This is a genomic window from Cupriavidus sp. PET2-C1 (assembly GCF_054515855.1).
Window position 1 is genome coordinate 1,524,457 of record NZ_CM137259.1, and the last position, 227,361, is coordinate 1,751,817.

General features: G+C 65.0%; 200 protein-coding genes, 7 tRNA genes and 3 pseudogenes. 108 read left to right on the forward strand and 102 right to left on the reverse strand.

The window, feature by feature from the left end:
• The first annotated feature begins 155 nt into the window (after positions 1–155).
• The 6 genes from ACX12D_RS07005 (at position 156) to ACX12D_RS07030 (ending at position 5,956) form a co-directional block, all read left to right on the forward strand.
• Positions 156–941 carry an SDR family oxidoreductase gene (locus ACX12D_RS07005; RefSeq protein ID WP_043345010.1) on the forward strand — a complete coding sequence of 262 codons (786 nt, stop codon included), beginning with the start codon at positions 156–158 and terminating at the stop codon, positions 939–941.
• A gap of 367 nt (positions 942–1,308) precedes the next feature.
• A complete protein-coding gene (locus ACX12D_RS07010) occupies positions 1,309–1,917 on the forward strand; it encodes a TRAP transporter small permease (RefSeq protein ID WP_459373426.1) in 609 nt (202 codons plus the stop codon).
• Positions 1,914–3,218: a TRAP transporter large permease gene (locus ACX12D_RS07015; protein WP_150983918.1), complete on the forward strand. Its 1,305-nt coding sequence runs from the start codon at positions 1,914–1,916 to the stop codon at positions 3,216–3,218. The genes ACX12D_RS07010 and ACX12D_RS07015 overlap by 4 nt, the downstream gene beginning before the upstream one ends.
• 137 nt (positions 3,219–3,355) lie before the next feature.
• Positions 3,356–4,384: a DctP family TRAP transporter solute-binding subunit gene (locus tag ACX12D_RS07020; RefSeq protein WP_459373428.1), complete on the forward strand. Its 1,029-nt coding sequence runs from the start codon at positions 3,356–3,358 to the stop codon at positions 4,382–4,384.
• Positions 4,385–4,620: 236 nt separating this feature from the next.
• Positions 4,621–5,334 carry a DUF2968 domain-containing protein gene (locus tag ACX12D_RS07025; protein ID WP_459373429.1) on the forward strand — a complete coding sequence of 238 codons (714 nt, stop codon included), beginning with the start codon at positions 4,621–4,623 and terminating at the stop codon, positions 5,332–5,334.
• A 223-nt stretch (positions 5,335–5,557) separates the two neighbouring features.
• Complete coding sequence (locus ACX12D_RS07030; protein WP_459373430.1) at positions 5,558–5,956, forward strand: acyl-CoA thioesterase; 399 nt, start codon at positions 5,558–5,560, stop codon at positions 5,954–5,956.
• Between the two features lie 10 nt (positions 5,957–5,966).
• Here the strand turns inward: ACX12D_RS07030 and ACX12D_RS07035 are convergent, their stop codons facing one another.
• Entirely contained in the window at positions 5,967–6,512 is a 546-nt protein-coding gene (locus ACX12D_RS07035) for a PAS domain-containing protein (protein ID WP_459373431.1), read from the reverse strand.
• A gap of 173 nt (positions 6,513–6,685) precedes the next feature.
• On the opposite strand from ACX12D_RS07035, the gene ACX12D_RS07040 reads away from it, so the two are divergent.
• Together ACX12D_RS07040 and ACX12D_RS07045 are read left to right on the forward strand one after the other, a co-directional pair.
• Positions 6,686–7,387: a CoA transferase subunit A gene (locus ACX12D_RS07040; protein WP_043345022.1), complete on the forward strand. Its 702-nt coding sequence runs from the start codon at positions 6,686–6,688 to the stop codon at positions 7,385–7,387.
• Between the two features lie 11 nt (positions 7,388–7,398).
• Complete coding sequence (locus ACX12D_RS07045; protein WP_150983922.1) at positions 7,399–8,037, forward strand: CoA transferase subunit B; 639 nt, start codon at positions 7,399–7,401, stop codon at positions 8,035–8,037.
• A 106-nt stretch (positions 8,038–8,143) separates the two neighbouring features.
• Here the strand turns inward: ACX12D_RS07045 and ACX12D_RS07050 are convergent, their stop codons facing one another.
• Together ACX12D_RS07050 and ACX12D_RS07055 are read right to left on the reverse strand one after the other, a co-directional pair.
• Positions 8,144–8,617, reverse strand: coding sequence for a DUF411 domain-containing protein (locus ACX12D_RS07050; protein ID WP_459373432.1), 474 nt, complete (start codon positions 8,615–8,617; stop codon positions 8,144–8,146).
• A gap of 26 nt (positions 8,618–8,643) precedes the next feature.
• Complete coding sequence (locus ACX12D_RS07055) at positions 8,644–9,420, reverse strand: 3-hydroxybutyrate dehydrogenase (RefSeq protein ID WP_459373433.1); 777 nt, start codon at positions 9,418–9,420, stop codon at positions 8,644–8,646.
• A 202-nt stretch (positions 9,421–9,622) separates the two neighbouring features.
• Between ACX12D_RS07055 and ACX12D_RS07060 the strand changes: the two genes are divergently transcribed.
• The 14 genes from ACX12D_RS07060 to ACX12D_RS07125 all read left to right on the forward strand — a co-directional run bounded on the left by ACX12D_RS07060 (position 9,623) and on the right by ACX12D_RS07125 (position 22,080).
• Positions 9,623–10,510 carry an alpha/beta fold hydrolase gene (locus ACX12D_RS07060; RefSeq protein WP_459373434.1) on the forward strand — a complete coding sequence of 296 codons (888 nt, stop codon included), beginning with the start codon at positions 9,623–9,625 and terminating at the stop codon, positions 10,508–10,510.
• Between the two features lie 62 nt (positions 10,511–10,572).
• Positions 10,573–10,935, forward strand: coding sequence for a RidA family protein (locus tag ACX12D_RS07065; RefSeq protein ID WP_253930062.1), 363 nt, complete (start codon positions 10,573–10,575; stop codon positions 10,933–10,935).
• Positions 10,936–10,950: 15 nt separating this feature from the next.
• Positions 10,951–13,173 carry a RelA/SpoT family protein gene (locus ACX12D_RS07070; RefSeq protein ID WP_459373435.1) on the forward strand — a complete coding sequence of 741 codons (2,223 nt, stop codon included), beginning with the start codon at positions 10,951–10,953 and terminating at the stop codon, positions 13,171–13,173.
• A 21-nt stretch (positions 13,174–13,194) separates the two neighbouring features.
• Positions 13,195–13,271, forward strand: a tRNA-Val gene (locus ACX12D_RS07075).
• A gap of 69 nt (positions 13,272–13,340) precedes the next feature.
• A tRNA-Val gene (locus ACX12D_RS07080) sits at positions 13,341–13,417 on the forward strand.
• Between the two features lie 367 nt (positions 13,418–13,784).
• On the forward strand, positions 13,785–15,692 hold the full coding sequence (thrS, locus tag ACX12D_RS07085; protein WP_043345032.1) for a threonine--tRNA ligase: 1,908 nt from the start codon (positions 13,785–13,787) through the stop codon (positions 15,690–15,692).
• A 45-nt stretch (positions 15,693–15,737) separates the two neighbouring features.
• Positions 15,738–16,259 (forward strand): translation initiation factor IF-3, encoded by a 522-nt coding sequence (gene infC, locus ACX12D_RS07090; RefSeq protein WP_081488948.1) that lies wholly within the window; start codon positions 15,738–15,740, stop codon positions 16,257–16,259.
• 170 nt (positions 16,260–16,429) lie between these two features.
• Complete coding sequence (gene rpmI / locus ACX12D_RS07095; protein ID WP_006163215.1) at positions 16,430–16,627, forward strand: 50S ribosomal protein L35; 198 nt, start codon at positions 16,430–16,432, stop codon at positions 16,625–16,627.
• Positions 16,628–16,654: 27 nt separating this feature from the next.
• On the forward strand, positions 16,655–17,011 hold the full coding sequence (gene rplT, locus ACX12D_RS07100; protein WP_006163216.1) for a 50S ribosomal protein L20: 357 nt from the start codon (positions 16,655–16,657) through the stop codon (positions 17,009–17,011).
• 343 nt (positions 17,012–17,354) lie between these two features.
• Entirely contained in the window at positions 17,355–18,386 is a 1,032-nt protein-coding gene (gene pheS / locus ACX12D_RS07105) for a phenylalanine--tRNA ligase subunit alpha (protein ID WP_267606192.1), read from the forward strand.
• Positions 18,387–18,457: 71 nt separating this feature from the next.
• Positions 18,458–20,905, forward strand: a complete 2,448-nt coding sequence (pheT, locus tag ACX12D_RS07110; RefSeq protein ID WP_459373436.1) for a phenylalanine--tRNA ligase subunit beta — start codon at positions 18,458–18,460, stop codon at positions 20,903–20,905.
• Positions 20,906–20,974: 69 nt separating this feature from the next.
• Positions 20,975–21,391 carry an integration host factor subunit alpha gene (locus ACX12D_RS07115; RefSeq protein ID WP_043345037.1) on the forward strand — a complete coding sequence of 139 codons (417 nt, stop codon included), beginning with the start codon at positions 20,975–20,977 and terminating at the stop codon, positions 21,389–21,391.
• Between the two features lie 124 nt (positions 21,392–21,515).
• Positions 21,516–21,947 carry a MerR family transcriptional regulator gene (locus ACX12D_RS07120; RefSeq protein WP_459373437.1) on the forward strand — a complete coding sequence of 144 codons (432 nt, stop codon included), beginning with the start codon at positions 21,516–21,518 and terminating at the stop codon, positions 21,945–21,947.
• Positions 21,948–22,003: 56 nt separating this feature from the next.
• Positions 22,004–22,080: transfer RNA gene (locus ACX12D_RS07125), tRNA-Pro, on the forward strand.
• A gap of 174 nt (positions 22,081–22,254) precedes the next feature.
• Here the strand turns inward: ACX12D_RS07125 and ACX12D_RS07130 are convergent.
• A complete protein-coding gene (locus ACX12D_RS07130) occupies positions 22,255–22,683 on the reverse strand; it encodes a hypothetical protein (RefSeq protein WP_459373438.1) in 429 nt (142 codons plus the stop codon).
• A gap of 236 nt (positions 22,684–22,919) precedes the next feature.
• Here ACX12D_RS07130 and ACX12D_RS07135 point away from each other — a divergent pair, with 236 nt between their 5' ends.
• From ACX12D_RS07135 to ACX12D_RS07155, 5 genes are all read left to right on the forward strand, one after another.
• Positions 22,920–23,210: a hypothetical protein gene (locus tag ACX12D_RS07135; RefSeq protein WP_441630562.1), complete on the forward strand. Its 291-nt coding sequence runs from the start codon at positions 22,920–22,922 to the stop codon at positions 23,208–23,210.
• Positions 23,211–23,230: 20 nt separating this feature from the next.
• A complete protein-coding gene (locus tag ACX12D_RS07140) occupies positions 23,231–23,473 on the forward strand; it encodes a hypothetical protein (RefSeq protein WP_441630564.1) in 243 nt (80 codons plus the stop codon).
• Between the two features lie 75 nt (positions 23,474–23,548).
• Positions 23,549–23,800, forward strand: coding sequence for a hypothetical protein (locus ACX12D_RS07145; protein ID WP_441630565.1), 252 nt, complete (start codon positions 23,549–23,551; stop codon positions 23,798–23,800).
• 107 nt (positions 23,801–23,907) lie between these two features.
• Complete coding sequence (locus tag ACX12D_RS07150) at positions 23,908–24,276, forward strand: hypothetical protein (protein ID WP_459373439.1); 369 nt, start codon at positions 23,908–23,910, stop codon at positions 24,274–24,276.
• 258 nt (positions 24,277–24,534) lie between these two features.
• On the forward strand, positions 24,535–24,789 hold the full coding sequence (locus tag ACX12D_RS07155) for a hypothetical protein (RefSeq protein ID WP_441630569.1): 255 nt from the start codon (positions 24,535–24,537) through the stop codon (positions 24,787–24,789).
• Between the two features lie 50 nt (positions 24,790–24,839).
• Here ACX12D_RS07155 and ACX12D_RS07160 read toward each other — a convergent pair whose 3' ends face one another.
• On the reverse strand, positions 24,840–25,430 hold the full coding sequence (locus ACX12D_RS07160; protein WP_459373440.1) for a DUF2939 domain-containing protein: 591 nt from the start codon (positions 25,428–25,430) through the stop codon (positions 24,840–24,842).
• A 63-nt stretch (positions 25,431–25,493) separates the two neighbouring features.
• Positions 25,494–30,374: an NAD-glutamate dehydrogenase gene (locus ACX12D_RS07165; RefSeq protein WP_459373441.1), complete on the reverse strand. Its 4,881-nt coding sequence runs from the start codon at positions 30,372–30,374 to the stop codon at positions 25,494–25,496.
• A gap of 381 nt (positions 30,375–30,755) precedes the next feature.
• Between ACX12D_RS07165 and ACX12D_RS07170 the strand changes: the two genes are divergently transcribed.
• A complete protein-coding gene (locus ACX12D_RS07170) occupies positions 30,756–32,270 on the forward strand; it encodes an acetyl-CoA hydrolase/transferase family protein (protein WP_459373442.1) in 1,515 nt (504 codons plus the stop codon).
• A 418-nt stretch (positions 32,271–32,688) separates the two neighbouring features.
• On the opposite strand, the gene ACX12D_RS07175 is transcribed toward ACX12D_RS07170, so the two are convergent.
• The 4 genes from ACX12D_RS07175 to ACX12D_RS07190 form a co-directional block, all read right to left on the reverse strand.
• Positions 32,689–33,036 carry a hypothetical protein gene (locus ACX12D_RS07175; protein WP_174422737.1) on the reverse strand — a complete coding sequence of 116 codons (348 nt, stop codon included), beginning with the start codon at positions 33,034–33,036 and terminating at the stop codon, positions 32,689–32,691.
• Between the two features lie 311 nt (positions 33,037–33,347).
• Positions 33,348–34,322 carry a Bug family tripartite tricarboxylate transporter substrate binding protein gene (locus ACX12D_RS07180; protein WP_459373443.1) on the reverse strand — a complete coding sequence of 325 codons (975 nt, stop codon included), beginning with the start codon at positions 34,320–34,322 and terminating at the stop codon, positions 33,348–33,350.
• A 338-nt stretch (positions 34,323–34,660) separates the two neighbouring features.
• A tRNA-Lys gene (locus ACX12D_RS07185) sits at positions 34,661–34,736 on the reverse strand.
• A gap of 63 nt (positions 34,737–34,799) precedes the next feature.
• A complete protein-coding gene (locus ACX12D_RS07190) occupies positions 34,800–35,951 on the reverse strand; it encodes a DUF2252 family protein (protein ID WP_459373444.1) in 1,152 nt (383 codons plus the stop codon).
• A gap of 344 nt (positions 35,952–36,295) precedes the next feature.
• Between ACX12D_RS07190 and ACX12D_RS07195 the strand changes: the two genes are divergently transcribed.
• Positions 36,296–37,204, forward strand: coding sequence for a LysR substrate-binding domain-containing protein (locus ACX12D_RS07195; protein ID WP_459373445.1), 909 nt, complete (start codon positions 36,296–36,298; stop codon positions 37,202–37,204).
• A 145-nt stretch (positions 37,205–37,349) separates the two neighbouring features.
• Positions 37,350–38,735, forward strand: a complete 1,386-nt coding sequence (locus ACX12D_RS07200; RefSeq protein ID WP_459373446.1) for an 8-oxoguanine deaminase — start codon at positions 37,350–37,352, stop codon at positions 38,733–38,735.
• Between the two features lie 248 nt (positions 38,736–38,983).
• Here ACX12D_RS07200 and ACX12D_RS07205 read toward each other — a convergent pair whose 3' ends face one another.
• Positions 38,984–39,892 carry a LysR substrate-binding domain-containing protein gene (locus tag ACX12D_RS07205; RefSeq protein ID WP_459373447.1) on the reverse strand — a complete coding sequence of 303 codons (909 nt, stop codon included), beginning with the start codon at positions 39,890–39,892 and terminating at the stop codon, positions 38,984–38,986.
• 288 nt (positions 39,893–40,180) lie between these two features.
• Here ACX12D_RS07205 and ACX12D_RS07210 point away from each other — a divergent pair, with 288 nt between their 5' ends.
• The 4 genes from ACX12D_RS07210 to ACX12D_RS07225 all read left to right on the forward strand — a co-directional run bounded on the left by ACX12D_RS07210 (position 40,181) and on the right by ACX12D_RS07225 (position 44,665).
• Positions 40,181–40,831, forward strand: a complete 651-nt coding sequence (locus ACX12D_RS07210) for an isochorismatase family protein (protein WP_459373448.1) — start codon at positions 40,181–40,183, stop codon at positions 40,829–40,831.
• A 137-nt stretch (positions 40,832–40,968) separates the two neighbouring features.
• Entirely contained in the window at positions 40,969–42,429 is a 1,461-nt protein-coding gene (locus ACX12D_RS07215; RefSeq protein WP_459373449.1) for an alkaline phosphatase, read from the forward strand.
• A 24-nt stretch (positions 42,430–42,453) separates the two neighbouring features.
• A complete protein-coding gene (locus ACX12D_RS07220) occupies positions 42,454–43,842 on the forward strand; it encodes an alkaline phosphatase (protein WP_459373450.1) in 1,389 nt (462 codons plus the stop codon).
• A gap of 115 nt (positions 43,843–43,957) precedes the next feature.
• Positions 43,958–44,665 (forward strand): hypothetical protein, encoded by a 708-nt coding sequence (locus ACX12D_RS07225; protein ID WP_459373451.1) that lies wholly within the window; start codon positions 43,958–43,960, stop codon positions 44,663–44,665.
• A 191-nt stretch (positions 44,666–44,856) separates the two neighbouring features.
• Here ACX12D_RS07225 and ACX12D_RS07230 read toward each other — a convergent pair.
• Positions 44,857–44,932, reverse strand: a tRNA-Lys gene (locus ACX12D_RS07230).
• A 287-nt stretch (positions 44,933–45,219) separates the two neighbouring features.
• Here ACX12D_RS07230 and ACX12D_RS07235 point away from each other — a divergent pair.
• Positions 45,220–45,483, forward strand: a complete 264-nt coding sequence (locus tag ACX12D_RS07235) for a DUF1488 family protein (RefSeq protein WP_006159541.1) — start codon at positions 45,220–45,222, stop codon at positions 45,481–45,483.
• Positions 45,484–45,654: 171 nt separating this feature from the next.
• Here the strand turns inward: ACX12D_RS07235 and ACX12D_RS07240 are convergent, their stop codons facing one another.
• The 5 genes from ACX12D_RS07240 to ACX12D_RS07260 form a co-directional block, all read right to left on the reverse strand.
• Positions 45,655–47,469 carry a SulP family inorganic anion transporter gene (locus ACX12D_RS07240; RefSeq protein WP_459373452.1) on the reverse strand — a complete coding sequence of 605 codons (1,815 nt, stop codon included), beginning with the start codon at positions 47,467–47,469 and terminating at the stop codon, positions 45,655–45,657.
• On the reverse strand, positions 47,466–47,915 hold the full coding sequence (gene hpaR, locus ACX12D_RS07245) for a homoprotocatechuate degradation operon regulator HpaR (RefSeq protein WP_150993045.1): 450 nt from the start codon (positions 47,913–47,915) through the stop codon (positions 47,466–47,468). The genes ACX12D_RS07240 and hpaR overlap by 4 nt, the downstream gene beginning before the upstream one ends.
• 97 nt (positions 47,916–48,012) lie before the next feature.
• Positions 48,013–48,810 carry an exodeoxyribonuclease III gene (xth, locus tag ACX12D_RS07250; protein ID WP_441630587.1) on the reverse strand — a complete coding sequence of 266 codons (798 nt, stop codon included), beginning with the start codon at positions 48,808–48,810 and terminating at the stop codon, positions 48,013–48,015.
• A gap of 126 nt (positions 48,811–48,936) precedes the next feature.
• Positions 48,937–49,332 carry a hypothetical protein gene (locus ACX12D_RS07255; protein ID WP_459373454.1) on the reverse strand — a complete coding sequence of 132 codons (396 nt, stop codon included), beginning with the start codon at positions 49,330–49,332 and terminating at the stop codon, positions 48,937–48,939.
• A 45-nt stretch (positions 49,333–49,377) separates the two neighbouring features.
• A complete protein-coding gene (locus ACX12D_RS07260; RefSeq protein ID WP_459373455.1) occupies positions 49,378–50,790 on the reverse strand; it encodes an MFS transporter in 1,413 nt (470 codons plus the stop codon).
• Positions 50,791–50,927: 137 nt separating this feature from the next.
• Here ACX12D_RS07260 and ACX12D_RS07265 point away from each other — a divergent pair, with 137 nt between their 5' ends.
• Positions 50,928–51,818 carry a LysR family transcriptional regulator gene (locus tag ACX12D_RS07265; protein WP_459373456.1) on the forward strand — a complete coding sequence of 297 codons (891 nt, stop codon included), beginning with the start codon at positions 50,928–50,930 and terminating at the stop codon, positions 51,816–51,818.
• Here ACX12D_RS07265 and hutC read toward each other — a convergent pair.
• On the reverse strand, positions 51,815–52,528 hold the full coding sequence (hutC, locus tag ACX12D_RS07270; protein WP_459373457.1) for a histidine utilization repressor: 714 nt from the start codon (positions 52,526–52,528) through the stop codon (positions 51,815–51,817). The two genes, ACX12D_RS07265 and hutC, sit on opposite strands and share 4 nt — an antisense overlap.
• Before the next feature lie 248 nt (positions 52,529–52,776).
• Here hutC and ACX12D_RS07275 point away from each other — a divergent pair, with 248 nt between their 5' ends.
• Complete coding sequence (locus ACX12D_RS07275; RefSeq protein WP_459373458.1) at positions 52,777–54,042, forward strand: MFS transporter; 1,266 nt, start codon at positions 52,777–52,779, stop codon at positions 54,040–54,042.
• A gap of 34 nt (positions 54,043–54,076) precedes the next feature.
• Here the strand turns inward: ACX12D_RS07275 and ACX12D_RS07280 are convergent, their stop codons facing one another.
• Together ACX12D_RS07280 and folD are read right to left on the reverse strand one after the other, a co-directional pair.
• Entirely contained in the window at positions 54,077–56,191 is a 2,115-nt protein-coding gene (locus tag ACX12D_RS07280; RefSeq protein WP_459373459.1) for a M3 family metallopeptidase, read from the reverse strand.
• Positions 56,192–56,320: 129 nt separating this feature from the next.
• Positions 56,321–57,172 carry a bifunctional methylenetetrahydrofolate dehydrogenase/methenyltetrahydrofolate cyclohydrolase FolD gene (gene folD, locus ACX12D_RS07285; RefSeq protein ID WP_174422725.1) on the reverse strand — a complete coding sequence of 284 codons (852 nt, stop codon included), beginning with the start codon at positions 57,170–57,172 and terminating at the stop codon, positions 56,321–56,323.
• Positions 57,173–57,270: 98 nt separating this feature from the next.
• Here folD and ACX12D_RS07290 point away from each other — a divergent pair, with 98 nt between their 5' ends.
• On the forward strand, positions 57,271–57,963 hold the full coding sequence (locus ACX12D_RS07290; protein ID WP_459373461.1) for a hypothetical protein: 693 nt from the start codon (positions 57,271–57,273) through the stop codon (positions 57,961–57,963).
• Positions 57,964–58,031: 68 nt separating this feature from the next.
• On the opposite strand, the gene ACX12D_RS07295 is transcribed toward ACX12D_RS07290, so the two are convergent.
• Both ACX12D_RS07295 and ACX12D_RS07300 read right to left on the reverse strand, forming a co-directional pair.
• Positions 58,032–58,664, reverse strand: coding sequence for a response regulator transcription factor (locus ACX12D_RS07295; protein ID WP_150993058.1), 633 nt, complete (start codon positions 58,662–58,664; stop codon positions 58,032–58,034).
• A 134-nt stretch (positions 58,665–58,798) separates the two neighbouring features.
• Positions 58,799–61,387, reverse strand: a complete 2,589-nt coding sequence (locus tag ACX12D_RS07300) for a PAS domain S-box protein (protein ID WP_459373462.1) — start codon at positions 61,385–61,387, stop codon at positions 58,799–58,801.
• 430 nt (positions 61,388–61,817) lie between these two features.
• Here ACX12D_RS07300 and aceE point away from each other — a divergent pair, with 430 nt between their 5' ends.
• The 4 genes from aceE to lpdA all read left to right on the forward strand — a co-directional run bounded on the left by aceE (position 61,818) and on the right by lpdA (position 68,841).
• Entirely contained in the window at positions 61,818–64,505 is a 2,688-nt protein-coding gene (aceE, locus tag ACX12D_RS07305) for a pyruvate dehydrogenase (acetyl-transferring), homodimeric type (protein WP_459373463.1), read from the forward strand.
• 165 nt (positions 64,506–64,670) lie between these two features.
• A complete protein-coding gene (gene aceF / locus ACX12D_RS07310; RefSeq protein WP_459373464.1) occupies positions 64,671–66,329 on the forward strand; it encodes a dihydrolipoyllysine-residue acetyltransferase in 1,659 nt (552 codons plus the stop codon).
• 81 nt (positions 66,330–66,410) lie between these two features.
• Positions 66,411–67,028, forward strand: coding sequence for an MFS transporter (locus ACX12D_RS07315; RefSeq protein WP_459373465.1), 618 nt, complete (start codon positions 66,411–66,413; stop codon positions 67,026–67,028).
• A 28-nt stretch (positions 67,029–67,056) separates the two neighbouring features.
• On the forward strand, positions 67,057–68,841 hold the full coding sequence (gene lpdA, locus ACX12D_RS07320; RefSeq protein WP_459373466.1) for a dihydrolipoyl dehydrogenase: 1,785 nt from the start codon (positions 67,057–67,059) through the stop codon (positions 68,839–68,841).
• Positions 68,842–69,221: 380 nt separating this feature from the next.
• Here the strand turns inward: lpdA and phaP1 are convergent, their stop codons facing one another.
• A complete protein-coding gene (phaP1, locus tag ACX12D_RS07325) occupies positions 69,222–69,800 on the reverse strand; it encodes a TIGR01841 family phasin PhaP1 (RefSeq protein ID WP_006155991.1) in 579 nt (192 codons plus the stop codon).
• 468 nt (positions 69,801–70,268) lie between these two features.
• Here phaP1 and ACX12D_RS07330 point away from each other — a divergent pair, with 468 nt between their 5' ends.
• From ACX12D_RS07330 to pbpG, 5 genes are all read left to right on the forward strand, one after another.
• The gene (locus ACX12D_RS07330) at positions 70,269–71,243 is read left to right on the forward strand and encodes a histone deacetylase family protein (RefSeq protein ID WP_459373467.1); all 975 of its coding nucleotides are present in this window, start codon (positions 70,269–70,271) and stop codon (positions 71,241–71,243) included.
• Positions 71,240–72,145 (forward strand): DMT family transporter, encoded by a 906-nt coding sequence (locus tag ACX12D_RS07335; protein ID WP_459373468.1) that lies wholly within the window; start codon positions 71,240–71,242, stop codon positions 72,143–72,145. The genes ACX12D_RS07330 and ACX12D_RS07335 overlap by 4 nt, the downstream gene beginning before the upstream one ends.
• 28 nt (positions 72,146–72,173) lie before the next feature.
• The gene (locus ACX12D_RS07340) at positions 72,174–72,626 is read left to right on the forward strand and encodes an acyl-CoA thioesterase (protein WP_459373469.1); all 453 of its coding nucleotides are present in this window, start codon (positions 72,174–72,176) and stop codon (positions 72,624–72,626) included.
• Positions 72,627–72,654: 28 nt separating this feature from the next.
• On the forward strand, positions 72,655–73,356 hold the full coding sequence (locus ACX12D_RS07345; RefSeq protein WP_459373470.1) for a nitroreductase: 702 nt from the start codon (positions 72,655–72,657) through the stop codon (positions 73,354–73,356).
• 379 nt (positions 73,357–73,735) lie between these two features.
• Complete coding sequence (pbpG, locus tag ACX12D_RS07350) at positions 73,736–74,881, forward strand: D-alanyl-D-alanine endopeptidase (RefSeq protein ID WP_441630619.1); 1,146 nt, start codon at positions 73,736–73,738, stop codon at positions 74,879–74,881.
• Positions 74,882–74,973: 92 nt separating this feature from the next.
• Here pbpG and ACX12D_RS07355 read toward each other — a convergent pair whose 3' ends face one another.
• From ACX12D_RS07355 to ACX12D_RS07365, 3 genes are all read right to left on the reverse strand, one after another.
• Positions 74,974–76,386 carry an FAD-binding oxidoreductase gene (locus ACX12D_RS07355; protein WP_459373472.1) on the reverse strand — a complete coding sequence of 471 codons (1,413 nt, stop codon included), beginning with the start codon at positions 76,384–76,386 and terminating at the stop codon, positions 74,974–74,976.
• A 30-nt stretch (positions 76,387–76,416) separates the two neighbouring features.
• Positions 76,417–77,163: a FadR/GntR family transcriptional regulator gene (locus ACX12D_RS07360; protein ID WP_459373473.1), complete on the reverse strand. Its 747-nt coding sequence runs from the start codon at positions 77,161–77,163 to the stop codon at positions 76,417–76,419.
• 180 nt (positions 77,164–77,343) lie between these two features.
• A complete protein-coding gene (locus ACX12D_RS07365; RefSeq protein WP_006155981.1) occupies positions 77,344–78,129 on the reverse strand; it encodes an IclR family transcriptional regulator in 786 nt (261 codons plus the stop codon).
• A gap of 247 nt (positions 78,130–78,376) precedes the next feature.
• Between ACX12D_RS07365 and ACX12D_RS07370 the strand changes: the two genes are divergently transcribed.
• The 3 genes from ACX12D_RS07370 to ACX12D_RS07380 are packed head-to-tail and all read left to right on the forward strand — an operon-like array spanning position 78,377 to position 80,828.
• On the forward strand, positions 78,377–79,102 hold the full coding sequence (locus ACX12D_RS07370; RefSeq protein WP_459373474.1) for a (Fe-S)-binding protein: 726 nt from the start codon (positions 78,377–78,379) through the stop codon (positions 79,100–79,102).
• Between the two features lie 41 nt (positions 79,103–79,143).
• Entirely contained in the window at positions 79,144–80,553 is a 1,410-nt protein-coding gene (locus ACX12D_RS07375; protein ID WP_459373476.1) for a LutB/LldF family L-lactate oxidation iron-sulfur protein, read from the forward strand.
• Positions 80,553–80,828, forward strand: coding sequence for a hypothetical protein (locus tag ACX12D_RS07380; protein WP_459373477.1), 276 nt, complete (start codon positions 80,553–80,555; stop codon positions 80,826–80,828). Before ACX12D_RS07375 ends, ACX12D_RS07380 begins: the two co-directional genes overlap by 1 nt.
• Positions 80,829–80,925: 97 nt before the next feature.
• On the opposite strand, the gene ACX12D_RS07385 is transcribed toward ACX12D_RS07380, so the two are convergent.
• The 20 genes from ACX12D_RS07385 to ACX12D_RS07480 form a co-directional block, all read right to left on the reverse strand.
• Positions 80,926–81,720: an ABC transporter ATP-binding protein gene (locus ACX12D_RS07385; RefSeq protein ID WP_441630631.1), complete on the reverse strand. Its 795-nt coding sequence runs from the start codon at positions 81,718–81,720 to the stop codon at positions 80,926–80,928.
• Between the two features lies 1 nt (position 81,721).
• Positions 81,722–82,618 (reverse strand): ABC transporter permease, encoded by an 897-nt coding sequence (locus tag ACX12D_RS07390; RefSeq protein WP_441630633.1) that lies wholly within the window; start codon positions 82,616–82,618, stop codon positions 81,722–81,724.
• A 153-nt stretch (positions 82,619–82,771) separates the two neighbouring features.
• Positions 82,772–83,743 carry an ABC transporter substrate-binding protein gene (locus tag ACX12D_RS07395; RefSeq protein ID WP_441630635.1) on the reverse strand — a complete coding sequence of 324 codons (972 nt, stop codon included), beginning with the start codon at positions 83,741–83,743 and terminating at the stop codon, positions 82,772–82,774.
• A gap of 333 nt (positions 83,744–84,076) precedes the next feature.
• On the reverse strand, positions 84,077–85,135 hold the full coding sequence (locus ACX12D_RS07400; protein WP_459373478.1) for an aldo/keto reductase: 1,059 nt from the start codon (positions 85,133–85,135) through the stop codon (positions 84,077–84,079).
• Between the two features lie 57 nt (positions 85,136–85,192).
• Entirely contained in the window at positions 85,193–86,227 is a 1,035-nt protein-coding gene (locus ACX12D_RS07405) for a quinone-dependent dihydroorotate dehydrogenase (RefSeq protein WP_441630639.1), read from the reverse strand.
• 101 nt (positions 86,228–86,328) lie between these two features.
• A complete protein-coding gene (locus tag ACX12D_RS07410; RefSeq protein WP_459373479.1) occupies positions 86,329–87,174 on the reverse strand; it encodes an arginyltransferase in 846 nt (281 codons plus the stop codon).
• Positions 87,175–87,265: 91 nt separating this feature from the next.
• Positions 87,266–88,006: a leucyl/phenylalanyl-tRNA--protein transferase gene (gene aat, locus ACX12D_RS07415; protein ID WP_459373480.1), complete on the reverse strand. Its 741-nt coding sequence runs from the start codon at positions 88,004–88,006 to the stop codon at positions 87,266–87,268.
• A 28-nt stretch (positions 88,007–88,034) separates the two neighbouring features.
• Positions 88,035–88,619: an NUDIX hydrolase gene (locus ACX12D_RS07420; RefSeq protein WP_441630644.1), complete on the reverse strand. Its 585-nt coding sequence runs from the start codon at positions 88,617–88,619 to the stop codon at positions 88,035–88,037.
• Between the two features lie 255 nt (positions 88,620–88,874).
• A complete protein-coding gene (locus ACX12D_RS07425; protein WP_459373481.1) occupies positions 88,875–89,183 on the reverse strand; it encodes a hypothetical protein in 309 nt (102 codons plus the stop codon).
• 50 nt (positions 89,184–89,233) lie between these two features.
• Positions 89,234–89,905: a hypothetical protein gene (locus ACX12D_RS07430; RefSeq protein ID WP_459373482.1), complete on the reverse strand. Its 672-nt coding sequence runs from the start codon at positions 89,903–89,905 to the stop codon at positions 89,234–89,236.
• A 21-nt stretch (positions 89,906–89,926) separates the two neighbouring features.
• On the reverse strand, positions 89,927–90,478 hold the full coding sequence (locus ACX12D_RS07435) for a hypothetical protein (RefSeq protein WP_459373483.1): 552 nt from the start codon (positions 90,476–90,478) through the stop codon (positions 89,927–89,929).
• Positions 90,475–91,092 carry a hypothetical protein gene (locus ACX12D_RS07440; RefSeq protein WP_459373484.1) on the reverse strand — a complete coding sequence of 206 codons (618 nt, stop codon included), beginning with the start codon at positions 91,090–91,092 and terminating at the stop codon, positions 90,475–90,477. The genes ACX12D_RS07435 and ACX12D_RS07440 overlap by 4 nt, the downstream gene beginning before the upstream one ends.
• A complete protein-coding gene (locus tag ACX12D_RS07445; RefSeq protein WP_459373485.1) occupies positions 91,089–91,661 on the reverse strand; it encodes a PAAR domain-containing protein in 573 nt (190 codons plus the stop codon). The genes ACX12D_RS07440 and ACX12D_RS07445 overlap by 4 nt, the downstream gene beginning before the upstream one ends.
• Positions 91,662–92,161: 500 nt before the next feature.
• A tRNA-Met gene (locus ACX12D_RS07450) sits at positions 92,162–92,237 on the reverse strand.
• A gap of 123 nt (positions 92,238–92,360) precedes the next feature.
• Positions 92,361–93,113: an RES family NAD+ phosphorylase gene (locus tag ACX12D_RS07455; RefSeq protein ID WP_459373486.1), complete on the reverse strand. Its 753-nt coding sequence runs from the start codon at positions 93,111–93,113 to the stop codon at positions 92,361–92,363.
• A complete protein-coding gene (locus tag ACX12D_RS07460; protein ID WP_043345277.1) occupies positions 93,073–93,462 on the reverse strand; it encodes an MbcA/ParS/Xre antitoxin family protein in 390 nt (129 codons plus the stop codon). The genes ACX12D_RS07455 and ACX12D_RS07460 overlap by 41 nt, the downstream gene beginning before the upstream one ends.
• Before the next feature lie 192 nt (positions 93,463–93,654).
• A complete protein-coding gene (gene boxA / locus ACX12D_RS07465; protein WP_459373487.1) occupies positions 93,655–94,890 on the reverse strand; it encodes a benzoyl-CoA 2,3-epoxidase subunit BoxA in 1,236 nt (411 codons plus the stop codon).
• Positions 94,891–94,974: 84 nt separating this feature from the next.
• On the reverse strand, positions 94,975–96,399 hold the full coding sequence (boxB, locus tag ACX12D_RS07470) for a benzoyl-CoA 2,3-epoxidase subunit BoxB (RefSeq protein ID WP_459373488.1): 1,425 nt from the start codon (positions 96,397–96,399) through the stop codon (positions 94,975–94,977).
• Between the two features lie 70 nt (positions 96,400–96,469).
• Entirely contained in the window at positions 96,470–98,161 is a 1,692-nt protein-coding gene (gene boxC / locus ACX12D_RS07475; RefSeq protein ID WP_459373489.1) for a 2,3-epoxybenzoyl-CoA dihydrolase, read from the reverse strand.
• 120 nt (positions 98,162–98,281) lie between these two features.
• Positions 98,282–99,220 carry a helix-turn-helix transcriptional regulator gene (locus ACX12D_RS07480; RefSeq protein WP_416048198.1) on the reverse strand — a complete coding sequence of 313 codons (939 nt, stop codon included), beginning with the start codon at positions 99,218–99,220 and terminating at the stop codon, positions 98,282–98,284.
• A 232-nt stretch (positions 99,221–99,452) separates the two neighbouring features.
• Here ACX12D_RS07480 and ACX12D_RS07485 point away from each other — a divergent pair, with 232 nt between their 5' ends.
• The 8 genes from ACX12D_RS07485 (at position 99,453) to ACX12D_RS07520 (ending at position 109,088) form a co-directional block, all read left to right on the forward strand.
• Positions 99,453–101,156, forward strand: coding sequence for a benzoate-CoA ligase family protein (locus ACX12D_RS07485; RefSeq protein ID WP_459373490.1), 1,704 nt, complete (start codon positions 99,453–99,455; stop codon positions 101,154–101,156).
• A 14-nt stretch (positions 101,157–101,170) separates the two neighbouring features.
• Positions 101,171–101,986 carry an alpha/beta fold hydrolase gene (locus ACX12D_RS07490; RefSeq protein WP_459373956.1) on the forward strand — a complete coding sequence of 272 codons (816 nt, stop codon included), beginning with the start codon at positions 101,171–101,173 and terminating at the stop codon, positions 101,984–101,986.
• Positions 101,987–102,130: 144 nt separating this feature from the next.
• Positions 102,131–103,312: an ABC transporter substrate-binding protein gene (locus ACX12D_RS07495; protein ID WP_441630658.1), complete on the forward strand. Its 1,182-nt coding sequence runs from the start codon at positions 102,131–102,133 to the stop codon at positions 103,310–103,312.
• 110 nt (positions 103,313–103,422) lie between these two features.
• The gene (locus ACX12D_RS07500) at positions 103,423–104,289 is read left to right on the forward strand and encodes a branched-chain amino acid ABC transporter permease (protein ID WP_150987739.1); all 867 of its coding nucleotides are present in this window, start codon (positions 103,423–103,425) and stop codon (positions 104,287–104,289) included.
• Positions 104,290–104,347: 58 nt separating this feature from the next.
• Positions 104,348–105,319 carry a branched-chain amino acid ABC transporter permease gene (locus ACX12D_RS07505; protein ID WP_459373957.1) on the forward strand — a complete coding sequence of 324 codons (972 nt, stop codon included), beginning with the start codon at positions 104,348–104,350 and terminating at the stop codon, positions 105,317–105,319.
• Positions 105,316–106,143, forward strand: coding sequence for an ABC transporter ATP-binding protein (locus ACX12D_RS07510; RefSeq protein WP_459373491.1), 828 nt, complete (start codon positions 105,316–105,318; stop codon positions 106,141–106,143). The genes ACX12D_RS07505 and ACX12D_RS07510 overlap by 4 nt, the downstream gene beginning before the upstream one ends.
• A complete protein-coding gene (locus ACX12D_RS07515) occupies positions 106,140–106,859 on the forward strand; it encodes an ABC transporter ATP-binding protein (protein ID WP_459373492.1) in 720 nt (239 codons plus the stop codon). Before ACX12D_RS07510 ends, ACX12D_RS07515 begins: the two co-directional genes overlap by 4 nt.
• A 330-nt stretch (positions 106,860–107,189) precedes the next feature.
• Positions 107,190–109,088 (forward strand): potassium transporter Kup, encoded by a 1,899-nt coding sequence (locus ACX12D_RS07520; protein ID WP_459373493.1) that lies wholly within the window; start codon positions 107,190–107,192, stop codon positions 109,086–109,088.
• A gap of 131 nt (positions 109,089–109,219) precedes the next feature.
• On the opposite strand, the gene ACX12D_RS07525 is transcribed toward ACX12D_RS07520, so the two are convergent.
• Entirely contained in the window at positions 109,220–111,589 is a 2,370-nt protein-coding gene (locus ACX12D_RS07525) for a Tex family protein (RefSeq protein ID WP_459373494.1), read from the reverse strand.
• Between the two features lie 200 nt (positions 111,590–111,789).
• On the opposite strand from ACX12D_RS07525, the gene ACX12D_RS07530 reads away from it, so the two are divergent.
• The 3 genes from ACX12D_RS07530 (at position 111,790) to ACX12D_RS07540 (ending at position 115,222) form a co-directional block, all read left to right on the forward strand.
• Positions 111,790–112,602: a hypothetical protein gene (locus ACX12D_RS07530; protein WP_459373495.1), complete on the forward strand. Its 813-nt coding sequence runs from the start codon at positions 111,790–111,792 to the stop codon at positions 112,600–112,602.
• A gap of 145 nt (positions 112,603–112,747) precedes the next feature.
• Positions 112,748–112,951: a DUF465 domain-containing protein gene (locus tag ACX12D_RS07535; protein ID WP_150987726.1), complete on the forward strand. Its 204-nt coding sequence runs from the start codon at positions 112,748–112,750 to the stop codon at positions 112,949–112,951.
• Positions 112,952–113,017: 66 nt separating this feature from the next.
• A complete protein-coding gene (locus ACX12D_RS07540) occupies positions 113,018–115,222 on the forward strand; it encodes an ATP-dependent DNA helicase (protein WP_459373497.1) in 2,205 nt (734 codons plus the stop codon).
• Between the two features lie 92 nt (positions 115,223–115,314).
• On the opposite strand, the gene ACX12D_RS07545 is transcribed toward ACX12D_RS07540, so the two are convergent.
• Positions 115,315–116,145 carry an outer membrane protein assembly factor BamD gene (locus ACX12D_RS07545; RefSeq protein WP_183031633.1) on the reverse strand — a complete coding sequence of 277 codons (831 nt, stop codon included), beginning with the start codon at positions 116,143–116,145 and terminating at the stop codon, positions 115,315–115,317.
• A gap of 16 nt (positions 116,146–116,161) precedes the next feature.
• Between ACX12D_RS07545 and ACX12D_RS07550 the strand changes: the two genes are divergently transcribed.
• On the forward strand, positions 116,162–117,379 hold the full coding sequence (locus ACX12D_RS07550; protein ID WP_459373498.1) for an RluA family pseudouridine synthase: 1,218 nt from the start codon (positions 116,162–116,164) through the stop codon (positions 117,377–117,379).
• On the forward strand, positions 117,369–118,160 hold the full coding sequence (gene pgeF / locus ACX12D_RS07555; RefSeq protein WP_459373499.1) for a peptidoglycan editing factor PgeF: 792 nt from the start codon (positions 117,369–117,371) through the stop codon (positions 118,158–118,160). Before ACX12D_RS07550 ends, pgeF begins: the two co-directional genes overlap by 11 nt.
• A gap of 13 nt (positions 118,161–118,173) precedes the next feature.
• Here pgeF and ACX12D_RS07560 read toward each other — a convergent pair whose 3' ends face one another.
• Positions 118,174–118,452, reverse strand: a complete 279-nt coding sequence (locus ACX12D_RS07560; protein ID WP_459373500.1) for a hypothetical protein — start codon at positions 118,450–118,452, stop codon at positions 118,174–118,176.
• Positions 118,453–118,824: 372 nt separating this feature from the next.
• Here ACX12D_RS07560 and phaC point away from each other — a divergent pair, with 372 nt between their 5' ends.
• From phaC to ACX12D_RS07605, 9 genes are all read left to right on the forward strand, one after another.
• Positions 118,825–120,618: a class I poly(R)-hydroxyalkanoic acid synthase gene (phaC, locus tag ACX12D_RS07565; protein WP_459373501.1), complete on the forward strand. Its 1,794-nt coding sequence runs from the start codon at positions 118,825–118,827 to the stop codon at positions 120,616–120,618.
• A 76-nt stretch (positions 120,619–120,694) separates the two neighbouring features.
• Complete coding sequence (locus ACX12D_RS07570; RefSeq protein ID WP_043345333.1) at positions 120,695–121,876, forward strand: acetyl-CoA C-acetyltransferase; 1,182 nt, start codon at positions 120,695–120,697, stop codon at positions 121,874–121,876.
• A gap of 114 nt (positions 121,877–121,990) precedes the next feature.
• Positions 121,991–122,731 carry a 3-ketoacyl-ACP reductase gene (locus ACX12D_RS07575; RefSeq protein WP_043345337.1) on the forward strand — a complete coding sequence of 247 codons (741 nt, stop codon included), beginning with the start codon at positions 121,991–121,993 and terminating at the stop codon, positions 122,729–122,731.
• A 396-nt stretch (positions 122,732–123,127) separates the two neighbouring features.
• Complete coding sequence (gene phaR, locus ACX12D_RS07580) at positions 123,128–123,679, forward strand: polyhydroxyalkanoate synthesis repressor PhaR (protein ID WP_006155938.1); 552 nt, start codon at positions 123,128–123,130, stop codon at positions 123,677–123,679.
• A 387-nt stretch (positions 123,680–124,066) separates the two neighbouring features.
• A complete protein-coding gene (locus ACX12D_RS07585) occupies positions 124,067–125,047 on the forward strand; it encodes a tRNA dihydrouridine synthase (protein ID WP_459373502.1) in 981 nt (326 codons plus the stop codon).
• 124 nt (positions 125,048–125,171) lie between these two features.
• Positions 125,172–126,551 carry a 30S ribosomal protein S12 methylthiotransferase RimO gene (rimO, locus tag ACX12D_RS07590; protein ID WP_052494509.1) on the forward strand — a complete coding sequence of 460 codons (1,380 nt, stop codon included), beginning with the start codon at positions 125,172–125,174 and terminating at the stop codon, positions 126,549–126,551.
• A gap of 103 nt (positions 126,552–126,654) precedes the next feature.
• Complete coding sequence (bktB, locus tag ACX12D_RS07595) at positions 126,655–127,839, forward strand: beta-ketothiolase BktB (protein ID WP_459373503.1); 1,185 nt, start codon at positions 126,655–126,657, stop codon at positions 127,837–127,839.
• A gap of 49 nt (positions 127,840–127,888) precedes the next feature.
• Positions 127,889–128,530, forward strand: coding sequence for a hypothetical protein (locus ACX12D_RS07600; protein ID WP_459373504.1), 642 nt, complete (start codon positions 127,889–127,891; stop codon positions 128,528–128,530).
• A 106-nt stretch (positions 128,531–128,636) separates the two neighbouring features.
• Entirely contained in the window at positions 128,637–129,863 is a 1,227-nt protein-coding gene (locus ACX12D_RS07605) for a cystathionine beta-lyase (RefSeq protein WP_459373505.1), read from the forward strand.
• A 57-nt stretch (positions 129,864–129,920) separates the two neighbouring features.
• Here ACX12D_RS07605 and ACX12D_RS07610 read toward each other — a convergent pair whose 3' ends face one another.
• The 5 genes from ACX12D_RS07610 to ACX12D_RS07630 all read right to left on the reverse strand — a co-directional run bounded on the left by ACX12D_RS07610 (position 129,921) and on the right by ACX12D_RS07630 (position 133,685).
• Positions 129,921–131,552, reverse strand: a complete 1,632-nt coding sequence (locus ACX12D_RS07610) for a PepSY-associated TM helix domain-containing protein (protein ID WP_459373506.1) — start codon at positions 131,550–131,552, stop codon at positions 129,921–129,923.
• 22 nt (positions 131,553–131,574) lie between these two features.
• The gene (locus ACX12D_RS07615) at positions 131,575–131,901 is read right to left on the reverse strand and encodes a hypothetical protein (protein ID WP_459373507.1); all 327 of its coding nucleotides are present in this window, start codon (positions 131,899–131,901) and stop codon (positions 131,575–131,577) included.
• Entirely contained in the window at positions 131,901–132,203 is a 303-nt protein-coding gene (locus tag ACX12D_RS07620) for a hypothetical protein (RefSeq protein WP_459373508.1), read from the reverse strand. The genes ACX12D_RS07615 and ACX12D_RS07620 overlap by 1 nt, the downstream gene beginning before the upstream one ends.
• A 104-nt stretch (positions 132,204–132,307) precedes the next feature.
• The gene (gene serB / locus ACX12D_RS07625) at positions 132,308–133,162 is read right to left on the reverse strand and encodes a phosphoserine phosphatase SerB (RefSeq protein WP_459373509.1); all 855 of its coding nucleotides are present in this window, start codon (positions 133,160–133,162) and stop codon (positions 132,308–132,310) included.
• 226 nt (positions 133,163–133,388) lie between these two features.
• Positions 133,389–133,685, reverse strand: coding sequence for a hypothetical protein (locus ACX12D_RS07630; protein WP_459373510.1), 297 nt, complete (start codon positions 133,683–133,685; stop codon positions 133,389–133,391).
• A gap of 589 nt (positions 133,686–134,274) precedes the next feature.
• Here ACX12D_RS07630 and ACX12D_RS07635 point away from each other — a divergent pair.
• Both ACX12D_RS07635 and ACX12D_RS07640 read left to right on the forward strand, forming a co-directional pair.
• Positions 134,275–134,856: a PAAR domain-containing protein gene (locus ACX12D_RS07635; protein WP_459373511.1), complete on the forward strand. Its 582-nt coding sequence runs from the start codon at positions 134,275–134,277 to the stop codon at positions 134,854–134,856.
• Positions 134,849–135,454, forward strand: a complete 606-nt coding sequence (locus tag ACX12D_RS07640) for a type VI secretion system amidase effector protein Tae4 (RefSeq protein WP_459373512.1) — start codon at positions 134,849–134,851, stop codon at positions 135,452–135,454. Before ACX12D_RS07635 ends, ACX12D_RS07640 begins: the two co-directional genes overlap by 8 nt.
• Positions 135,455–136,075: 621 nt before the next feature.
• Here the strand turns inward: ACX12D_RS07640 and ACX12D_RS07645 are convergent.
• On the reverse strand, positions 136,076–137,422 hold the full coding sequence (locus tag ACX12D_RS07645) for a DUF2314 domain-containing protein (protein WP_459373513.1): 1,347 nt from the start codon (positions 137,420–137,422) through the stop codon (positions 136,076–136,078).
• Positions 137,423–137,635: 213 nt separating this feature from the next.
• Between ACX12D_RS07645 and ACX12D_RS07650 the strand changes: the two genes are divergently transcribed.
• Positions 137,636–137,968 (forward strand): VOC family protein, encoded by a 333-nt coding sequence (locus ACX12D_RS07650; protein ID WP_459373958.1) that lies wholly within the window; start codon positions 137,636–137,638, stop codon positions 137,966–137,968.
• A gap of 254 nt (positions 137,969–138,222) precedes the next feature.
• On the opposite strand, the gene ACX12D_RS07655 is transcribed toward ACX12D_RS07650, so the two are convergent.
• The 3 genes from ACX12D_RS07655 to ACX12D_RS07665 form a co-directional block, all read right to left on the reverse strand.
• Positions 138,223–139,887 carry an ABC-F family ATP-binding cassette domain-containing protein gene (locus ACX12D_RS07655; protein WP_441630702.1) on the reverse strand — a complete coding sequence of 555 codons (1,665 nt, stop codon included), beginning with the start codon at positions 139,885–139,887 and terminating at the stop codon, positions 138,223–138,225.
• 173 nt (positions 139,888–140,060) lie between these two features.
• Entirely contained in the window at positions 140,061–141,047 is a 987-nt protein-coding gene (locus ACX12D_RS07660; protein WP_459373514.1) for an acetoacetate decarboxylase (ADC), read from the reverse strand.
• A 73-nt stretch (positions 141,048–141,120) separates the two neighbouring features.
• Entirely contained in the window at positions 141,121–142,356 is a 1,236-nt protein-coding gene (locus ACX12D_RS07665; RefSeq protein ID WP_459373515.1) for an NADH:flavin oxidoreductase/NADH oxidase family protein, read from the reverse strand.
• 390 nt (positions 142,357–142,746) lie between these two features.
• Here ACX12D_RS07665 and ACX12D_RS07670 point away from each other — a divergent pair, with 390 nt between their 5' ends.
• The 4 genes from ACX12D_RS07670 (at position 142,747) to ACX12D_RS07685 (ending at position 147,500) form a co-directional block, all read left to right on the forward strand.
• Positions 142,747–143,991 carry a saccharopine dehydrogenase family protein gene (locus ACX12D_RS07670; protein ID WP_459373516.1) on the forward strand — a complete coding sequence of 415 codons (1,245 nt, stop codon included), beginning with the start codon at positions 142,747–142,749 and terminating at the stop codon, positions 143,989–143,991.
• Positions 143,992–144,162: 171 nt separating this feature from the next.
• Positions 144,163–144,645: a MerR family transcriptional regulator gene (locus ACX12D_RS07675; RefSeq protein WP_459373517.1), complete on the forward strand. Its 483-nt coding sequence runs from the start codon at positions 144,163–144,165 to the stop codon at positions 144,643–144,645.
• A 93-nt stretch (positions 144,646–144,738) separates the two neighbouring features.
• The gene (locus ACX12D_RS07680) at positions 144,739–145,206 is read left to right on the forward strand and encodes a (2Fe-2S)-binding protein (RefSeq protein WP_441630709.1); all 468 of its coding nucleotides are present in this window, start codon (positions 144,739–144,741) and stop codon (positions 145,204–145,206) included.
• Positions 145,203–147,500, forward strand: a complete 2,298-nt coding sequence (locus tag ACX12D_RS07685) for a xanthine dehydrogenase family protein molybdopterin-binding subunit (protein ID WP_459373518.1) — start codon at positions 145,203–145,205, stop codon at positions 147,498–147,500. Before ACX12D_RS07680 ends, ACX12D_RS07685 begins: the two co-directional genes overlap by 4 nt.
• A 112-nt stretch (positions 147,501–147,612) precedes the next feature.
• Here the strand turns inward: ACX12D_RS07685 and ACX12D_RS07690 are convergent, their stop codons facing one another.
• Complete coding sequence (locus ACX12D_RS07690) at positions 147,613–150,294, reverse strand: LuxR C-terminal-related transcriptional regulator (RefSeq protein ID WP_459373519.1); 2,682 nt, start codon at positions 150,292–150,294, stop codon at positions 147,613–147,615.
• Between the two features lie 255 nt (positions 150,295–150,549).
• Here ACX12D_RS07690 and ACX12D_RS07695 point away from each other — a divergent pair, with 255 nt between their 5' ends.
• The 4 genes from ACX12D_RS07695 to ACX12D_RS07710 all read left to right on the forward strand — a co-directional run bounded on the left by ACX12D_RS07695 (position 150,550) and on the right by ACX12D_RS07710 (position 155,954).
• Positions 150,550–151,833 (forward strand): acyl-CoA dehydrogenase family protein, encoded by a 1,284-nt coding sequence (locus tag ACX12D_RS07695; protein ID WP_459373520.1) that lies wholly within the window; start codon positions 150,550–150,552, stop codon positions 151,831–151,833.
• A complete protein-coding gene (locus ACX12D_RS07700) occupies positions 151,833–153,464 on the forward strand; it encodes an AMP-binding protein (RefSeq protein ID WP_459373522.1) in 1,632 nt (543 codons plus the stop codon). The genes ACX12D_RS07695 and ACX12D_RS07700 overlap by 1 nt, the downstream gene beginning before the upstream one ends.
• Positions 153,465–153,526: 62 nt before the next feature.
• Complete coding sequence (locus ACX12D_RS07705; RefSeq protein WP_459373523.1) at positions 153,527–154,645, forward strand: saccharopine dehydrogenase family protein; 1,119 nt, start codon at positions 153,527–153,529, stop codon at positions 154,643–154,645.
• Positions 154,646–154,712: 67 nt separating this feature from the next.
• Positions 154,713–155,954, forward strand: coding sequence for a thiolase family protein (locus tag ACX12D_RS07710; protein WP_459373525.1), 1,242 nt, complete (start codon positions 154,713–154,715; stop codon positions 155,952–155,954).
• A gap of 81 nt (positions 155,955–156,035) precedes the next feature.
• Here ACX12D_RS07710 and ACX12D_RS07715 read toward each other — a convergent pair whose 3' ends face one another.
• The 4 genes from ACX12D_RS07715 to mfd all read right to left on the reverse strand — a co-directional run bounded on the left by ACX12D_RS07715 (position 156,036) and on the right by mfd (position 163,689).
• Positions 156,036–157,412 (reverse strand): amidohydrolase, encoded by a 1,377-nt coding sequence (locus ACX12D_RS07715; protein ID WP_459373526.1) that lies wholly within the window; start codon positions 157,410–157,412, stop codon positions 156,036–156,038.
• Between the two features lie 60 nt (positions 157,413–157,472).
• Positions 157,473–158,777, reverse strand: coding sequence for an MFS transporter (locus ACX12D_RS07720; protein WP_441630725.1), 1,305 nt, complete (start codon positions 158,775–158,777; stop codon positions 157,473–157,475).
• An 87-nt stretch (positions 158,778–158,864) separates the two neighbouring features.
• Positions 158,865–160,070 carry an acetylornithine deacetylase gene (argE, locus tag ACX12D_RS07725; RefSeq protein WP_174424473.1) on the reverse strand — a complete coding sequence of 402 codons (1,206 nt, stop codon included), beginning with the start codon at positions 160,068–160,070 and terminating at the stop codon, positions 158,865–158,867.
• A 157-nt stretch (positions 160,071–160,227) separates the two neighbouring features.
• On the reverse strand, positions 160,228–163,689 hold the full coding sequence (gene mfd / locus ACX12D_RS07730) for a transcription-repair coupling factor (RefSeq protein WP_459373527.1): 3,462 nt from the start codon (positions 163,687–163,689) through the stop codon (positions 160,228–160,230).
• A 296-nt stretch (positions 163,690–163,985) separates the two neighbouring features.
• On the opposite strand from mfd, the gene ispD reads away from it, so the two are divergent.
• Positions 163,986–164,756: a 2-C-methyl-D-erythritol 4-phosphate cytidylyltransferase gene (gene ispD / locus ACX12D_RS07735; RefSeq protein ID WP_441630730.1), complete on the forward strand. Its 771-nt coding sequence runs from the start codon at positions 163,986–163,988 to the stop codon at positions 164,754–164,756.
• 90 nt (positions 164,757–164,846) lie between these two features.
• Positions 164,847–165,356: a 2-C-methyl-D-erythritol 2,4-cyclodiphosphate synthase gene (gene ispF, locus ACX12D_RS07740; protein ID WP_150987634.1), complete on the forward strand. Its 510-nt coding sequence runs from the start codon at positions 164,847–164,849 to the stop codon at positions 165,354–165,356.
• Between the two features lie 49 nt (positions 165,357–165,405).
• On the opposite strand, the gene ACX12D_RS07745 is transcribed toward ispF, so the two are convergent.
• The 6 genes from ACX12D_RS07745 to ompR form a co-directional block, all read right to left on the reverse strand.
• Positions 165,406–165,987 carry a GNAT family N-acetyltransferase gene (locus tag ACX12D_RS07745; protein ID WP_459373528.1) on the reverse strand — a complete coding sequence of 194 codons (582 nt, stop codon included), beginning with the start codon at positions 165,985–165,987 and terminating at the stop codon, positions 165,406–165,408.
• A gap of 230 nt (positions 165,988–166,217) precedes the next feature.
• Positions 166,218–166,739, reverse strand: coding sequence for a carboxymuconolactone decarboxylase family protein (locus ACX12D_RS07750; protein WP_006155913.1), 522 nt, complete (start codon positions 166,737–166,739; stop codon positions 166,218–166,220).
• Between the two features lie 141 nt (positions 166,740–166,880).
• Positions 166,881–167,429 (reverse strand): peroxiredoxin, encoded by a 549-nt coding sequence (locus tag ACX12D_RS07755; RefSeq protein WP_441630735.1) that lies wholly within the window; start codon positions 167,427–167,429, stop codon positions 166,881–166,883.
• Positions 167,430–167,727: 298 nt separating this feature from the next.
• On the reverse strand, positions 167,728–169,029 hold the full coding sequence (gene tcuC, locus ACX12D_RS07760) for a tricarballylate/proton symporter TcuC (protein WP_459373529.1): 1,302 nt from the start codon (positions 169,027–169,029) through the stop codon (positions 167,728–167,730).
• Between the two features lie 1,019 nt (positions 169,030–170,048).
• The gene (locus ACX12D_RS07765) at positions 170,049–171,398 is read right to left on the reverse strand and encodes a sensor histidine kinase (RefSeq protein WP_150990620.1); all 1,350 of its coding nucleotides are present in this window, start codon (positions 171,396–171,398) and stop codon (positions 170,049–170,051) included.
• 13 nt (positions 171,399–171,411) lie between these two features.
• On the reverse strand, positions 171,412–172,134 hold the full coding sequence (ompR, locus tag ACX12D_RS07770) for an osmolarity response regulator transcription factor OmpR (RefSeq protein WP_006576352.1): 723 nt from the start codon (positions 172,132–172,134) through the stop codon (positions 171,412–171,414).
• A 255-nt stretch (positions 172,135–172,389) separates the two neighbouring features.
• Here ompR and ACX12D_RS07775 point away from each other — a divergent pair, with 255 nt between their 5' ends.
• On the forward strand, positions 172,390–172,731 hold the full coding sequence (locus ACX12D_RS07775) for a KH domain-containing protein (RefSeq protein WP_459373530.1): 342 nt from the start codon (positions 172,390–172,392) through the stop codon (positions 172,729–172,731).
• A 124-nt stretch (positions 172,732–172,855) separates the two neighbouring features.
• Here the strand turns inward: ACX12D_RS07775 and ACX12D_RS07780 are convergent, their stop codons facing one another.
• From ACX12D_RS07780 to hpnD, 3 genes are all read right to left on the reverse strand, one after another.
• The gene (locus ACX12D_RS07780) at positions 172,856–173,752 is read right to left on the reverse strand and encodes an SMP-30/gluconolactonase/LRE family protein (protein ID WP_459373532.1); all 897 of its coding nucleotides are present in this window, start codon (positions 173,750–173,752) and stop codon (positions 172,856–172,858) included.
• 93 nt (positions 173,753–173,845) lie between these two features.
• Complete coding sequence (locus ACX12D_RS07785) at positions 173,846–175,120, reverse strand: Zn-dependent hydrolase (RefSeq protein WP_459373533.1); 1,275 nt, start codon at positions 175,118–175,120, stop codon at positions 173,846–173,848.
• A gap of 97 nt (positions 175,121–175,217) precedes the next feature.
• On the reverse strand, positions 175,218–176,054 hold the full coding sequence (hpnD, locus tag ACX12D_RS07790) for a presqualene diphosphate synthase HpnD (RefSeq protein WP_459373534.1): 837 nt from the start codon (positions 176,052–176,054) through the stop codon (positions 175,218–175,220).
• A gap of 550 nt (positions 176,055–176,604) precedes the next feature.
• Here hpnD and ACX12D_RS07795 point away from each other — a divergent pair.
• Both ACX12D_RS07795 and ACX12D_RS07800 read left to right on the forward strand, forming a co-directional pair.
• A complete protein-coding gene (locus ACX12D_RS07795; RefSeq protein WP_459373536.1) occupies positions 176,605–177,801 on the forward strand; it encodes an efflux RND transporter periplasmic adaptor subunit in 1,197 nt (398 codons plus the stop codon).
• Positions 177,802–177,810: 9 nt separating this feature from the next.
• The gene (locus ACX12D_RS07800; RefSeq protein WP_459373537.1) at positions 177,811–180,924 is read left to right on the forward strand and encodes an efflux RND transporter permease subunit; all 3,114 of its coding nucleotides are present in this window, start codon (positions 177,811–177,813) and stop codon (positions 180,922–180,924) included.
• Between the two features lie 52 nt (positions 180,925–180,976).
• On the opposite strand, the gene ACX12D_RS07805 is transcribed toward ACX12D_RS07800, so the two are convergent.
• The 7 genes from ACX12D_RS07805 to ACX12D_RS07835 form a co-directional block, all read right to left on the reverse strand.
• A complete protein-coding gene (locus ACX12D_RS07805; protein ID WP_441630750.1) occupies positions 180,977–181,387 on the reverse strand; it encodes a DUF3830 family protein in 411 nt (136 codons plus the stop codon).
• 32 nt (positions 181,388–181,419) lie between these two features.
• Complete coding sequence (locus ACX12D_RS07810; RefSeq protein WP_459373538.1) at positions 181,420–182,610, reverse strand: amidase; 1,191 nt, start codon at positions 182,608–182,610, stop codon at positions 181,420–181,422.
• 168 nt (positions 182,611–182,778) lie between these two features.
• Complete coding sequence (locus tag ACX12D_RS07815; RefSeq protein ID WP_459373959.1) at positions 182,779–183,762, reverse strand: ABC transporter ATP-binding protein; 984 nt, start codon at positions 183,760–183,762, stop codon at positions 182,779–182,781.
• 91 nt (positions 183,763–183,853) lie between these two features.
• Positions 183,854–184,936: an ABC transporter ATP-binding protein gene (locus ACX12D_RS07820; RefSeq protein WP_459373960.1), complete on the reverse strand. Its 1,083-nt coding sequence runs from the start codon at positions 184,934–184,936 to the stop codon at positions 183,854–183,856.
• Positions 184,937–184,943: 7 nt separating this feature from the next.
• Complete coding sequence (locus ACX12D_RS07825; RefSeq protein ID WP_150990600.1) at positions 184,944–185,831, reverse strand: ABC transporter permease; 888 nt, start codon at positions 185,829–185,831, stop codon at positions 184,944–184,946.
• A gap of 27 nt (positions 185,832–185,858) precedes the next feature.
• Positions 185,859–186,809, reverse strand: coding sequence for an ABC transporter permease (locus tag ACX12D_RS07830; RefSeq protein WP_459373539.1), 951 nt, complete (start codon positions 186,807–186,809; stop codon positions 185,859–185,861).
• A 182-nt stretch (positions 186,810–186,991) separates the two neighbouring features.
• Complete coding sequence (locus tag ACX12D_RS07835) at positions 186,992–188,569, reverse strand: ABC transporter substrate-binding protein (protein ID WP_459373961.1); 1,578 nt, start codon at positions 188,567–188,569, stop codon at positions 186,992–186,994.
• A 302-nt stretch (positions 188,570–188,871) separates the two neighbouring features.
• On the opposite strand from ACX12D_RS07835, the gene ACX12D_RS07840 reads away from it, so the two are divergent.
• A complete protein-coding gene (locus ACX12D_RS07840) occupies positions 188,872–190,119 on the forward strand; it encodes a Zn-dependent hydrolase (protein ID WP_459373540.1) in 1,248 nt (415 codons plus the stop codon).
• Between the two features lie 30 nt (positions 190,120–190,149).
• On the opposite strand, the gene ACX12D_RS07845 is transcribed toward ACX12D_RS07840, so the two are convergent.
• Positions 190,150–190,989, reverse strand: coding sequence for an IclR family transcriptional regulator (locus ACX12D_RS07845; protein ID WP_459373541.1), 840 nt, complete (start codon positions 190,987–190,989; stop codon positions 190,150–190,152).
• 417 nt (positions 190,990–191,406) lie between these two features.
• On the opposite strand from ACX12D_RS07845, the gene ACX12D_RS07850 reads away from it, so the two are divergent.
• From ACX12D_RS07850 to ACX12D_RS07880, 7 genes are all read left to right on the forward strand, one after another.
• On the forward strand, positions 191,407–192,105 hold the full coding sequence (locus ACX12D_RS07850) for a GntR family transcriptional regulator (protein WP_441630760.1): 699 nt from the start codon (positions 191,407–191,409) through the stop codon (positions 192,103–192,105).
• A gap of 74 nt (positions 192,106–192,179) precedes the next feature.
• Positions 192,180–192,857, forward strand: coding sequence for a DUF2848 domain-containing protein (locus ACX12D_RS07855; protein ID WP_459373542.1), 678 nt, complete (start codon positions 192,180–192,182; stop codon positions 192,855–192,857).
• Positions 192,854–194,188 carry an amidase gene (locus ACX12D_RS07860; protein ID WP_459373543.1) on the forward strand — a complete coding sequence of 445 codons (1,335 nt, stop codon included), beginning with the start codon at positions 192,854–192,856 and terminating at the stop codon, positions 194,186–194,188. Before ACX12D_RS07855 ends, ACX12D_RS07860 begins: the two co-directional genes overlap by 4 nt.
• A 100-nt stretch (positions 194,189–194,288) precedes the next feature.
• A complete protein-coding gene (locus ACX12D_RS07865; RefSeq protein WP_459373962.1) occupies positions 194,289–195,608 on the forward strand; it encodes an MFS transporter in 1,320 nt (439 codons plus the stop codon).
• A 239-nt stretch (positions 195,609–195,847) separates the two neighbouring features.
• Positions 195,848–195,934 (forward strand) — tRNA-Leu (locus ACX12D_RS07870).
• A gap of 89 nt (positions 195,935–196,023) precedes the next feature.
• Positions 196,024–196,815 carry a DUF6538 domain-containing protein gene (locus tag ACX12D_RS07875; protein ID WP_459373544.1) on the forward strand — a complete coding sequence of 264 codons (792 nt, stop codon included), beginning with the start codon at positions 196,024–196,026 and terminating at the stop codon, positions 196,813–196,815.
• Between the two features lie 15 nt (positions 196,816–196,830).
• Positions 196,831–197,217, forward strand: a complete 387-nt coding sequence (locus ACX12D_RS07880; protein WP_459373546.1) for a site-specific integrase — start codon at positions 196,831–196,833, stop codon at positions 197,215–197,217.
• A gap of 44 nt (positions 197,218–197,261) precedes the next feature.
• On the opposite strand, the gene ACX12D_RS07885 is transcribed toward ACX12D_RS07880, so the two are convergent.
• Positions 197,262–198,377 carry a TIR domain-containing protein gene (locus ACX12D_RS07885; RefSeq protein ID WP_459373547.1) on the reverse strand — a complete coding sequence of 372 codons (1,116 nt, stop codon included), beginning with the start codon at positions 198,375–198,377 and terminating at the stop codon, positions 197,262–197,264.
• Between the two features lie 158 nt (positions 198,378–198,535).
• On the opposite strand from ACX12D_RS07885, the pseudogene ACX12D_RS07890 reads away from it, so the two are divergent.
• Both ACX12D_RS07890 and ACX12D_RS07895 read left to right on the forward strand, forming a co-directional pair.
• A pseudogene (locus ACX12D_RS07890) lies at positions 198,536–198,820 on the forward strand (integrase core domain-containing protein); the annotation flags it as partial.
• Positions 198,821–199,158: 338 nt separating this feature from the next.
• A pseudogene (locus ACX12D_RS07895) lies at positions 199,159–199,366 on the forward strand (DUF2514 family protein); the annotation flags it as partial.
• Between the two features lie 756 nt (positions 199,367–200,122).
• Here ACX12D_RS07895 and ACX12D_RS07900 read toward each other — a convergent pair.
• The 4 genes from ACX12D_RS07900 to ACX12D_RS07915 all read right to left on the reverse strand — a co-directional run bounded on the left by ACX12D_RS07900 (position 200,123) and on the right by ACX12D_RS07915 (position 201,384).
• Positions 200,123–200,461 (reverse strand): hypothetical protein, encoded by a 339-nt coding sequence (locus ACX12D_RS07900; RefSeq protein WP_459373548.1) that lies wholly within the window; start codon positions 200,459–200,461, stop codon positions 200,123–200,125.
• Positions 200,445–200,777 (reverse strand): hypothetical protein, encoded by a 333-nt coding sequence (locus tag ACX12D_RS07905; RefSeq protein ID WP_459373549.1) that lies wholly within the window; start codon positions 200,775–200,777, stop codon positions 200,445–200,447. Before ACX12D_RS07905 ends, ACX12D_RS07900 begins: the two co-directional genes overlap by 17 nt.
• A 144-nt stretch (positions 200,778–200,921) precedes the next feature.
• On the reverse strand, positions 200,922–201,128 hold the full coding sequence (locus ACX12D_RS07910) for a hypothetical protein (RefSeq protein WP_459373550.1): 207 nt from the start codon (positions 201,126–201,128) through the stop codon (positions 200,922–200,924).
• Positions 201,129–201,138: 10 nt separating this feature from the next.
• Complete coding sequence (locus ACX12D_RS07915) at positions 201,139–201,384, reverse strand: hypothetical protein (RefSeq protein ID WP_318233330.1); 246 nt, start codon at positions 201,382–201,384, stop codon at positions 201,139–201,141.
• 1,261 nt (positions 201,385–202,645) lie between these two features.
• On the opposite strand from ACX12D_RS07915, the gene ACX12D_RS07920 reads away from it, so the two are divergent.
• Positions 202,646–203,122, forward strand: coding sequence for a hypothetical protein (locus ACX12D_RS07920; protein WP_441630774.1), 477 nt, complete (start codon positions 202,646–202,648; stop codon positions 203,120–203,122).
• A gap of 98 nt (positions 203,123–203,220) precedes the next feature.
• On the opposite strand, the gene ACX12D_RS07925 is transcribed toward ACX12D_RS07920, so the two are convergent.
• Positions 203,221–203,424 (reverse strand): hypothetical protein, encoded by a 204-nt coding sequence (locus ACX12D_RS07925; protein WP_459373551.1) that lies wholly within the window; start codon positions 203,422–203,424, stop codon positions 203,221–203,223.
• Positions 203,425–203,713: 289 nt separating this feature from the next.
• Here ACX12D_RS07925 and ACX12D_RS07930 point away from each other — a divergent pair.
• A pseudogene (locus ACX12D_RS07930) lies at positions 203,714–203,878 on the forward strand (DUF2514 family protein); the annotation flags it as partial.
• A 176-nt stretch (positions 203,879–204,054) separates the two neighbouring features.
• Here ACX12D_RS07930 and ACX12D_RS07935 read toward each other — a convergent pair.
• Complete coding sequence (locus ACX12D_RS07935) at positions 204,055–204,258, reverse strand: hypothetical protein (RefSeq protein ID WP_459373552.1); 204 nt, start codon at positions 204,256–204,258, stop codon at positions 204,055–204,057.
• Positions 204,259–204,372: 114 nt separating this feature from the next.
• Here ACX12D_RS07935 and ACX12D_RS07940 point away from each other — a divergent pair, with 114 nt between their 5' ends.
• Complete coding sequence (locus ACX12D_RS07940; protein WP_459373553.1) at positions 204,373–204,609, forward strand: hypothetical protein; 237 nt, start codon at positions 204,373–204,375, stop codon at positions 204,607–204,609.
• 4 nt (positions 204,610–204,613) lie between these two features.
• Here ACX12D_RS07940 and ACX12D_RS07945 read toward each other — a convergent pair whose 3' ends face one another.
• Positions 204,614–204,976, reverse strand: a complete 363-nt coding sequence (locus ACX12D_RS07945; RefSeq protein ID WP_459373554.1) for a hypothetical protein — start codon at positions 204,974–204,976, stop codon at positions 204,614–204,616.
• 380 nt (positions 204,977–205,356) lie between these two features.
• On the opposite strand from ACX12D_RS07945, the gene ACX12D_RS07950 reads away from it, so the two are divergent.
• The 3 genes from ACX12D_RS07950 to ACX12D_RS07960 all read left to right on the forward strand — a co-directional run bounded on the left by ACX12D_RS07950 (position 205,357) and on the right by ACX12D_RS07960 (position 208,237).
• The gene (locus ACX12D_RS07950) at positions 205,357–205,824 is read left to right on the forward strand and encodes an RcnB family protein (protein WP_459373555.1); all 468 of its coding nucleotides are present in this window, start codon (positions 205,357–205,359) and stop codon (positions 205,822–205,824) included.
• A gap of 1,157 nt (positions 205,825–206,981) precedes the next feature.
• Positions 206,982–207,755 carry an alpha/beta fold hydrolase gene (locus ACX12D_RS07955; protein ID WP_459373556.1) on the forward strand — a complete coding sequence of 258 codons (774 nt, stop codon included), beginning with the start codon at positions 206,982–206,984 and terminating at the stop codon, positions 207,753–207,755.
• Between the two features lie 14 nt (positions 207,756–207,769).
• Positions 207,770–208,237, forward strand: a complete 468-nt coding sequence (locus ACX12D_RS07960) for a MarR family winged helix-turn-helix transcriptional regulator (protein WP_459373557.1) — start codon at positions 207,770–207,772, stop codon at positions 208,235–208,237.
• 152 nt (positions 208,238–208,389) lie between these two features.
• Here ACX12D_RS07960 and ACX12D_RS07965 read toward each other — a convergent pair whose 3' ends face one another.
• Positions 208,390–209,142 (reverse strand): carbonic anhydrase family protein, encoded by a 753-nt coding sequence (locus ACX12D_RS07965; RefSeq protein ID WP_459373963.1) that lies wholly within the window; start codon positions 209,140–209,142, stop codon positions 208,390–208,392.
• 406 nt (positions 209,143–209,548) lie between these two features.
• The gene (locus tag ACX12D_RS07970) at positions 209,549–209,884 is read right to left on the reverse strand and encodes a hypothetical protein (RefSeq protein ID WP_459373558.1); all 336 of its coding nucleotides are present in this window, start codon (positions 209,882–209,884) and stop codon (positions 209,549–209,551) included.
• Positions 209,885–210,218: 334 nt separating this feature from the next.
• Between ACX12D_RS07970 and ACX12D_RS07975 the strand changes: the two genes are divergently transcribed.
• Positions 210,219–210,650: a GNAT family N-acetyltransferase gene (locus ACX12D_RS07975; RefSeq protein WP_459373559.1), complete on the forward strand. Its 432-nt coding sequence runs from the start codon at positions 210,219–210,221 to the stop codon at positions 210,648–210,650.
• Positions 210,651–210,718: 68 nt separating this feature from the next.
• On the opposite strand, the gene ACX12D_RS07980 is transcribed toward ACX12D_RS07975, so the two are convergent.
• The 10 genes from ACX12D_RS07980 to ACX12D_RS08025 form a co-directional block, all read right to left on the reverse strand.
• Positions 210,719–210,952, reverse strand: a complete 234-nt coding sequence (locus tag ACX12D_RS07980) for a DUF2188 domain-containing protein (protein ID WP_174424498.1) — start codon at positions 210,950–210,952, stop codon at positions 210,719–210,721.
• Positions 210,953–211,053: 101 nt separating this feature from the next.
• On the reverse strand, positions 211,054–211,434 hold the full coding sequence (locus ACX12D_RS07985) for a helix-turn-helix domain-containing protein (RefSeq protein ID WP_459373560.1): 381 nt from the start codon (positions 211,432–211,434) through the stop codon (positions 211,054–211,056).
• A 195-nt stretch (positions 211,435–211,629) separates the two neighbouring features.
• Positions 211,630–212,148, reverse strand: a complete 519-nt coding sequence (locus tag ACX12D_RS07990) for a hypothetical protein (RefSeq protein ID WP_459373561.1) — start codon at positions 212,146–212,148, stop codon at positions 211,630–211,632.
• Between the two features lie 161 nt (positions 212,149–212,309).
• Complete coding sequence (locus tag ACX12D_RS07995) at positions 212,310–212,831, reverse strand: hypothetical protein (RefSeq protein ID WP_459373562.1); 522 nt, start codon at positions 212,829–212,831, stop codon at positions 212,310–212,312.
• A gap of 220 nt (positions 212,832–213,051) precedes the next feature.
• Positions 213,052–214,758 (reverse strand): sensor domain-containing diguanylate cyclase, encoded by a 1,707-nt coding sequence (locus ACX12D_RS08000; RefSeq protein ID WP_459373563.1) that lies wholly within the window; start codon positions 214,756–214,758, stop codon positions 213,052–213,054.
• Positions 214,759–214,855: 97 nt separating this feature from the next.
• Positions 214,856–216,019 carry a DNA polymerase IV gene (gene dinB / locus ACX12D_RS08005; protein ID WP_459373565.1) on the reverse strand — a complete coding sequence of 388 codons (1,164 nt, stop codon included), beginning with the start codon at positions 216,017–216,019 and terminating at the stop codon, positions 214,856–214,858.
• Positions 216,020–216,092: 73 nt separating this feature from the next.
• Positions 216,093–218,561: a TonB-dependent receptor gene (locus ACX12D_RS08010; RefSeq protein WP_459373964.1), complete on the reverse strand. Its 2,469-nt coding sequence runs from the start codon at positions 218,559–218,561 to the stop codon at positions 216,093–216,095.
• A 180-nt stretch (positions 218,562–218,741) separates the two neighbouring features.
• Positions 218,742–219,743: a FecR family protein gene (locus ACX12D_RS08015; RefSeq protein ID WP_459373566.1), complete on the reverse strand. Its 1,002-nt coding sequence runs from the start codon at positions 219,741–219,743 to the stop codon at positions 218,742–218,744.
• A 78-nt stretch (positions 219,744–219,821) separates the two neighbouring features.
• Complete coding sequence (locus tag ACX12D_RS08020) at positions 219,822–220,325, reverse strand: sigma-70 family RNA polymerase sigma factor (protein WP_459373567.1); 504 nt, start codon at positions 220,323–220,325, stop codon at positions 219,822–219,824.
• 278 nt (positions 220,326–220,603) lie between these two features.
• Entirely contained in the window at positions 220,604–221,095 is a 492-nt protein-coding gene (locus ACX12D_RS08025) for a hypothetical protein (RefSeq protein ID WP_441630801.1), read from the reverse strand.
• A 363-nt stretch (positions 221,096–221,458) separates the two neighbouring features.
• Here ACX12D_RS08025 and ACX12D_RS08030 point away from each other — a divergent pair, with 363 nt between their 5' ends.
• A complete protein-coding gene (locus tag ACX12D_RS08030) occupies positions 221,459–221,710 on the forward strand; it encodes a DUF1488 family protein (RefSeq protein WP_043345911.1) in 252 nt (83 codons plus the stop codon).
• 47 nt (positions 221,711–221,757) lie between these two features.
• On the opposite strand, the gene ACX12D_RS08035 is transcribed toward ACX12D_RS08030, so the two are convergent.
• Both ACX12D_RS08035 and ACX12D_RS08040 read right to left on the reverse strand, forming a co-directional pair.
• Entirely contained in the window at positions 221,758–222,414 is a 657-nt protein-coding gene (locus tag ACX12D_RS08035) for an SOS response-associated peptidase (RefSeq protein WP_459373568.1), read from the reverse strand.
• A gap of 159 nt (positions 222,415–222,573) precedes the next feature.
• Positions 222,574–223,431 carry a 23S rRNA (adenine(2030)-N(6))-methyltransferase RlmJ gene (locus tag ACX12D_RS08040; protein ID WP_043345913.1) on the reverse strand — a complete coding sequence of 286 codons (858 nt, stop codon included), beginning with the start codon at positions 223,429–223,431 and terminating at the stop codon, positions 222,574–222,576.
• Between the two features lie 274 nt (positions 223,432–223,705).
• On the opposite strand from ACX12D_RS08040, the gene mnmC reads away from it, so the two are divergent.
• Both mnmC and tig read left to right on the forward strand, forming a co-directional pair.
• The gene (gene mnmC / locus ACX12D_RS08045; RefSeq protein ID WP_459373569.1) at positions 223,706–225,721 is read left to right on the forward strand and encodes a bifunctional tRNA (5-methylaminomethyl-2-thiouridine)(34)-methyltransferase MnmD/FAD-dependent 5-carboxymethylaminomethyl-2-thiouridine(34) oxidoreductase MnmC; all 2,016 of its coding nucleotides are present in this window, start codon (positions 223,706–223,708) and stop codon (positions 225,719–225,721) included.
• 225 nt (positions 225,722–225,946) lie between these two features.
• Positions 225,947–227,308 (forward strand): trigger factor, encoded by a 1,362-nt coding sequence (gene tig, locus ACX12D_RS08050; RefSeq protein ID WP_441630808.1) that lies wholly within the window; start codon positions 225,947–225,949, stop codon positions 227,306–227,308.
• The last annotated feature ends 53 nt before the right edge of the window (positions 227,309–227,361 follow it).

The following is a 227,361-nucleotide window of genomic DNA, read 5'->3' on the forward strand; positions in this document are numbered from 1 at the left end:
CGGGACTCGCCATGGTCAGGCAAGATTTTTTTTGGAACGACCGTTCTTTTTTTTGATATGCTGCCTTCGGTTTCAGCAGGCAGATTTCGCGAGGAGCGCCCGTTGGCCGTGGCCATGGCAGGCGGCGCCGGGGGCTCCCGAACATAGAGGCCATTATGGGATTGTCGATCAATCTGGAAGGCAAGGTCGCGCTGGTGACAGGCGCTTCAAGCGGTCTGGGCACGCGGTTTGCCCACGTCCTGGCGAGTGCCGGCGCCAAGGTCATCCTGGCGTCGCGGCGTACCGAGCGGCTCAAGGAGCTGCGTGCCGCGATCGAGGCCGAGGGCGGCAGCGCGCACGTGGTGCAGCTCGACGTGACCGACCACGACAGCGTGCGTTCCGCGGTGGCGCATGCCGAGACCGAGGCCGGGGCGATCGACATCCTGGTCAATAACTCGGGCGTCTCCACCACCCAGCGCCTGACCGACGTAACCCCTGACGACTTCGATTTCGTCTTCGACACCAATACCCGGGGCGCATTCTTCGTGGCGCAGGAAGTGGCCAAGCGCATGATTGCGCGCGCCAAGGGCGCCGAGAAGAACGGCAATCCGCTGCCCCAGTCGCGCATCGTCAATATCGCCTCGGTCGCCGGGCTCAAGGTGCTCTCGCAGATCGGCGTGTACTGCATGAGCAAGGCCGCGGTGGTGCACATGACCAAGTCGATGGCGCTGGAGTGGGCGCGCCATGGCATCAACGTCAACGCCATCTGCCCCGGTTATATCGACACCGATATCAACCACCACCATTGGGACACCGACGCCGGCCAGAAGCTGGTCCAGATGCTGCCCCGCAAGCGCGTGGGCAAGCCTGAGGACCTGGACGGCCTGCTGTTGCTGCTGGCGTCCGACCAGTCGGCATTCATCAACGGCGCGATCATTACCGCCGACGACGGCATGGTGTAGCCGCCAGAAGGGGCGGCGCACGCTTCGCGTGCGCTTGCCGGCAGGTTGGCCCTGGCCCGCGCCAAAAGCGGCGGCGGGGCGTGCGATTCACGGTCCCTGGGCGTACCGGTCCCCTTGGGCACCCTGCGGAATCGATGGCCTGCCGGATCCCCATGGCCAGAAGACTGCCTGTTGGCGCGAGCCCGCGTGGGGCGCATGGGTGCCCCTGTCCAGCAGGCGTAACGCGCGGCATGGAGCAAAAGTTCCCGCGCGCTCTGCAAGTCTTGGCATAATCCGCCATGTCTTGAGATTAAGTCTTTACATAATTCAAAGAGAAAATCCGTGCGCAGCCAGCGGCGCCGCGCGGACCGGACCGGAGGCCGGGGAGATGCAAGCAGATCGGGAGGGGCGGCGCGATGCCGACCCAAAACACGTCACGGCCATGCCTGACGAGACTGGCGCCAGCCAGCAAGGGGACAGCGGCTTCAAGGTATCGCCGCGAATTGAAGACTGGGTTGGCGTGATCGTCATGGTGCTGCTGGTGTGCATCACCTTCGCCAACGTGGTGGTCCGTTATTTCACCGATGAATCGTTTGCCTGGACCGAGGAATTCTCGGTCTTCCTGATGATCGTGCTGGCCCTGGTGGCAGGCAGCGCGGCCGTGGCGCGCGACCGCAATATCCGCATCGAGTTCTTTTTCGATCGCGGCAGCGCGGCGCGGCAGCGGCGCCTGGCGGTGCTGTCGGCGGTGGCCGTTGCGGTCATGTTCATCGCGCTGGCGGTGCTGGGCGCTCGCGTGGCGTGGGACGAATACACGTTTGGAGAGACCTCGCCCGGCATTGGCGTGCCTAGCTGGTGGTACTCCGTCTGGCTGCCGGTGCTGTCCGCCGCCATCGCGCTGCGGGCATTTGGCGTAGCGGTGCGCAACCTGCGCGCGCTCAAGGCCCTGCATGCCGAGCGCATCGACGGCGCAGCGGCGTCGGAGTCCACGCCATGACCCTCATTGCCATTATCCTGTTCGTGGTGTTCCTGGGCTTGATGATGCTGGGCGTGCCGATCGGCGTGTCGCTGGGCCTTGGCGGCCTGGTGGCGATCGGCCTGTCCAACCTGGACACCCAGATGTTCGGCCTGCTGGCCGTGCCGCAGAATTTCTACGCCGGCCTGGGCAAGTACCCGCTGCTGGCGATCCCGATGTTCGTGCTGGTCGGCTCGATCTTCGACCGTTCTGGCGTGGCGCAGCGGCTGGTGACCTTCGCCATCGCCATCGTCGGGCGCGGTCCGGGCATGCTGCCGCTGGTGGCCATCCTGGTCGCCATGTTCCTGGGCGGCATCTCCGGCTCCGGCCCGGCCAATGCGGCCGCGGTGGGCGGGGTGATGATCGCCGCGATGTCGCGGGCCGGCTATCCAGGCGCGTACAGCGCGGCCGTGGTCGGCGCTGCCGCGGCGACCGACATCCTGATCCCACCGTCCGTTGCGTTCATCATCTACAGCGTGCTGGTGCCCGGCGCCTCGGTGCCGGCGCTGTTTGCCGCCGGCATGATCCCCGGCATCCTGGCCGGCGTGGCGCTGATCGTGCCGGCCGTCTGGCTGGCGCGCAAGCACAATATGGGCGCCATCGAGGCCGGCTTGCCGCGTCCGCCGTTCTGGAAGAGCCTGCGCGAAGCGGCCTGGGGCCTGGTCGCGCCGTTCCTGATCCTGGGCGGCATGCGCGCGGGCTGGTTCACGCCAACCGAGGCCGCCGTGGTGGCGGTGGTGTACGGCCTGTTCGTCGGCATGGTGATCTACCGCAGCATCGGCATGCGCGACCTGTTCGTGATCTTCCAGGAGGCGGCGGAGACTTCCGCGGTGATCCTGCTGGTGGTGGCGCTGGCCGGCATCTTTGCCTACGCGCTGTCCACGCTGGGCGTGATCGATCCGCTGGCCAATGCCATCGCGCATTCCGGGCTGGGCGAATACGGCGTGCTGGCGCTGATCGTGGCCTTGTTGATGACGGTGGGGATGTTCCTCGACGGCATCTCAATCTTCCTGATCTTCGTGCCGCTGCTGCTGCCGATCGCCAATGCCTTCCACTGGAACCCGGTGTGGTTTGGCGTGGTGCTGACGCTCAAGGTCGCGCTGGGCCAGTTCACGCCGCCGCTGGCGGTGAACCTGATGGTCTCGTGCCGGATCGCGCGCGTGCGCATGGAAGAGACCGTGCCCTGGGTGGTGTGGATGCTGCTGGCGATGTTTGTCGCCATGCTGCTGGTGCTGGCCTTCCCGCCGCTGGCGACCTGGCTGCCTGACTACCTGGGTTATTAAGGCTGAAGCGGGAGTTTGCTGGCGTTCATCAGGCAGGGCGGGACTGGCTCCCGCGCTGCCAGGTCCGCGCTGGGCCACGCTCGGCACAATGCATAAGAAACAAATCACACACAACAGATCCTGAGAGGAGAGAACCCATGAAACGTCGTGCCCTGATGCTGTCGCTGGCAGCCACCATCGCCGCTGCTGCCCTCGCGCCCGCTGGCGCCATGGCGCAGAGCTACAAAGCCGAGTACAAGATGTCGCTGGTGCTCGGCCCGGCCTTCCCGTGGGGCAAGGGCGGCGAGATCTGGGCTGACCTGGTGCGCCAGCGCACCAGCGGCCGCATCAACATCAAACTGTACCCGGGCACCTCGCTGGTGGCCGGCGACCAGACCCGCGAGTTCTCGGCGATCCGCCAGGGCGTGATCGACATGGCGGTCGGCTCGACCATCAACTGGTCACCGCAGGTCAAGGAGCTGAACCTGTTCTCGCTGCCGTTCCTGATGCCTGACTACAAGGCACTGGACGCCCTCACGCAAGGGGAAGTCGGCAAGTCGATCTTCGCGACCCTGGACAAGTCCGGTGTGGTGCCGCTGGCCTGGGGCGAGAACGGCTTTCGCGAAGTCTCCAACTCCAAGCGCGAAATCCGCAAGCCAGAAGACCTGAAAGGCATGAAGCTGCGTGTGGTGGGCTCGCCGCTGTATATCGAGACCTTCAATGCGCTCGGCGCCAACCCGACCCAGATGAGCTGGGCCGACGCGCAGCCGGCCATGGCCTCGGGCGCGGTGGATGGCCAGGAAAATCCGCAATCGGTGTTCGCCGCCGCCAAGCTCTACACGGTGGGCCAGAAGTACGTGACCACCTGGGGCTACGTGGCTGACCCGCTGATCTTCGTGGTCAACAAGCAGATCTGGGAAAGCTGGACGCCGGCCGACCGCGAGATCGTCAAGCAAGCCGCCATCGACGCCGGCAAGCAGGAAACGGCGCTGGCCCGCAAGGGCCTGGTCGAGGCGGGCGCGCCGGCCTGGAAGGATATGGAAACCCACGGTGTGAAGGTGGCGCAACTGACGCCGGCCGAGCACGATGCCTTCCGCAAGGCCACGGCCAAGGTCTACGACAAGTGGAAGAAGCAGATTGGCGTGGATCTGGTGAGCAAGGCAGAAGCCTCGATCGCCAAGCGCTAAGCGGCTGGCAATCGCCAAGGCGTGGGGTGGCGCTAACGCTCCCCCACGCCCGTGGGGCTGTTGCGGGAATGGCACCGCCAATCCCGCAATGGTTACAAAACGCGGTCCTTGCTGGGAAGCTTGTTACAATCCGCCGTCGGTGGGGTGCGCGTTGCGCATCATTGCCGCCGGGCAGTGCCGCATGATGCACCCCGATTTCCTGAACCGTATTTCGTCCCCGTCCCAGCCGGAACGCCATGTTGAATAATTCCTGCCGCGCCCCCTTGCTAGCCAGCCTGATCGGCCTGGCCTTGTCGCTGTCCGCCTCCGGTGTCGTGGCGGCGGCCGAGCCCGTGCCGATGTCGGTGGCCCCGGCGCCGCTGACCGCTTCGGGCAGCATGCCGCAGGCCTCGCCGGCATCCCTGGGGTTGGTGTCGGAGCTGCAGAAGCGCCTGCGCGACAGGTCGGTGCGCGAGCTGCGCACCAGCTACAACGGCGACTACGGCACCACGCTGATGCTCGCGGACGATCAGGTGGTTTGCTATGTGGCGCTGTTTTACCAGAAGAATCTCTGGCGGGTTTTCCGCTTCGAATCGATCGGGGCGGCGGAACAGGCTTACCGCCAGGTAACGCAGCAGAGCGCGGCCTGGGCCGATGACGATATCCGCCGTCAGGTGCTGGCATCGCAAAAACGCGCGTTTGACAAGGCACTGCAAGAAACCGAGGCGCGTGCCAATGCGCTCAATGAAGACGTGCGCGTGATGCAGGCGCAGCGCCAGCGTATCGCCGAAGAGCAGAAGACGGCGCGCGTCGAGGTTCAGAGCGCGGAAATCGAGAGCCGCGCCTCCCGTATCCGCCTGGAGCAGCTGCAGCAGCAGATCCGCCGCATGGAATCGTCCCTGACGGATTCCGGCCTCGGCATCCCCGGCATCCCCGGCGCGCCCGGCAGCGATCGCCCTGTGCGCCGCTAAGCCATCGCGCTAAGCCATCGTTTTCCTGGCTTTGCCTGTCATGCCGGCGGCGTCCGTCGCCGGCCGGCACTCACCTCAACTTCTGCACGCAGATTCGGCTTGTTCCGAGATGAGCATGCTTGGCTGATCGAAGGCCAAGGCAGCCGTCCTCCTGATGTGCCGATGCGCAAACCGTCGCTTTCGCCGATGGAAGCGACCGGCTCCCGGTGTTACGCTCACGCGGATGAAACCCGTATTCACTCTGCACATGCCCATCCGTTGGGGCGACATGGACGCCATGGGCCATGTCAACAACACGGTCTACTTCCGCTACCTGGAACAGGCGCGCATTGCCTGGTTCGAGTCGCTGGGACATGGCGGCAAGGACGCCAGCGGTTGCGGACCAGTCATCATCAACGCCCACATGAGTTTCCTGAAGCAGCTGCGCCATCCCGGGGATATCGAGTGCCGGATGTTTGCGGGCGACCTGGGGCGCACGAGCTTCGAGACCCGCATGGAGATCCGCCGCATCGACCAGCCGGACGTGGTGTACGCGCAAGGCGGCGCCAAGGTGGTCTGGTGCGACTACGAGGCCGAAAAATCGGTGCCCGTGCCGCCGGCAATCCGGGCGCTGATGGAGTAGGGCGTCGCCCTTAGTGGTTGACCAGGCGTTGCACCAGGTCGACCGAGGTATGCGCGCCGTACTTCTTCATCAGCCTGGCCCGGTAGATGTCCACCGTGCGGGGGCTGATGGAAAGCAGCTTGCCGATCTGCTTGCTGGTCTTGCCATCCACCAGTTGCGCGGCGATATCGCGTTCGCGCGCCGTCAGCTCGGCGGTGACCGGGCGCTTTTGCGATAGGTCTTCGAAGGTCCAGATGCCGGCGCCCAAGGGCTGCTGGCGGTCCAGCGAGCGCCCGGTGACGTGGCACCAGAACAGGTCGCCCCCGGCGCGCTTCATGATGCGCTCGTCGGAGTAGGAGCCTTTGGCGTTCATGATCGGCACGATGCGCGCGCCGGTGCGCTCGAACTCGTCGGCGGTGGGATAGAGCACCTGGAACGATTCGCCGATCAGGGCGGCCCGGGTGGTGCCAAAGATGCGGCAGAGCTCGTCGTTGCAGTCCTCGATCATGCGCTCGCGCGACAGCACGAGGCCGACTGGGGCGAGCTGGAAGGCGGTCTGGTAGTCGATGGCGGGCATTTGCTTATGTAATTGTACGTATTGGCGCGGGATGCGACGCTTGCGTATGCTGTCGGACGGTTGGCAGCCGGACGATCTCCGTCCGATTGTACCGTTACAATTTCCCTGCGTGACTCGCCGGCATCACCTGGAGGCGGGCGCAATGACAGGAAATCACCGAGGAAGGAGCAAACATGAACAAGGTCTACGCCAGCGCCGCGGAGGCGCTCGCGGGCGTCGTTCGCGACGGCCAGACGATCGCGGTTGGCGGTTTCGGTCTGTGCGGCATCCCGGAGGCGCTGATTGCCGCGCTGCGCGACAGTGGTGCCAAACAGCTCACCTGCATCTCGAATAACGCCGGGGTGGACGGTTTCGGCCTGGGCCTGCTGCTTGCCACACGCCAGATCAAAAAGATGATTTCGTCGTACGTGGGTGAGAACAAGGAGTTCGAGCGCCAGTACCTGGCCGGCGAACTCGAACTGGAATTCACCCCGCAGGGCACGCTGGCCGAGAAGCTGCGCGCCGGCGGCTCGGGCATCCCGGCCTTCTTCACCAAGACCGGCGTGGGCACCATCGTGGCCGACGGCAAGGAAATCCGCGAGTTCGATGGCCAGCAGTACGTGATGGAACGTGCGCTGACCGCTGACGTGGCCCTGGTCAAGGCATATAAGGCGGACCGCGCCGGCAACCTGGTGTTCCGCCGCACCGCGCGCAACTTCAACCCGATGTGCGCGATGGCCGGCAAGGTCACCATCGTCGAGGTCGAGCACCTGGTCGATACCGGCACGCTGGATCCGGATGAGGTCCACACCCCGGGCATCTTCGTGCAGCGCATCGTGCTGAACGCCAATCCCGAGAAACGCATCGAGCAGCGCACCGTGCGTGCCGCGGGCTAAGGAGAATCATCATGGCATGGACACGTGACGAAATGGCGGCGCGCGCCGCGAGCGAACTGCAGGACGGTTTCTATGTGAACCTGGGCATCGGCCTGCCGACGCTGGTGGCCAACCACGTGCCGCAAGGCATGGAAGTCTGGCTGCAATCCGAGAACGGCCTGCTGGGCATCGGCCCGTTCCCGACCGAGGCCGAGGTCGACGCTGACATGATCAACGCCGGCAAGCAGACCGTGACGACGCTGCCGGGCTCGTCGATCTTCTCCTCGGCGGATTCCTTCGCGATGATTCGCGGCGGCCATATCAACCTGGCTATCCTCGGCGCCATGCAGGTCAGCGAGAAGGGCGACCTGGCCAACTGGATGATCCCGGGCAAGATGGTCAAGGGCATGGGCGGCGCGATGGACCTGGTGGCTGGTGTTGGCCGCGTGGTGGTGCTGATGGAACACACCGCCAAGAAGAAGGACGGCAGCGAGGACATCAAGATCCTGGCTTCGTGCGCACTGCCGCTGACTGGCGTGGGCGTGGTCAATCGCATCATCACGGACCTCGGCGTGATCGACGTGACCGAAGCTGGCCTGAAGCTGGTGGAAACCGCGCCGGGCGTGAGCCGCGAAGAGATCCAGAGCAAGACGGGCGCTCCGCTGCTCTGATACGCGCTGTCGCAATGAGAAAAACCCCGCGAGCTTGCGTTCGCGGGGTTTTTTGGATCTCAGCGCCGGGGCGCCTTTGTCAGCTGCTGAAGGTGCTGAAGGTGCTTCAAGTGCTGCGCTTGTTGTAGCTGGCGAAGACCGATGCGCCGCCATCCGCGCGGACCAGCAGGACATCGAACGGGTCCTTGCGCGAGCCCTGTTCCATGCCTGGCGAGCCGACCGGCATGGCGGGCACGGCCAGGCCCACGGCCTTGGGTTTGCTGGCTACCAGCCGCTTGATGTCGGCGGCCGGCACATGGCCCTCGATCGCATAGCCGGCGATGCGGCCGGTATGGCAGGAGCCGAAGCGCTCTGGCATGCCGAAGCGGGCGCGATAGACGCCGGTGTCTTCCACGTCGCGCACGGTCACGGCAACGCCGTTCGCGCGCAGGTGCTCGACCCAGCCCTCGCAACAGCCGCATTGCGGGCTCTTGTACACCTCGATGGCGAGCGGGGCGACAGCGGCGCTGGCGCCGGCGCGCAGCCCCAGCGAGGCGGCGGCGCCCAGGGTCAGGGCGCGCAGAACGTGGCGTCGTTGCATGCTCTGTGCCTTTGTTTTCATTGCGCTCATTGCGCCACCCAGCCGCCATCCATGTTCCAGGCCACGCCGCGCACCTGGCGGGCCGCGTCGCTGGCCAGGAACACGGCCAGCGCGCCAAGCTCGTCGGGCGTGACGAACTGGCCAGAAGGCTGCTTCTCGATCACCAGTTCGTGCTTGGCCTGCTCCACGGGAATGCCGTCCTTCTGCGCGCGCGCTTCGACCTGCTTTTGCACCAGTGGCGTCAGCACCCAGCCCGGGCAGATCGCATTGGCCGTCACGCCGGTCTGGGCGGTTTCCAGCGCGGTGACCTTGGTCAGGCCGACGATGCCGTGCTTGGCGGCTACGTAGGCGGATTTTTGCGCGGAGGCCACCAGCCCGTGGGCGGAGGCGATATTGATGATGCGGCCCCAGTCCTTGCGCTTCATGCCGGGCAGGGCGAGGCGGGTGGTGTGGAAGGCGGAGGTCAGGTTGATGGCGATGATCGCGTCCCAGCGTTCGGGCGGGAAGTCCTCGATATTGGCCACGTGCTGGATGCCGGCATTGTTGACGAGGATATCGGCGCCGCCGAATTCCGCATCGGCGTAGCGCATCATGTCCTCGATCTCGGCGGACTTGCTCATGTCCGCGCCGTGGTAGCCCACGCGGATGTCCGTGCCGGCCTGCGCGATCTCGCGCTTGGCGGCTTCTGCATCGCCGAAGCCGTTGACGATGATGTTGGCGCCCTGGGCGGCCAGCGCCTGTGCGATGCCGAGCCCGATACCGCTGGTGGAACCTGTGACCAGTGCCGTCTTGCCTTTAAGCATGTTTGCCCTTTCGTCGGAGTGCTTTGCACGTTGGAATTGGACTGCGCGAGGGACCCGTCGCGCGCCAGCGGCAAAGGCATGGCGGCGAGAACCCCGATGCTGTGGCATTGTAACTGCTGCAGCGTACAATCCACCTTTGCCCAACCCGGGCGCCACCATGCCGGCGGCGCCATTCTTGCTACCGTCTTGCCAGGGAGTTCAGATGTCGTCAGTCAGTCCGCGCCTCGGCTTCGTCCAGTGCATCAGCCCCGCGGGTCTTCACCGCATGGCCTATCACGAGTGGGGCGATCCCACCAATCCCCGGGTGCTGATGTGCGTGCATGGCCTGACGCGCACCGGCCGCGACTTCGACACCGTTGCGGCCGCCTTGTGCGGCGAGTACCGTGTGGTGTGCCCCGACGTGGTCGGGCGCGGCCGCTCGGACTGGCTCGCGGACCCGCGCCGCTACGTGGCGCCGCAGTACGTGTCCGATATGGTCACCCTGATCGCCCGGCTCAATGTCGAGCAGGTCGACTGGTTTGGCACCTCGATGGGCGGCCTGATCGGCATGGGACTGGCGGGCCTGCCCAAGTCGCCGGTGCGCAAGCTGCTGCTCAACGACGTGGGCCCGCGCATCGCCGCCTCGGCGGTGGAGCGCATCGGTGCCTACCTGGGCCTGCCGGTGCGCTTCAAGACCTTCGAGGAAGGCCTGGCTTACCTTCAGACCATCAGCGCGTCTTTTGGCCGGCACACGCCCGAGCAATGGCGCGAGCTCAACGGCGCCATCCTCAAGCCCGTGCAGGGCGCGGAAGGCCTGGAATGGGGCTTGCATTACGATCCGGCGATGGCGGTGCCGTTCCGCGAGACCACGCCCGAGCAGGTGAGCGCGGGCGAGGCAGCGCTGTGGCAGATGTTCGAGGCCATCCAGGCGCCCACGCTGTTGGTGCGCGGTGCGCAGTCCGACCTGCTCACGCGCGAGACGGTGGCGGAAATGGTGGCGCGCGGGCGCAACGTGACCGCCGTGGAAGTGCCGGATGTGGGGCATGCCCCGACGTTCATCGATCCCGCGCAAGTGGCCATCGCCAAGCAGTTTTTCCTGGGCGCGGGCTGAAGCGAGACGCGCTGCCTGGCCCCGATGATCTTGATGTTTTACCCGACGACGAAAGTATTGCCATGAGTACCAATGAACTGAAGCGCGCCCACGTGGGCAAGCGCCTGTCCGAATACGCGATCTACAACGGCGTGGTCTACCTCGCCGGCCAGGTGCCGGAAGTCGATCCCGGCGCGGACCTGCGTGGCCAGACCGCCGAGGTGCTGGGACATATCGAGCGCCTCTTGAACGAAGCGGGCAGCGACAAGAGCCGGATTCTCTCGTGCCAGATCTTCCTCACCGACGTCGACCAGATCGGCATCATGAACGAAGTCTGGGACGCGTGGGTGGTGCAGGGCCATACGCCCCCGCGCGCCACCGTGGAGGCTCGCCTGGCCAATCCGCAGTACCTGATCGAAGTGGTGGTCACCGCCGCGCTCAAGTAAGGCTGGGGCAGCGAGATGGTGACGTCGACTGACCTGACCGGGCAGATTGCCGGCACGCCCGATGCCGGGCTGGTGGAGCGCGCCCTGGCGTTCGTGCGCGAGCGCGGCAGCGCGGCGTTGCTGCCCACCGGCGAAACCGTGCTCTCGCATGCCGAGGGCATGCTGCGCATTCTCGACGGCCTGCGCGTCGACGATGCCGCGCGCGCGGCGGCCTGCCTGTTTGCGCTGGCCGCGTTCGTGCCTGGCAGCGAGGAGGAAATCGAGCCGCTCTTCGGCGAAGAGGTGGCGGGGCTGGTCAAGGGGGTGCGGCAGTTGTTGCGCATCGGCGCGATCGCGGTGGGCCACAGCGGCGCGCCTGAAACCACCAAGGACGAAATCGCCGCGCGCCAGGAGCAGGTGGAGGCGCTGCGCAAGATGCTGCTGGCCTTCGCGCAGGACATCCGCGTGGTGCTGGTGCGCCTCGCCTCGCGGCTGCAGACGCTGCGCTGGCTGGCGCAGGTCAAGGCGCAGCCGCTGCCGGGCGTCGCGCGCGAAACGCTGGACATCTACGCGCCGCTGGCCAACCGGCTCGGGATCTGGCAGATGAAGTGGGAGCTGGAGGACCTGGCATTCCGCTTCGAGCAGCCCGACACCTACAAGCGCATCGCGCGGCTGCTCGACGAAAAACGCATCGAGCGCGAAGGCTATATCGCCAGCGCCATCGCGCGGCTACAGTCCGAGCTGGCATCGGCCGAGATCCGCGCCGAGGTGAGCGGGCGGCCCAAGCATATCTACAGCATCTGGAAGAAGATGCGCGGCAAGGAGCTCGACTTCGCCGATCTCTACGATGTGCGAGCCTTCCGCGTGATCGTCGACGACATCAAGGATTGCTACACCGTGCTGGGCATCGTGCACCATATCTGGCAGCCGATTCCGCGCGAGTTCGATGACTACATTTCCCGGCCCAAATCGAACGGCTACAAGTCGCTGCACACGGTCGTGATCGGCGACGACGGGCGCGCCTTCGAGGTGCAGATCCGCACCCAGGAGATGCATCACTTCGCCGAGTACGGCGTGGCCGCGCACTGGCGCTACAAGGAAGCGGGCAGCAAGGGTTATAGCGGCCAGTTCTCCGCCAGCGAACGCTACGACGAGAAGATCGCGTGGCTGCGCCAGCTGCTGGCGTGGAAGGACGACGCCGATCATTCGGTTGCGCACGACGAGTCGCCGTGGGAGCAGCTCAAGCACGCGGCCATCGACGACCACATCTACGTGCTGACGCCGCAGGCGCGCGTGGTGGCGTTGCCGCAGGGCGCTACGCCGGTGGATTTCGCGTACTACCTGCATACGGACCTGGGCCATCGCTGCCGCGGCGCGCGCGTGGACGGCACCATGGTGCCGCTGAACACGCCGCTGAAGAATGGGCAAACGGTGGACATCATTGCCGTCAAGCAGGGCGGCCCGTCACGCGACTGGCTCAACGCGGAACTAGGCTACCTGGCCAGCCCGCGGGCGCGCGCCAAGGTGCGCGCCTGGTTCAATGCGCTGGATTCGCAAGAGACCATGTCGCAAGGCCGCGCGCTGATCGACAAGACCTTGCAGCGCGAGGGCAAGACCGCTGTCAACTTGGATGACCTTGCCGCGCGGCTGGGTTTCAAGACGCCGGACGACCTGTTCGCCGCGGTCGCCAAGGATGAGTTCAGCCTGCGCCATGTGGAGCAGGCGCTGCGGCACCCCGAGGGCGAAGCCGCGGTGGTGCAGAGCGAGGAAGAGGCCGTCACCAAGAAGAGCCGCGCCACCAGCGTGGCGCGTGGCGCCAAGAGCGGTGTGCTGGTGGTGGGCGTGGATTCGCTGCTCACGCAGATGTCCAAATGCTGCAAGCCGGCGCCGCCGGACGAGATCGTGGGCTTCGTCACGCGCGGGCGCGGCGTCTCGATCCATCGCCGCACCTGCCACACCTTCGGGCAGCTCTCGGCGCGCGCGCCGGAGCGCGTGATCCATACCGAGTGGGGCAAGCGCAGCGATGCCGTCTATCCGGTGGACATCCACGTGGAGGCGATCGACCGGCAAGGGCTGCTGCGTGACATCTCCGAAGTGCTGTCGCGCGAGAAGATCAATGTCACCGGCGTGAAGACGCTGTCGAGCAAAGGCGTCGCGCGGATGCAGTTTACCGCCGAGGTTTCCGAGGCCACGCAGTTGCAGCGCGCACTCGGTTTGATCGAAGATGTGGTGGGGGTCTTGCAAGCGAAAAGAAAGTGATGCTATACTTTCGTTCTCCGTAGGCTCGTAGCTCAGCTGGTTAGAGCACCACCTTGACATGGTGGGGGTCGTTGGTTCGAGTCCAATCGAGCCTACCAACGAACAAGCAGTAAGACGTAGGCGCAGTGCAGCAGGCGCATACAGCGGTTAGTTTCAAGCAGTACCATAGGCTCGTAGCTCAGCTGGTTAGAGCACCACCTTGACATGGTGGGGGTCGTTGGTTCGAGTCCAATCGAGCCTACCAACGCATAGCAGTAAGCAGTACCGAAGCAGTCCGGTTGATCCCGATAACCTGGAACGGAAAAGGCGCCATGTTCAAGACACAGCGAACTACTACCGCTAATTAGCGACAGTAGTCGAGGTGCGCCTTCGGACCCGGTGGATTGGGGTTAAATCGAAAAACAACGCAGCCTTGGCTGCGTTTTTTTTCGTCTGTCGCTTATTGGCTCCCTGCTATCCTGCTCGGTCGCCCGTGGGTGGATCCGAGCGAAGTCCCCGCTGTCTGGCTCATGCTGATTGCATGAAGTGGCATGAGCCCGGCGCTACAAGATGCTTTTTATTCGCTTGCCGGCCGTACGGCGCCGGCGGGTGGATTTCTGATGAGGTGCAAGATGATCGCAATCACGCTGCCGGATGGTTCCCGACGCGAATTCCCCGGCCCGGTAACGGTGGCCGAAGTGGCGCAGAGCATTGGCTCGGGCCTGGCCAAGGCTGCCCTGGCGGGCAAGGTGGATGGGCAGATGGTCGACACCAGCTTCCTCATCGAGCGCGATGCTGCTCTGGCCATCGTCACGGACAAGGATGCCGATGGCGTTGATGTGATCCGTCACTCGACGGCGCACTTGCTGGCCTACGCTGTCAAGGCGCTGTATCCCGAGGCGCAGGTGACGATCGGCCCGGTGATCGAGAACGGCTTCTACTACGACTTCGCCTACAAGCGCCCCTTCACGCCCGAGGACCTGGTTGCCATCGAGAAGAAGATGGCCGAGCTCGCCAAGAAGGACGAGAAGGTAACGCGCGAAGTCTGGAGCCGCGACGAGGCCGTGAAGCTGTTCGAGTCGATGGGCGAGAAGTACAAGGCCGAGATCATCGCCTCGATCCCGCAGGACCAGGAGATCGGCCTGTATCGCGAAGGCGAGTTCGTCGACCTCTGCCGCGGGCCGCACGTGCCGTCCACGGGCAAGCTCAAGGTCTTCAAGCTGATGAAGGTGGCGGGTGCCTACTGGCGCGGCGACGCCAAGAACGAGATGCTTCAGCGCATCTATGGCACGGCCTGGGCCAAGAAGGAAGACCAGGAAGCCTACCTGCACATGCTGGAAGAGGCCGAGAAGCGCGACCACCGCAAGCTGGGCAAGCTGCTCGACCTGTTCCACCTGCAGGAAGAGGCGCCGGGCATGGTGTTCTGGCACCCGAAGGGCTGGCAGGTGTGGCAGGCGGTGGAGCAGTACATGCGTGGCCGCCTGACGCAGGCCGGCTATGAAGAAGTGCGCACGCCGCAAGTGATGGATCGTTCGCTGTGGGAGAAGTCAGGCCACTGGCAGAACTACAAGGAGAACATGTTCGTCACGGAGTCGGAGAAGCGCGACTACGCGATCAAGCCGATGAACTGCCCTGGCCATGTGCAGATTTTCAATCACGGCCTGCGCTCCTACCGCGACCTGCCGCTGCGCCTGGCCGAGTTCGGCGCCTGCCATCGCAACGAGCCCTCCGGCGCGCTGCACGGGCTGATGCGCGTGCGTGGCTTTGTGCAGGATGACGCGCACATTTTCTGCACGGAAGAGCAGATCGTCGCGGAGGCCAAGGCTTTCAACGAACTGGCGTTCTCCGTGTACGACGATTTCGGCTTCAAGGATATCGCGGTCAAGTTGTCGCTGCGCCCGGATCAGCGCGCCGGTTCGGACGAAGTCTGGGATCACGCCGAGGAAGGCCTGCGCCTGGCGCTGCGCGCCTGCGGCGTGGAGTGGGAAGAGCTGCCGGGCGAGGGCGCCTTCTATGGTCCCAAGGTCGAATACCATATCAAGGACGCCATCGGCCGGTCTTGGCAATGCGGCACGCTGCAGCTGGACCTGGTGCTGCCGGAGCGCCTGGATGCCGAATACGTCTCCGAAGACAACTCGCGCAAGCGCCCGGTCATGCTGCACCGGGCCATCCTGGGCTCTTTCGAGCGCTTCCTGGGCATCTTGCTGGAAAACCACGCCGGCGCACTGCCCGCCTGGCTGGCGCCAGAGCAGGTCCTGGTGCTGAATATTGCCGACTCGCAGGCGGAATATGCCGAAAACGTCGTGCAACTGCTGCAAAAACAAGGATTTAGGGCTAAGGCGGATTTGCGTAACGAGAAAATTACGTATAAAATCCGCGAGCATTCCCTTCAGAAGATTCCCTACCTCCTGGTAGTGGGCGACAAAGAACGGGATGCCAGTCAAGTGGCCGTGCGTGCCCGTGGCAACGTGGATCTGGGCGTGATGTCCGTCTCCGCGTTTGTGGAGCGTCTGCAACAGGACGTAGCCAGCAAAGCCTGATGGGATGAGCACGGCTTGTTTTTTGTCTTCTTGAGGTAACGCAACATCGCTACAGACAAAGGTCATCGCATCAATCGCGAAATCAGCGCACCCGAATTGCGCTTGGTCGGGGTTGATAACGAGCAGCTCGGCATCGTCAAGTTCATGGACGCGCTCCGCCTGGCTGAGGATAAGGACTTGGACTTGGTGGAAATCGCTCCTACAGCGGTGCCGCCGGTTGCCCGTATCATGGATTACGGCAAGTTCAAGTACGAGGAAGCCAAGCGCGCGCACGACGCCAAGCTGAAGCAGAAGATCATCCAGGTCAAGGAAGTCAAGTTCCGGCCGGGTACGGATGATGGCGACTACAACGTCAAGCTGCGCAACCTGAAGCGCTTTCTCGAAGACGGCGACAAGACCAAGATCACGCTGCGTTTCCGCGGCCGTGAGATGGCGCACCAGGAAATCGGCGCGCGTGTGCTCGAACGCCTGAAGGCGGATCTGGAAGAAGTTGGCCAGGTCGAGCAGATGCCGAAGATGGAAGGCCGCCAGATGGTGATGGTGCTGTCTCCCAAGAAGAAGAAGTAAGATTTTGCGCGTCGCTGCGGCCCGGAGGGGAATCCCTCCGGGCGCGGCGTCGTGCGAAAGCAGCGCAGAGGCCGCACGCGGCTTTAGCGCAACAATAAGTGGATGCGGGTTTTGCAAGTGTCGGCGCTAGCTGGCCACCTGCATGCATGTCATAGAAGCTGGAGTATTTCATGCCGAAGATGAAGACCAAGAAAAGCGCCTCCAAGCGCTTTACTGCGCGTCCGAATGGTTCGTTCAAGCGTGGCCAGGCCTTCAAGCGTCACATCTTGACCAAGAAGACCACCAAGAATAAGCGCCAGTTGCGCGGCACCCAGGACGTCCATGAGACGAACCTGAAGGCCGTTCGCGCAATGATGCCTTACGCATAACCCTAACGAAAACGAAAGGAGCATTACATGCCTCGAGTAAAACGTGGGGTCACTGCACGGGCCCGCCACAAGAAAGTCATCGTCGCCGCCAAGGGTTTCCGCGGCCGTCGTAATAACGTCTACCGTATCGCCAAGCAGGCGGTCATGCGTGCTGGCCAGTACGCATACCGCGATCGCCGCAACAAGAAGCGCGTGTTCCGCGCTCTCTGGATTGCGCGTATCAATGCTGCTTCGCGTGAGCATGGCATGACCTACAGCGTGTTCATGAACGGCCTGAAGCGGGCTTCGATTGAGCTGGACCGCAAGGTGCTGTCGGACATGGCTATTCATGACAAGCCTGCCTTTGCCGCCATCGTCAACCAGGTGAAAGCCACCGTTGCCTGATGCCGGCTTCGGGGTGCCATGCTAGACGCTAGTGTCTAGTGTGGTTCCCCGGGCAAGCACCGACCGCAAGGTCGACAGCATTTCCGCCAAATTTGCCTGAGCAGCGCTTGTCGCCGCGATGGCGGTTCGGCCGGACCTGCAGAAACGGGGCTCCTCACCGAGCCCCGTTTTCATTTCGGATACCGTTTCGCGCGCCGTTCCCGGTTCGATGCAAGACGACATCCGAAACGAAGCCCGCGCCGCCCCCGGTGCCGCGCGGGCTCTGCACCTACATCGCACTTAGTGCCAACCCACGCCCGGGCCCAGCGTGACCCGGACGCCAAATTTATCGCCGACCGCCGCCATGTCTCTGGATCCGGATCAAATCGTCGCCGACGCCCAGGCCGCCTTCGCTGCAGCCAACGACAACGCCACGCTGGAAAACGAGAAAGCCCGCTTTCTCGGCAAGACCGGTGCGCTCACCGAGCTGCTCAAGAGCCTCGGCAAGCTCGATCCGGAAACGCGCAAGAGCGAAGGCGCGCGCATCAACCAGGCCAAGCAGCAGGTCGAGGCCGCGCTGCAGGCACGCCGCCAGGCGCTGGCCGATGCGCTGATGAACGCGCGGCTGGCCGCCGAAGCCATCGACGTCACGCTGCCGGGCCGCGCGGTTGCCCGTGGCAGCCTGCACCCGGTGATGCGCACCTGGGAGCGCGTCGAGCAGATCTTCGGCTCGGTGGGCTTCGATGTGGCCGATGGCCCCGAAATCGAAACGGACTGGATGAACTTCACCGCGTTGAACAACCCGGACAACCATCCGGCCCGTTCGATGCAGGACACCTTCTATGTGGACGGCCGCGACAGCGAGGGCAAGTTGCTGCTGCTGCGTACCCACACCAGCCCGATGCAGGTGCGCTACGCGCGCATGCACGTGGAGAAGTACAAGGGCCGCGAGATGCCGCCGATCAAGGTGATCTGCCCCGGCCGTACTTACCGCGTCGACAGCGACGCCACGCACTCGCCGATGTTCAACCAGGTCGAAGGCCTGTGGATCGGCGATGACGTGAGCTTTGCAGACCTCAAGGGCGTGTACACGGACTTCCTGCGCAAGTTCTTCGAGCGCGATGACATCCAGGTGCGTTTCCGCCCCTCGTACTTCCCGTTCACCGAACCGTCGGCGGAAATCGACATGGCCTTCGGCAACGGCAAGTGGCTGGAGATTTCCGGCTCGGGCCAGGTGCACCCCAATGTGCTGCGCAATATGGGCCTGGACCCCGAGCGCTATATCGGCTTTGCCTTCGGTTCCGGCCTTGAACGCCTGACCATGCTCCGCTACGGCATCAACGATCTGCGCCTGTTCTTCGAAGGCGACGCGCGTTTCCTGCGCCAGTTCGCCTGAGGCGCGTATCCGCGCCAGAGCACATCGTCACCGACACCACAGAACAGAATACTTACCGGATCAGAAGCGCCATGCAATTCTCGGAATCCTGGCTTCGCAGTTTCGTCAATCCCGACAAGATTTCCACCGATGCGCTCTCGCACAGCCTGACCATGGCCGGGCTGGAAGTGGAAGAGGTCGGCCCGGTCGCGCCGCCTTTCAACAAGGTGGTGGTGGCGCGCGTGCTTTCCACCGAGCGCCATCCCAACGCCGACCGTCTCAACGTTTGCCAGGTCGATGCCGGCACCGGCGAGACCCTGCAGATCGTTTGCGGCGCGCCCAATGTGGCGCCCGGCGTGCTGGTGCCTTGCGCGCTGGTCGGCGCGGTGCTGCCGCCGTCCGAGGCGGGCGGCAAGCCGTTCGAGATCAAGGTGGGCAAGCTGCGCGGCGTGGACAGCTTCGGCATGCTCTGCTCGGCGCGCGAGCTCAAGCTGTCGGAGGACCACGGCGGCCTGATGCTTCTGCCCGAAGATGCCAGGATCGGCATGGACATTCGCGAGTACCTGGACCTGGATGACCAGGTCTTCGTCATCAAGCTCACCCCCAACAAGGCCGACTGCCTGTCGATTCACGGCGTGGCGCGCGAAGTCGCCGCGCTGACCGGTGCCGCGCTGCACCTGCCGGAGATGAAGCCGGTTGCCGTGACGCTGGCCGACAAGCTGCCAGTGAAGATCTCGGCCCCCGACCTGTGCGGCCGCTTCTCGGGCCGTGTGATCCGCGGCGTGAACGCGCGCGCGGCCACGCCGGCATGGATGGTGCAGCGCCTGGAGCGGGCAGGGCAGCGCAGCATCTCCGCACTGGTCGACATCTCCAACTACGTGATGCTCGAGCTCGGCCGTCCCTCGCACGTCTTCGACCTGGACAAGATCCACGGCGGGCTGGATGTGCGCTGGGGCCGCAAGGGCGAACAGCTCAAGCTGCTCAACGGCAATACCGTGGAGCTCGACGAGCAGGTCGGCGTGATCGCCGACGACAAGGAGATCGAGAGCCTGGCCGGCATCATGGGCGGCGACAGCACCGCCGTGACGCTCGACACCACCAACATCTACCTCGAAGCCGCCTTCTGGTGGCCGCAATCCATCCAGGGCCGCTCGCGCCGCTTCAACTTCTCGACCGATGCCGGGCATCGCTTCGAGCGTGGCGTGGACTACGCCACCACGGTTGAGCATATCGAGCGCATCAGCGCGCTGATCCTCGAGATCTGCGGTGGCCAGGCAGGCCCGGTCGACGACCTCATCGTCAACCTGCCGCAGCGCAAGCCGGTGCGCCTGCGCGTGGCGCGCGCCGAGCGCGTGCTTGGCATCGAGCTGTCGCCTGCGGTCATCGCCGACGTCTTCCAGCGCCTGCAGCTGCCGTTCACCCGCGAGCAAGGCGCGGACGGCGAAGTGTTCGTGGTTACGCCGCCGAGCTATCGCTTCGATATCGAGATCGAGGAAGACCTGATCGAGGAAGTGGCCCGCATCTATGGCTTCGAGCGCATCCCGGCACGTCCGCCGATCGCCGAAAGCGAGATGCGCCCGACCGACGAAGCACGCCGCTCGACCCACGCTGTGCGCCACGCGATTGCCGCGCGCGACTACCAGGAGGTGATCAACTTCGCCTTCGTCGAAGAAAAGTGGGAGCGCGATTTTGCCGGCAACGACAACCCGATCCGCCTGCTGAACCCGATCGCCAGCCAGCTGGCGGTGATGCGTTCCACGCTGATCGGTGGCCTGCTCGACAAGGTGCGCTACAACCTCAACCGCAAGGCATCGCGCGTGCGGATGTTCGAAGTGGGCCGCGTGTTCCATCGCGATGAAGCGGTCGCCGATGGCGGCCTGACCGTGGCCGGCTATCGCCAGCCGATGGTTGCAGGCGGCATTGCCTACGGCCCGGCCTTCGACGAGCAGTGGGGCATCGCCACCCGCCCGGTGGACTTCTTCGACGTCAAGGGCGATGTCGAGGCCTTGCTGTTCCCGCGCGTCGCGCGCTTCGAGCCGGTATCGCATCCCGCGCTGCATCCGGGCCGCGCCGCGCAAGTGGTGATCGACGGCAAGGTGGCCGGCGTGATCGGCGAACTGCATCCGCGCTGGCTGCAGGAGTACGAACTGACGCAAGCGCCGGTCGTGTTCGAACTGGACCTGCTGGCACTGCGTGAAACGGGCCTGCCGGGCTACACCGAAATCTCCAAGTTCCCGGCCGCCGTACGTGACCTGGCACTGGTGGTAAAGCAGTCGGTGCGCGTGCAGGACCTGCTCGACGCCATGCGCGAAGCCCTGGAAAAACAGGGCTCCGCACGCTATTGCCAGAGCCTGGTGCTGTTCGACGAGTTCCGCCCGAAGGCAGCATCGGCGGCCATTGGCGCGGACGAGAAAAGCCTTGCGTTCCGCTTGACCTTGCAAGATACTGGGGCGACCCTCCAGGACGAAACCGTCGACAGCGCGGTGCGTTGCATGGTCGAAGCCGCCAGCGCTGCATTCCAGGCGCGGATGCGCGGCTGATCCACCAGCTGACATGACAATGGAGCGCCCGGACTTCCGCATCCGGGCGGATCGCCACACTGAATGACAATGAACGATCGACACGCGTATCTCATGGCCTCTGCAATGGGTGAAGCAGGCGACCGCCAGGCAGCCTCGCTCGACGACGATACGTCCGACGCTCGCGTCGCTGAAGTGCCGACCCTCACGAAGGCCGAGCTTGCTGAAATGCTGTTCGACCAGGTCGGTCTCAACAAGCGCGAGTCCAAGGACATGGTCGAAGCTTTCTTCGACGTGATTCGCGAAGCGCTGGAACAAGGCGACAGCGTCAAGCTCTCCGGCTTCGGCAATTTCCAGCTGCGCGACAAGCCGCAACGTCCCGGCCGCAATCCCAAGACGGGCGAGATCATTCCTATCACGGCACGACGCGTGGTGACTTTCCATGCCAGCCAGAAGCTCAAGGGCCTGGTGGAAGAGCGTGCCGGCCTGGTGGCGGTGCCAGGCTGATCGTTTGCCAGCAGCGCGACGACTCGTTATCCTGCTGAATCCGTGTATCCCCCTTGTTCGCGCGCTAGCCCGCGCGAACACCACAACCTCTCCCGGCACGGCCTGAAGCCCGCCCATTCACCGTATGTCGGAAAGATCCAGCGAACGCATCTTGTTGCCGCCGATTCCCGCCAAACGCTACTTCACCATTGGGGAAGTCAGCGAGCTTTGCGCCGTCAAGCCGCATGTGCTGCGCTACTGGGAGCAGGAGTTCACGCAGCTCAAGCCCGTCAAGCGACGCGGCAACCGGCGCTACTACCAGCATCATGAAGTCCTGCTGATCCGGCGCATCCGCGACCTGCTGTACGAGCAGGGCTTCACGATCAACGGTGCCCGCAATCGCCTCGACGAAGGGCGGCAGCACAGCCATGCCGCCACCGAGGACGAACAAGCGCTGGCCGCGGAAGCCGCCGGTGAAGCGCCGGTTTTTTCGCTCGACCTCAACAGCCTGCGCAACGAACTGGTGGAAGTGCAGCACCTGCTCGCGCAGCTTCAACAGATCGCGAAGCACGAATAAAAAGTGCACTAATGACTAGCCATTTTTAAAAAGCTTCTGATATAATCTTTTTCTTTCGGGGCGTAGCGCAGCCTGGTAGCGTACCTGCATGGGGTGCAGGTGGTCGGAGGTTCAAATCCTCTCGCCCCGACCAGTATTAAGAAAAACCCGCACAGCATTTGTTGTGCGGGTTTTTTGTTGTCTGTTCAAAACGCCAGCATCTAGCCCGACAAATAGCCCGGCAAAAACACGTGGCAACAAGCATCGTCGAATTCGCCTGAATCTCTTCGGATCGACGCTGCCACCGCTGACACGCAGTCTCCCTTCATTACCTCGCCGGCGAGTCACGCCTGGCCGATGAAGTCGCCTTGCCCCATGTGGCCCAATACGGATCGGCCGGCTCTTCGCGAGTGGCATAGTGGCGCTCGCCCCGTGTGCGCACGCGTAGCGATCTCGCATCGAGAAGGTCGATGCCTTCCGCGAGCGCGAAGCGCAGCCGCGCCCCATCGTGCTCGATCACCAGGCTGTCGATAGGACGGGGCAGGGCCTTGAGTGCGGCGGTGTCGATGCCCATCAGATAGAGCGTTGCACCGGCGGCCTGCGCGGCGGCCTCGGCCTCCGGGTTCCAGGTATCCGCCGTGAGCAGCGGGTCGTCCACGGTCAGGGTCTGGCACGCGATGGCCGTGCCGTGGGGGTCGTGGGTGTGGCCGGTGTTGCGGGCGTAGAGATAGATGATGCCAGGATCGCAGGTGAACATAGCTTCACTCAGAAAATACTGTATGAATATACAGTATAGCGATGCTATCGGCGTCCGGCTAGGCCGTCCCAGGTCAATCAGGTTTGTCGCGAAGGGGCGGCGGACTCTACAATCAAGCCATCGACCGCGCGGTGTGCATGTCCTTTCCGGCAGACGTTTGCTGTGCGCAGGGTCCCGGGGCACTGGTTTGGCCGGATGCCGTTTACCGCGTGCAACGCATAGGATAGGAGTAGGGGATGGCTAAACGCGAACGTGCTGCCAGGGCCTTGCAGGACGAGGTGAGCCGGCGCATCCAGCGCATCGATGACATTGTGGAGGACGGCGCGAAGATCCGGGTGCCGGCACCGCAAGCGCATGCGCGCGATGCGCGCGGGCGCAACTGGGATATGAAGGCCTTCGGCAATGCCGCGGGTTATGAGAGGAGTATCCGGGCCGTGGTGGACAAGGCGCGTGACGAGTTCGACCTGGCCGAGGTGCCGGGCCAGCAGAGCGCCGATCCCTTTGCCACTCCGCCCTCGCTGGAGTGAGCGTTTCGTTGGAGTAAGGCATGCACGCTTGCGATCTCTGCCATCTTCTCGTTGGTGCGCCGACCACGGTGGAGCCGCATGAGAACCTGGCTGCATCGGGTGCGGGCGCACTCGGCATGGACATCAACTCGCGCTGGGTGGACCGGCCCTGGCGCTGCACGGCCTGCGGCGCCTGGATGTTCCAGAATGCCGCCCACGGCGAGCCGCCCAATGTCTGGCGCATGGGGCGCCGCCCACAGGATCGTCCGCAGGACCGGACCTAGGCCCGGCAGCCCCTGGCCCCGGCTGGCCGGACGCTGCGCTGCGGCATGCTACGATGGCCGGCAAAGGGAGACGCAATGAATGAATCCAGAACACAGCATTACCGGGGCTACGTGATTTTGATCTCGGTACAGCAACATGAGCGCGGATGCCTGGTGAGTGCCTCGATCGTCCAGGAGGCCAAAGGCGCGGTGCGCAATCCGTCACCGCTGCAGTCGTGGGTGGGGCATGAGCAGGGTGAACTCATGGAAGTCGCTGACCGGGCGCAGGCACGCGCTTGCCGGCTGATCGATGCGACGGTGGACCATGTTGCCTATGCCGCAAGCTGACTGATTGATCCTGGTGGCCTGCCTGGCCTTCCTGGCCATGCATTGGCTCGGGCAGAAGTTTCGCCGGCCAGCCTACATGGCGCGGGATCGCTGTCGTTAATCCGGGTATGAACTCATTCGATGCTTCCGAAGAATCCGCCGCAAATGCCGATGCCATGGGGTGGGGTTCGTCACCGCCCCATGTGCTGGCCGCGGTGCTCAACACCGCTCTGGCCGCCGAGGACCTGAACGGCTTTGCCGCGCTATTGTCCGACATGGCCCGCGATCGTGGCCTCAAAGGCGCGCGTGGCTCGCACCAGTCCATCTACGACATGCCCTATGCCAGCTTGTTGCCGCGCCAGCAGCATCTGCTGGCGGATGCGTTCGAGCTGCTCATCCGCCTGGGCCTGGAGTTGCAGCCGCGCAGGCCGCGCGTGCTCGGCGACAGCCCTGGGAGCCTTCTGACACACGGCAGCCACGAGATCCCCGCCGACTAGAGGCCACGATCCGAGTGGCGGTGCGCCTGGCGCGCTGCGTGCGCCATGGCGGACACAGCGGCGAGGCCGCGTGCTAGCATCTCGCGAAAACAAGGTAGTGGCAGAGCATGGCCGCTAGCCCTGATCAACCAGATCGCCGCTCCGACGGCGACGTATCACCCGGCCAGATGCCGATCCCGGCCGGGCGATGATGCTGACACGGCACGCGCGCACGGCCGTGGTGTTCGAGGGGAGCGATCGCGTGTTGTGGAGGTTGCAATGAACGAAGACGAGCCTTTCGGGGTAGTGTTCGAGGATTTCCGCGTCATCTGGGTGGCCGAGCGTTTGCAGGATGGCTCATGGACGGCGCGCTATTGCTGGAGTCCGGGTACGTCGGAGGCATCCGGCAAGGCGCTCCAGGCGGCAGTGCTCAGCGGCAAGTCCAAGCGGCTGCTGGGCGATTTCAAGACCGAAGAGGAGACCATCGACGCCATCAAGGCGGCGGTGCTGCTCGAGGCGAAATGGGGCCGGTGAGTCCCGGCTCAAAGCCTAGGGTCCAAAAGGGGCCATAGGCCAAATATGGCCTATGGCTTGGAAAGCTCCGGCAGCACGACGCTGCTCCATTTCCACGTCCATATGCCCTGGCGCGTCAGGCCAATGAGAATGCGGTCGCCATTGTCCTTGGTGGCCGAGGCTTCCACGGTGTTCAGCGCCCGATAGGACAAACTGTACTTGAGCGCGTCCTTGGCGGCTTCCTCCTTGGCGGACCCCGCTGGTTCGCCCTTGTTTTCCGCTGGTGCGGGGGCGGGGCGCGCGGGCGGTGCTGGCTGCGGCGCTGTGGCGGGCTTCTCGCCGGCCATGAGCGCCATGACGCCGGCGGGCGACACCATGGTGTCGATCATGGTGTTGATGACCGCCTGGCCGATTGCCTGCCCGATGCCGGCAAAGGGCATGTTCTGCAAGGCGGACGTGCCGAGCTTTTGCTGCAGGGACAACGTCAGCTGCGCCTTCAGGCTCTCGCGCAGGGCCGGATAGTCGACATAGCGGGAGAACTTGTCGGCATCGCGCGTTTCGATGGCAGAGCGCATCTGGTAGAGCGCCCAGTAGGGGCTGGCGTAGCTGGTGGCAGCGACGACGATCGCCGCGGCAATCGCGGCTTTGACGGGTTTGTTCATCGGAGATCCGGTGCAAGCGCGCTGGCTAAGGCCCCCATTGTCGCCAATCGGCCGCGCCCGCGTCTACCCGGCTTGCTGGCTGCGCTCCAGCAAGCCGATTTCCCGTACCGCCACCGACAGCATCGACAAGCCCGCCGCGCCCGATGCGCGCTGATCCGCCAGCATGCGCGAGAAACGCTCGATCTGCGCCTGGCGCCCGCCGCGCCATGCCTCGATCAGTTGTGCCGGCGTATCCAGGGCCTGTGGCTGCGCCAGCACGCTGACCGTGAGCGCGCGCTTGAGGCGGCCGAGGTCTTCGAGCGTCGTGGTGCGCGCCAGCAGGTCCCAATGGCTGTCGGCTGGCAAAGCCAGGGCGCGTTCGCGCAGCCAGCCAAAACTGAACTCCGTATCGAGCGCGAAATAGACACCCGCCACCAGCGCCAGGCTGCGCTGCGTGGCCGCCGCCACCTCCGCGATATCCAGTGCCGCCGCGGAGATCTCTCCCGCGGCTACGCGCAGGGCCAGTTCATCGTCCACGCCGGACTGGCTCAGGTCCTGCCGCCATTGCGCCAGCGCGGCGGCCTCCGGCCCGGCCAGCAGTGCGGGCAGCTGGGGTGTGAGCCAGGCCGCGGCTTCGGCGTAGCGCGCGCTGTCGCCATCGGTGGGGCCGCCCGCGTGCGGATGCCGCAGGAACCACAGGCTGGCGTGCTCCAGCAGCCGTCCCACGGCGGCGAACATGCGCGCCTGCACGTCATCGCCGACCTGGTTGTCCAGCGCATCGATGCGCAGCCAGAGCGGGTCCAGGCCGAACACGTCGCGCGCAATCAGGCAGGCACGTACGATGTCCGCGGGCCGCGCATCGGTTTCTTCCTGCATGCGGTGGACAAAGGTGGCGCCGATGCGGTTGACCAGCGTGTTGGTGAGGTGCGTGGCCAGGATCTCCCGGCGCAAGGGATGGCGCAGCATGGTGTCGGCGTGCCGCTCGCGCAGCGGCTGCGGGAAATAGGCGGGCAGGAGGCCGGCCACCAGCGGGTCCTCCGGCAGCGCGGACGTGAGCAGCTCGTCGTACAGCCACATCTTGCTGTAGGCCAGCAGCACCGCGCGCTCGGGCGAGGTGAGGCCCAGCCCGGCGGCCTTGCGCTCACCCAGTTCGTCCTCGGTCGGGAGGAATTCCAGCGCGCGCTTGAGGCGGCCGGCGCGCTCCAGCCACCGGATCAGCCGGCCCTCCGCGTCGAGCAGCGCCGCGGCGGTGCGCCCGGCAACCGACAGTGCCTGGCTTTGATAGTAGTTGTCCTCGAGCACCAGCAAGCCGACTTCGTCAGTCATTTCCGCGAGCAGCTTGTTGCGTTGCTTCTCGGTCATCTCGCCGTCCGCCACCACCAGCCCCAGGAGAATCTTGATATTGACCTCATGGTCGGAGCAATCGACGCCGGCAGAGTTGTCGATCGCATCGGTGTTGATGCGCCCGCCATTGAGCGCGAACTCGATGCGGCCAAGCTGCGTGAAGCCAAGGTTGCCGCCTTCGCCCACCACCTTGCAGCGCAGTTCGGCGCCGTTGACGCGCACCGCGTCGTTGGCGCGATCGCCCACTTGCAGATGGCTCTCGCGGCTGGATTTGACATAGGTGCCGATGCCGCCGTTATAGAGCAGGTCGACCGGCGCCAACAGGATCGCGTGGACCAGTTCGGCGGGCGAGAGCACGGTTGCGCTGATGCCAAGCCTCGCCTGCACCTCCGGCGTGATCGCGATGGTCTTGGCGGTGCGCGGAAACAGCCCGCCGCCGGCGGAGACCAGGCTCATGTCGTAGTCCGCCCAGCTCGAGCGCGGCAACTCGAACATGCGCTGGCGCTCGCGCAAGCTGGCGGCGGGGTCGGGGTTGGGGTCGAGGAAGATATGGCGATGGTCGAACGCGGCCACCAGCTTGATATGGGGCGACAGCAGCATGCCGTTGCCGAACACGTCGCCCGACATGTCGCCGATGCCGGCGACGGTGAAGTCCGTTGACTGGATGTCGACGCCCATCTCGCGGAAATGGCGCTTGACCGATTCCCAGGCGCCGCGCGCCGTGATGGCCATCTTCTTGTGGTCATAGCCGACCGAGCCGCCCGAGGCAAACGCGTCGCTGAGCCAGAAGCCGTACTCCGCGGAGATGGCGTTGGCGTAGTCGGAGAAGCTGGCCGTGCCCTTGTCGGCGGCGACCACCAGATAGGGGTCATCGCCATCTTCACGCACCACTTCCGGCGGCGGCACCAAGGTGCCGGCGACGCGGTTGTCGGTGACGTCGAGCAGGCCGCGCAGGAAGGTCTGGTAGCAGGCAATGCCTTCTTGCAGGAAGGCGTCGCGGTCGTTCGCCGGCGGCGGGCGCTTGACCACGAACCCGCCCTTGCTGCCCACCGGCACGATCACCGTGTTCTTCACCATCTGGGCCTTCATCAGCCCCAGCACCTCGGTGCGGAAATCCTCGCGCCGGTCGGACCAGCGCAGGCCGCCGCGCGCCACCGGGCCGCCGCGCAGGTGCACGCCTTCCACGCGCGGGGAGTAGACCCAGATCTCGAACATCGGGCGCGGCTCGGGCAGGCCGGGCACCAGCGCGGGGTTGAACTTGAACGACAGGTAAGGGCGCGGCCCGCCGTCGGGGTCGTGGCGGAAATAGTTGGTGCGCACCGTGGCGTTGATCACGCCCAGGAACAGGCGCAGGATGCGGTCTTCGTCGAGGTTGGGCACCTGGTCCAGCTCTGTGCCGATGGCTTGCTGCAGGCGCTCGCAGCGCGCGGCGCGGGCGGCTTGCGTGGCGGGGTCGAAGCGCGCGACGAACAGTTCCACGAAGCGCGAGGCGATAGCCGGGTTGCCGGTCAGCGCACGCTCGATATACGCATCGCTGAAGGTCGACCCGACCTGGCGGAGGTAGCGGGCATAGGCGCGCAGGATGGTCACGTCGCGCGCGGCGAGCTCGGCGCGCAGCACCAGGCGGTTGAAGTCGTCGTTCTCGATCTCGCCGTTCCAGGCGCGCGCGAAGGCGTCCTCGAACAGCGCCTTGATGCGCGCGATATCGGCGCCAAGGTCGATGCCGGCCGCAACCCCATCGGCCATTTCCAGTCCGAAATCATGGATCCATACCGGCGCCGCGCCGTTGGGCTCGATCAGGTAGGGACGCTCTTCGTCCACGCGCACGCCAAGGTGCTCCAGCATCGGCAGGCTGAGCGACAACGCGATCGGCGCGCGCGCGCGGTAGACCTTGAAGCGGAATGCGCCGGGCGCGGCTTCGATGGGCCGGTACAGATTCATGGCGATGCCGCCGGTGGCCTGTGCCGCCTCCATCAGCTCGATGTCCCGCACGGCGATGCGGGCCGGGTAGTCCTCGCGGTAGCCTGCCGGGAAGGAGTCGCCGTAGCGGCGCAGCAGGCGGTTGCCTTGCTCCTCGCCGGTGCTGTCGAGCAGGGCGGCGGCAAGGTCGTCCTGCCAGCGGCGGGCGGCTTGCACGATGCGCTCTTCCAGCTCGTCCGGGTTGATCTCGGGCATGGTGCCAGGCTCGCCGCGCACGATCAGCTGGATGCGCGCGAGCGGCGACTCGGAGAGCTGCGGCGTGAACTCGCAGCTGTTGCCGCAAAAGGCGGTCATCAGCAGCTTCTGGATGCGCTGGCGCAGATCCGTGTTGTACTTGTCGCGCGGCACGAACACCAGGCAGGAGACGAAGCGGTCGAAGCGGTCGCGCCGCACGAACAGGCGGATGCGCTGATGCTCCTGCAGGCGCAGGATGCCCAGCGTGATGTGGAACAGTTCGTCTTCCTCGGCCTGGAACAGTTCGTCGCGCGGGTATTGCTCGATGATGGTCACCAGCGATTTGTAGAGATGACCCTTGGTCAGGAAGCCCGCGCGCGCCAGGATGTTGGCGAACTTGCGCCGTAAAAGCGGGATGTCCTCGCACGACATCATGTAGGTCGTGGAGGTGTACAGGCCTACGAAGCGCCGCTCGCCAAAGAGCTTGCCGTTGGCGTCCGTCAGCTTGATGCCGATGTAGTCCAGGTAGCCGGGCCGGTGCACGGTGGAGCGCGAATTGGCTTTGGTCACGAAGATCGGTGACTTGTCTTCGATGACCGAGGTGGCCGCCGCGGGTAGCTCGGTCAGCGTGTCCTCCTCGGGCGGGCGCAGGCTTTCGCTCAGGATGCCGGCGCCGGAGCCGGGTACGCCGCGCAGGTAGAAGCGGTCGTTCTGGGTGACCAGTTCATAGTCGCGCTGGCCGAGGAAGGTGAAATGCTCGTCCAGCATCCACTGCAGGAAGGCGCAGGCTTCCTGTGTATCGGGCTGGTTGCCATCCGGGCGCTGCGCCAGCGTGTCGATGGTGGCGCGGGTGATGGCGGTCATCGCCGGCCAGTCTTGCACCGCGGCGCGCACGTCGCCCAGCACGCGGGCAATGCCGTTGCGCAAGGCATCCTGCGTGGCGGTGTCGCCGCAGCGGTCCACTTCGAAATGGATGAAGGATTCGAGCCGGGGACCGCCGGCTGGCTCGCTCGTCGCGGTGTCGCCCTCGCCACCCAGGCCCACCTTGGCGATGGTGCCGTCCGCGTTGCGCCAGACCCGGAAGACCGGGTGGATCGCGGAATGCAGGGCCAGCCCCAGCCGGTTGATCTCCATGGTGACGGAGTCGACCAGGAACGGCATGTCGTCGTTGACGATCTCCACCACCGAGTGGTCGGAGTGCCAGCCATGCTGCTCGAGGTTGGGGTTGTAGACGCGCAGCCGCGCATTGCCCGGGACAAAGCGCTGGGCGGTCTGCCAGTGCGCCATGACCGCGCCATAGAGATCGGCCACGTTCCGCTTGAGCAGGTCTTCGGCGTCGGCCAGGTCGTAGTAGTGCCGCAGGAATGGCTCGGCCTGGACGAACATGTCGCCGGGCAGGCGGCCCTGGGCGAACTGCATCAGGTCGGCCAGCAACTGGGCCTGTCGCGCTTCGCTTTCCGCCAGCATGGTGTCTCCCCCAGACGGCTGTTTTTGGCAGTCCGTTGCCGGCACAGGCACAGGCACTGCGTGACGCGCGTCGCGCGTCGTGCGTTGCCTGCGTCCTTCCAGCATGACCGTGCTAACTACTGTAGAGCATAAAGGGCGGCACCGCGCACAATCTGCGCGGCCTGGCTTTGTCCGCTCCGGGCTGGCGCGGGCGTTGGGATGTATGAGATTTACGACTGGTTTTCATGATTTTATATCGCCGCAGGAATGTGCTTGCCGTGGCTACACTGCCTGTCTGCGCCTTACCCGCCGGTAGGAAGCGCGAGCCGAACTGGGCGTCTGGCCTTGCCGCGGCGCGCGGAGCGGCCTCACTGGCCGGGACGGGCATCATGGAGACATAAGATGTACAAGGAACGTATCCGGCTGGCCAGCCTGCTCGACAAGGTCATGCCGGCCGAGGCCGCGGCGGCGATGATCCGGGACGGCATGACCGTGGGCATGAGCGGCTTCACCCGCGCCGGCGACTGCAAGGCGGTGCCGCAAGCGCTGGCCAGGCGCGCGTCGCACGAGCCGCTGCGCATCACGCTGATGACCGGCGCCTCGCTGGGCAACGATACCGACAAGATGCTGGCCGAGGCCAATGTGCTGGCGCGGCGCCTGCCGTTCCAGGTGGATGCCACCTTGCGGCGCAAGATCAACGCGGGCGAGGTGATGTTCATCGACCAGCACCTGTCCGAAACCGTGGAGCAGCTGCGCGGGCGCCAGATCGCGCCGGTAGACGTGGCGGTGGTGGAAGCGGTTGCGATCACCGAATCCGGCGGCATCGTGCCTTCGACTTCGGTCGGCAACTCCGCGAGCTTCGCGATGCTGGCGCAGAAGATGATCGTCGAGATCAACCTCGGTATGCCGGCCGGCCTGGAAGGCCTGCACGACATCTACCTGCCAACGGCGCGGCCGCATCGCCAGCCCATTCCGCTGGTCTCGGTGGACCAGCGCATCGGCTTGCCCTTTATTCCGGTGGACCCCGCGAAGATCGCCGCCATCGTGATCACGCAAAAGGACGATAGCCCGTCCAATGCGCTGCCGCCCGACCAGGAAACGCGCCAGATCGCCGGGCACCTGAACGATTTCCTGTTGCATGAAGTACGCTCAGGCCGGCTGGCACCCTCGCTGCAGCCGCTGCAGGCCGGCATCGGCACGATCGCCAACGCCGTGCTGCATGGCCTGATCGATTCCCCGTTCCGCGATCTCACGATGTATTCGGAGGTGCTGCAGGACAGCACGATCGAGTTGCTGGACGCCGGGCGGCTGCGCTTTGCCTCTGCGTCATCGGTGACGTTGACCAGCGCCGTCTACGCGCGCTTCCTGGCAGACCTGGAACGATACAAGGCACGCGTGATCCTGCGCCCGCAGGAGATCAGCAACCATCCGGAGCTGCTGCGCAGGCTCGGGCTGATCACCATCAACACGGCGCTGGAGTGCGATATCTACGGCAACGTGAACTCCACGCATGTGGGCGGCACGCACATGATGAACGGCATCGGCGGGTCGGGAGACTTCGCGCGCAATGCGCATTTGTCGGTGTTCGTCACCAAGTCGATGGCAAAGGCCGGCGCCATCTCCAGCATCGTGCCGATGGTGTCCCACGTGGATCACACCGAGCATGATGTCGACATCATCGTGACCGAGCATGGCCTGGCCGATCTGCGCGGCCTGGCGCCGCGCGAGCGCGCGCAGCAGATCATCGCCAACTGCGCGGATCCGTTGTATCGGGAGTTGCTGCGTGATTACGTGACGCGCGCCACGCGCCGCGGCGGGCATACGCCGCACCTCATCGAGGAGGCGCTGGCCTGGCACGTGCGCTTGCGCGAGGAGGGCTCGATGGGCGGCACGAAGGCGGCCCTGGCCGCAGCCTGAAGCGGCTTGCGCATGGACCTTGCTTATTGCTTTCCGGCCTTCATTTCTTTTTCGGTATCCCTTATCCCTAATCGCCTATCTCTTATCCCTTGAAGATGAGCACGGCCAGCACCAGGGAGGAAGCCATTAGGATCAGCAGGTCTAGCATGATGGTCTCCGAAAGGGAGAGGTCCGGGATAGCGAATGGGTAAGCCTGCGCTACGGTTCATGCTGTAGGCGGCCTTCCGAATCCATTCTCGGATATTTCTCACATTTCCACATGCGGCGCCATCTGGCTCAGATGGCGTTTCAAGCGGGCGTTGGGCATTGCCGTGGCGATCCCGCTGCCTGATCTTGCCTGTTCCCTGCGGCCCGGATGGTGCGCTGGCGCACCATCCGGCGGGCCGGGCTGCTTGCTGCCGGCCGCGTCCGTCGCGGCTTACTGCTTGGCCTTGGCGCCGTCGGTATAGGGATCGAACTTGCCGGCCTTGGCGCCGTCCGTGTACGGATCGGGCTTGCCAGCCTTGGCCCCGTCCGTATAGGGATCGGCCTTCTTCTTGGTGCCGGAAGCGTTCAGGTTCGACTTGGTCGATTTCTTCGCGCCATCCGTGTACGGATCGAACTTGCCGGACTTGGCGGCGCTCTTGTTCGGGTCCGTCTTGTTGGTATGGGCGCCACCGTAAAGGTCGCCGCCATCGGTGTAGTTCTTCTGGGCGTGCGCCAGTTGCACGCCGCCAAAGGCGGTGAGGGCGGCGATGATCAGGGCGGGTACGGTCTTGTTGCGCATTTTCATCCTCGTGAGTAAAGCGTGGGTAGTTCGAGAGCAATGGCCACGGGCAGGGGGCATGGCCGCAAAAATGGTCGTCAGACCAAGGTGACTCTACCGACTTGGGATGACCCTGCGAAGTTAATCTTTCTTCCCACTGTATTGAACCGCTTATTGGCCTGGCCGGCTATGCGCCAGATCAAGGCAAGCGTTGTTTTCGGGGAGGGGGGGCTTACGGAATGGGAGGGGGCGGGACGGGTTTGCCGAAGGCGCGAGCCCTGGCAAAGCCCGGCTGCAGGCAGCCGGGCCATTGCGGCGTTACTCGTTACTGGTTACTCGAGCGTAATGTTCTGGTCGCGCGCGATCTTCTTGCGCATTTCCAGCTCGCGCTTGATCTGCGCGGCGTATTGCTGCGGCGTGTTGCCGTCAGGGTAGGCGCCGCTTTCCGCCAGGCGGCGTTTCACGTTCGGGTCCTGCAAGGTCTTCACGGCAGCGTCATGCACCTTGGCGATGATCGCGGCAGGCGTGCCGGCGGGTGCCACCAGGCCGTACCAGGCCATGTTGTTCATGTCCTTCATGCCGGCTTCGGCAAAGGTCGGCACATCGGGCAAGCCATCCACGCGCTTGGGCGCCGCCACCGCGAGGGCGCGCAGCTTGCCGGCCTGGATGTGCGGCATGGACGAGGGCAGGTTGTCGAACTGGCCGCTGACCTGGCCCGCCAGCGTGTCGTTCAGGGCGGGGCCCGATCCACGGTAGGGGATGTGGACCATGTCGGTCTTGGTCAGGAACTTGAACAGTTCGCCGTCGAGGTGGGAGATGCTGCCTTTGCCTGCCGACGCATAGCTGTACTTGCCGGGATTGGCCTTGACCAGCGCGATGAACTCCTGCAGGTTCTTGGCCGGCACCTTGGGGTTGATCGTCATCACGTTCGGCACATTGACCAGGTTGGTAATGGGCACGAAGTCCTTGATCGGATCGTAGGGGTTGCGGGCGTTGGTGGCGGGGTTGGTCGCCATGGTGCTGACCGTTGCAATGCCCAGCGTGTAGCCATCGGGCGCGGATTTGGCCAGCGCGTCGGCGCCGATCACGCCGCCGCCGCCGCCGCGGTTCTCCACCACCACGACCTGGCCAAGCTCACGGCCGATGCCGTCGGCCACCGCGCGGCCCACGATGTCCGTGGTGCCGCCCGCGGCGAACGGCACGATCAGGCGGATCGGCTTGGTCGGGTAGGTTTGTGCAAAGGCGCTGTGGCACAGGCCAAGAAGGGCCAGGCAAGCTGCGCTGCCGACATTCAATACTGCTTTCAAGAGAGGCTCCCGAGGGTTCTAGGTCTAATGACGGCCCGGGCGGGCGCGGGTTGGGGCACGGCGATCTGCGTCGCGCTGCTGCCCTTGTTCCTGCTTGCCGCGGGACGCTGGAGATGCCGGATGGGTTCCGTGATGCGGAACCATGTTCCGCATTGTGCTCCAGGCGCAATTCAACCGTGAAAGCGTAGCCGGCGGAATTGGTATCAACCCGCGTATGCATCCCTGCGCGGGAGGGGATTGGCCCGTGGTTGCCACGCCCACGGAGGAGAGATCCAGCAGGGTTGGCGCGCCAATGGAAAAAGCCGGAAGCATTGCTGCTTCCGGCTTTTAGAATTCGCTGGTGGGGCGTGAGTGACTCGAACACTCGACCTACGGATTAAGAGTCCGCTGCTCTACCAACTGAGCTAACGCCCCAACGAAGTCCAAGATTATAGAGGACGATTTTTGACTTTGCAATAGCTGCTTTGCTTTTAGATTTTAAATATGTGCCTGCGGCCCGAGCGCGAATTTGCGGCAGTGTTCGAGGTAGCCCACCTCATGGCTGGCGATCAGGTCCAGCACGCTGGTCCATAGCCAGGACGGCGCATCCAGCTGCCTGGAGCGATTGCGCGCCAGCTCGCCTAGCCAGCTGCGCTGGGTGGCCAGGTCCATCTGGCGCGCGTGGGCGTTGCCGACCACCTCACCCAGGTACCTCGCGACGCGGCTGGCTTCTTCCTGTGGCAGCGTTTCGATCTCCAGCTTCAGGTCCTGCGGCAGCAACTCGCGGATGAATACCGCCTTGTCGAGCAGTTGCGCAGAAAGAATGCGATCGCCCAGTGCCGGCGAGAGATGGCGGGCGCCTTCCACGACCCGCTCGCCATTGCCGCGTGGCATGTTCACCTTGGGGTAGCCCGGCGCCGCAGCGTTCACCGCTTCTTTGATATCGATCAGGCAGATTTCGGGATTGGGGCTGTCATTGCTGCCAACGGACAGCAATACGGCGAAACGCAATCGTCCCAGCGAGCTGCAGCCCTTGACCCAGTAGGCGGCGTCCATCACCTCCACGCGCGCGCCTTCGTCGCGGGAGGTCAGCAGCGTGGCAAGGTGGGCGATCTCGCGCCGCTCGAAGAGGGCACCGATTGCGCGCCGCTCGTCCGCGGCGAGCCGCCAGAATCGTTTGCCGAGTGGAATGGAGGGGGTGGTGTCCCGCAGGCGTTCGTGGGCGAGATGCTTCCATTTGCGCCCCAGGGCCTGGCGCATCACGGTACGTACCGAGGCAGGCCGGCGCGAAGTCAGGCCGGCCGCGGCATTGGGATTATCGAAAGCGCTTTCATAGCCCACCATCAGGCTTTCCAGCATGCGCGCGGTAATCACGCCGGGCAGGTCCGAGCCGCGCGCTGCGGTGGCCAGCGACAGCGCCAGGCGGATCAGGTCGTGCGCCGGGTTGCCGATCACGGTCTGGTCAAGGTCGCGGATCTGGATGCCGACGTGGCCCTGGATATCGGCGACCGGACCAAGGTTGCCCACATGACAGTCGCCGCAGATCCAGATCGCCGGGCCCTCGGGCAGGGTGTGCGGTTGCTTGGCCTCCAGCCATTCGTAGAACTTGCGCGTGTTGCCGCGCACGTATGCGTGGGCGGAGCGCGCCATCTTCAGGTTCCGGCACCGCATCAGTGCTTCCTGGCGTTTTGCCGGGCCGGGCGGGCGGGGGGCGCCGCCATGCCTTGCGCCGCGCTTCGCGGCGGGCTTCTTGCTGCTTGTCTTCGTGGCCATGGAAGTCGGAGCGCCGAGCGCTGGCAGGATATCGAGGTGGGCCGGTCGCCATCGGCCGGCAACTGATGCCAGCGTACTCCATGCCGCCTGAAATGACTGTCAGCGCAACACGGATTTCGCGCGCCTTGCCAGCGGCTACAATGCGCTCGTCTTCCCAGGCGCGCACATGTTGCCGCCGCGCTGAATCCAACGCCCGAATACGCCCGAATCCGGAGCCCGTCATGCACGCCAGAGTCCTGCGCTACCTCGACGAGGTGGTGAGCCGTGGTTCGATCCGCCAGGCCGCGCTGCATCTGCACGTGGCGCCGAGCGCGATCAACCGGCAGATCCTGGACCTGGAGACGGAACTGGGCGCGCCCTTGTTCGAGCGCATCAACAAACGCCTGCGCCTGACCCCGCTGGGCGAGATGGTGCTGGCGCACGTGCGCCAGACGCTGCGCGAGCACGAACTGCTGCGCAGCCGTATCGAAGCCGTGAAGGGCGTGCGCCAAGGCGAAGTCACCGTGGCGACCACGGCCGGCCTCGCCGGCTCGCTGATGCCGTCGCTGGTGCATGCCTTTCGCCAGCAGTACCCGGGCATCCTGGTGCGCCTGCTGGATCTGCCCGTGGCCGACATTGTCAGCGCTGTCGAGCGCGGCGACGTCGATCTCGGCCTTGCCTACGACCTGCCCGATATCGCCGCCTTCCGCATCCTGGCCAGCAACGACTGGCACATCGGCGCGGTGGTGGCGCCCGGGCATGCGCTGGCCGCGCAGCCGTCGACCCTGCTCAGCGAGTGCCTGGCCTGCCCGGTGATCCTGCCCGCGCCGTCGATGTCGATCCGCGCCATCCTCGATGAGGCCTTCGCGCGAGCCGCGGTCGCGGTGTCGCCGGTCACCGAGACCACTTCGACCGCGCTGATGCGCCGCCTGGTCATGCTTGGGGCCGGCATCGCCTTCCTGAATCCGCTCGACGTGCTGGAGGAGCGGGAGCGCGGGGCGCTGGCCTGGGTGCCGCTGCGCGACGGCCAGTTGCCGTGCCAGACGCTGAGGCTGGTCGCGCGCGCGCGCAATCCGCTGAGCGCCGCGGCGGAACTGATGGCCGAGCGGATTGGCGAGGGCCTGGTGGCGTTGTTTGCCGGCGTGCGTTAGTGGTGCAGCGTGCCTGGTTGTGCTGTTTTTGCGCACACCGTCGGTGGAAATCGATGCTTTGCCAAGGCCCGCCGGCGTCTTAGACTGTGTGGGCCTGGCCGCATGACGCGCCGGGTATTTTCGCCACCAACCTGAAGATCCTGCCATGCCCCTCATCCTTATCAATGCCGACATCCTGGTGACCATGGATGCGCAACGCCGCGAGATCCCGGATGGCGCGCTGGTGGCGCAAGGCCCGACGATCGAATGGGTGGGCGGCACCGCCGAGCTGCCGCCGCAATACCACCGGCTGATCGACGAGGGCGGCGCCGAGGTGATCGATATGCGTGGCAAGGTGGTGATCCCCGGGCTGGTCAACACGCACCACCACATGTACCAGAGCCTGACCCGCGCCGTGCCGGCGGCGCAGGACGCCGAGCTGTTCACCTGGCTCACCAACCTCTATATGTTGTGGTCGCACCTGACGCCGGAAATGATCGACGTGTCGACCCGCACCGCGATGGCCGAGTTGATGTTGTCCGGCTGCACCACCACCAGCGATCACCTGTACCTGTATCCCAATGGCTCGCGCCTGGACGATTCCATTGAAGCCGCGGCGGCGATGGGCATGCGCTTTCATGCCGCGCGCGGATCCATGAGCGTGGGCCGCAGCAAGGGTGGCCTGCCGCCCGATTCGGTGGTGGAGGAGGAGCACGCCATCCTGAAGGACAGCCAGCGGCTGATCGAGCGGTACCACGACGCTTCGCGCCACGCGATGCTACGCGTGGTGGTGGCGCCGTGTTCGCCGTTCTCCGTCTCGCGCGACCTGATGCGCGAGTCGGCGCTGCTGGCACGCAACTATGGCGTGTCGATGCACACCCACCTGGCCGAGAACGATAACGACATCGCCTACTCGCGCGAGAAGTTCGGCCTCACGCCGGCCCAGTACGCGGAAGAGCTCGGCTGGGTCGGCCCCGACGTATGGCATGCCCACTGCGTCAAGCTCGATGATGAAGGCATTGCGCTGTTTGCCCGCACCGGCACGGGCGTTGCCCATTGCCCTTGCTCGAACATGCGCCTGGCGTCAGGCATTGCGCCGGTGCGCGCAATGCGCGAGGCCGGCGTGCCGGTCGGCCTGGGCGTGGATGGCAGCGCGTCGAACGATGGCGCGCACATGCTGGGAGAGGTGCGCCAGGCCATGCTGCTGCAGCGCGTGGGCTACGGGCCCGCCGCCATGAGCGCGCGCGAGGCGCTGGAGATCGCTACGCTGGGCGGCGCGCGCGTGCTGGGCCGCGATGATATCGGTGCGCTTGCGCCTGGCATGTCGGCCGATTTCGTGTCGTTCGACATGGCGCAGGTGGGCTACGCCGGCGCAGGCCACGATCCGGTGGCGGCGCTGGTGTTCTGTACGCCGGGCAATGTCGCCACCAGCGTGATCAACGGCAAGGTGGTGGTGCGCGATGGCGAGTTGCAGACGGTGGAGTTGCCGCGCGTCCTTGCGCAGCATCGCGGGCTCGCGCGTGAATTGTTCGAGCGCGCCAGGCAAGCTTGAGGCAATGACCGAATACGCCGCGCGTGCGACCCCTCTCGAGTGGGGTCGCGTCATGTTTGCAATGTATTCACACTAGGCCTCGGGTCGTTCCCTGAACGCCCCTGACCCTTCCCCAGCCCGCCATCGATCGCGGGCTTTTTTTTTGGTTCATCGAGGAATTCCGGGGCAGGCAGCCTTGATCTTCAGGAGGAAGTCATCCTCGTTGCGGTAGCCGTTCGCAAGTGCGGTCAAGTCCGGCTGGACACGGCTCATTGAACTGCGGTTGGCACGTGCGTCGAGAGAAACTCGGTGAACGCGCGCACCGAAGGAAGCAGACCACGGCGAGACGGCATCAACAGACTGATCGTCGCGACGCCCGCTATCCACTGAGGCAAAACACGGACCAGCTGGCCTCGCTCAACCTCGCCGCGGCCCACGTAACCGGGCAGGGCCACGATGCCCAAACCCGCGCATGCGGCGGCCTTCAGCGTTGCCATGTCATCGCTCTGAAGACTCGGCGTGAACGGAACCGTAACAACCTGATCGGCGTCGCGCACATCGCTCAGACGCCATGCGCAGCTCTCCTGCGCACCACCGAGCGCGATACCGTCATGTTCCGAGAGTGCATTTGGCTCACCGGGCGTGCCCTTGCGGGCGAGATAGCTTGGGCCCGCGAACAGGTACCAGGGGATCTGAGCCAAGTGGCGCTGTACCAAGGACGAACTGGGCAGCGCCTCGGTATGTGCTCGCAGGCAGAGGTCGAAGCCTTCCTGCACAGGATCCACGTGGCGATTCGTGGCGTGCTGCACGATGCGCACGCGCGGATAAGCCGCCATGAACCGTGGCATCAGTTCGGCCAGGGCCAGTTGGGCGAACGCGACCGAACAGGTGAATCGGATGGTGCCGCTCGGTTCGGCGGTGCGACGCCGCACGACGCTCTCCGCCGCCTCGGCTTCAACCAGCATGGCCAGCGCGTGGCGATGGAACTCCGCACCTATTTCCGTCACAACGAATTTCCGTGACGTGCGCTGGATCAGTCGCGCGCCCAGCGACGCCTCCAGCGCGAGAATGCGCCGGCTGATGCTGGACTTTGGCACGTCGAGCGCCCGAGCCGCGGCCGTGATGCCGTGGTGCTCGACCACTTTGGCGTAGTAGTAGACATCGTTCAGATCGAGCATCGTCGGACCCAGGTGTCCTTGGCGCTATGGGCACTGCGCCCCGGCCGATCGTCCCATTTCATGGACGATTGTTCCCATTTTGACAGATTGTTCTTCGATTGTCCCAGTACTAGATTTCGTTCAAAGCCGATACGCGATCCATCAATGCGCCGGCGATAGGAGCCACAGATGAACCGTCGCTAGTTTCTGAACCAGTCCAACGCCGCAGTTGCTCTGGCCGCGCTCGGTGCTCGCGCGACCGCCGCCGCGGCGATACCCACGCCCCTGCCCACCAAGGAAACCCTTGCCATGAACTCGCCCCATCTCTACGAACGCCTCACCCGCGACAACGCCGTCCTGCTGCTGGTCGACCATCAGGTCGGCCTCTACACCGGCGTGCGCGACATCGAAACACTGGAGCTCAAGCACAACGTCGTCGGCCTGGCCAAGGCAGCGCTGGCGCTGAAAGTGCCGGTCATCGTCACGACGACGACCGAAAAGATGTGGGGGCCGTTGATCCCCGAACTCGCGGAAGCACTCCCCGGCGTGAAGCGCATCGAGCGCACCACCGTCAACGCCTGGGACGAGCGCCGTGTCGTCGATGCGGTCAAGGCGACCGGGCGCAAGAAGCTGATTGTCACCGGCATCTCGACCGACGTTTGCCTCGCCTTTCCGGCGATCTCGGCAATTGCCGACGGCTACAACAGCTACGCAGTGATCGATGCTTCCGGGGGATTCACCAAGACTCAGGTTGAGATGGGCGTGGCGCGCATGCAGCAGGCCGGCGTGATCCCCGTCGGTTACTCGAACATCGCCGTCGAGATCCTGGCCGACAACGCTGCACCGGAAGCCGACGCCGTCTACGCCGCGCTCGGCATGCCCTTCGGCGGCCTCGTGTACGGCCTGAAGCAGTACTTCTCAGCGGCAGAGCCGGCGTCAGCCGCAGGCGGGAAAGGATAGCAGGCGCGCCGGCACAATCGACCTCCCCACGGGATCATGACATTTGTGTGACTGCCTGATCTAAATCTAAGTGCTCATGTAATTCTCCTGCCACATTTCTGCCGCATCCTCCTGGCGAACTCAACAGGGGAGCAATCATGAGAAGAAAGCCAGCACTGGTGGCGGCAATGATGTCGATGGCCTTGGCTGCATGTGGCAGCGATGGAGACAGCGCCAGCAATGGCGGTGGTGCCGGTACGCTTGCCGTACCCGCCACGGCGCCAACCAAGAACGTAGTCTTCTTCCTCGGCGACGGCATGGGCCTGGCCACGATGACTGCGGCGCGCATCTACAAGGTGGGCGAGGATGGTGAGCTGACCATGGACACGTTGCCGGAAACCGGCTTCGTCCGCACCTACTCGAATAACGCCCAGGTCACGGACAGCGCGCCTTCCATGGCGGCCTACATGACCGGCGTGAAGATGAACAACGAGGTCATCTCGATGTCGGCGGACACCAGCGCCTTCGACGTCAATGGCAAGGATTACCTCTCGGGCGCCGACAGCACTTGCCCCACCTCAGGCAATGGCACCAGTGTGCCGACCCTGCTGGAGCAGATGAAGGCCGCGGGCTACGGTACCGGCGTGGTCACCACCACCCGCATCACCCACGCCACCCCGGCAGCTACCTACGCGCATATCTGCCACCGCGATGGCGAGAACACCATCGCCGCCCAGATCGTGCCCAACGGGCTGGGCTACAACGCCGCGCTGGGCGATGGCGTCGACGTGATCTTCGGTGGCGGCCGCAAGCACTTCCAGCCGACGACCGTCAGCGGCGGCGCGCGCACCGACAAGCGCGACCTGCTGGCCGAGCTCAAGGCCGCGGGCTACACCTACGCGGCCAACCGTGCCGACTTCGACAAGATCGATCCGGCGTCGGCCAAGAAAGCGGTGGGCCTGTTTACCGCCAGCCACATGGCCTACGACCTGGATCGGGTACCCGCCGACGAACCCAGCCTGGCCGACATGACCGGCAAGGCGATCGACCTGCTGGCAGCGAAGAAGAAGGGCTTCTTCCTGATGGTCGAGGGCGGCCGGATCGACCATGCGCTGCACGAGACCACCGCGCGCAAGGCACTGCAGGATACGGCCGCGTTCGACGATGCCATCAAGTCGGCCATCGCCAAGCTCAACGTCATCGACCCGGGCCTGAAGAACACGCTGATCGTGGTGACCGCCGACCATGACCACACCCTGGTGCTCAACGGCTACGCCAAGCGCACCGGTCCGACCAGCGACAGCAACCCCGGCGTGCTGGGCTTGCTGAAGAACTATGTCACCGGCGCCTACAACACCGACACCACTGGCAACCCGTTCACCATCATCGGCTTCGGCAACGGCGAGAACCGCCCGGCCGCGCGTACCGCGCTTACCGATGCCCAGGTGTTCGACAAGTCCTACCACCAGGAAGCGGTCATTCCGATGGCTGCGGGCGGCGAAACGCACGGTGGCACCGATGTCTTCATCGGTGCATTGGGCAACGGCGCAAGCAACTTCACCGGGGTGATGGACAACACGGAAGTGTTCGGCCTGATCAAGAAATCATTGGGTCTGTGAACCCAACGCTGACGGAATAAAACCATGAAAAATACGATGATCGGCCTGTCGGCAGCCGCGCTTGCCGCCGCCTGCCTCGCCACGCCCGCGCTGGCCGCGGGTGAAGCCCGCAACGTGATCTTCTTCCTTGGTGATGGCATGGGCCCCACCACGGTCACCGCCTCGCGCATCTACAAGTATGGCGAGAGCGGCAAGCTGAACATGGAATCGCTCAAGCGCACCGCGCGCATCAAGACCTATTCGAACGATGCGCAGACCACCGATAGCGCGCCGTCGATGGCGGCCTATATGACCGGCGTCAAGATGAATAATGAAGTCATCTCGATGTCGGCCGACACCAAGGCCAGTGATGCCACCGGCAAGGGCTATGTGTCGGGCTCCGACACCACCTGCCCGGCAGGCAACGGTTCGCCGGTAACCACTTTGCTGGAGTTGTCCAAGGGTGCCGGCAAGGCGGTGGGGGCGGTCACCACCACGCGTGTCACACACGCGACGCCGGCTGCCACCTTCTCGCATATCTGCCATCGCGACGGCGAGAACCAGATCGCGGCCCAGGCCACGCCTGGCAACGTTCTCTTCAATCCTGCGCTCAAGGATGGCCTCGACGTGCTGCTGGGCGGCGGGCTGCGCCACTTCATTCCCCTGGGCGCCACCGGCACCAAGCGCACGGATGCCACCGACCTGACTGCACAATTCCAGAGCGCCGGCTACACCTATGTCAACACCGGCACGGCGCTGCGCGCGGTGGATCCTGCCGCCACCGGCAAGCTGCTCGGCCTGTTCAACCTCGACCACATGAACTACGAACTGGATCGGGTCAAGAACAACGTCGACGAGCCCAGCCTGGCCGACATGACGGAGAAGGCCATCCGGGTCCTGGGCAAGAATCCCAAGGGCTATTTCTTGATGGTGGAAGGCGGCCGCATCGACCACGCGCTGCACGGCACCAACGCCAAGCGCGCCCTGGAAGACACCATTGCCTTCGACGACGCCATCAAGCGCGCGCTGTCGATGGTCGACCTATCCAACACCCTGGTGGTGGTCACGGCGGATCATGACCACACCATGACGATCAATGGCTATTCGCATCGCGGCAACCCCATCCTGGGCAAGACCACCGATGTGAAGACCAAACGGCCGCAGGCCGCGGCCGACGGCAAGCCCTATACGACCCTGGTGTTCGGCAACGGCGGTACCCCGCGCAAGCCGGTGCGCGACGACCTGACCTCGGTGGATACGACGGATGATGCTTATCTGCAGGAAGTCGGTGTGTTGCTGGGCACCCCGGGCGCGGAAACGCACGGTGGTGGCGACGTGATGCTGTTTTCCGGCGGTGCGGGCAGTGCGCCGCTTAAGGGCACCATTGACAACACGAAGGTGTTTGGCGTGGTCAAGACGGCGCTGGGCTTCTAACGCTGACGACCCGACGAACCAAGGTGCATTGCACGCCGGCACGCTGCCGGCGTGCCCATATCCCGAGAACGAGATGCAAGCTTGCAGCATATCTGTCCGACCTACCACTCGGCCCATGGCCGCTTCTTTAGCGCGCCGGACAATCTCTCTGCTAGGTGGCCTGCTGGGCTGCCTGGCCGCCATCGCGAGCCCCGCGGCGCTTGCCGCGCCAGCCAAGACACCCCTCGCGCTGCGCGTCGAGCATCAGATTTCGTCGCAAGGTAGTGACGGCGTCAAGCGCGACGTCGCCTTCGCGGAGCACGTCTATCGCTCCGGCGACGCTGTGTGGATCGAACGCGAACTGCCACCCGGGGCGGGGCACGCTGCTGAGCATGCCCCGGCCGGCGCCGGCCACAAGCATGCCGATCTGTCCACGGCGGCCCGTTGGATCGAACAACCGCCCGGGGGAAAGCTATCGGTGCGCTTGATCAGCGATCCTTTAAAGAAGACCTTCGCTGTCAACCCGGCAGAGTACGGCAATATCGGCTTTGACGGCTCCTGGGCCACTGCCTACCATCTGCTGGATCCGGCTGCGCTCAAGAAAATGAAGGCGGTGGGACCAGTACGCGACGGCGCGCAGGAATACCAATTGCGGCGCGCGGATGAGTCCGTCGTGGTTTTGTGGGACGTCGCGGGGCAGTTTCCGCGCTCGGTGCAGTCGCGCAGTGCCGGGGGAACCTCCACCAAGTACACGCGGGTGACCGTCGTGGCCACACCGCAGCGCGCGCCATGGGCACGCACCGCGCACTACACGCGCGGCGAGTACACCGATCTCATGGACTGAGCAGCCGAGTCACAGGCGCGGCGCCTAGCCCAGTGGCCGCTTAAAATGCGTCAACCATGTCCTCGCACATGTGTCACCGATGTCCCCCGGTCTATACAGAGGGGGGAATCGCCGGGACTGGAGGGCCGGCAGGCATGGAGCACCAATGGAAAAAGCCGGAAGCATTGCTGCTTCCGGCTTTTAGAATTCGCTGGTGGGGCGTGAGTGACTCGAACACTCGACCTACGGATTAAGAGTCCGCTGCTCTACCAACTGAGCTAACGCCCCAACGAAGAGAAAGATTGTATCACCGTTTTTGAGTTTGTCAAACCCCCTGCGTAATTTTTCCTGCGCGAGGGTGCTCTGGAAATGCCGCGTGCGATGCCGCCGTCGTACGCGCAATGCCCGGGCAGCCTTGTCCCTTCGCCTTGCACCGAACTCAGGCATGCCCGCCGCGGGAACTCGCCCGGGGTTTCGGCAGTCTTGCTTGGGGTGAGCGGGGCGTAGGCCTTTGCGGACGAGTCGGGCCGACCCATGTTAGGATGATTCTTCACTTGCAATGGAGGGCTGCACCGATGGATATCAAGTTCCAAGAGCAAGAGCGTTACGATATCAATAATGAAGGCTTGCTATTTCACGCCGTTGTCGACGGCCAACCAGTCACTTGCGTGGTGACCCGTGAAGCGCTGTGGGAAGGCTTCAGTGCCGACCAGGTGTTGTCGCTGGAAGAGGCATTCCGCGCCGGACGTGAAACCATCGAGCGTGCTGCGGTGGTGCTGATCGAGCAGGGCGCTGCCCAGCCAGTGGTAGTCAAGCGCGCCCATGTGGCGCCGCTCTGAAGCGGATCCCAGTCCGGGCCGGTCATCGGTCCGATCCCGGGCTACCGCTTCAAGTCATTGCGGCTCTCGCCGCCTGACGCCGGTTTCCCGCCGGCGTTTCTCTTTTTCATTCCCCTTGCTCATCACTGATCTTCCTGATTGCGCCGATCGCGTTGATCGCGTTGATCGCGCTCAAGCCGGTTTTGCCGGGTAGCCCGGCCCGCCAGGGCGGCTAGCGCATTCTTCGAAGATGCGAGCCTGGCACTGCGCACAGCCTGCGGGATCGAGGCGCGCAATGATGGTGTGCAGCGCCTGCCGCTTGGTGGAAAAGATATGCCCCTCGCCCAGCTTCAGTGCGAAGCCGGTCTGGTCCCACGTCTGCAGCACCTGCGTGCGCGGACGATGGAAATACAGGTCGCCGCCGGTGGCGCGCCGCTCGCTCAGCTCGCTTTCCCACATCTCGGCGCCGGCCAGGTCGATGAAGTTCATGCTCTTGGTCATGGCCAGCAGATGGATCTGGCCGGGATGGGCGTTGCGTGCCTCGTGCAAGCGGTCCGTCACGTACTGGACCGCGCCGAAGTAGATCGCGCCTTCCATGCGCAGCAGCTTGAGCTGGGGGCATTCCGCTTGCGGGCGATGCAGTTCGTCGAGCGGCGTAAAGCGCCGGTCGGGGTCGTCGGCGTCTGGCACCAGGCTGCGCACCGCCGGCCGCGAGGTGCGATAGAGATAGGCCACCAGTGACAGGATGGTGCCGAGCAAGACCGCCATCTCCAGGCGGATGGCCAGCGTGGCGACAAAGGTGCTGATGGCGATGGCGAATTCCGTGCGGCTCAGGCTGGCGATGCGGCGCAGCCGGCCGAAATCGAACAGGCCCCAGGCCACCAGCAGCAACATCGCGGCGATGGAGGCCAGCGGGATCTGCGCCAGCAGCGAGGCGCTGGCCGTGACCAGCACCACCAGCAGCAAGGCCGAGAAAATGCTGGCCAGCGGCGTCTGCGCGCCGGCCTCGTAGTTAGGCATGGAGCGGTTCAGCGAGCCACAGGAAATATAGGCGGAGAACAAGCCACCTGCGATGTTCGACAGGCCCTGCCCAATGAACTCGCGGTTGGCATCGATGTGCTGGCCCGAGCGCAGCGCCACCGCCTTGGCGATCGAGATCGACTGGCCGAGCGCCACAATGGTCAGCGCGGCGGCGATGCCAAGCAGGTCGGGGATCGCCTGCCAGGAAATACTCGGCAGGTGGAAGGGCGGGATGGCCGACGGGATCGGCCCGACCACATTGACGTGATGCGCGCCCGCGCTCCAGCCCGGTGCGTTGAGCAGCAGGGCGACGCCGTAGCCCGCCAGCAGGCCGATCAGCATGAAGGGCAGGCGGCGCGAGACGCGCTTCACCGCGATGGTCACCGCCAGCGTGATCGCCGCAACCGTGAACGCGCTCCAGTTGATGGCGCCGGCATTGTCCAGCAGGAAGCGCACCACGCCAAAGGCGCTCGTGCCCGTCGGCACGGCCAGCCCGAACAGGTCCTTGAGCGCATAGAGGCCGATCAGCGTTGCCGCGCCGCAGGTGAAGCCAAGCAGGACCGAGGGCGAGATGAAGTTGGCCAGCGTGCCAAGGCGCAAGGTGCCCACGGCAAGCTGCAGCAAGCCAACCATGATGGTGACCGCGAGCGCCAGATTGATGTATTCGGGACTGCCGGCAAATGCCACCGGGCTCAGCATGGCGAACAGCGCCAGCGAGTTGGCGTTGGTCGGGCCGGACATCACATGCCAGCTGGAGCCGAACAAGGCCGCCACGATGCAGGGAATCACGGCCGCGTAGATGCCGTATTGCGGCGGCAGGCCGGCAAGCGTGGCAAAGGCCACGCCCTGCGGCAGCACCAGCACCGCGCCAAGCAGGCCCGCAACCAGGTCCGCGCGCAAGGAGGCGCGGCTCACGCGGTGACGCCATGCCGGCAACAGGCGCCCGAGCAACTGGCCTGTTGTGCCCTGCGCAGCCGGAGCGGTCATGCTTGCGGGTCTCGTTCGCTGAGGCTCACCAGCAGTTCGTCGATCGCGCCATAGACCTTGCCCAGCCGCTCGGCGCCGATCATCTGCTCGAGCTGCTCATAGCGGCGGTCGATCAGCGGCTCCATCTCGGCGATCAGGGCGCGGCATTTGTCGGTCAGCGAGATCAACTGGCGGCGCTGGTCCGTGGTGGAGCGCGAGCGCAGGATCAGGCCCGCTTCCTCCATGCTCGACAGCATGCGGGTAAGGCTCGGGCTCAGGATCAGGCAGGCATCGGCGAGCTGGTTAGGCTCCATCTCGCCTTGCTCGTTGAGGGTGCGCACCACGCGCCATTGCTGCTCGGTCATGCCGTGCTGGCGCAGGATGGGCCGGAAGCCCGCCATCAGCGTTTCGCGGGCTTGCAGCAGCAGGTGGGGGAGGTTGCGGTGGCGGAAGGTAGCCGGTTTCATGCCCGCAAGTGTAGCCGTGCAGACGCCCGGACGCGAGCCGGTGGCTACCCGGATATGCCGAGCGCCGGCTTGGTGGCCGGCGCCTTGGCGTAATGCCTCAGCCGAGGTCGAGCGTGGCTACCACCGGCGTGTGGTCCGAGGGCTGCTCCCAGGTGCGCGGCACGCGATCGATCACGCAGGCGCTGCATGCCTCGCGCAGAGCCGGCGACAGCAGGATGTGGTCGATGCGCAGGCCGGCGTTACGGCGGAACGCAAACATGCGGTAGTCCCACCAGGAGAAGCTCTTCTCCGGCTGCTCGAACATGCGGAATGCGTCGGTCAGCCCAAGTGCCTCCAGCGCCCGGAACGCATCGCGCTCCGGTGGCGACACCAGGTTCTGCCCCTCCCACTTCTTGGGGTCGTGCACATCCCGGTCTTCGGGCGCGATATTGAAGTCGCCCAGCAGCGCGAGCTTCGGGTACTTCACCATTTCCTCCTGCAGCCACGCGGTGATCGCCTGCAGCCAGCCCAGCTTGTAGGTGAACTTGTCGGAGTCCGGCGCCTGCCCGTTGGGGAAGTACGCGCACACCAGGCGCACATCGCCATAGGTCGCCGCCACCACGCGCTGTTGGGGGTCGTCGAAGCCTGGGATATTGCGCACCACGTCGGCGGGCGTCGCCATGGTGGCATTGCGCGCCAGGATCGCCACGCCGTTGTATGTCTTCTGGCCGGTGAACACGCTGTGGAAGCCAGCGCTCTCCAGTTCGGCCAGCGGGTACTTGTCGTCCGGCATCTTCAGCTCCTGCAGACACAGGGCATCAATCGGCGTATCGGCCTTTTCCTGCTCGATCAGCCAGTCCAGCACCTGCGGTAGCCGGACCTTGAGCGAGTTGACGTTCCACGTTGCGATTCTCATGTTCAGATGGCTTATTGATTGACGGTTGCCAGGGGCGGCACCGGGATTCCTCCCGGCGTCACCCTGGTTTGCCTGCACATTATGAACGAGCGCCGCGGCCACAGGCGCGTCCAGAGGCCGGTGCCCTCAGGCCCAGGTCTCATGCAAGTGTCGCCACGTGACACGCGCATCGTTCCCCGCCACGAACAGCGCCGTGGCACGCCGCTCGGAAGCGCCCGCGTTCCAGGCTTGCGTTTCCCGGTAGCTGACCGTGGCCGAGCGCGCGTCCTCATGCACGAGCGTCAACGCGTCGATCCTGATTTGCATCCCGGGCCGGGCGCCGCGCAGTCGTGCGAACAGCGCGGGAAAGCCGCCTGCCTCCATGCGCGCACCGGTTGGCGCGATCATGCTGAAGTCCGGACCAAACCGTTGCAGCAGCGTTTCCAGCACGGTTTCGGGGCAAGCGGGGTTCGACAGCCATTGCTCGATCAGCACATGGGTGTCGGCGATTTCACGCAGGCAAAGCGCGGCGATGTCAGGCATGGATGGGGTTTCCTTCAGGAGTAGGCAGGGCGGGTTGCCCCGGGGTTAGGGAAGCGTTGTCGATGCTGCCGGCTGGCGATGATGCCGGTCGTCCAGACGCCAGACGACAAGCAACGGCACAAGGGTGCATAAGCTGGCGACGAGAAAACACCCATGGAACACCTGCGTCACGATCGTGGCGTCGCCCGCGAAGGCAAGCTCGGCCAGGCCTTGCCGGGCCAGCCACTGGCCCAGTAAAAGACTGGCCATGGCGACGCCGGCGCAAAACGACAATTGACGGTTCAGATTCCATATTGCGCTGACGGGGCCCATTCCCGCCGGGGACACGTTCAGCAGCGCCAGGGTTTGCGCAACGCTCGAGCAGATGCCGCCGCCGGCTCCCATCAGCAAGAAGGCGGCCACCATGCCCGGCCATGCGCCAGGTTCGCTCACGGTTGCCAGCATGGCGATGCCGGTCGCGTGCACCGTGATGGCCGGCAGCAGCAGGGCGCGGGGCCCCAGCCGGTTGAAGAGGCGCCCGGCCAGCGTCATGCCCGCAGCGGCGGCCAGGGCGTACGGAATCATCAGCGCCCCCGCGCTGACGGCCTTCAGGCCCAGCACGCTGCGCAGGAAGAACATATTGAGCAGGCTGACGCCGGTAAACACGCCGGGCACAAACAGGTAGACGACCATGGCTGCCCGTAGCATCGGATCCCGCAGAACGCGGAAATCCAGGACCGGATGTTCCCGCCGGCGTACATGCCGCAACAGCAGCCAGCCGGCGGCGATGCCGCCCGTGACAAGGGCGGTGCCCGCGCGGGTCTGCCCGGGGTGCTCGAATCGGGACAAGCCGATCAGCAGCAGCGCAAGCGCCAGGCTGGCCAGCCCGATGCCGGCAACGTCCGGCCTGTGTCCCTGGGTGGTTTCGCCGGGTCGCAGCCAAAGCACGGCAAGCACGAGCGCAACCAAGGCCAGCGGGATGTTGAGCCAGAAGACCCAGCGCCATCCCAGGCTGTCCACGACGTAGCCGCCCATCAGCGGCGACAGCGCCGGCGCGAGCAGCGCGCAGGCCATCACGATCACTGACAGTTGCGCGCGCTCGGCCTGCGAGTAGAGACGATAGGTCATGGCTTGCCCGACGGGAATCAACAGCCCACCCCCCAGGCCTTGCAGCAGGCGCCAGGCGATCAGCGCCTCAATGCTGCCGGCGAATCCGGCGCCGGCCGCGGCGACGGAGAAAATCCCCAGCGACGCCACGAAAACCGCTTTATCGCCGTAGCGGCCGGCCAGCCAGGTGCTTGCCGGAATCACCAGCGTCAGCCCCAGCGTGTAGGCATTGGCCACCCATGCAACGGCCCCTACGGACGCCTGCAGTGAATGGCCGATATCGGGGAACGCGACCGATGCCATGAACATATTGACTAGGTCGATAAAGAAGCCGAGCAGGTAGACCGACGCAACGCGTGATTTGTAGGGCATGGAAAGTCGAGCGATGGCGGCAAGCGCCATGCAGGTGCAGGCTGGAAGACCGCATTCTAGAAACCATGGAGGAATAAGAAAACAGTCCAGTGGCCGATATACTGTTCTCTGATTTTTGACAATGGAGCACCGAGAACGTGATCAATCTGAACCGTCTGGCCATGTTCGTGGCCGTGGTGGAGTGTGGTTCGTTCACTGCGGCAGCCGGCACGCTGGGCACCACCAAGGCCGTGGTCAGCTTCAACGTGAAGCAGCTGGAGCAAGATCTGTCGGTGGCATTGCTGACGCGCAGCACGCGGCGTCTGGCACTGACCGAGGCGGGCGAGCGGTTTTATCGCGACTGCTCGGTCTTGCTGCGGCAGGCTGAATCGGCCGTGGAGCAGGTCCGGTCCGGTCACGCGTCCTTCTCGGGCAGCTTGCGCGTCACGGCATCGGTGGATTACGGCAATCTGGTCGTCGCTCCCGCGCTGGCCGGGTTTGCCCGCCTGCATCCCGATCTGCGGGTGAGCTACCAGGCCAGCTCGACCCACGCCGACCTGATCGCGGAGCGGCTGGACGTAGCCATCCGGGTGGGGCCGCTGGAGGACTCGCGGCACCGCGCCAAGCCGATCGGGCATTTCAACCTGGTGATCGTGGCAAGCCCGGCGCTGCTGAGTGCAACCGGCACGCCCGATTCGCTGCAGGCGATGGCGGCGCTGCCATGGCTTGCCAACCGCGCGGGGCAGGGCGGGCAATGGACCCTGGCTGACCCGCACGGCAAGCCGCACACGATCCGGGTCCGCAACGTGGCCCACGCGGATACGGCCTCGGCCCTGCTAGCGTTTGTGCTGGCCGGCTGTGGCGTCGCGGCGCTGCCCGAGTGGCTGCTTGACGACCATCTCGCGGGCGGACGGCTTCAGATCCTGATGCCGGACCATGTCTTGCCGAGGGCCGAAGTCTATGCGGTCTATCCGGATACACGCCACGCCAGCGCCAAGGTGCGCGGCTTCATCGACCATCTGCGCGCGTTCCAGCCCGGGCGTGCCTAGGGCTTGAACGAGCCCTCGATGGTATAGCGCGATCCCGGATGCACCAGCCTTGCCAGCGTGATCGGCGAGCCCTGGCTTTCGGTGCGGCGGATCACGATCAGGCAGGGCTCGCTGGGCTTGACGCCCAGCAGCTCGGCCTCCTGCTCGGTGGGCAACTGCGCCTCGATGGAGTATTGCGCTTCCCATAGCGGTGCCACGGTCAGCAGGTAATTGGTGGGCGTGGTCTTGGTGAAGTCCACCTCGAGATAGTCAGGCGCGCGGGCGGGGTTGACGTAGCGGTCCTCGCACAGCAGCGGCACGCCGTTCTCGCTATGCACGATCAAGGTGTGGAAGACCTCGCTGCCGACGGGCAGCCCGATGCGCGGCGCCAATGCCTCGCTGACGACTTCGGCGCGCGCCATGTGCACGTCGGAGCGGTGGCGGTGGCCCCGCTCCGTGATCTCGTCGTGCAGGTCGCGGATGGTCAGCGTGGACGATGCGCGATAGGGCTGGGTGGCGAACGTGCCGACGCCCTGCACACGCTCCACCAGGCCTTCGGCCTGCAGTTCCCGCACCGCCCGGTTGGCGGTCATGCGGCTGACGCGGAACTGGGTGACCAGCTCGGATTCCGACGGCATCAGCGTGCCGGGCGGCCAGCGTCCGGCGCTGAGTCCGTCCTTCAGGTAGTTCTTGATGTGCGCGTAGGCGGCGGCGGGTGGCAGATAGGTCATGGCACGCAGTTTACTTGACCGCGCTTGTCTAGCCAATTTCCATTGGCAGCGATTTTCCGCTTCAAGGTTGGTATTCACCAGGAAAAAGGGAGGGGGCGGGTTTTGGCTTTGGGCTTGGCTCCGCTCAGGGTAATCCCGGCTCGTTGATTTGTTGTCTTATCTTGTATATACAGGAGTATGTGTCGCAATCGATGATTCCAGGATGCTGGAAGCATGGGTGCACAGGCGAGAGGGTGACGGGAGACAAGATGGCAAACGAGATGGCAAAGGTGAGTGCACGGGGGAATGCGGGGACGAAACTATTCCCGGGTTGGTATGTGGTTGGCGCGACGCACGTGCTGCTGGCGCTGATATTTGGCGCCGCGTACTCGTTTGGCGCATTTTTCGCGAGCATCCAGGAAGGCTTTGGGGTGGGGAGTTCGTCGGCGGCTTCCGTGTTCTCGTTCACCGCGCTGATTTACTACGTGGTGGGCGTATTCTCCGGGTCCCTGGCTGACCGTATTTCCACCCGCCGGGTCATTGCGATGGGCATTGTCTCGCTGGCGCTGGGATTTGCCATCGCCAGCGTCGTCACGGATTCGCTGGCGGGGTTCCTGGTTGCCTTCTGTTCGCTGGTGGGCCTGGGTGTGGGCCTGGTCTACGTGCCGGCGGTGACGGCGGTGCAGCGCTGGTTCGTCAGGCATCGCAGCCGGGCGTCGGGCCTTGCGCTGGCGGGCACCGGGCTTGGCACGTTCATCGGACCGGTGGTGGCGGGCCAGCTGATGGAGCATATGAGCTGGCAGGCGACAATGCGTTGCTTCGCACTGGCCATCGCCGTGGTCGGGTTGGCAATGGCAATGCTGCTAAAGGGGCGCCCGGAAGAGGCCGGCCTGCATCCCGATGGCGCGCCTGCGGCGCCTGGCGAAGCCCATTCGCCCCCGCCATCCGGGCTCAGCCTGGCGCAGGCCGTGCGCGGCGGGCGATTCTGGTGGTACTTCGGCGCCATCCTGCTGGGCTCGGTCGGCCTGTTCGCCGCGCTGGTCCATATCCATCCGTACGCGCGGCTGCATGGCTTGTCTCCTACGGCTGGGAATCTGCTGATCGGGCTGGTGGGTGCCGGCAATATCCTGGGCCGCCTGCTGCTGGGCGGGCTCGGCGACAGGCTGGGGCCGGGGCGGCTGCTCATGTGCCTGACGCTGATGCTCGCGCTGCTCAACGGCGTGTGGCTTGGGGCCACGAGCTTTCCGGCGCTGGCGCTGTTTGCGGTCCTGTTCGGCGCGGCCAACGGCGGTTGCATTTCCCTGTACCCGGCGCTCGCTGCGACCTGGTTCGGCACAGCAAACCTCGGGGCGATCCTTGGGGGGCTGTATATCGCGGTGGGCATTGCCGCGATGGCGGGCGGCAGCCTCGCCGGCTGGCTCTTCGATGCCTACGGCAGCTACTCGGTGGCGATTGCGGTGAGCAGCGGCTGCGCGTTGCTGTCGACCGCCTGCATTGCACTCGCGAGCCGCCATGAAAAAAGCGGCTCAGACTGAGCCGCTTTACCTGGTCTATTAACGGCGTGCTGCCTTACGCCACCGCCATGCCGCCGTGCCGCAGCAGTGCGTCGATCTGCGGCGCACGGCCGCGGAATGCGGTGAACGATTCCATGGCCGGGCGGCTGCCGCCCACCGACAGGATTTCCCTGCGGTAGCGCGCGCCGGTCTCGGCGTCGAGCACGGTGCCGGAGAGCTTCGCGGCTTCCTCGAAGGCCGCGTAGACGTCGGCGGACAGCACTTCGGCCCACTTGTAGCTGTAGTAGCCCGCCGCATAGCCGCCGGCAAAGATATGGCTGAAGGTGTTCGGCCAGCGCGACAGCGGGTGCTGCGGCACCACATGGGCGCGATCGTTGATCTCCCTGGACAGCGCCAGCACGGACTTCTCGCCAGCGGGGTCGAAGCTGGTGTGCAGGTGCATGTCGAACGACGAGAACACGATCTGGCGCAGCGTCATCATGCCGTTCTGGAAGTTCTTCGCGGCCAGCATGCGCTCGAACAGCTCGCGCGGCAGCGGCTCGCCGGTGTCGACGTGCGCGGTCATGTCGGCCAGCACCTCGTACTCCCAGCAGAAGTTCTCCATGAACTGCGAGGGCAGCTCAACGGCATCCCATTCCACGCCATTGATGCCGGACACGCCCAGCTCGCCCACCTGGGTGAGCATATGGTGCAGGCCGTGGCCGAACTCGTGGAACAGCGTGATCACTTCGTCGTGGGTGAAGACCGCGGGCTTGCCGCCCACCGGCGCCGTGAAGTTGCAGGTCAGGTAGGCCACCGGGGTTTGCACGCGGCCGCCGTCCAGCAGCTTGCGGCCGCGGGCGTCATCCATCCACGCGCCGCCGCGCTTGCCTTCGCGCGCGTAAAGGTCGATGTAGAACTGCGCCAGCAGCTCGCCCTCGGGCGATACCACGCGGAAGAAGCGCGCGTCTTCGTGCCACGTCTGGGCCTGGTCGGCTTCGATGCGCACCGAGAACAGCTTCTCCACCACGCTGAACAAGCCCTTGAGCACCTGCGGCTCCGGGAAGTATTGCTTTACCTCCTGCTCGGAGAAGGCGTAGCGCTGCTCGCGCAGCTTTTCCGAGGCGTAGGCGACGTCCCAGGGCGAGAGGTCGCTCAGGCCCAGCTCGCTTGCGGCGAATGCCTTGAGCTCGTCCCAGTCCTTCTCGGCATACGGACGCGCCTTGGCGGCCAGTTCGTCCAGGAAGCGCAGCACTTCGGCCGGGGATTCCGCCATCTTGGGCACCAACGAGACCTCGCCGAAGGAGGCGTAGCCGAGCAGTTGCGCTTCTTCGCGGCGCAGCGCGAGCTGCTCGCGCATATTGGCCGTGTTGTCCCACTCGGCCTTGCCCTGGCCGTACTGTTCGGCCAGTTCCGAGGCGCGGGTGACGCTGGCCTCGTACATGGTCTGGCGCAGCGCGCGGTCGTCCGCGTATTGCAGCACCGGGAAGTAGGAGGGGAAGTGCAGCGTGAATTTCCAGCCCGGCTTGCCATCCTTTTCAGCGGCATGGCGCGCGGCTTCCAGCGCATCTTCCGGGATGCCGCTCAGGCGGCTTTCGTCCTCGATCAGCAGGGCGTAGGCATTGGTGGCATCGAGCACGTGGTCGGAGAAGGCCTTGGACAACTGGGCCTGCTGCTCCTGGATCGCGGCAAAGCGGGGCTTCTTGTCTTCGGGCAGTTCAGCGCCGCCCAGGCGGAAACCGCGCAACTCGTTTTCCATCAGTTGGCGGCGAGCCGTGCTCATGGTGGCGAATTCGGGGCTCGCGGCGATGGCCTTGTATTTGTCATAGAGCGCCAGGCTCTGGCCCAGTGACGACCAGAACTCGGTCATGCGCGGCAGGTTGTCGCTATGCGCCTGGCGCAAGGGCGGCGTATCCGCCACCGCGCTCAGGTGACCCACCACGCCCCAGGCGCGTCCCAGCGGCTCGGTGGCGGCTTCCAGCGCTTCCACGGCATTGGCCCAGGTGGCTTCGGTGGCCGGGTCTTCGGCACGGTCGACGGCGGCTTGCGCGGTCGCCAGCAGCACGTCCAGCGCCGGGCCGATGTGCTCGGGGCGGATCTCGGAGAAACGCGGCAGGTCGGTGAAATCCAGCAGCGGATTGTCGCCGTTTGCGTGATTTGCAGCGTTGGCTTGGTTGGCGGCTTGGTCCATGACGTCTCTCTTGGCAGGGCCTGTAAGGGCAATGCCCCGCACATTGGGGCGGGGCAGCGGGATTTCCAGTGCCAGGCAGCACCCGGCGCGCAAGGCGCCGGCGCTGCCCGCGGCAGGCCGATACGACGTTTAGCCGGCTGCGCGCTCGGCGGCTTCCAGCGTATTGATCAGCAGCATCGTAATGGTCATCGGGCCAACGCCGCCCGGCACAGGGGTGATGTAGCCGGCCACTTCCTTGACGCCGTTGAAGTCGACATCGCCGCACAGCTTGCCATTGTCGTCGCGGTTCATGCCCACGTCGATCACGGCCGCGCCGGGCTTGACCATGTCAGCGGTGATGATGTTGCGCCGGCCCACGGCGGCCACGATCACGTCCGCGTCGCGCGTATGGGCGCCCAGGTCACGCGTCTTGCTGTTGCAGATGGTGACGGTGGCGCCGGCCTGCAGCAGCAGCATCGCCATCGGCTTGCCGACGATATTGGAGGCGCCGACCACCACCGCGCGAGCGCCGCGCAGCGGGAAATCGACCGATTCCAGCATCTTCATGCAGCCATAAGGCGTGCACGGGCGGAACAGCGGGGCGCCAGTCATCAGGGCACCGGCATTGGCCACGTGGAAGCCGTCCACGTCTTTTTCCGGGGCGATCGCTTCGAGCACTTTGTGGCTGTCGATATGCTTGGGCAGCGGCAGCTGCACCAGGATGCCGTGGATGTGCGGGTCGCGGTTCAGGGCGTCGATGCGGGCCAGCAGGTCGGCCTCGGACAGGTCGGCGGGGTAGCGGTCGAGCGAGGAATGAAAGCCATTGTCGTCGCAGGCCTTGACCTTGTTGCGCACATAGACCTGGCTAGCCGGGTCTTCGCCCACCAGGACCACGGCCAGGCCGGGCCGGTGGCCGCGTTCGGTCAGGCGGGCGGCGCGCTGGGCGGCTTCGGTGCGGAGTTGCTTGGCAAGGGCGTTGCCGTCGATGAGTTGGGCTGGCATGGGGATGGGCGCTGGAGAGCTGGAGGTGGTCAAAGCGGAATTATAAAGGTTGACGCAACCCGGGGCGCAGGAGAGTAGGGCGCTGGTAGCATGGCTGCATGGATGCCCTGAACCCTTTCGCCATGGCCGCCGCGGCCGAACCAGCCGTCCTCATCGTGCTCAGCCTGGCCGCCATGGGCTGGGCGCTGAGCCGCCGGCCTTGGCAACTGCTGCGGCGCGACGATTTGCAGCACGGCTGGCTGGGCGCGCTGGTGCTGCTGGCGCTGCTATGGACGGCTCGCGCGACGCTGCCGGGCGGGCTGGCGATCCAGCTGTTCGGCGCCACCCTGATGGTGACCCTGTTCGGGCTGCCGCTGGCCCTGCTGTCGCTGTTCGTGGTGGATCTGGTGTCGTTCCTGGGGCTGGGCTACCTGGCTGGCGACACCTGGGCCCGGCTGGACTGGGCGGCGCTGTGGCCGCGCTATGTCTGGATGGGGTTGCTGCCGGCCTTGTTGTCGGCCGCGCTGCAGGGTGGCATGCGCCGGCTGCTGCCGCGCCATCCCTTTGTGTTCATCCTCGGCCATGGCTACTTTACCGCCGGACTGGCCGCCCTGGGCGCGGGGGCGGCGCGCGCGGTCTGGCGTAGCTACAGCGTGGGCGACGGCGTGCTGTCGCTGCCCGATACGCTGACCGCCGTGCTGATCCTGGCGTTTGGCGAGGCCTTTCTCACGGGCATGCTGGTGGCAGTGTTCGTGGTCTACAAGCCGCAATGGGTCGTGACCTTTCGCGACGAGGAGTATCTCGGGCGTTGAGCTGGCAGCCCCCGCGAGTTCGGCGGGGGCGGGGCTCAGGCGCTGGCTCCGCTGTTGCAGCTGTTGTTTCAGCTGCTTTTGGACAGGGCAAGGCGAAGCAGGTCGGCCACGGTGTTGACGTTGAGCTTTTCCATGATGTTGGCGCGGTGCGCCTCCACGGTCTTGATGGAAATGCCCAGGTCGTCGGCAATCTGCTTGTTCAGCCGGCCGGCCACGATGCGCTCGAGCACCTGCTGCTCGCGCGTGGTGAGCTTGCCCAGCAGGTCCTTGGCGGCGCGCTGCTCGCGGGCGGCGGAATGGTCGGTGCGGGCCTTTTGCAGCATGCGCTCCACCAGCGATCGCAGCTCGGACTCATCGAACGGCTTCTCGATAAAGTCGATTGCGCCCTTCTTCATGGTGGAGACTGCCATCGGCACGTCGCCGTGGCCGGTGATGAAGACGATCGGGATATTGATGTTTTCCGCGATCATGCGTTCCTGCAGCTCGGGCCCGCTCATGCCCGGCATCCGCACATCCAGGATCAGGCAGGAGACCTGGCCCGAGTCGTAGGCGGAAAGGAACTGTTCGGCGCTGGTAAAGCTGCGAACCTGGTAGCCATTGCCCTCCAGCAGCCAGGTCAGCGAGTCGCGCATGGCTTCATCGTCGTCGACGATGAAGACAGTCTCGCCGCGGTGGGAGGTGGGGTTTGGCGTTACGGTCATGAAGTCTCCTGGGACATCAAAGTCATTTGCCGCCAAGTGTAACCGGGCCGGGCGGCAAGCAACAGGGGCGGCCCTGGCGCGCCTGATCCTGTCTTGGCAATGCCGGGCGGCCCGCCCGGCGTCATATTGGCCGATTATTGGTCGATCAGCGCTGGCTGCAGCGGCAGCATGATCTTGAACGTGCAGCCGATGCCGTCGGCATTGTTCTCCACCCACAGGCGCCCCTGGTGGGACTCGATGATGGAGCGGCAGATATTCAGGCCCATGCCCATGCCGTCGGACTTGGTGCTGAAGAACGGCTCGAACAGGCGTTCCTTGGTGGCCTCGTCGACGCCAGGGCCCTGGTCGATCACGTCGATGCGCATGTTCGGGCCGATCTCGCCCGGCTCGATGCGCGCGTGCAGGCGCACCACGCCGGTGGCGCGCAGCGCCGGCAGCCCGGCCATGGCCTCGACGGCGTTCTTGAGCAGGTTGACCAGCACCTGCTCGATCAGCACCGGATCGACGAACAGCACCACCGGCGGCGCTGGCAGCCGGGTCAGGATGGTGACGCGGCGGCGGGTGGCCTCCAGGTCGGCCAGCCCGACCGCGTCGGCCACGATGTCGTGCAGGGCGGCTTCGCGGCGCTGGGGCTGGCTGCGCTTCACGAAGCCCCGGATGCGGCTGATGATGGTGCCGGCGCGCACGGCCTGCGCCGAGGTCTTTTCCAGGATCGGGATCAGGTCCTCGGCAGTGCTGCGCCCGGAGCGCAGCCGGGCCACCGCGCCCATGCAGTAGTTGTTGATGGCCGCCAGCGGCTGGTTCAGCTCGTGCGCGAGCGACGACGCCATCTCGCCCATGGTGGTCAGGCGGCTGGTGAACTGCAGCCGTTCCTCATGCTGGCGCGCCATTTCCTCGGCGGCCTTGCGCACCGTGATATCGGTGGCGATCTGCATCTGCGCCAGGTGGCCGTCCACCCATTGGATATAGCGGCGGCGCACTTCGAACCATTTCTGCATGTCGGGCACGAAGACTTCCCGCGCGTCCGAAGAGTAGGGCATCAGCTCCGAAGCCGGCAGGCCGGCGTAGGCGTCGACGAAGTCGGTGGCGTCGCTGGAAACCTGCTCCTTGTCGACCTCGCCGCCGGCCAGCTTCAGGTGGCCCTCGGCTTCCCAGCCGAACAGCTGGCGGTAATAGCGGTTGGCGAACAGCAGCTCGGGCTTGTCGGTGGCCAGCACGGACACTGCGGCGTCCAGGCTTTCCAGCACCGTGGTGAAGCGGTCGTGGGCGGCGGCGAGCTCCTCGCGGGCGCGCTTGGGCTCGGTGATATCCGTCATCGAGGCCATCCAGCCGGTGTGCCTGCCGCGGCTGTCCACCAGCGGCGAGACATACATGCGGGCGTAGAAGCTGCTGCCGTCGCGCCGCATGGCGCGCATCTCATAGCCGCTGGCCGGGGACTTGCCCTGCAGCGTCAGGTCGATCTGTTTTTGCATCTCCTGATGGTCGTTGGGCGGCCAATAGGGGAAGGGCGGCACGCGGCCGACCAGGTCGCTGTCCTGCCAGCCGGTCATGCGGCAGAAGGCGGGGTTGACGTAGGTGATGCGGCCGTTCAGGTCGAGTGCGCGCAACCCGATCAGCATCGAGTTTTCCATCGCGCGGCGAAACGACGTCTCGGCCAGCAGGGCGCGCTGCGCCTCGGAGCGCCGGCTGGTGTGGCGCCACATGCTCCACAGGCTCCACAGCAGGAAGCACGACAGCCCCACCACCAGCCACAGCAACATGTTGTTGGGCAGGTTGGAAGCGGGCGGGTAGGCGTCGGCGCGCAGCGACAGCGAGTGCCCCGGCGGGTCCAGCAGCACCTCGTAGGACAGCGCGTTGCCCGGCACCGGCCGCAGCGAAGTGCTGGCGCGGATCTGGTTGTTCTTGTCGATCAGCGAGAAGCGGTAGCGCTCGGTCAGCTCCGGCGGCAGCAGGTGGGTCAGGATGCCGTTGATGGAGTAGAGCGCGCCGAGGGTGCCGAGGAACTCGTTGTCCCGCACGATCGGCACCTCCATCAGCATGAAGCTGTCGCCGCGGTCGTTGACCAGCGGGCGCGAGTACACCACGCGCTGGGTTTCGCGCGCGGCGTCGAAGGTATCGAGCACCTCGGGCTCCAGCGGCTGGTCCTGGGTTTCGCGCAGCCGGCTGGCGAATTCGGAGGTGGACGGCAGCGACCAGCGCCCGCGGCGGGTCGCGTCCAGCCAGTTGACGAAGACGATTTCCGGGTTCTCGCGCAGGATTTCCTGCGCGGCGGTGCGGTAGGCGCCCTGGTCCAGCTGGGCGGCGGCGATGTCGCGCGCCAGCGAGGCAAGCTGGTCCTGGTTGCTCAGCAGGGACAGGCGCACGCGCTGCTGGGCCCAGGCCGCGTCGCGATAAAGCGCGTCGCGTTGCTGCTGGCGCTCGGTTTCATGGAGCGACCACAGGATCACGCCCATCGCCACCGTGAACAGCACGATCGCTATCAGCGGGATGAACATGAACCAGCTGGTCGCCACCAGGTTGCGCCAGCGCAGCCACCACAATCCCCGCGGCGGCCCGTTGACGGCGGCGGGCTCGTCCACGTGGCCAAGCGTATCGAGGGGCGTCAGCGGGTTGGGCGGGGCGACCAGCGTAGGGTCGCCGCCGCTCGCCTTGGCGGAGCCGGAAGCGGAGGGAGGGACGACTGCGGCGCGGAGGTGGGAAAAGAAATCTTTGAGGGACGGCATGGTGGGATTGACGACTGACCGACCAGTGTAGCGGGATTGCGGCGCCCCGTCGCTTGGGGTAAGCGCCAATGCGGCACTGCGGCATTCCTGCCGAAGGCGCGGCGGGTCGGCGGCGTTTGGTGGCAAGGGCTGGCGCAGTTTTGTGGTGCGCTGCCGCAATATTTCATATTATAAGAAACCATATCGCAATTTGAAAATTAGGCTTGTCTTGCCCAATGTGCTTCCATAGAATCGGTCCGACCGAAAAGTGCGGACGGCAGTGCTGCGTCCGGTCCTGCCAGCCTCGCTGGCAAGCCCGGGCGAAGCACTAGCGAAGGACCGTGCGAAGACACTCGCGGCCCGCGCGCCGTACCGTAGTCACACCGTCAGGCCGGGGCTCCCACCACAAGAATCAGGGGGCACCGAGGCAGGAATTCACCAGGAGACAGTCATGTCAGCTGTACCAGAGCAGATCCTCGGCGCAAGCAGCGCCAACGACGCCGATCCCCAGGAAACCCACGAGTGGCTTGATGCCCTGCAGGGCGTGATCGCCGCCGAAGGCACCGACAGGGCCGCCTTCCTGATCGAAAAGCAGATCGAATACGCACGCGTGAACGGCGTCACCCAGCCGTTCCACGCTGAAACGCAGTACATCAACACCATCCCGGTGGAGCAGCAGGCCCGCATTCCCGGCGACCAGGATATCGAGCACCGCATCCGCTCGTACACCCGCTGGAACGCCATGGCGATGGTGCTGCGCGCCAACAAGCACACCAACGTTGGCGGCCATATCTCCTCGTTTGCCTCGGCGGCCACGCTGTATGACGTCGGCTACAACCACTTCTGGCACGCCCCGTCCGAAAAACACGGCGGCGACCTGGTGTTCGTGCAGGGCCACTCGGCACCGGGCGTGTATTCGCGCGCCTTCCTGCTCGGCCGCCTGAGCACGGAACAGCTCGACAGCTTCCGCCAGGAAGTCGACGGCAAGGGCATCTCGTCCTACCCGCACCCGTGGCTGATGCCGGACTTCTGGCAATTCCCGACGGTGTCGATGGGCCTGGGCCCGATCATGGCCATCTACCAGGCCCGCTTCATGAAGTACCTGCACAGCCGCGGCCTGGTGCAGACCGAAGGCCGCAAGGTCTGGGCGTTCCTGGGCGACGGCGAGACCGACGAGCCGGAATCGCTGGGCGCGATCGGCATGGCCGGGCGCGAGAAGCTGGACAACCTGGTGTTCGTGATCAACTGCAACCTGCAGCGCCTGGATGGCCCGGTGCGCGGCAATGGCAAGATCATCCAGGAACTCGAATCCGAGTTCCGCGGCGCCGGCTGGAACGTGATCAAGGTGGTGTGGGGCAGCCGCTGGGACCAGCTGCTGGCACGCGACCACAAGGGCCTGCTGATGAAGCGCATGATGGATTGCGTGGACGGCGAGTACCAGACCTTCAAGGCCAAGGACGGCGCCTACGTGCGCGAGTTCTTCTTCAATACCCCTGAGCTCAAGGCGATGGTGGCCGACTGGTCCGACGAGGACATCTGGCGCCTGAACCGTGGCGGCCACGACCCGCACAAGATCTACGCCGCCTATAGCGCCGCCAACGAACACAAGGGTCAGCCCACGCTGATCCTGGCCAAGACCATCAAGGGCTATGGCATGGGCGATGCCGGCCAGGCCATGAACATCAGCCACCAGCAAAAGAAGATGCCGGTGGACGCGATCCGCCGCTTCCGCGACCAGTTCAACATCCCGGTCGCCGATGACAAGATCGAGGAAGTGCCGTACATCACCTTCGAGGAAGGCTCGAAGGAACTGGAATACATGCGCGCCCGCCGCATGGACCTGGGCGGCTACCTGCCTGCCCGCCGCCAGAAGGCAGAAGCCCTGAAGGTGCCTGAGCTGTCCGCCTTCGACGCGTTGCTCAAGGCCACCAGCGAAGGCCGTGAAGTGTCCACCACCATGGCCTTCGTACGGATCCTGAACACGCTGCTCAAGGACAAGCAGATCGGCAAGCACGTGGTGCCCATCGTGCCTGACGAGTCGCGCACCTTCGGCATGGAAGGCCTGTTCCGCCAGATCGGCATCTGGAACCAGCAAGGCCAGAAGTACGTGCCGGAAGACCACGACCAGCTGATGTTCTACAAGGAATCGCAGACTGGCCAGGTGCTGCAGGAAGGCATCAACGAAGCCGGCGCCATGTGCGACTGGATCGCCGCCGCCACGTCGTACTCGACGCACGGCATCCAGATGATCCCGTTCTACATCTATTACTCGATGTTCGGCATCCAGCGTATCGGCGACCTGTGCTGGGCGGCCGCGGACATGCGCTCGCGGGGCTTCCTGCTGGGCGGCACCTCGGGCCGCACCACGCTCAACGGCGAAGGCCTGCAGCACGAAGACGGCCACTCGCATGTGTTCCATGCCGTGATCCCGAACTGCATCTCGTATGACCCGACCTTCCAGTACGAGCTGGCGGTGATCATGCAGGACGGCCTGCGCCGCATGTACGCCGAGCAGGAAGACGTCTACTACTACCTGACGGTGATGAACGAGAACTACGAGCATCCGGAAATGCCGGCTGGCGTAGAGGGCGACATCGTCAAGGGCATGTACCAGTTCAAGAAGGGCGTGGAAAACAGCAATGCGCCGCGCGTGCAGCTGCTGGGTTCGGGCACGATCTTCCGCGAGGTGATCGCCGCTGCCGACCTGCTCAAGAAGGACTGGGGCGTGGAGTCGGACCTGTGGGGCTGCCCGAGCTTTACCGAACTGGCCCGCGAAGGCCACGACGTGGAGCGCTGGAACCTGCTGCACCCGAGCGAGCCGCAACGCGAGTCGCACGTGACCAAGAGCCTCAAGTCGGTGCGCGGCCCGGTGATCGCCTCGACCGACTACGTGCGCGCCTTTGTCGACCAGATCCGTCCCTTCGTGCCGCGCCGTTTCGTGGTGCTGGGCACCGACGGTTTCGGCCGCTCGGACACCCGCGAGAAGCTGCGTCATTTCTTCGAGGTGGACCGTCACTGGGTGACGCTGGCTGCACTGAAGGCGCTGGCTGACGAAGGTGCCATCGGTCGCGACAAGGTGGCCGAAGCCATCAAGAAGTACAACCTCGACCCCAACAAGCCGAACCCGATGTCGGTCTAAGCAGGCCGACTGCACGAACCCCCGCAGGAGCGGCAACGACGCGTGCGCGGGCGCCGGGCTGATGCCCGGCGCCTTGCGGCGCGGCGGCGTGACAGATCACGGCGGTGAGGGTAACCTCACACGCTCGTGTTTGTCGTGCGCGCCGGCCTGCCCAGGAGACACTGAATGAGTCAAGCGATTGAAATCAAGGTGCCGGATATCGGCGATTACGACGCCGTTCCCGTCATCGAAGTGCACGTGAAACCGGGCGACACCATCAACGCGGAAGACGCGCTGGTGACGCTGGAATCGGACAAGGCCACGATGGACGTGCCCTCGCCCCAGGGCGGCACCGTCAAGGAAGTCAGGATCAAGATCGGCGACAACGTCGCCGAAGGCACCGTGCTGGTGATGCTGGAGCCCGCTGGTGCGGCTGCCGCCGCGCCCGCCCCGGCCGCAGCCGCACCGGCTCCCGCAGCCGCCGCGCCGGCTCCCGCCCCGACGCCGGCCCCGGCTGCCGCCAGCGCTCCCGCGCCGGCTGCTGCCGGCGGCCCGGTCGAGGTCAAGGTGCCGGACATCGGCGACTACGACTCGGTCCCTGTGATCGAAGTCCACGTCAAGCCGGGCGACACCATCAACGCCGAAGATGCGCTGGTGACGCTGGAATCGGACAAGGCCACCATGGACGTGCCGTCGCCGGCCGCTGGCGTGGTCAAGGAAGTCCGGATCAAGGTCGGTGACAACGTCGCCGAAGGCACGCTGATCCTGATTCTCGAAGGCGCCGCCGGTGCTCCGGCCAGCGCGCCTGCGGCTGCTGCTGCTGCTGCTGTGGCTCCCGCTCCCGCAGCCAGCGCACCGGCCCCGGCCCCGGCCCCCTCTGCCGCGCCCGCCGCGGCTGCTCCGGTAGCCGGCGTGACCGGCACCGCCGCCCATGCCAGCCCCTCCGTGCGCAAGTTCGCGCGCGAGCTGGGTGTGGATGTGTCGCGCGTGCCGGGCACCGGCCCCAAGGGACGGATCACCCAGGACGACGTGCAGGCCTACGTCAAGGGCGTGATGAGCGGTCATGCCGCAGCCCCGGCAAAGGCAGCCGCCGCCCCGGCTGGTGGTGGCGAGCTGAACCTGCTGCCGTGGCCGAAGGTGGATTTCACCCGTTTCGGCGAGGTCGAAAGCAAGCCGCTGTCGCGCATCAAGAAGCTCTCGGGCGCGAACCTGCATCGCAACTGGGTGATGATTCCCCACGTCACCAATCACGACGAGGCCGACATCACCGAGCTGGAAGCCTTCCGCGTGCAGCTCAACAAGGAATACGAGAAGCAAGGCGTCAAGGTCACCATGCTGGCCTTCATGATCAAGGCTACCGTCGCCGCGCTGAAGAAATTCCCGAATTTCAACGCCTCGCTCGATGGCGAGAACCTGGTGCTGAAGCAGTATTTCAACATCGGTTTCGCCGCTGACACGCCGAACGGCCTGGTTGTGCCGGTGATCAAGAACGCCGACAAGAAGGGCGTGATCGAGATCGGCCAGGAAATGAACGAACTGGCCAAGCTGGCGCGCGACGGCAAGCTCAAGCCGGACCAGATGCAAGGTGGCTGCTTCTCGATCTCCTCGCTGGGCGGCATCGGCGGCACGTATTTCACGCCGATCATCAACGCGCCGGAAGTGGCCATCATGGGCGTGTGCAAGTCGTACCAGAAGCCGGTGTGGGATGGTAAGCAGTTCGTGCCACGCCTGACGCTGCCGCTGTCGCTGTCGTGGGATCACCGCGTCATCGACGGTGCGGAAGCGGCTCGCTTCAACACCTATTTCGGTCAGTTGCTGGCCGATTTCCGCCGCATCCTGCTGTAAGACGGGTAGGGCGCGCCCGGCCTCGCGGCCATGCGCGCCTTTGCCTGCAACGTCTGCAACCTGCAAACAGGAAGCGAGCCCATGACTACCTGCGTTGTCGTCAAGAAGGCCGGCGAAGTGGCGATTGCCGCCGACGCGCTGGTGACGTTTGGCGACACCCGGCTCACGCGTGCCTACGAGCGCAACCAGAAGGTGTTCCCGGTGGGTGACAGCTTCGTGGCGCTCGCCGGTACCACCGCGCATTTCCCGGTCATGCGCAGCCTGTTGGCCGGGCTGGGCGAGGATTGCCGGCTGGGTTCGCGCGATGACGTCTTCCGGACCTTCCTCAAGGTGCATGAAAAACTCAAGAACGAGTATTTCATCAACACCAAGGAGGACGAGGACGATCCTTACGAGTCCTCGCAGATCGTCTGCCTGATTGCCAATCCGGCCGGGATCTTCGGCGTGTATTCGTACCGCGAAGTCTTCTCGTTCGATCGCTTCTGGGGCATTGGCTCGGGGCGCAACTATGCATTGGGCGCCATGCACGCGGTCTACGACCAGCCGGGCCTGACCGCCCGCGAGATTGCGCGGATCGGGGTGGATGCAGGGGTGGAGTTCGACAAGAGTTCGGCAGGCCCGGTCGAGGTGCAGGTGGTGCAACTGGCTGACATGGCCGGCGACGGAGCAACCAATAACGATGACGCGCCCCGCAACTGAAGCGGAGTGCGTTCTTGAGGAGCAAAACATGAGTGTGATCGAAGTCCAGGTGCCGGATATCGGCGATTTCGACGCGGTGGAAGTCATCGAGGTACTGGTCAAGGCCGGCGATACGGTCGAGCAGGAGCAGTCGCTGATCGTGCTCGAGTCCGACAAGGCCAGCATGGATGTGCCGTCGTCCGCCGCCGGCAAGGTGGTGGAGGTGCGCGTCAAGGTGGGTGACAAGGTCGCCAAGGGCGCCGTCATCTGCACGCTGGAGAGCGAAGCCGCGGCCAAGCCGGCGGCCGCGCCGGTCCCTGCGCCTGCGCCTGCGCAGGTATCCGCGCCCGCGGCGGCTCCGGCTGCGGCACCCGCGGCCGCCACGCATGCGGGCAGCGCGGACATTACCTGCGACATGCTGGTGCTCGGCGCTGGCCCTGGTGGCTACTCGGCCGCCTTCCGCAGCGCCGATCTCGGCATGAACACCGTGCTGGTCGAACGCTACAGCACGCTCGGCGGCGTCTGCCTGAACGTGGGCTGCATCCCCTCCAAGGCGCTGCTGCACAACGCCGCCGTGATCGACGAAGCCAAGGCCCTGGCGGCCCACGGCATCCTGTTCGGCGAGGCCAAGATCGACCTCGACGGGCTGCGCCACTACAAGGAAACCGTGGTCGGCAAGCTGACCGGCGGGCTGGCCGGCATGGCCAAGGCCCGCAAGGTACAGGTCGTGCGCGGTATTGGCACCTTCCTCGACCCGCATCACCTCGAGGTGCAGGAAACGGAAGGCGACGCCAAGGCGACGACGGGCAAGAAGACGGTGATCCGCTTCGAAAAAGCCGTCATCGCCGCCGGCAGCCAGGCAGTCAAGTTGCCGTTCATCCCCGAGGACCCGCGCATCGTCGATTCCACCGGCGCGCTGGAACTGCCGGAAGTACCCAACAAGATGCTGGTCATCGGCGGCGGCATCATCGGGCTGGAAATGGCCACGGTGTACAGCACGCTGGGCGCCAACATCGACGTGGTGGAAATGCTCGATGGCCTGATGCAGGGCGCCGACCGCGACCTGGTCAAGGTCTGGGACAAGATGAACAAGAAGCGCTTCGACAAGGTCATGCTCAAGACCAAGACGGTCGGCGTGGAAGCGAAGCCGGACGGCATCTACGTCAAGTTCGAAGGCGAGCAGGCACCGGCCGAGCCGCAACGCTACGACCTGGTGCTGGTGTCGGTGGGCCGCGTGCCCAACGGCAAGCGCATCGGCGCGGAGAAGGCGGGCGTGGCGGTCACGGATCGCGGCTTTATCGACGTCGACAAGCAGATGCGCACCAATGTGCCGCACATCTTTGCTATCGGCGACATCGTCGGCCAGCCCATGCTGGCCCACAAGGCGGTGCACGAAGCGCACGTGGCAGCGGAGGCCGCGCACGGCGAGAAGGCCTACTTTGATGTCAAGCAGATCCCGTCGGTGGCCTACACCGATCCGGAAGTGGCCTGGGCCGGCGTGACCGAAGACCAGTGCAAGGCGCAGGGGATCAAGTACAGCAAGAGCGTGTTCCCGTGGGCGGCTTCCGGCCGTGCTATCGCCAATGGCCGCGACGAAGGCTTTACCAAGCTGATCTTCGACGAGGAAACCCACCGGATCATCGGCGGCGGCATCGTGGGCATGCATGCCGGCGACCTGATCAGCGAAGTCTGCCTGGCAGTCGAGATGGGTGCCGATGCGGTGGATATCGGCAAGACCATCCACCCGCACCCGACGCTGGGCGAATCCATCGGCATGGCAGCCGAGATCTACGAAGGCGTCTGCACGGATGTGCCGCCGCCGCGCAAGCGTTAAGCGCTAGACGCTAGCCGACGCTAGAGAGGCCCGCCGCATGGCGGGCCTTTTTACGCCTTAATTCGCAATTAACCGCCAGATTTTTTGCCGCATACGCTTGCGGCTGCGCCGATCAAAGCTTGCTTGCAGAGGGGAGGGCGTGTGCCCGAATGTCCGAGTGTCCGCTTGCCAAGGTGGCGCGGGCAAAAAAATCCCGGCGCATGGCCGGGAATGAATCGATATTGGAATACATGGAAACCAGATACCGAGGAGACACCGTAGGAGGGCAGGGCGGCTTGGGTAGCCTTCCGTGCTGCCTTCGTTGGCAAAATGCGCTGGCCATGCCAAGCGCGCTTTGCCAACGAACCGGCCGAAGCCGGTCCGTTTCCTGCCGTCGCGGATTAGGCGGCGGTGGTGGTCTTCTTGGTCGCGGTGCGAGCCGTGGCGCTGGCTTGCTGTGCGGCCTTGGTGGCGGCGCTGGCGGCTGCCTGGAAGTTGGTCTCAGCGATTTCAACGGCTTGCTTGGTGGCCTTTTGGACCGACTCGTAAGCGTTGTTGGCGGCGCTGATCGCGGACTTCACGATGGCAACGGTCGACTCGGAGCCGGCCGGGGCGTTCTTGGCGAGGTTCTCGACCAGGGTTTGCACCTTCTTCGAGTTCTCGGCCAGTTGGGCTTCGGCGACCTTGGTGAATTCAGCCTGGGTTTCCGAGGCGATTTCGTACACATGGCGGCTGTAGGCCAGGGCCTTTTCGGCAACCGGCTGGACCAGCGAGGTCTGGAGGGCCAGGAATTCCTGGGCGTCCTTGGCCGAGAGGGCCTTCTTGGCGTTGTCCACGTTTTCAGCGAACGTGGCCTTGACGACTTGCAGGTTCAGCTCGACCAGCTTTTCGATGCCTTCGAAAGCTTTGGTGGTCAGGCCAAACAGGGTTTCGAGGTTGGCTTTTTGCGCTGCGGCGACTTGTTCCGGGGTGAAGCTCATGCTGGTCTCCAATAATGAAGTTCAAGGTCATGCAAAATTAGGCCGCCCAGATGTCAAAGCCATGACGAAGTGAAGGTTAGACCTGTTTTCTCGTCAGCCAGCCCCAGGCGTAAGGGGGTTATCGGCGCGCTCCGCTTGCTCTGCAAAATCGATGGTGCGCCGCAACAATTCCAATTGTAGGGAAAAGAAAAACGGTGTCAAGGGCTTCTTGTGCATTGCACAAATAAGTATTGTTGAAGTCGGCGCAATGTCACATTTTGGCGGCGTGGCATTGGCAGGCGTGCCACGCCCGGCACCTTGTGGGGGGAAGGAGGGGAGGGGTGGCGCACCCTGGCGCCAGCTCGGTGCTACCATCGCGGTCTGCCGGAATCGCCGTCTCCCAAGGGCACAACCCCCAAGGGCGCAACCCGCCGGCCGATGCGCCACGGCCAAGTCGCCGCGACCGGCCGCCCGCCTATGTTTGCCTACATGCTTGCTTTTTACGCCGATCATTTTGTCCTGCCCCTACCTGAGGGCCACCGCTTCCCGATGCGCAAGTACAGCATGTTGAGGGAGACGGTCGAGCGCGACGTGCCGGGGCTGGTGCTGGTCGAGGCCCCGCGGGCCGGGGACGATGCCTTGCTGCTGGCGCACACGCCTGAATATGTCGCGAGCGTCTCCCGGGGCGAACTGGACCCGGCGCGCCAGCGCGAGATCGGCTTTCCATGGTCGGACGCCATGGTCGAGCGCTCGCGGCGCTCCGCCGGTGCCACCATCGAGGCCTGCCGCGTAGCGCTGCGTGAGGGCATCTCGGTCAACCTGGCGGGCGGCACGCATCACGCCTATGCCGATAAGGGCGGTGGCTTCTGTGTCTTTAACGACGCGGCCATCGCCGCGCGCCAACTGCGTGGCGACGGCCGGGTGGCGCGCGTGGCCGTGGTCGACCTCGACGTGCACCAGGGCAACGGCACCGCCTCCATCCTGCGTGACGACCCCTTCGTCTTTACGCTGTCCCTGCATGGCGAGAAAAACTATCCGTTCCGCAAAGAGGCCAGCGATCTCGACGTGGGCCTGCCCGATGGCTGCGACGACGAGGCCTACGCCCAAGCGCTGCAGGGCGCACTCGATACGCTGTTCGCGCGTTTCGCTCCCGACCTGATCATTTATCTAGCCGGGGCCGATCCGCATGAGGGCGACCGGCTTGGGCGCCTGAAACTCACGCTGGCCGGGCTGGCCCGGCGTGACTGCCTGGTGTTCGACGCGGCCCTGGAACGGGGCCTGCCCATTGCCGTGGCCATGGCCGGCGGCTACGGCAACCAGATTGAGACCACCGTCGCGGTGCATGCGCAAACCATCGCGCTCGCCGCGCAATATCACGCACGCTATGCCCGGCGCGACAAGCCGGACGCCGCCGGCGCAGGTGCGATCCTGTCCACCGGCGATATGGAGAAGGCACAACGATGAGTGCAACCAGCCAAGCCCATGCGGCACGCGGCACCTTGTGGATGGCCGCCATGCCGTGGCTGTTCGTCGTGATCTGGAGCACGGGATTCATCGTAGCCAAGTACGGCATGCCGCACGCAGAGCCGATGACCTTCCTGTTTTTGCGCTTTGTCGGCGTGCTGGTACTGATGGTGCCCTTCGTGTTGATGGCGCGCGTGCCGCTGCCGCAGCGCGCCGGGGCGACCGACTGGCGCATGGTCGGGCACATCGCGCTGGCAGGGCTGTTCCTGCAGGCGGGCTACCTGGGGGGCGTGTGGGCGGCTGTCAAGCTGGGCATGCCGGCGGGCGTCTCCGCCCTGATCGTCGGCATGCAGCCCATCCTGACCGCGCTGGCGGCCTCGCGCATGGGCGAGACCATCGGGCGGCGCCAGTGGCTGGGGTTGCTGCTTGGCATCCTTGGCGTGGGCCTGGTGGTGGCAAACAAACTGTCGGCCAGCGGGCTGTCCGCGCCAAGCCTGTTGCTGGCGCTGGGCGCCTTGTTCTCGATCACCTTCGGCACGCTGTACCAGAAACGCCATTGCCCGATGTTCGACCTGCGCATGGGCTCGGTGATCCAGTTCGCGGCGGCGGCGCTGGCCTGCATGCCGTTCATGTTCCTCACCGAAACCCGTCACGTCGAGTGGAATGCCGAGATGGTTGGCGCGCTCGCCTGGTCGGTGGTTGCGTTGTCCATCGGGGCCATCTCGCTGCTGTTCCTGTTGATCCGGCAAGGCGCGGCCACCAAGGTATCCAGCCTCATGTATCTCACCCCGCCGACCACCGCCGCCATGGCGTGGCTGCTGTTCGGCGAGAGCTTCCCGCCGCTGGCCGCGCTTGGCATGGCCCTGGCCGCCGGTGGTGTTGCGCTGGTGATCCGCCGCTAATTTCCCTTTTCGCGCCTCACGCCTTTCGATGAAACCGACCGCAGATACCCGCAGCGCCTACCGTCATTTCCAGCCCATCACCACGCGCTGGATGGATAACGACGTCTATGGCCATGTCAATAACGTCATCTACTACAGTTACTTCGATACCGTCGTGAACACCTACCTGATCCGGGCGGGCGTGCTGGATATCGGGTCCGGCGACACCATCGGGCTGGTGATCGAGACGCAATGCAATTATTTTGCCGCGCTGAGTTTTCCCGACACGGTGGTGGCGGGGCTGCGCGTGGCAAGGCTGGGCAATTCGAGCGTGCGCTACGAAGTGGGCCTGTTCCGTAACGACGAAGACGTAGCCGCGGCGCAGGGCCATTTTGTTCATGTCTATGTGGATCGCGCCACGCGCCGCCCGGTGCCGCTACCGCCCGCGCTGCGCGATGCGCTGCAGGCCCTGGTGTGCGAACCGGCGGATGCCGGCGCTTGATCCGGCCCGCGCAAAGGAGTTGAGAACCATGGATTCGCAGCAGAAGCGGGGCGCCGCCCTGATCGATCAGGCCATCATCACGCGCCGCTCGGTGCGCGCGTTCCTCGATACGCCGGTGCCGCGCGACGTGGTCAATGAGATCCTGGCCGTGGCCAGCCGGGCTCCGTCGGGCACCAACGCCCAGCCATGGCGGGTCTATGTGCTGACTGGCGACGCCAAGGTGAAGCTGTCGGCCGACGTGCTGGCCGCTTACGACGATCCGCAGCGCGACAGCAAGTATCGCGAGGAGTATCCCTACTATCCACGCGAGTGGGTGGCGCCGTACATTGACCGCCGCCGCAAAGTGGGTTGGGACCTGTACAGCCTGCTGCAGATCAGCCGGGAGGACAAGGCGCGCATGCATGCGCAGCACTCGCGCAACTTCACGTTCTTCGGCGCCCCGGTGGGCATGATCTTCACGATCGACCGCATCCTGGAGCTGGGCAGCTGGCTGGACTACGGCATGTTCCTGCAAAGCATCATGGTGGCGGCGCGGGCGCGCGGGCTGGATACCTGTCCGCAGGCGGCGTTCACCCAATTCCACGCGGTCATCAGCCATCACTTGCGCCTGCCGGCGGATGAAATGGTGGTGTGCGGCATGGCCCTGGGCCATGCCGACCCCGCCGCCATAGAGAATACCCTTAGTACCGAGCGTGAACCGGTAAGCGGGTTCGCGCGTTTCTTATCTTAAGAACGTGTCGGCGGCGAAGGCCCGCTTTGTGCTGTCGCTGCCCGCTGCATGTTGGCTCGGGGCAACCCGATGGGCGGGTGAGAAAGATGAAACAGAGATGAAACAGTGTGGAATTACCACAGTCGACGTCGGTCTTAATGCACGTGTCATGTGATGCGTGCCCCGCATTTGCCGTAATGTGGAATTGTTTGCAAATCGAACTTTAAAGAGGCTTCGTAAGTCTTTAATCTTGCTAACAATTTCTTTTTTTCCTAAACTGGCGCAATCCTAGTTGCGCGCTGAATGAATCATGTTCCGGTCTGATTCCCCCTTATTTTTGCGATTCTTCGGCTCTACCCCTCTTACTTCGGTTGCGGCCTCTGTGCTGTTGACCGTTTCCATGCTGGCCGCCCCTGTGGCCGATGCCGCGACGAAAACGTCGGACACCGCAAAAACCAGCAAAAAGTCGGCAAAAGTCGTTAAGTCCGATAAAAAATCGGCAAATTCTTCCTCTAAATCCGCAAAATCCAAGCAGGTCGCGACGAGCGGCAAGGCCGAGCGCGCCACTACGCGCAAGGTCGTGGTGCTGAGAAACGGTAAACGCACCGTGGTGGCACAGCGCCAGGCGGCGCCGGTTCGCGCGGCGTTCATCCCCGCGAAACCCTCGCTGGGCGAGGCGCTCGGCCTGCGTGACACCGAAGATGCGCTCGCGCTGCGCTCCAGCGTGGCGCTGGTGATGGATCAGAACACCAACGAAGTGCTGTTCCAGAAGAACGCCGCCGCGGTGCTGCCGATCGCCTCGATCACCAAGCTGATGACCGCCCTGGTTGTGATGGACGCGCGCCAGCCGATGGACGAGGTGCTTACCATCAACGAGGAAGACCGCGACAACGAGAAGCACAGCAGTTCGCGCCTGCGCTTTGGCGCGCAGCTCTCCCGTCAGGAGGCGCTCCTGCTGGCGCTGATGTCCTCGGAGAATCGTGCGGCATCGGTGCTGGGCCGCAGCTACCCGGGTGGCCTGCCGGCCTTTGTGCAGGCCATGAACCGCAAGGCACGCGAGCTCGGCATGAACGACAGCCACTTTGTCGATTCGAACGGCTTGTCGAGCAGCAATGTCTCGAGCGCGATGGACCTCGTGCGCATGGTCAACGCGGCGTACCGCAACCCCACCATCCGCGAGTTTTCGACGCAGACCGAGCATGAGGTCAACGTACTGGGCCGCACCCAGCACTACGTCAGCACCAACCGCCTGGTTCGCGGCGGCAACTGGGAGATCGGCCTGCAGAAAACAGGCTTTATCTCCGAGGCTGGCCAGTGCCTGGTGATGCAGGCACGCGTGAATGGCCGCAATGTGGTGATGGTGTTCCTGGATTCCGTTGGCAAGCTGTCCCGCTTTGCCGATGCCAACCGCGTCAAGGACTGGCTGGAACACGTGCAGACCGGGCCTGGCCGCCCTTTTCCTACGTCCCCAAACCTGACGCAGGGGCCTGGCAGCCCAACCAGCCCCCAGGCGATCCTGACCGCCCAGCAGCCTCGCGGCATCTGATGGCGGCACCGGAGTGATCTGGCCGCCCGCTGCTTGCAGGCAAAAAAACGCGCCGTCACCGGCGCGTTTTTCTTTGGGGCTGGGCAGGGCGCTTAGAGCAGCTTGCCCGGATTCATGATGCCGGCCGGATCCAGCAACTGCTTGATGCCCTGCATCATGCGCAGCTCGAGCGGGTCCTTGAGGCGCAGGAAATCATCGCGCTTGAGCTGGCCGATGCCATGCTCGGCGCTGATGCTGCCGCCGTAGCGTGCCACCTCGTCCAGCACTTCGGCGGTCAGCGCCTTGCCATGCTGTGCGGTCCAGTCGCGCTCCGCGCCCGCGGGGCGCGACAGGTTGTAGTGCAGGTTGCCGTCGCCGAAGTGCCCGAAGATAAACGGGCGGATGCTGGGGCTGATGGCCTTGAGGCGCGCCTCCATCGACACCATGAAGGCCGGGATCTGCTCGATCGGCAGCGACACATCATGCTTCAGGTGCGGCCCATCGGCGCGCTGGGCCTCGGAGATTTCCTCGCGCAGCTTCCACAGGCTCTGCAATTGCGACAACGACGCAGAGACGGCAGCGTCCAGGCACAGCTCGCGCTCCAGCGCCTCGCCAATCACGCGCTCCAGCAGCACGTTGAGGGCGGCTTCGTCGGTGGTGTCGGCCAGCTCAACCAGCACATAGGCAGGATAGCGTTGGCCGAAGGGCTCCTGCACGCCTTCCGCGTGCTTGAGCACGAGGTCGACGCAATCGCCGGTGAAGAATTCGAAGGCTTGCAGGCGAGCGCCGCACTGCGCAAACAGCAGCTCGAAGAGCTCCAGCGCCTGCAGCGGGGAGGCCACTGCCGCAAGCACCACCGAGCGTGCGTCGGTGCGCGGAAACAGGCGCAGCGCTGCCGCCGTGATGACGCCCAGCGTGCCTTCGGAGCCGATCAGCAATTGCTTGAGGTCGTAGCCGGTGTTGTCCTTGCGCAAGGCGCGCAGGCCATGAAAGATCTCGCCGTTGGGCAGCACGGCTTCCACGCCCAGCACCAGCTCGCGGGCCATGCCGTAGCGCACCACATTGACCCCGCCCGCGTTGGTCGCGAGATTGCCCCCGATCTGGCAGGAGTCCTCGGCCGCCAGGCTGAGCGGCAGCAGGCGATGCGCCTCCTGCGCGGCGCGCCGCAGGTTGCCCAGGATGCAGCCCGCTTCGGCGACGAGCGTGTTGGCGATGGTGTCGATCGAGCGGATCGCGTTCATGCGGTCCATGCTCAGCACCACGTTGGAGGGGCTGCTGTCGGGCGCGGCGCCGCCGCACAGGCCGGTGTTGCCGCCACGCGGCACCACCGGGACCGCGGCCTGCTGGCACAAGGCCAGGCAACGTGCCACTTCATCCACCGAGCGCGGGCGCACCACGGCCTGCGCATTGCCACGGTAAAGGCCGCGCCAGTCGGCGAGCCACGGCGCAACCTGGTCTGGCTCGGTGGCGACCACGTCGGGGCCTAGCGCTTCGATCAGGCGGGGCAGGAAAGCTGAGTTTTGCATGATGGGTCTATCCGGGGTAGCAATGCGGCTTCAGGCCGCGGAATGAGAGGGCTCTTGGCCGCTGGTGGTGGGCTCGCCGCGCACTGCCAGCTGCAGGCCCAGGCGCGCCGCCGCGCCGCGCAGGTGGGCTACCGCCGCGGCGCGCGCATGTTCAGGGTCGCCGGCGCGGATCGCGTGGAAGATGGCCAGGTGTTCCTGGTGGACCTGTTCGGACAGGCCCTCCTGCTGGCGGGTATTGAGCCGCGCCACATGCACGGCCTGGTGCAGTTGCAGGTTCAGGTACTGCAGCAGCTGAAGGTAGTACTTGTTGTGGGTGGCGGTGGCGATCGCCACATGGAAGGCGGTGTCTGCCTCCGCGCTGCGGTGCGGGTCGTGCAATTGCGCCGCGAGCCGGTCCAGCAGCGCCTGCATGCCGGCCACATCCTGCGCGGTGCGCCGCAGCGCCGCCAGCGCGGCCGCGGCGCTCTCCAGATCGAGCCGCAGTTCGTAGATGCTGGCCAGTTCGTCGCGGTCGATGCCGATCTCCTGCGGCAGCTGGAAGCCGGCATTGCCCACGCGCGAGCGCACGGTGCTGCCCACGCCCTGGCGGCTTTCGACCAGGCCCTGGGAGCGCAGGTGCTCGGTCACCTCGCGGATGACGGCGGGGCTGACACCGTATTGCTCGGCAAGCTGTTTGCCGGTCGGCAGCCGGGCGCCGACGGGGTAGGTGCCGCCGGCGATCTCGGCGCGCAGCTGCTGGGTCACCTGTTCGGTGAGGGTAATGGCTTTGGTCCGCATGCCCAGCAGGATATAGCTATTCAGGTTATCTGAAAACTAAGGGTATATACCTAATTTCGGTCGGAGGTCCTGCGCGAGGGAACGGGGAAAGGGGGAGGGGAAAAGAGAGGGGGAGGCGGGCGAGGTCAGGGTTCGGCGCGAAGGGCCCGTGGCTCCCCCGCGCCGTCCACCCCGCCGGGTTCAGGCTGCGACGTCAGTCGCGTAGCCCATGCCGCGCGAGATCTGCAACGCGGTTTCCTTCAGGTTTTGCAGCCAGCTGTCCTGCAGGCGGTCGGCCGGGGCCGAGAGCGACAATCCGGCCACCAGACGGCGCGAGTCGTCGTAGATGCCGGCGGCGATGCAACGCACGCCGAGTTCCAGCTCTTCGTTGTCGCGCGCATAGCCATTGGTGCGCACCCAGTTCAGTTCGCGCTCGAGCTTGATCAGGTCGGTGATCGAGGTGCGGGTGTGGCCGGCCAGCCCGGTGCGGGTGGCGTAGTTGCGAACGCGCGCGACTTCATCGGCGGCCAGGAACAGCTTGCCTACTGAAGTGAGGTGCAGCGGCGCGCGGCCGCCAATGGCGCGCACCACTTGCATGCCGGAGCGCTCGCTATAGGCGCGCTCGATGTAGACGATCTCATCGCCTTGCCGCACCGACAGGTTCACCGTCTGGCCCGTCACGCGGTGCAGGGCCCGCATCGGCGCGAGCGCCGCATCGCGTACCGACAGCCGGGCCTTCACCAGGTTGCCGAGCTCCAGCAGCCGCATGCCAAGCCGGTAGCTGCCCGGATCGGAGCGGTCAACAAAGCGGCAGGCCACCATGTCATTGAGGATGCGGTGCGCGGTGGAAGGGTGCAGCCCGGTGGTCAGCGACAGTTCCTTGAGGCTCACCGGATCAGCATGCTGGGCGAGCGCATCCAGCAGGGTCATCATGCGTTCGATGACCTGGATGGATGTCTTGCCGGGGGCTTTGTCTGCTTCTGCCATGGGGAAATGTTGCCGTGCGGCAAATTAAGCGGTTGCCTGATTCTATCTCGCATTGTGAAAATTTCAATAGGTGAAATGGCATTGCCGTAAGAATCTTCGGATTTTGCCGCTGGGAAATGTGTCGAAAGCGACATAAAACGGCATGCAAAAATGCGGCGAATTCACCCCTGCGGTGCACGCTTTTGTATGCTGGCCGGTGCGCAAGGGCGCATAATTGCGGGGTTTCGGGGTCTGGAAAAGGGAAACAATGCGAGTTGGTCTGTTCGCCACCTGCCTGGTGGACCTCATGCGTCCGGAAATCGGCTTCTCGGTGCTCAAGTTGCTGGAGAAGGCTGGCTTCGAGGTGATGGTGCCCGAAGCCCAGACCTGTTGCGGGCAACCTGCCTACAACTCGGGCGAGCGCACGGCATCGCGCGACCTGGCGGAAAAATTCCTGCGCGAGTTCGAAATGTTCGACTACGTGGTGATTCCGTCCGGATCTTGTGGCGGCATGGTGCTGCATCACTATGCGGACCTGCTTGGCGACGATCCCGAGCTGAATGGCCGCTACGAAGGCCTGCGCGCGCGCGTGTTCGAGCTGACGGATTTCCTGGTCAACGTGGCCAAGCTGGGCGAGTTCGACTCGAAGTACGCGGGCCGCATTACCTACCATGATTCTTGCTCCGGCTTGCGCGAGCTGGGCGTCAAGAGCCAGCCCCGCGCCCTCCTGGCGCAATTGCCCGGTGTGCAGTTGAGCGAGATGAAGGACTGCGAGGCTTGCTGCGGATTCGGCGGCACCTTCTCGGTCAAGTACGGCAATATCTCCACGGCCATCGTCGATGAGAAGTGCGCCAACATCAAGGCCAGCGGTGCCGATGCCGTGGTGCTGGGCGACCTCGGCTGCATGCTCAATATCGAAGGGCGCCTGCGCAGGACCGGCGACACGCGTACCCAGGTGCTGCATATCGCGCAAGTGCTCGCCGGTGATGCCTGATCCCGGCCAGCGGAAAAATAAACCTTAGCGAGATCCCCGCTATGCAAGTTCGCAGCATGGAGTTCAAAGCGCGCGCGGGCCAGAAGCTGGCCGACCAGCGCCTGCAGCAGAACCTCAAGAAGCTCTCCACCAAGTTCGTCACGGCGCGCGCCGACGCCATCCGCGACATCGACTTCGATGCCACCCGCGAGGCGCTCAAGGAGCGCCGCGACCGCGCGCTGCAGAACCTCGACGTCTGGCTCGCCACCTTCGAGGAAAACGCCACGCGCCGCGGCGCCACCGTGCTGTTCGCCGAGACCACGGCCGACGCCGCGCGGCTGGTAGCCGAGATTGCGCAGAAGCACGGGGTGAAGAAGGTCATCAAGAGCAAATCGATGGTGACCGAGGAAATGCGCCTGAACCAGGTGTTGGGCGACATGGGCGTGCAGAGCATCGAGACGGACCTGGGCGAATATATCCTGCAGATCAACGATGCCGAGCCGCCGTCGCACATCATTGCCCCGGTAGTGCACAAGGACAAGGAAGAGATCGCCGATCTCTTCGCCAAGGTCCACCACAAACCGCGCCTGACCGATATCTCCGAGATGACGCGCGAGGCGCGTGAAGTGCTGCGCCCGGAATTCCTGTCGGCCGACATGGGCGTGACCGGCGGCAATTTCATCATTGCCGAAACAGGCTCGGTGGCGGTGGTGACCAATGAAGGCAATGAAGGCATGTGCACGGTGATGCCGCGCGTGCACGTGGCCGTGACCGGCATCGAGAAGGTGCTGCCGACGCTGGAAGACCTGGCCACCGTGATGCGGCTGCTGCCGCGCTCGGCCACCGGCCAGGCCATCTCGAATTACTTTTCGCTGCTGACCGGCCCGCGCGCCGAGGGCGAGCGCGACGGCCCGGAGCATATGTATTTCGTGCTGGTCGACGGCGGGCGCAGCGGCCTGATCGGCGGCGACTTCCAGGACATGTTGCGCTGCATCCGCTGCGGCGCTTGCATGAACCATTGCCCGGTGTACCAGAAGATCGGCGGCCATGCCTATGGCTGGGTCTACCCGGGCCCGATGGGCAGCGTGCTGACGCCGAGCTATACCGGCATCGCCAACGCGCTGGACCTGCCGCAGGCGGCCACGCTGTGCGGAGAATGCAACCGCGTGTGCCCGGCTTCGATCCCGTTGTCGGACCTGCTGCGCAAGCTGCGCGAGAAGCAGATGGAGCGTGGCTTGCGTCCCTGGCAGGAGCGGCTCGGGCTGCATGTGTGGGGCTACGTGGCGCGCCGCCCGGGGCTATACGCCTTTGCCACTCGCATCGGCGCGCGCTTGCTCTCGCGCATGGGCGGCAGCAGCAAGCTGATTGCCAGCTTGCCGATGGCTGGCCGTGGCTGGACCGAGACCCGCGACCTGCCGGCACCGAGCGGACGCACGTTCCGCGAACTTTACAAAGAAAGGAGGGCGCGTTGATGGCCACGACCATGAGCAATGCACCGGCGCTGGCAACCATGCGCGCCGCACTCGAACAACACATCGGCGGCCAGCTCGCGGCCGATGGCCTGGTGCGCAGCTGGCGCGAGGCAGCTCCCGGCCTGGTGCTGCCGCCGATGTTCGGGCAGGCGATGGAAGAGCTGCTGCGCCGGCTGGAGATGGCGGCGGTATTTGCGCAGGATAGCTGCTCGTTTTCGAGCACCGCCGTCACCGACCAGCTCAAGCGCTGGCTGGACAAGGCGGCCACTGCCTGAGCAGCCCACGCCTTGCCAGAAATGCAAAAGGAAAAGGCCCCCGCTCAAGCAGGGGCCTTTTGCATGGGTGCGTGGCTAAGCGAACGAAGCGCGAGGCTCAGCCCAGCAGCAGGGCATCATCATCCAGCTGCTCATGCCGCGTCTGCTCGAACATGCGCAGCAGATCCGGCACGTCCAGTCCGGCGCGCCGGTCGCCCGAAACGTCCAGCACCACCTGGCCCTGGTGCAGCATCACCGTGCGTTGCCCGTAGTCCAGCGCCTGGCGCATGCTGTGCGTGACCATCATCGTGGTGAGCTTGGCTTGCTCCACGATCTTGGCGGTCAGCTCCAGCACGAAGGCGGCGGTCTTCGGGTCCAGCGCGGCGGTGTGCTCGTCCAGCAGCAGGATCCGCGAGGGCTGCAGCGAGGCCATCAGCAAGCTCACGGCCTGGCGCTGGCCGCCCGACAGCAGGCCGATGCGGTCGGTCAGGCGGTTTTCCAGGCCGAGGTTGAGCAGGCGCAGCTTGTCGCGGAAGAGCTCGCGCGAGGGCTTGTTCAGCGCCGCGCGAAAGCCTCGGCGGCTGCCGCGGGCCATGGCCAGCGCCATGTTTTCTTCAATCGTCAGTGCCTCGCAGGTGCCCGCCATCGGGTCCTGGAAGACGCGCGCCACCAGCGGGGCGCGGTCCCAGGCCGGCTTGCGCGTGACGTCGACGTCGTCGATCGTGACGCGGCCGGTGTCCACCATCTGATCGCCGCTGATGGCATTGAGGAAGGTGGATTTACCGGCGCCGTTGGAGCCGATCACGGCAACGAACTGGCCCGTCGGGATATCCAGGCTGAGGCCGCGCAGCGCGCGCGTCTCGATCGGGGTGCCGGGATTGAAGGTGAGTTTCAGGTCTTGTGCGCGCAGCATCTCAGGCACCTCCGTTCTTGCGGCCGAACAGCTTCTTGCGGGTCCCGGGCAGCACCAGGGCACCCGTCACCAGTACGGCAGTGACCAGGTTCAGGTCTTGTGCCTTGAGGCCGATGAACTCGCTGTTCAGGGCCAGCGCAATGAAGAAGCGGTAGAGGATGGCGCCCAGCACCACGGCCAGCGTGGTGTACACCAGCCGGCGCGCCGGCAGGATGCTCTCGCCGATGATCACCGCGGCCAGGCCGATCACGATGGTGCCGATGCCCATGGAGATATCGGAGCCGCCCTGGGTCTGCGCGAACAGCGCGCCCGCGAGGGCTACCAGGCCGTTGGACAGCGCCATGCCCGCCAGCGTGGCGCGGCCGGTGGCGATGCCCTGGGAGCGCGCCATGCGCGGATTGGCGCCGGTGGCTCGCATGGCCAGGCCGAGCTGCGAGGAGAAGAACCAGTCCAGCCCAAGCTTGGCCACGACCACCACGATCAGCAGCAGCGCGGGGCGCAGCATGTAGTCGGGCAGCCAGTCCGGCTGCAGGATGGTGAAGATGGTCGACTCGGTGATCAGCGGCACATTGGGCTTGCCCATGATGCGCAGGTTGATCGAGTACAGCGCGATCATCATCAGGATACTGGCCAGCAGGTCCATGATCTTGAGGCGCACGTTGAGCCAGCCCGTGACGAAGCCGGCAAAGGCGCCCGCAACGATCGCCAGCCCGGTGGCGATGAACGGATCCTGGCCCGAGGCGATCAGCGTGGCCGCCACGGCGCCACCCAGCGGGAAGCTGCCATCGACGGTCAGATCGGGGAAATTGAGGATGCGGAAGGAGATCAGCACCCCCAGGGCGACGAGGCTGAAGATCAGGCCGATCTCCAGGGCGCCCAGCAGGGAAAAGAGGGACATGGGGGAAATCCAGTTGCTTGTGTCCGGCACGGGAGGCCGAATCTGAAAACGCCTGGCGCGCTGCCCGGGTCAGGCGGCGCGGCGCAGGCGTTTCCGGGGGCGGGCCCGGATAGAGCCACCTGCGCGCGAACGCGCAGGGTCAGCGTGCCGTGATTACTTGATGACGGTCTTCGCTTCCTTGATCAGCTCGGGCGACAGCGTCACGCCTTGCTTCTCGGCCGCGCCGGTGTTCACGAACAGCTCCAGCTTGTCGCTGGTTTCCGAAGCGATCGCGCCGGGCTTCTCGCCCTTCAGGATACGCACCACAACCTTGCCGGTCTGATGGCCGAGGTCGCCGTAGTTGATGCCCAGCGCGGCAATGGCGCCACGCTTGACGCTGTCGGTATCGGCAGCCACCAGCGGGATCTTCGACTCGTTGGCGACCTTGACCAGGGCTTCGTACGCCGACACCACATTGTTGTCGGTGTTGGTGTAGATCACATCGACCTTGCCGATCAGGCTCTTGGCGGCGGCGCCGATGTCGACCGTGCGCGGTGCGGCGGCTTCTTTCAGCGTCAGGCCTTCCTTGGCCAGCATCGCCTTCAGTTCCTTGACCACCACCACCGAGTTGGCTTCACCCGGGTTGTAGACCATGCCGACCGTCTTGGCCTTGGGCACCACGCGCTTGATCAGGGCAACCTGGCGGTCCAGCGGCAGCTTGTCCGACACGCCGGTCACATTGGTGCCCGATGCGCTCCAGCTCTTGACCAGCTGGGCGGCGACCGGATCGGTCACGCCGGAGTACACCACCGGCACCGACTTGGTGGCGGCCACCACGGCCTGGGCCGACGGCGTGGCGATGGCCACGATCACATTGGGCTGGTCGCCAACGAACTTGCGGGCGATCTGCGCGGCCGTGCCGGTATTGCCCTGCGCGCTCTGGTATTCCCACTTCAGGCTCTTGTCGGCGTCAAAGCCGGCGGTCTTCAGCTCGTCGCGCACGCCATCACGGATGGCGTCCAGCGCGGGATGGTCGACGATCGAGAGCACCTTGACGGTCTGGGCCTGCACGGCGCCACCGTACAGCAGCGCGAGGGCGACGGCGCTGCCCAGGATGGTCTTGGTCGATGTCTTGAGACACTTCATAATTTTTAATCTCCCCCGGATATGGGTTCTGGGTGATGAGCCGCGTTTCGTTCTCGATAAGAACTGGTCCGCCGTCTTGCCCGGCGGCGCGCTGCGCCAACCGGCCGGTCCGTTGTGTGGGCGATACACCAGGCGGCAGGCTGGAGGACGCTCTTGTACAGCGGATACGACGGCGATAAGCCTGCGAGGATACCATTTTCGGGGCGAAATTTGCCCGATTCCGCCCGGTTTTGCCCTGTTCCAGGGCATCAGTAGGGGAAAACGGCAGGCCCGGAGCACGCCATGGGCGGCTCCGGGCGGCGCACCGCCGCTAGTGCCTGGAGCGCGGAAACGTTACTGCGCAGGATTGTGGATTTCGGCGTGGATGCGGGCAATGGCCGCGGTTATCGCCTCGGGCAGCGGCGTTTGCCAGGCATCGATGTTCTCGCGCAGCTGTTCCAGCGAGGTGGCGCCGATGATGGTGCTCGCCGCGAACCAGCGCGAGTAGCTCCAGGCCAGTGCCAGCGTTGCCGGCGAGAGGCCGTGCTCGCATGCCAGCGTCACATAGCGGGCGGCCGCGGCCAGGCTTTCCGGGCGCAGGTAGCGCGGGCTCCAGTCGGGCGGGAAGCGCGTCAGGCGGCCCTTGGCTTGCGCGTCAAACACGGGGTGGGCGAGGTCGCCACCGAGGTACTTGCCGGTGAGCTGGCCAAAGGCCAGCGGGCTGTATACCAGCAGGCTTACATCGGTGCGAAAGCACGCCTCGTCCAGGCCCTGCTCGAAGCTGCGGTTGAGCAGGTTGTACGGGTTCTGGATGGTGGCGATGCGCGGCAGGCCGTGCAGCTCTGCCTGCTTGACGAACTCGGCCACGCCCCACGGCGTTTCGTTGGACACGCCGACATAGCGGATCTTGCCCGCGCGCACCAGCTCGCCCATGGCTTCGAGTTGCGCCTGGATCGAGGCGCACTCGCGCTCATTGGCCGGATCGAACTGCTTTTGCCCGAAGATGGGCGCGTTGCGAGCGGGCCAGTGGATCTGGTACAGGTCGATGTAATCGGTCTGCAGGCGCGCCAGCGAGGCGTCCACCGCCGCGCGGATGCTGTCCGGGGTCAGGTCGCCGCCATTGCGGATCCACGGCATGCGCGCCGGGCCCGCCACCTTGGTGGCCAGCACGATGCGCTCACGCTGCTGGCGCTTGAGCCAGGTGCCGACGATGCGCTCGGTGCTGCCATAGGTTTCGGCACGCGGCTTGACCGGGTACATCTCGGCGGTGTCGATGAAGTTGATGCCGCGCGACACCGCGTAGTCGAGCTGGCTGTGGCCTTCGGCTTCGGTGTTCTGCTCGCCGAAGGTCATGGTGCCCAGGCAGATGCGCGAAACCTGCAGGTCGCTGCGGCCAAGACGGGTGGTTTCCATGGCTATCCTTGTGAGGCTGGGGTGATAAGGCGCAAAAGCGGGTTCGGGCCGGGGCCGTCAGGCGCGCAGCGCGGCGGCGCATTCCTTGACCAGCACCGGGCCGCGGTAGATCAGCCCGCTGTACACCTGCACCAGTTGCGCGCCGGCCGCGATCTTGGCTTGCGCATCGGCGCCGCTGAAGATGCCGCCCACGCCTACGATGGGCACCGCGTCTCCAACCACCGCGCGCAGGCCCTTGACCACGCGCGTGGATGATTCGAACACCGGCCGGCCCGACAGGCCGCCAGCTTCCTCGCCGTGCGGCAGGCCCTTGACGGCGTCGCGGGCGATCGTGGTGTTGGTGGCGATCACGCCGTCGATCCGGTGGCGGACCAGCGCATCGCCGATATTGCCGATCTGGTCGGCATCGAGGTCCGGCGCGATCTTGAGCGCGAGCGGCACGTAGCGCTTGTGCTTGTCGGCCAGGCGCTGCTGCGCGTCCTTGAGCGTGGAGAGCAGGTGGTCGAGCTCGCTGGCGCCCTGCAGCTGGCGCAGGTTCTTGGTGTTCGGCGAGGAGATATTGACGGTGACGTAGCTGGCATGCGGGTAGACCCGTTCCAGGCAGTGCAGGTAATCGTCCACCGCGCGCTCGATCGGCGTATCGGCGTTCTTTCCGATGTTCAGGCCCAGCACGCCGCCTTCGGCCTTCCAGCGCGATGCGTTCACATTGGCGATAAAGGCATCCACGCCGCCGTTGTTGAAGCCCATGCGGTTGATCAGCGCATCCGCCTGCGGCAGGCGGAACATGCGCGGCCGCGGGTTGCCCGCCTGCGGGCGCGGCGTTACGGTGCCCACCTCGATAAAGCCGAAGCCGAAGGCGGCCAGCCCGTCGATGTAGGCGCCATCCTTGTCGAGCCCGGCGGCCAGGCCAACCGGGTTGGGGAAGCGCACGCCCATCACCGTGCGCGGGTCATCGGCGATGGTATTGCCGATGCAGCCCGCCAGTCCCATGCGCTTGGCGCGGAGCAGGTTGTTGAGGGTGAAATGGTGAGCGTCCTCCGCATCCATCGAGAACAGGGCGGGGCGAAACAGGGGGTAGAGCGCGTTCAGCACAGGGAATCAGCTTGGAAGTCGGGACCAAGGCGGCATTGTAACGGTTGGGCCGGATCGGGTACTGCGCCGCTGGCGCGGGCGTGACTTGCGCAGGCTGTCCGCTACAGGCTGTTTTCCGGGGCTTCGTCGCCAGGCTGCGGCGGCACGACTGGCACAGCGGTGGGCGACGCCACGGCGTGCGCTCCATCCCGGAGCGATGCTTGCGTCTCATCGAACGCGCGCCACTGGTTTGCGGTCAGCACCTGCAGCGGCTGGTAGCGCGCCTTATAGGCCATTTTGCGGCTATCGGCGATCCAGTAGCCCAGGTACAGGTGTGGCAGGGCGAGCTCGCGGGCCTGTTGGATCTGCCACAGGATGTTGTAGGTGCCGTAGCTCGCGTGCACCTCCAGCGGGTCGTAGAAGGTGTAGACCGAGGACAGGCCGTCGTCGAGCACATCGATCATGCTGACCATGCGCAGCCGCCCGGCCTCTGGCGAGCCCGGCGGCTCTCGGAATTCAACCAGCCGCGAGTTGACCCGGCTTTGCAGCAGGAACTGCTCGTACTGGTCGCGGCTGTCCTGGTCCATGCCGCCGCCGGCGTGGCGCATCGACTGGTACAGCAGGTAGAGCGAATAATGCTCTTCCACATAGGTCAGCGGCGCCACCAGCGCCTGCAGGCTGCCGTGCTGGCGCCAGGCCCGGCGCTGGCTGCGGTCCGGGCGGAACCGGTCGACCACCACGCGGCACGGCGTGCAGGCGTGGCATTCATCGCAATAGGGGCGGTAGGTAAAGATGCCGCTGCGCCGGAAGCCGGCGCGCACCAGCCGCGAATAGACATCGGCATTGATCAGGTGGGCGGGCGTGGCTACCTGAGAGCGCGCCATGCGGCCATCGAGGTAGCTGCAAGCGTAGGGTGCCGTAGCGTAGAACTGCAACGCGGAAAGGGGGAGTTCCTTTAGCTTGCTCATGTGTCTGCAACGGCCAGGGATGAAACAGCAACGCGGGAAAGCCGATGGCGCTGCGGCCAAGCCGTGCGGCGAGTGGCCAATGCGGTGCGCCCTATGACTGCACCTGAGTCCATCTCTCCAGCACCGTCTTGTCAAAACCCCACGGCACGATATCTGGCTGGCGGGTGGCAATGCGGATATGGGCCGCAAACTCCGCACGCGGGATAGGACTCGCCCCAAGCGAAGCCAGATGATCGGTTTCCTGCTGGCAGTCTATCATCGCCACGCCGTGGTTGCCGAGGAACGCGCACAGCGCGGCCAGGGCGATTTTGGAGGCGTCGGTGCGCCGCGCGAACATCGATTCGCCATAGAACATCCGCCCGAGCGCCACGCCGTACAGGCCGCCCGCGCGCTCGCCCTGGTACCAGGTCTCCACGCAATGCGCCAGGCCATTGCGGTGGAGTGCGCCATAGGCGGCGATGATGTCCTCGGTGATCCAGGTGCCATGCTGGCCATCGCGCGGGGTTTCGGCGCAGGCCTGCATGACGGCGATAAAGTCGTCGTCGACGCGGACTTCCCAGTCCGGGTCGCGCAGCACGCGCTTGAGGGTCTTGCGAAAGGTGCTGGAAACGCGCAGTGCCTGCGGCGGCAGCACCATGCGGGGATCGGTGCTCCACCACAGCACCGGCTGGCCTTCGGCGTACCAGGGAAAGATGCCTTGCCGGTAAGCCAGCAGCAGGCGCTGGGCCGACAGTTCGCGGCTGGCCGCAAGCAGGCCGGGCGCGTCGGAGCCCGGGCCGAGCGCACGCTCGACCGGCGGGAACGGATCATGCGGATCCAGCCAGGTGATCATGCGGGCAGTGCGGGCAACGCGCCCGGGTTCAGGGTTCGACCGTGGCCCGGGTGGTCAGCGGGCGCATCGGCTTGTCGATATCCAGGCTGTGCAGGCGGAAGGTGCCGTCGGCCAGCCGTCCCGCCGCGCGGTCCGCGAAGAAGCAGCGCAACGAATGGATCACGGTGGGGAAGGCCAGCTCGTCCCAGGGTACGTCGGCTTCCTCGACTAGCTTCACCTCCAGGCTTTCCTCGCCCGCCGAGATGTCCAGGTCCTCCAGCGTTGCCAGGTAGAACATATGCACCTGATGCACATGCGGCACGTTCAGGATCGAGAACAGTTCACCGACCTGCACCCGTGCCCCGGCCTCCTCCAGCGTCTCGCGCGCGGCGCCCTGCGCGGTGGTCTCACCGATCTCCATGAAGCCGGCCGGCAGCGTCCAGAAGCCGTAGCGCGGCTCGATGGCGCGCTTGCACAGCAGCACCTTATCCTCCCACACGGGAATGGTGCCGACCACATTGCGCGGGTTGACGTAGTGGATGGTGCCGCAGTTGTCGCACACTGAACGCAGGCGCGAGTCGCCTTCAGGGATGCGCAGCACGACCGCATGGCCGCAGTTCGAGCAGAATTTCATGAGAGGCGTCCGGGAGGAATGGCGAAAGTGTATCACCGCCGATGGGGGCTGCCGGGGGTGGGATACTAGTTTGGGGTGGGCTGTGGGGGCGGGTAGCGAGTGCGGCGCACAAAACAGAAAATGCTCCCATCAGGGCTGCCGGTAGCCGCCAGGGTTTTTGGGAGGGCGTGAGTTGCCCGGCTGCAACGGTGGCATGGGCACGCAGCAAAAATATTCGATGGATCCTGCGCACTAAGGGCTGTCCGTCGAAACCGCTCAGCCGTGGACGCTATAGCCCTCGCGCAGGATCCGCATAGCAATGCCCCATAAGGCGAATATGGCGACATCGCGAAGCGCTGCAATCGCCCACAGATATCGCCGCGCCGCCGGATTGGCAATCTGCATGTAGCAGAATCCGGCAAGCCCGACAACTCCAGCAACCTCGTCGAATAGCAATACTGCGGCAGTATGCGCGCCGACAGGGCCATTGAAGACGTCATCCCTGGTTGGGCCGCGATTAAGTAGTAGAGCGCCGGCGCGAGAAAGGAAGCCGGAAGTAACACCGCAGGCAGGAGGAATGTCCATCTTGCAAGCGCCATTTCGCAGAATAGCTTGGTCTAAAGGGGACTCATCTCTCATCTTGAATGCGTATCTTGTTCATAGGGGCTCAAGCACCACTCTAGAATCTCAGGGTCGTAGATCGCGTAGTGGGACACCACGCTTTCTTCAGTCCACTGCATTGTGGGAGGCATGAACTTGACTCCCTCGAGTGCAGCCTGTCGGCATTGGTCATCCTCCCATTGCCGCATCTTCAGCAATTGGTCGGGGTAGGAGTGCAGGCCTGGTTGTTCGTGGGCAGTTTGAATTTCGCTCAGCACGCGTTGAGAAAACCTGATGGTGAAGTGATCACGTGCATTTTCGGGTAGATGAAAATGTCCAGCAGTAATGAGGGGAATCAAGCCGCCATCTTGCTTGATCAGCATATGGCTCTTGGTAGCCGCGAATCCCTTGCAAATGAAGACAATGAGGTCGCCGTCGTTGATCCGGAGATAGTGCGTCATATCGATGTTCTCGAACTGCACAGGCCGTGACCCCGGGTCCGGCTCGTTGGCGCCGAAGTACAGCCAGGCGTCAACCGCCGAGAGAAAAGTTGTGATGCCGAGACAGCCTTGGATTTCGGATGTGACCATTGTGCAACTGTGTTCGCATTCGGCCTCCGGGTCAGTGTCTGGCGCAACGAGTGCGTAAAGATGTAGGTTCGAGTGAAATTGAAGATTGCAGGATGGAGTGTGGAGTTCCGTCTTCATGATCTTGTAACGTTATGTATCCTACTTTTTAGAGGTGTTTTCGTCAGTTTCTTGTTTCATCTGCCGAGTATCACGGACGGAGAAGAAATAGTTGAGCGCTGCCGATCCTCGCGGACCGGAAGGGATTTGGGAAATGTAGGCTATTCTGATATTCTGGAATGTTCCGCTGCGGCCGATGCCGTCAAAATTTGACGATATGCAATAATAATCATTATTGTTGTGGCGTATGATTCCGAAATCTGCCTTGTTCGCATTAATTCTTTCGGGACTTGCCCCTTCGATTCCTTTTGCTTTTGATAAGGGGGTGGCATGTTTTCCGAAAATTATCAGATCGCTTTTTCCTGTGCGCGTTGCATAGCCGACGCGCAGCCCCCTATAATCATAGGTATATGTGGAGTAACCGCGTTGGGGATCATCGTTAATCGTTGCTACGCCATCCAGTTTATCAATGCGCAGCGATGGGCGAATGGCGTCAAACATCAAGCAACTCTCAACAACGGGGGCAGGAGGGGCTTGTGCATATGTAGTGGCAGGTAATGCGAGGAAGAGTAGAAAGTAAAGTCGCTGTTTCACTTGTACTCCTTCGCGCCGGTGGTGCGCATGTAATCAGTGTTGTGTTTCCAGAAAATTGTTCCTCCATGTGCCGCCGTGGAGTCATAGATGTGATCGTGTCGATCGACTTCTTCTGTTTTTGTGATTAGCTTTCCATTTATTTTTATTTTCGTTGTTTTTGTTTTGATTACTATTTTAATGGATTCATCGATTCCATAAATATTATGGTCTGAGTCGGTGAATTTTATTCCGTGTCTAACTTTGAAATGATTTTTGTAGTTCGATCGTATATCGGCACCATCCCAGAAATATGCGCCGTTAGAGTAGTCAATTCCTCCTGAGAGCGCATTTTTTGCCGCTTTTACGGCGCTCGCCATGGCGGCGTTCTTCTCAATGTGAGCTTCGCTAGACTTCATCAGCTTCGCATAGCGCTCGTTACCGTCGCTGACAACGAAAGAAAATGTCTTTTCCTTGGTCGTAAAACTGGCTAGGGTGCTGTAACCGCGAGCTTTCATTTGCCGAAGCATCACGCTTGCAAGTGCCGCCATTTCCTCGTAGACATCCTTGGTTGAAGACTCTCCATAGGCGATTGCTGCGAGCAAGCGTGTTTCTGGATTCAAGGTTTCCTTTGTCACGGACGGACCTCCCCGCTCTTATCCAGCCACATAACAAGGCTGACGCGACTGCCGTGATTAAAGGCAATAGTCCGACCATCAGAAAATATGGCCTTTCTTGCAATCTGCTGGCCATTGGAAAACAGGTCATATAAGTAGCCGGCAACAGGTGCTTCCGTCTCGCCATCCACGAGCTCAAAGAATTGCTCAATGATTTCCCCGGCCTCTGCGATATCGACATCATCCCCTGAGAATCCGCTTGAGCTATGCGGGTGGCCCATGCTGTTACCGCTCCCAGCCATATCGTCGCACCATGTGTTGCCGGCGAGCAGAGCTATGATTCTTGGGGGCGTAGAACACTTGCAAAGCACAATATCGCCGTCAGCGGCCGTCTCGCCCATGAAGTTCAATCGGCGTGGTCCCCCAGACTTCGCAATAGTGCCGGTACTTTTGCAGGCCGCGCAGTAAGCTTGCCCGCCGATCAGTGCTACCTGGTGACCATTGCCAATTGTGAACGGCTGCCCGGAATACGGCAGAATGTCTCCCCCGTGTTCGAGTTCGTCTCCAACGCATGCCACTCTGCGCATCATCGCCGTTCCCCCAGTGCAAGGGTTGGTATCTCGTATTTCATACGTTCTCTCAGGAATTGATTGATGTGCGCGATGGCGCATCTACTTTATAGCGGGAGAAGGTGCGAGGTGGTTGCAGGCAATTCTGAATCTTCGGAAGAAATTTCCCAATGAGGGGTCGATGGAAACGAGGACGACGTCTCGAGCGTCCTCAATGGCCACAGGAGGGGAAAAACCGACGCGAGGGGCCCGGGATTGACGTGAGGGGAGGAGAATCGAGCGCGCAATGACAAATGCAGAACTACGGCGTCTATGTGGCGTGGTGGAGGGGGCGAGGTGTGCGCGGGATGGCTGCGCGCGAGAAGCGGGAGGAATCGATATGTCCTGGAGTCGCACATCCGCACGGGGCACGAACCCTTCTCGACCGCCAAATGCAAAAAGCCCGCTACAAGCGGGCTTTTTGCATTTTCCAACCGTCTTTCGGCGTGTCAACGATTGGATAAAATAGCGTCTTCGGCGTTTGGTTGCGGGGGCAGGACTTGAACCTGCGACCTTCGGGTTATGAGCCCGACGAGCTGCCAACTGCTCCACCCCGCGTCCGTCGAAGAAAAAGATTATAAGGCAAATCTTGTCGCAGTGCAACAGCCAATTGCGCAGGAATGGCGAAGGGCGCAAGAACTCGCCCCGATAAGGATCGTGGCCGCAATGGCGCGCCGGGGCTCAGTCAGGGTCGGGGCTGGCCTTGCTGCGCTGCCAGACGCTGGCGGCAAACTGGAAGCTGTCCCGCTGCAGCAGGTCGTCGCGTTGCCAGATGACGCGGTCAGGCCGTACGGTCAGCATCCAGGTGGTGGTGGTGCGCGGCTGCGGATCGGCGAAGGCGCGCGGGGTCAGCAGTGCGGCGCAGGCGCCGTGCTCCGGGTCGCGCACCGAGGTGTAGCGGATCATGCCGAGGCCAGCTTCCCGGGCCGTGCGGGCCAAGGCCTGGCAGGCATCATAGTGGTCGGGATCGGTCCACTTCGCCGCGTCTTCGGCAAAGGGCGGGGCGTCGAGCGCGATGCCGTCGGTGCGCACGCTGACCTGGAACAAGGTGTGTGGCCGGGCGTCGATGCGCGGCAGCGCCGGGCTGTCGAGCAGGAAGCGCCAGCGCCAGTAGCCCAGTTCCGCGCAGGCGGTGCGAATATCGTCCGCGCCGTAGAACACGCCAGGATCCTGCTCGGCGCGAAAGCGCGAGCCCCAGGGCGAGGGCGGGTAGCGAAAGGGCGTGAACAGAAGATAGTGCAGGTGGCGTGCGTCGGCGGGCACCGCGGGCTTGCCGGCGTCCAGCACGGCTTCCAGCACGGCTTGCTCCTCCAGGCTGTCGACCAGCGGCATGGTCGATACCACATGCTGGGCCTCGACCGCGCGCCAGAGCGTGAGCGCAAACGGCTTGCGCTCAGACGCGACCGCGGGTGGCATCCAGATAGTGAACGACACGTACCAGGCCCTCTGTTGTGCGGATCAGGTCGAGCGGCTTGCCACCCAACGCCAGGTTTTCGTTGGCCAGCCAGAGGCGGGCCTGGTCGCTGTGGCCGAGGATGGCGTCGAGCGAGCGGAACAGGCGCACGAACAGCACGCCGAACTCCCATTCCTTGCGATGCGCGTCAAGCACATAGCCCCCGGAAGCCATGCGGGACACCGAGGCGGTGCTGATGCCCAGCACGTTGGCCACGCCTGCCTGGCTGATGCCAAGGAAGCCGGCTGCGCGCATGACCGCCTTGGTGAGGGTGGTGCCGGGGTCCGGACTGCCGGCAGGAAGATGCTCGGGGACTTGCTTGGGTTGCATCGCCTCGCTCCTGTTTCTTCAGAAACATTATAGGCGGTTCGTTTCGTAAGGGAAGCAGGAAAACGCCATCTTTATCCGCATGGCTTGGTGGCCTCGCCCACTGCAGAATGCTCACTTGTCCTGTATTTGACTTTCTGTGGCGCTCTGCGTTGCGCGGGTGTGGGGCGCAACGCAGCGAGGCCTTGCGCCGGATCAGTACGTCTCGATATGCAGCCGTCCCTCCGTCTTCATGGCAGCTTCCAGTTCACCCCAGGCCAGCCCGGCGCTGGCGCAGACCTCTGCGAACGCAGCCAGCACCCCGTCTTCCATTCCCTTGAGGCCGCAGATGTAGACATGGCCGTGCGGGTCGTTGAGGAGTGCCGCCACGCGCGCGCCGGCTTCGCGGATGGCGTCCTGCACATAGCGCCGGGGCTGGCCGGGATCGCGCGAGAAGGCGAGATGGATATCGAGGAAGCTCGGCGGCAGTTTCATCAACGGGCCGAAGTAGGGCAGTTCCCGCGCGTTGCGGGCGCCGAAGAACAACAGGCGCCGTCCGTCGAACTGCTCGAGGTTGCGCCGCATGTGCTCCGTCATGGCGCGCATCGGGGCCGAGCCGGTGCCGGTGCAGATCATCATCACACTGGCTTCGCGGTGGTTGGGCATCAGGAAGGTGGTGCCGAACGGGCCGACCACGCGCACTTCGTCGCCGCGCGCGAGGTCGCACAGGAAGTTGGACGCCACGCCGCGCACCGGTTGCCCTTCATGATCCTGCTCGACGCGCTTCACGGTAAGCGCGAGGTTGTTGTAGCCCGGCCGCTCGCCGTCGCGCGGGCTGGCGATCGAGTACATGCGGATGTAGTGTGGCTTGCCGTTGAAGTCGGTGCCGGGCGGCACGATGCCGATGGCCTGGCCTTCCAGCACCGGGAAAAAGTGCTGCCCGAAATCCAGCACGATGTGATGCACATCGCTCGATGCGTCGTCGGCGGTGAGGCGGTAGTTGCCGGCCACGGTGGCGGTGACGGGGGCGCGCACGCCATGCAGGTTGACATACGGATGCGCCGCCGACCACGGCGCCTTGGGCGAGGTATGCCGGCTGGTTTCCACCTGCTGGGTTTGCGGCTCCGGCCCGGTCTGCGGCGAAGCCGGATCCGGCGCGCTATCGAGCCCCGTGTCCGCGGGCAAGGGCAGGCTGGCGGGGAGCTCGTCCCATAGCAACTGCGCCTCGATCGGATAGGCCTCGCTTTTGAGCATCGTGCGCCAGTTGTCGATCGCGCCGGTGGGGCACGGCCCCAGGCAGGCGCCGCAGCCGTTGCACACGTCGGCCCTGACCACGTAGTTGCGGTCGTCATGGGTGATCGCGTCGATCGGGCAGGTGTCTTCGCAGGTGTTGCAGCGGATGCAGATCTCGGGGTCGATCAGGTGCTGCTTGATCATGTCGGGGGCGCCCATCTCTTTGGTCTCCTTGGCGCGCGGCCGGTCTGTCGCCGGTGCTGCGCCGCATGTTGCCCGTGGGTCAGTCCGGGCTGGTCTGGGTCAGTTGAAGCGCACGTACTCGAAATCCATCGGCTGGCGGTTGACGCCCACCACCGGCGGAGCGATCCAGTTGGCGTACTTGCCGGGCTCGGTGACCCGGCCCATCAGCGAGGCCACGAAGGCGCGGTCCTCGTCGGTTGCCAGCCACGCGCGCTCGCCGGCCTGCCATTGCGCTTCGGTGAGCAGCTCGCCAGCCGGCGAGACATGGACATTGGCCAGGCTGCCGATCTTGCGGTTGAATGCCTTGTGCGGCACCGCCATGCGGAATGCGATGCCGTGCTTTTCGATCACCTTGTTCCAGCGCGCCACGCCGCCGAGCGTGTCCTTGACGTAGTCGTCGCGCAGCACCTCGTTGAGCGCGTTGAGCATGGGCACCTCGCGCTCGCCCAGGCGGCCGTCGGTGACGTCGAGGATGCGGTAGACGTCGCCCTTGAGCACGTGGTCGTCGCCGCGCTTGCCTTCCTCGAAGCGGCCCTTGAGCCCGGCGCTGTAGAAGGTGGCGGCGTTGGACGACTGGTCGGCGCCGAACAGGTCGATGGTCACGCTGTAGTGGAAGTTGAGGTAGCGCTGGATGGTATCGAGATCGATCACGCCAGCGGCGCGTACGTCCGCGGGATCCTGGATATCGCGCTCGCGCATGACTTCGCAGGTGCGCTGGATCACGCGGGAGATGCCGGACTCGCCGACGAACATGTGGTGGGCTTCTTCGGTCAGCATGAAGCGCGTGGTGCGCGCCAGCGGGTCGAAGCTGGATTCGGCCAGCGCGCAGAGCTGGAACTTGCCGTCGCGGTCGGTGAAGTGTGTGAACATGAAGAAGGCCAGCCAGTCCGGCGTGCGCTCGTTGAAGGCGCCCAGGATGCGCGGGTTGTCCTCGTCGCCGGAGCGCCGTCCCAGCAGCGCCTCGGCCTCTTCGCGCCCGTCGCGCCCAAAATGGCGATGCAGCAGGTACACCATGGCCCACAAGTGGCGGCCTTCTTCCACATTGACCTGGAACAGGTTGCGCAGGTCGTAGAGCGAGGGGCAGGTCATGCCCAGGTGGCGTTGCTGCTCCACCGAGGCCGGCTCGGTATCGCCCTGGGTGACGATGATGCGCCGCAGGTTGGCGCGGTGCTCGCCCGGCACTTCCTGCCAGGCCGCTTCGCCCTTGTGCTCGCCGAAATGGATGCGGCGTGCCGGGTCGGCGGGCTGGAGGAAGATGCCCCAGCGATAGTCCGGCATCTTGACGTGGTCGAAGTGCGCCCAGCCGGAAGGATCGACCGAGACCGCCGTGCGCAGGTAGACATCGTGCTGGTGCGAGCCTTCGGGCCCCATGTCGCGCCACCAGTCGAGAAAGGCGGGCTGCCAGTGCTCGAGCGCGCGCTGCAGCGCGCGGTCGTCGGACAGGTTAACGTTGTTCGGGATCTTCTGGCTGTAGTCGATGCTCACGGGGGTGTCTCCTTGTCTCGTTCTTTATTGCGTGGACGTGTGGACGCGTGGTCCGGACGGGCAAACGGGCTCAGACGCGGTCCCAGTCGAAGCGGGCCTTGTTGCCCGAGCCGAACACCTTGAGCGCGCCTTGCTCGCCCACCGCGTTGGGCCGGTTGAAGATCCAGTTCTGCCAAGCGGTGAGGCGGCCGAAGATGCGGGTCTCCATGGTCTCCACCGGCCCGAAGCGCAGGTTGGCTTCGAGTCCGGTCAAGGCGTCGGGCGACAGGCTGGCCCGCTCCTCGATGGCAATGCGGATCTCGTCTTCCCAGTCGATGTCGTCGGGCGTGGCGGTGACGAGGCCGAGCGAGGCGGCGCTGATGGCGTCGAGCGGCGCGCCGATATGGTCCTGCACGGCCTGCATTGCCACCTCGTCCTGGTAGAAGCGCGCGGCCAGCCGGGTCAGTCCGTTGACGCCCGGATAGCGCCCGAAGTTGGCGGCGCTGGCGAACACGCGCGGCGCATCGTCCGGCGCGTCGGGCAGGTGCAGCATGTAGCTGCGGTCGGCGGCCAGGGCCAGCTCCAGCAACGTGCCCGCAAAGCAGGAGTCCGGCTCGATCAGCGCAAACAGCGTGCGCGACGACACCTCCAGGCGTGCCAGCGTGCGGCGCAGCATGCCGATGGTCTCGCGCACGAACCAGTGGCCGGCATGCGCATCCAGCAGCGCATCGGTGGCCAGCACCTGCTGGGGGTTGCCCTCGGTCTTGAGGATCCACATGCCAATGTCGAGATGGTTGGCCCGCAGCGTGAGGATGGCGTCGTCGAGCTCGCGCGCCATCTTCAGCGGCCACCAGTCGGCGCCGGCGGCAAGGATCGCGGCCAGCGCCTGCGGCTGGTGCCTGGCCGGACCGAAGACCGTCAGCGTGGCCTTGCGGGCATGCGGGTCGATATGCACCTGGACCGTGTCATAGCGGTAGCCGTGCGCATCCTGGCTGCGCGACAGTGGCGTGAGCTTCACGCCATCCTGGCCGGCGGGCCGGTCGCTCTGCGCGGCGAGCGCAAGCGCGCGCTGTTGCACATGCTCCGCGAAGCGCGCCGGCTTGACCACGGCATCGACCAGCTTCCAGTCGTGCGCCCGCTGCCCGCGCACGCCCTCGGTGGTGGTGCAGAAGATGTCGGCGTGGTCACGGCGCACCCGGCGCTTGTCGGTGATGCGCGTGAGCCCGCCGGTGCCAGGCAGCACGCCCAGCAGCGGCACTTCGGGCAGGCTGACGGCGGAGGAGCGGTCGTCGACCAGCACGATCTCGTCACAGGCCAGAGCCAGCTCGTAGCCGCCGCCGGCGGTGGTGCCGTTGCAGGCCGCGATGAACTTCAGGCCAGAGTGGCGGCTGGCGTCCTCGATGCCGTTGCGGGTTTCGTTGGTGAACTTGCAGAAGTTCACTTTCCAGGCGTGCGACGACTTGCCGAGCATGAAGATGTTGGCGCCTGAGCAGAACATGCGGTCCTTGGCGCTGGTGAGGACCACGGTGCGCACTTCCGGGTGCTCGAAGCGGATGCGCTGCACGGCGTCGTGCAGCTCGATGTCCACGCCGAGGTCGTAAGAGTTCAGCTTGAGGGCGTAGCCGGGGCGCAGGCCGCCGTCTTCGTCGACATCCATGGACAGCGTGGCCACCGGGCCAGCGAACGTCAGTTTCCAGTGCCGGTATTGCGCGGGGTCGCGCTCAAAGGTGACGGGGGCTTGCTCAGTGGAGGTGGTGGCGGTGGGAGCGGCCGGGGCGGACATCGTGGTCTCCTTTATGCATTATATTGTCGATCATCCCTTGTGATGAAATATAGTGCACAAAGCTGGCCGGCGCAATCCTTGCGCGATGCCCAGGCGCCAATCAGGCCAACCAGGCACCAATCACGCGCCAATCACGCGAAGATGGGCACGCAAGGCCTGCAGGGAGGTGGTGGGATCCTGGCCGCTGGTGTCGATCGTCACATCCGCGCGGGAGTACAGCGGGGTGCGCGCCAGCAGGATCCGGCGCAAATCGTCCATGGCTTCACGGTTGCCTTCCATCGGGCGCATGTCGCCCTGCGCCACTACCCGCGCCATGTGTTCCTCGGGCGAGGTCTTCACCCAGACCGTGTAGCAGCGTGCCAGCAGCAGGTTGAAGGTGGAGGGCTCCGAGACCAGGCTCCCGGGCGTGGCAAGCACCATGCGGTCGTTCTCGCGCAGCACGCGTTCAAGCGCGCGCATCTCGTAGCGGCGGTAGGCGGCCTGCCCATAGAGCGAGTGGATTTCGGCCAGGCTGGCGCCGGCTTCCTGCTCAATGACGCCGTTGAGTTCGACGAAGGGCACTTCCATGGCCGCGGCCAGCGCCCGCCCGAGTGTGGATTTGCCGGCGCCGCGCAGCCCGATCAGCGTAATGCGGCGATGGCGCGCGTCGTGGGAGGCCGAGGGCGCCAGGGCATGGTGGCAAGCCTCACGCACGCGTGACAGGTCGGCCGCGGGCAGTTGCGCCAGCCACTGCACCAGCTGCGAGAACTCCGAGGCAGGCTGGCCACCAGCAGCGTGCTGGGTCTCCATCTCCGCCAGCACCACCGGCAGCGGCACATCCAGCGCGCGCGCCACCTGGCGCAGCAGCAGCACGGATGCATTGCCGGTGCCGGTCTCCAGGTTGGCGAGGTAGCGCTCGGACACCTCCGCGCCGCGTGCGAGGTCCTTGCGCGACATGCCCCGCGCCGCGCGCAGCGAGCGGATGCGCTCGCCGAGCTGCGTCAGGTAGGGATCGCGCTCGCCGGCAGGGCGGGCGTCGGAGGAGTCGGGGGCCAGCAGTGGGTCTGGGTCGCGGCGCATGGCGGGCGGGTCTGGATGGGGAATGGGAGCGGTTGGGGCCGGGATCGGGGTTGCGATTATAAGGGACGCGGCCATCGTGTCATATAGTGCATTTCTCTGCTTGCATAATAGGCGATATGCAATAAAATGCATCGACAAATGCAGGTCAAGAAGAAAAACAAAAAATCACGACAAACCTGACTCCGTCCCCACGGCGAAGTGTGACCCGGGGACGGCATCGAGGAGTGGAGACATGACGCCCCCCATTGCATCCCCGTCCCCGGCGGCCGATGCGACTAGTGCTGCTACGGCTACTGCTGCTACTGCGGCGGCCATTTCCGTACTGCCGGCCCGCTACAACGCCGCCGCCGACTTGCTGTCGCGCAACCTGGCGGCAGGCCGCGCCGACAAGGTCGCCTATGTGGACGATGCCGGCCCGCTCACCTTCGCCGCGCTGGACCAGCGCTGCCGGCGCTTTGCCGCCGCCCTGCTGCATGCCGGGATCCGCCCCGAGGAGCGCCTGCTGCTGTGCGCGCTGGATACCATCGATTTTCCCACGGTGTTTCTCGGCTGCCTGCTGGCCGGCGTGGTGCCCGTGGCCGTCAACACGCTGCTGACCGCCGACGACTACGCCTACATGCTGGACCACAGCGGCGCGCGCGCGGCCGTGGTCTCGGCGCCGCTGGCCAGCGTCATGCGCGATGCCATCGGCAAAGCTGGCGCCGCGCCCGCGCTGATCCTCGCCGCACCGGATGCCGGTAGTGCCGGCCCGGGGCCGAGCGTGGCCGAGATGGCCGGGCAGGGCATGCCGCTGGAAGGCGCCGCCGCCACGCGGCCGGACGACATCGCCTTCTGGCTGTATTCCTCCGGCTCCACGGGCCGCCCCAAGGGCACCGTGCACACGCATGGCAACCTGTTCCATACCGCCGATCTCTATGCGCGCCAGGTGCTTGGCCTGCGTGAAGACGATGTGGTTTTTTCCGCGGCGAAACTGTTCTTCGCCTACGGCCTGGGCAATGCGCTGACCTTTCCGCTTGCCGTTGGCGCCACCACCGTGCTGATGGCCGAACGTCCCACGCCGCAAGCGGTGTTCCGCCGTCTGCGCGAGCAGCGCCCGACGGTGTTCTGCGGCGTGCCCACGTTATATGCCGGCATGCTGGCCGCGAGCGACCTGCCGGGGCGGCCGGACGTTGCGCTGCGCGTTTGCACCTCGGCGGGAGAGGCGCTGCCCAAGGATATCGGCGACCGTTTCCGCGCGCATTTTGGCTGCGACATCCTCGACGGCATTGGCTCCACCGAGATGTTGCACATCTTCCTGTCGAACCGTCCCGGCGACGTGCGCTACGGCACCACCGGCAAGCCGGTGCCCGGTTACGCGCTGAAGCTGCTGGATGAAGCGGGCCAGCCCTGCGCGCCGGGCGAGATTGGCGACCTCTTTATCAAGGGCCCGAGCGCCGCGCTGATGTACTGGGGCAACCGCGACAAGACCCGCGACACCTTCGTGGGCGAATGGACCCGCAGCGGCGACAAGTACCAGCAGGATGCGGATGGCTACTTCATCTACGCCGGGCGCAGCGACGATATGCTCAAGGTGGGTGGCATCTATGTATCGCCATTCGAGGTCGAGGCCGTGCTGGCCTTGCATCCGGCCGTGCTGGAGGCGGCGGTGATCGGTGTGGCCGATGCCGACGAACTGGTCAAGCCGAAAGCGTTCGTGGTGCTGCGCCCCGGCCAGTCCTGGCATGCGGGCATGGCGGCCGAGCTGCAGGCGTTCGTCAAGTCGCGGCTGGCCCCGTATAAGTATCCGCGCCAGATCGAGTGCGTGGCTGAATTGCCGAAGACGGCCACCGGCAAGATCCAGCGCTTCCGGCTGCGCCAGCGTGAGGCGGCCGCGCACGCGGCTGCCGGGGGCGTGCCTGCGGAGCCGGCAATCGTGCCGGCGACGACAGGCCGATGATGAAGGGCAAGGGCATGCAAAGCGATCTGGTGGAAATTCCGTTCGATGGCCGCCGTATCCAGGTAGAGATCCAGTGGCTGCGGCCGCAGCGGCAGGAGCGCCCGCTGGTGGTCTTCCTGCACGAAGGGCTGGGTTCGATCAGTATGTGGCGCGACTATCCCGCCGCGCTGTGCGAGGCCGGCGACTTTCGCGGGCTGGTGCTGTCGCGCTATGGCTATGGGCGCTCCACCCCGCGTCCCGCCCCGGAAAAGTGGGGCGTCGATTTCATGCATCGCCAGGCGCGCGAGGCACTGCCGGCGCTGTTCGATGCACTCGAGATCGGGCCGGGACGCAAACACGGCAAGCCCTGGCTGTTCGGCCACAGCGACGGCGGCTCGATCGCGCTGATTCATGCCGCGAGTTTCCCGCAGGCGGTCGATGGCATCACCGTGCTGGCGCCGCACATCCTGGTGGAGGATCTCTCGGTGAGCAGCATCCGGGCCACCCGCGAGACCTATCTGCAGACGGACCTGCGCAGCAAGCTGGCGCGCCATCACGACGATGTGGATTCCGCCTTCTGGGGTTGGAACGATATCTGGCTCGATCCGGCGTTCCGCGCCTTCGACCTGCATCCGCTGCTGGCGCAGATCCAATGTCCCGTGCTGGCGGTGCAAGGCGAGGACGACGAATACGGCACCATGGCGCAGATTGAGGGTATCCATCGATATGCGCCACAAACCGTCCTGCTTAAACTCCCGCGATGCGGCCACTCGCCTCACCGCGACCAGCCCGGGCCGTTGACGGACGCGGCAGTCAGGTTTATAACGGCACATACTTCATACCTAAAATAATTTCGCGCCCCCTGCGCGTTGGCCTGCAGTTCCCCCCGTCCGGCAGCTCGCGAGGTCTGCGAATGCCGCGCACGGATGGGAGTCCCGCAGGCTGGCGATGCCGGCCCAGGCGACGGAAGTCGGCTTGACCACCAGGAGACATCCATGCATCGCTTCACATCGCGCGGGCTGGCCCCCGCATGCCTAGCCATCGCTGCATCCCTTGCCTTTGCCGCTGGCGCCAATGCCCAGGGTACCGGCAAGATCAAGGTTGGCTTCATGCTGCCTTACACGGGCACCTATGCATCGCTGGGCAACGCCATCGAGAATGGCTTCAAGATGTACGTGCAGGAGCAGGGCGGCAAGCTGGGCGGGCGGGAGATCGAGTATTTCAAGGTGGACGACGAGTCCGATCCGGCTAAGTCGCCGGAGAACGCCACCAAGCTGATCAAGCGCGACCAGGTCGACGTGGTGGTGGGCACGGTGCACTCGGGCGTACAGATGGGCATCGTCAAGGTGGCCAAGGAAAACAACACGCTGCTGATCATTCCCAATGCGGGCGTGGATGAAGCCACCGGCCCGCTGTGCGGCCCCAATATCTTCCGATCCTCGTTTTCGAACTGGCAGCCGGGCTACGCCATGGGCCATGTGCTGGCCGAGCGCGGCATGAAGAAGGTGGTCACGCTGACGTGGAAGTACGCAGCCGGCGAGCAGTCGGTCAAGGGCTTCAAGGAAGCCTTCGAGGCCAAGGGCGGCAAGGTGGTGAAGGAGTTGAGCCTGCCGTTCCCCAACGTGGAATTCCAGGCGTTGATCACCGAAGTCGCATCGATCAAGCCCGATGCGGTCTTCGTGTTCTTCGCCGGCGGCGGCGCCGTGAAGTTCGTCAAGGACTGGGCCGCGGCGGGCCTCAAGGACAAGATTCCGCTCTACGCGTCGGGCTTCCTCACCGACGGCACGCTGGAAGCACAGGGCGCCGCGGCGCAAGGCATCGAAACCACGCTGCACTATGCCGATGGCCTGTCCAACCCGCGCGACAAGCGCTTCCGCCTGGAATACGCCAAGGCCTACAAGCTGCAACCCGACGTGTACGCCGTGCAGGGCTACGACGCTGCGCAGTTGCTGGGCGCCGGCGCCGGGGCGGTCAAGGGCGACATGAGCAAGAAGGCCGAGGTCATCAAGGCGATGGAGCAAACCAAGGTCGATAGCCCGCGCGGGACGTTCACGCTGTCGAAAGCGCACAATCCGGTGCAGGATTTCTACCTGCGCAAAGTCGATGGCCGGGAGAACAAGCTGGGCGCCGTCGCGGTGAAGGCGTTGGCCGATCCGGCGCGCGGCTGCCGGCTCTGAGCGGGTGAACGCAGTGGCCCGCCGCCGCCAGGGCGCCGTGCCGAAGTCCGGCCCGGCGCCAGCCGGGCCGCATACCGCAACCGAGTTGCCGCTTTGCCGCATGGATATCCATGGATATCGTTTCCTTCTTCATTCAGTGCCTCAATAGCATCCAGTACGGCCTGCTGCTCTTTCTTGTCGCGAGCGGCCTGACGTTGATCTTCGGCATCATGGGCGTGATCAACCTCGCCCACGGCAGCTTCTACATGCTGGGCGCCTACCTGGCCTTCACGCTGGCCGGGCTGACCGGCAGCCTGCTGATCGCCATTCCGCTGGGCATCGTGCTGGCGGTGGCGTTCGGCTACGTGCTGGAATGGGTGTTCTTCAGCTATCTCTACGAGCGCGAGCATTTGCAGCAGGTGCTGATGACCTACGGGCTCATCCTCGTGTTCGAGGAGCTGCGCAGCATCCTGGTGGACGACGACGTACATGGCGTGACCGTGCCGGCCATGCTCGACTGGGCCCTGCCGATCGGCAATGACATGACCTATCCGGTCTATCGCCTGTTCATCTCCGCGATCTGCCTGCTGGTGGCCGCGGCCATGTACCTGGTCATCCGCCGCACGCGCCTGGGCATGATGATTCGCGCCGGCGCCACCAACCGCGAGATGGTGCAGTCGCTGGGCATCAACGTCACGGTGCTGTACCGCTTCGTGTTTGCGCTGGGCGTGGCCCTGGCGGTGCTGGCCGGCATGATCGCCGCGCCGGTGTCCTCGGTCTATCCGGGCATGGGCAGCCAGGTGCTGATCGTGTGCTTCGTGGTGGTGGTGATCGGTGGCATCGGCTCGGTCAAGGGGGCCATGGTGGCCTCGCTGCTGCTGGGTTTCGTCGATACGTTCGGCAAGGTGTTCTGGCAGGAGGCCTCCGGCGTGCTGGTCTACCTGCTGATGGCACTCATCCTGCTCTGGAAACCCCAGGGCTTGTTCAAGGCGGGGTAGGAATATGCCGAGCGATACCAATGCACTGGAGGGGCCGGCGCGCGCGCGCAGCGGGCCCATGCCCTGGCTGGGCAGCCTGGGCTGGCTGGCCGCGTTTGCGGTGTTGGCAGCGCTGCCGCTGCTGCTGAATTCGGATGGGCAGCGCTTTTACATCGAGCTGGTCAGCAAGGTCATGATCATGGCCATCTTCGCGCTGTCGCTGCAGTTGCTGATCGGCTACACCGGGCTGGTCAGCCTGGGCCATGCGGCTTACTTTGCCATGGCCGCCTACGCCACCGCGATGATGGCGCCGCAGGCCGGTCCGGGCAACGGCTGGCTTTTGCTGCTGGGCGCGCTTGGCGCGGCGGCGGCGCTGGCGCTGGTGGTGGGCGCGCTGGTGCTGCGCACGCGCGGCATCTATTTCATCATGGTCACGCTGGCCTTCGCGCAGATGGTGTATTTCGTTTTTCACGACACCAAGATCGCGGGCGGCAGCGACGGTACCTATATCTACTTCCGGCCGGAGTTCGGCCTGCTGGGGGCGCACCGGTTCGACGTCAACGACGTCACGCATTTCTACTGGCTGGTGCTCGGCGCGCTGGTGCTCACGGTGGCGGGGCTGGCGGTGGTGCTGCGCTCGCGCTTCGGCCATGCGCTGGTGGGCATCAAGCACAACGAGCAACGCATGCGCGCTGCCGGCTATGCCACCTATCGCTACCAGCTTGGCGCCTTCGTGGTGGCTGGCACCTTCGCCGGCCTGGCCGGCTACCTGTATGCCATCCAGTACGGCTTCGTCAATCCGGAGATCGCATCCTGGCACCAGTCCGGCAACGCCATGCTGATGGTGATCCTGGGTGGGGCCGGCAGCCTGGCGGGCGCGGTGCTGGGGGCCTTCTCCTTCGTCTTGCTCGCGGAGTGGTTCAGCACGCTGACCAAGCACTGGCAGTTGCTGATGGGCGGCTTTGTCATCCTGGCGGTGGCCTTGCTGCCGCATGGACTGATCAGCCTGGCCCGTGGTGCCGCGCGCCGGCGCCAAGGAGGATCACGATGAACACACACGTACCTGTACCCGCACCGGTCTTGTCGGCCCGCAAGCTGACGCGCCGCTTTGGTGGCCTCACCGCGGTGGGCGACGTCGACCTGGACCTGGCCTTGCATCAGATCCACGCTGTGATCGGCACCAATGGCGCGGGCAAGTCCACGCTGATCAATATGTTATCGGGCGAGCTGCCGCCGTCGTCTGGCGCGTTGCAGTTGCAGGGGCGCGACGTGACCGGCTGGTCGCAACCACGCCTGGCGCGCGAAGGCGTGGGCCGCAGCTACCAGCGCAACAATATCTTCCTGCCGCTGACGGTGCGCGAGAACTGCCGCCTGGCGGCACAGTCGCGCGCGCAGCGGGCCTGGCGGCTGTGGGAGGGCGCGCAGCGTTGCCGCACCAGCCGCGCGCTGGGCGACGAAGCCTTGGAGTGCGCCGGCCTGGCAGGCTGCGCGGATACCGTTGCCACGGCGCTGTCGCATGGCCAGAAGCGCCAGCTCGAGGTGGCGATGTGCCTGGCCACCCAGCCCACCGTCCTGCTGCTGGATGAGCCTTTGGCCGGCATGGGCGCGGAGGAGTCGGCGCGCATGCTTGCGCTGCTGCGTTCGCTGCGCGATGGCCATGCGGTGCTGCTGGTCGAGCACGACATGGAGGCGGTGTTCTCCGTGGCGGACCGGATCACGGTGATGGTCAACGGCACGGTGATCGCCTCGGGCGATCCCGATGCGATCCGCGTCAATCGCGAAGTCCAGCAGGCCTACCTGGGCGAGGAGGGTGAAGGGGGTGAGGAGAGGGCAGATTCCCGCCAGGCGGCCCTGCATAGGGAGCAGGCAGCATGAGCGCGCAAAGCGAGATGATTGCCGCACGTGGCGTGCATGCCTGGTATGGCAGCAGCCACGTCCTGCGCGGGATCGATTTCAGCGTCGGCACAGGCGAGACCGTGGGCTTGCTGGGGCGCAACGGCATGGGCAAGAGCACGCTGCTGCGTACCCTCCTGGGCCATGTGCGGCAGCGCGAGGGCACCATCCTTGCCGGCGGGCGCGACGTCTCCCGTGCGCAGCCCTATGAAGTGGCACGCCTGGGCGTGGCCTATGTGCCCGAAGGACGGGGCATCTTCCCCAATCTCTCGGTGCGCGAGAACCTCTTGATGGCGGCGCGCAAAGGGCCGTCCGGCCGGATGGACTGGGACGAGGCAAGGGTGCTGGACCTGTTCCCGCGCCTCAAGGAGCGCCTTGGCCACGGTGGGCAGCAACTGTCCGGCGGCGAGCAGCAGATGCTGTCGATCGGACGGGCCCTGATGACCAACCCGGACTGCCTGATCCTCGATGAGGCGACCGAAGGCCTGGCGCCACGCATTGTCGCCGAGATCTGGCAGGTCATTGCCACCGTGCGCGCCACCGGCATTGCATCCGTGGTGGTGGATCGCAACTACCGCACGGTGCTGGCCAATGCGGATCGCGTGGTGGTGCTGGAGAAGGGCATGGTCGTCATGAACGGGCCTGCGAGCGAACTGGCGGTGGAACCCGGCCTGCTGGATCGCTATCTTGGCGTTTGATCCGCACACGATCCCTGTTCAATTGTGACTAACTGCACACAATTTGTGGCGGTGCAGCAACGTGCGTATCCCCCTATTCGTGGGCGATTTGGTGGTCCACCCCGCGCAAGCGCTTGACCGGGCGGGACTTCCCTCGCATGCTTGCCACGTCACCAGCACGAGGCAGGTTCCTCAAGGCGGGATGCTCCCTAGTGGTCGTTACCCGGCACTTCATCTAGAATGGCGCGCGTTTGTGCAATGCAATAGCCGCACGGTGCCGTTGCGCCATCCCGGGCGCACATATCCGTGCGCCGATGCGGTTGCGCGAGCCTTTCAACCTTACCCTTATCCATGACCCAGCCCGCATCCAGTCATTATTTCGTCGAAAGTCCCAGCAAGCGTGCGCTGGTGATCGGGGCGATCGGCGTCGTCTTCGGCGATATCGGTACCAGCCCGTTGTACGCCCTGAAGGAGTGCTTCAGCACCGAGCACGGCATCCCCTTTAGCGACGCCGCCGTCATGGGGATCATCTCCATGTTGTTCTGGGCGATGATCATTGTGGTTTCGCTCAAGTACGTGATGTTCGTCATGCGCGCCGACAACGACGGCGAGGGCGGCATCCTGGCCCTGATGGCGCTGGCGCTGCGTACCGCGGCGCCGCGCTCGCGCATGGCAAAGCTGCTGATGATGTTCGGCATCTTCGGCGCCTGCATGTTCTATGGCGACGCGGTGATCACCCCGGCGATCTCGGTCCTGTCCGCGGTGGAGGGCCTGGAGATCGCCGCACCCGGGCTTACGCACTTCGTCATACCGATCACGCTGGTGATCCTGGTGGCCTTGTTCATGATCCAGCGCAGCGGCACCGCCGCGGTGGGCAAGCTGTTCGGGCCCATCATGATGGTGTGGTTCGCCGCGCTAGGCGCCCTGGGCGTGTATCACATGATGCACGTGCCCGCGATCCTGATGGCGGTCAACCCGTACTACGCGGTGACCTTCCTGATGGAGCATTCGCTGCAGGCCTTCGTGGTGCTTGGCTCGGTGTTCCTGGTGCTGACCGGCGCGGAAGCGCTGTACGCCGATATGGGCCACTTTGGCATCCGGCCGATCCGCACGGGCTGGTTCGCGGTGGTGATGCCTTGCCTGATGCTCAACTACTTCGGCCAGGGCGCGATGCTGCTGCAGAACCCCGAAGCCGTCAGCAACCCGTTCTACCTGATGGTGCCGCAGCCCCTGCTGATTCCTATGGTGCTGCTGGCCACGTGCGCCACGGTGATCGCTTCGCAGGCCGTCATCTCCGGTGCTTTCTCGCTGACCAGCCAGGCCATCCAGCTGGGCTTTGTGCCGCGCATGCGCATCCGCTATACCTCGGACGCTGAAATCGGCCAGATCTACCTGCCGGTCATCAACTGGCTCCTGCTGGTGCTGGTGGTGATCGTGGTGGTGGCCTTCAAGAAATCCGACAACCTGGCCGCCGCCTACGGTATCGCGGTGACGACCACCATGGTGATCACCACGTTCCTGGCCGCCGTGGTCATGCGCAACGTGTGGAAGTGGAACCCGATCCTGGTGACCCTGATCGGCCTGACCTTCCTGCTGGTCGACCTGGCGTTTTTCTCGGCCAACCTGCTCAAGATCGCCGAGGGCGGCTGGTTCCCGCTGCTGATGGGCGGCACCGCCTTCTTCCTGCTGATGACCTGGCACAGCGGGCGCAAGCTGCTGCGCGCGCGCAGCCTGGAAGACGGCATTCCGCTCGAGCCGTTTATCGGTGGCCTGCTGGCGCACCCGCCGCATCGGGTCGAAGGCACGGCGGTGTTCCTGACCGGCAACACCGAGTCGGTGCCGGTTTCGCTGCTTCACAACCTCAAGCACAACCGCGTGCTGCATGAGCGCGTGGTGTTCCTGAGCTTTGTCACGCGCGACGTGCCCTACGTGGACGATGACCATCGCCTGACGTGCAAGGATCTTGGCGGCGGCGTGTTCATCCTCAAGTCCGAGTACGGCTTCAAGGAAACGCCGGATGTGCAGCGGGTGCTGGACCTGGCCCAGCGCAAGCTCAACATGCAGTTCGAGCTGATGGAAACCTCGTTCTTCATCGCCCGCGAATCGGTGATTCCGTCGAAGCTGCCGGGCATGTCGATGTGGCGCGAAAGCCTGTTCGCCTGGATGCATCAGAACGGTGCCAAGCCCTCGGACTTCTTCCAGATTCCGGCCAACCGTGTGGTTGAGCTGGGAACCAAGGTGGAGATCTGACGGCAGCCCCCTCAGATCGCATGCCGCAGTAGCGGCCGGGATAGCCTCACCGCTCGCCTCACTGGCCCGCAGAAAGAAAAAAAGCCCCTGTGCACATGACACAGGGGCTTTTTACGTCAGTCCTGCGAGGCTCAGCGCTTGAGCTTGGCGAAGGCTGCCGCCATGGCGCCCGACGGTTCATCGCGGCGCTGGCCGCCGCCGAACCCCTTGCCCTGGCCGGGCCGCTGGCCCTGACCCGGGCGCGGCGCGTTGCCGCGGTCGGCCTGGCCCGCGCGGACCGGGCCCTGGCCGGGCTCGTCGTCCAGGCGCATGGTCAGGCCAATGCGGTTGCGCTTGACGTCCACCTCCATCACCTTGACCTTGACGATCTGGCCAGCCTTGACCGCCTCGTGCGCATCCTTGATGAACTTGGTGGACAGGGCGGAGATGTGGACCAGTCCGTCCTGGTGCACGCCGATATCGACGAACGCGCCAAAGGCGGCAACGTTGGTGACCACGCCTTCGAGCACCATGCCCGGCTGCAGGTGCTTGATGTCTTCCACGCCGTCCTGGAAGGTGGCGGTCTTGAACTCGGGGCGCGGGTCGCGGCCCGGCTTTTCCAGTTCGGACAGGATGTCGCGCACGGTCGGCAGGCCGAAGGTCTCATCCGTGAAGGATGTCGGCGACAGGCCGCGCAGCGCTTCGCGATTGCCCATCACTTCCGGCAGGCCCTTCTTGATCTGGTCGAGGATCCGCTTGACCACCGGGTAGGCTTCCGGGTGGACCGAGGAGCGGTCCAGCGGATTGTCGCCGTCGTTGACGCGCAGGAAGCCAGCGGCCTGCTCGAACGTCTTGTCGCCCAGTCGCGGCACCTTCTTCAGCGCGGCGCGATTGGGGAAGGCCCCGTTGGCATCGCGGTACTCGACGATATTGCGCGCCAGCACCGTGTTCAGGCCGGATACGCGGGCCAGCAGCGGGGCCGAGGCGGTGTTCACGTCCACGCCCACGGCGTTCACGCAATCCTCCACCACGGCGTCCAGCGCGCGGGCCAGTTCGCGCTGGTTCACGTCATGCTGGTACTGGCCCACGCCGATCGACTTGGGATCGATCTTGACGAGCTCCGCCAGCGGATCCTGCAGGCGCCGCGCGATCGAGACCGCGCCGCGGATCGATACGTCGAGGTCCGGGAATTCCTTGGCGGCCAGCTCCGATGCCGAGTACACCGAGGCGCCGGCTTCGCTGACCACGATCTTGGTCAGCTTGGCTTCGGGCAATGCCTTCATCAGGTCCAGCACCAGCTTGTCGGTTTCGCGGCTGGCGGTGCCGTTGCCGATGGAGACCAGCATGACATTGTGCTGCTTGGCCATGCGCGCCAGCGTGGCGAGCGAGCCGTTCCAGTCGCGGCGCGGCTCGTGCGGGTAGATGGTGGCGGTGTCGATCAGCTTGCCGGTGGCGTCGACGACGGCCACCTTGCAGCCGGTGCGGATGCCCGGGTCGATGCCCATCACGGACTTCGGGCCCGCCGGCGCGGCCAACAGCAGCTCGTGCAGGTTGCGGCCGAACACCTTGATGGCTTCACCTTCCGCGGTTTCGCGCAGCTGGGTCAGCAGCTCGGTTTCCAGGTGCGGCTGCACCTTGACGCGCCAGCACCAGCGGCAGACGTCGGCCAGCCACTTGTCGGCCGGGCGGTTCTGGTTCTGGATGCCGACATGGCGCGCGATCATGCCTTCGCACGGGTGCGGCACCATCGCATCCTGTTCCTCGCCCAGGCCGAGCTTGACCATCAGCACGCCCGCATTGCGGCCGCGGAACAGCGCCAGCGCGCGGTGGGACGGAATGGTGCGGATGGTTTCGCTGTACTCGTAGTAATCGCGGAATTTCTCTTCTTCCGCGCCTTCCTTGCCTTCCATCACCGAGGAGGTAACCAGGCCTTGGCTCCACAGGTGCTCGCGTACTTTGCCGAGCAGCTCGGCGGTTTCGCCAAACTGTTCCGACAGGATGTCGCGCGCGCCATCCAGCGCGGCCTTGACGTCCGGCACGCCGCCGTCGGCGGTGGGGTTGCCGTTGACGTACTTGGCGGCCTCGGCCTGCGGGTCCAGCGTGGGGTCGGCCAGCAGCGCCAGCGCCAGCGGTTCCAGCCCGCATTCGCGCGCGATCTGGGCGCGGGTGCGGCGCTTGGGCTTGTAGGGCAGGTAAAGGTCTTCCAGGACCTGCTTGGTCTCTGCGCCTTCGACGGCTGCGCGCAGCTCAGGCGTCAGCTTGCCCTGTTCCTCGATCGAGGCGAGGATGGTGGCGCGGCGCTCTTCCATCTCGCGCAGATAGAGCAGGCGTTCTTCCAGATTACGCAGATGCGTGTCGTCCAGGTTGCCGGTCACTTCCTTACGGTAGCGCGCAATGAACGGCACGGTCGCGCCTTCGTCGAGCAGTTCTACGGCCGCCGCCACCTGGCGGGGTTGGACGGACAGTTCGGCCGCGATGAGCGACACGATCTTTTGCATGACGGAAGCTGGCAGAGTGGACATCAGGAAAACAGTCGGTCGAAAGCGGGGCATTTTGCCACAAGCTTGCCGCCACGCGGCGAGGCGCTTGGGCAGGGGGTTGCCCGCGTGACCCGGGGCGCCCGCAGGGGCGGTGGCGCCGCGCCGGGATGCCGGCCCGCCCGTATGTCAACAAGCGTGGCAACAAGCACGGCAACCGGCAGGGCGGATGTTAGAATCCAAGCATGATCGTCAAGCCACATCCGACCGCCCTTGCGGCCGCGTTCCCCGACCGCCTCGCCACTCCGGCTGTGCTCCGCGCGGCCCGCTTCCTGCGCGCGCAGGTGCGGCTTGCCGTGCTTGCCACTGGCCTGGCGGCGTTGTTCCTGCCAACGCTCGGCCAGGCGCAGGCGGCACCTGGTGCCGCGCAGCCTCCTGCCGCTGCCGGCGCGGCGCAAACGCCGCCCCGGGATTTCGCCGCGGAGCGCAAGGCCATCAGCGACTCGCGCGCCTGGACCACCTATCGCTATGGCACGGCCGAGCACGATTGCTACAACAAGTTCTTCGTCACGCATTGCATCGACAAGGCCAAGGACGCCCAGCGTGCCGAGTTGCAGGTGCTGCGCAAGCGGGAGCTTGAGGTCGGTGACGCGGAGCGCGCATTCAAGGCGGCCGAGCGTGACCGCCAGCAGGCGATCCAGCGCGCCCAGTACGAAGCGGAGCAGCCCGGCCGCGACGCCAACGAGCGCGCCAGCCGCGAAAGCTACGAGCGCAAGCAGCAGGAGCAGAAACTGCGCGATGCGCAGCACGAGGCCGATGCGCCGCAGCGCGCCGCCAATGCCCAGGCCTACGACAAGAAGCAGGCCGATTTCGATGCCCGCGTCAAGGCCGCCCAGGAGCAGGGCGCGCAGCAAGCCAAGCAGCGGCAGGAGAATGTCAAGGCGTACGAGCAAAAGCAGCGTGACGCCGAGCAACGGCAGAAAGACGTCGACGAGCGTCGTGCCAAGGCCAAGGAGCAGCAGGGTCAGGCGTCCGCGCCACGTCCCTTCGGTTTCTGAGCGGCTAAGCGCCGCGCCCACAGCCGGGGGCAATACCGGCGACAATAGCCGGTACCAGACGTCGGCGCGATGCATCTGGCCGCGCCCACGTCATTTGCCGTACCGGCCCGCCGGCGCCCAGCGCCGGCTTTGAGCGGGGGAGCCCATGGACCGCAACCTGAATACCTTATCGCGACAGATCATGGAATTGCAGATCGAGCATCGCGATCTCGATTACCTGATCGACCGCATGGCGGCGGATGCCGCGCACGATGAGTTGCAACTGCGCCGACTGAAAAAGCGCCGTCTCAAGCTCAAGGATGCGATTACCTTGCTACAGCTTCAGCTCGAGCCGGACGTGCCCGCCTGATTTCCTGATTCCCCGATTCCCCTTGCCCCGGGCCGCTCTTGAAGCGGCTCGCCAAAAAGCCTCGCCTTGCCCGACTCCGAAGACCTGCCCGCCGCCACCGTAACGTCAGATCCGTCTGATCACGCCGCTACGCCTGACACGCCTGCTACGCTTGACTCGCCCGAAGCACCGGCGGCCAGCGCTGCTGGGCCGTCCGGTACGGCGGCTTCGCACGCTGCCCAACTGGCCACTATCTTTGCCGAGACCGGGACACTGGCCACCGGCATCGAAGGCTATCGCCCGCGCGCGGCGCAAGAGCAGATGGCTGCCGCCGTGGCCGGGGCGATCGAGCGCGCGGACACGGTCATCGTCGAGGCCGGCACGGGCACGGGCAAGACCTTCGCCTACCTGGTTCCGGCCATGCTGTGGGGCGGCAAGGTGATCCTCTCCACCGGCACCAAGAACCTGCAGGACCAGCTTTTCCTGCGCGATATCCCCACGGTGCGCAAAGCGCTCAATGTGCCGGTGTCGGTGGCGCTGCTCAAGGGGCGGGCCAACTACCTCTGCCATTACCACCTGGAGCGCGCCGAGATCCAGGGGCGCCTGGCTTCGCGCCAGGATGCCGCCTGGCTGCGCGAGATCGCCCGCTTTGCCAAGGTCACGTCGTCGGGCGACAAGGGCGAGCTGGCCTCGGTGCCGGAAAACGCGCCGGTCTGGCAGCTGGTTACCTCGACCCGCGACAACTGCATGGGCACGGAGTGCCCGAGCTACAAAGAGTGCTTTGTGATGCGCGCCCGCAAGGAAGCACAGCAGGCCGACATCGTGGTAGTCAACCACCACCTGTTCTTTGCCGACGTGGTGCTGCGTGACACGGGCATGGCCGAGTTGCTGCCAGCGGCCAATACGGTGATCTTCGACGAAGCGCACCAGTTGCCCGATACGGCGACGCTGTTCTTCGGCGAGAGCCTGTCCACCAGCCAGCTGCTGGAACTGGCGCGGGACACCGTGGCCGAGGGCCTCTCGCACGCGCGGGACGCTGCCGACTGGGTGCGGATCGCGGCCCCCCTGGAGCGCGCCGCGCGGGACCTGCGCCTGGCCTTCACACGGGACAATTCCCGCCTGGCGGTGAGCCAGATCGAGGCGGATCCCCGCATCGGCAAGCCATTCTTCGAGACGCTGGATGCGCTCGAAACCGCGCTGTCGGAGTTCGTGACCCTGCTGGAAAGCCAGGCCGAACGTGCCGAGTCATTGGAGCAGTGCCATCGCCGCGCGGTGGAGCTCGACCAGCGCCTGGCCGCCTGGCGCAACGATGCCAAGGCGGTGCCAGCACCCGCCGCAGCCGAGGGCGATGAAAAAGCCCCGGCCAGCGCGGCCTTCGGGCCGGAAACCGTGCGCTGGGTCGAGGTGTTCTCGCAGACCGTGCAGTTGCACCGCACGCCCCTGTCGATCGCACCGATCTTCACGCGCCAGCGCGAAGGGCACCCTCGTGCCTGGATCTTCACCTCGGCCACGCTATCCGTGAAGGGCAATTTCACGCACTATGCGGCCCAGCTTGGCTTGGACAAGGACAAGTCGCTGACGCTGCCCAGTCCGTTCGACTACGCTACGCAGGGCCTGCTTTATGTGCCGCGCGACCTGCCGGCGCCGCAGTCGCCGCAGTTCACCGACGCCGTGGTGCAGACCGCGCTGCCGCTGATCGAGGCCGCCGGCGGCCGCGCTTTCCTGCTGTGCACCACGCTGCGGGCAGTGCAGCGCGCCTCCGACCTGCTTTACGAGGCCTTTGCGGAACGCGGCCTGGAACTGCCCTTGCTGGTGCAGGGCCAGGCCAGCCGTACCGAATTGCTGGATCGCTTCCGCGAGCTTGGCAACGCGGTGCTGGTGGGCAGCCAGAGCTTCTGGGAAGGCGTCGACGTGCGCGGCGAGGCGCTCTCGCTGGTCATCATCGACAAGCTGCCGTTCGCCCCGCCCGACGACCCCGTGCTGGCGGCGCGCATGGAAGTGCTGCAAAAGAAGGGCCTGAGCCCGTTCGCCGTGCATCAGCTGCCGCATGCCGTGATCACGCTCAAGCAGGGCGCCGGGCGGCTGATCCGCTCGGAATCCGACCGTGGCGTGCTGGTGATCTGCGACACCAGGCTGGTGGAGAAGCCCTACGGCCGCCAGATCTGGCAGAGCCTGCCGCCCTTCAAGCGCACGCGCGAGGCCGAGACGGTGGTCCACTTCCTGGCGTCGCTGCGCAAGGGCGAAAGCGCGCCGGCGGCTGACGACGCCGGGGGGGAAGCCGCGCCCGATTGACCGCCTGGCGCGGGCGGCGGGCAACAAACAAAAAACCCGATCTTCCGATCGGGTTTTTTGTTGCTAGCGCACTGAAGCGCCGTGCCTGACGTTCAGAACACTTCCCACCAGGACTTGTCCTTGCGGCGTTCCCCGTACTTGATGTAATCGCTGTTGGGGAAGTTCTTTTCCATCACGCGGGCAGTATCGTCGCGCAAATCCTTCATGCCCAGCGAATCGTACGAGCGGATCATGATGTACAGCGCTTCCTCGTTGGCCGGCGCGCCGTCATAGTCCTTGAGCGCCTGCTGGGCCCGGTTTGCAGCGGCCAGGTAGGCGCCGCGGCGGTAGTAGTAGCGTGCCGCATGGACCTCGTGCTGGGCCAGCGAGTTCACGATGTATTGCATGCGCGCGGCAGCATCCGTCGTGTACTTGCTGTCCGGGAAGCGCGTGACCAGCGTGTTGAAGGCGTCATAAGCAGCGCGCGCGGCCTTGGGGTCACGCTCGCTCAGGTCCTGGCCGGAAAAACGGCCAAGCCAGCCCAAATTGTCATTGAAGTTGATCAGGCCCTTCAGGTAATAGGCATAATCCACGTTCGGGTGATTCGGATGCAACTGGATGAAGCGGTCGACCGAGGCAAGCGCGGCGGCGGTTTCGCCGTCCTTGTAGTTGGCGTAGGCGGTATCGATCTGTGCCTGCTGGGCGAAACGGCCGAAGGGATAACGTCCCTCCAGCTTCTCGTACAGCTTCACAGCTCGGGTAAAGTCGCCGGAATCTAGTGCGTCCTTGGCTTCCGAATATAATTTGTTAGCCGACCAGCCGGCAGTTTCGTCTGGTTGATCCGACAGCAGGCCGCACGCCGATAGCATGACGCAGCCGCCTGCGAGCAGAATCGCTCCAATTCTTGCGCGCCAGCTGGCGCGCTTCATGCTCATCAATTGCATGGGCAACGTATCCCGGATGAAAAATAGCGTCAAGCATTATAGCCCAAGCCCCTTGCCGGAAACCGCCGCCAAGGGCATCGAGCAGCAAGCTGCCGATTCAACCGACATCTTGAACGAGGTGGAGGACCTGGAAGACCTGACCGATGTGGCCGCGCTAGGCGGCCTGGAGGCAGGAACGGAGGCATCTCCAATCGAATTGGAAATGCAGCCGGTAGAGATCGAAGTCGATGGCGCATCACACGGCGAGCGCCTCGATAAGTTGTTGGCACGCCACCTCAGCGGCTTCTCGCGCAGCCGCCTGCAGCAATGGATCGAGAACGGGGCGGTGCTGGTCGACGGCGAGGTGCGCCGCTCCAAGTCCTCCGTGCAGATGGGCGAGCGTGTCGTGGTCCGTCCGCAGGCGGCGGCAGAATCGCGCGCCTTCGTGGCCGAAGACGTGCCGCTCAACGTCGTGTACGAGGACGCCACGCTGCTGGTCATCGACAAGCCCGCCGGCCTGGTGGTCCATCCTGCCGCCGGCAACTGGGGCGGCACGGTGCTAAACGGCCTGCTGCACCGCTACCCGGAGGCTGCAAGCCTGCCGCGTGCGGGCATCGTCCACCGGCTCGACAAGGAAACATCAGGGCTGATGGTGGTGGCCCGCACGCTGACCGCCCAGACCGACCTGGTGCGCCAGCTGCAGGCGCGTACCGTCAAGCGCAGCTACCTGGCGCTGGTGTGGGGCGAGACGCCTGAGTCCGGCACCATCGATGCGCCGATCGGACGCGATCCGCGCGAGCGGATCCGCATGGCGATCGTGCTCACCAACAGCGGCAAGCCCTCGCGCACCCATTTCCGTACCCTTGGCACGGTGCCGCTCGGGCGCGGCCATGTCTCGATGGTGATGTGCCAGCTCGAAACCGGCCGCACCCACCAGATTCGTGTCCACTTCGAGTCGATCGGCCATCCGATGGTAGGCGACCCGGTCTATCACCGCGCCGCCACCCAGCGCGGCCAGCGTCCGGCCATCAAGGCACCGCTGCCGGTGCCGCTGGCGCGCCAGGCCCTCCACGCCTTCCGGCTTGGGCTGGTGCACCCGGCCACCGGCAAGCTCGCATCTTGGGAAGCGCAGCCACCCGATGACTTGCAGGCGCTGATCGAAGCGCTCGACTTTGACCGTGCCGGCGACGAAGACGAGGACGATGGCTGGACGGAAGGCGAGGACGGTGCATGGGAATACGGCGATGACGACTGAGGCGCCTTGGCTGGTCCCCGACTGGCCGGCGCCGGCGCGGGTGCGCGCGTTGTCCACCACCCGCCAGGGCGGTGTCAGCGAGGGCCCCTACGGCCTGGCTGACGGCAGCCCTGGCGGGCTGAACCTGGGCACCCATGTGGGCGACGATGCCGCCGCGGTCGCGGCCAACCGCTCACGGCTGGCCGCGCGGCTGCCGGCCGTGCCGGGCTGGCTGGAGCAGGTGCATGGCTGCGCGATTGCCACCGAGGACCAGTTCGCCGCCGATGGCGTGGTTCCGCAGGCGGATGCCAGCATTGCCACGACCGCTGGCCGGGTCTGTGCGGTGATGACCGCCGATTGCCTGCCCGTGCTGCTGTGCGACCGTGCCGGCACGGTGGTTGGCGCCGCGCACGCCGGCTGGCGCGGGCTGTGTGGCGGCGTGATCGAGGCAACCCTGGCGCGCATGGGCGAGCAGGCCGGCGCGCAGGCCCAATGGCTGGCCTGGCTCGGGCCGGCCATCGGCCCCGATGCCTTCGAGGTTGGCGCCGAAGTCCGGCAGGCATTCCTGGCCCAGGCGCGGCCTGACGAGACGGCGCAGGTGGATCTTGCCTTCCGCGCAGGCGCAGACGGCAAGTACTTCGCCGATATCTACGCGCTGGCCCGCATCCGCCTGGCCCGCGCCGGCTGCACCGCGGTGTACGGCGGCGACGCCTGCACCGTTGGCGATGCGCAGCGCTTCTACTCCTACCGGCGCGACGGCGTCACGGGGCGCATGGCCAGCCTGGTCTGGCTGGCCGCATGAAACTTTCCCAGCGTCAGTCCCTGGCAGGCGGCTGTTCCGGTCCCGCGGATTCTGCAGGTTCTGTGGATTGCGCAGGTTCCGCGGAGCCGGAGGGCGCTTGCGCGCTCTTCGCCTGCCTGGCTTCCTCTGCCTTGCGCCGGCGCAGGCGCCCCGGGGTGCCCATGATGTACACCAGGATCGCCACCGGGAACAGGCCGTAAAAGACGAACGTGGCCAGTCCCGCGACCACGGTATGCTCGGTAATGGCCATCATCAGGACCACATACAGCCAACCGATTGCAACGATGTACATCAGAAAGTCATCCTTCTCGGGCAAGCTAGCCCCGTGGCCGGAGTGGCGCCAAAGGGAGGCTCGCAGGTTCGCGCTGAGCGCATTTTGCCGTTAGCGCCGGTCCGCGCATTTTTCCGCATTGACAGGCATAACATTGCAAGGCAACAATGGCCTCGAATGCACTGCAAGGCTGTGTGCTGGCAGGCATTCGCAGGCTCCGCCGGGACGTTCAGGTCCGCGGCGCGGCGTGTCCGGCAAGCATACCGCATGACGTCACCAGCCGAGGGCGTCAGCGCGGACCGGTTCCGAGGCTGGCGGCGGGGGAGAGCCCCGCGGTGGTGGTACGCCGCCCAGCCAGCTTTCAAATAAGTGACGGCAGAGAGACGAAACATCATGGCAACCGGCAAAGGTGCGGCAGCTTCCACCAAGGAAGACAAGTCCCAACCGTTTTCATTTGCTTCGGGGCCATTTGATCCAGCGACATGGCTGGAATGGTCCCGTCAGGCACAGGCGAACGGTGCGACGACCCAGCAGGGCATGCCTGGCATGCCATTTATCCCCGGTTTCGAGGCATTGAAGGGTTCCGCCATGGCGGGCGTGAAAATCGCGCCCGATCAACTGGCCGACATCCAGCAACGCTACATGAAGGACTTCACCGCGCTCTGGCGAAGCATGGCCGAGGGCGGTGCCAATCCCGCCACGGCCCTGGCCGATCGCCGCTTTTCCGGCGATGCCTGGCGCAGCAGCGCGGCGTTTCACTACGCTGCCGCTTTCTACCTGATCAATGCGCGCGCCATGAATGAGCTGGCGGGCGCGGTCGAAGCCGATGCCAAGACCCGCCAGCGCATCCGTTTTGCGATCTCGCAATGGGTCGACGCCATGTCGCCGGCCAATTTCCTCGCCACCAATCCGGAGGCGCAGAAAAAGCTGATCGACTCCGGCGGCGAATCGCTGCGGGCCGGCGTGCGCAACATGCTCGACGACCTTGGCCGCGGCAAGATCTCGCAGACCGACGAATCCGCCTTCGAAGTGGGCCGCAACGTGGCCGTGACCGAAGGCGCGGTGGTCTACGAGAACGCCTACTTCCAGCTGCTTCAGTACAAGCCCGCCACCGACAAGGTGTTTGCGCGCCCGCTGCTGCTTGTGCCGCCTTGCATCAACAAGTACTACATCCTCGACCTGCAGCCGCAGACCTCGCTGGTGCACTACATGGTGGAGCAGGGCCATACCGTCTACATGGTTTCCTGGCGCAATCCGGATGCCTCGATGGCCGAGCTCAGCTGGGATGACTACATCGAGCATGCCGCCATCCGCGCCATCGAAGTCACGCGCGAGATCAGCGGCCAGGACCAGATCAACGTGCTGGGCTTCTGCGTGGGCGGCACCATCGTCTCCACGGCGCTGGCGGTGCTGGCCAAGCGCGGCGAGCGTCCCGTCGCCAGCCTGACGCTGCTGACCACGCTGCTCGATTTCGCCGATACCGGCGTGCTCGATGTGTTCGTCGACGAGGCCCATGTCAAACTGCGCGAAACCACCCTGGGTGGCGCGGCGGGCACGCCCTGCGCGCTGCTGCGTGGCGTGGAACTGGCCAACACGTTCTCGTTCCTGCGTCCCAACGACCTGGTCTGGAACTATGTCGTCGACAACTACCTGAAGGGCAATACGCCGGTCCCGTTCGACCTGCTGTTCTGGAACGGCGACGCCACCAACCTGCCGGGCCCCTGGTATTGCTGGTACCTGCGCCATACCTACCTGCAGAACGAGCTCAAGGTGCCGGGCAAGCTGACCGTGTGCAACGCGCCGGTGGACCTGGGCAGCATCGACGTGCCAACTTACGTCTACGGCTCGCGTGAAGACCACATCGTGCCCTGGATGTCGGCCTACGCCTCTACCGCGTTGCTCAAGAACAAGCTGCGTTTCGTGCTGGGCGCGTCGGGCCATATCGCCGGCGTGATCAACCCGCCGGCCAAGAAGAAGCGCAGCCACTGGACCAACGACAAGCTCCCGGCTTCGGCGCAGGAGTGGTTCGACGGCGCCGCCGAGCATGCCGGCAGCTGGTGGCCGGACTGGGCGGCCTGGCTGGCCAAGCACGCCGGCGCGCGCAAGGCGGCCCCTGCCGACTACGGCAACAAGGACTATCGCGCGATCGAGCCGGCACCGGGCCGCTACGTCAAGGCGAAGGCATAGGATTTGTCCGGGCCGGCGCCGTGCGGGGCCGGCCTCTTTCACCCCTTATTTGCATCCAACTCGAGAGGACCTCCCAATGACTGACATTGTCATCGTTTCCGCTGCCCGTACCGCGGTGGGCAAGTTCGGCGGCTCGCTCGCCAAGATTCCCGCGCCTGAGCTGGGCGCCATCGTCATCAAGGCTGCGCTTGAGCGTGCCGGCGTCAAGCCCGAGCAGGTCAGCGAAGTCATCATGGGCCAGGTGCTGACGGCCGGCTCCGGCCAGAACCCGGCGCGCCAGGCAGCGCTGAAGGCTGGCCTGCCGGTGATGGTGCCGGCCATGACCATCAACAAGGTCTGCGGCTCCGGCCTGAAAGCCGTGATGCTGGCCGCCAACGCGATTGCCGCGGGCGATGCCGAGATCGTGGTGGCCGGTGGCCAGGAAAACATGAGCGCCGCGCCCCACGTGCTGCCGGGCTCGCGCGATGGCTTCCGCATGGGCGACGCCAAGCTGATCGACAGCATGATCGTGGACGGCCTGTGGGACGTCTACAACCAGTACCACATGGGCGTCACCGCCGAGAACGTGGCCAAGGAATACGGCATCACGCGCGAAGCCCAGGACGCGTTCGCGGCCGGTTCGCAGAACAAGGCGGAAGCCGCGCAGAAGGCTGGCAAGTTCGACGAGGAAATCGTGCCGGTGCCGATTCCCCAGCGCAAGGGCGACCCGGTGATGTTCGCCACCGACGAGTTCGTGCGCCACGGCGTCACGCAAGACGCGCTGGCTGGCCTCAAGCCCGCCTTCGACAAGGCTGGTTCGGTGACTGCCGCCAACGCCTCGGGCCTGAACGACGGCGCCGCCGCGGTGGTGGTCATGTCGGCAGCCAAGGCCAAGGAACTCGGCCTGACCCCGCTGGCCACGATCCGCGCCTACGGCACCGCCGGTGTCGATCCCAAGGTGATGGGCATGGGCCCGGTGCCTGCGTCCAAGCGCTGCCTGTCGCGCGCCGGCTGGAGCGTGGAAGAGCTCGACCTGATGGAAATCAACGAAGCCTTCGCCGCCCAGGCCCTGGCCGTGCACAAGCAGATGGGCTGGGATACGTCCAAGGTCAACGTCAACGGCGGCGCCATCGCGATTGGCCACCCGATCGGTGCGTCGGGCTGCCGCATCCTGGTCACGCTGCTGCACGAAATGAAGCGCCGCGATGCTCACAAGGGCCTGGCCTCGCTGTGCATCGGCGGCGGCATGGGTGTGGCGCTGGCTGTGGAACGCAAGTGACGATTTGCCGGGCTTGCCGCAGCGAACAAGCGCGCAGGCCGGTCTGAGGGGTGTGCCGGCGAGGGGGGCTTCCCGCCGCCGGCGTCAATAAAAACTAGCCATCAAGGAGTAGATATGACTCAGCGCATTGCATACGTAACCGGTGGCATGGGCGGCATTGGAACGGCCATCTGCCAGCGTCTGGCCAAAGATGGCTACAAGGTCGTGGCCGGTTGCGGCCCCAACTCGCCGCGCCGCGAAAAATGGCTCGAGCAGCAGAAGGCCCTGGGCTTCGATTTCGTCGCATCGGAAGGCAATGTTGCCGACTGGGATTCGACCAAAGCCGCGTTCGACAAGGTCAAGGCCGAAGTGGGCGAGGTCGACATCCTGATCAACAACGCCGGCATCACGCGCGACGTGGTGTTCCGCAAGATGACGCGCGCCGACTGGGATGCCGTGATCGACACCAACCTGACCTCGCTGTTCAACGTGACCAAGCAGGTCATCGACGGCATGGCGGATCGCGGCTTTGGCCGCATCGTCAACATCTCGTCGGTCAACGGCCAGAAGGGCCAGTTTGGCCAGACCAACTACTCCACCGCCAAGGCTGGCCTGCACGGCTTCACCATGGCGTTGGCGCAGGAAGTGGCGACCAAGGGCGTGACCGTCAACACGGTGTCGCCCGGCTATATCGCCACCGATATGGTCAAGTCGATCCGCCAGGATGTGCTGGACAAGATCGTCGGCACGATTCCGGTCAAGCGCCTGGGCGCACCGGAAGAAATTGCCTCGATCTGCGCGTGGCTGGCGTCCGAAGAGTCGGGTTTCTCGACTGGCGCGGACTTCTCGCTGAACGGCGGCCTGCACATGGGGTGATGACCGGCAAGCCATCCCTCGTTTTCCTGGATGGTTTCTTGTCTCGGGAAGGTCCTCTGCGGAGGGCCTTTTTTATTTCCGGGGCCGCCCGGGAGGCCTCTCACCCCGCAGCAATATTGCATCGCACACCCCGCACCGCACCAATGCGCGGGCGTGGCGCGGCATTGCTGGCCCCAAACACCCGCAATCCTTTGCCCCGTGCGGGTTTTCCTTAACGGGTCCGGCTTTCAATAGTGCCTTGTTGGGCATAGAATCAGGGCAGCGGCTAGCCCGCACCAAAATAGATCATGCGTTGCAGGTCAACACGTTGTATCCCCCGCTGGCGGTCCCTATTTGCGCACCGCACAGCATGCGGTGCAGCAGCATGCAACAGCGACGATAAAAGGATAGAGCACGATGGCTACCACCAAGAAAGGCGCAGAGCGACTGATCAAGAAGTATCCAAACCGCCGGCTCTACGACACGCAGACCAGCACCTACATCACGCTAGCCGATGTCAAGCAGCTCGTGATGGATACCGAAGACTTCAAAGTGATCGACGCCAAGTCCGGCGACGAGCTCACGCGCAGCATCCTCCTGCAGATCATTCTCGAAGAAGAGACAGGCGGCGTGCCGATGTTCTCAAGCTCCATGCTGTCGCAGATCATCCGCTACTACGGTCATGCGATGCAGGGCATGATGGGCACCTACCTGGAAAAGAACATCCAGGCCTTCATCGACATCCAGAGCAAGCTGGCCGAGAACTCCAAGGGCCTGTACTCGGGCGAGCCGTTCAGCCCCGATATGTGGTCCCAGTTCATGAACATGCAGGGCCCGATGATGCAAGGGATGATGAGCAACTACATCGAGCAGAGCAAGAACCTGTTCGTGCAGATGCAGGAGCAGATGCAAAGCCAGGCCAAGAACATGTTTGGCACGTTCCCGTTCAATCAGCCGGACAAGAAGTAGAGCCGGCGCACGCCGCGCCGGCCTATTGCGCGTTCCCATTTCCCCCCGGGGAACGCATGAAACCCTCGCGGCGCCGGCGGCCTCCTTTCCCGCAAAGTGGCTTCAGGCCGGGCTGGCGTGGAGGCGAATTCCCCGCGCAGGCATGACCTTCCTTCGCTGACCGGGGCGATCGGTTAAAATCACGCAGATTCGGGTAACGCGCGGCATCACCGCGGCTGCTACCCCTGTCAAATGTGGCGATTCATACTGCGGATTCGCCTGCACAGCGCGAATCCCAATGCCCTCCGCAAACCAAGACATCCGCCAGGCGCTTGCCGCCAAGGCCACGCCCGTTCCGACGGTTGGTTTGGCGTTTTCCCGTTTTCCGGCGTCGACGCCAGCTTTCGCATGAGCCGGCTGTTTCTTGCCCCCATGGAGGGGCTTGCTGATTATGTGCTGCGCGACGTGCTGACCGGCTCGGGCGGATACGACGGATGTGTGTCCGAGTTCGTCAGGGTGACGGGCTCCTTGCTGCCCGAGCGCGTCTACGAAAGGGACACACCGGAAATCCTCCACGGCGGCCATACCCCAGGCGGCACACCGATGGTGATCCAACTGCTCGGGAGCGATCCTGACTGGCTGGCGGTCAATGCGGCCCAGGCTGCTACCGTGTCGCCGCATGGCATCGACCTGAATTTCGGCTGCCCCGCCAAAGTCGTCAACCGGCACGGCGGCGGGGCCATGCTACTGGCGGACCCTGAACTGCTGAACCGGATCGTGTTGTCCGTTCGCGCCGCAGTGCCCGCAAACATCGCCGTGACAGCCAAAATGCGGCTCGGCGTGTCCGATACCGCGCTGGCGATCGACTGCGCCACGGCGCTGGCGGAAGGCGGCGCAGCCTCGCTCGTCGTGCATGCCAGGACGCGCGATCATGGCTACCGGCCTCCCGCACACTGGGAGTGGATCGCGCGGATCGATGCTGCTGTGGACGTGCCGGTTGTTGCCAACGGCGAAGTCTGGACGGTTGCCGACTGGGAGCGATGCCGGGCTGTCAGCGGCTGTGCCGACGTGATGATCGGGCGGGGCGCCGTGTCCGATCCGTTCCTGGCCTTGCGCATACGCGGCCTGATGGACAGGTCGGCCTCCGGCGAGGAATGGCCGGCCGTGCTCCGTCATATCGCCGACTACCTGAAGAAACTGCAGGCCAAGGCGGAATGCCTGCATGAGCACGGGCGCGTCAAACTGTGGCTCAGTTATCTGAAGCGGACCTGGCCCGAGGCCGCCGAACTGCATGCGGCTATCCGGCGCCTGCATGATGCGCTTTCGATCCAGGCGGTGATCGAGAGCGCCCTGGCGGGCATGCCGGCGATGTCATCCGCGTCGCGATAGGTTTACGAAGACATGTCGGGGATCAGGCCCCGAGAAACTTGGGCGAGCGGTTAAAATGCGCGATTGGCTTTGAACCGCCGGGCGGCCATGTCCCGCCCCGCTCGCCCCACATTTGGAAGTAACCGTGAAAAACCCTTCAGAATCAACGATCAAGAAAGACCATATTCCAAATGTGGGATTCGTAAGCCTTGGATGTCCAAAGGCACTTGTGGATTCCGAGCAGATCATTACCCAGCTGCGCGCCGAGGGCTATGCCATCAGCGGCACCTATGACGGCGCCGACCTGGTGGTCGTCAATACCTGCGGTTTTATCGACGAAGCCGTGCAGGAAAGCCTGGATGCGATCGGCGAGGCACTGGCCGAGAACGGCAAGGTGATCGTCACCGGCTGCCTGGGTGCCAAGAAGAACGCCGCGGGTGAGGACATCATCACGTCCGTGCACCCGAAGGTGCTGGCCGTGACCGGGCCGCACGCACTAGGCGAGGTGATGCAGGCCGTGCACACGCACCTGCCCAAGCCGCATGACCCGTTCATGGACCTGGTGCCGGCCGCCGGCATCAAGCTCACGCCCAAACACTACGCGTACCTGAAGATTTCCGAAGGCTGCAACCATCGCTGCTCCTTCTGCATCATCCCGTCGATGCGCGGCGACCTGGTCTCGCGCCCGGTGGCGGAAGTCATGCTGGAGGCCGAGAACCTGTTCAAGTCGGGCGTCAAGGAACTGCTGGTGATCTCGCAAGACACCAGCGCCTACGGCGTGGACGTGAAGTACCGCACCGGCTTCTGGGACGGCCGCCCGCTCAAGACGCGCATGACCGAGCTGGTTGGCGCATTGGGTGAGCTGGCTGCCAAGTACGGCGCCTGGGTGCGCCTGCACTACGTGTACCCGTACCCGCACGTCGACGAGATCATTCCGCTGATGTCGCAAGGGCACGTGCTGCCTTACCTGGACGTGCCGCTGCAGCACGCCCACCCGGACGTGCTCAAGCGCATGAAGCGCCCGGCCAACGCCGAAAAGACCATGGACCGCATCCGGGCCTGGCGCAAGATCTGCCCCGAGCTGACCATCCGCAGCACCTTTATCGCGGGCTTCCCCGGCGAGACCGAGGAAGAGTTCCAGACGCTGCTGGACTTCATCGCCGAAGCGGAGCTGGACCGCGTGGGCTGCTTCGCCTATTCGCCGGTGGACGGCGCCACGGCCAACGACCTGCCGGGTGCCTTGCCCGACGAAGTCCGCGAAGAGCGCCGCGCGCGCTTCATGGAAGTGGCCGAGGAAGTGTCCGCCCGGCGCCTGCAGCGCAAGGTCGGCCAGACCCTGCGCGTGCTGGTCGACGAGATCAACCAGGACGGCGGCATCGGCCGCTCGTCGGCCGACGCGCCGGAGATCGACGGCCTGGTCTATATCGACCCGCCGGCGCAGGGCGCGCCGCGCTACAAGGTCGGCGAATTCGTCTCGGTGAAGATCACCGGCGCGGATGGCCACGACTTGTGGGGCGAAGTCTGAGGCTGCGAGCAGCCGTCGGTCCGGATAGGTAAAAGTACGATCGTTCGTTTTGGCGTGCGCGCCGCTATACTGTGCGCTGCAACATCAGCCCAGGAGACACAAAATGACACGTGAAGTGGTGGTGGTGAGCGGCGTTCGGACCGCGATCGGTACCTTTGGCGGCAGCCTGAAGGATCTTTCCCCGACCCAGATGGGCGCCATGGTCGTGCGCGAAGCGCTGGCCCGCGCGCAGGTCAGCGGCGACGACGTCGGCCATGTGGTGTTCGGCAACGTCATCCAGACCGAGCCCCGGGACATGTATCTTGGCCGGGTGGCGGCAGTGGAGGGCGGCGTCACCATCGACGCACCGGCCCTGACCGTCAACCGCCTGTGCGGCTCGGGCCTGCAAGCCATCGTCAGCGCGGCGCAGACCATCCTGCTGGGCGATGCCGATGTGGCCATCGGCGGCGGCGCGGAGAGCATGAGCCGCGCACCGTACCTGGCGCAGTCGGCCCGCTGGGGCGCACGCATGGGCGATGCCAAGATGCTCGACATGATGCTGGGTGCGCTGCATGACCCGTTCCACGGCATCCACATGGGCGTCACCGCCGAGAATGTGGCCAAGGAATACGACATCTCCCGCGGCCAGCAGGACGAAGCCGCGCTGGAGTCGCACCGCCGCGCATCGGCGGCGATCCGCGCGGGCCACTTCAAGGACCAGATCCTGCCGGTCACGCTGAAGGGCCGCAAGGGCGACGTGACCTTCGACACCGACGAGCACGTGCGCCACGATGCGGTCCTGGAAGACATGACCAAGCTCAAGCCGGTCTTCGTCAAGGAGAACGGCACGGTAACCGCGGGCAACGCCTCGGGCTTGAACGACGCCGCCGCCGCGGTGGTGCTGATGGAGCGCGCCGAGGCCGAGAAGCGCGGCTTGAAGCCGATGGCGCGCCTGGTCTCCTATGCGCATGCCGGCGTCGATCCCAAGACCATGGGCATCGGCCCCGTGCCGGCCACCAAGAAGGCACTGGAACGTGCTGGACTGACCGTGGCCGACCTCGACGTGATCGAAGCCAATGAAGCCTTTGCCGCGCAAGCCTGCGCAGTCACCAAGGCGCTCGGTCTCGATCCGGCCAAGGTCAACCCGAACGGCTCGGGCATCTCCCTGGGCCACCCGATCGGCGCCACCGGCGCGCTGATCACCGTCAAGGCCCTGTATGAGCTGCAACGCGTGCAAGGCCGCTATGCACTGGTGACCATGTGCATTGGCGGTGGCCAGGGCATCGCGGCGATTTTCGAACGACTCTGAACCTGAGGCTGCCTTGCGGCGTGTAGCGACTCTGTCCTTGCCTTTGTCCATGTCCTTGCCACTTCCCGTTTCCCTGTCCCTGGCAGCCGGGCTGGCCGCGGCAACGCTGGCCGGCGCCGCGCTGGCCGCCGGCGGTACCGAGCTGTCCACCGGCACGCCCGGCGCCGCCAATGTCGCCAGCGATGCCAGCCAGGTGCAGGGTTTCGGGATCAACCAGGCCATCCGCGAGGGCGAGTCGCGGCGCGGTACACAGCTTTCAACCGGGCCCGCGCCCAAGGCGCTCGCGCCGCGGCCGGAGTACGCATCGCTGCCGGTCTACGTGGGCACGCTCGGCGACCAGCCGGTGCGCCTGCGCCTGGGCCCCAAGCCCGACGAGCGCGACAGCGTGCGCGGCGAGTACAGCGTTGGCCGTGCCGGCGGCGTGCGGTTGCTGGCCGGCGAATTCGAGAACGGCGCTTTCCTGATGGAGGAGTCCAATGACGGCACGCACGTCACGGGCAACTGGGAAGGCACCATCGACGGTGCCGGCATTGTGCACGGCAACTGGACCGACCCGGTCAACCCGGCCATCGTGCTCCCCTTCATGATCCGGCCACTGGGCGTGCTGGTGATCCCGCCCTTCGACATGACCCCCAACAGCGGCATTACCTACGCCCCGCCCGCGCCGAAGTCCTCGATTTCCGGCCGGTAGCGTCAAGCCGGGGTGGACAGGGGCGGGCCCGCCAGGTGGGCCAACGCGCACCCGAATGCTGGTAAGCTCGAACGTTCATCGAGTTATTGCCAGACAAGGAATCGCCGTGTCCGACCGCCAGCCACCCGAGCAGCCTGCTTCCCAACCCGCCTACCTGGCGACCGTGGCCGTCCAGCCAGAGCTGGATATCGCGCCGGGGTTCGCCTCGTTTTCCCAAGCTACCCATCGTGGTTCCACCGTGGTGTTCCGCAACCTGGCGGAGCTGCGCGCGCATGGCGACGGTGCCACCACCTACTGGCGCTATGGCCTGCATGCCACGCCCACCAGCGAGGCGCTGTGCCAGCACCTCGCGCTGATCGAAGGCGCGCGCCATACGCTGCTGCTGCCGTCGGGGCTGGCCGCGATCTCGCAGGTCTACTTCGCCTTGGTCAAGTCGGGTGACGACGTGCTCGTCCCGGATAACGTCTACGGCCCCAACCGCGAGCACGGCGAATGGCTGGCACGGGACTTCGGCGTCTCCGTGCGCTATTACGACCCCATGATCGGCGCGGGCATTGCCGGGCTGATCCGCCCCAACACCCGCCTGATCTGGATGGAGTCGCCGGGCTCGGTGACGATGGAAATCCCCGACACCGAGGCCATCGTGGCTGCGGCAAAGGCGCGCGGGGTGCTCACCGCCATCGATAACACCTGGTCCGCCGGCGTATATTTCCGGCCGTTCGACAAGGGCATCGACATCTCGGTGCAGGCGCTTACCAAATACCAGTCGGGCGGCAGCGACGTGCTGATGGGCGCGGTGCTGACCGCAGACGATAAACTCCACGACCGCATCAAGCGCGCCCGCATGCTGATGGGCTGGGGCGTGTCGGCCGACGATTGCTACCTGGTGCTGCGCTCGCTGCCGAGCATGCCGGTCAGGCTGGCGGCGCACGACCGCGCCGCGCGCGAAGTGGCCGAGTGGCTGAACCAGCGCCCGGAAGTGGTCAAGGTCTTGCACCCGGCGCTGCCGGACTGTCCCGGCCACGACTTCTGGCTGCGCGATTTCAGCGGCGCCACGGGCCTGTTCTCGATCGTGCTGCATGCGCGCTACACGCGCGCCCAGGTCGATGCCTTTGTCGAGGCCTTGCGCCTGTTTGCGATTGGCTGGTCCTGGGGCGGCGCGCATAGCCTGGCGGTGCCGTACCACGTCCAGACCATGCGGCCCCAAGGCAGCTGGCCGCCCGTTGGCTGGGAGAACGCCGGCGAACTGGTACGGCTCTATATCGGGCTGGAGGATACCCGCGACCTGATCGCCGACCTGCGCGGCGCGATGGAAGCCCGCCTGGTGGCATGAAATGAAAAGGGCCGCCCCGGACACTGTCCGGGGCGGCCTTTTTTTGCCTTGTTGCCGCTAGCCAGCGGTCGATCCCGCCGCGGCAGCGTCCGCCACATCAGGGCGAGGCTTCTTTTGCATGGCCCACACCGAGTTGGGCGGGCCGTTGCGCGCACGGCGCTGCGTCACCCAGGCCAGCGCGGCAAAGCCGCAGGCCAGCGCCAGCGCACCGATATCGAAGCCCGCCACGGCCCAGTGCCCGGCCAGCGCGGCGCGCCACAGAAAGTCCCCTGTCACCAGCGCATTGACCAGCGGCACCAGCAATGCGGCAACGGCCGCAGCCCACAGCAGCTCGATCGCGGCGCGTGCCGGCGCACGCATCAGGGCCCACCCAAGGGCCGCGAAAAAGACCGGGAAGTAGGTGTGGCTGGAAGCCCGCGCGGGCCAGAGCAGGGCGCCGCAGAAGGCCGCCGCCACGCCGATGCAGCAACCGATGCACACGCCGACCGTCGCCTGCGCCAGCAGACGGTGCACGCGCGGCTGCGCCTGCTGCCGGGTCTTGCGGCGCGATTCGATCCACAGCAGGTTGCCGGAATAGAACAGGAAGGCACCCGCCAGTCCCGCCAGCAGGTAGACCAGGCGCAGGGCCAGGTCGCCGTAGGTGCCAAAGTGCAGCGCGTAGATCATGCTGAAGATGGCATGGTTGCTGTCGCGCCCGGCGGCGGTCTGGTCCGCCAGCACGCTGCCGCTGTCCGGCTGGCCGGCGGCAGCGTGTACCGACACCGACCCGTAGTTGCCAAGGACGCGTGCGCTGTCGCCGCGAATCTCGATCAGCGCGTTGGCGTCGCCGTAGTGCTGATAGCGCACCGACAGCGGCGTGAACCGCTCACCCGCGCTGGCGCGTGCCGCCGCCAGCAACGTAGCGGCCGGCAGGGGCTGCGCTGCGCGGCCCGATGCCTTCAGTTCCGGCGAGGCGGTGGTCAGGCGCGGCAACGCCTCGGACAGCTTGCCATCGAAGGCCATGACATTGAACACCATCACCAGCACCAAGCCCAGGCATAGCACCGCACCGGTGATGGCGAACACCAGGTGGAAGGGCAGGCTGAACAGTCCGACGACGTTGTGCGCATCCATCCAGAAGCGCTTGAGGTTGCGCCCCGGCCGGATGGCAAACAGGTCCGGCTTGAGCCGCGGCAGGTGCAGCAGCACGCCCGACACCAGCGCCAGCCCATACAGCACCGCGATAACGCCCATGAAGTAGCCGCCGGCCACTGGCACGCCGAGCGTGTAGTGCAGGCTGTTGATGAATGCTGCCAATTCTTCGGGCGCCGCGTCGAGCGCGATGTCCTTGGGCGTGGTCTTGCCCCCGTCAATCATGGCGGAGGTAGTGATGTGCCACTCGCCGGCCTGGCCCTGCCAGTAGGCCGTGAAGCCAGGCTCGTGCTCCGTCGGCAACGTCACGTAGGCGCTGGCTGCGCTCGTGGGATGCGCCGCCACCAGGGCCTGCATGAAGCGGTCGAGCGCGGCAGGGTTGGCCGGCTGGGTGGCCGGGCTATGCGCGGCGGTGCGCTGCGGCGATTGCCAGGCGTGCAGTTCCTCGTGGAAGACGGTGATCGCGCCAGCGAAGAAAGCGATGAAGAGGGCCCAGCCGGCCATCAGGCCGACCCAGGTGTGCAGGGTTTGGTACAAGCGCAGGGTTGCGGCTTTCATGCGAGGTTCCTGGTGCGCCGGTTCATGCCGCGCCGGGGGTAAGCAGCAGGCGCCATGCCCACAGTCCGCCGTAAGCGATCAGGTTGCCAGCCGCGAGCCAGAGCCAGGCCGCGCGGCTGTCGGGCAAGAGCAGGCTGGCGCAGAGGATGGCCACCCAGACCGGCAGGCAGGCGAGGATCGCGCCGATGGCGCCGCTTTGCCAACCGCCGGGCAGCCAGATGACGCCAAGGGCGGATAGCGCGACCGCCAGCGGCAGGCCCAGCAGGGTGCCGGCCAGCCACTTGGTGCCCATGCCGGGCTTGGGTTTGCGGTTGCTGCGGACGTTTTGGGGAGTGGAGGCGGCTTTCATCAGCCGGTCTGGCCGAGGCGCTGGCGCCGCGCATCGCGGTAAGCACCGGCAAAGGGCCATAAGGACAGGCCGGTGCCAACCGTGGCGAGCGTGGCCGCGATCGCGGCCGGCCAGCCCTGCGTCAGGCTCCATGCCCACGCCGAGGGGGCGATCGAAAGGGCGGCCAGCCAGCACAGGCGCGCACGGCGGCTTCGTGCCGTGGCGGGCGCGGATAGCGGCAGCAGCAACAGGCGCTGGTTGGGCGATGCCAGGTACAGGCAGCATGCGCCACCCAACCCCAGCAGCACGGCAAACACTTGCATGACGGGCTCAGTAATTTCTTACAAAGCCAGATGATAATAATTCTTATTTCAATTCGCAAGCGCGCTGCGTGGTGCCCGCCTGTGCCGGGCGCAGGCAGCGGCAGTTAATGCGGGAAAAGCTGGAGCAAGCCATCCAGCCCAACGTGGTTGAATGCCACGCTGGCCTGCGCACGCACCACCGGCTTGGCCCGGAAAGCCACGGACAGGCCGGCCACGGCCATCATCTTCAGGTCGTTGGAGCCATCGCCCATGACGATGGCCTGGGACGGGTCCGCGCCGATCTGGGCGCACACTTCCTGCACCGTGCGGGCCTTGACGTCGGCATTGACGATCTCGCCCAGCACCTGGCCGGTGAGCTTGCCATCGACGATCTCCAGCGTATTGGCGCGGGTCACGTCGAGCTTCAGGCGGGGCTTGAGTTTTTCGGTGAAATGCACAAAACCACCCGAAACCAGCAGGGTGCGCATGCCCAGGGCCTGCACGGTCTGCAGCATGTTCTCCGCGCCGGGCGACAGGCGCAGGCGTTCTTCATAGACGCGGTCCAGCACACTGGCGTCCAGCCCCTTGAGCAGGGCCACGCGGCGGCGCAGGCTCTCGTTGAAGTCGGTGATCTCGCCACGCATGGCGGCCTCGGTAATCGCCGAGACCTCCGCCTTGAGGCCGCAGAAATCGGCGATCTCGTCGATGCACTCGATGGTGATCAGCGTGGAGTCCATATCCATCGCCACCAGCTTGAAGTCCGAGAGCTTGCGGCCGACGGGCACGATGGCCCAGTCGATGCTGCGCGGGCCGCAGTAGGCGTCCAGCGCTTCGCGCAGGGCGGGCGTCAGCGCGGCGCTGGCATCGGCGGAGGCCACGGACTCGGCGCGCAGCGCGAGCGTGGGAGCCTGGGCGATGGCGCGGATGGCGTCGATATCGTTGGCGGACAGCGGGGCGGGACTTTGCAGAATCAGGGACATGGCGCGAATGCAGGGCCGGGCCGGGCGGCCGATGGCGGTAAATGCGGGATGCGAGCCGCAGCGGCGGCGAAGACCGCTATTGTATATGCCCGCGCGCATGCGGCGCAGCCGCCGCCCGATAGCGCCGGCTGCCGCACGGCGGAATCAGCGTGGGCGGGGCGCGGTCAAGTCCGGGCATGGGGAATGTCGAGATAGGGGGCCAGCCCGCAGGCCAGCCCTCATCGCACTACGCTACTTGCGCGTTAGCCTCGCACTGCGCGGCCAGTTCGCTCAACACCAGCGTCTCATGCGCCAGCCCGGAGGCCAGCGACAGCACCCGGTTCTGGATCTCCGGGTTCAGGTCGCCGAAGACGCCGGATTCGGCATTGTCACGGGTCAGGAAGAGCAGGGCGCAGAGCTGGGCTGATTTTTCGACGGCCAGGCTCAGCGGGGTTTCGCAGAGCACCCGTGAACTCAGGTGGATGTCCGCGTTGCGGTATTCGGCGGTGAGGCCGTAGCGGGCGTGTTGGCGGGGGTTATCCATTGGGCGCCTCCTTGTGCGGGGCGGGCACGCGGTAGGAGAGGGCAATGGGAAAACGGCATGCGAGACATGCCGGCGGTCCGGTACGGCTAAGTGCGTATTGGCGCATGGTACGACCTCCTCTGTATGCGGTTTGAATCCCGCACCCCACTTCCAAATGGGGTGGGCGGGCGCATGACAAGGTTGGAAGACCGGACAAAGGTACCGGCAGGGCCGAAGCCCTCCCCGCCAAGGCCCGCCCTCTGAGGACGTGCGTAGGCGTGACGGACGTAAAAACACCGCCGGCTGGCGGTGGTCCGCCCTTTGTTCGGGCTTCCAAACCCGGTCGCTGTGGTTGCAGCGACGAGAGAGAGTATAGCGTGAGATTGTCGAGTGGGGCTTTGGGTCGGTGGGTCGGTACCGCTCTCAGATCCCATATAGGAAACGTGCAGCACAGACAAAGAAATTTCTCAGCACAAATTCGGACCAGTCTCATTGATCTCAGTGATGCAGTACGCCCAAATGGAGGAGGCGCATTCGCGCACATAACCCATCCCGAGGGAGATCGTATGCAGGAAGAAAAACAGCCCATCGACATTTGGGAGGCCCAACCATGATGCGAAGAATTGCCTGCGTTGGCGATGAACTGGAACGCGGTGGGAAGATCCTGCCTTATGCAGGCCGAGGTTGCACTTTTGGCAATCCCGGCCACCAGGCTGCATTGATTGGAGGCCAGGCTTACTGCGAAGCTTGCAAGAGCACCGGCACGATTGCGAAGGCGGGCGGGCCGCGCCGGATGCAGTTCATGGGCGAGATTGCCCTGGACAGCGATGTTGTCCTGTGCCAGTGCCCCACGCCGCCGCGCATTGTTGCTCTGGTTGCCGGCGAAAAGTGGTTCGAGGATATGGGCGCGCGCGATGAGGCATCTGGGTTGCTTGGCTCCGGTAATGCGGGATTCACAACTACGGGAGCGCCGGTACCGGAGAGCTTCGACGAACTGGTGATAGCGCTGAGCCCGAGCGGGCCCATTGCCGATTACCCGTATTTTGTGGAAACGTCAGATGGCCGCGGATTGTTTGGCCACACGGATGAGCAGGGCCGGCTGCCTCGCATTGCTACGATGACCACCGGTTCGCTGACAGTCTATTGGGGGGATGAAGCGCTCGCAAAGCACCTTGGAGACGAGGATGGCTAACAAGAAAAAACTGGTGCCAACCAATACAAAAGTGGACTCCCAGGCCGAGGTGCCGCTCAGGAGGGTCACATTTGCCGAATTGTGGGAGGCCTATCCGGGAGGAACGCCATACGTCGATCCCAAGACAGGAGATGTGCCGGCGGGCTTTGAAAATCAATGCGCGATTCGGATGAGCGTCACCCTGCACAAGGTTGGCATCGAGATGAAGTCGTTCCGCGGCAAGGGCCAGATTCGCCTGGAAGGAAAGCGCACAGCCGTTCTGGCTTCCGAGATGGCGAACTGGCTGCGGCTCAAGCCAATGGCTGGCATCGGCGCACCGGAAAACATCAACGGGTCTGATTGGCAAAAGAAGATCGCGGGACGCACTGGCATCGTTGCGTTCAGGAACTATTGGAGGCGCGATGGCGAAACGGCTGGGAACGCTAGCGGCGGTCACATTGACCTGTGGAATGGGTCGCGGCTGACGATCAGCAGTACTCCCGGCGTCGTTTCAACAATCGGCCGCAGCTTGGGGTGGGATGCGTTCTTTCCCGGCACCCGCTATGGATGGTCGGACCTCGGTCGATCAACGGAGATACTCTTTTGGGAAATCAAGTGAGCAGGTGGCGCTTCGTCGTGACGATCGCATTTGTCGGCGTCGGCTTGGCAAGTGTCGTCGGATCTTCCGTCATTGATGCGTACCTCTGTGACATGTTCCTGCGGCTATGCACGCCGCAGCCTGGGACATGCGTTGGAATAGACGTGTGCCCTGCTGATGCGCGGATGCTGTTTGGCTTGATCCTGTTGATACCCGCTCCACCGGTTCTGTTTGGCGTGTTGGGGTTCGTGCTAAGCACGCGCGTCGAGAGAACCGGCCCGCTAGTCGCGGCGTTAATGGCGGCGATTCTCACACATTGGGCAGTGGCATTCGCCGCGACTAGAATTGTTGCGCTGTAGCGATTTAGGGTAGGGCCCTGCCTACCGCTTCTCGCCCGCTGAACCGCCCTGGGTTTTGAGGAGCTCCATTCTCTCAAGGGGGGAACCTCCTCAAAACCCGGGGGAGGGGCATAGCATCTGACCGCGCGCGGGAGTGCAGCCTGGCGAGGGCTGGCCATGGCCGGGAGCGGGCCGACTGTGGCATCGACCGTAACCGACAAGCGGCGGCTCGCCGCCCGATTTATGGCGTGAGCGTACGCTACCTTGGGATCGAGGTAGACGATGCCCTTGATTTACGATCCGTTCAGCGCTGCTTCAGCAGCTTCGATGTCTCGTTGCCTTCAGTGCGGCCATCAGGCCAGCGACGCAGATAGTCGAACACTTCCGACTGGCGCGCTTCCACAATCTGTCCCGCCTTCAGACCGGGCACAAAGCGCGGATCGCTGCGAAGCATCCCCTTGATCTGCTCACCGTTCCATTCCATCACCTCGACCCACATGAATTCTCGGTCGCCATTCTTCGTGACGAACGGTGCTTTGACCTGCAATTGCTCGCCGGGCGAAAGGCCGCGTTGGAATGCCTTTTGCAGCGCCGGCAATTGCAAGCGTGCCCGCTTGCTGGCCTCGCGCAATGCTGCGTCCTGGCGAACTGCAACGACGTCGTCGGGCTGCGAGCCGAATACCGCCTTGACGAAATTGACTTGGCGTTCCGTGGCGCTGCTGCCCGCATAGGTGTCGAACGTCAGCGCAGCCAGCGCATTCTCGGGATCTCCTTGCTCCGCCGGCGCTTCGAGCAGACGCAAGCGACCTTGCCCGCTACCACCAGACAGAACGCCGTCGCTCAGACGCTTGCGTACCGCCGTATGGCGGAGTCCCGCGATACTGAACGTGAGCGAACCTTTGTCATCGGGCAGGCCGGATTCCACCAGTTGCTGCCCTACACCATTGATCGCGTGGCCCAATGGCGTATTCAGCGACCAGATGGTGTCATTGATGACGAGATCGGGCAGTCCGAACCTGGCCATGCCGAGCGAAATGGCGCGTGTATGCCCGTCATTGTTATAGGCGTGAATGATGATCTGCTTGGACACGTCGGGAACTGCGCCTTCCCAAGACTGCAGGCGTGCGGCCTCCCATGCGTTGGCCGTGAACGCCTCGCGCGTTTCCTCGTCCCAGATAACCGCTTGCCCTTGTCGGGCCAGCTCGGCGACGAGCGTCTCAGCCTGCCGCAAGGCAGCCGTCGCCTGGCTTGCGGGATGCGCGAAGCTCAGGATCAGCACGTGCGGTGCCTTCTGCAGCGCCTGGGCTTGCTCGATCGTCAGGCCGCGCCCGAAATAGCGCAGCAATTCTAGCGACGGTGGTGCGTAGTCGCGCGCCACCTTGTTGCTGTAGGCAACTTGCAGCAATGCATGCTCAAATGCGGACTTGTCGATCTTGTCGACGACCTTCAGGCCAAACCGCCGGTCCGCCGCCAACGCACGCGCCGCCTTTAACGGATCAGCCGCCGGCGGGGACAGGTAATACACGGCAATGCTGAAACCGACGGCTTTGCGATGCCACGCATGCGCCGACAGTGGCTGTCCTGGCGACGCGAATGTCAGACCAGCAAAAGAGAGGGCAACCAGGATAAGGATTCTGCGGACAAGATTCATATGTCGACCGTGGCTCCGGCGCTGACAACAGACGCGCCGCTCTGAATTTTGGCGAAAGCATACTGCGGATTCAACCGGTCAACGCAACACACTAAAGGCTTTGCGAGCCTGAGGTCCCTTTGGCCGGGAGGGGACTCCGGTCTCTTCCCGACCCGATTCGGTCCCCCGGCTTGCCGAAATCAGCCGTTTGCGTTCGAGTTTTATTCGGCTTTGATGCAGGAGTTGGGACATCACCTCAAATTCTGCGAACGCGACAAGCCATGGGCAGGGTGGATGGCAACGGACGCACCGCGGCCGCTATTCCTTATTGGCAAGCCATATGACGGCAATGCCGCGCGAGGTGGAAACGGCCAGATGTTGGCGCTGCTGGCGCGTGACCGGCAGACGGTTGATCGGGCATACGCCTGCGCGCTTGCAAACGGAGCGCATTGCGAAGGGGCCCCTGGCCTGAGAGTCCAGTATCACCCCCACTACTACGGCGCATATTTCCGGGATGCCGACGGAAACAAGCTCTGCATATGCAGTCACGACCCGGTATCGGATTAGCGTTGTCGATTTGGCACTGCGGCCTGCCTCCGGGCCATGGGGGACGTCTCTTGATGGCCGCCTCCGGTCCACGGAGGGGGCGGAACGGCGGTCGTTCCCTACCGCCCCATCTCTGCCGTTCGATCCAGCGAAACAGAGTGGGCGAAGTGAGTCCGAGAACGATCTCGGCGCCGAGGTTCGTATCAGTCTCGAGGCGCTCAATGGCGACCTTCACGCTGAATCCTGTGAAGCTCACCATTTCAGGCGATGACCTCCTACTCTGCGGCAGCCTGCTCGCGCATGCGACGGGCTTCGTCGCGCAGGAACTGCTGGTAGTCGTCCAGATCCCCGTCGAAGGGCTCGACGCCGCCCTTGGTGACCAGCCAGAACTCGTCGCATACGGCGCGCAGCAGGGCCCGGTCGTGACTGACCAGCATCACTGTGCCTTCAAATTCGTTGAGCGCCATGGCCAGCGCTTCGCGTGTGGCCAGGTCCAGGTGGTTGGTAGGCTCGTCGAGCAGCAGCAGGTTGGGGCGCTGCCACACGATCATGCACAACACGAGCCGCGCCTTTTCGCCGCCGCTCATCGTGCCAACCGCCTGATGGACCATGTCGCCGCTGAAGCTGAATGTGCCGAGGAAGGTGCGAAGGGATTGCTCGGTGCCACTCTGGCCGGGGGCGCGCATGTGCGCCGGCGTGTCCTTGGCAAGGCGGATCATGTGTTCCATCGGCGTGTCGAGCAGGCGCAGCACGTCGAGTTCCTGCTGTGCGAAGTAGCCGATATTCAGGCCTTTGCCTTCGCTGATTTCGCCGGAAATCGGCGCCAGCGCGTGCGCCACCGTCTTCACCAGCGTGGACTTGCCTTGACCGTTGGCACCGAGAATGCCGATGCGCTGCCCGGCCAGCACGGAACGATTGATGCCCCGCACGATGACCGTGGGCGGCGTGCCGGGCAGTGCGTCGGTCGGCGCCGGGTAGCCGAAGCTCGCGTCCAGCATCGACAACAGCGGGTTCGGGACGTTGAGCGGCTCCTTGAACTCGAAGGTGAACTCTGCGTCGGCAAGCACCGGTGCGATCTTCTCCATGCGTTCGAGCGCCTTGACCCGGCTCTGCGCCTGCTTCGCCTTCGAGGCCTTGGCCTTGAAACGGTCGATGAACTTCTGCAGGTGGGCGATCTTGTCTGCTTGCTTGGCCACCGCCGCCTGCTGCAATATGAGTTGCTCAGCGCGCATGTCTTCGAACTTGCTGTAGTTGCCGCCATAACGCACGAGCTTGGCATTGTCGACGTGCACCGTCACCTGCGTCACCGCGTCGAGGAACTCGCGGTCGTGGCTGATCACTACCAGGGTTCCTGGATAGCGCTTGAGCCAGGCTTCCAGCCAGACCAGCGCGTCGAGGTCCAGGTGATTGGTCGGTTCGTCGAGCAGCAGCAGGTCGGACGGGCACATGAGCGCGCGCGCCAGTTGCAGTCGCATGCGCCAGCCGCCGGAGAAACTGTTGACCGGCTGACTCAGCTGCGCAGCACTGAAGCCAAGGCCCAGGATCAGCGCTTGGGCACGTGCGGGGGCATCGTGTGCACCGGCGTCGTGCAGGGCCATGTAGGCGTGCGCCATGCGCATGCCGTCGTCGCTGGCCTCGGCGGCGGCTACTTCGGCCTGCGCGGCCAGCAGCGCGGTGTCACCCTCGACGACGAAGTCGGTCGCGCTCTGCTCGGTCTCCGGCATCTCCTGCGCGACCTGGCCCATCTTCCATGCAGCGGGAATCGAGAACTCGCCGCTGTCTTCGTGCAGCGTGCCGTTGAGAAGGGCGAAGAAGGACGACTTGCCGGCGCCATTGCGGCCGACAAGACCAATCTTTTCGCCGGGATTGAAAGTGACGGACGCGAGGTCGAGTACGACATTGACGCCACGACGCAGCGTGACATTACGGACGGAAATCATAGGGGGCCACTTCGGAGAGGAATGGCATGATAGCCGACCGGCGTGCTGGGCTGTCGCTTTTCTGGCCGCACGCGTGAAGAGCCGCTTGCGCTTTGCGGCGCCCACCGGCCACAAGGCAAGGCGGCTCCTGGCTTGAGGATGGCTACCGGCGTCGACTCGACGACAAGAAAGGATCACAGCGGCTTGGGGGAGTACAGCGCACTTTGGAATTCGGGCACGTACTCGTACTTGAGCATCTTGCCTAGCTTCAGGGACTTGATGAATGTCGATAAACTGCCTTCAGTCAGACTGAGGCTCACCGCCCCCGCACTTGTGCTGGAGGCATGACTGAGCTGACGGGAAGTTGCATAACCAGTGGTTAATCGCCCTTGCTGATCGACATTTGTAAAGCTATTGGTCACCATGGAGATCTTTTTCGAAAGCTCGTCCAGCTTCCTGGCTTCGATGGTGACATCGGCTTTGCCCGTCTCACTGTCAAAGATCTCGACGACAACCGACTCGTCGGTTTCGCGGTAGTGAATGTCCGTCAGCCACTTAGGTAGATTGTAGCCAACAACACCCCGTACCCTGGCGAGCTCGGTATTTACCGGAAGCTTCAGTACATAGCCCCAGAAGTCGTTCGACATCGCCTGACTCAGCAAGGTCAGCGGCCCAAGACTGGAGCTGCCCGGCCGATTCGTGATGACGGAGAGACCAATCTCGTTGTAGCTGTCGTTGTCGCAATAGTGATATGCGTAGGCGGTGAGTGCGACAAGGCCTCTGCCCGGCCAGACCTGAAGCGGTTGAACCTTCTCCAGCACTTGGGCAGGTATCAATTCCCGCAGCTTGTCCAGGTCGGCGGTAAAGATGGCCGTCACCCTGCTGTTCTTGTAGTAGAAATTTGGCGAATAGGATTCAAAGCCAATATCTACTTTCTCCTTCTTGAGTTCCTTGAACCAACTCAAGTCAATGTCTGGCGCTTCGGATTCAATGGCGGAAAGCGGAGGATTGGAGCGATAGCGGTCATACAGCCCGCCTTTGACCACAGGGACCTGATGGCCAGCGAGGTTGATTGTTGTGCTTTCGGATTGCATAGCGTTCGATGTGCCATCGGCCCATGAGGGATTCGAGATGGCGCTCAGGATTGCACCTGCCGTAGCTGCAAGATTTCTGATGTTCATATTGACGATACTCTGGGTGGCTAAGTTGAGGGAGCTTGCAGAGTTGCCTGGCCTGTCTGGCCTGTCTGGCCTGTCAGGCATGGGCGCGCTGAGCCATCCAGCGCCGGTATTGGCGGACGCGGCATGCGTTGGACACCTGCTGCAGGATCAGCGCGCGCAGCGGTGACACCTTGGGATCAGTGGCCTTGCCCCGGCTGAGTTTGCGCAGTTGAAACTTGACTGCCGCCATGTTGGCCAATGAAGCCAGTGGCTTGTTCTTCCAACCGATCGGCAGCAACGCAGGCGCACTGTCTTTGCCGGCACGCCAGTCGCGCGGCAGATTGGGGTCGATGGCCAGGGCGGTACCGATGCCAACCATGTCCACGCCGCTCTTGACCACTTGCTCGGCCACCGGCCGACGGCGGATGCCGCCTGTGACCATCACCGGCATCTTCGCCACCGCGCGGATGTCGTGGGCGAACTCGACAAAGTAGGCCTCGCGGGCGAGCGTGCTGCCGTCGCGGGCGTCACCCTGCATGGCCGGGGCCTCATAGCTCCCTCCCGACAACTCGACCAGGTCAACGGCCAGCTCGTTGAGCAGCTTCACAACCTGGCGGGCGTCATCCGCGCTGAAGCCGCCACGCTGGAAGTCGGCAGAGTTCAGCTTGACGGCAACCGCGAATCCGGGCGAAACCACGGCGCGTACGGCCTTGACGATCTCAAAGAGCAGGCGGGCGCGGTTCTCCAGCGCGCCACCCCACGCATCTGTTCTTTGGTTGCTCAACGGCGAGAGGAATTGGCTCAGCAGGTAGCCGTGCGCCGCGTGAATTTCGACGCCGGTGAAACCTGCCTGTTCCCCAAGTTGCGCCGTACGGGCAAAGCGCTGGATCACGTCCTCGATAACCTCCTGCGTCATCGCCTGCGGCGTGTTGAAGTGCTTGGACATATTGCCCAGGTTCATTGCCACAGCGGAGGGAGCCCAGGTGGGCTGCCCCAGATTGGCAGGCATTTGGCGGCCGGGATGGTTGATCTGCAGCCAGAACTGCGCCCCCTTGGATCGGCCGACCCGTGCCCAGCGCTTGAACCGGTCCAGGTGCCTGGCGTCTTCCAGCACGACGCCGCCGGGTCCTGTCATGGCACGGCTGTCCACCATCACATTGCCGGTCATCAGCAGGCCGGCACCCCCCTCTGCCCAGGCCTTGTACAGGCGCATCAGCGCCTCGGAGGGGGCGTGGTCAGCATCCGCCATGTTCTCTTCCATGGCGGCTTTGGCGATGCGATTCGGAACGGTTGAACCGTTACGGAGGATCAACTTGTCGAACACGTTCATGGGGTCACCTCGTTTGTCGTGGCTCGACTTTAAGGTTGAAGTCAACTTTAAGGTCAACACCTTTTTTGAGGTGATGTATGAGCATCGCCGTGGATGGCTGCGAGAACTGGACGCCGACTGGCGGCTGTTTGGCCCCACAAGGTGACCGAAATGAGACTAACCCGAACTATCCGCATCTGGATGCTTGACCTTAAAGTTGTGTTTAACCTTAAAGTGTTGGCTGCCCACAGTTGATCGGCTTGTCTCGGGTACCGCGTACAGGGTCAATCATCGAGAAAACGCAATGAATATGGATAGGCGGTTCACACGGATCGAATTTGGACCGCTGGAAGGTGAGCCGGAAGGCTTGAATTCCAGCCCCTCGGCAATCAGCGCCGCAAGGAAACGTCCATGACCGCCCCAGGCTATGACGTCGTCGTATTTGGCGCCACCAGCTTTGTTGGTCAGATCCTGACGCGGTACCTGGCCGAATACCTCTCCGGTCGGGCTGAAACCTTGCGCTGGGCCATTGCGGGCCGATCCGAAGCGAAGCTCGAGGACGTCAGGCGCTCGCTGGGCGCGGCGGGGCAGTCCCTGCCCATCATCGTGGCGGACGCTGCTGACGAAGCCCAGTTGCGAGCCCTGTGTGCGCAGACCCGGGTGGTGGTGTCCACCGTCGGCCCCTACGCCCTGTATGGCGAACCGCTGATCAAGGTGTGCGCTGCAAGTGGCACGGACTACTGCGACCTCGCCGGCGAGACCCAGTGGATCAAGCGGATGATCGAGAAATATGAGGCCACGGCCCAGCAATCGGGGGCGCGCATTGTGCATTGCTGCGGCTTCGATTCGGTGCCCTCCGACATGGGCGTCTATTTTTTGCAGCGACAGGCGATGCGGCATTTTGGTGCCCCGGCCGCCCATGTCAAGATGCGCGTCAAGACAATCAAGGGTGGCGCTTCAGGCGGCACGGTGGCCAGCATGATCAACGTGGTCAAGGAGGCCGCTGCCGATCCTTCCTTGCGCAAGGAGCTGGTCAACCCCTATGCACTTTGCCCCAGAGGCCACGGTTTCACGGCACGCCAGCGCTACGTTAGAGCCGCCGAATTCGATACTGACTTCGATGCCTGGATAGCCCCCTTCGTCATGGCGGCGATCAATGAGCGCGTGGTTCACCGATCCAACGCCTTGTCAGGTCAGGCCTATGGCAACCCGTTCACGTATGACGAAGCGCTGCTGACAGGGGTGGGTTTCAAAGGCCGCTTGACCGCACTGACGATCGTGGCGGGTCTCGGTGCGTTCATGGTGGGAGCCGTCATCAGCCCCATACGCGGCGTGATGGAGCGCTTCTTGTTGCCCAAGCCCGGCGAAGGGCCCAGCCCTGCGGCACAGTTGGCCGGTCGCTACGATCTGCGCTTCCTGGGTCGAACCGAAGGGGGGCATGCCTTACGTGTGAAAGTCACCGGTGATCGCGATCCGGGTTATGGCTCCACCAGCAAGATACTTGGCCAGGCGGCGGCCAGCCTGGCACTGGACCACGTTAAGAACGGTATCAAGATCGGGCGCGGTGGCGGCTTCTGGACACCGGCAACGATATTCGACGAGCGCTTTATCGACCGCCTGACGCGCCATGCTGGTTTGCGCTTCGAGCTGATATGACGTGGCACCTGAAAGACGCATTCAGCCTGCAAGCCAAGATGGCGTTGGCCAAACGCTGAGCCCTGCAGCCAGGCTGAGTAGCGCGTTTTAACTGACGTAGTTTTAACTGACGTAGAGAGCCAGAGATTCTTGAGGGCGACTTCAAACTGTTTGAGGAGGAGTGTGGCGAGCATGAAGATCGGGGAACTGGCGGAGCGCACTGGCCTTGCCCCTTCGCGCATCCGCTTTTACGAAGGCATCGGCCTGTTGAAGGTCGAGCGTCAGCCGAACGGTTATCGGACCTATCCGCCTCAAACGGTGCTGGTGCTTGACCTGATCGCGGCTGCGCAGCAAGCCGGTTTTAGTCTCGACGAGATTCGTACGCTGCTACCGCCCGAGCTGGCGCACTGGAAGCATGGCTCGTTGATTGAAGCGCTCCGCGGCAAGGTGCAGGACATCGAGGCGCTGGAGGCGCGGCTTGCGCAGAGCAAGGCGCACCTCGTCGCACTGCTGGCGGAGATTGAGGCGAAGCCTGAGGATATTGACTGCGCCACCAACGCGAGGAGGGTGCTGTCGCGGATGCGGTCAGGGGAAATGGAAAGCCCGGCCCTGGGGGCGGGCGATGTCACTACACTTCGCAAGGCAAGCCGGCGCCGGTCAGGCAGGACTGGCTAATGGACCGTCGATGGTCCGCGCAACTGCGCGGCCAACGCGCTCGGCATGCGCGGCAAGCCAGCATGCATTTTGGTAAGGGCAAGGAAATAACACATGGATCTGGACGTCAACCACCAGCCGGTCAGCGTTGAATGCGACCCGGCCACCCCCTTGCTGTGGGTGTTGCGGGACCACCTGAACCTGACGGGCACGAAGTTCGGCTGCGGCGTCGCGGCTTGCGGCGCGTGTACCGTGCATCTGGATGGCGCGGCGGTGCGGTCCTGCGTCCTGCCGGTGGCGGCGGTGGCCGGCAAGCGCATCACCACGATCGAAGGGCTGGCCAGCGCACCGGGCAAGCGCCACGCGCTGCAGCAGGCCTGGATTGACGAACAGGTGCCGCAATGCGGCTACTGCCAGTCGGGCATGCTGATGGCGGCGGCGGACCTCCTGGCCCGGCAGCCAGACCCAGGGGATGCCGACATCGATGCGGCCATCACCAACCTGTGCCGCTGCGGCACCTATCCGCGCGTGCGCACCGCCATCAAGCGTGCCGCGAAGGCGCTGCGGGAGGGCCGCGCATGAACGCCAACGCAACGACCCCGCGCCGCGGGCGGCGCCGATTCCTGCTCGGGGCGCTCGGCCTTGGCGGCGCGCTGGTGGTGGGCTGGGGCGTGATGCCCCCGCGCAGCCGGCTTGGCGATCCCGCAGTGTTTCCTGAAACGTCCGGCCAGATTGCCCTGAACGGCTGGATCAAGATCACGCCGGAAGGCAACGTCATCCTCGCCATGCCGCGGGTGGAGATGGGGCAGGGCATCCACACCGCGCTGTCGATGCTGGCCGCCGAGGAGCTCGATATTCCGCTGGCAAGGGTGAGCATCGAGTCGTCGCCCATCGAGCGCATCTACGGCAATGTCGTCGCCATGGGCGACAGCTCGCTGCCGCTGCATCCGGACGATGCCGACAAGACCTGGGCGCGCGCACTGCACTGGATCATGGCTAAGAGCGCGCGCGAGATCGGCCTCATCATCACCGGCGCCAGCAGCAGCGTGGCCGACGGCTGGCAGCCAGTGCGCGAGGCCGCCGCGACCGCGCGCGCCGCCTTGGTGGAAGCTGCTGCGCGCGAATGGGGCGTGCCGGCGGCGCAGGTAACGGTGCGGGAAGGCCAGCTCATTGGCCCGGGCGGCAAGCGGATGCCTTTCTCCGCGGTCGCGCGGAAGGCGCGCGACATTGCGCCGCCATCGAGCGTCACGCTCAAACCGGCTGCGCAATATCAACTGATTGGCAAGCCTGCACCGCGCAATGACATCGCCGCCAAGACGGATGGCAGCGCACGCTTTGCCATCGATGCGCGGCCTCCCGGCATGTTGTATGCGGCGGTCGTCATGTGTCCGGTGTTTGGCGGCAAGCTCAAGACCTTCCAGTCGAAGGCGGCGCTTGCCATGCCCGGCGTGCGCTATGTCGTGCCGTTCGATGGATCGACGGGTGGCGCACCGGGTGTGGCCGTGGTGGCCGACCACTACTGGCAGGCACGCCAGGCCCTGGAAAAGCTCGAGCCGGCCTGGGACAACGGGCCGCATGCCTCGCTCGATTCCGCGGGCATCCGGCAGCAGCTCGTCGGCGCGCTCGACAGCGACAAGGGCGGCTTCACGTACCGTTCGATGGGCGATGGCCTGAAGGCCTTTGACAAGACGGGTGGCGCAACCCTCGTCGAGGCCGAATACAGTGTGCCGTACCTGGCGCATGCCGCCATGGAGCCGATCAACTGCACGGCGCAGGTGACCAGGGATGGCGTGCAGCTCTGGGCGCCCACCCAGGTGGCCACGCTGGCGCAACTGGTCGCCGCGCGCGCCGCAGGTGTGAGCCGGGACCAGGTGAAGATCGACATCCCGCTTATTGGCGGCGGATTCGGACGGCGGCTGGAGTCGGATTTCATCGGCCAGGCCGTGTCGATCGCCACCAAGACTGAGGGCCGCCCGGTACAGGTGATCTGGGCGCGCGAAGACGACATCCGCCACGACTTCTATCGCCCGCAGGCCATCGCACGGCTGAAGGCACGCGTCGAGAACGGCAAGGTGACGGCCATCGCCTCGCGCAGTGCCGGGCAGTCGATCCTGGCCGGCGAGCTGGAGCGTCTGTTCGGCGCGCCGTCGGCCGGTATTGACCGCTATGCAGCCGAGGGCCTGTTCGACCTGCCGTACGAGATCGAGCACGAGCACATCGCGCACGTGGTGGTCGATTTGCCGGTACCGATCGGGTTCTGGCGCAGCGTCGGCCATTCCTACACCGGGTTCTTCCTGGAGGGCTTCCTGAACGATGTGGCGGCCGCTGCCAAGCTAGACCCGCTGGCGATGCGGCGCGACTTGCTCAAGGCGCACCCGCGCGAGCTGAAGGTGCTCGACACCCTGGCGCAGGCGGCAGGCTGGGGCCAGCCGCTGGCACCGGCCGCGGACGGCGCACCGCGTGCGCGTGGGCTCGCGCTGCACAATGCGTTTGGCTCGGTGGTGGCGCAGGTGGCGGAAGTATCGCTCAAGGACGGCAAGCCGCTTGTACATCGCGTTGTCTGCGCCGTGGACTGCGGCACGGTGGTCAATCCGGACATCGTTGCGCAGCAGATGGAAAGCGGGATCATCTTCGGGCTGACTGCGGCGCTGTACGGCCAGGTCCAGATCAAGGACGGGCAGGTCGTACAGGCCAACTTCCCCGACTATCCGCTGCTGACGATGGCGCAGGCACCGGTGATCGAAACCCACCTAGTGCCCAGCACGGCCGAGCCCAGTGGCGTTGGTGAAATTGCAGTGCCCCCGGTCGCACCGGCCGTGGCACATGCCGTCGCCCAGCTCACCGGCAAACCGGTGCGGCAACTGCCGATTGGGTAAGGCAAAAACAATGTGGATACTTCGCGGCGTCCCCCGGACCTCCGTAGTCGACGCATAAGCCGTCATCCATGTTGGATGCGATATCGATCATTGCACTCGCCAAGGATTTCGGTCATAGAAGTCCGATTTCCCTCGCGCGTGCCACGGCCTGCATCCGGTTGCCTGTGCCCAACTTGCCATTGATGCGGCGCAGGTGTGTCTCGACGGTGTTTTCCGAAACAAACAGCAAACGCGCCAGGGCCTTGTTGGAGTGGCCATCGGCGACGCGCCGGATGATCTGGAGTTCGCGGGGGCTGAGCAGGCCTTCCTGTTCGCCGCGCACGGGCGTCCCGCGCTGCGATGAGGCCTGTGCGGCCTGTACCAGTCGCTCAAGGTACCGCGGATCGAAGACATGCTGCCGCGATGCCAGTGATGCAAGCAGTGGCTGCAGATGCCACGGCTCATCGGCAAGGATCCGGTGCGTCTGCCACGCCTGGCTCTGTGCCAGGGCGCGCTCAAGCCAGATCTGTGCTTGCGCAGACCGGCCCGCGGCATGGTGCGCCTGCGCCAGCAGCCAAGCGAGGCGCACGGCACGCCGCGCACGGCCGCTGCGCTCTGCAAGGCGCAGTGCGGCTTCGATGCGTTCCACATCGGCTTCTTCGCCGGGGGCCGCCAGCGCAATGCGAAAGCTGGCGATCTCGAGATCGTCGAGGTCGTCCGAGTAAGGCATCAGGGTACCGGAAGGTGGCGCCAATGACGCGGCCACGGCCAGTGCATGCCTCGCGCTGGAGACATCGCCCGCCAGCAAGGCAAGACGGCTCCTGTCGATGGCGGCCGCCATGCCCAAGCGTGCAATGCCGCGTGCGTCGCCAAGCCCCTGGAGTGTGTTGAGCTGGTCCAGGGCCTTGCCGGCGTCGCCGCCCAGCCACGCGATGCGGGAAGCCAGCCGATGGGCGACGATCAGGTGGTCCGGCAGGCAGGTGTCGCGGATCAGGGGCAGGTATTCGCTCAGCAGCGCGTCGGCGGCGGCGCTGTCGCCAAGTTCGTAGAGTGCTTCAGCCAGCAGCGTGCATGCAACCGGGCCCGAGCTGGTGTAGCGTTGCCCGCTGGCAACGATGCGGTTCAGCATGGCACTGAAGCGGGCAAGGCCGTCGCGGACATTGCCCTGCAGCATGTCGATCATGCCTTCGATGCAGGCGCTGTAGGTCAATCCGTAGATCGCGTTGACGGATTCGAGCTCGCGCTTTGCCTGCAACAGCGCATGCCGGGCCGGGACAAAGCGTCCCTGCAGCATATCGCCGTACGCCACCGCGTTCTGGAGCAGGCCGCTGACAAAGGGCGATGCGAGCCCCGCGCCCGCCAGGGCCGTGCGCGCCGCCAGGACAGCATCGTCCATCCGGTCCAGCCAGGCTGACAACATGACCCGCAAGACGGTGACGTCTTCCTCGTGGCTGGCTCCGGGATGCTTCTCCAGCGCGCCCAGCAGGCGCTCCGCGGCCGCATACCGGTGCAGGAAAACCATGGCGTACGCGGTAGCGGCCAGCACGGCAGGACGCCGTTCAAGTTCGGCGTGCGGCAGCGTGTCGGCCCACTGCACCACCAGGGCCATTTGCCCGCCACGTACATAATCCATGCCGCAGCGTTCGAGCAGATCGGCGGTCAGCGCGGTATCGCCGGCAGCCGAAGCATGCGCGATGGCCTGGGCGTAACGGGCCGTCGATGCCAGCCAGTTCGCCGCGCGCACATGCAGCCCGGCCAGTTCCTGCGCGGCGGTGCGCGTGAGCTGTGCACGAAGGAACTGCCTGAACAGGGGATGGTATCGATACCAGTCGCCTTCGGCCTCGATCGGCAGCAGGAAGAGGTTGTCACGGACGCTCTGCGCAATCCAGTCCGCGCTGTTCGCGCTCCCGAACGCGGCATCGCAGAGCTGGGGGCAGATCGCCTCGAAAATGGACGAGCGCAGCACGAAGCGGCGATGGGGCTCGGACAGCCTGGACAGCACGTCTTCGGCCAGGTACTCCGCGAGGTTGCCGGTTGTGCCGGAAAGCTGCTGCAGCCACGCTCGCGAGTCTGCGCGCCCGGCCAGTGCCGAGGCCGCGAGCTGCAGCGCCGCGGGCCAACCCTCGGTGCGGGCCTGGAGTTCGTCCAGGTCCGCATCCGCCATGCCAATGCCACGGCAGCCCGTCATGTAATCGCGGACTTCGCCGGCGCCAAAGCGCAGCATCGGCGCGTCGATTTCCAGCAGGCGCTGTTGCACACGCAGGCGCCCGAGCGGCAGGCCAGGCTTGTGGCGTGAGCCGAGCACCAAGCGCTGGCCCGGGCCAAGACTGAAGGCCAGCTCGCTGAAAAGGGACAACACGCTGCTGTCCTTGATCAGCTCGAATTCATCCACGAACAACACAAAGGGTGTCTCTACCCGGGACAGCACGTCGAGCAGTTGCCGGGCGGATCCGCCCGGCAGCCCCCGAGAGGCATCGATCCACTGGCCGGTTGATGGTGCTTCTCCCAGCGAAGGCAGTGCCGTGTGCAGGGCTGCCCAGAGATAGGGCGTGATCCGGCCCAGGTCGTTGTCAGCGCTGTCGAGATTGAGCCAGGCAGCCGGCACGCCGTGCTGCCGCGCGGCAACCAGGAGCTGTCGCATCGCCGTGGTCTTGCCAAAGCCGGCCGGGGCGCAGACCAGCGTCACGGCGGCGCGGCTGTCAGCCCAGGTGGCAGCAATGGCACTTCGCTCGACGCCTGGCCCGATCTCGCCGGGCGGCGCCAGCTTGAGCGGATTTAGCGCAGGGCCGGAAAAAGGATCGTTGCCAGAGAGCATGGGCACGGTTCGACGTTGGCGGCACGGGGGACGGGGCGATCAAGCGGTCACCAGCGTACCGCGTCCCGGCGCTAGCCGCCAGTGGCATATCGGGCACCGCACCGGCAATCACGGATTTCCGTGACACCGCGCCAGCCACCGATTCACGGTTCAGCGTGATGCAGGCGCAAGTCACGGCGCCCTAAGCTTCAGGCACAGAGATCGGACGCACTCTCAGACGTACCGACCGGACACCTGAACACAAGGAGACACACCATGAAAGCCACGGCCACCCCTGACGTCGAACCGGCAGCCATGCCGGCATCCCCAAAACCCAAGCTTGGTCCCCTTGGCGCGCAGCCGGCGCTGTCCGAGACGGCGGCCATGGTCCAGGAGACGGTGCACCGCTTTGCCGAAGAGGTGCTTCGGCCGGTCGGCATCCGGCTCGACAAGATGACGCCCGACGAGGTGATCGCGCCTGACTCGCCGTTCTGGAAGTCGCGCAAGCAGTACCTCGACCTGGGCTTCACCATCCAATCCATCTTCGAACTCGAGCCGTCCGAGCGCGCCCAAGTCCTTTGCGTGTTGTTCGAGGAACTGGGCTGGGGAGATGCGGGCCTGGCCATCTCGATCGGCGCCGGCCTGCTGCCCGCTTTCATGGCGGCCGCATTCGGCAATCGCTTCCTGATGGAGCGCTTCCCCGACACGATGCTTGGCTGCTGGGGCATTACCGAGCCGGACCACGGCTCGGACTCGCTGGATGCGAACCGCATGATCTTCCATCCCCAGGGCAACTATGGGCGGCCCAATTGCGTGGCCACGCTGGACGGTGACGCCGTCGTGATCAACGGGCAGAAGTCCGCGTGGGTATCCAACGGCACCATTGCCGAGGTCTGCATCCTCTACTGTGCCGCCGACTCCGGCAACGGCCCGGACAGCCGGCGCGGCTGCGTGGTCTATGTACCGATGGACGCACCCGGCGTTTCGCGCGGCAAGCCGCTGGACAAGATGGGCCAGCGCGCGCTCAACCAGGGCGAGATCTACTTCGACAACGTGCGCTTGTCGAAGGACTACCTGCTCGCCGGCCCCGATGACTACCTGACGGCGGTCTATGCCATCCACACCTTCGCCAATTCGATCATGGCCACCGTGTTCACCGGCACGGCCAGGTCCGCGTATGAGCTCGCGCTTGATTACGCCCATGAGCGCAAGCAGGGCGGCGTGCCCATCATCCGTCACCAGTCGGTGGCCCACCGCCTGTTCCATCTGGCACGTAAGGTGGAATGCGCCCGGGCACTCGCCCAGCGTGTCGTGCACTACAACCTGACCAACGATCCGCCCGCGCTGCATGCGGGGATGATGGCCAAGGTCACCTCGACGCAGCATGCGTTCGAAGTGGCCAGCGACGCGCTGCAGATCTTCGGCGGCAATGGCCTGACGCGCGAGTACCCGATCGAGAAGATCCTGCGCGACGCGCGGGCATCGCTGATCGAGGATGGCTGCAACGAGGTCCTGGCTATCAAGGGCGGGGCCTACCTGGTCGACGAGGAGCGTGTGTGATGGGCGCGACCGAGGCTGGCGTGGCAGCCGGCACCGCGGCCACGCGCGATGAACTGATCCTGGCCAACCTGATTGCCAACCGTGCGGAATCAGAGCCGGACCGCGACGTGCTGACCTTCGACCACGAGGGCGGCCCCGCCGAGGTCAGGACCTACCGCCAGCTCTGGGAAAATGGCTGCCGCATCGCGGCCGCCCTCGACCAGGCAGGCATGGCGCCAGGCGACAGGTTTGCGCTGCTGATGCAGAACCACCCCGAGTTCGTCGACGCCATGGTCGGTGCATCGATCAGCGGCACCGTGTTCGTGCCGATCGATCCCCGCACCCGTGGCGACAAGCTCGCTTACATGCTGCGCCATTCGGGCTGCAGGGGCGTCATCTGTGCCGACTATGCGGTGCAGACGCTGATGGCGGTCAGGCAGGACGTCCCGGACCTGCAATGGGTCTGGCTGCTGGAGTCCGATTCCTCGAAGGTACTGCCGCTGCAGGGTGACTATCCGCGAATGGGGGATATCCTGAGCGCGGCGGTTGCCACGCAGACTGTCCGCAGCGTGGATCCGCTGGCCCCGATGCAGATCATGTACACCTCGGGCACCACCGGCGATCCCAAGGGCGTGGTCATGCGGCACGCGCGCTATGGCGCTGCCGCGGGGTGGGCGCCGCTGTTCGGCTATGTACGGGATGACCGTCCCTATACCGGCCTCTCGCTGACGCACGGCAATGCGCAGATCGTGACGCTGGCCGCGACGCTCAAGCTCGGCATGCGCACGGTTTTCAGCCGGCGCTTCACCAAGTCGCGCCTGTGGGACGTCGCCCGCAGGTATGGCTGCACCACCTTCACGCTGCTTGGCGGCATGACCACCGCCGTCTACAGCGAGCCGCCCAAGGCCAACGATGCGGACAACCCGGTGCGCTTTGTCATCAGCGCGGGCATGCCCGCCGCCATCTGGGAAGCGTTCGCGAAGCGGTTCGGCGTGCGCATCGTCGAGTTCTACGGCGCGGTGGAGGGCGGGCTCTGCGTCAACCTGGGCGAAGGGCCGGTTGGCAGCATCGGCAAGCCGCCGCCTTTCCTCAATGTCCGGGTCGTCGACGATCAGGACCGGGATGTCCCGGCGAACCAGCCAGGGGAACTGATCTTTCAGCTTGCCAACGGCACGCCGGCGGATGTGGCCTACCTGCACAACCCCGACGCATCCGCGAAAAAGACCAGCAATGGCTGGCTGCGCATGGGCGACATCGGGCACCGCGACGAGCACGGCTGGCTCTACTTCGACTACCGCATCGGCGGCGGCATCCGGCACAACGGGGATTTCATCCAGCCCGGCGAGATCGAGCGGGTCATCGCCGAATGCGAGGACGTGGCCGACGTCTATGTCTACGGCGTGCCGGCGGCATCCGGCGCGCCCGGCGAGAAGGACGTGGTCGCCGCCATTGTGCCGGCACGCGGCGGGGCGCTCGATCCGCAGGCCCTGTTCGCCAGCTGCCGCAAGCGGCTGAGTGCCGGCATGGTGCCGTCCTACCTCCAGGTCATCGCGGAAATACCCAAGACGGCTTCGGAGAAACCACAGGAACGCTTCCTGCTGGAAGCGTTCCAGGCCCGGCGCGACAACGTTTTCCAGGAAGTACCGGCTTAAGCCACAAAACACAAAACGGACAGGGCAAACCATGCCCGCCATTGATTCTCAGGAGACACAAAATGCGTACCGATCAATACCAAGTCGTCGTCTATGGCGCAAGCGGCTACACCGGCAAGCTGATTGCCTGGAAGCTGGCCACCGCCGGCATTCCCTTCATTGCGGCCGGGCGCGACCAGGCACGCCTGGAGGCGCAGATGGCGCTGGTTCCGGAACTGGAAGGCCACGACTACCGTTGCGTGGGCGTGCGGCACGAGCACGCCGACCTGCTGTCCCTGTTTACCGGGCGCCAGGTCGTCATCAATGTGGTGGGGCCCTTCATGCAACTGGGGCTGCCGGTCGTCCAGGCTGCGCTGGAGGCCGGAGCGCACTATCTCGACACCACCGGTGAGCAGGACTGGATGCTGCTGCTGAAGCGGGAGTTCGGCGAGAAGTTCCGCCAGCGCGACCTGCTGCTCTGCCCCGCGAATTCCTATATGTGGGCCGAGGGCGTGCTGGCCACGGAGCTGGCGCTGGAAACGCCGGGCATCGACACGCTGGAAACCGTGTATCTGGCCGACTCGCAGGTCAGCGTGGCATCGACCATGTCGTTCCTGCGCATGTGCACCAATCCGCAGTACCGCATCCAGGACCGCGCGCTGGTCGAATGGCCTTATGCCACGGCCTACACCGTCAACGTGCCTGGCGAACACGCCGCGATCATGGCCTTGCCATGGAGCGGTGGTGGCGAGCCGGTCTGGTATGAGGGCGACGAGCGTGTGCGCCATGCACGCACGCTGGTGTCCTTCAAGAACCAGGACGCGTTCCAGGCAGTGTTCGGCATGCTGCAGAAGTTCGAAGCCGACTGCCGGCAGCTCCCGCATGAAGAGCGGGAGCAGATCACCAATGACTGGGGCAAGGGCATGACCACGGTGGAGCCCCCGCGCGAAGACCCCAACATCAATCGCTGCGTGCTGTCGTGCTTCGGGCGCGGCAACACGGCATCGGTATCGGTCGTGCTGCGCGGCAACTCACCGTATGCACAGACCGGCGTCTTCAATGCGGAGGCCACCCGGCGCCTCCTGGCCGGCAAGCTGAAGGCGACCGGCTTTGCCTCGCCGGCCGCGGCCTTCGGCGCGCGGGAACTGATTGGTGCCCAGGCAGAGCAGGGCTACCTGGCCTGGAACGTGACGCAGTTCTAAAGCGGTAATGACGCGATGGCGCCGGTGCGGCATGGCACGCACGGTGCCATCGCCTTGGGGAAAGATAATGAGCGAGACGGTATATATCGCTGGCGTCGGCATGACGCCATTCGGCAAGCAGATCGGCAAGAGCATCAAGGACCTGACGCGCGAAGCCGTGACGTCTGCCCTGAAGGATGCGGGCTGCGAGGCCCGTGCGTTGCAGGGCGCCTTCTTTGCCAATTGCACGCAGGGGCATATGGAGGGCCAGGACATGATCCGCGGCCAGATCGCGCTGCGCAGCATGGGTATCCAGGGCATCCCGGTGATCAATGTCGAGAATGCGTGCGCCAGCGCCAGCTCGGCGCTGCACCTGGCGGTCCAGTACGTCAAGGCGGGCGCCGCCGATATCGTGCTGGCGGTGGGTGCGGAGAAGATGTTCTCCACTGACAAGGCGCGCACGCTGAGCGTGTTCGATGGTGCGTGGGACGTTCACGACAAGGCGGCCGGCACCGCCCGGCTACTGGCCATGGGCGAAGGCGTGGAAGTGCCGGATGGCTCGACCTCACCCAGGCCCTACAGCGTGTTCATGGACATCTACGCGGCCATGGGCAGGATGCACATGCGGGAATACGGGTCGACGCAGCGCCATTTTGCCGCCGTCTCCGCCAAGAACCATCGGCATTCCGTCCACAACCCGCTGTCGCAATACCGCGAGGCCTACACCATCGAGGAAATCCTGGCCGCGCCGCCGATCACGTTCCCGCTGACACTGCCGATGTGCTCGCCCATCAGCGATGGGGCTGCCGCTGCCATCGTGTGCAGCGAGGCGGCTCTTGCCCGGCTCCACGGCAGCCGCAGCCGTGCCATCCGGGTGCTCGCGTCCGTCGTGGTGACCGGCAGCGACCGCGCGCCGGCACAGCTTGCCGACCACCTTGTGCGCAAAGGGGCGGCCGACGCCTACCGGATCGCCGGGGTGGGGCCGCGCGATATCTCGGTCGCGGAAGTGCATGACGCCAGCGCCATCGGCGAAGTGATTCAGGTGGAGGCACTCGGCCTCTGCGAGCCCGGCGAAGGTGGCTTGGCCGCGGAGCGGGGCGATACGAGTATCGGCGGGCGCATCCCCGTCAACACCTCCGGCGGCCTGGAGTCCAAGGGGCACCCAATCGGCGCCACCGGCCTCGGGCAGGTCTATGAGCTGGTATCGCAGTTGCGCGCAGAGGCAGGCGCGCGCCAGGTGGACGGCGCGCGAATCGCTATTGCCGAGAACGGCGGCGGCCTGCACGGCGTGGAAGAGGCCGTGGCCTGCCTGACCATTTTGGGCAGGTAATCGGGCAATCGGCGGGCAGTCGGCGGGCAGGTGGCGAGGCGGAGGTGGCTCGCACGCCTTGCGCGGACTGCCCGCCCCCCCTTATCGCTGCGCCATCGTCATATAGTCGACCGTCAGGCCAGCTAGCGCCCTGACCCCATTCACCAGCGCGGACTCATCCACATAGAACTCCGGCGAGTGGTTGGATGCTGCCTTGGTCACGTCCACGCCCTTGGGCGTCACACCCAGGTTGAAGAACAACCCCGGCACCTTCTCCTGATAGAAGGAGAAATCCTCCGACGCCGTGGCCTTGGGCGCGATCATCCAGTTGCCATCACCGGCCACGCGCTTGAGGGTGGGCGCCATCTTGTCGGTCAGCGCGGGCTGGTTGACGGTGGCGTTGTAAAGCTCCACGACCTTGAAGGTGGCCTCGGCGCCGGCGCTGCTGGCGATGGCTTCGGTGGTGCGTTTCATGCGGGCATGGATGTCTTTTTTCATGCCTTCGTCATAGGTGCGCACCGTGCCCATCATTTCGACTTTCTCCGGCACGATGTTCATGCGGTTGCCGCCGTGGATGGTGCCGACCGTGATCACCGAAGGCTCCAGCATGGCGTTGACCTGGCGGCTCTGGATGGTCTGCAGGCCTAGCACGATCTGCGACGCCACCACGATCGGGTCGATGCCGCCCCAGGGGCGAGCGCCATGGGTCTGGCGGCCCTTGACGTCGATCCAGAACTGGTCGGCTGCGGCCATCGACGGGCCGCTGCGCCAGGCCAGCTTGCCCGACTCGATGCCGCTGCTCACGTGCAGGCCGAAGATGGCATCCACCTTGGGATTGTCCAGCACACCCTCAGCCACCATCTGCTTGGCGCCCCACATATTGCTGCCGTTGGGCTCGAAATCCGCCGGGCTTTCCTCGGCCGGCTGGAAGATGAACTTGACCGTGCCGGGCAACTGGTCCTTCATGCCGGCCAGCACCTCGGCCGTGGCCATGAGAATCGCGACATGGGTGTCGTGCCCGCAGGCGTGCATCACGTCCACTTCCTTGCCGAGGTACTGCCCCTTGGCCTTGGAGGCGAAGGGCACGTCCACGCGCTCTTTCACCGGCAAGGCATCCATGTCCGCGCGCAGCGCCACCACGGGGCCCGGCTTGCCGCCCTTGAGCACGCCTACCACGCCGGTCTTGGCGACCCCCGTCGTGACTTCCATGCCGAGCTTGCGCAGATGGTCCGCCACCAGCTTGGAGGTACGGACCTCATAGTTGCCAAGTTCGGGATGCTGGTGGATGTCGCGGCGCCAGGCGATCAGCTGAGCTTCGACGGCCTTGGCGCGGGTCTCGATCTGGGCCTGCAGGCTCTCGCTGCCGGTGGCTTGCGCCTGCGCGGCGGCGGGTGCCAGGCACAGCAGGCCGGCGGCCAGCGCGAGGGCGGAAACGCCGGCGCGCAGCGCGGCAGGGGAATGGGCTTGGCGTGCTGCCATGAAGACTCCTTTTTTATTTTTTCGTGATGGAACAGGATGAACAAACCAACGCATGCGCGGCTAGCGGATGCCCAGGCGCGCACGCGTCTGGCCCAGCGCCACCAGGCTCACCACGGCGCAGGCCATCAGGTAGAAGCTCGGCGCCAGCTTGCTGCCGGTGGCACCGATCAGCCAGGTCAGGATGAAGGGCGCGAACCCGCCGAACAGCGTCACCGCGATGTTGTACGAGAGCGAGAGGCCCGTGGTGCGCGTCTTGACCGGGAAGATCTCCGACGCCAGCGCGGGCAGCGCGCCGAAGTACAGCGTCATCATCAATCCCAGCACCACCTGCACCGCCAGCATCACGCCGAAGCCGGGATAGTGGCTGAGCAGCCAGAACAGCGGCCAGATCGACACCAGCAACAGCAGCGCGGCGAGGCGCATGGGCGGGATGCGGCCATAGCGATCCGACCAGTGCCCGACCAGCGGGGCGAACAGCATCTGCACCACGCCCGTGGCCAGCGTGGCGGCAAATGCCGCCGAGGGCGGCAGGCCGAGCTGCTTGACCGCGTAGGTGGGCATGTACAGCACCAGGTAGGTCGACACCGTGGCCACGATGACCACACCCATGGCCAGCAGCAGGCGCTCCTTCTGGTGGCTGAGCGTGTCGCGCAGCGGCGTCTCGGTGGTCTCGGCCTGGAGGAATTCGGGGGTTTCGTCGACGTGGCGGCGAATGTAGTACGCCACCGGGCCGATCAGCAGGCCAAAGAGGAAGGGCACGCGCCAGCCCCAGGATTGCATCTGGTCGGGCGTGAGCGTGGTGGTGAGCACCGCGCCAAAGCCCGCGGCAAGCAGGGTGGTGAGGCCCTGGCTGGCGACCTGGAAGCTGGAGTAGAAACCGCGCCGGTTGGGCGCGTGCTCGGCCAGGAAGGCGGTGGCGCTGCCGAATTCGCCGCCGGCCGAGAAGCCCTGGATCATGCGCGCCAGCACGATGCCGATGGGCGCCATGACGCCGATCGCGGCATAGGTGGGGAGTAGCGCGATGATCAGCGTGCCCACCATCATCAGCAGGATGGAGAGCGTCAGCGCGGCGCGCCGGCCTTTGCGGTCGGCATAGACGCCGATCACCACCGCGCCCAGCGGCCGCATGAAGAACGACACGCCGAAGGTGCCGAGCGTCAGCAGCAGCGAGGTGTTTTCATCGTGGTTGGGGAAGAACAGCGCGGAAATGGTGACGGCAAAAAAGCCGTAGACGACCAGGTCGAACCACTCCAGCGCATTGCCGATCGAGGCTGAGATCACCGCGCGCCAGGGATGGCGCGAGGCGGGCGCTGCCGATGCTGCCGCGCCGCTATTGCTGCTACCGCTTGCCGATACTGCTGTCATGGTGTCTCCGGGTTATTTTTGGACATGACGCAACCACCGGCCCGCAGGGTTAGCGGGCCGGCTACAACGGAAAACGAGGAAAACGGCTTAGTTCACGCGCAGGCTGTCGACCACCTTGTGCAGGAAGGCTTCGCAGGCGGCGAGCTGGTCCAGCGCGACGAACTCGTCGGGCTTGTGGGCCTGCTCGATATCGCCGGGGCCGCACACCACGGCCGGGATGCCGGCGCGCTGGAACAGGCCGGCCTCGGTGCCGTAGGCGACCTTGTTGACGTCGCGGTCGGCGGTCAGCGCGCGCACCAGCTGCGTGATGGCGGCCTGCTCGGCCACGTCGAGCGAGGGCGCGGCGGCGATCTTGTTGATGGTCAGGCCCGCGTCGGCATGCTCGGCGCGCATTTTCGGCAGCAGCACGTCGTTGGCGTAGCCCTGGATGCGGGCAAAGATGGCTTCCGGATCGACGCCCGGCAGGTTACGGAATTCGAACACGAACTCGCACAGCGCCGGAATGGTGTTGAGCGCGATGCCGCCGTGGATGGTGCCGGTCTGGGCCGTGGTGAAGGGCACGTCGAAGTCGCGGTCGTAGGGGCCGTTGGCCTTGAACTCGTCAGCGATGTCGCGGATATGGCAGATCAGGCGGGCGGCGTACTCGATGGCGTTGACGCCCTTGGGCGTGAGCGACGAATGCGCGGCCTGGCCCTTGACGCAGCAGCGGTAGGCGTTGATGCCCTTGTGCGCGACGATCACGCGCATGCTGGTAGGCTCGCCGACGATGCAGCCGCCCGGGGTCACGCCGCGTTCGCGCAGTTCCGCCAGCAGGTAGGGGGCGCCCATGCAGCCGATCTCTTCGTCGAAGGACAGCGCATAGTGCACCGGCTCACGCAGCCTGGCCTCGAGCAGCGTGGGCAGCAGCGCCAGGCTGGTGCCGATGAAGCCCTTCATGTCGCAGGTGCCGCGCCCGTACAGGCGGCCATCGCGGATCACCGGCTTGAACGGGTCGGTGGTCCAGTTCTGGCCGTCCACCGGCACCACGTCGGTATGGCCCGACAGCACGATGCCGCCATCGGTGCTGCCATCGGCGGCGGGCACGGTGACGAACAGGTTGGCCTTGTCGCCCTGCGGGTTGTAGCTCAGATGGGGACGCAGGCCCTTGGCCAGGAAATGATCGCGCACCGCTTCGATCAGGCCGAGGTTGGAGTGACGGCTGGTGGTGTCGTAGCTGACCAGGCGCTGGGTCCAGTCGAGCGCGCTGCCGCGGGTTGCGGCATCGGCAGGCTTGCTGAGGGTATCGGCTTGCATGGCGGTTGGCTTTGGGTAACGTGTTAAGTAAATGATGCTACACCGTGCTGGCCCGTCGGTCCATGCACGGTGCACCATCGTGGCCCGCCGCGGCGCCGGCGCGCCGCAAACGGGTACTGTGGAGCAATGATCAGGCCATTCAGGCCAATCAGGCCAATCAGGCCAGCTGGCGCAGGGTGTGCTTGATGGTCTGCGCGCGCACTGCCACATCCGGCATCTTGGCCTCGATGCGCAGCTTGTCCTGGCCGGCCAGCTTGATATGGCGGTTCTTCTGCACCAGCTCGATGATCTTCATGGCGTCGATCGGCGGGTTGGGCAGGAACTGCATGCTGATGGCCGCGTCGCTGGCGTCGATCTTGCGCACGCCCAGCGGCACCGCGGTGATGCGCAGGCGGTGCGTTTCGATCAGCGCTTGCGCCTGCGGCGGCAGGCGGCCGAAGCGGTCGATCAGTTCTTCCTGGATATCGTCCACGCGCTCGGCCGTCTCGCAATTGGCCAGGCGCTTGTATAGCGAGAGGCGCTCGTGCACGTCGGTGCAATAGTCGCTGGGCAGCAGGGCCGGGGTGCCCAGGTTGATTTCGGTGGTCACGGCCAGCGGCGCCATCAGGTCCGGTTCCTTGCCGGCCTTGAGCGACTTGACGGCGGCGTTGAGCATGTCGGTGTAGAGCTGGAAGCCGATCTCGTGGATCTCGCCCGATTGCTTGTCGCCCAGCACTTCGCCCGCGCCGCGGATTTCCAGGTCGTGCATGGCCAGGTAGAAGCCCGAGCCCAGTTCCTCCATCTGCTGGATGGCTTCGAGCCGGCGCTGCGCCAGCTTGCTCAGGCCTTCGACATCGTGCACCAGCATGTAGGCATAGGCCTGGTGGTGTGAGCGCCCGACGCGGCCGCGCAGCTGGTGCAGCTGCGCCAGGCCGAATTTGTCGGAGCGGTGGATCAGGATGGTGTTGGCGGTCGGCACGTCGATGCCGGTCTCGATGATGGTGGTGCACAGCAGGATGTTGTCGCGCCGTGCCACGAAGTCACGCATCACGCGCTCCAGCTCTCGCTCGTGCATCTGCCCGTGCGCCACCGCGATGCGTGCTTCCGGCACCAGCTCGGCGAGCTTGGCGCGCTTGTTCTCGATGGTGTCGACCTCGTTGTGCAGGAAGTAGACCTGTCCGCCGCGCTTGAGCTCGCGCAGGATGGCCTCGCGCACCACGCCGTCTTCCTCGCGGCGCACGAAGGTCTTGATGGCCAGGCGCTTTTGCGGCGCGGTGGCGATCACGGAGAAGTCGCGCAGGCCTTCGAGCGCCATGCCCAGCGTGCGGGGAATCGGTGTGGCGGTCAGCGTGAGCACGTCGACCTCGGCGCGCAGGGTCTTCAGCATTTCCTTCTGGCGCACGCCAAAGCGGTGTTCCTCATCGATGACGACCAGCCCCAGGCGCTGGAACCTGACGTCGTCCGACAGCATCTTGTGGGTGCCGATCACGATGTCGGCGGTGCCGTCGTTGATCTGCTTGATGGCGCCGTCGATCTCTTTCTTGGTCTTGAAGCGCGACAGCTCCACGATGCGCACCGGCCATTCGGCGAAGCGGTCGGATAGATTCTGGAAATGCTGCTCGGCCAGCAGCGTGGTGGGCGCCAGGATGGCCACCTGCTTGCCGCCCATGACCGCGACGAAGGCGGCGCGCAATGCGACTTCGGTCTTGCCGAAGCCCACGTCGCCGCACACCAGCCGGTCCATCGGCTTGCCCGAGGTCATGTCGGCGATCACCGCGGCGATGGCCGCGGCCTGGTCCGGCGTTTCCTCGAAGCCGAAGCTCTCGGCAAACTTCTCGTAGTCCCTGGGCGTCAGCTCGAAGGCATGGCCCTGACGCAAGGCGCGGCGCGCGTACAGGTTGAGCAGCTCCGCGGCGGTGTCGCGGATCTGCTGCGCGGCGCGGCGCTTGGCGCGGTCCCACTGGCCGGAGCCCAGCGAGTGCAGCGGCGCGGTGTCCGGATCGGCGCCGGAGTAGCGCGAGATCACATGCAACTGGTGCACCGGCACGTACAGCTTGCTGCCTTTCTCGTAGTCCAGGTGCAGGAATTCCTCCTCGCCCTGGCCCAGGTCCAGCGAAACCAGGCCCTGGTAGCGGCCAATGCCATGCTCGCTGTGCACGACCGGATCGCCGATCTTGAGCTCGGCCAGGTCGCGCACCATCGAGTCGACGGCGCTGGCTTGTTCCTGCTTGCGCCGGCCCGTGCGGCGCGCGGTGCCGGCATACAGCTCGGCCTCGGTGACAAAGGCCAGCGGCTCGATGCCTTGCGCGCCGGGCACGGCAAAGCCGCTTTGCAGCGGCGCCACCACGATGGAGAAATGCGAATCTCCCGCCAGGAAGGCGGCGTAATCATCGATCGGCTGCGGGCGCAGCCCGCTTTCGCCGAACAGTTGCAGCAACGTTTCGCGCCGTCCGGCGGAATCCGCGCACATCAGCACGCGCCGGTCTTTTTTCAGCAGCAACGCTTCCAGGTTGACTAGCGGATCTTCCGCGCGCCGGTTGACCGAGACATCGGGCAGGGACTCAGCCAGTGGCACGGTGTCGCCGGTCGCGGTGCCTTGCAATACGAGCCGCGCCAGCGGCTTTGCGCCCGCGAAGAACTGCTCTTCCGACAGGAACAGCGCGGCGGGCGGCAGCAGCGGCCGCTCGCGGTCATGGCGCATGAAGTTGTAGCGCTGCGTGGTGTCGGCCCAGAAGCGGCGGATGGCGTCAGGCACATCGCCGGCAAAGGCGAGCTGGCTGTTGGCAGGCAGGTAATCGAAGACGGTGGCCGAGCTTTCGAAGAACAACGGCAGGTAGTACTCGATGCCGGCCGACGGCACGCCATTGCCAATGTCCTTGTAGATCGTCGATTTGCTCGGATCGCCTTCGAACAGTTCGCGCCAGCGGCCGCGAAACGCGGTGCGTGCGGCGTCGTCGAGCGGGAACTCGCGGCCCGGCAGCAAGCGCACTTCCTTCACGGGGTACAGGCTGCGCTGCGTATCGGGATCGAAGGCGCGGATGGTTTCGATCTCGTCGCCGAACAGGTCGATCCGGTACGGCAGCGGCGAGCCCATCGGGAACAGGTCGATCAGGCCGCCGCGCACGCTGTACTCGCCGGGCCGCATCACGGCGCTGACATGCTCGTAGCCGGCCAGCGTGAACTGCGCCTTGAGCGCGGCTTCGTCCAGCTTCTCGCCCTGCTTGAAGAAGAAGGTGTAGGCCGCGAGGAAAGCGGGCGGCGCCAGCCGGTACAGCGCGGTCTGCGCCGGCACCAGCATGATGTCGCACTGGCCGCCCTGGATGTCGTGCAGCGTGGCGAGCCGCTCCGAGACCAGGTCCTGGTGCGGCGAGAAGCTGTCGTACGGCAAGGTCTCCCAGTCGGGCAGCAGGCGCACCCGCAGGCCGGGCGCGAACCAGGGGATTTCCTCGGCCAGCCGCTGCGCGTCGACCGCGTTGGCGCACACCACTGCCAGCATCGGCACACGCCCGCGGTGCTGGCTGGCGTAGGCGGCCAGCGCCAAGGCGTCGGCGGAGCCAGGCAGGCCGGACACGGTATAACGCTGGCCGGCCTTGACCAAGGGGAGGTTGGCGAAGGGGGCGGGGCGATTGGCTTCAGGCATCGGGTACGGGCTGGCTTGTTGGCGGCTTTCAGGCGTTGTGGGGCAAAAAGAGCGCGGCGATGCAACGGCGACACCCCGCCGGCGTCGCGGGCGGGGAGTGGACGAAGCATGCGGCGCCCGGCGGGGCGCTCGCGCTGATCGACGCCCGCATGTCCGCGAGCGAAGGCCGTATTATAGAATGCGCTCCGAATCCGCGTTTTCAATGCCGCGCTTCCCGCTCCCCCGCCCATGGCGGGGGCCCTGAAGCCTTGCGCCGTGCTCCTGGCAGGGCGCTTACCTTGTCCCTCACGCTATCCGTGTCTGCTCGCCGATTTGCCCTGATTCCCTGTGCCGGTACCGGCAGCCGCGCGGGCGGCAGCCTGCCCAAGCAATACCAGACCGTGGCCGGCCGGCCGATGATCTGGTACGCGCTCGCCGCTTTTGCCGCCTGCGATGCCATCAGCGCCACCGCGCTGGTGCTGGCGCCCGACGATATGCCGCTGGAGTCCCGCTTCGGCGCGGCGGCGTTTGCCGGCCTGCGTTTTGACACTGCCTTCGTGGGCGGCGATACGCGCCATGCCTCGGTGCTGGCCGGCCTGCATCACCTGGCGCAACTTGGCGCCACGGACCGTGACTGGGTGCTGGTGCATGACGCGGCCCGCCCGGGCCTGACGCCCGCCATGATCCACGCGCTGGTGCGCGCGGTGGAGGGCGACGGCGCGGACGAAGACGGCCCCGACGCCGCCATCGGCGGCATCCTGGCGGTGCCGGTGCCCGATACGCTCAAGCGCGCCGATGCGCCCCCTGGCGGACAGCCGGCGGCCGTGGTGCGCATCGGCGCCACGGTCTCGCGCGAGGGCTTGTGGCAGGCGCAGACCCCGCAGATGTTCCGCCTGGGTGTGTTGCGCCAGGCGCTGCAGGAAGCGCTGGCCGCGGGTGCCGTGGTGACCGACGAGGCCAGCGCGATCGAGCGGCTGGGCCTGCATCCGCGCCTGGTCAATGGCTCGCTGCGCAATTTCAAAGTGACCTACCCCGAGGATTTCGCGCTGGCCGAACTGTTGCTGGGTGAGGGTGCTGGCATGCCCTGACCGTCATCCTCGTACATTACCTGCCATCCCCACCGATTCCTATTCATTCCTATCCATCCCCCGTTCCGATCCTGAAGGAGAATTGCTCCCATGACCCCATTCGATATCCGCGTCGGCCAAGGCTATGACGTGCACGCGCTGGTGCCGGGCCGCAAGCTCATCCTGGGCGGCGTGGACATTCCCCATGACCGCGGCCTGCTGGGCCATTCCGATGCGGACGCGCTGCTCCACGCCATCACCGATGCGCTGTTCGGCGCGGCCGGCCTGGGCGACATTGGCCGCCACTTTCCCGACACCGATCCGCGTTTTGCCGGCGCGGACAGCCGTGTGCTGCTGCGCGAGGCCGCGCGGCGCGTGCGCGAGGCCGGCTATGAAATTGGCAACGTGGATGCGACGGTGATCGCGCAGGCGCCGAAGCTGGCGCCGCATATCGGCGCCATGGTGGCGAACCTGGCGGAGGACCTGGGCTTGGCTGCCGCCAGCTGCAACGTCAAGGCCAAGACCAATGAGAAGCTGGGCTTCGAGGGGCGTCAGGAAGGTATCGTTGCGCAAGCCGTGGTGCTGATCTGGCGCGGCACGATCGTCTCCCCGCAGGATTGATGCGGGGCTGGCGCGGCGTTGCGTTGGTGCAGGGCTGGGCGCAGCGCGCTCAGCCTCCGGCGGCCGCCCCGGTTGCGCCAGCGGCTTCGGGCGGGAGCGCGTAGACGTAGTCGATCAGCCGGGCCATCGGGCCCGAGCGCGCACCGGCTTCGGTGCGTTTGACAAAACCCATCTGCTGGCACAGCTGGTTGGCGGATTTCATTTCCGGCATGGTGCGCACCAGCAGCGCGCCGGCGCCGATATCGCGCGCGCGCTGGATGCAGACCTGCATCAGCGTGCGGCCAAGGCCCAGCCCGCGTGCCTGCGGGCTGACCGCGAGCAGCCGGGCTTCCGGCAAGGCGAGCGTGATGGTGCTGCCGTCCAGCGCCTGCAACGTGGCGCCGGGATGGCAGAACAACACCGCGCCGCTGATGCCGTGATCGGTTTCCGCCACCCACCATTCCATTTCCGAAGTCGATGCGGCCAGCACGGTTTTCATGCCTTGCTGGAAGGATTCGCGGCAATCCTCCATGATCTCCAGCTCATATTGCCCATAGGCTTGCTGGGTCACGGCGGCAATGTCGCCCCAGTCCTGCACGGTGGCGAGGCGGTAGTGAAAGCGGGGGGAGGTATGCGAAGGAAGGGTGCTCATGGCAGAGGTGGTGAAGGCTGTGACCTTGCTGGATTGTAGGCCCTTCGGTGCACAAATGCAGTCAGTGAATTACCGACTAGGCGCGCTGGCAACAGGCTTGCGCTGACGCGCGCGCCATGCCGGGCAAGCCCCGCCGGCCTTGCGCCGCGGGGCTTTCGGGGAAGTACCGGAAGCATCATGCGGGGCCGTGCCGGGCCGGCGCGTGCTACCCGCAAGGCCTCGATACGGCCTTATTCCGCCGCGATGACGTTGGCAGCCGCCACGACCACGGCGGCAATGCGGCCCACGTCGCGCAGCTGCTGCGCGGTCATGCCTTGCTCGTTCTTGAGCAGCGCATAGTGCGACTTGATGCAGAAATGGCATTTGCCGACGATGGATGCGGCCAGCGCGTACATCTCGAAGCGGCGCTTGTCCACGCCGCCGTGCGTGGCGTATGCATTCATGCGCAGGCCGGCCGGTTGCGTCGCGAGATCCTGGTCGTCGGCCATTTCCACGAACGGATACCAGACGTTGTTCATGCCCATCAGCGCGGAGGCGGTGAGCACGGCATTGGTTTCCTCGGGCGACAGCACGCCCGCGTTGCGGATCGCGTCGACGATCACGCGGCTCTTGGCGGCAAACGCCGCGGCCAGCGCCACGGCCACCGCATCGTTGCCCTCGAGCGAGGAGCGGGCGATGGTGCCATCGAGGTTCAGGCGGATATCCTTGGCGTAGTCAGGAATAAGGCCTTTAATCGTGCTGAGGAATTCCATACAAATCTCCTATCGGTAAGGTCTCAAAAAACCCGCCTTGGCGGGTTTTGAGGCGCGGGCCGAAGCCCGGCGCGCAGATCGTCACAAATCGCCGGCAATCACTCACCGGCAGTTTGTGCAGCATGCCAGCTGGTCGACAGCTTACAGCGTGGCACCGCCAACAGTGCGGTTGCACGGGCACAGCTCGTCGGTTTGCAGGCCGTCGAGGATACGCAGCACTTCGTCCGGGTTACGGCCGACGTTCAGGTTGTTCACCGACACGTGCTGGATGACATTGTCCGGATCGACGATGAAGGTAGCGCGCAGCGCGACGCCGGCAGCGCGGTCACGCACGCCGAGCTGGTCGATCAGCGAGCCGGTCACGTCGGCGAATTGCCATTGGTCCAGCTTGTTCAGGTCCTTGTGCTCACGGCGCCATGCCAGCTTCACGAATTCGTTGTCGGTCGAGCCACCCAGCACGATCGCGTCGCGGTCGGCGAAGTCGCCGTTGAGCTTGGCGAAAGCAACGATTTCGGTCGGGCACACGAAGGTGAAGTCCTTCGGGTAGAAGTAAATGATCTTCCACTTGCCCTCGAACGACTTTTCGGTGATGTCTTCAAAAGCCGACTGGCCGTTCTCTTCATGGTTGTTGAAACCCGGCTTGACGCCGACGACGTGGAAGGCTTCGATCTTGTCACCAACGGTCTTCATAGACTGCTCCTGGATACGGTTGAAGAGAGACGCTCGCGTTGCAAGCCGGGCCATCACCAACGGATAGGACCAGGCTGCCGCGCAACGAACATGGATTATGCGTCATCCCCGGGGGGCGGGGCTAATTGATATTCTCAAAGAGCCCGATAGCCAAGCGCGGGGCGCCGCACATCCGGCAAGCGCGGGCGCCGGCTAGTGATCTTGGCGCCGTCATATTGCCGCGCGATGTCAGCCGCGTTGTTCGCAGCCGCCCTGCCGGAACGGCGAGTCTACCCCAGCAGGGCCGTCCTCGTGAACCTCAGGCAGCCTTGGCCGCGGGCTCGACGTAGGCATGCTGCCGTCCGCCGCGGAAAATCACCAGCGTGGCGATCAGCCCGCATGCAGCGGCAAACATCAGCCACAGGCCAGGCGCGGCCTTGTTGCCGGTGCTGTGGATCAGGTAGGTCGAGATGGCCGGCGTGAAGCCGCCGAACAGGGCCGTGGCCAGGCTATACGCCAGCGAGAAGCCCGCCGTGCGCACCGCGGGCGGCATCACTTCGGTCAGGGTCACCACCATCGCGCCGTTGTAGCTGCCGTACAGGAAAGACAGCCACAGCTCGACCATCAGCAGGCGGCTGAACGACGGCTCCGCCACCAGCCAGGACACCGCCGGATAGGCCGTGAGCAATGTGAGGATGGTGAAGATCACCAGCAGCGGCTTGCGGCCCACGCGGTCCGACAAGGCACCCATCAGCGGCAGCCAGATGAAGTTGGACAGCCCCACGCACATGGTGACGATCAGGTTGTCGACGTCGTCGAGCTTGAGCACGTTCTTGCCGAAGGTCGGCGTGTACGCGGTGATCATGTAGAACGACACCGTTGTCATCACAACCATCATGCAACCGGCCACGATGATGCGCCAGTTCTCCAGCATCGAGCGATAGATCTCGTTGATGCTGGGGCGATGCTTGCGGGTCTTGAATTCTTCGGTTTCTTCCAGCGAGCGGCGGATCAGGAAGAGGAACGGCACGATCAGGCAGCCGATCAGGAACGGAACGCGCCAGCCCCATTCGCCCATTTCCTCGGGCGACAGCATCGAGTGCAGCACCACGCCGAGCAGGCCGGCAAAGATCACCGCCACCTGCTGGCTGGCCGATTGCCAGGCCACGTAGAAGCCTTTCTTGCCGGGCTTGGCGATCTCCGCCAGGTACACCGACACACCGCCCAGCTCAACGCCGGCGGAGAAGCCCTGCAGCAGCCGGCCCGCCAGCACCAGCAAAGGTGCGGCCACGCCGATTGACGCATAGCCCGGCACGCAGGCGATCAGAAGGGTGCCGAGCGCCATCAGGACCAGCGTCATGATCAGGCCCTTGCGGCGGCCATGGTGATCGATGTACGCGCCCAGGATGATGGCGCCGAGCGGACGCATCAGGAAGCCCGCGCCGAAGGTCGCGAGCGAGAGCATCAGCGAGGCGAACTCGTTGCCGCTGGGGAAAAACGTCTTGGCGATGGCGGCGGCGTAGAAGCCGTACACCATGAAGTCGTACATTTCCAGGAAGTTGCCGCTGACAACGCGGAACACGGTGCGGAACCCGTGTTGCTGGGAGGGGGAGCTTGACATGTTGCTGGTGTCTCTCGCAGTTGCCGCCGGTTGGTTCCGGTGGCTTGATTTTGATCGGGCGCCAGATGAGGCGGCTTCCCCTTTTTTTCGGGAAATGGCCTTGGCTGGGCTTGGTCTTTGGGGGTGCTGCTAATGGCGGCAAGTTTGCGCCGGGGGGGCTGTCATTACGCTGTCAAATGGCTTTCAGTTTGATATCAAACGCTGTCGAAAGCCTGTCAGTGGGATGAAGGGGGATGGGGGGATTAGGGTTAGTACGGAGGGGTGTGATTTTGCGGTAACTTGGGGGTAACCGTACGTGCGACTGTGTGTGCGACTGCTTAACGTCAAAGTCAAAGTCAAAAGCAACTGCAGTTTCACCACCCCTGCGGGGCGGCGACCTACTTTTTTGTCTTGCCAAAAAAGTAGGCAAAAAAGGCGCGCCGGATGGGGCGACACCCCCTCGGGATTTCATGAAAAGAGCGGCCGGGACCCAAACTCGCATCGCCTTAAGGCGATACTCAAACATGGGTCCCTCTTTTCCGCTCTTTTCATGAAATCCCGAGGCGCCCCATACGGCCTAGGTAAACCTTGACGGCTCGCTTCGCATCGCGCTTAGGTGTTTCCCGCCTGGGGGGGCGGGAAACACGGCCGAACCAGCGCGAGCGCGATGTCGTCAAATCACCATGCGGTGTGGCTGTGATTTCCGCCCCCAGGCGGCAATCACCCGTGCGCGATGCGAAGCGAGCCGTGAAGGTTTTCATCTCCCGTTATGGGGCGCCTCGTCGGCAGGCAAAAAGAGCGGAAAAGAGGGGGCCATGTCTGAGCATCGCCTTAAGGCGATGTGAGTTTGGCCCCCGGCCGCTCTTTTTGCCTGCCGACGAGGAGTCTTTCGCCCCATCCGGGTCGCTTCTTTGCCTACTTTCTTGGCGAGACAAGAAAGTAGGTCGCCTCCCCGCAGGGGAGGTGAAACTGCAGTTGAATTTGACCTTGAAGTTAAGCCATTGAAGCTGATTTTGCAGTTGCAGCGAGCATATCGCGATCTACGCCCGCCTAAAAAACGCACTAACCACCAACCCGGTTGCCGGCGGCGGCCGATTCGCCAACATCAACCTGCCCCCATTTCGCTGCAAGATCCGATTGACGATCGACATCCCCAGCCCGGCGCCCTTGGCTTCGCTGCGTGCGCCATCGAGCCGGTAGAAAGGCCTGGTCAGCAAGGGCAATTGCGCTTCCGGCACGCCGCTGCCATGGTCGGCCACGGTCAGCACGGCTTCCTTGTCTTCGATGCGGGTGCTGATCTCGACCACGGCGACGCCGTTGTCTTCGTCCTTGGCGTAGCGGCGGGCATTTTCGACCAGGTTGTCCAGGATCCGCTGGACTTCCATGCGGTTGGCCACGGCCATGACGGGGTCGCCGGCGCGGACATGGACGCGTACGTCGTCGTGCGCGCCGTAGACGCCGACGGCGTCTTGCACGAGTGCGGACAGGTCGACGGGTTCGACCGTTTCCAGCGCGGGGCGAGCGTAGTTGAGGAACTGGCCGATGATGGCGTCCATCTGTTCGATGTCGGCGATCATGGCCTCGCGCGTGGTGTTATCCACGGGGGACATCTCGGTTTCCAGCCGCAGGCGCGTCAGCGGCGTGCGCAGGTCGTGCGAGATGCCGGCCAGCATGACGACGCGGTCGTCGTCGAGCTGGCGCAGGTCGCGCACCATCTGGTTGAAGCTGTGGTTGGCCTGCGCCACTTCGCTGGCGCCGTGCTCAGGCAGGGTGGGCGGGTCGCCGCCGCCGCCGATGGCGCGTGCCGCATTGGCCAGCCGCTTGAGCGGGTGGTTGACCAGCGACGTGATAAAGGCCGCGCCGATGATCGACAGCAATAGCGCGGCGATGCTCCACCATAGCCACTGGATGCCGGGCACGCGCTCGAACCGTTCGGGGCTGATCGCCACCCAGTAATCGTCGCCCTCGATCTCGAAACTCACCCATACGCCGGGAATGTCGTTCACGGTGGTGGCGATCACGGTCCCTTCGCCGAGCCGGCTGCGAATCTCCTGCTGCACCAGCTGGGTCAGGAAGGGGTTCGTGGTGGGCACGGAGAAATCGTCGTCTTTCTCGCGCGGGTAGACCTTGATGCCCTCGTTTTGCACCAGGTCGAGCAGCAGGAAACGCCGCCGCGCGGGATCGGAATAGAGCAGGGCGGCGCGCGTGAGCTTGACCACGCTGACCACTTGCATGGCGATCTGCTGGGCGCGCGGTGCGCGTTCGAAGAGCCGATAGCTCTGGAACCAGATACCCAGCGAGATCGCCAGCAAGAGGGCGATCAGCATGAAGGTTCGCCAGAACAGCGAACCGAACAGGCGCGTAGCCGTGCGGCTGATGACAGTCGCCACGATGCGCGGCGCCTTACTTCACGCCATCGGGGATGAAGACGTAGCCGAGGCCCCAGACCGTCTGGATGAAACGTGGGTTGCCCGGATCAGGCTCGATCAGCTTGCGCAGGCGTGAGATCTGCACGTCCAGGCTGCGGTCGAACACCTCGTACTCGCGGCCGCGCGCCATTTCCATGAGCTTCTCGCGCGACAGCGGCTGGCGCGGATGCCGGGCGAAGACCTTGAGCACCGAAAATTCGCCGGTGGTCAGGGTGATCTCTTCATCATTTTTGGTCAGCGTGCGGGTAGCGAGGTTCAGCACGAAATCGCCAAAGGCAAAGGTTTCCGGGGTTTCGGAGGGCGCGCCGGGGACTTCGGCGGGGCCCTTGCGGCGCAGCACGGCGTGGATCCGCGCGATCAGTTCGCGCGGGTTGAAGGGCTTCGGCAGGTAGTCGTCGGCGCCCATTTCGAGGCCGACGATGCGGTCGACGTCCTCGCCCTTGGCGGTGAGCATGATGATGGGCGTCTGGTCGTTGGCGCCGCGCAGGCGCCGGCAGATCGACAGGCCGTCTTCACCGGGCATCATCAGGTCGAGCACTAGCAGGTCGAAACGCTCGCGCAACCAGAGCTTGTTCATCGCGGTGGCGTTCTCAGCTACCAGTACGGTGAAGCCCTGTTCGCCAAGGTAACGGCGCAGCAGGTCGCGCAGACGGGGGTCGTCGTCTACGACGAGAATCTTGTGACTGGTATTTTCCATGGCGGTATCTTAGCGACAAACGCTTTCGGTCAAAATGGCTTAACAAAAGGTTACATACTTTACCCCGAGGTATGCAGGCGCGCATCCACCCTGCGTTTAAACTGCCGCATACCGTTTCCGTAGCCAGTCCCGCGGGGATTTCGTGGGCGTCCGCCGTGTAGTTCACTGCCATGACGTGGCGAGGCGGGGCTACTGGATGTCCGGCTTCCGGCGGTCCTGTAACCACCGTTTCCGAAGCCCAAACCGCCATTATCAATGAAAGTCACCCGCAAGCGCGCCGGGCATACCCTTTCCCGTGCCGGCGCGACTGTCGCGCTGTTGCTTGCCGCTAGTGCGGGCTACCCGCAATCGCCCGGCATGGCGCATTTGTTCCCGGGCGCCGGCAAGCCAGCAGGCCGCGAGGCCGCCCCGCGTAACGAGCGCGAGCGCTACAGCCGCGACGAGGCGCGAGTGCGCGCCGGAAAGTACCGCGCCGAGCGTGACATGAACGAGCGCATGCCTCACGCATCCCAGAACGACAAGCTCTCGCCCGACGAGCGGCGCAAGCTGCGCCAGAACCTGTACGAACTCGGGCGGGAGATGTACCAGGGCGGCTAGGGACCAGGCGCGCACACATGCGTGCAGCTTGACACGATGCGCGGCGAGCGCGTATCGGCGTCCGTCCTACTTCAGCCCCATAGCCCCATAGCCCCATACCGTGTAGTCGCTTAGCCGCCTGGCCTCACGGCAGGCCGGCGTGCGGCACTTCGACTTCTGTCATCAGGATATGGCCCAGGCGCGAAGCGCGCCGCTGGGCCTCGTCGAAGTTCGGCGCGGCGGCCAGGAACAATGTGGTGCCGCGCGGGCCACCCAGGGCGGCTGCGAAGATGCCCGTCCCGCAGGCAATCTCCTCATCGATGCGCCCGCCTGGCATCACCCGCAATACGCGATTGCCGATGGCGTCAGCCACCCAAAGCGCACCTTGCGCATCTTGGGCGCACCCGTCCGGCGCCACCTTCGCGCCGCCCAGCACCTCGCCGAGCTCCGATCCGGCCGGCTGGCTGCCGAAGCGTGCCCAGTCACGGCGCGGGCCTAGCGAGCCATCCGCGTGCAGATCGAAGGCCGAGATGCGATTGCCCAGGGTTTCGCCCACCACCAGGGACTTGCCGTCCGGCGTGATGACCGAGCCGTTAGGGAAGAACAAGCCATCGGCCACCACGGTCACCGAGCCATCCGGGTCGACCCGCGCGAGGCTCGCCGTGCGCAGCGGGGCGCCGGCCATCAGGTCGAAACCGAAATTGCCCACGTAGGCGCGCCCGTGCTGGTCCACCACCATGTCGTTGAGGTGGCCGCTGGCCACGCCGGACAGGTCGGCATGTACCACGAGGCTGCCGTCCGGCTCGCGGCGCAGCAGCTTGCGGTCGCGCATGGAGACAATCAGCAGGCGCCCGTCTGGCAGCCAGCCCATGCCGGATGGCTGCTGCGGCACTTCGGCAATCTGTTCGACAGCGCCGTCCAGGCTCACCGCTATCACGCGGTGGGCGTAGAAATCCGACAGCCAGAGCCGGCCATCGTGCCAGCGCGGCCCTTCCAGAAAGGTGTGTCCCTCGGTCAGGACCGATAGTTCGCGGTGCGCCATGCGGTGTCTCCGATGTGATCTTTCGATCTTGCGATTGGTGTGCCTACATCCAATACGATTTGTGCCGGGACTGCAAGCGCGCCGCGGTGGGGGTCAGGCGCGTGGCTGGAAATGCCGCAGGAAGTCGACGAAGACCTCGGCCGCGAGCTGAGCGTCGTCGGCCGTGATGGTTTCCAGCGGGTTATGGCTGATGCCGCCGTTGCCGCAGCGCACGAACAGCATCGCCACGTCGGTCATGCGCTGCATCATCATGGCGTCGTGGCCGGCGCCCGAGGGCAGCTCGAACGCGTCCAGCCCGCGCTTCTTGAGCACCGCGCCGAACTGGTCCATCAGCCAGCGCGCACAGGGCGCGTTGTTGACCGGCGTCACCCGTTCCACGCCGGCGCTAAGCCCGCGACGCTCGGCGATGGCCTGGATGCCGGCCACGATGTCGGCAATGGCGGCTTCGCGGATGCTGTCTTCACCCGCACGGATGTCCATCGAGAACACGCATTCGGCGGGGATGACGTTGCTCGACCCGTTCGGCACCTGCAACTGGCCCACCGTGCCAACCAGCGTAGGCACCTGCCCGCAGCGCCGCTCCACCAGCAGCACCATCTCGGCCGCCGCCGCGGCAGCGTCCTTGCGCAGGGTCATGGGCGTGGTGCCAGCGTGGCTGGCCAGGCCCTCGACGCGGACCTGGAAGCGGCTGCTGCCGGCAATCTGCGTGACCACGCCAAGCGGCAGGCCGTGGTGCAGCAGGACCGGGCCTTGCTCGATATGGACTTCGACAAAGCCATGCAGGGTGGCGGGGTCCACCGCCGCGGCGCGCAGCGCATCGACACCGCCCGCGCCCGGCAGGCCAGAGGCGGCCAGGGCTTCGCGCAGGGTTACGCCGTCGGTGTCGGCACGATCCAGCAGGGCCGGGTCGAAGCGGCCGGCCAGCACGCTGCTGGCCAGGAAGCTGGTCTTGAAGCGCAAGCCTTCTTCCTCGGCAAAGCCCACGACCTCGAAGTGATAGGGCAGGCGGATGCCGGCCGCGTTGAGCGCCCCAACCACCGCCACGGGCAGCAGGATGCCAAGCCGGCCGTCATAGCGCCCGCCGTTGCGCACGGTGTCGAAGTGCGAGCCCGTCATCAGCACGCGCGCGCCGTCACCCGCGGCAGGATCGGCGGCGTAGCGGCCGATCACGTTGCCGATGGCGTCGATGCGGACCTGCATGCCCGCTGCCTCCATCCATGCCACTAGCTGGGCCTGCGCGGCGCGGTGGGCCGGGGTCAGGTAGGCGCAGGTCAGGCCGCCTTCCATATCCGAGAAGCGGGCCAGCGCCGCGGCCTGGTCGAGAATGGTCTGGCCAAGCGGGAGGAGGGGGGAGGCGGATTGGGTCATGGCAGCTCGGGCAGATCAGGCAGTGAAGGCAGTGAAGGCAGTGAAGGCAGTGAAAGCAGTGAAAGCAGGTCGCGATGCAAAAGGCAGGACGTGGCGTTCAGCGGTTGCGCATCCACGTTTTCCACGCGATCCAGAGCTTGCGCATGGGCGTGAGCGAGATGCGCTGGTTCAGCACCTGGAACTCGCTCCCCTCCAGCTCGTCGAGCAGCGTCTGGTAGATCGCGCCCATGACCAGTCCGGCGCGCTGGGCGCGGCGATCGGCCGCGGGCAGCAGCGCCAGCGCTTCGCGGTACAGCGTGCGGGCCTGCTCGGCCTGGTAGCGCATCAGCGTGACGAAGCGATCGGAGTGCGTGGCCTGGTTGATCTCGGCGACGGGCACCTGGAAGCGCTGCAGCGTGTTGACCGGCAGGTAGATCCGGCCACGCCGGGCATCTTCGCCCACATCGCGCAGGATATTGACCATTTGCAGCGACAAGCCCATCTTTTCCGCGTACTCAAGCGTGCGCGGATCCGTCTGGCCGAGGATGCGGGCGCTCATGGTGCCGACCACGCCGGCCACGCAATGGCAATAGCGCGTGAGCGCGATGTCATCCAGGTAGCGCGACTGGTTGAGGTCCATCTCCATGCCTTCGAGCACTTCGTTGAACATCGGCTGGGTCAGCCCATAGGCTTGCACGTGCGGCTGCAGCGCCTTGGCCACGGGATGGGTCGGCGCGCCGTTGAACATCTGGGCGAGCTCGTTGCGCCACCAGGCCAGCTTTTGATAAGCCACGCTGGCGTCTTGCGTGTCGTCCACGACATCGTCGACCTCCCTGCACCAGGCATAGAGGGCGGTAATGGCCTGCCGCCGCTCGGGCGCCAGGAACAGGAAGCTGTAATAGAAGCTGGAGCCGCTCTGCGCGGCTTTCTCTTGGCAATACTGATCGGGCGTCACGCCAGGCTCGGGTCGGTGAAATGGGGGGCTATGGGGGGCTTTATGCCTGCGCTGTCGCCGCGGCAACCTGGCCGGCGCGCGCTGGCCGGTGTGGCGAGATGGCGCGATGCGCTAGCCAGGGGGCCTGCGCCAAGCGCCGCGATTTCCAGCCGTCAAGCCATTCCACGGCGGGTGGCAAGGCAGCGCGGGCGACGCGCGGAATTGTAACATCGCGCTCCCGGCGGCAACGGCCGTGGGCGAGAGCGCCGCCGTGCACTTCGGCCAGCGCGGATATCCGGCGCTGCGGCATTCGGCCGCGCCCGGCGCGATTCCTGCGTCCGACTTGGGATCCACGGTGGGTGGCCTGCTTGAAAAGTGCGTTTCCGGCATCCCCCTTCGCGTGCCATTTGACGCTTTCGGCTTCACGCCGTTACATTACTGACCGGCGAGTTATTAATCGCCACCGCTCCGCGCCGTGCCTGCCGCAGTGCAAACCGTGCCAACAGTGCCACCAGTGCCACCAGTGCCACCAGTGCCACCCCAACAGTGCCACCGATCTAACGCTTAACTCATGCCAGTGCCTTATCCCGGGCCGGAAGTTGCGGCCATCGAAGTGCCTTTTTCCACGCTTTCCAGCGCGAACGCGTTCTCGGCCGGTCTGCGCATGCGCAGTCGCGGCGCGTTGGCGACCCTGCTGCTGCTCGGCGGGCTGGCGCTGGCGGGTTGCAGCCGTCAGGCAGAAAAGGCGCCGGAGATCCGCCCGGTGCGCCTGATGCAGCTGCAGCCGGGCGCAGGCAAGACGGAGTACGAGTTTTCGGGCGATGTGCGGCCCCGGATCGAGTCGCGGCTAGGCTTTCGCGTGGGGGGCAAGATCGCCGCGCGCCTGGTCGACGTGGGCGCCACCGTGCGCAAGGGCCAGCCGCTTGCCCGGCTCGATCCCACCGACCTTGGCCTGGCGGAAGCCGGTTCGCGGGCCCAGTACGACGCGGCCAAGACCGACCGCGACCTCGCCGAGGCTGATCTGAAACGCTACAACGAGCTGTTCGCCAAGAAGTTCATCAGCGCGGCCGAGCAGCAACGCCGCCAGGCCACCTTTGACTCCGCCGCCTCCCGCCTGCGCCAGGCCGAGGCGGGGCTGCGCAACCAATCCAACCAGACCGGCTACGGCGTGCTGACCGCTGACGCCGATGGCGTGGTGACCCTGATCGAAGCGGAAGTTGGCCAGGTCGTGGCCGCCGGCCAGTCGGTCGTGCGGGTGGCGCAAACCGCGGAGAAGGAGGTCGCGGTTGGCTTGCCGGAGGATCAGGTCGAGCGCCTGCGCGGCATCTCCGACGTCACCGTGCGCACCTGGGCCGAGCCCGGCCGGCCGCTGACGGGCCGCGTGCGCGAGATTTCGCCAATGGCCGACCCGGTGACGCGCACTTACGCAGCGCGCGTCAGCGTGCCCAATCCGCCGGCCGATTTCAAGTTCGGCATGACCGCCGTGGTCACCTTTACCCGTACCGGCGACGATGCCGCGCTGCGTGTGCCGCTCTCCGCGCTGCTGCAAAAGCAGGGCAGCAACCAGGTCTGGGTGTACGACGCGGCAACGGGCGCCGTGCAGCCGGTCAACGTGACATTGGGCGAGCTCCAGGGCAATGAGATCCAGGTCAGGCAGGGGCTGTCGCCCGGCCAGACCATCGTCACCGCGGGCGTGCACCTGCTCAAGCCCGGGCAGAAGGTCAAGCCGCTGCAGGCCGTGGCGTCCACGCCGGCCGCGCGCAACTAAGGCGCCGGCATGGATCATTCCCGTTTCAACCTGTCCCGCTGGGCCCTGGAGCACCAGCCGCTGACCCGTTACCTGCTGGTGGTGCTATTGCTGGGCGGGCTCTTTGCCTTTTTCCAGCTCGGTCAGGACGAAGATCCGCCTTTCACCTTCCGCGTGATGGTGGTGCAGGCGTTCTGGCCCGGCGCCACCGCCGAGCAGATCGCGGTGCAGGTCACCGACAAGATCGAGCGCCAGCTGCAGGAAGTGCCTTACGCCGACAAGATCCGCAGCTTCTCCAAGCCCGGCGAGACCACGGTGATCTTCCAGCTCAAGGACACCGCGCCGGCCAAGGACACCGCGCAGATCTGGTACACCGCGCGCAAGAAGGTCGGCGACATCGCGCAGACGCTGCCGCCGGGCGTGCGCGGGCCGTTCTTCAATGACGAGTTTGGCGACGTGTATGGCTCCATCTACGCGCTCTCGGCCGACGGCTTCAACTACAAGGAGCTGCGCGAGTACGCCGACCTGGTGCGCCAGCAACTGCTGCGCGTGCCGTCCGTCGCCAAGGTGTCGCTGATCGGGCTGCAGGACGAGAAGGTCTACATCGAATTCAACCAGGCGCGCTTTGCCCAGCTCGGGCTGGACATCAATGCGATCGCCGACCAGATCTCGCAGCAAAACAGCATGACCGCCAGCGGCGTGCTGGTGACCCCGGGCGATAACCTGCAGGTGCGCTTGTCGGGCCAGTTCGCCAACGTGGCCGACCTGGAGAACCTGGTGCTGCGCGGCCCCAACGGCATTGCCAATATCCGCCTGGGCGATATCGCCCATGTGTACCGCGGCTATGTCGATCCGCCGGCCAGCAAGATGCGCTTCCAGGGCAAGGAGGTGATCGGGCTGGGCATCTCGATGGAGCGCGGCGGCGACATCATCGCCATGGGCAAGAGCCTGCGTGCCGCGATGGATGGTTTGCGCGGGCAATTGCCGGTCGGCATCGAGCTGGACCAGGTGCAAAACCAGCCCGAAGCCGTGGAGCGGTCGGTGGGCGAGTTCGTGCACGTGCTGATCGAGGCCGTGGTGATCGTGCTGGGCGTGAGCTTTGTCTCGCTCGGGCTGCATACCAAGCCGCTGCGCATCGACGTGCGCCCGGGCCTGGTGGTGGCGCTGACCATTCCGCTGGTGCTCGCCGTCACCTTCCTGTTCATGAACATCTTTGGCATCGGCCTGCACAAGATATCGCTCGGGGCGCTGATCGTGGCCCTGGGGCTGCTGGTCGACGACGCCATCATCGCGGTGGAGATGATGGTGCGCAAGCTGGAGGAGGGCTTCTCCAAGATGGAAGCCGCCACCTTCGCCTACACCTCCACCGCCATGCCGATGCTGACCGGCACGCTGATCACCGCCGCCGGCTTCCTGCCGGTGGGGCTGGCGCGCTCCACCGTGGGCGAGTACACCTTCGCCATTTTCGCCGTGACCGCGATGGCGCTGGTGCTGTCGTGGCTGGCCGCGGTCTACTTCACGCCCTACCTGGGCTACCTGCTGCTCAAGGCGCGGCCCGCCGGCGAGGGCGAGCAGCACGAGGTGTTTGACACGCCGTTCTACAACCGATTCCGCCGCCTGGTGCACTGGTGCGTGACGTGGCGCAAGACGGTGATCGCCATCACGCTGGTGGCCTTTGGCCTTGGCCTCTACGCCTTCAAGTTTGTGGAGAAGCAGTTCTTCCCGGACTCGAGCCGGCCGGAGCTGATGGTGGAGCTGTGGCTGCCGGAGGGCACCAGCTTTGCGCAGACCGAGGCCGAGGCCAAGCGCTTCGAGGCCGCGCTGCGCGGGGACCGCGAGATTGCCAGCCTGACCACCTTCGTTGGCAGCGGCGCGCCGCGCTTCTACCTGCCGCTGGACCAGATCTTCCCGCAGACCAATGTGGCGCAGGTGATCGTGATGCCGGCCGAAGTTGCGCTGCGCGACCGGGTGCGCCAACGCGTGGTGGACCTGCTGGCGCGCGATTTCCCGCAATTGCGCGGCCGCGTCAAGCTGCTGCCGAACGGCCCGCCCGTGCCCTATCCGGTGCAGTTCCGCGTGATCGGGCCGGACGCCGCCGGCGTGCGCAAGCTGGCTGATGAGGTCCGGGCGGTGATGAGCGCCAACCCCAACACCGTGGGGGTCAACGACAACTGGAACGAGAACGTCAAGGTGCTGCGCCTGGACATCGACCAGGACCGCGCGCGCGCGCTCGGCGTCAGCACTACCGCGATTGCGCGGGTGACCCAGACCGTGCTGACCGGCGTGGCGGTGGGGCAATACCGCGACGGCGACAAGCTGATCGATATCCTGATGCGCGCGCCGCGCAACGAGCGCGACGCCATGTCCGACCTGCAGAACATGCAGGTGCCCACCGCCAACGGCCGCGTGGTGCCGCTGACCCAGGTCGCGCGCATCGCTTTTCGCTCCGAGCCGGGCGTGATCTGGCGCGAGAACCGCGACTTTGGCGTGACCGTGCAGGCCGACGTGGTCGAAGGCATCCAGGGCCCCACCGTGACGGCGCAGATCAATCCCAAGCTGGATAAGCTGCGCGCGCAGCTGCCGGCGGGCTACCGCATTACGGTGGCCGGGGCGGAAGAAGAGAGCGGCAAGGCCGGCGCGTCGATCGCCGCGCAGCTGCCGCTGTGCATCTTCCTGATCTTTACGCTGCTGATGCTGCAGTTGCACAGCTTCTCGCGCTCGCTGATGGTGTTCCTGACCGGGCCGCTTGGCCTGATTGGCGCCGCCGCCACGCTGCTGCTGCTGAATGCGCCGATGGGCTTCGTCGCGCAGCTCGGCATCACCGCGCTGCTCGGCATGATCATCCGCAACTCGGTGATCCTGGTCGACCAGATCGAGCAGGACATCCGTGCCGGCGAGCCGGTGTGGGATGCCATCGTCGAATCCGCCGTGCGGCGCTGCCGCCCGATCATCCTGACCGCGGCAGCGGCCGTGCTGGCCATGATCCCGCTGTCGCGCTCCGTGTTCTGGGGGCCGATGGCGGTCGCCATCATGGGCGGGCTGGTGATTGCGACGGCGCTGACGCTGCTGTTCCTGCCGGCGCTGTATGCGGCCTGGTTCCGGGTCAAGGCGCCGGCGCCGGGCGGGGCGGTGCTGGCACGCTGAGCGCGCGCCCGGGCGTGCTCTGGCGGCAGAACCGCCGGGCACGCGCCCTATCTCACATCAGCTCGAAGCTGACATCCTGCGCGCCTTCCCACAGCACCTTGGTGCCCAGCGCGCGCAGGTTCTCCTTGCCCTCCACGATCGTCAGGAAATGGTTGCCGGCCAGCTGGCCCATCTTGCTGGCAAAGCAGCAGCTGCCATACGCCAGGATGATCTCGGTCTCGCTGTAGCCACCGGGATAGAACAGGATGTCGCCGACCGAGGGGTGGCTGGTGTGGTTCTCGAAATCCACGCCCAGTTTGAACTCGCCCAGCGGGATCCAGCAGCCTTCGCCGCTCCAGCGCACATGGATCAGCTTTTGGCGGTAGGGCAGCAGCTTGGTGAAGGCCGCCACGGTGAGGGGGGCGTCGGGATGGGTTTCGGCGACGAACTGGTAGCCGCCGGCGGTAATGCGGATCTTGGCCATTCAGGCTCTCCTGGGGAAATCGGGGTGGTCGCTCAGCTTAGCGCGGCGACCAGCTTTTCGGCAAATGCAATCAGGCTGCGGTCGCTGCCGGCCGGACCCATCAGCGAGATGCCTAGCGGTGCGCCCGCGCGGCCGGCCAGCGGCAGGCTCAGGTGCGGGAAGCCGGACAGCGGTGCCAGGCACAGCGTTTGCGCCGACAGGTTGCGGTAGGTCTCGAGTTCCTCGCCGGCGGCGTCGGACAGCGGGGCGATGTCGGGCATGGTCGGCAGGATCAGGATGCCGTCGTTGCCAAGCAGCGCGGCCAGATGCGCGGTAAAGGCGCGGCGAATCGCGCTGGAGGCTTCGAACCGGGCTTCGGTGACGCCCTTGGAGAACGCGAACCGCGCGGCCACGTCGGGGCCGAGCTGCAGGCCGTATTGCTCGATCATGGCGCCGTCGGTCTGCCAGGCTTCCCAGCCCTGCACATAGCGGAAGGCCCACCAGATGTCCTCCAGCGGGCGGTCCGCCACCGTGACGGGCGAGGCCTTGCCGAAGGCGGCCTCGATGCCGCCAACCACCGGCAGCAGTGCGTCCAGCGCGGGGGCGGTGGGCAAGCGGAACAGGTCTTCGGCAAGCAGCAGGCGCGGGCTGGCGGGCAGGGGCTGGGGGTCGCTGCCGAGCAGCACGTCGGCTACGCGGGCGAAGATGCCGATGTCGCGCGCGAAGAAGCCGCAGGTATCAAGGCTGTCGCACAGCGCCAGGGTTTGCGCCAGCGAGATCCGGCCAAACGTGGGGCGGATGCCGAACAGCCCGCAGTGGCTGGCCGGCGCGCGCACCGAGCCGCCGGTGTCGGTGCCGAGCGCGAAGTCGCAGAGCTTGTTGGACACCGCCGAGGCCGAGCCGGAGGACGAGCCGCCGGTGATGCGCCCAGGCGCCGCGCCGTTCACCGGCGCGCCATAGTGGGCATTCTTGCCGTTCATCGAGAACGCCAGCTCATCCGTATGGGTCTTGCCGATGAAGGCCGCACCGGCATCCAGCAGCCGCTGCACGGTGGGCGCGGTGGTGGACTTGATGCCCGACATGGCCAGCACATGGGGATTGCCGCCGCCGGTTGGGTAGCCGGCCACGTCGAACAGGTCCTTGGCGGCGAAGGTCAGGCCGGCGAGGGGGCCGCTGGCCGCATTGGCGACGGGTGCGTCAGGGTAGGGGAGGAAGGCGTGGGAGGGATGGCTGGCCAGGGTCATGGATGCGGGTAGCGGTGAAAGTGAAGGCTAGGGTAGCAATCAGTAAAGGCGATATTGGCACGGATTGCACCGTATGCACGGCATGCACGGCATGCACGGATTGCACGGATTGCACGGATTGCACGGCATGTGCCGGCATGCCGCGGCGTCACGGCGGGTTGACAGCGCCTACGCCAGCGCCTCGGCATGGGCGACCGGCTCACTGGCCAGCACACAGCTCACGCTATGCCCGCCACCCAGCGCGGTAGCCCGCGGCACCGCCTCCAGGCATTGCGCGCGGGCGTGCGGGCAGCGCGGGGCAAAGCTGCAGCCCGGCGGCAAGGCCGACAGATCGGGTGGCGAGCCGGCGATGGTCTGCAGCCGCTGGCCGCGGTCCATGCCGTGCTGGCGGCTTTGCAGCAGCGCCATCGTATAGGGATGGCGCGCGGCGCGCAGGATGGTACGGATCGGGCCTTCTTCGACGATGCGCCCGCCGTACATCACGGCGACGCGGTCGGCGATTTCCACAGCCGCGCCGATGTCATGGGTGACGAACACGATCGACAGGCCAAGCTCGCGTTGCAGCTCGCGCAGCAGGATCAGCACCTGGATCTGCACGGTGGCGTCCAGCGCGGTGGTCGGCTCGTCGGCCAGCAGGACCTTGGGGTTGGCCGACAGCGCCAGCGCGATCATGGCGCGCTGGCGCATGCCGCCGGACATCTCGTGCGGATAAGCCGCCAGGCGCCGCTCCGGGCTGGGAATGCGCACGGACTCCAGCGCGCGCAACGCACGCTGGCGCGCCTCGGCCGCGGACACACGGGCGTGGGTGCGGATGCATTCGATGATTTGCTGGCCGATCGTGTAGACCGGGTCCAGCGCCAGCAACGGTTCCTGGAACACCATCGCCACCTTGCCGCCGCGCAGCCGGGCGAGGCCGCGGCCATCGAGGGCGGTGACGTCGGTGCCATCGATGCGGATCTCGCCTTCCATGCGGGTGCGGCGCGGCGGATGCAGGCGCATCAGCGCGCGCAGTGTCACGCTCTTGCCGGAGCCGGATTCGCCGATCAGGGCGAGCGTTTCGCCGGCCGCCACCTCAAGCGACACGCCGCTGACGGCGCGAATGGTCTTGCCGCCACCGGAGAAGGTCACGCGCAGGTCGCGCACCGACACCATGGGGGCGGCTGCCTGCGGTTCGGTGCTGTGGTTGGGTGCGGTCACGGGTACGTTCGGGAGTACGTTCACGGGTGCATTCACGATTTGGCCCTCAGGATGCTGCAACGAGCGGGCTGGCGGCCGCGGGCATCTGCTGGCTGTGGCCGCCGTCCGCGTTAGCCATCAGGCAGGCCACCGGATGCCCCGCCAGCGCTTCGGACAACTGCGGCGCACGGCGCGAGCAAACGTCCTCCGCCACGGCGCAGCGCGGATGGAAGCTGCAGCCGGATGGCGGGTTGATCGGGTTGGGCGGGTCTCCCGCCAGCGGCGCGACCTGGGTGCGGTGATCCGGGTCCATTGCCGGCATCGAGGCCAGCAGCGCACGCGTGTAGGGATGCGCGGGGTTGGCATAGAGCGTTTCGGTGTCGCCCACCTCCACCACCTTGCCCAGGTACATCACCATCACGCGGTCGCACAGGTAGCGGATCACGTTCAGGTCGTGGCTGATGAAGACGTAGGTGAGGTCGAACTCGGCCTTGAGGTCGAGCAGCAGGTTGAGCACCTGCGCCTCCACCGATTTGTCCAGCGCCGACACGGCTTCATCGAGGATCACCAGGCGCGGGCGCAGCACCAGCGCCCGCGCGATGTTCACCCGCTGGCGCTGCCCGCCGGACAGCTCGTGCGGATAGCGCCCGGCAAAGCGCGCCGGCTCCAGGCCCACGCGGTCCAGCAGGGCGCGTGCCCGCGCGCTGGCTTCGCCCGCGTCGATGCCGTGCACGCGCGCGGTAAAGGCAATGGATTCCTCGATGGTCAGGCGCGGATTGAGCGAGGAGTAGCTGTCCTGGAACACCATCTGCACCTGGCTGCGGTAGCGCTTCATCGGCAGCTGCGCCGATCCCACGCCCAGCGCATCGAAAATCAGCTCGCCACTGTTTTGCGCGATCAACTGCATCAGCAGCCGCGCGGTGGTGGACTTGCCGCAGCCGGACTCGCCGACCACGCCAAGCGTTTCGCCCTTTCTCACCTCGAAGCTGACGCCGTCGACGGCGCGGACTTCGCCACCGCTGCGCCAGGGTAGTTTCGACTTGAGCGGGAAGTGCTTGATCAGGTCGCGCGCGATCACCAGCGGTTGCGCGGGGCCGCCGACATCGGTGTGGGCCAATGCATCGGGTACCGCGTCTTGCAAGGTTTCCATCATGGCATCAGTCCTTGATTTCCATCGCCGAGCGAATGCCATCGGCGAGCAGGTTGAAGGAGATCGAGGTCAGGAAGATCATGGCGCCGGGCAGGGCGGCAACCAGCGGCTGCGTATAGATCGCCGTGCGCAGCGTGTTAAGCATCAGGCCCCATTCCGGCTCGGGCGGCTTGACGCCGAGGCCGAGGAAAGACAAGCCCGAGGCCAGGATCATCGACACCGAGATCAGGCTGGTGGCGTAGACAAAGATCGGCCCCAGCACATTGTTGAGCACGTGGGCGCGCACGATGGTCAGCGACGACGCCCCCGAGGCGCGCGCCGCGTCGACGAACTCGCGGTTGCGTACCTGCGTGGTCACGCTCTCCGCCACGCGCACGATCTGCGGCACGAACACGATGGTGAGCGACAGCAGCGCATTGCCCACGCCTGCGCCGAGCGTGCCCGACAGCGCGATGGCCAGCAGCACCGAGGGGAAGGCGTACAGGATGTCGACCAGCCGCATGATCACGGTATTGGTCCAGCCGCCGGCATAGCCCGCGACGATGCCCAGCGCGCTGCCGATCACAAAGGCGATCAGCACCGGCGTGATGCCCATGAACAGCGACAGGCGCGCGCCCAGCATCAGGCGGGACAGCAGGTCACGCCCCAGTTCGTCGGTGCCAAGCAGGTAGTGCTCCGTGCCGATCGGCTTGAGGCGCTTCATGATCGAGGCGGCATACGGATCGGCCGGCATCAGCACGGGCGCGAAGATCGCCATCAACACCAGCGCCAGCAGGATCAGCGCGGCCAGCATGGCCAGCTTGTTGCGCAGCAGGCGTTTGCCCACCGTGGCCCAGTAGCCAGGCGAGCGCTGCACGACGGGCACAAGGGCGGGCTTTTTCAGAGTCATTTCCATGGGGGCTCCCGGGTTTCCTTGATGGCGTCAGTTGCGCTGGATGCGCGGGTCGAACAAGGTCTGCAGTGCATCGACCAGCAGGTTCAGCAGCACGAAGAACACGGCGAGCACGAGGATGGTTCCCTGCAGCAGCGGAAAGTCGCGCTGGAAGATCGCCGAGTTGAGCAGGAAGCCCGTGCCGGGCCAGGAGAACACCGTCTCGATCAGGATCGAGCCGCCGAGCAGGTAGCCGAGCTGCAGGCCCATCACCGACAGTGCGGTGGGCGCGACGTTCTTCAGCACATGGCGGAACACCGCCAGCTCCGACAAGCCGCGTGCCTTGAGGCCGACGATGAATTCGTTCGAGAGGATTTCAGCCACGAGCGCGCGGATGGTGCGCGCCACGATGCCCATCGGGATCACCGACATCGTCACCGCCGGTAGCACCATGTACTGGATATGCTCCCAGTTCCATGCCCAGTCGCTGGAGCCACCAGGGCCGGCGCCGGTGGCGGGCAGCCAGCCGAGGAACACGGAGAACACGATCACCAGCACCATGCCCAGCCAGTAGTGCGGCATGCTCACGCCGAAGACCGACAGGAAGGAGGCCGTGCGGTCCGCCGCGGAATCGCGGAAGTAGCCCGCCACGAAGCCGAACAGGCAGCCCAAGGTAAAGCCGATCAGCGTGGCTACCGCGGCCAGCCGGACCGAGTTGATCACCGCCGTCATCACCTCGCTCATCACCGGGCGGTTGGTGGCGATGGAGGTGCCCAGGTCGCCGTGCAGCGCGCGGGTGAGCCAGTGCAGGAATTGTTCGAGGAAGGGCTTATCGAAGCCATAGAGCGCGGTGAGCTGGCGGCGCAGGTCCTCGGAGGCGTCGGGCGGCAGCACCGACACCAGCGGGTCGCCTGGCGCGATATGGACCAGCGAGAAGCAGAGCAGGGCGACCCCGAGCAGGATGGGGATCGCGTAGACGATGCGGCGGAGCAGGTAGAGCATGTTCGTGGCCGGGGGGGAAGGCGAGCATTGCCTGCCGTGGTTTCTCGGGGAGCCAGGCCGATGCATGCCGGCCTGGCATCTTCTGGATTGCGCTGCGCGTGGCCGGCCCGGGACCGGCCACGCGCGCTGGCCGCTTGGTGCTCGGCCTGGTGCACGGCCCGGTGCTCGGCGCGTAGCACGCCTCAGTCCATCGACATGGTGGCGATGTCGATAAACCAGCTCTGCGGCTGCACCACGCCCTTGACCTTCCTGGAGATCGCGCGCGGGCCTACGTCATGCGCGATCAGCACGAACGGCGCTTCTTCCACGATGCGGGCATGCAGCTTGGCCAGTGCCGTGTCGCGCGCCTTCTCGTCGAAGGACGTGCGCGCCGTTTCGATCAGCTTGTCGAACTCCGCGTTGCCGAAGTAGCCCCAGTTGTTCGAGACCGGGGGCTGCGTCTTGGTGCTGACAAAACGGACCATGGCAAAGAACGGGTCCATCGCCGCAAAGCTTACGTTGATGGCGCTGGCGCCATGCGCGCTCGGGTCCTTGGCGCCGATGCGCCAGTTGGTGAACAGCGTGTTCCACTCGACCACGTCAAAGTCGACGTCGATGAAGCACGCTTTCAGGTTCTGCTGCACGTACTCGTTCATCGGCAGCGGCTGCATCTGGCCGGAGCCCGAGGCCGACACCTGCACCTTTACCTTCATCGGCTTGGCGGCCGAGTAGCCGGCCTCCTGCATCAGCTTGCGCGCGGCGTTGGCGTCGTACTTGATATCGAACGCGGGGTTGCCCCACCACGGGTTGCCCTTTTCGACGATGCCCTTGGATTCGGCCATGTAGCCGCCCAGCAAGGTCTTCAGGCCCTCGCGGTTCACGCACAGGTTGGCCGCCTGGCGCACGCGCTTGTCGAGCCAGGGCGACCCGGGCGCGAACGACAGCTGCCACGGCCACATATGCGGCTGGGCATTGGCGTAGACCTCAAAGCCGCGGCTCTTGATCTGCGCCACGGCATCCGGTGCCGGCGCCTCGATCCAATCGACCTGGCCCGACAGCAGCGCGGCGGTGCGGGCGTTGGCCTCCGGCATCGGCTGCATCACCACCTTGTCGATCTTGGGCACGCGCTTGGCGTCCCAGTACTGCGCGTTCTTGACCATCTCCAGGCGCTCGCGCGGCACGAAGCGGCTCATCTTGAAGGGACCGGTGCCGGAAGCATCGGCGGCAAAGGCCACCCAGGCTTGCTTGGAGCGCTCGGCCGGATCGCTCACCGAGGCCGGTACTGCTGCCAGCTTCTTGTCCCACTGTGTGGGCGAGGCCATGAACAGGTTGCTCAGGTTGTAGGGCAGGAATGAGTCCGGCTCCGACGTAACCAGCTCCACCGTGAGGTCGTCAATCTTCTTGGCCGAGCGCAGCGTCGGCATGCGCGAGGCGGTCACGCCAACCTGGCTGGGGTCGAACTGCCTGGCGGTCTTGTCGAGCACCTTGCCCACGTTCCACACCACGGCGTCGGCGTTGAACGGCGAGCCGTCGTGGAATTTCACGCCGGGGCGCAGCTTGAAGATCCATCGGGTCTTGTCCTTGGCATCGACCTTCCATTCCGTGGCCAGGTCGGCAATCAGCAGGCTGGGGCCGTTGGCCTTGGACAGGTCCCACTGGGTCAGCCCGTCGTACATCGGGATGCCGGTGAAGCGGTTGCCTTCGAAGCCCTGGTCGGGCTGACCCAGCGTGCGCGGGATGTCGGCGGCGGTCATGCCGATGCGCAGCACCTTCTCGGCCATCGCGGTGCCCGGCAAGGCGAGGATCGAGACGGCGGTGATCGCAGCAGCGGCGGCGATGGACTTCAGGCCGGGTTTCACGCTTCTTACGGAGTCGGAAGAGAAAACGGTCACGGGCAAAGCTCCTGGGTGGGGGGAAGGGGAGACGGGAGCAGTTAAGCAAGTCATATGCCAGTGCCTATGCCAGTGCCTACGCCAGTGCCAATGCCTGAGCCTGCGCCCGAGCGTTGTGCCGCTGCTGTTCTTGCCATGGCCTGTTTTTTGCTGACTTCCCTGTCTGACTCCCAACCAACCGGCTTCCCGACATGGATCAGCAACACCTTCCCCGCATCAACGCAGCACGCCTGTGGCAATCGCTGATGGACCTCGCGCAGATCGGCGCCACGCCCAAGGGCGGGGTGTGCCGCATCGCGCTGACCGAGCTGGACCGCCAGGGCCGCGACCTGGTGGTCGGCTGGTGCCGCGAGGCCGGGCTCGACGTGCGCACCGACGAGGTAGGCAACGTGTTCGCGCGCCGTGCCGGCAGCGATCTCCATGCGGCTGCGGTGGCCACCGGCAGCCACATCGACACCCAGCCCTCGGGCGGCAAGTTCGACGGTAACTTCGGCGTGCTGGCTGGCCTGGAGGTCATGCGCACGCTCAACGACCTGGGCATCGTCACCCGCGCGCCACTGGAGCTGGCGTTCTGGACCAATGAGGAGGGCACCCGCTTTACCCCCGTGATGATGGGCTCGGGCGCTTTTGCCGGCGTGTTCGAGGCGGCGTTCATCCGTGCCCAGCGCGACCTCGACGGCATCAGCGTGGGCGAAGCACTGGAGCAGATCGGCTACCGCGGCGAGCAGCCCGTGGGCGACGTGCCGGGCGGCATGTTCGCGGCCTATTTCGAGGCGCATATCGAGCAGGGGCCGGTGCTGGAAGCCGCCGGGCTGCCGATCGGCGTGGTCTCGGGCGCGCTCGGCCAGCAATGGTACGACGTCACCGTGACCGGCATGGATGCCCACGCCGGCCCCACGCCGCTGGCGCTGCGCCACGACGCCATGCTGGCGGCCGCCCGCATGATCGATGAAGTCAACCGCATCGCCGTGGCGGAGGCTCCGCACGGGCGCGGCACGGTAGGCTACGTGCAGGTCACCCCCAACTCACGCAACGTGATTCCGGGCCGCGTGGATTTTTCCGTGGACCTGCGCAATCTCTCGCAGGATGGGCTGGACCGCATGGACGCCGCCATGCGCGCGTCGTTCGCGCAGATTGCGCAGCGTGGCGCGGTAGACGTGTCGATCCGCCAGGTGGTGAAGTTCGAGCCCTGCGTGTTCGCGCCGGCATGCGTGGACAGCGTGCGCCGCGCCGCGGCCGCGCTGGGCCTGCCGCACATGGACGTGGTCAGCGGCGCCGGGCACGACGCCGTGTACGTGGCGCAGCGCGCGGCCACCGGCATGATCTTCGTGCCGTGCAAGGACGGCATCAGCCACAACGAGCTGGAAGACGCGCTGCCCGAGCATATCGAGGCCGGCGCCAATGTGCTGCTGCAAGCGATGCTGGAGCACGCGCGCTAAAGCGAGTTAGCGAGTTAGCGATTCAACTTCTCAGTGGGCGATCGAACGCGAGATCGCCCACGCGCATTCGATCACCATCGGCGCCAGCTTCTTCTGCGCCTCGGCCATGCTCCAGCGGCTGGCCGGCGGCGACACATGCACCGCGCCCACCGCCTGCCCCTGGCTGTTGACGATGGCCGCGCCCACGCCCATATCGCCCAGGAACAACTCCTCGTTGTTGCAGGCGTAGCCCACCTTCCGGCAAGCCACCACCGTCTCGAAGATCGCCGCCACATCGGTCAGCGTGGCCGGCGTGCGCGCCACCCGGGCCGAGTCCTGCAGCATGGCCATCACCTGATCGTCGGGCAACGTGCTCAGGTACGCGCGGCCGCTGCTGGTGCAGTACATCGGGATGCGCATGCCTACGGGCGTCAGCACCGGGATGGTTTTCGACGTCATCAACTGCGCCACGTAGACCATCTCCAGCCCCACCGGCTCGGTCAGGTTGGCGGTCTCGCCGCTGGCATTGGCGAGCTGCGACAGGTAAGGGCTGGCGACCTGGATCAGCGCGTCGGCGGACAGGTAGTTGTAGCCGATCTCCATCACCTTGGGCGTCAGCCGGAAGCGCCGCGTCTGCGGGTGCTTGGCCACATAGCCCAGCGTTTCCAGCGTATGCACGGTGCGTTGCGCGGAGCTTTTGGTCATGCCGGTCAGCCCCGCCAGTTCGGCCAGCGTGAGGGTGCGATGGACCGCGCTGAAAGCCCGCAGCACTTCCAGCCCCTTCTCCAGCGACTGATTGAAAAGTGGGTCCGGACGAGTGGTCTTTTCGTCGCTTTCCGTGTCGATGGCCGGCGCTGCGCCGCCGTTTTCCTGATGGTCTTGCCGGTTCATGTTCGCGTTCCGCCGAGTCTTCCGGGTCTTCCGAGTCTTCGTACCAGTGACGGGCACCATCGCTGGGAAGGCCTGCACCACGATGAGTGCATATTGCACCAATATACGACTGAATCGATTATCGATTCGTATGGGTTCCGTCCATGATATTCGGGTCGTCTTTCTTTGGGAATAGCGGCGCTGCAACCGCCCCTCCGATTTTGGCGCGCGATCTTCCTTATGTCGCTCGAATGCCTTGTTCTATAAGGCTTCCGGAGAATTATCCTGGTTGCGAGCGGGCGAGAAATGCAGCGCATGCGCGACAGTGCAATGCCGTCGATTCGCTCCTCTTCAGTGTTTACCCGCATTCCTGATTTGTTGACGATCAGTGAAATATCAGACTAGTATCACAACAACTTCAACACTGCGGGAATCACCATGTCGAACCCGATCCGGCTGGTCGGCGGCGCCGATCACACCCCTGAGCCAGCCTCGCGCGCCGCCACTGGCGCCGCGCTGCGCGAGCAGGCCTATGCCGAGATCAAGCGGCGCATCATTTCCTGCGAATTCCGTCCCGGCGAGCCGCTCAACGAAGCCCAGGTCGCGGCCTTGCTCGGCATTGGCCGCACCCCCGTGCACCAGGCGCTGCACCGGCTGGAAGTGGAAGGGCTGGTGTCGATCCTGCCGCGCAAGGGCGTGCTGGTCTCGCCACTGTCGCTCAACGAAGTGCTCGACATGATCGAAGTGCGCGCCACCAACGAAGTGCTGTGCGCCACGCTGGCCTGCGAGCGCGCCCACGAGAGCGATCTCAAGGCCATGCGCGAGATCGTCGACCGTTCGCCCGACCTGATCGCGCGGCGCGACATTACCGGCCTGGCCGCGCTCGACCTCAAGTTCCATACCGCCATGTCGGCCGCCTCGCGCAATCGCGTGCTGGCCGACCTGCTGCGCGGCCTGCACGAGAAGCAGGCGCGCTTCTGGTTTCTCTCGCTGTCCGACCCGCAGCACCTGGAGAACGTCTACCAGGAGCACCTGGTGATCATCGATGCCCTGGAGCGGCGCGACGTGCCGGCGGTGCGCGAGGCCATCCGCGAACACATTGACGAATTCCGGAAGAACATCATCCGGACCATCTGACCGTTTTTTTCCGCAACAACCGCAACAACCGCAACAACCGCAACAACCGCAACAACCGCAACAGGTAGTGAGCAATGCCGACACTTCAATTCCAGGTAGCCGGCGAGGGTGAACTCGTCCTCGATATCCAGCGCCTCATCATCGCCGGCTGGACCGGCCGCGACGCCGACGCCGTCAACCACCACATCCGCGAGCTCGAAGAGATCGGCGTCAAGCCGCCGAGCACCGTGCCATGCTTCTACCCGCTGGCCGCCTCGCTGCTGACCACCAGCGCGTTGCTCGAAGTGCCGCGCGAAGACTCCTCCGGCGAAATCGAGTTCGTGCTGCTGGCGGCCAAGGACGCGATGTACATCGGCGTGGGCTCCGACCACACCGACCGCAAGGTCGAAGCCTATGACGTTACCGTCTCCAAGCAGATGTGCGCCAAGCCCCTGGGCACCGAAGTCTGGCGCTTCGACGATGTCGCCGCGCACTGGGACCAGTTGCAGATGCGCTGCTGGCGCACCCGCAACGGCCAGCGCGAGCTCTACCAGGAAGGGCTGGTCACGCGCCTGCTGGACCCGCGCGACCTGATCCAGCGCCTCACCGGCGAAGACAAGCTGCCGGTGGGCACCGCCATGTTCTGCGGCACGCAAGCTGTGATTGGCGAACTGGGCAGCGGCGAAGCCTTTGAAGTCGAACTCCACGATCCGGTGCTCAAGCGCACGCTGCGCCATGCCTATCGCGTGGAAAGCCTGGCGGTCGCACCATGAGCACCACGCTGCCAACCATCGCCGCGCTTGCCGCCGACCTGGCCGCCGGGCGCACCACCAGCGTTGCGCTGACCGAGCAGGCACTGGCTCGCATCGACGGCCACCGTAACGCTGGCGGCACCGCCTTCCTGGAAGTCGACGGCGCCGGCGCGCTGACCGCGGCCCGCGCCGCCGACCAGGCGCGTGCCGCGGGGCTGGTGGCATCGCCGCTGGCCGGGCTGCCGGTCTCCGTCAAGGACCTGTTCGACGTAAAAGGGCAGGTGACCCGGGCCGGCTCGAAAGCGCTCACGGGCGAGCCCGCCAGCGCCGACGCGCCCGTGGTGGCGCGCTTGCGCGCCGCCGGCGCCGTGCTGATCGGGCGCACCAATATGAGCGAGTTCGCGTTCTCCGGCCTCGGCCTGAACCCGCACTACGGCACGCCCCGCACGCCCTTCGACGAAGCACGCATCGCGGGTGGCTCCACGTCCGGTGGCGCGGTCAGCGTGGCGCTCGATATGGCCGTTGCGGCGCTCGGCACCGACACCGGCGGCTCCATCCGCATCCCCAGCGCGTTCTGCGGCCTGACCGGCTTCAAGCCCACCGCAAGCCGCGTGCCGCTGGCCGGCGCCGTGCCACTGTCGACCTCGCTCGACTCCGCCGGCCCGCTCGCGCGCTCGGTTGCCTGCTGCGCCGCGTTCGACGCCATCGTCAGCGGCGAAACGCTGGACAGCCGTCCCGCGCCGCTGGCCGGGCTGCGTCTGCTCGTGACCCGCGATTTCGTGTGCGACGGCCTCGACGCCGAAGTCGCCCAAGCCTTTGACGCCGCGCTCGCCACGCTCTCCCGGCTCGGTGCGCAGATCGTCCCGTTTGAATTCCCCGAGCTCAAGCGCCTGCCGCAGATCAACGCCGCCGGCGGCCTCACGGCAGCCGAAGCCTGGCACTGGCACAAGCTGTTGCTGGCCGAACGCGGCAATGCCTACGACCAGCGCGTCGCCATGCGCATCCGCCGCGGCGAGCAACTCGGCGCCGCCGACTACATCGAACTGCTGGCCGAACGCCGCGCCATGCAGGCTCGCGCCGCCGACCTGCTGCGCGAAGCCGACGCCTGGCTGATGCCCACGGTCGCCGTGCGTCCGCCCCGGCTCGATGCCCTGCAAAGCGACGAAGCCTTCTTCGCCACCAACGGGCTCGTGCTGCGCAACCCGAGTGTGCTCAATTTCCTCGACGGCTGCGCCGTATCGCTGCCCATGCCGGCGGCGGAGCAGGGCATGGGGCTGAGCGTCGGCGGCCTGAACGGGCGCGACGCGCGCGTGCTGCAGGTGGCCGGCGCCATCGAAGCCGCGCTGCAGTAACGCGTAGTAGCCAGAAGATAGAAGAAAAGACCGAGGGCCGCGACCAAGCAGCGCGGCCCCGTCAATCAACACCCAAGGAGTACCACCGATGTCTTCCGTGATGACCGGCGCCCCTGGCGCCCTGGAGAGCCCGGCCCACACCCCGGCAGAGCGCAACGAGGCCTACCGCAAGATCGCGGTGCGGCTGATTCCCTTCCTGGTGTTCCTGTTCGTGCTCGCCTGGATCGACCGCGTCAATGTCGGTTTTGCCAAGCTGCAGATGCTGCAAGACCTGCAATTCAGCGAAGCCGTGTACGGTTTCGGCGCCGGCATCTTCTTCATCGGCTACTTCCTGTTCGAAGTCCCCAGCAACCTCCTGCTGGAAAAAATCGGCGCGCGCCGCACGCTCGCCCGTATCACCATCCTGTGGGGCTTCGCCTCCATGGCGATGATCTTCGTCAAGACCCCCATGCAGTTCTACGCGCTGCGATTCCTGCTCGGCGTGTTCGAAGCCGGCTTCTTTCCCGGCGTCGTGCTCTACCTCACCTACTGGTTCCCCGCCCAGCGCCGCGCCCGCATCAACGGCCTGTTCATGACCTCGTTTGCCATCGCCGGCGTCATCGGCGGCCCGCTCGCCGGCTTCATCATGAGCAGCATGGAAGGCGTCGACGGCCTCGCCAACTGGCAATGGCTGTTTGTCATCGAAGGCATCCCCTCCGTGCTCGCCGGCATCGCCGTGCTGATGTTCCTGCCCGAAAAGCCCATCAGCGCCAAATGGCTCACTCCCAGCGAACGCGACCTCGTCACCCGCGAGATCGAAGCCGAAAACCGCGACCCCGCCAAGCACTCCTCGCTGCGCGCCGCCTTCACCAACTCGCGCGTCTGGATCTGCGCCGCCATCTACTTTTGCGTGGTCAGCGGCAATGCCACCATCGCCTTCTGGTCGCCATCCATCATCAAAGAACTCGGCGTCAAGGGCAACCTGCAGATCGGCCTCGTCTCCGCCATTCCCTTCATCGCAGGCACCCTCGCCATGGTCTGGAACGGCATCCACTCCGACCGCACCGGCGAACGCCGCCTGCACTGCGCGCTAGCCACCCTGATGGCCGCCGCCGGCCTTGTGCTCACCGGCATGTGGCTGCACAGCGCGGTGCTTGCCATGGTGGCGCTCACCATCGCCTCCGTCGGCATCCTCGCCGCCTTCCCGGTCTTCTGGTCGCTGCCCTCCGCCTTCCTCGCCGGCACCGCCGCCGCCGGCGGCATCGCCCTCATCAACTCCATCGGCAACCTCGCCGGCTTCGTCGCGCCCTACATGATCGGCTGGTTCAAAACCAGCACCGGCCAGCTTTCCTCCGGCCTGTACTTTGTCGCCGCGCTGGAAGCCTGCTCCACCGTCCTGGTGCTGGCATTCATCAAAACCAAGGTCAGCGCGAAGACATAGCCCAAGAGATGCCCCCGGCAGCACGAGGGGGCTGGATTCCAGCGGCGCTTTGCGCTAGAATCCGCTGCCTCGTTGCGCTGCATGCGCAAGTGCGCCGGCAGCACAGGTAACAAAGCCAGGCGGGCAGTTTCAGCCGCCTGTTTGCTTTTGTGCTCTTGTGATATCTCTCACGCTGCCCGGCACGCCTGTAAGACAACGAGCACAGCGGCCTCCCGTCAGGGATGCACGCCGCAGGGACTGCGAGGGTGGCGAAATTGGTAGACGCACCAGGTTTAGGTCCTGACGCCAGCAATGGTGTAGGGGTTCGAGTCCCCTCCCTCGCACCAATAAAATCAAGAATTTCCAGCTAAATCAAGGGCTTGTGGCACAATAGTGCAGCACTGATCCAATGACACACAGGGATCGGAAAGCACTTATGGCAAGCCCAAAGCCTCAGCGGAAAATCCCGGGCCTATACCAGCGCAATGGCGTTTGGTATCTCCGCGTTATGGTCCCGGACGCGATCAAAGACCAACCTCCCTACAACGGCAACAGGCTGCGCTGTAACGTCTCCCTGAAGACCCGGGATCCCGAAGTGGCCCGAGTGGAGGCGCTTTCGCTTCGCGCAGGCTTCGAGGCTGAGTTCCTTAGGGCCAAGGACGCCCTGAGGGCTCCAAAAGTCTCCGAGGTTCCCAAGACCCTAGCGGAATACATCGTCGCCCGAGCGCGGCACACAATCCTTGCTAAGGACTACGCGCTCCGGTACACGCCGGACGCCGCTCGCAGTCTGCTAGCAGCCATTGACCGGCCTCAACGGTTCTTCACCACGTCTAATGATCCCGAGGTTGTCCCAGAGGCGCAGCGACCCACCGAGGACGGTAGCTTGTCGGAGGCGGCACTGGATCGGCTACAGGCCGTACAAGGGAGGCTCCCTGCCCATCCTTGGGCCTCGCTCACCATCTCGGTCAAGAACTCCAAGAAGCGACTCCCATTTACCCATGCTGATATTCGTTGCCTGTTCTCCGGGGCCATCTGTGAGCGAGGGGAACTTCCCGAGCATCGCAATGCAGCCGGCTGGGCTGCGTACTGGCTCCCGTTGATGGGGCTTTACTCTGCCGCCCGTCTCGGGGAGCTTGGGCAACTCGGGGTTGGCGATGTGATCGACGTGAATGGGATCAACGTGCTTTCGATTCACGGTTGGGCAGAGGGGGCCACCCGCAAAACTTAGGCCAGTGAGAGGCATTTGCCTATCCATCCTGAGCTGGTGCGGCTTGGGTTTCTTGAGTACGTTCAGGCCATGAGAGAGGCGAGACATACGCATCTGTTCCCGGCCCTGAACAACACGAGCAAGGGGTCGGCAGCGGTGTTCGGAGAGTGGTTCCGCATCCGACTTGATGAGATCGGCATTACGGATGAACTGGAGACATTCCACGCTTTCCGGCATACCGTCCGGTCCGAGCTTGCATCCTTGCATATTGGACAGGAAACCACGGATGCCATCTTGGGCCATGTGCCCACGGGCTCAACTGGGGCGACGACGTACACCCATATCCGCCTGAAGGGCATGGCCGATGCGCTGGCGCAAGTCAGGTATCCAGTTGAACTCAAGCGGGTCTACCCGAGGCGCTGAGTCATGCAGGGCCGGCAGTCTGTCTTGAACTGCCGACCCTACCCTTATACAGAAACTTGACCTGGAAGAGGGGTGCTTTTCATGTCGTTGATTGCTTCGATCAATCGAATGGTGACGTCTCCGTCCAGTGCCTCGCCGTCGTACCGGACTTCATAGAGACCTTGCAGGTTGGAGGGGAGTTTTACGCCATTTCGAACCAACAGAATGAAGCGCCTCCCGTAAAGTGCCATTGCGGCACCAATCTCAATCAGAACGTTTGGGTTAATGACTGTGTGCGGCTTCGCTTCTTGGTCGATCAGCGTTTGCTCGCCATCTACGTGGATTATGGCTGCGCTGCAGCTACGCATATCATTCATCACCTTGTCAGGCACCGGCTGTGAAACGCTCTGCTTCTCAACCGAAACGACAGGGATCATCTCGCCAAAACCGAGCAGCTTCTTTATCGGCTCGATGAACGCCGTGTTTTTACCGTGCGTGATGAAAACGCGCCGACTTCCTGTGTCGCTTTGCGGGGCTGTGTTTACCCTCTCCGAGGGCGGCAGTGCGGGCTGCTCGTATGCAGCCTCGGGAAGCGCATCCGGCGTCACGATCTGTGCCATAGGATCGGCCTGAGGCTTCTCGCTTGTTGGCTTTGTTCCACCGAGATCAATGTACTGCTTGTCCTTGATGGTCCGCACGAAACCAACGCTATCAGCAGTCGAGAGAATTAGATCCCATACTGCAGAGACTCGCTCACTTGGAACCCCCATGGCTTTCAATACGTTGTGACCAATATCCACACGTGGCAGTGACGAGCCTGAGTATTTTGAGAGGAACTCCCGCAAAATTCTCGGCTTGAGAATCGCATCCCTCTTAGCCGAAAGGTCATCTCCCTCTTCAAGCGGGCTGAGGATACGCTTTGCTAGAGGTGTTGGTGTTATCGAGGCAGCGTTGTATCCGCCTTCGGTTAGGCCATATGCGATTGAGGCCCCGCACAGCATGCGAAACTGGCTACTCCCAGGTTGCAGGTTCAGGGCCGATGCGACATCGAGCGCGGACGAAGCAGACCCTCCGTAGTTATCCAAAATGGCTCTCGGCACGCGTAGCGCATCATCCAGTGCATACGCGGGAACATCCTCCTGCAGAACATAGGCGCGAGGTGCAGACGTAGGCTTGGTCATCGCCTTGGATTGCTTGGTGGTCCCCTTCTTCGCGGGAGGCGCAGCCCTTCTCTGTGTAGCCATTTACGGTCCTCTTGTTCCTGCAATTGAAGATATTAGCGTGCCGATCTAAGAAACATAGTCGAGCGGCCTGTTGGAGTAAAACCACTACCGTCAACGCCCAGTATGCCAGCGAGGAGTATCAGGGCTTGCTGGCGCACCACGGACTGGTTTGCAGCATGAGCCGCTTGGGCGACTGCTGGGACAACGCTGTAATGGAGCGCTTCTTCCTGAATCTGAAGATGGAGCGCGTATGGCAGAAGCGCTACGTCGACCGGGCCGAGGCCCGGCGCGACATCACGCAGTACATCGTTGGCTTCTACAACCCGGTGCGATTGCATTCGACGCTGGGCTATGAATCGCCGCAGAAATACGAGGACAAGCTAAAGCACCAGACAACCTAAACACCTGTCTGAAAAAACTTGACCACCACAAGTGCTTCCGTTGTAGGCGCGCGGCGCCCGGTCGCCATAGGGCGACGTCCCATAGTCCTTCCAGGACAGGTTGTACCGCAAAAAAGTGCCGCGACCGAGTATGCGAGTCGCGGCACAGCGGCTGATCGAGGACGGGTGGCCTCGCCAGCATGCCTAAAGCATATGAGAGGCACCGTAGGGTTGATATCGGCCTTGGAGTTGAAGGGGCTCGCCTATCGCATTGAAGGGACACTCCTACCACATTGGTTTGAGCCCATCGAGCGGGGTGAGGAGGCACTCTCCGGTTACTGAGCTCGCCTTCGCGCGCGGCGACGCCTCGGCATCCATCAACTCCGGCGGGTAGGGCCGCGTGCAGCTGCGCTAGCTGGCCCCCTCGGAGTGCTTGCCGACGTGCTCGGCCGCGCTGACCAGCGCGCGGGAATCCTGGCTGGATATGCTGACGCCGCCCGCATCGCCGGCCAAGCCTGCGAGCGCACTCATGACGCGCTGACTGGATCATCGCAGGCGCCCTCGTAGTGAGCGGCGGTAGTCGGGGGCTGTGAAGATCGGAGGGAAAAAGGGGGTGTAGGCGGCAGGGTAGACACCTACACCCTCGAGGATTGGCAACGGGGTCAATCTGTCGCCGGGATTGATTGTGGTGCGTCGCAGCAATATCAGTACCCCTCCGATGAAGGGAGGCGTAGCGGAGCCGCGAGGGGCAGAGGATCTGGAGTACGAAGTACGCGTGCGAGCGTGGCCTACGATTCCCTGGTGGCGCCATCAATCCCTGCCTAAGTAGGGATGCGCGCTGAGGCGCCCTTGATACACTGCAAACGCGCGCTGGAGGTGGCTGGGGTGGAGACTCGGACGGGAACAGTCATTGACCGCCGCCGGGGGCGCCTGAGGGCGCCCTTTGTTATTGAGTCTTCCTGTAGAACCGCTGCGCCGGCACCGCTCCCGGCCGTTTGATCTTCACCATGTCGCGCGCGCTGACCCGATAGGTGTTGCCCGCGCACTTCCCCACGATGCTCTCCAGCTGCATCGCCAGCGGATTGCCATCAGGAACAGACGCACTCGTATTCAATTGGTAGCGGGGCCTTGGACGCCGGGGGCCGAGGCCGTGTTGTCTCCAATGTTCCATATTTTCCTTGCTCGCCACATGTCGTGCGGCATTGCACCTCGCGCTCGTAAGGCGTTTTCTGGTTGCACGATGCCAAGTTCACGAGTGCGGCGATGAAAGCTAGTGACAGTGGAAATCTTGAAATCAGCCTAGTCATCGCTCCATCTCCGAAGCTATTCCATGGAGTGTTCGCGGGCGGGTCTACTCGGCCGCCTTCGCTCTCGGCGCCCGCGGCGCCGGCACGGTCCGGAGAACGAGCGCTTCTCGTCGACTGTCTCCGATCGCGCGTTGGTGGTGTCGAACTTGGCCACGCCCGGCGGGATGCGGGCCTTCGGCACCATGCCGAACGTTCCCGTCGGCGCCTGGCGCGCGCCGTCGCCGTTGTCCACGATGATCGGTGCGGCATAGTCCGGCCAGGTCTCGGGCGGATAGTCCAGGGGCGGCGGCTCGACGCCGAAGACGTCGCGCAGCAGCTGGCGCTGCAGCGGGGCATAGTTAGTGCGCCTCCTCATCTCCTGGCAGGGGCGTGAGCGGCAACACCCGCTGCGCCTTTTCCGAGACGCGCTGGTGCTTGTCCTGCGCCTCTTGCCACGTCGCCGAGGTGAAGATCTTGTCGATGCCGCCGCCGGCCAGGTGGGTAACGAAGACCGGCTTGTCGCTCATCGTGTCTGACCATGGGCAGAAGCATGTCCAGACGCGGGCATCCTGCTCGGGAAGGTCAGTGCGCAGCACGAAACGTTTGAACCAGCCCCTCAGAAATTCATGATGCGCGTTGCCGTCCAGGGTGTGGACTGGCTGGCCGTGAGGATCCAGGAGGTACAGCTGCATGCTGAACGGATTGCCATAGGCATCCGGCGTGCCGCCGCGAATGGATGGCGCAGCGCGCGTACCCAATTCTCTGGGGTGTCGGGGGGCATGGCGAGGCGGATGCCGCTAGTCAGCGGCGCGGGAGCCGCGCGCGCAGCGGCGTTTTCACGGCCGGCCGGGCCACCCTGATCCGGTGGTGCTGGCCGTCCTGCTCGAACGACGGTAATCGGCCGTCCACGCCATCTTCTCGATGTGGCGCGTCTCAATGCCTTGCACGGTCACAGCACTGGCCATTACCGTGACGCTTTCGCAGTCGAGGCGCAGCTGGGCCGTGTCGCCGGGCAGGAAGTGGGATTCGAGGAAGATGGACATGGCCATTTCGTCACTCGCCGAGAGCGGGGATGCTCCCTTCCTGCGCGAGGATTCGGGGCGAATTCATCTCGCCTGTTTCCTCGTCCACCAAGACCTCATAGGCTGCAACGCCGGCGAAGCTCGATGCCATGGCGCTGGCAATGCGAATAGCGCCGACTTCGCTCGATGCCTGTCGGATCTCGCCGGGCAGGAGCGTGTCGCTCTTGCCCTTGCGGTAGGGCACGATGATGTACTTGATGGCGCGAGTATCGGACATGGTGGCAACTCCGGGCGGTGGTGGGTGCTGCGGAATGCAGCACATTTACTGTATGGATATACAGTATAGGAGTCGTCCTAAGCCAAGTGCGGATAGTTGAGTTAACTGTATGGATATACAGTAATCGGAAAGGGCTTTAAGCGGCACTATCAGAGTCGAAAACGGCCGTTTCCAGCACTTTTGCTAGCCCCCATTTAGCCCCCATTATTTGTATAAGATACTGATTTATATGATGTATGTTTGCCCCTCCTTCGCGCAAAAATATCGTTTGCATCACTTATACGCATCATTTCACCTCCAAAGGCCGCAGCAGAAGCCGAACGTCTTGTGTTCGCGGTGGATCATGCGAATACCTCGGTTTTTTGTTGACTATTCTTTGCAATCGAAATTGGTCGGTGCTGGTAGCCTGTTTGCCCCCGAGGCCTAAATCCGATTGCCGACCAATGACTACTGTTCTCGCCATCGCCGTTGCCTGCGGCGCATTTCTCAGGCTTTGCGTCGCGTCCCCGTATGAAGATGCATTCGGGCTGGGGAAGTGCGATGTGGGTGACCTCAGTGAGGGCGTGGCGCAGAGTCACGATAGTGACGGTAACGATCAATGGCCGAGCACTCGAGGCATGGTGGCGGATCATTGAGTTGCTTCGCATCCCGCGTTCACGATGAGGTGGATGGCGGCTGGTATGCTGTCTTGAAATCAATAGTTCCCCTGCAAAACGAGCCATGAAACCCATTCTTTTGCTGCTGATCGCCTGTGGCGCACTGCTCAGCGGCTGTGCAATGCTTCCTTACGACGATGGCTATGGCGGTGGCCAAGGCAACGGTTGCCCTCCCGGGCAAGCCAAGAAGGGGAATTGTCGAGTTGACCAAGACGGGAACGCGTCCTTTTGCCCGCCTGGGCAAGCAAAGAAGGGCCGCTGCTGAGTTGCGCGAGGCAATCACTTCGTCTCTCTTTTGGCGACTGCGGCGCGCATGGCTGCGCCCATCTCCGCAAGGCAAGCAGTGTCAGCTATCGCTATAGCCTCGGTGTTTCCAGCCGGACGCAACTACCTATGCCGCTCGGCGGGAGTCGATCAGCGTTAGTGCGGCTATCCTGCTAGTCCAGGTCGCCAGTTAAATAGCGCATTTCCTCTCGTGGGATTTCCGTATTTATTGGTTCGCCACACCACCTCGATCCGGCGATCTACATTCCCCCATAAAGGGCTATTGCAGGCACCGCCAGCAGGTCGGAGACTGGGCATCACTTCACTCTCATGAAGCTGACATGGAAGCCACAAAAGAGCAGGGCGACGCCGCCAAGAAAAACGCCATGCGTGCCGAGATGCTTCGCGCGCAGGCGAGGCGGTTCATGAAGTTCGTGGGCGAGTGTCTTGCTCAAGAGGGATTCATGGCCCGCGCTGCGGTGGAAGGCCCAGCGTTGCCGGGTGACGAGAGAGAGAGTTTCGAACTCAATACCAGCTTTGGCCGCGTTTATGCTCAGTTCGGCTTTGCGAAGTGGGATGGACGCCTCGTGGGACGGTACCAATTTTCGCGCTTCATTCTAGGCGCGGATGAGATGATGCGGCTGGTTCCATTCCACGTGATTCTGATCGAGGAGCAGGGGAACGCAACCTTTGCCGAGGATGGCTTCTTCGAATGGAAGATCCCAGATGGTCCGGATAGCAACTACGGTCCAGCGCTCGTCGGCTGTTTGCTCCACGGATTCCAGGAGTCGCTTCCGCAGATAAAGCGACTGCGGTAGAACCGATTCGCCGGAATACGACCCACCTTCGGGGGCTTTCTCTTTTCCGCAGCCCTCACCGGCTGCTGCTCTTGGCCACCTCCGAGTGGCTTTTTCATTTAGGGCGCCACCGTGCGCACCAGTCTCGACTTCAGCGGCCAAGGCCTGAACGCGAGAATCCATACGCAGGCCAGAGGCCCAAAAACAGGGATCAGGGCCAGATACTCATAGCCCGGCTCGAAGCGAGCGGTCCGGAAAACCTTCCGGAATGGCAAGAACCAAAGCGCCTCGAAGACGAGGAAGCCCAGCAGGAAGATGCTCATAGCGGCCTCATGGTGCAGTGCACACGTTGGAAGCAGTGTACGGCCGGCGTGCGTTCTTCGATCCCCCAATATTGGGGGAGCGTCTGAGTTCCTCGAACGGCTCCCCACCCCTCAGTATTTTCTCCACACAAAGCCGGTTTCCGCGCTGCGAGGATAGGCGGCAATGAAGTAGAGCCACGGCCCGCTCCGAGCGGGCTTCTTCTTTTTTGGGGTCACAAATGTCCGAACCAATCAACTTGCCGTCACTAGCGCCGCTGGCAATCCCGCCGCGTCCGGCTCAGGCTCGGCAGCGGGCGATTCCCTCGGAGGGCTTGCCGACGTGTTCGGCCGGGCTGACCAGCGCGCGGGAATCCTGGCTGGGTACGCTGACGCCTCGAGCATCGCCGGCCAGGCCTGCGAGCGGACCCGTGACGCGTTGAATGGATCACGGCAGGGCCTCGTGGTGGGCGGATGAGCGGCGAGCATAACCGCACGTGGCCATGCGAACAGATCGACACGCTGGCGCACCCGACCGTCGATATGCGGCACCTGCCGAGGCCGCTTCAGTACAGGACGAAGTGCGCCGGTGTTACCTACTCGCTCAGTAAAAAGGAATGCGCATGACTGCCCCATGTCCTCGCTGGTGCGGCGTTAGTAACGCTGCCCGCCTTGCCACCGATCTCGATCTCCACCGTTGTCCCGGCGATCGCCGTGATCGCGGTCGTGGTCGTGGTCCCCGCGGCCATCGCCGCCGTAGTAACCGCCACCGCCTCGGTGCTCATCTCCATAGGGCGCCACAACGCAGCCGCTCAGCAGTGCAACGGAAGCGGCCAGCAGCACAAGAATGGGCTTCATAAGGCTCTCCTATTCAACGTTTGCCTTCCCTTCAGGATACGCATTGGGTTGCCGGTCGGATGTAGGAGATGGGCTCTCCCGCAACGAGAATGTCTCCTACAACGACGCACGCTCATGATCCGCCGCGAAACCAAGACGTTCGGCTTCTGCTGCGGCCTGGGCGGCGGCGCCAAGGGCTTCAAGAAGGCCGCCTCCCGGGTTGGCAACATGATCGCAATCTGGAAGTGCATCGGCGGCATCGACGCGGACACGGCCGCCGCGCGTGACTGCCTCATCATGCCCGAGCGCCGCAACGGCGCCCTCAGAATGCGGGGCAGGCACTGGGTTCCCAGGAAGATCGATGCCGCTTGATAGGTCACAGGGAACATGCCATCTCCTGACGGGTGGCATAGTGGCGCTCGCCGCGGCTGCGCAGGCGGATTGAGCGAGGCCCCGCGAACTGGATGCTGTGGGCGAGTTGGAAGCTTAGCGTTGTGCCCTGGTAATCGAACGCCAGGCGGTCGATCGTCCACGGCAGCGCCATGATTGCTGCGGTATCGACCCCAGTCAGGGTCAGGGTCGCGCTCGCGGCCTGGGCGATGGCCTCCGCCTCTGGGTTCCATGTGTCGGCCACGAGCAGCGGATCGTCGATGGCGAGGTGGAGGCAGCGTATCGCCAAACGCGCTACCCCGTGGGACTGGCTGTAGAGGTAGACGATACCGGGGGCGCAGGCGAACATGTCTCTCTCACCGATACTGTATGGATATCCAGTATAAGAGCCGCCCCTAGCCAGGCGTGGATAGTTGAGTTAACTGTATGGATATACAGTGCCTCCCGCCAACCACCTCGCGGGCTTCGGCGGCGCCGATCCTGGAGATGCCGTTGTGCGGTACGCATGCACAGAATTGCTCGCTGCGCACCAAGGCATAGGCGTCCGGGGTGAAGTCAGGCGGGGTCGGGACAGGTCGTGGCGACCCTATACCAGCTGGGCATGGATGCGCGGGTGAGGGCGCCAATGGGCTTGTGATGCACACGTTACGATTTCGTAACGTGTCGGCGCGGGGGGGCGGGATAGACTGAACCGTATAGGTCCTCACACGTGGGCTATAGGAGATCGAGATGCGGAAGATCAAGGTGTTCGCCAGCTTGGCGCTGGCGGCGTGTACTCTCACTTCGATTGCGGGCTATGCCCAAGATAGGGGGCCTGGCGGCGATGACCGCGGAAGGCCGCCCATGGGTCATGATCAGGGACAAAATCACGATAACCAGCACGGCTACAACGACCGCGGCCGGGATGGCGACCACCGCCAGCAAGGTGAAAGAGGCTGGGAGGGCGACAGGGGCAGGGAACACATGGACGAAAGGTATGGCCCTGATCGTCGCGCCGATCGTCCGGGCCCTGGCAGCTGGCATAGGGGTGAAAGGGTCCCCCCGGAATATCGTCAGCGTCAGTACGTGATCGATGATTGGCGCGCTTATCGGCTGTCGCCTCCGCCGCGCGGATACCAGTGGGTGGGCGTTGGCGGGGATTACTTTCTCGTCGCCGTTCCGACCGGCGTGGTCTTCCAGGTGGTCATCGGGCGCTAGGTTGCGGACAGCAAAAAGCCCGCCGGGTGGCGGGCTGCGATAATTTGGCGATAAGCCCTTAGTGTCGATGAATCAGGTGGTCAAACCATGTCTGGACGGCACGCTGTTGTGTTGATAGCAGGGTCGGATCATGTTCGCGGAGCACCCAGACAACGATCGCGCATAGCGCTAATCCGATGAGCAGGACGACTAGCGAGGCAACCATGGCAGCCTCCTATTGGGTGGCTATACAACCAGTGTAGGCCATTCCCGCCGTGCCCGAGCGTGTCAAGTCCTGACATAGGTAGACACGGACAAGAGCCTGCGCCTTAGGTGGGGCGTCACATTTGAACGTCAGTTCTGACTCAAGTGCCAGCGCCACAGCTTCGGTGCTGGTCTCGCCCAAGTCTCAGTCGGGGCTGGATGTCGCAATGGCAGGCGAGCAACCGCATACCTCGATCGTGTTGGGCGAGGCCTGGGCCTATTCTGGAATCGGGGCTTTGGTACTTCTCAAGCCTTCGGAGGCGCGTCATGAAACCAGTGATCCACCACGTTCACTCTCACTCCGAATCACCGTATCACGGTCTGCGGTACTACCTGGTGATTGCGGCTTGGCTGTTGGTGCCAGGATTAGCCTACGTGCTTTGGCAGCTGATGGCGGCGAAGCCGTGAGTGGGTTGAAACCGGCCCGGTAGAAAGCCGGATCCTCCGTCCAGGTGTGGGCACAAAAAGAAGACCGGCCGAGACGGGAGATCCTTGCCGGTCTTGCGCAGAAGCAGGAGCGCAAAGGGGCACAGCAGATGCTGTGCGGCGCGAATTAAATCAAATTAAGATCTGATGTGCAACATATTTAATTTGTAAGAGTCGGATGACAAGATGTCCCTAAGTTCAGCCAAAGCCAGCCATGTGCTGGCTTCTTCATTTTTGAGGTCTTGGTGGCCGAAACAGCCTTCCAGGCCGCCACTGGCCTGGCGCCGGCATTTTCAACACGGTTCCAATTTGACAGGATGCTGTCAATTAAGGCAAAGTGACAGTATCCTGTCAAATTGATGGGGGCTCGGCGCTTTGGTGATGCGCCCGGGCAAGCTATTGATGCTGACCATCGCACTGCTGATCGCAGTTGCCGACGGTTCGCCAATTTCCCCGCGAAAGCCGCGGGATCGATACAGGAGATCACGATGAAGCGAACAACAGTCGCTGGCACGCAGGGCAATCTTGCGCTGCTTGAGGCGGGCGACGGCGCCGATCTGCCCGTGCTGTTCCTGCATGCGGACTCGGGCAGAGCAAGCCAGTGGTCGGAGATGCTCGAACGCATCGGGCGACGCCGGCAGGTGTATGCGGTTGACTCGCGGGGAAGCGGAGATAGTGCCCCTGCTGCGGATGGCGATTATTCATATGCGGGGCGAGCACAGGACATTAGCGATACAGCCGCGTCCTTGAAACTTGATCGGTTCATTATCGTGGCACACAGCGGAAGTGGTGCCGCTGCGCTGGACTATGCTGCCAGGCACGCGGGCCGGGTGGCGGGACTGTTCCTGCTGGATCCTGCGACGGATCCACGGGCGCTTCCTGCCGATGTTCGCGCCGGATTTCTAGAGGCCCTGAATGGGGTTGCGAGCCTTGATGTGCAGCAGGGCTTCTATGCCTCGATCGCGGGCAACAACCCACAGGTAAAGGCCAGAGTGCTGGAAGACTGTGCTGCGGTCGATCCGGCAGCACGGCTGGGATTTGCCGCCGCGTTTGCAAACTGGAATCCCGAAGCTGCGCTCGATGCATGGAAGGGCCCCATTTTTCTCCTGGTCAGCAGCGCGAACGACAAGCCAAGTGCGCTCCATAGGCTGCGGCCGGCATTGCCGCATGCCGTGGTGGCCGATACCGGGCACTGGATACAGCTCGACCAGCCCGATCGCGTCGAGCGAGAAATCCTGCGCTTCATCGCTAGCGTCCGATAGGGAGGAGTTCGGAAATGACTGGCAACAAAACCAAAGCCGGCGCGATTCTGACGGATATTGTGCTGATGGTGTTCCGGCTCGAAGGCGGTTTCATGGAAGCAGCCGAACGGATCGCTGCGCCAGCGGGATTGACGGCGGCCCGATGGCGTGTTCTCGGAGCCGTGCTCCATGAACACCGCACTGTCGCGGAGATTGGGCGCTTCATGGGGCTAACCCGGCAAAGTGTGCAGCGCCTAGCCGATGTCCTGGTAGGCGAGGGGCTAGCGATGTTTATCGACAATCCATCACATAAATCCGCCAGATTGCTTGCCCCAACCCCCGCAGGCCATTCCGCTGTGGCGCTATTGGCAACGCGTCAAGCGGCCTGGGCGAATGCAGTCAGTCAGAAATTCAGCGCTGAACAGCTCACCCAGTGCAAAACAACGATCGAAGAAATCATCTCTTGTGTCGAGGCGACCCCAATTAGCCCCGGCGAGGTATAGAGCGAGGGCACTGGTGCCGCGGCAAGACGCCCACGCGCACCTTCCCCGATACGCTTGAACCTGCCAAGGCGAGACTTGTCCCGCGATTGAATCGTGCTTCTCGATTCAACGCCCCGATTACCTGCCAGATTTCCCCGCGTCGCGTCTCATTTTCAGGCGAGGAATTCGACAACTCCACCGTTTAAGTGGTACATCGCTCCGACAATTTTTAATTTTCCATCTTTCTCCATCGGCGCCAGCACGTTACTCCCGTTTCGTATTGCGTCAATCGTGCGTCGAACATTGGTTTGTGCCACCGCATCGACAAATGCGTCATTCTTGCTGCTTCTGTCGCCAGCGTACTGCGTTTCATCCACGGCCGGTCTGATCTTGGCCAGGAGACCGGTCAGGTTTCCCAGTTCAACGTGATCAATTGCGCCCTTGATTGCCCCGCATCCTGTGTGCCCCAGCACCAAGATGACTTTAGCGCCGGCCGCCGCACAGGCGAACTCCAGGCTTCCGATGAGATCCTCATTGACGATATTGCCCGCGACACGCGCGTTGAATGTATCTCCAATTTTCGTGTCAAGGATGATCTCGGCCGGTGCCCGGGAGTCAATGCAACTCAAGATCACCGCTGCTGGATACTGCCCGCCGGCAGTCACTCTTTTTTGTGCCAGATAATCGTGGGGCAGCATCTTCCCCAAACGGAAACGTCTATTTCCTTGCTTAAGGCTCTCGATAATCTGGTCCGGTGTCAATTTGTCGCGCTCGGACTTCGATAGCGCCGCCGCGTAAGCCGATTCAACGCCCCCCATGGTTCCCGCCAGCCCAACGGCTGCGACGCCGAGTGCAGTCTTCAGGACGGTGCGTCTTCCGACGCTGTTGGAGGACGCCGCTGGACAACAGTCAGTCTTCTTGTGCATTTCATTCTCCGCAAACAACCGCAAGGCGATCATTGTTGCCGGCATCACGGAGCTGTCATGCATGGGCGATTCTCTTTGCGCCGGCTGCCGGACAGGCAACAGCAGATCGCCAAGCCACCTGCTTCGCAGCTAGCCCCAAAACACATGGTATTTGAAGTGAGGTTCCCCGGCTATAGGACTTTGGTCCCTTGGGGAGGGCGCATCGTCGTTGCGGACGTTATCGCTTCGCTTGTGCAGAAGCGGATGCCGGACTCGCGTGGAAAGTCCTGGGATGCGCCGGCAATTCGGTCTATGTGGCTGAGAGCCAGGCGGGCATGCCGCCTGAATTTACCGGAGCCGCGTATCGTTTTGGGCACGCAAGAGAACGGGGACGCTCATGGCCTCGGCTCGGCAGCGTCGCTTCCATTCATTTGCCCGGCTGGGCGCGGGCGGTCGATGGATTCAACGAGGTTTTGCTTCCACCGCCGCCGTAGTCCCGCGAAGCTCCCGCAGTCTGTGCCGCGGTCAAATCTTCTCGCTGATGCCCTGAGGTGGCATTGCTATAGCGCTGCGTAATGGCGCCGTTTACGCCAGAGAGCGAATTGCCCTGACCTTGTGCTGAGCCGTAGGCCGTGCTGCCGTGCTGCTGCGAGGCGGCGGCATAGCCACCGTAGCTAGGCGATCCGGAAGATTTGTATGCCGTGAGTTGGGCATGAACTGCGCCCGGCACCAACATTAAAGCAAGAATCGGAGTAATTCTCATGCTGCATCCCGGTGGGGTGAAAAAGGGGGGGGGCGGCACGCTGGTTGCCTACAACCTCGAGAGAAGGCCAAGGGGCAATCTGTCGCCGCTATTGATTGTGGTGCGTCGCACCAGTTTCAGTACCCCGCCGTAGAGGGGGGGCTGAGCGCTTTGCGGGGTGGGCTAGATGGCGACGAGGAAGATAGCGCCGGCTGAGCACCCGGAAAGAATCGCATCAAGCAGGGGAATGCCGGGGCTTGACGTGATAGCCGGTGACTTCGCCATGCACGTTGGATGCAGGCTGCTACAGGCTGTGCCAGAATCGCGATTTCGATAATGAGGAAGGAATGAAACGATGACTGCAAAGCGCAGCGCCAATCTGGAGATCCGAAGGCTCTCCCCTGCGGAATGGGGGCAAGCTTTTCCTGTCATCACGCAATTGCGCTCGCTGGATGAAGCCGAGTTCCTGCGCCGAGCGCGCCGGCAATCGCATTCTGGCTACGAGCTTGTTGGCGCCTTTCAAGGCAACAAGCTGATCGGCGTGACGGGGATGCGGCCCGTCCATACGTTGGCGCGTGGGGCACACCTGCACGTCGATGACCTTGTGGTCGATGCGCAAGTGCGCGGCAGTGGTGCCGGTCACGCCCTGATGGCATATGCGGAAGCCGATGCGCGTGCGCGCGAGATGACGGCCGTGTTTCTCGACGCACGGCCAGAGGCCATTCCTTTCTACGAGCGCGAGAGCTATGTCCTCCATCCTGCTCCCTCGATGAAGAAAGTGCTCTGATCCTCCTGGCGGCCATTCCATGGCCAGGCTGGCGTGCCGGGTCCCCGGCGCCAGCCGCCTGAGCATGATCAGCCCCTTATGCTCCTGGGGTCCCGCCCGTAGCTGTTCCGCGTACGGATCTGGCCATCCTGGCCGTGCACCAGGAGTTCCACCTTCTCGCGTTGTGCAATCACTGTCGCGGCTTCCACCGCTTCTTCCTGAGTGAGGAAGTGTGCTCTTTCGCCCTTTGCTCCTTCGTGGATGATGTCCCACCCGTCGCCATGAGGCACGACGTGTACGTTACGTTGCGGTATCGAATCCATGGTTGTCTCTCTGAGCAGTGCGCTACTGCTGTTTTAGGGAATGCTCTGTCCGCGCGATAGCGGGAGGTGTCCGATACTTCGTCTGGACATCGGCTGTCGCGCTATTTTTCCGGCTGTCCGACCAATACGTCGAGCGGGACGCGCAGCGCCGCCGCCAGGCTCTGGAAGACCTCGGGGCTGCCATCGCGTTTGCGGTTCTCTATCTGGCTAAGGTAGGGCTTGCTAAGGCCTGCCGCTGTCGCCAGCGCATCCTGGGTCATGCGGCGATATTCCCGCCAGGCCTTGACCGGGTTATCCCCGGCGAGTTCGGCGTCCAGGATGGCGGCAGGGATCCGAAAGGTGTTGTCTTGGGCCTTGGCGTGGTCTGGCTGCGAGAGATCGTCCGGATCCTGGACCCGATGCTTGATCCGCTCCCACACCTCAATAGGCACTACCGCGAACTCGGGGCGGCCGTCGCGTTCGATGAACTGAATATGGATCATGGCAAGGCACCTCCTCGATGGACGTTCCCGGGCATTTGCGGGCATGGCTTGGGCGGCCGTGCCGATTGCCTCGCGAACGCGATCGTGTGCATCTTCATGTTAGCCATTGCGGCTAACAATTGTGCAAATATTGTTTGCTGGTTGCCGTCGCGCCCGATGCGCCGAGCCTTGATCATTGGCCGGCGTCGCAACCCGTCAACCCACCAAAACGTCCTCGCCCACGATCGCATCAATTTCCGCAGGCCAGTCCGGCTCCTCACCCACCTCCAGCTCCAGATCAATCCATGCGCCCTTGATCAACGGGTCAGCCCCCAGCCCGCGTCGCGAAACGACCCGGATCAACCGTCCACCGCGCGCCTGTATGAACTCAGCCTCTGCCTGCGTGGACACATCGGGGACCACAACATCGCGGCCGTCGAGCCGGGCCAGCGTTTGCGCGAGGTACCTGACCAGCACATCCGGATCCATCGGTGCACGGATCCAGGACTCCCGAAGCGCGTGCAGCAACTGGGCGGGTGCCTTGCCGAGCGCCGGGATGACATCGTTGCGTTTTGCCAGGCCAAAGTGCGTCTCATGGATGCCAGCACAGGCCTGGATCATGTGGCGCAGCGGGGCGTCGAAGGTGATGACGTGGAAGGCGTGGTTCCCGCAGGCCAGGTGGTTCGCAATAAGGTCCTGGCCGGAGCCCGGGCGGCCGCAGAGTCCGATGAGCATGAAGTTTCCTTGGTCGTGCAGCTTCAGGGAAGTCGATGCCAAAGATTACCCATGGGTAACTAAAAAGGCAAGCTCATCGGGTAATCGAAATGCCCCAGGGGGGGCGTGCGGAGCGCGCAGGGCGGGGTGATACATCCGGCAAGCCGGACCCCGCGCCGATCTCAGCTTGCGGACGTCTTCTTGCGTGGCTTGCCGGGTGTTTGTGTGCCGCTTTCGTGAACGGCGTTGCTGGCTTGCTTGAATGCCGTGCTTCGCCCGTCGGTCTTCAGCACGCGGGCGGTTTTGGTGTTTTTCTTGTATTTACGCACCGATTGCACGGCTTCGACCTGCGTGATCAATTCGATGGCGGCGAGCATCCTGTCGATGTCTTCGTTGCGCAAGCCATTGATCAGGCGGGCGAATCGGGCGGCAATCTCGGGCGGCAGGGTTTCTTCTTTTGGGGGTGCGGCAGCGTCTTGCGCGTCGCCGTCCAGCCATAGGCGCGGCAGGCCGAGCTTGGCTTCGATATCGCGTGCGAGCGTTTCGCCGATGCGTTTTTTTCCGGCTTTGCCTGTGTCCGAAAATATGCGGGAGAAGTATGAGGGGTCGCGGTCCAGCCGGTCCGACAGGCGCGCGATGGAGCCGCCGAACTGTTCGGCCATGATCTGGGCTAGGCGCTGTTGACGCATGTCTTGAATATCCATGGCCCATTAAACCTGTGCATTACCTGAAGGTAAATTTTCTGTGGGTACTGCAAATTCAATGACTAATAGGTAATCTAATGGGTGGTTTATGCGTCAGGGAACGCTTTGCGGCCATCGATGAATGGGGTGAGAGGCTGGCGGGTCACGTGGGTCGCAGTGGATTTTGCCGGTGCGTCATTGCTGTGGGGGATCGCATCGCCAGTCGTCGGCCTGGGGTGGATCAATAACATTCGACGCGGTTGCGGCCGCGTTCCTTGGCGCGGTAGAGCGCCCCATCGCTGCGCAGCAGCGATAGGTCCGCGCTGGGATCGGTGGCATGCATGAGGGCAATACCGACGCTGACGGTCAGCGTGACAATCTGGCCGCCGTCAAGCAGTGGGGTTTCCGCGATCTGATGCTGTACGCGCCTGGCGAATCGTGTTGCCGCATCAAGGCTTGCATCGGGGAGCACCACGGCAAATTCTTCGCCGCCGATGCGGCCGGCGAAATCGTGCGTTTGCAGCGCATTGCGCAGCAGCGCCGCGAAACACCGCAGGGCGTGGTCACCCATGGCGTGGCCCCAGGTGTCGTTGATGGCTTTGAAGTGGTCGAGGTCAAACGTCAGGACGGCGGCAGGGCGGCTGTCGGTGCGCCGGATCCGGGCGAGTTCCTGTTCGATCCGCACGACGAAGTGACGGCGATTGGGTAGTTGCGTCAGGAAATCGATGGTGGCAAATTCCTGCAGTTCTCTCTCGATGCGCTTGCGCTCGGTCACGTCTGTGATAAATCCGTGCCATAGCGTGCTGCCGTCGTCGAGCCGCCGGGGGCGCGCGTCGCCTTGCCGCCAGCGCAGTCCTTGCCTGGGCAGATCGACACGGTACTCGAGGTGCCACGGCGTCAGGCTCGCTGCGGATGCGCGAAGCGAAGCGCAATAGGCTTGCAGATCGTCGGGGTGGATGACGGCATGGATGGGGGCTGTGCTGGCGGCGACCTGTTGCGGCGTGAGTTCGTAGATATCGGCGATGCCGGCGCTGGCGTAGGGGAGGAAGGATTCCCCCGTTGGCAGCAGGCGATGCTGGAATACCAGGCCCGGGACTTCGTTGGTCAGGCTGGTGATCAGGTCGACGGTTTGCTGCAGTTCTTCGGAGAGTGCCCGGATGGCCGTGATATCGGTGGTGGTGCCGATCATGCGCAGCGGCTCGCCGTTGCTTGCGCGGCTGACTACCTTGCCGCGGCTGGATATCCATTTATAGCTGCCATCCTTGCAGCGGATCCGGTGGTCCACCGCGTAGCTTTCCGTCTCTTGGTTGAAGTGGGCTTGTATGGTGGCCTGGACGTAGGCGAGGTCGTCGGGATGGACGCGGGTATAGCTGTCTTCGATGCGGTTGGTGATCTCGGACGCTTCGTAGCCGATGATGGCTTTCCAGCCGGCCGAGTAGTGGATGCTGCCCGCCTGGACATCCCGGTCCCAGACGCCCGTGCCGCTGCCCGCGATGGCCAGCTCAAGCCGCTTTTCGTTTTCCTCTAGCCTGCCGGCGTCGTTCAGTTTGTCTTGGGCCGGGTCGCGCTCGATGAGGGCGACCGCCATGTCGGCAAAGTCTTGCAGGAGGCCGCGCTCCACCTGGTCCAGTTCGCGCGATCCGGCGTCGAACAGGCAGAAGGCGCCAAGCTGGCTGCCGCTCGATGTGGTCAAGGGGCACGCCGCCTGAAGACCCATGCGCAAGCCGTCGATGAGGATGGGTACGTCGCCGGGATGCGCATCATGGGGCACGTCATGCAGCGTGACCAGCGCAACCGGGACCCTGAACAGATGCTGTGCGAGGCGTGTCAGCGCGTCAAACCGCTCTTGCTGTAATGCGGCTTTCAGGTTCAGCGGCTTCGAGGCGTCGATGCGGTCATGTCTGGTTTCAGCTTCGGTAGAGGCCCGCATATCCAGGTCAAATGACAATTGACGTTAGCCCGAAGGTATTGCTCGTGCAGCCGGCGCTGCAGTTATGCACGGCTGTGCCAATACTATCAGACGGATTGGCCCGCGGCGGGGTCTGCTAAGCGTTGTCGGCGAAAGGCAACTCTGCCTGTGCCGGCAGCGCAGCCGGCGCCAGTTCTCCCGCGGGTGTCAGCGCGCTGACCCGCACACCCAGCAATCGGATCTTCCGGTCCAGCGGAACGCGTTTGACGCATTCGGTGGCGGCGCGCCGCAGCTGCGCGGCGTCCGCCGTCGGGGCCGGCATGCTGAGGTCGCGGGTGACGGTGTGAAAGTCGTCGTAGCGCAGCTTGACGCCGATGGTGCGGCCCACATAGCCCTTGCGGCGAAGGTCTTCCGCCAGGCGCTGGCACAGGCCGGTGAAGACTTCGGAGAGCGTCTGGCGGTCTTGCCTGGGGTGCAGGTCGCGCTCGAAGGTGGTTTCTCGGCTCATGGACTTGGGCTCCGAGCTGGTGACCACCGGGCGTTCGTCATGGCCTTGCGCGATCTCGGCTAGCCAGGCGGCGTAGCTGCGGCCGAAATGGCTCTGCAGCATGCCTAGGTCCGCGCTGGCGAGGTCGCCGACCGTGGCGATGCCCAGCGTTGCGAGTTTCTCGGTGGCCTTCGGGCCGATCCCATTGACCTTGCGCACGGGCAGCGGCCAGATGCGCAGTGGCACATCGCTGGCGGCCAGCAGGGTGAACCCGTCGGGTTTGTCGAGTTCGGAGCCGATCTTGGCGAGGAGCTTGTTGGGGGCGATGCAGATGGAGCAGCTCAGTCCCGTGGCTTCGCGCACCGCTTGCTTGATGCGGGTGCCGATATCGGCAGGCTCGCCCGGCACGTCGCTCAGGTCGATGTAGATCTCGTCGATGCCCCGATCTTCGATTTCGCCGGTGAAGGTGGCGACGGCCGCCTTGAACAGCCGGGAGTAGTGCCGGTACGAGTCGAAATCCGTGGGCAGCAGGATGGCGTCGGGGGCGAGCTGCGCGGCCTTCATCATGCCCATGGCGGAGAACACGCCCAGCGCGCGGGCTTCGTAGGTGGACGTGGTGACTACGCCGCGCCCGGCGTAGTCGCGCAGGCGGGCAAAGCGCCGGCTACCGTCGGGAAGTATCTCGGGTACCGCATTTCGTCCACCACCGATCACCACGGGCTTGCCACGCAACTCCGGATATCGCAATAGCTCGACGGACGCGTAGAACGCGTCCATATCCAGGTGGGCGATGCGGCGGGGTGCAGATGACATGGCGTCAGTGAGTAACTGTATGCATATACAGTATATCGAATTCTGCCGACAATACCGCTGCGCCCCGGTCGCTCTACCAGCGATGCACGTAGGTGGCCGTCATGACGATGCCCGCCGCAGGCAGGTGCGAGGTGTTGTTGCTGTTGCGCAGCAACTGGCTGTAGAGCGGGTAGTAGTAACGGTTGAGCAAGTTCTGAATGCCCACCGTGATGGTGTCCTTCTTGCTGACCTGGTAGCGGCTGATGATGTCCAGCGTGGTGTAGCTGGCCACATCGCGCCGGCCAAAGCTGTCGGTGCCGTTGAGCCGGTAGTCGTGCCCGGCGAAGAAGGTGGCTTGCAGGCGGTGGCTCCAGGCGGGTGTGGGCCGGTACTGCACGTAGCCGGTCAGCTTGAGGGGCGGGATGCGGTAGCCGCTCATCTGCTGGCTCGGGCTGCCTTGCGGGGTTTCGCGGCCGCGCATCCAGGTGAAGGTGCCGCCGGTGCCCCATTGTTCGTTGTCGGACAGGTAGTCGGCGGAGGCTTCCACGCCATAGATGCGCTCGGCGGTGCGGGTCAGGATCAGGCCATTGTTGAAGCTTTGCACGTCGCCCAGGTTGGAGGTGGTGTAGAACACCGCCAGCGAGGTCAGGGTGTTGCCGAAGGCGCCGCGCCAGCCGAGCTCGTAGTTGTTGGTCTTGACCGGCTGCAGGTCGGAGGCGCCGAGATTGAAGCCGGCGCGCGCGTTGCGTACCTGCAGGCCGATGTCGGGCAGGTTGAAGCCCTGGCTGAACGCGGCATAGAGCTCGTGCCCCTGGAGCGGCTTGTACACCACGCCGACATTGCCCAGCAGCGCGGTGTAGTCGACCGAGCCGCCCTTTACCGTGGCCGGCTGTGCCAGGCGCGATTGCGACAGCGGCACGAAGTCGTTGAAGCGGGCGTTGGCGTACTGGTAGCGCAGGCCGCCCTCGGCCGACCACTGCGCGTTGAATTTGTGCTGCAACTGGCCAAAGCCGCCCAGGCTGCGCGTGGTGATCTGCGGCATGTAGGTGAGCGTGCCGGTCTTGTTGAAGACGCGGCCACCGCTGGCGTCATAGGCCTTGGGATCGAAGATGTCGATCGGCATGTCGCTGCGTTCTTGCTCGAAGTCCAGGCCCCATACCAGGCGGGTGCGCTTGGCGCTGTCCAGCGGCGTCTTGATGGTGAGGCGGCTGCCGAACACGTCGGAGTTTTGCATGGACTGATCGACATTGCCGCCGCGCGTGACGACCGCGCGCGCGTCGAAGGGCGTGAAGCGCGTGAAGTAGTCGCGGTAGTAGAGCTGCGCGGAGACCGCGCTGCCTGCCAGGTCCTTGTGCTCATATTCGAGATTGACCAGCGTGTTGCGGATCTGGTTCTGGTCGGCGAGCTGCAGGCCGCTGATGGCGCGTGCGGGCACGCTGCCCGGCGCCAGGCGGGCTACCGATGGGTCGGAGGCGTAGTCGGTGTCCTGTTTGGCGTTGAAATGGCTCACCGCAAGCTGCACGCGCTGCTCCGGCGTCAGGCGCAGGCCGAGCTTGCCGCCGATGTTGTAGTTGTCCGACTGGAACATGTCGCCCTGGCTGGGCTCCGGGGCGACACGCTGGCCGCGCGCATCGTAGGCGCTGCCGAGGCGGCGGGCACCGACGTCGAAGGCATAGTCGACCATCCCCTCGCTGCCGGAAACATGCTGCTGCAGCTGGCCGGACAAGCCGTCCGCGCGCAGCCGGGACAGCGGCGAGGTGAGTGAAAACGTGGTCTCCGACAGCGGCGGGCCGCCGGCCGGGCGCGTGTTGATGGAGACGATGCCCCCGGTGGCCCCGCCGCCGTAGATGGCGCTGCTGCCGCGCAGGACTTCGATGCGCTCGATCAATGCGGGGTCCACGTTGGCGAGGTTGCGCGCCGAGTCCCGATTGGTGTTTAAGGGGATGCCATCGACGAGGACCAGCATGCCGCGGCCCCGCAGGGTCTGGCCGAAATCGGTCACGGTATGGCTGGAGTCGGCCATGCCGGGAACGACCTTGGAGAGCAGGGTGGCGACGCTGTCGGAGCCGGTCTTCAGCGCATCGAGTTCCTCGCGGTCGATGACCGTGACTTGCCGCGTGGGGCGCATCAGGTCGCTGGAGGTTCGCGAGGCGGTGACTTCCACGGCTTCGAGCATCTTGGCGGCCTCCGGGGCGGGCGCGGCCGTCGTTGCCGGGGTGGCCAACGTTGTGGCGGCGGCGACCGTGGCGGCGACCATGGTGGCGGCACCGGCCTGGCCCGCGGGCTGCAGCACGATGCCGCTGCCAGTGCGCTGGTAGCGGATGCCGCTGCCCTTGAGCAGCCTATCGAGCGCGGCTTCGGCGGGCATGCTGCCATGCACGGCCGGGGCTTGCTTGCCGGCTACCAATGCGGGCGTGAAGAACAGCTGGAGCGATGTTTGGCGGCCGAGCTGCGTGAGCGCGTCGGCCAGCGGCTGGGCACGGATATCGATCGCCACCGGCGATGGCAGGGCCGGCTGGGCAGTTGCCGGCGTGGCAACGGCGCCGATCAGCGCGGCGGCCATGGTGGCCATCAGGAGGGGCCTGGCGCGTGCGTGGCGGGCCGGGATCTGTTGCTGCTTCTCAGGATATTGCTGGTTCACGTCGGGTCTTCTCGGAGAGGCCGGATTGGCATAAAGGCACGCAGGCCCGCGGTGCGCGGGCACGTTCCGGGAGAAGACGAAACGCGGAGCAAAAACCTGAATCTAGCGCGAAAATATTTCCGTGCTGCCGTCGGGCAGGGTGCGCACGCCCACCGGCAGGAACTGCGGCAGGGCGGCGAGCAGGGCATCGGTATCGTCGGCGCGGAACACGCTGCTCAGCCGCAGCGCGCCGGTGCCGGCGTCGCGGATCCTGACCGGGCTGCGCCGATAGCGGGAGACCTCGGCGGCTACCAGCGACAGCGGCTGGTCCTTGAACAGCAGCTTGCCTTCGCGCCACGCCATGGCGGCGCCGAGATCGACCGCTGCCGCGGGCGCGACCCGGCCGTCGCCGGCAATGTGCGTGCCAAGGCCGGCCGACAGGCGCGCCGCGGACGCAGCCGCGCTGCGCCCTTGTACGCCCACCGACCCGGATTCGACCGCGACCGTGACCTCGGCGCCGTCCCGGCGCACGTCGAAGCGGGTGCCGGTGACCGTGACGCTGCCACTGCCGGCATCGACCACGAAGGGCCGCTCGTTGGCGTGAGCGACCTCGAACATGGCCTCGCCGTCGGCCAGCGTCACAGTGCGCTGGCCGGGCTGGAATCGTACCGATAGCCGCGTGCGCGTATTGAGCTCGACGACGGAGCCGTCGGGCAGCGTCACGCGTTGCCGCTCGCCAGGCGCGGTGCTGAAGCTGGCTGTGTAGTGGCTTGCGTCGCTGGCCACATAGGTAGCCGGGCCGGGCGCGGCCTGCTGGCGCATGAGCCAGGCGGCGCCAACGGCCACCGCGCAGAGGCTGGCCAGCATGGCGGCGCGCAAGGCAGGTCGCGATCTCCGGGCGGCGGCGGCCGGTACCGGGTCTTGCGCCAGGGCGCGCAGGCGCTCCGGGTCGAGCGCGCCTGCCACTTGCCAGATGCGCTCCAGCGCGGTGTACTCGGCCCGGTGCATGGGGCTGGCGTCGAGCCAGGCCGCCATCTCAATGCGTTCCTGCTCGCTGAGCGAGCCAGCGCGGACGCGCGCAAACCAGCGTGCCGCGGCTTCACGCGGAGCGTCCGGCGGCGTCATTGGCGTCATCGGCGTGCGGCCCCAGGGAGGGGCGCGGGCAAGGAGGAGGGGGCAGGAGCCTGGATCAAGGCGTGGTACTCAATGGGGTGCTTGCGGGCCGAGCCGGTCGCGCAGATGGCGCATCGTGCGGATCATGTGTTTTTCGACCATGTTCTTGGAGACCTGAAGGCGCTCGGCGATCTCTAGCTGGGAGAGCCCTTCAAGGCGTTGCCAGACAAAGACCTGACGGCATGCCAGCGGCAGCTCCGCCAGCGCCTGCTCGAGCGCGGCGGCGAGCTGGATGGCGTGGAGCGCGGCTTCAGGATCGCCGGAGCTTGCGTGATGCGTGTCGATGCTGTCAAGCGGGAGCGTCTGCCGGCCTCCCTCGCGCCGGAAGGCGTCAATGGCAAGGTGGCGGGCGGTCTGGTGCAGGTAGGCGCGGGGATGCTCGGGCGGGCTGTCCTTGCGCTCCAGCACCTTGAGCAGCGCGTCCTGGGTCAGGTCCTCGGCATCAAAGCGATTGGCGAGCTTGCGAGTCCAGGTGCCAACCAGTTCTTCGTAGTAGGCGAACAAGCCAAACGCGCGCGAGGGATGTGACGGCATGGCGTGCGCGCGGTTGCGGATGGTTGCAAATGCGACGTATTATCATTTGCGCGGGCAATGTTCGTCAATAGCTACATTGAGTGGCGCCATGGCGCATCAATACGGGGCTGCAATACGGAGTTGCAATATGGAGCAGCAACATGGCGCCCGCCCGCCGGCGCGAAAAAAAAGCCCGCGAATTGCACGGGCCATAGAAAGCGCAGCCGGTGTAAGCGAATCCGGCTGGCTCGCGATTGTCGCAATGGACGCCGGAATGTCTTTCCCCTCTGGCGATGGGATCAGCGGAGCAGGAAGGCGATATCGTCGACGCTGATCTGCGCCGGCGCGACGCCGCGGCGCTGCTGGAAAAGGATGTGCTGGAGGACCTGGCGGCGCTGCCTGGCGAAGACGGCCAGGTCGATGGGAATCCCGGCCCGGGCGTAATGCTCGACCAGCAGCTTGTAGGCACGGTGCCGCATCTGCAGGGCTTGGCCTTCGGCGCGCAGCCGGCCGGTGTCTTCGGGCGGTGTCACCTCGGCCTGTCGCAACGCCTCCATGGCGGCGGCGTGCATGTCGCGGTAGCGGTCCAGTTCGGTTTGCGTGGCGTGCAAACGCTCGCGCAGCGCGCGGACCTTGCGCTGCAGCTTTAATGTCATGCCAACGCCGTGCTCGATGAGGGCGACGGTTTCCAGCGCGTGGCTGGCTGCGGCGATCGTGTTTTTCCAGATGCCCCTGTCCGTCACCTCGACGTCCGGCGCCCACCCGTTGCTGGCTCCGCGCAAGCTTTTCATAAGACCCCTTGACCCTTGTGTTGATGTCCGGCGGACAGCTTTATGGTTGCCGTCCTGTCCTGGACCACGGAGATCCTGCCGCCGTGGTTGTGATGCGAATCGTACGGTCTGGCCGTGCGCGGGCGAAGTAGAAGATGCTTAGATCTGGTTTTCCCGGCACCTATGTCGCGTCATGTCTGCATGGTTCTGTACGGCTCTGTACGGCTCTGTGTGGCTCGACACCAGGTCACCGGTAAGCGATAGGGCAACGAGAAGCGGTCTTCTCCAGACTTGCTGATGGGATCGTTGCCCAATCCGGCGCAAATACGGCAGTCCCGCCTTCTATACCGTACAGAGGGGGGCGAATCGGACTAGGATACAGAGATGGCACTTAATTTTCCCAATCCCAGCCGGAGTTACGACCCATCCAGGCATTGCGTATGTTTTTGGGGCTACGACAGTTCGCGTGAGATCTCCTTCGAGGTCGACCGAGCGGTACTCTCCAACCTCAGCCCCGAACTGCGCCCGGACGAGCCTGCCGTGCTGGAGGCATTCGACCGCCACCGCGACCACATCCTGGAGCTTGCGCGCGGGCTCTATTCCCGCAGCCGGCAGAACAGGTACACCATTTCCTGACGGCGGCGCGATCGCTGGCGGTTCTGATCGTGAGGGGTGCTTGCCCCTCACGATGCCTTTGCCGTGCGAGGCGGCAGCGGCGCGGGTTCCGCCGCCATCTTGTCCGCGGCATAGGGGCGCAGGAAACTACGCGCCAGCTCCGTATCCCGGCAGGTCAGCCAATCGTCCCAATCGGTGGGCGGCACGATCACGAGCATCCTTTTTTCCTTGCCCGGCGCATGGAAGCGGCACATCAACGGGTGGCGATCCGAGTTGATGGTCAGCATGGTGAAGCTGAAGGCCTGCTGGCCATCCTCGCCTGGCCACGCGCGCCAGAGCCCCGCGATTGCCATGGGCGCGGCGTCTTTGAGCCGGATGCACCAGCGTACCGCCTTGCCGGTTTCGTAGTCGGGCTCGTAGAAGCAATCCGCTGGCACCAGGCAGAACTGGCCGTTCTTCCAGGCGGCGGAGAAGGTTCGTTTTTCGGCCACCGATTCCGAGCGCGCGTTCGTGGTGTCGAACCTCGCCACGCCCGGTGGAATGCGTTTCCTGGGGACCATGCCGAAGGTAGCGAGCAGGCATTGCCGCTGGCCATCGTGGTCCGAGACGAGCAGCGGCGCCGCATAGTCGGGCCACGTTTCCGGCGGCCATTCCTGCGCCGGGCGGGTGACGCCAAATACGTCGCGGAGCAGGCCGGCCTGCGCGGGTGCGTAGTTGATGCACATGGGCTGCCTCCAGCGGGCGCCGCTTGCTAATGGGATTCACCAGTATGGAGGATGGGTGGGGAAGGGCCAAAGCCCCGGTGCGGGCACAAGCGCGCTGATCGCCGAGCCGATGCCGTCGCGTGAGGTACGCAACTGCGCGCGGCCCGGCCGGCGCGAGGATCAGCTTTCCTGCGCTTCCAGCGTGAAGCCGGCGCCGTCGTCCTGGCGCAGCATCGTCACCAGGGCGGGCATGGCTGCCTCCAGGGTTTCCTTCAGGCGCCACGGCGGGTTGACGATGAACATGCCGCTGCCGTGCAGGCCCAGCCCGCCGGCGACCGGGTGCTTGACGCGCAGGGTGACGTGCAGCCAGCTCTTGAGCGGCAGTTTTTTCAGCTGCACCGGCAACTGCACGGATTCGCGGCGCTGCACTTCGGGATACCAGATCGCGTACATGCCGGTGGCAAAGCGCTGCAGGCAATCCTGCAGGCTGCGCACCACGCGGCCGTAGTCCTGTTTGTCCTCGTATGAGGGGTCGATCAGCACGAGCGCGCGGCGCGGCGGCGGGGGCAGGATGGCGTTGATGCCGGTAAAGCCGTCGCCGTCGTACAGCATGACACGGCGGCCGGCGCCACGAAAGTTGTCGCGCAGCACCTGGATTTCGGTGCTGTGCATCTCGAACAGGCGCAGGCGGTCCGCGTCGCGCAGCATCTGCCAGGCGAGCCAGGGCGAGCCAGGGTAGTGCTTCAGGTTGCCGTCCGGGTTCAGCGTGCGTACCTGTTCCAGGTAATCCTCGACCAGCGTCGGCATGGGCCGCTTGGCGGCGGCGGCCTGCCACAGCCGGGCGATGCCGGTCTCGAACTCGCCCTTTTTCTGCGCGTAGGCGTGATCGAGCGCGTACAGCCCGGCGCCAGCGTGCGTATCGATGTACCAGAAGGGTTTGTCCTTCTGGCTCAACTGCTCCAGCAACTGGACCACGATGGCGTGTTTGAGAACATCGGCGTGGTTGCCGGCGTGGAAGGCGTGACGGTAGCTGAGCATGGCGAGGCGGGAAAAGGGCGTGCGGGCGTGCGGGTGCCGGCCTGGAGGGGCCGGCGGCACAGGGCGCTATGCTACCATCGCCGGGCTTTGGGGCGGGCCGGCGGCATGCCGGAGGGCGCGCCTGGCGGGCGATTGCCGGCTCCTTCGCCATCCTCCGGTTCCAATGCGCTTCCAGTGCATTCCGCGTCTGACGTTCCTGCGCATTTCCCGTTCTCCCGACGCTTGTCACCTTGTCACCCTGTCACCTTCACGTTGTCACCTTGTTGCCTTGTCCATGTCACGCAGCCTAGATCTCGCCGAGCCCGCTTTTTCCGCGTCAGGCTTGCCATACTCGCCGCGCTACGACGAGGCCTATCACGGCAATGAGGAGGGCCTGGAGCGGGCCCGTCACGTCTTCCTTGCCGGCAACGGCTTGCCGCAGGCCTGGGGCGGGCGCGACCAGTTCGTGATTGTGGAGGCCGGCTTCGGGTTGGGGCTGAACTTCCTGGCAACCTGGCAGGCATGGCGTGACGATCCCAAGCGTTGCCGGCGGCTCCACTTTGTGTCGATCGAGAAGCATCCGTTCGCGAGCGAGGGGCTTGCCGCGATGCATGCCAGCCTTGGCGCGCTGGCACCGCTGGCCGCCGAGTTGAGGGCCGCATGGCCGCTGGCGCTGCCCGGCCTGCACCGGCTGGAATTCGAGGGTGGGGCGGTTGCGCTGACGCTGGCGTTTGGCGATATCGCCGCCGTGCTGCCGCGGCTGGTGCTGGGGGCGGACGCCTTCTGCCTGGATGGTTTTTCGCCAGCCCGCAATTCCGATATGTGGCAGCCGCAGTTGATGAAGCGGCTGGCCCGGCTGGCGCGCCCGGGGGCCACGCTGGCCACGCATGTGGCCGACAGTGTCTTCCAGCAAGGTTTGCAAGCAGCCGGCTTCGTGGCCAGTTCCGCACCGGGGTATGGCTCAGAGCCACCGATGACCGTGGCGCGCTTTCCTGTCATGCGTGGCACGCGGCGGCAGCCGCCGCCATCCGCCGCGGCGTGGCCCGAGCGGCACGCGATCGTCATCGGCGCCGGCCTGGCCGGCTGCGCGGTCACTGAGAGGCTGGCCGCGCGTGGCTGGCGCGTGACCTTGTTCGATGCCCATGACGGCCCGGCGCAGCTGACATCCTCCCACCGCGCCGCCGCCATGCATCCGCACTTGTCCTCGGATGACAGCATCCTGTCGCGCCTGTCGCGCGCCGGCAACCTGCAGGCCCTGCGGACCTGGGCGGGGCTGGCGGCGGCGGGGCATGCGCCCGGCTGGCAGGGCTGCGGCGTGCTGCAGACCGGTGCGGGTGTTGCGGACGCGGATATCCAGCGGGCGGCCCTTGCCGCCCTGGGCTTTCCGGAGGATTTCGCGCGGTGGATGAGCGCCGAGGAAGCCGCCAGCCGGCATGGCGCGCCTGTGCCCCACGGCGGGCTGTGGTTCGGGCAGGGCGGCTGGGCGCCGCCGCCCGAGATCTGCCGCGCGCAGCTGGCGCGGGCCGGGACGGCGGTAACGGCGCGCTACGGCAGCCGGGTCGCGCGGCTGGCGCGTGTGGCGGATGGCTGGCAGGCGCTGGACGAGGCGGGCACGGTGATGGCCGCGGCGCCGGTGGTGGTCGTGGCCAACGCCTACGAGGCGCTGCGCTTGCTCGCGCTGCGCCATATGACGATCGAACGGGTGCGCGGCCAGCTCACCACGCTGGAGCCGGCAGAGCTGGCGCGCCTTGGGCAATGGCCTGATTGCGTGGTCACCGGCACCGGCTACCTGCTGCCGCGCGCCGCGGACGGCACCGCGCGCATCGGTTCCAGCTACGAGCCGGATGCGCAGGAATCCGGCGCGCTGGATGAGCGCCCCGCTGTGCACGCCGAGAACCTGGCCCGGCTTGGCGCATTGCTGCCGGCGCTTGCCGGCTCGGCCGCCAGCCTGGACCCGGCAATGCTCAGAGGGTATGTGGGCGTGCGCAGCGTCTCGCACAACCGCCTGCCGCTGATCGGCCGCGTGGCCGACGAGGCGCAGGCGGCGCGGGACGCCGCGGCGCTCAGCGGGGCACGACTAAGGGATATCCCTCGGCAGCCGGGGCTTTACGCGGCACTTGCATATGGCTCGCGCGGCCTCACCTGGGCCGCATTGGGGGCGGAATTGCTGGCCAGCCAGATCGAAGGGGAGCCATTGCCGCTCGAACTCGAGCTGGCCGAGGCCATCGATCCGGCACGGCTGCTGGTGCGCGCCTTGCGCCAGGGGACCGTGGCCAGCGGCGATGTGCCCGCCGAGCCGGTTCCCGGGTAAAAACTGCCGGAACCGAATGAAAACCGTGCGATAATCCCCGTTTTCCGTTTGCGTGGACCTGCGCCCGGATGCTCTGGAAACGCCATTTTTTGCGCGTGTCCGCTGCGTGCGATGCGGTTCGCGTGCCGGGTATCGGCATTTGCCGTCGCTTTGCCTGTGTCTTCTCGGGCACGCGAGCGGGGTGCGCTTACGAACACAACAACACTCTGGATTGGATCAACGACCATGTCGAATGTCATTGAAAACCTTGGCAAACTGGACCGCAAGGTGACCCTGGCCATTCCCAAGGCCGAAGTCGAAAAGGAAAAGCTGGAACGTCTGGTTCGCCTGTCGAAGACGGTGAAGATGTCCGGTTTCCGTCCCGGCAAGGTACCGATGAAGATGGTCGAGAAGCAATACGGCCAGCAAGTCGAGTTCGAAGTGCGCTTCGACAAGGCTGCCCGCAAGTTCTTCGACATCACCAAAGAACAAGACGTCAAGGTTGCCGGCCAGCCGAAGTTCGAAGTCAAGACCGACGGCGTGAGCGAAGACGAAGTGGCCTTCGACGCGACCTTCGAGGTCTATCCGGAAGTCAAGCTGGGTGACCTGGCTGGTGCCGAAGTGACCCGCACCAAGACCGAAATCAGCGATGCCGAAGTCGACAAGACCATCGACATCCTGCGCAAGCAGCGCGTGCATTACCACACCCGTGGCGAAGCCGGCGAGCACGGCGACGGCGGTGCGGAAGTGGCCGCCCAGAACGGCGACCGCGTGACCCTGGACTTCGTCGGCAAGATCGACGGCGTGGAATTCCCCGGTGGCAAGGCTGACGACTTCGCCTTCGTGCTGGGCGAAGGCCGCATGCTGCCCGAGTTCGAGCAAGCCGCACTGGGCCTGAAGGTTGGCGAGAGCAAGACTTTCCCGCTGGCGTTCCCCGAGGACTATCACGGCAAGGACGTGGCCGGCAAGACTGCCGAGTTCACCGTCACGCTCAAGAAGATCGAGTGGGCGCACCTGCCGGAAGTGAACGACGAGTTCGCCAAGTCGCTGGGCATCGCCGACGGCAGCGTCGAGAAGATGCGCGCCGACATCCGCGAAAACCTGGAGCGCGAAGTCAAGCGCCGCACGCACGCCATGCTGAAGGACCAGGTCATGGACGCGCTGTTGAAGGCGAGCGAGCTGGAAGTGCCGAAGGCCCTGATCGAGCAAGACCAGGAGCGCCTGGTGGAAATGGCGCGTCGCGACCTGGAGCAACGCGGCATGCCGAACGCCAAGGACATGCCCATCCCGGCCGAAATGTTCACGCAGCAAGCCGAGCGCCGCGTCAAGCTGGGCCTGATCCTGGCCGAGATCGTCAAGGCTCACGGCCTGGACGCCAAGGCAGACCAGATCAAGGCCGAGATCGAAGACTTCGCCAAGAGCTACGAAGACCCGAAGGAAGTCATGCGCTGGTACTACGGTGACCAACAGCGCCTGGCCGAGATGGAGGCCTACGTGCTCGAAAACAACGTGGTAAATTTCGTGTGCGACAAGGCCAAGGTCACCGACAAGACGGTGTCCTTCGAGGAACTGACTGCCGAAGGCAACAACCAGCCTCAGCAGGCCTGAGCCTGGCCCGTGGCCGGCGCGCGTGGCGCGTTGGCCGCAGCCTTGTCTCTTAC

Coding starts and splice junctions, on each gene's coding strand:
- ACX12D_RS07615 (WP_459373507.1), bottom strand. CDS start 131,901: ATGAAAGCCGCCTCCACTCCCCAAAACGTCCGCAGCAACCGCAAACCC.
- ACX12D_RS08025 (WP_441630801.1), bottom strand. CDS start 221,095: ATGAAAAGCTTGCGCGGAGCCAGCAACGGGTGGGCGCCGGACGTCGAG.
- ACX12D_RS07855 (WP_459373542.1), top strand. CDS start 192,180: ATGCCGACACTTCAATTCCAGGTAGCCGGCGAGGGTGAACTCGTCCTC.
- ACX12D_RS07995 (WP_459373562.1), bottom strand. CDS start 212,831: ATGGATATTCAAGACATGCGTCAACAGCGCCTAGCCCAGATCATGGCC.
- ACX12D_RS07945 (WP_459373554.1), bottom strand. CDS start 204,976: ATGTTCGCCTGCGCCCCCGGTATCGTCTACCTCTACAGCCAGTCCCAC.
- ACX12D_RS07495 (WP_441630658.1), top strand. CDS start 102,131: ATGCATCGCTTCACATCGCGCGGGCTGGCCCCCGCATGCCTAGCCATC.
- ACX12D_RS07410 (WP_459373479.1), bottom strand. CDS start 87,174: ATGAGCAAGCTAAAGGAACTCCCCCTTTCCGCGTTGCAGTTCTACGCT.
- serB (WP_459373509.1), bottom strand. CDS start 133,162: ATGTCCCTGATTCTGCAAAGTCCCGCCCCGCTGTCCGCCAACGATATC.
- ACX12D_RS07460 (WP_043345277.1), bottom strand. CDS start 93,462: ATGCAACCCAAGCAAGTCCCCGAGCATCTTCCTGCCGGCAGTCCGGAC.
- ACX12D_RS07670 (WP_459373516.1), top strand. CDS start 142,747: ATGACCGCCCCAGGCTATGACGTCGTCGTATTTGGCGCCACCAGCTTT.
- ACX12D_RS07585 (WP_459373502.1), top strand. CDS start 124,067: ATGAGCCGGCTGTTTCTTGCCCCCATGGAGGGGCTTGCTGATTATGTG.
- ispF (WP_150987634.1), top strand. CDS start 164,847: ATGACCCCATTCGATATCCGCGTCGGCCAAGGCTATGACGTGCACGCG.
- ACX12D_RS07070 (WP_459373435.1), top strand. CDS start 10,951: ATGGTGACGTCGACTGACCTGACCGGGCAGATTGCCGGCACGCCCGAT.
- ACX12D_RS07165 (WP_459373441.1), bottom strand. CDS start 30,374: ATGCTGGCGGAAAGCGAAGCGCGACAGGCCCAGTTGCTGGCCGACCTG.
- ACX12D_RS07275 (WP_459373458.1), top strand. CDS start 52,777: ATGGCAAACGAGATGGCAAAGGTGAGTGCACGGGGGAATGCGGGGACG.
- ACX12D_RS07300 (WP_459373462.1), bottom strand. CDS start 61,387: ATGCCGTCCCTCAAAGATTTCTTTTCCCACCTCCGCGCCGCAGTCGTC.
- ACX12D_RS07775 (WP_459373530.1), top strand. CDS start 172,390: ATGAAAGTCACCCGCAAGCGCGCCGGGCATACCCTTTCCCGTGCCGGC.
- phaR (WP_006155938.1), top strand. CDS start 123,128: ATGGCTACCACCAAGAAAGGCGCAGAGCGACTGATCAAGAAGTATCCA.
- ACX12D_RS07620 (WP_459373508.1), bottom strand. CDS start 132,203: ATGCAAGTGTTTGCCGTGCTGCTGGGGTTGGGTGGCGCATGCTGCCTG.
- pgeF (WP_459373499.1), top strand. CDS start 117,369: ATGACGACTGAGGCGCCTTGGCTGGTCCCCGACTGGCCGGCGCCGGCG.
- ACX12D_RS07420 (WP_441630644.1), bottom strand. CDS start 88,619: ATGAAATTCTGCTCGAACTGCGGCCATGCGGTCGTGCTGCGCATCCCT.
- ACX12D_RS07820 (WP_459373960.1), bottom strand. CDS start 184,936: ATGGAAACCTTGCAAGACGCGGTACCCGATGCATTGGCCCACACCGAT.
- ACX12D_RS07990 (WP_459373561.1), bottom strand. CDS start 212,148: ATGCTCATCGGACTCTGCGGCCGCCCGGGCTCCGGCCAGGACCTTATT.
- ACX12D_RS07925 (WP_459373551.1), bottom strand. CDS start 203,424: ATGAGCATCTTCCTGCTGGGCTTCCTCGTCTTCGAGGCGCTTTGGTTC.
- ACX12D_RS07640 (WP_459373512.1), top strand. CDS start 134,849: ATGGCTAACAAGAAAAAACTGGTGCCAACCAATACAAAAGTGGACTCC.
- ACX12D_RS07360 (WP_459373473.1), bottom strand. CDS start 77,163: ATGCGGACCAAAGCCATTACCCTCACCGAACAGGTGACCCAGCAGCTG.
- ACX12D_RS07700 (WP_459373522.1), top strand. CDS start 151,833: ATGGGCGCGACCGAGGCTGGCGTGGCAGCCGGCACCGCGGCCACGCGC.
- ACX12D_RS07210 (WP_459373448.1), top strand. CDS start 40,181: ATGAACTCGCCCCATCTCTACGAACGCCTCACCCGCGACAACGCCGTC.
- pbpG (WP_441630619.1), top strand. CDS start 73,736: ATGCTGGCCGCCCCTGTGGCCGATGCCGCGACGAAAACGTCGGACACC.
- ACX12D_RS08010 (WP_459373964.1), bottom strand. CDS start 218,561: ATGGCCGCCGCGCTGATCGGCGCCGTTGCCACGCCGGCAACTGCCCAG.
- ACX12D_RS07150 (WP_459373439.1), top strand. CDS start 23,908: ATGAACTCATTCGATGCTTCCGAAGAATCCGCCGCAAATGCCGATGCC.
- ACX12D_RS07825 (WP_150990600.1), bottom strand. CDS start 185,831: ATGGAAATGACTCTGAAAAAGCCCGCCCTTGTGCCCGTCGTGCAGCGC.
- ACX12D_RS07710 (WP_459373525.1), top strand. CDS start 154,713: ATGAGCGAGACGGTATATATCGCTGGCGTCGGCATGACGCCATTCGGC.
- ACX12D_RS08020 (WP_459373567.1), bottom strand. CDS start 220,325: ATGCCGTCACATCCCTCGCGCGCGTTTGGCTTGTTCGCCTACTACGAA.
- ACX12D_RS07610 (WP_459373506.1), bottom strand. CDS start 131,552: ATGAAAGCCGCAACCCTGCGCTTGTACCAAACCCTGCACACCTGGGTC.
- rpmI (WP_006163215.1), top strand. CDS start 16,430: ATGCCGAAGATGAAGACCAAGAAAAGCGCCTCCAAGCGCTTTACTGCG.
- ACX12D_RS07260 (WP_459373455.1), bottom strand. CDS start 50,790: ATGCCCTACAAATCACGCGTTGCGTCGGTCTACCTGCTCGGCTTCTTT.
- ACX12D_RS07600 (WP_459373504.1), top strand. CDS start 127,889: ATGTCCTTGCCACTTCCCGTTTCCCTGTCCCTGGCAGCCGGGCTGGCC.
- ACX12D_RS07560 (WP_459373500.1), bottom strand. CDS start 118,452: ATGTACATCGTTGCAATCGGTTGGCTGTATGTGGTCCTGATGATGGCC.
- ACX12D_RS07675 (WP_459373517.1), top strand. CDS start 144,163: ATGAAGATCGGGGAACTGGCGGAGCGCACTGGCCTTGCCCCTTCGCGC.
- ACX12D_RS08015 (WP_459373566.1), bottom strand. CDS start 219,743: ATGACGCCGCCGGACGCTCCGCGTGAAGCCGCGGCACGCTGGTTTGCG.
- ACX12D_RS07380 (WP_459373477.1), top strand. CDS start 80,553: ATGGCCACGACCATGAGCAATGCACCGGCGCTGGCAACCATGCGCGCC.
- ACX12D_RS07940 (WP_459373553.1), top strand. CDS start 204,373: ATGATCCGCCGCGAAACCAAGACGTTCGGCTTCTGCTGCGGCCTGGGC.
- ACX12D_RS07235 (WP_006159541.1), top strand. CDS start 45,220: ATGGATATCAAGTTCCAAGAGCAAGAGCGTTACGATATCAATAATGAA.
- ACX12D_RS07755 (WP_441630735.1), bottom strand. CDS start 167,429: ATGAAGACCGTTGGTGACAAGATCGAAGCCTTCCACGTCGTCGGCGTC.
- phaP1 (WP_006155991.1), bottom strand. CDS start 69,800: ATGAGCTTCACCCCGGAACAAGTCGCCGCAGCGCAAAAAGCCAACCTC.
- ACX12D_RS07330 (WP_459373467.1), top strand. CDS start 70,269: ATGCTTGCTTTTTACGCCGATCATTTTGTCCTGCCCCTACCTGAGGGC.
- hpaR (WP_150993045.1), bottom strand. CDS start 47,915: ATGAAACCGGCTACCTTCCGCCACCGCAACCTCCCCCACCTGCTGCTG.
- ACX12D_RS07975 (WP_459373559.1), top strand. CDS start 210,219: ATGACTGCAAAGCGCAGCGCCAATCTGGAGATCCGAAGGCTCTCCCCT.
- ACX12D_RS07220 (WP_459373450.1), top strand. CDS start 42,454: ATGAAAAATACGATGATCGGCCTGTCGGCAGCCGCGCTTGCCGCCGCC.
- boxC (WP_459373489.1), bottom strand. CDS start 98,161: ATGTCCGCCCCGGCCGCTCCCACCGCCACCACCTCCACTGAGCAAGCC.
- ACX12D_RS08035 (WP_459373568.1), bottom strand. CDS start 222,414: ATGTGCATCAACTACGCACCCGCGCAGGCCGGCCTGCTCCGCGACGTA.
- ACX12D_RS07750 (WP_006155913.1), bottom strand. CDS start 166,739: ATGGAATTCCTCAGCACGATTAAAGGCCTTATTCCTGACTACGCCAAG.
- tcuC (WP_459373529.1), bottom strand. CDS start 169,029: ATGTCAAGCTCCCCCTCCCAGCAACACGGGTTCCGCACCGTGTTCCGC.
- aceE (WP_459373463.1), top strand. CDS start 61,818: ATGTCAGCTGTACCAGAGCAGATCCTCGGCGCAAGCAGCGCCAACGAC.
- ACX12D_RS07485 (WP_459373490.1), top strand. CDS start 99,453: ATGACGCCCCCCATTGCATCCCCGTCCCCGGCGGCCGATGCGACTAGT.
- boxA (WP_459373487.1), bottom strand. CDS start 94,890: ATGGGCGCCCCCGACATGATCAAGCAGCACCTGATCGACCCCGAGATC.
- ACX12D_RS07695 (WP_459373520.1), top strand. CDS start 150,550: ATGAAAGCCACGGCCACCCCTGACGTCGAACCGGCAGCCATGCCGGCA.
- ACX12D_RS07655 (WP_441630702.1), bottom strand. CDS start 139,887: ATGATTTCCGTCCGTAATGTCACGCTGCGTCGTGGCGTCAATGTCGTA.
- ACX12D_RS07335 (WP_459373468.1), top strand. CDS start 71,240: ATGAGTGCAACCAGCCAAGCCCATGCGGCACGCGGCACCTTGTGGATG.
- aat (WP_459373480.1), bottom strand. CDS start 88,006: ATGATCACCTGGCTGGATCCGCATGATCCGTTCCCGCCGGTCGAGCGT.
- ACX12D_RS07015 (WP_150983918.1), top strand. CDS start 1,914: ATGACCCTCATTGCCATTATCCTGTTCGTGGTGTTCCTGGGCTTGATG.
- ACX12D_RS07970 (WP_459373558.1), bottom strand. CDS start 209,884: ATGAGAATTACTCCGATTCTTGCTTTAATGTTGGTGCCGGGCGCAGTT.
- ACX12D_RS07915 (WP_318233330.1), bottom strand. CDS start 201,384: ATGTCCGATACTCGCGCCATCAAGTACATCATCGTGCCCTACCGCAAG.
- ACX12D_RS07905 (WP_459373549.1), bottom strand. CDS start 200,777: ATGCAGCTGTACCTCCTGGATCCTCACGGCCAGCCAGTCCACACCCTG.
- ACX12D_RS07660 (WP_459373514.1), bottom strand. CDS start 141,047: ATGAACATCAGAAATCTTGCAGCTACGGCAGGTGCAATCCTGAGCGCC.
- ACX12D_RS07025 (WP_459373429.1), top strand. CDS start 4,621: ATGTTGAATAATTCCTGCCGCGCCCCCTTGCTAGCCAGCCTGATCGGC.
- ACX12D_RS07130 (WP_459373438.1), bottom strand. CDS start 22,683: ATGTTCACCTGCGATCCTGGCATCATCTATCTCTACGCCCGCAACACC.
- tig (WP_441630808.1), top strand. CDS start 225,947: ATGTCGAATGTCATTGAAAACCTTGGCAAACTGGACCGCAAGGTGACC.
- ACX12D_RS07960 (WP_459373557.1), top strand. CDS start 207,770: ATGACTGGCAACAAAACCAAAGCCGGCGCGATTCTGACGGATATTGTG.
- ACX12D_RS07570 (WP_043345333.1), top strand. CDS start 120,695: ATGACTGACATTGTCATCGTTTCCGCTGCCCGTACCGCGGTGGGCAAG.
- ACX12D_RS07705 (WP_459373523.1), top strand. CDS start 153,527: ATGCGTACCGATCAATACCAAGTCGTCGTCTATGGCGCAAGCGGCTAC.
- ACX12D_RS07535 (WP_150987726.1), top strand. CDS start 112,748: ATGGACCGCAACCTGAATACCTTATCGCGACAGATCATGGAATTGCAG.
- aceF (WP_459373464.1), top strand. CDS start 64,671: ATGAGTCAAGCGATTGAAATCAAGGTGCCGGATATCGGCGATTACGAC.
- ACX12D_RS07060 (WP_459373434.1), top strand. CDS start 9,623: ATGTCGTCAGTCAGTCCGCGCCTCGGCTTCGTCCAGTGCATCAGCCCC.
- ACX12D_RS07910 (WP_459373550.1), bottom strand. CDS start 201,128: ATGTCCATCTTCCTCGAATCCCACTTCCTGCCCGGCGACACGGCCCAG.
- ACX12D_RS07900 (WP_459373548.1), bottom strand. CDS start 200,461: ATGAGGAGGCGCACTAACTATGCCCCGCTGCAGCGCCAGCTGCTGCGC.
- ACX12D_RS07955 (WP_459373556.1), top strand. CDS start 206,982: ATGAAGCGAACAACAGTCGCTGGCACGCAGGGCAATCTTGCGCTGCTT.
- ACX12D_RS07680 (WP_441630709.1), top strand. CDS start 144,739: ATGGATCTGGACGTCAACCACCAGCCGGTCAGCGTTGAATGCGACCCG.
- ACX12D_RS07550 (WP_459373498.1), top strand. CDS start 116,162: ATGAAAAATAGCGTCAAGCATTATAGCCCAAGCCCCTTGCCGGAAACC.
- ACX12D_RS07355 (WP_459373472.1), bottom strand. CDS start 76,386: ATGCAAAACTCAGCTTTCCTGCCCCGCCTGATCGAAGCGCTAGGCCCC.
- ACX12D_RS07190 (WP_459373444.1), bottom strand. CDS start 35,951: ATGGCGCGCTCCGCCCACGCATACGTGCGCGGCAACACGCGCAAGTTC.
- ACX12D_RS07065 (WP_253930062.1), top strand. CDS start 10,573: ATGAGTACCAATGAACTGAAGCGCGCCCACGTGGGCAAGCGCCTGTCC.
- bktB (WP_459373503.1), top strand. CDS start 126,655: ATGACACGTGAAGTGGTGGTGGTGAGCGGCGTTCGGACCGCGATCGGT.
- ACX12D_RS07295 (WP_150993058.1), bottom strand. CDS start 58,664: ATGACCGTAACGCCAAACCCCACCTCCCACCGCGGCGAGACTGTCTTC.
- ACX12D_RS07830 (WP_459373539.1), bottom strand. CDS start 186,809: ATGCTCTACCTGCTCCGCCGCATCGTCTACGCGATCCCCATCCTGCTC.
- ACX12D_RS07035 (WP_459373431.1), bottom strand. CDS start 6,512: ATGCCCGCCATCGACTACCAGACCGCCTTCCAGCTCGCCCCAGTCGGC.
- ACX12D_RS07055 (WP_459373433.1), bottom strand. CDS start 9,420: ATGCTTAAAGGCAAGACGGCACTGGTCACAGGTTCCACCAGCGGTATC.
- ACX12D_RS07965 (WP_459373963.1), bottom strand. CDS start 209,142: ATGCACAAGAAGACTGACTGTTGTCCAGCGGCGTCCTCCAACAGCGTC.
- ACX12D_RS07255 (WP_459373454.1), bottom strand. CDS start 49,332: ATGCCTGACATCGCCGCGCTTTGCCTGCGTGAAATCGCCGACACCCAT.
- ACX12D_RS07505 (WP_459373957.1), top strand. CDS start 104,348: ATGCCCTGGCTGGGCAGCCTGGGCTGGCTGGCCGCGTTTGCGGTGTTG.
- ACX12D_RS07370 (WP_459373474.1), top strand. CDS start 78,377: ATGCGAGTTGGTCTGTTCGCCACCTGCCTGGTGGACCTCATGCGTCCG.
- ACX12D_RS07985 (WP_459373560.1), bottom strand. CDS start 211,434: ATGATCCATATTCAGTTCATCGAACGCGACGGCCGCCCCGAGTTCGCG.
- ompR (WP_006576352.1), bottom strand. CDS start 172,134: ATGGAAAATACCAGTCACAAGATTCTCGTCGTAGACGACGACCCCCGT.
- ACX12D_RS07135 (WP_441630562.1), top strand. CDS start 22,920: ATGGCTAAACGCGAACGTGCTGCCAGGGCCTTGCAGGACGAGGTGAGC.
- ACX12D_RS07400 (WP_459373478.1), bottom strand. CDS start 85,135: ATGGAAACCACCCGTCTTGGCCGCAGCGACCTGCAGGTTTCGCGCATC.
- ACX12D_RS08040 (WP_043345913.1), bottom strand. CDS start 223,431: ATGCTCAGCTACCGTCACGCCTTCCACGCCGGCAACCACGCCGATGTT.
- ACX12D_RS07020 (WP_459373428.1), top strand. CDS start 3,356: ATGAAACGTCGTGCCCTGATGCTGTCGCTGGCAGCCACCATCGCCGCT.
- ACX12D_RS07480 (WP_416048198.1), bottom strand. CDS start 99,220: ATGCGCCGCGACCCAGACCCACTGCTGGCCCCCGACTCCTCCGACGCC.
- ACX12D_RS07690 (WP_459373519.1), bottom strand. CDS start 150,294: ATGCTCTCTGGCAACGATCCTTTTTCCGGCCCTGCGCTAAATCCGCTC.
- lpdA (WP_459373466.1), top strand. CDS start 67,057: ATGAGTGTGATCGAAGTCCAGGTGCCGGATATCGGCGATTTCGACGCG.
- pheS (WP_267606192.1), top strand. CDS start 17,355: ATGTCTCTGGATCCGGATCAAATCGTCGCCGACGCCCAGGCCGCCTTC.
- ACX12D_RS07005 (WP_043345010.1), top strand. CDS start 156: ATGGGATTGTCGATCAATCTGGAAGGCAAGGTCGCGCTGGTGACAGGC.
- argE (WP_174424473.1), bottom strand. CDS start 160,070: ATGCAAGCCGATACCCTCAGCAAGCCTGCCGATGCCGCAACCCGCGGC.
- ACX12D_RS07145 (WP_441630565.1), top strand. CDS start 23,549: ATGAATGAATCCAGAACACAGCATTACCGGGGCTACGTGATTTTGATC.
- ACX12D_RS07290 (WP_459373461.1), top strand. CDS start 57,271: ATGGATGCCCTGAACCCTTTCGCCATGGCCGCCGCGGCCGAACCAGCC.
- ACX12D_RS07385 (WP_441630631.1), bottom strand. CDS start 81,720: ATGCTGCGCGCACAAGACCTGAAACTCACCTTCAATCCCGGCACCCCG.
- ACX12D_RS07520 (WP_459373493.1), top strand. CDS start 107,190: ATGACCCAGCCCGCATCCAGTCATTATTTCGTCGAAAGTCCCAGCAAG.
- ACX12D_RS07510 (WP_459373491.1), top strand. CDS start 105,316: ATGAACACACACGTACCTGTACCCGCACCGGTCTTGTCGGCCCGCAAG.
- ACX12D_RS07160 (WP_459373440.1), bottom strand. CDS start 25,430: ATGAACAAACCCGTCAAAGCCGCGATTGCCGCGGCGATCGTCGTCGCT.
- ACX12D_RS07215 (WP_459373449.1), top strand. CDS start 40,969: ATGAGAAGAAAGCCAGCACTGGTGGCGGCAATGATGTCGATGGCCTTG.
- ACX12D_RS07315 (WP_459373465.1), top strand. CDS start 66,411: ATGACTACCTGCGTTGTCGTCAAGAAGGCCGGCGAAGTGGCGATTGCC.
- ACX12D_RS07345 (WP_459373470.1), top strand. CDS start 72,655: ATGGATTCGCAGCAGAAGCGGGGCGCCGCCCTGATCGATCAGGCCATC.
- ACX12D_RS07375 (WP_459373476.1), top strand. CDS start 79,144: ATGCAAGTTCGCAGCATGGAGTTCAAAGCGCGCGCGGGCCAGAAGCTG.
- xth (WP_441630587.1), bottom strand. CDS start 48,810: ATGAGAATCGCAACGTGGAACGTCAACTCGCTCAAGGTCCGGCTACCG.
- ACX12D_RS07340 (WP_459373469.1), top strand. CDS start 72,174: ATGAAACCGACCGCAGATACCCGCAGCGCCTACCGTCATTTCCAGCCC.
- hutC (WP_459373457.1), bottom strand. CDS start 52,528: ATGACCTATCTGCCACCCGCCGCCGCCTACGCGCACATCAAGAACTAC.
- ACX12D_RS07205 (WP_459373447.1), bottom strand. CDS start 39,892: ATGCTCGATCTGAACGATGTCTACTACTACGCCAAAGTGGTCGAGCAC.
- ACX12D_RS07980 (WP_174424498.1), bottom strand. CDS start 210,952: ATGGATTCGATACCGCAACGTAACGTACACGTCGTGCCTCATGGCGAC.
- ACX12D_RS07200 (WP_459373446.1), top strand. CDS start 37,350: ATGCCCCTCATCCTTATCAATGCCGACATCCTGGTGACCATGGATGCG.
- ACX12D_RS07575 (WP_043345337.1), top strand. CDS start 121,991: ATGACTCAGCGCATTGCATACGTAACCGGTGGCATGGGCGGCATTGGA.
- ACX12D_RS07860 (WP_459373543.1), top strand. CDS start 192,854: ATGAGCACCACGCTGCCAACCATCGCCGCGCTTGCCGCCGACCTGGCC.
- ACX12D_RS07040 (WP_043345022.1), top strand. CDS start 6,686: ATGAACAAGGTCTACGCCAGCGCCGCGGAGGCGCTCGCGGGCGTCGTT.
- mnmC (WP_459373569.1), top strand. CDS start 223,706: ATGTCACGCAGCCTAGATCTCGCCGAGCCCGCTTTTTCCGCGTCAGGC.
- ACX12D_RS07225 (WP_459373451.1), top strand. CDS start 43,958: ATGGCCGCTTCTTTAGCGCGCCGGACAATCTCTCTGCTAGGTGGCCTG.
- ACX12D_RS07885 (WP_459373547.1), bottom strand. CDS start 198,377: ATGACCAAGCCTACGTCTGCACCTCGCGCCTATGTTCTGCAGGAGGAT.
- ACX12D_RS07650 (WP_459373958.1), top strand. CDS start 137,636: ATGCAGGAGTTGGGACATCACCTCAAATTCTGCGAACGCGACAAGCCA.
- ACX12D_RS07850 (WP_441630760.1), top strand. CDS start 191,407: ATGTCGAACCCGATCCGGCTGGTCGGCGGCGCCGATCACACCCCTGAG.
- ACX12D_RS07115 (WP_043345037.1), top strand. CDS start 20,975: ATGAACGATCGACACGCGTATCTCATGGCCTCTGCAATGGGTGAAGCA.
- ACX12D_RS07365 (WP_006155981.1), bottom strand. CDS start 78,129: ATGGCAGAAGCAGACAAAGCCCCCGGCAAGACATCCATCCAGGTCATC.
- ACX12D_RS07170 (WP_459373442.1), top strand. CDS start 30,756: ATGTACAAGGAACGTATCCGGCTGGCCAGCCTGCTCGACAAGGTCATG.
- ACX12D_RS07545 (WP_183031633.1), bottom strand. CDS start 116,145: ATGCAATTGATGAGCATGAAGCGCGCCAGCTGGCGCGCAAGAATTGGA.
- ACX12D_RS07445 (WP_459373485.1), bottom strand. CDS start 91,661: ATGATGCGCAGAGTGGCATGCGTTGGAGACGAACTCGAACACGGGGGA.
- ACX12D_RS07425 (WP_459373481.1), bottom strand. CDS start 89,183: ATGGACATTCCTCCTGCCTGCGGTGTTACTTCCGGCTTCCTTTCTCGC.
- ACX12D_RS07280 (WP_459373459.1), bottom strand. CDS start 56,191: ATGGACCAAGCCGCCAACCAAGCCAACGCTGCAAATCACGCAAACGGC.
- ACX12D_RS07515 (WP_459373492.1), top strand. CDS start 106,140: ATGAGCGCGCAAAGCGAGATGATTGCCGCACGTGGCGTGCATGCCTGG.
- ACX12D_RS07195 (WP_459373445.1), top strand. CDS start 36,296: ATGCACGCCAGAGTCCTGCGCTACCTCGACGAGGTGGTGAGCCGTGGT.
- ACX12D_RS07835 (WP_459373961.1), bottom strand. CDS start 188,569: ATGGCCGAGAAGGTGCTGCGCATCGGCATGACCGCCGCCGACATCCCG.
- ACX12D_RS07950 (WP_459373555.1), top strand. CDS start 205,357: ATGCGGAAGATCAAGGTGTTCGCCAGCTTGGCGCTGGCGGCGTGTACT.
- mfd (WP_459373527.1), bottom strand. CDS start 163,689: ATGCCTGAAGCCAATCGCCCCGCCCCCTTCGCCAACCTCCCCTTGGTC.
- ACX12D_RS07120 (WP_459373437.1), top strand. CDS start 21,516: ATGTCGGAAAGATCCAGCGAACGCATCTTGTTGCCGCCGATTCCCGCC.
- ACX12D_RS07530 (WP_459373495.1), top strand. CDS start 111,790: ATGATCGTCAAGCCACATCCGACCGCCCTTGCGGCCGCGTTCCCCGAC.
- thrS (WP_043345032.1), top strand. CDS start 13,785: ATGATCGCAATCACGCTGCCGGATGGTTCCCGACGCGAATTCCCCGGC.
- dinB (WP_459373565.1), bottom strand. CDS start 216,019: ATGTCATCTGCACCCCGCCGCATCGCCCACCTGGATATGGACGCGTTC.
- ACX12D_RS07780 (WP_459373532.1), bottom strand. CDS start 173,752: ATGGCGCACCGCGAACTATCGGTCCTGACCGAGGGACACACCTTTCTG.
- ACX12D_RS07490 (WP_459373956.1), top strand. CDS start 101,171: ATGCAAAGCGATCTGGTGGAAATTCCGTTCGATGGCCGCCGTATCCAG.
- ACX12D_RS07430 (WP_459373482.1), bottom strand. CDS start 89,905: ATGAAGACGGAACTCCACACTCCATCCTGCAATCTTCAATTTCACTCG.
- ACX12D_RS08030 (WP_043345911.1), top strand. CDS start 221,459: ATGGCACTTAATTTTCCCAATCCCAGCCGGAGTTACGACCCATCCAGG.
- ACX12D_RS07720 (WP_441630725.1), bottom strand. CDS start 158,777: ATGACAGCAGTATCGGCAAGCGGTAGCAGCAATAGCGGCGCGGCAGCA.
- ACX12D_RS07840 (WP_459373540.1), top strand. CDS start 188,872: ATGGATCAGCAACACCTTCCCCGCATCAACGCAGCACGCCTGTGGCAA.
- ACX12D_RS07935 (WP_459373552.1), bottom strand. CDS start 204,258: ATGAAGCCCATTCTTGTGCTGCTGGCCGCTTCCGTTGCACTGCTGAGC.
- ACX12D_RS07795 (WP_459373536.1), top strand. CDS start 176,605: ATGCCAGTGCCTTATCCCGGGCCGGAAGTTGCGGCCATCGAAGTGCCT.
- ACX12D_RS07500 (WP_150987739.1), top strand. CDS start 103,423: ATGGATATCGTTTCCTTCTTCATTCAGTGCCTCAATAGCATCCAGTAC.
- ACX12D_RS07920 (WP_441630774.1), top strand. CDS start 202,646: ATGGAAGCCACAAAAGAGCAGGGCGACGCCGCCAAGAAAAACGCCATG.
- ACX12D_RS07635 (WP_459373511.1), top strand. CDS start 134,275: ATGATGCGAAGAATTGCCTGCGTTGGCGATGAACTGGAACGCGGTGGG.
- phaC (WP_459373501.1), top strand. CDS start 118,825: ATGGCAACCGGCAAAGGTGCGGCAGCTTCCACCAAGGAAGACAAGTCC.
- ACX12D_RS07155 (WP_441630569.1), top strand. CDS start 24,535: ATGAACGAAGACGAGCCTTTCGGGGTAGTGTTCGAGGATTTCCGCGTC.
- ACX12D_RS07395 (WP_441630635.1), bottom strand. CDS start 83,743: ATGAAGTGTCTCAAGACATCGACCAAGACCATCCTGGGCAGCGCCGTC.
- ACX12D_RS07785 (WP_459373533.1), bottom strand. CDS start 175,120: ATGACCCAATCCGCCTCCCCCCTCCTCCCGCTTGGCCAGACCATTCTC.
- ACX12D_RS07140 (WP_441630564.1), top strand. CDS start 23,231: ATGCACGCTTGCGATCTCTGCCATCTTCTCGTTGGTGCGCCGACCACG.
- ACX12D_RS07175 (WP_174422737.1), bottom strand. CDS start 33,036: ATGCGCAACAAGACCGTACCCGCCCTGATCATCGCCGCCCTCACCGCC.
- ACX12D_RS07805 (WP_441630750.1), bottom strand. CDS start 181,387: ATGGCCAAGATCCGCATTACCGCCGGCGGCTACCAGTTCGTCGCCGAA.
- ACX12D_RS07010 (WP_459373426.1), top strand. CDS start 1,309: ATGCAAGCAGATCGGGAGGGGCGGCGCGATGCCGACCCAAAACACGTC.
- ACX12D_RS07810 (WP_459373538.1), bottom strand. CDS start 182,610: ATGACCCTGGCCAGCCATCCCTCCCACGCCTTCCTCCCCTACCCTGAC.
- pheT (WP_459373436.1), top strand. CDS start 18,458: ATGCAATTCTCGGAATCCTGGCTTCGCAGTTTCGTCAATCCCGACAAG.
- ACX12D_RS07525 (WP_459373494.1), bottom strand. CDS start 111,589: ATGTCCACTCTGCCAGCTTCCGTCATGCAAAAGATCGTGTCGCTCATC.
- ACX12D_RS07030 (WP_459373430.1), top strand. CDS start 5,558: ATGAAACCCGTATTCACTCTGCACATGCCCATCCGTTGGGGCGACATG.
- ACX12D_RS07815 (WP_459373959.1), bottom strand. CDS start 183,762: ATGGTGTCGGTGCGCGACCTGCGCGTGACCTTCTCCGGTGGCGGCAAG.
- ACX12D_RS07630 (WP_459373510.1), bottom strand. CDS start 133,685: ATGGATAACCCCCGCCAACACGCCCGCTACGGCCTCACCGCCGAATAC.
- ACX12D_RS07745 (WP_459373528.1), bottom strand. CDS start 165,987: ATGAGCACCCTTCCTTCGCATACCTCCCCCCGCTTTCACTACCGCCTC.
- ACX12D_RS07865 (WP_459373962.1), top strand. CDS start 194,289: ATGACCGGCGCCCCTGGCGCCCTGGAGAGCCCGGCCCACACCCCGGCA.
- ACX12D_RS07390 (WP_441630633.1), bottom strand. CDS start 82,618: ATGTCCCTCTTTTCCCTGCTGGGCGCCCTGGAGATCGGCCTGATCTTC.
- ACX12D_RS07665 (WP_459373515.1), bottom strand. CDS start 142,356: ATGAACGTGTTCGACAAGTTGATCCTCCGTAACGGTTCAACCGTTCCG.
- ACX12D_RS07800 (WP_459373537.1), top strand. CDS start 177,811: ATGGATCATTCCCGTTTCAACCTGTCCCGCTGGGCCCTGGAGCACCAG.
- ACX12D_RS07045 (WP_150983922.1), top strand. CDS start 7,399: ATGGCATGGACACGTGACGAAATGGCGGCGCGCGCCGCGAGCGAACTG.
- rplT (WP_006163216.1), top strand. CDS start 16,655: ATGCCTCGAGTAAAACGTGGGGTCACTGCACGGGCCCGCCACAAGAAA.
- ACX12D_RS07715 (WP_459373526.1), bottom strand. CDS start 157,412: ATGGCAGCACGCCAAGCCCATTCCCCTGCCGCGCTGCGCGCCGGCGTT.
- ACX12D_RS07685 (WP_459373518.1), top strand. CDS start 145,203: ATGAACGCCAACGCAACGACCCCGCGCCGCGGGCGGCGCCGATTCCTG.
- ACX12D_RS07240 (WP_459373452.1), bottom strand. CDS start 47,469: ATGACCGCTCCGGCTGCGCAGGGCACAACAGGCCAGTTGCTCGGGCGC.
- ACX12D_RS07645 (WP_459373513.1), bottom strand. CDS start 137,422: ATGAATCTTGTCCGCAGAATCCTTATCCTGGTTGCCCTCTCTTTTGCT.
- ACX12D_RS07875 (WP_459373544.1), top strand. CDS start 196,024: ATGGCAAGCCCAAAGCCTCAGCGGAAAATCCCGGGCCTATACCAGCGC.
- folD (WP_174422725.1), bottom strand. CDS start 57,172: ATGCCAGCCCAACTCATCGACGGCAACGCCCTTGCCAAGCAACTCCGC.
- ACX12D_RS07845 (WP_459373541.1), bottom strand. CDS start 190,989: ATGAACCGGCAAGACCATCAGGAAAACGGCGGCGCAGCGCCGGCCATC.
- ACX12D_RS07050 (WP_459373432.1), bottom strand. CDS start 8,617: ATGCAACGACGCCACGTTCTGCGCGCCCTGACCCTGGGCGCCGCCGCC.